This window comes from Microbacterium terrisoli (assembly GCF_030866805.1).
In the GTDB taxonomy this organism is placed as follows: domain Bacteria; phylum Actinomycetota; class Actinomycetes; order Actinomycetales; family Microbacteriaceae; genus Microbacterium; species Microbacterium terrisoli.
The window spans coordinates 631,602-862,287 of the sequence record NZ_CP133019.1 but is presented as its reverse complement, the minus strand read 5'-3'; the positions used below and the strand labels follow the sequence as shown (position 1 = coordinate 862,287).

General features: G+C 68.7%; 171 protein-coding genes, 1 tRNA gene and 2 pseudogenes (2 of these 174 only partly in view). 79 read left to right on the top strand and 95 right to left on the bottom strand.

Features of this window, described 5'->3' with window-relative positions:
• The 5 genes from QU603_RS03600 to QU603_RS03580 form a co-directional block, all read right to left on the bottom strand.
• Positions 1-313, bottom strand: the 5' end (the start) of a protein-coding gene (locus tag QU603_RS03600) for a hypothetical protein (protein WP_308493123.1). The gene continues 470 nt to the left of window position 1, outside the view; the window shows 313 of its 783 coding nt (coding positions 1-313); it begins with the start codon at positions 311-313; the stop codon falls past the left edge of the window.
• An 89-nt stretch (positions 314-402) separates the two neighbouring features.
• Positions 403-2,214, bottom strand: coding sequence for an ABC transporter ATP-binding protein (locus QU603_RS03595; RefSeq protein WP_308493122.1), 1,812 nt, complete (start codon positions 2,212-2,214; stop codon positions 403-405).
• The gene (locus QU603_RS03590; protein ID WP_308493120.1) at positions 2,211-4,025 is read right to left on the bottom strand and encodes an ABC transporter ATP-binding protein; all 1,815 of its coding nucleotides are present in this window, start codon (positions 4,023-4,025) and stop codon (positions 2,211-2,213) included. The genes QU603_RS03595 and QU603_RS03590 overlap by 4 nt, the downstream gene beginning before the upstream one ends.
• Before the next feature lie 348 nt (positions 4,026-4,373).
• Positions 4,374-4,874 carry a methylated-DNA--[protein]-cysteine S-methyltransferase gene (locus tag QU603_RS03585; protein WP_308493119.1) on the bottom strand — a complete coding sequence of 167 codons (501 nt, stop codon included), beginning with the start codon at positions 4,872-4,874 and terminating at the stop codon, positions 4,374-4,376.
• Positions 4,871-6,334, bottom strand: a complete 1,464-nt coding sequence (locus QU603_RS03580; protein WP_308493118.1) for a DNA-3-methyladenine glycosylase 2 family protein — start codon at positions 6,332-6,334, stop codon at positions 4,871-4,873. The genes QU603_RS03585 and QU603_RS03580 overlap by 4 nt, the downstream gene beginning before the upstream one ends.
• Before the next feature lie 187 nt (positions 6,335-6,521).
• Between QU603_RS03580 and QU603_RS03575 the strand changes: the two genes are divergently transcribed.
• Positions 6,522-7,946 carry a dihydrolipoyl dehydrogenase family protein gene (locus QU603_RS03575; protein ID WP_308493117.1) on the top strand — a complete coding sequence of 475 codons (1,425 nt, stop codon included), beginning with the start codon at positions 6,522-6,524 and terminating at the stop codon, positions 7,944-7,946.
• A 119-nt stretch (positions 7,947-8,065) separates the two neighbouring features.
• Here QU603_RS03575 and purH read toward each other — a convergent pair whose 3' ends face one another.
• The 3 genes from purH to QU603_RS03560 form a co-directional block, all read right to left on the bottom strand.
• On the bottom strand, positions 8,066-9,673 hold the full coding sequence (purH, locus tag QU603_RS03570; protein WP_308493116.1) for a bifunctional phosphoribosylaminoimidazolecarboxamide formyltransferase/IMP cyclohydrolase: 1,608 nt from the start codon (positions 9,671-9,673) through the stop codon (positions 8,066-8,068).
• A 61-nt stretch (positions 9,674-9,734) separates the two neighbouring features.
• Positions 9,735-10,322: a phosphoribosylglycinamide formyltransferase gene (purN, locus tag QU603_RS03565; RefSeq protein ID WP_308493115.1), complete on the bottom strand. Its 588-nt coding sequence runs from the start codon at positions 10,320-10,322 to the stop codon at positions 9,735-9,737.
• Positions 10,323-10,373: 51 nt separating this feature from the next.
• Entirely contained in the window at positions 10,374-11,792 is a 1,419-nt protein-coding gene (locus tag QU603_RS03560) for a cell division protein PerM (protein WP_308493114.1), read from the bottom strand.
• 133 nt (positions 11,793-11,925) lie between these two features.
• Between QU603_RS03560 and QU603_RS03555 the strand changes: the two genes are divergently transcribed.
• Positions 11,926-13,389, top strand: coding sequence for an NCS2 family permease (locus QU603_RS03555; protein WP_308493113.1), 1,464 nt, complete (start codon positions 11,926-11,928; stop codon positions 13,387-13,389).
• 84 nt (positions 13,390-13,473) lie between these two features.
• Here the strand turns inward: QU603_RS03555 and QU603_RS03550 are convergent, their stop codons facing one another.
• Both QU603_RS03550 and QU603_RS03545 read right to left on the bottom strand, forming a co-directional pair.
• Positions 13,474-14,550 (bottom strand): ATP-binding protein, encoded by a 1,077-nt coding sequence (locus QU603_RS03550; protein WP_308493111.1) that lies wholly within the window; start codon positions 14,548-14,550, stop codon positions 13,474-13,476.
• A gap of 27 nt (positions 14,551-14,577) precedes the next feature.
• Positions 14,578-15,960 (bottom strand): hypothetical protein, encoded by a 1,383-nt coding sequence (locus QU603_RS03545; protein ID WP_308493110.1) that lies wholly within the window; start codon positions 15,958-15,960, stop codon positions 14,578-14,580.
• A 90-nt stretch (positions 15,961-16,050) separates the two neighbouring features.
• Here QU603_RS03545 and QU603_RS03540 point away from each other — a divergent pair, with 90 nt between their 5' ends.
• A complete protein-coding gene (locus QU603_RS03540; protein WP_308493109.1) occupies positions 16,051-16,461 on the top strand; it encodes a VOC family protein in 411 nt (136 codons plus the stop codon).
• Between the two features lie 33 nt (positions 16,462-16,494).
• On the opposite strand, the gene QU603_RS03535 is transcribed toward QU603_RS03540, so the two are convergent.
• The 3 genes from QU603_RS03535 to sucC form a co-directional block, all read right to left on the bottom strand.
• Positions 16,495-16,935: a nitroreductase family deazaflavin-dependent oxidoreductase gene (locus QU603_RS03535; RefSeq protein WP_308493108.1), complete on the bottom strand. Its 441-nt coding sequence runs from the start codon at positions 16,933-16,935 to the stop codon at positions 16,495-16,497.
• Between the two features lie 125 nt (positions 16,936-17,060).
• Positions 17,061-17,963, bottom strand: coding sequence for a succinate--CoA ligase subunit alpha (gene sucD / locus QU603_RS03530; RefSeq protein ID WP_308493106.1), 903 nt, complete (start codon positions 17,961-17,963; stop codon positions 17,061-17,063).
• A 27-nt stretch (positions 17,964-17,990) separates the two neighbouring features.
• Positions 17,991-19,154, bottom strand: a complete 1,164-nt coding sequence (gene sucC / locus QU603_RS03525) for an ADP-forming succinate--CoA ligase subunit beta (protein ID WP_308493105.1) — start codon at positions 19,152-19,154, stop codon at positions 17,991-17,993.
• Between the two features lie 170 nt (positions 19,155-19,324).
• Here sucC and QU603_RS03520 point away from each other — a divergent pair, with 170 nt between their 5' ends.
• Positions 19,325-19,999: a TetR/AcrR family transcriptional regulator gene (locus tag QU603_RS03520; RefSeq protein WP_308493104.1), complete on the top strand. Its 675-nt coding sequence runs from the start codon at positions 19,325-19,327 to the stop codon at positions 19,997-19,999.
• A gap of 235 nt (positions 20,000-20,234) precedes the next feature.
• Here the strand turns inward: QU603_RS03520 and QU603_RS03515 are convergent, their stop codons facing one another.
• The 3 genes from QU603_RS03515 to QU603_RS03505 are packed head-to-tail and all read right to left on the bottom strand — an operon-like array spanning position 20,235 to position 22,683.
• Positions 20,235-20,918, bottom strand: a complete 684-nt coding sequence (locus tag QU603_RS03515; protein ID WP_308493103.1) for an endonuclease domain-containing protein — start codon at positions 20,916-20,918, stop codon at positions 20,235-20,237.
• 22 nt (positions 20,919-20,940) lie between these two features.
• Entirely contained in the window at positions 20,941-22,164 is a 1,224-nt protein-coding gene (locus QU603_RS03510) for an IS256 family transposase (protein ID WP_308492704.1), read from the bottom strand.
• 39 nt (positions 22,165-22,203) lie between these two features.
• Positions 22,204-22,683: a hypothetical protein gene (locus QU603_RS03505; RefSeq protein WP_308493102.1), complete on the bottom strand. Its 480-nt coding sequence runs from the start codon at positions 22,681-22,683 to the stop codon at positions 22,204-22,206.
• A 238-nt stretch (positions 22,684-22,921) separates the two neighbouring features.
• On the opposite strand from QU603_RS03505, the gene QU603_RS03500 reads away from it, so the two are divergent.
• Positions 22,922-23,965, top strand: a complete 1,044-nt coding sequence (locus QU603_RS03500; RefSeq protein ID WP_308493101.1) for an ATP-dependent DNA ligase — start codon at positions 22,922-22,924, stop codon at positions 23,963-23,965.
• On the opposite strand, the gene QU603_RS03495 is transcribed toward QU603_RS03500, so the two are convergent.
• The 4 genes from QU603_RS03495 to QU603_RS03480 form a co-directional block, all read right to left on the bottom strand.
• Entirely contained in the window at positions 23,917-24,423 is a 507-nt protein-coding gene (locus QU603_RS03495) for a nitroreductase family deazaflavin-dependent oxidoreductase (protein WP_308493100.1), read from the bottom strand. The two genes, QU603_RS03500 and QU603_RS03495, sit on opposite strands and share 49 nt — an antisense overlap.
• A gap of 10 nt (positions 24,424-24,433) precedes the next feature.
• The gene (gene ligD / locus QU603_RS03490; protein WP_308493099.1) at positions 24,434-25,465 is read right to left on the bottom strand and encodes a non-homologous end-joining DNA ligase; all 1,032 of its coding nucleotides are present in this window, start codon (positions 25,463-25,465) and stop codon (positions 24,434-24,436) included.
• A gap of 71 nt (positions 25,466-25,536) precedes the next feature.
• On the bottom strand, positions 25,537-26,772 hold the full coding sequence (locus tag QU603_RS03485; protein WP_308493098.1) for an SseB family protein: 1,236 nt from the start codon (positions 26,770-26,772) through the stop codon (positions 25,537-25,539).
• Between the two features lie 85 nt (positions 26,773-26,857).
• Positions 26,858-29,296, bottom strand: coding sequence for an ATP-dependent helicase (locus tag QU603_RS03480; RefSeq protein WP_308493097.1), 2,439 nt, complete (start codon positions 29,294-29,296; stop codon positions 26,858-26,860).
• Positions 29,297-29,384: 88 nt separating this feature from the next.
• Between QU603_RS03480 and QU603_RS03475 the strand changes: the two genes are divergently transcribed.
• Positions 29,385-29,816 (top strand): VOC family protein, encoded by a 432-nt coding sequence (locus QU603_RS03475; RefSeq protein ID WP_308493096.1) that lies wholly within the window; start codon positions 29,385-29,387, stop codon positions 29,814-29,816.
• Positions 29,817-29,823: 7 nt separating this feature from the next.
• Here the strand turns inward: QU603_RS03475 and QU603_RS03470 are convergent, their stop codons facing one another.
• Complete coding sequence (locus QU603_RS03470) at positions 29,824-30,801, bottom strand: hypothetical protein (protein ID WP_308493095.1); 978 nt, start codon at positions 30,799-30,801, stop codon at positions 29,824-29,826.
• Positions 30,802-31,151: 350 nt separating this feature from the next.
• Here QU603_RS03470 and QU603_RS03465 point away from each other — a divergent pair, with 350 nt between their 5' ends.
• From QU603_RS03465 to QU603_RS03450, 4 genes are all read left to right on the top strand, one after another.
• Positions 31,152-31,574 carry a DUF8738 domain-containing protein gene (locus QU603_RS03465; RefSeq protein ID WP_308493094.1) on the top strand — a complete coding sequence of 141 codons (423 nt, stop codon included), beginning with the start codon at positions 31,152-31,154 and terminating at the stop codon, positions 31,572-31,574.
• Positions 31,575-32,092: 518 nt separating this feature from the next.
• Complete coding sequence (locus QU603_RS03460) at positions 32,093-32,560, top strand: hypothetical protein (protein ID WP_308493093.1); 468 nt, start codon at positions 32,093-32,095, stop codon at positions 32,558-32,560.
• Between the two features lie 82 nt (positions 32,561-32,642).
• Positions 32,643-32,715, top strand: a tRNA-Met gene (locus QU603_RS03455).
• 65 nt (positions 32,716-32,780) lie between these two features.
• Positions 32,781-32,984 carry a hypothetical protein gene (locus QU603_RS03450; protein WP_308493092.1) on the top strand — a complete coding sequence of 68 codons (204 nt, stop codon included), beginning with the start codon at positions 32,781-32,783 and terminating at the stop codon, positions 32,982-32,984.
• A 50-nt stretch (positions 32,985-33,034) separates the two neighbouring features.
• Here QU603_RS03450 and QU603_RS03445 read toward each other — a convergent pair whose 3' ends face one another.
• Positions 33,035-33,616: a dihydrofolate reductase family protein gene (locus QU603_RS03445; protein ID WP_308493091.1), complete on the bottom strand. Its 582-nt coding sequence runs from the start codon at positions 33,614-33,616 to the stop codon at positions 33,035-33,037.
• Positions 33,617-33,768: 152 nt separating this feature from the next.
• Here QU603_RS03445 and QU603_RS03440 point away from each other — a divergent pair, with 152 nt between their 5' ends.
• The gene (locus QU603_RS03440) at positions 33,769-34,770 is read left to right on the top strand and encodes an RNA polymerase subunit sigma-70 (RefSeq protein WP_308493090.1); all 1,002 of its coding nucleotides are present in this window, start codon (positions 33,769-33,771) and stop codon (positions 34,768-34,770) included.
• Here QU603_RS03440 and QU603_RS03435 read toward each other — a convergent pair.
• On the bottom strand, positions 34,760-35,107 hold the full coding sequence (locus tag QU603_RS03435) for a hypothetical protein (protein WP_308493089.1): 348 nt from the start codon (positions 35,105-35,107) through the stop codon (positions 34,760-34,762). The genes QU603_RS03440 and QU603_RS03435 overlap by 11 nt on opposite strands.
• Before the next feature lie 95 nt (positions 35,108-35,202).
• Positions 35,203-36,195 (bottom strand): glycerophosphodiester phosphodiesterase family protein, encoded by a 993-nt coding sequence (locus tag QU603_RS03430; RefSeq protein WP_308493088.1) that lies wholly within the window; start codon positions 36,193-36,195, stop codon positions 35,203-35,205.
• 140 nt (positions 36,196-36,335) lie between these two features.
• Here QU603_RS03430 and QU603_RS03425 point away from each other — a divergent pair, with 140 nt between their 5' ends.
• Together QU603_RS03425 and ligD (QU603_RS03420) are read left to right on the top strand one after the other, a co-directional pair.
• Positions 36,336-37,244: a Bax inhibitor-1/YccA family protein gene (locus QU603_RS03425; RefSeq protein ID WP_308493087.1), complete on the top strand. Its 909-nt coding sequence runs from the start codon at positions 36,336-36,338 to the stop codon at positions 37,242-37,244.
• Positions 37,245-37,620: 376 nt separating this feature from the next.
• Positions 37,621-38,829: a non-homologous end-joining DNA ligase gene (gene ligD / locus QU603_RS03420; protein ID WP_308493086.1), complete on the top strand. Its 1,209-nt coding sequence runs from the start codon at positions 37,621-37,623 to the stop codon at positions 38,827-38,829.
• On the opposite strand, the gene QU603_RS03415 is transcribed toward ligD (QU603_RS03420), so the two are convergent.
• Positions 38,811-39,338: a TetR/AcrR family transcriptional regulator gene (locus QU603_RS03415; RefSeq protein ID WP_308493085.1), complete on the bottom strand. Its 528-nt coding sequence runs from the start codon at positions 39,336-39,338 to the stop codon at positions 38,811-38,813. The two genes, ligD (QU603_RS03420) and QU603_RS03415, sit on opposite strands and share 19 nt — an antisense overlap.
• A gap of 91 nt (positions 39,339-39,429) precedes the next feature.
• Between QU603_RS03415 and QU603_RS03410 the strand changes: the two genes are divergently transcribed.
• Positions 39,430-40,146, top strand: coding sequence for an MBL fold metallo-hydrolase (locus QU603_RS03410; protein WP_308493084.1), 717 nt, complete (start codon positions 39,430-39,432; stop codon positions 40,144-40,146).
• A 40-nt stretch (positions 40,147-40,186) separates the two neighbouring features.
• On the opposite strand, the gene QU603_RS03405 is transcribed toward QU603_RS03410, so the two are convergent.
• The 9 genes and pseudogenes from QU603_RS03405 to QU603_RS03365 form a co-directional block, all read right to left on the bottom strand.
• Positions 40,187-41,608, bottom strand: coding sequence for a glycosyltransferase (locus QU603_RS03405; RefSeq protein ID WP_308493083.1), 1,422 nt, complete (start codon positions 41,606-41,608; stop codon positions 40,187-40,189).
• A gap of 51 nt (positions 41,609-41,659) precedes the next feature.
• Entirely contained in the window at positions 41,660-43,276 is a 1,617-nt protein-coding gene (guaA, locus tag QU603_RS03400; protein ID WP_308493082.1) for a glutamine-hydrolyzing GMP synthase, read from the bottom strand.
• Positions 43,273-43,740, bottom strand: coding sequence for a DUF3817 domain-containing protein (locus tag QU603_RS03395; protein ID WP_308493081.1), 468 nt, complete (start codon positions 43,738-43,740; stop codon positions 43,273-43,275). The genes guaA and QU603_RS03395 overlap by 4 nt, the downstream gene beginning before the upstream one ends.
• 9 nt (positions 43,741-43,749) lie before the next feature.
• Complete coding sequence (locus QU603_RS03390; protein ID WP_308493080.1) at positions 43,750-44,622, bottom strand: SURF1 family protein; 873 nt, start codon at positions 44,620-44,622, stop codon at positions 43,750-43,752.
• Complete coding sequence (locus QU603_RS03385) at positions 44,619-45,737, bottom strand: GuaB3 family IMP dehydrogenase-related protein (RefSeq protein ID WP_308493931.1); 1,119 nt, start codon at positions 45,735-45,737, stop codon at positions 44,619-44,621. Before QU603_RS03385 ends, QU603_RS03390 begins: the two co-directional genes overlap by 4 nt.
• A gap of 179 nt (positions 45,738-45,916) precedes the next feature.
• The gene (locus tag QU603_RS03380) at positions 45,917-47,359 is read right to left on the bottom strand and encodes a pyridoxal phosphate-dependent decarboxylase family protein (protein WP_308493079.1); all 1,443 of its coding nucleotides are present in this window, start codon (positions 47,357-47,359) and stop codon (positions 45,917-45,919) included.
• A 149-nt stretch (positions 47,360-47,508) separates the two neighbouring features.
• Complete coding sequence (locus QU603_RS03375) at positions 47,509-49,005, bottom strand: MFS transporter (RefSeq protein WP_308493078.1); 1,497 nt, start codon at positions 49,003-49,005, stop codon at positions 47,509-47,511.
• Between the two features lie 9 nt (positions 49,006-49,014).
• A pseudogene (locus QU603_RS03370) lies at positions 49,015-49,243 on the bottom strand (hypothetical protein); the annotation flags it as partial.
• A 297-nt stretch (positions 49,244-49,540) separates the two neighbouring features.
• Entirely contained in the window at positions 49,541-81,601 is a 32,061-nt protein-coding gene (locus tag QU603_RS03365) for a hypothetical protein (protein WP_308493077.1), read from the bottom strand.
• Here QU603_RS03365 and QU603_RS03360 point away from each other — a divergent pair.
• Entirely contained in the window at positions 81,570-82,205 is a 636-nt protein-coding gene (locus QU603_RS03360) for a hypothetical protein (RefSeq protein ID WP_308493076.1), read from the top strand. The genes QU603_RS03365 and QU603_RS03360 overlap by 32 nt on opposite strands.
• A 487-nt stretch (positions 82,206-82,692) precedes the next feature.
• Here QU603_RS03360 and guaB read toward each other — a convergent pair whose 3' ends face one another.
• Positions 82,693-84,195, bottom strand: coding sequence for an IMP dehydrogenase (guaB, locus tag QU603_RS03355; RefSeq protein ID WP_308493075.1), 1,503 nt, complete (start codon positions 84,193-84,195; stop codon positions 82,693-82,695).
• 229 nt (positions 84,196-84,424) lie between these two features.
• Here guaB and QU603_RS03350 point away from each other — a divergent pair, with 229 nt between their 5' ends.
• From QU603_RS03350 to QU603_RS03335, 4 genes are all read left to right on the top strand, one after another.
• Positions 84,425-85,858 (top strand): branched-chain amino acid ABC transporter permease, encoded by a 1,434-nt coding sequence (locus QU603_RS03350; protein ID WP_308493074.1) that lies wholly within the window; start codon positions 84,425-84,427, stop codon positions 85,856-85,858.
• Between the two features lies 1 nt (position 85,859).
• The gene (locus QU603_RS03345) at positions 85,860-86,837 is read left to right on the top strand and encodes a branched-chain amino acid ABC transporter permease (protein ID WP_308493073.1); all 978 of its coding nucleotides are present in this window, start codon (positions 85,860-85,862) and stop codon (positions 86,835-86,837) included.
• A gap of 70 nt (positions 86,838-86,907) precedes the next feature.
• Positions 86,908-87,909, top strand: a complete 1,002-nt coding sequence (locus tag QU603_RS03340; protein ID WP_308493072.1) for an ABC transporter ATP-binding protein — start codon at positions 86,908-86,910, stop codon at positions 87,907-87,909.
• Positions 87,906-88,637, top strand: a complete 732-nt coding sequence (locus QU603_RS03335) for an ABC transporter ATP-binding protein (RefSeq protein WP_308493071.1) — start codon at positions 87,906-87,908, stop codon at positions 88,635-88,637. Before QU603_RS03340 ends, QU603_RS03335 begins: the two co-directional genes overlap by 4 nt.
• Before the next feature lie 53 nt (positions 88,638-88,690).
• On the opposite strand, the gene QU603_RS03330 is transcribed toward QU603_RS03335, so the two are convergent.
• The 3 genes from QU603_RS03330 to groES (QU603_RS03320) all read right to left on the bottom strand — a co-directional run bounded on the left by QU603_RS03330 (position 88,691) and on the right by groES (QU603_RS03320) (position 91,461).
• The gene (locus QU603_RS03330) at positions 88,691-89,953 is read right to left on the bottom strand and encodes an ABC transporter substrate-binding protein (protein ID WP_308493070.1); all 1,263 of its coding nucleotides are present in this window, start codon (positions 89,951-89,953) and stop codon (positions 88,691-88,693) included.
• 123 nt (positions 89,954-90,076) lie between these two features.
• Positions 90,077-91,015: an EamA family transporter RarD gene (rarD, locus tag QU603_RS03325; RefSeq protein WP_308493069.1), complete on the bottom strand. Its 939-nt coding sequence runs from the start codon at positions 91,013-91,015 to the stop codon at positions 90,077-90,079.
• 149 nt (positions 91,016-91,164) lie between these two features.
• A complete protein-coding gene (gene groES, locus QU603_RS03320; RefSeq protein ID WP_039394204.1) occupies positions 91,165-91,461 on the bottom strand; it encodes a co-chaperone GroES in 297 nt (98 codons plus the stop codon).
• A 145-nt stretch (positions 91,462-91,606) separates the two neighbouring features.
• Between groES (QU603_RS03320) and QU603_RS03315 the strand changes: the two genes are divergently transcribed.
• The 4 genes from QU603_RS03315 to QU603_RS03300 all read left to right on the top strand — a co-directional run bounded on the left by QU603_RS03315 (position 91,607) and on the right by QU603_RS03300 (position 97,659).
• A complete protein-coding gene (locus tag QU603_RS03315; protein WP_308493068.1) occupies positions 91,607-94,195 on the top strand; it encodes a glycosyl hydrolase 2 galactose-binding domain-containing protein in 2,589 nt (862 codons plus the stop codon).
• Positions 94,196-94,367: 172 nt separating this feature from the next.
• Positions 94,368-95,444 carry a Gfo/Idh/MocA family protein gene (locus QU603_RS03310; RefSeq protein ID WP_308493067.1) on the top strand — a complete coding sequence of 359 codons (1,077 nt, stop codon included), beginning with the start codon at positions 94,368-94,370 and terminating at the stop codon, positions 95,442-95,444.
• On the top strand, positions 95,441-96,253 hold the full coding sequence (locus QU603_RS03305; RefSeq protein ID WP_308493066.1) for a sugar phosphate isomerase/epimerase family protein: 813 nt from the start codon (positions 95,441-95,443) through the stop codon (positions 96,251-96,253). Before QU603_RS03310 ends, QU603_RS03305 begins: the two co-directional genes overlap by 4 nt.
• Positions 96,250-97,659: a GH1 family beta-glucosidase gene (locus QU603_RS03300; protein ID WP_308493065.1), complete on the top strand. Its 1,410-nt coding sequence runs from the start codon at positions 96,250-96,252 to the stop codon at positions 97,657-97,659. Before QU603_RS03305 ends, QU603_RS03300 begins: the two co-directional genes overlap by 4 nt.
• Before the next feature lie 102 nt (positions 97,660-97,761).
• On the opposite strand, the gene groES (QU603_RS03295) is transcribed toward QU603_RS03300, so the two are convergent.
• Positions 97,762-98,058 carry a co-chaperone GroES gene (gene groES / locus QU603_RS03295; RefSeq protein WP_039394204.1) on the bottom strand — a complete coding sequence of 99 codons (297 nt, stop codon included), beginning with the start codon at positions 98,056-98,058 and terminating at the stop codon, positions 97,762-97,764.
• Between the two features lie 150 nt (positions 98,059-98,208).
• On the opposite strand from groES (QU603_RS03295), the gene QU603_RS03290 reads away from it, so the two are divergent.
• From QU603_RS03290 to QU603_RS03270, 5 genes are read left to right on the top strand one after another with little or no spacing between them, the layout of a single operon-like run.
• Positions 98,209-99,399: a class I SAM-dependent methyltransferase gene (locus QU603_RS03290; protein WP_308493064.1), complete on the top strand. Its 1,191-nt coding sequence runs from the start codon at positions 98,209-98,211 to the stop codon at positions 99,397-99,399.
• 58 nt (positions 99,400-99,457) lie between these two features.
• Complete coding sequence (locus QU603_RS03285; protein ID WP_308493063.1) at positions 99,458-100,492, top strand: LacI family DNA-binding transcriptional regulator; 1,035 nt, start codon at positions 99,458-99,460, stop codon at positions 100,490-100,492.
• A gap of 54 nt (positions 100,493-100,546) precedes the next feature.
• Positions 100,547-101,446, top strand: coding sequence for an ROK family protein (locus QU603_RS03280; protein ID WP_308493062.1), 900 nt, complete (start codon positions 100,547-100,549; stop codon positions 101,444-101,446).
• Positions 101,443-103,359 carry a class I mannose-6-phosphate isomerase gene (locus tag QU603_RS03275; RefSeq protein ID WP_308493061.1) on the top strand — a complete coding sequence of 639 codons (1,917 nt, stop codon included), beginning with the start codon at positions 101,443-101,445 and terminating at the stop codon, positions 103,357-103,359. Before QU603_RS03280 ends, QU603_RS03275 begins: the two co-directional genes overlap by 4 nt.
• On the top strand, positions 103,356-105,899 hold the full coding sequence (locus QU603_RS03270; RefSeq protein ID WP_308493060.1) for a glycoside hydrolase family 2 protein: 2,544 nt from the start codon (positions 103,356-103,358) through the stop codon (positions 105,897-105,899). Before QU603_RS03275 ends, QU603_RS03270 begins: the two co-directional genes overlap by 4 nt.
• On the opposite strand, the gene QU603_RS03265 is transcribed toward QU603_RS03270, so the two are convergent.
• The 7 genes from QU603_RS03265 to QU603_RS03235 all read right to left on the bottom strand — a co-directional run bounded on the left by QU603_RS03265 (position 105,887) and on the right by QU603_RS03235 (position 117,587).
• Positions 105,887-107,959 (bottom strand): glycoside hydrolase family 36 protein, encoded by a 2,073-nt coding sequence (locus tag QU603_RS03265; protein ID WP_308493059.1) that lies wholly within the window; start codon positions 107,957-107,959, stop codon positions 105,887-105,889. The genes QU603_RS03270 and QU603_RS03265 overlap by 13 nt on opposite strands.
• Positions 107,960-107,997: 38 nt before the next feature.
• Positions 107,998-109,755, bottom strand: coding sequence for an ABC transporter ATP-binding protein (locus QU603_RS03260; RefSeq protein WP_308493058.1), 1,758 nt, complete (start codon positions 109,753-109,755; stop codon positions 107,998-108,000).
• Positions 109,755-111,605 carry an ABC transporter transmembrane domain-containing protein gene (locus QU603_RS03255; RefSeq protein WP_308493057.1) on the bottom strand — a complete coding sequence of 617 codons (1,851 nt, stop codon included), beginning with the start codon at positions 111,603-111,605 and terminating at the stop codon, positions 109,755-109,757. Before QU603_RS03255 ends, QU603_RS03260 begins: the two co-directional genes overlap by 1 nt.
• Complete coding sequence (locus QU603_RS03250; protein WP_308493056.1) at positions 111,602-114,061, bottom strand: glycoside hydrolase family 38 N-terminal domain-containing protein; 2,460 nt, start codon at positions 114,059-114,061, stop codon at positions 111,602-111,604. Before QU603_RS03250 ends, QU603_RS03255 begins: the two co-directional genes overlap by 4 nt.
• 96 nt (positions 114,062-114,157) lie before the next feature.
• A complete protein-coding gene (locus QU603_RS03245) occupies positions 114,158-115,561 on the bottom strand; it encodes an ABC transporter substrate-binding protein (protein WP_308493055.1) in 1,404 nt (467 codons plus the stop codon).
• A gap of 134 nt (positions 115,562-115,695) precedes the next feature.
• The gene (locus QU603_RS03240) at positions 115,696-116,643 is read right to left on the bottom strand and encodes a carbohydrate ABC transporter permease (RefSeq protein ID WP_308493930.1); all 948 of its coding nucleotides are present in this window, start codon (positions 116,641-116,643) and stop codon (positions 115,696-115,698) included.
• Positions 116,643-117,587, bottom strand: a complete 945-nt coding sequence (locus QU603_RS03235) for a carbohydrate ABC transporter permease (RefSeq protein ID WP_308493929.1) — start codon at positions 117,585-117,587, stop codon at positions 116,643-116,645. Before QU603_RS03235 ends, QU603_RS03240 begins: the two co-directional genes overlap by 1 nt.
• A gap of 249 nt (positions 117,588-117,836) precedes the next feature.
• Here QU603_RS03235 and QU603_RS03230 point away from each other — a divergent pair.
• Together QU603_RS03230 and QU603_RS03225 are read left to right on the top strand one after the other, a co-directional pair.
• Positions 117,837-118,529 (top strand): annotated as a pseudogene (locus tag QU603_RS03230) (FAD-dependent oxidoreductase); the annotation flags it as partial.
• On the top strand, positions 118,484-119,350 hold the full coding sequence (locus tag QU603_RS03225; protein ID WP_308493928.1) for an FAD-dependent oxidoreductase: 867 nt from the start codon (positions 118,484-118,486) through the stop codon (positions 119,348-119,350). The pseudogene QU603_RS03230 and the gene QU603_RS03225, both read left to right, overlap by 46 nt.
• 39 nt (positions 119,351-119,389) lie before the next feature.
• Here the strand turns inward: QU603_RS03225 and QU603_RS03220 are convergent, their stop codons facing one another.
• On the bottom strand, positions 119,390-120,145 hold the full coding sequence (locus QU603_RS03220; RefSeq protein ID WP_308493054.1) for a DeoR/GlpR family DNA-binding transcription regulator: 756 nt from the start codon (positions 120,143-120,145) through the stop codon (positions 119,390-119,392).
• An 83-nt stretch (positions 120,146-120,228) separates the two neighbouring features.
• On the opposite strand from QU603_RS03220, the gene QU603_RS03215 reads away from it, so the two are divergent.
• Genes QU603_RS03215 through QU603_RS03200 form a run of 4 tightly spaced genes read left to right on the top strand, consistent with a single transcriptional unit; the run spans position 120,229 to position 124,592 of the window.
• Positions 120,229-121,605 carry an FGGY family carbohydrate kinase gene (locus QU603_RS03215; protein WP_308493053.1) on the top strand — a complete coding sequence of 459 codons (1,377 nt, stop codon included), beginning with the start codon at positions 120,229-120,231 and terminating at the stop codon, positions 121,603-121,605.
• A 25-nt stretch (positions 121,606-121,630) separates the two neighbouring features.
• Positions 121,631-122,494: a hypothetical protein gene (locus QU603_RS03210; protein ID WP_308493052.1), complete on the top strand. Its 864-nt coding sequence runs from the start codon at positions 121,631-121,633 to the stop codon at positions 122,492-122,494.
• Positions 122,491-123,156 carry an aspartate/glutamate racemase family protein gene (locus QU603_RS03205; protein WP_308493051.1) on the top strand — a complete coding sequence of 222 codons (666 nt, stop codon included), beginning with the start codon at positions 122,491-122,493 and terminating at the stop codon, positions 123,154-123,156. Before QU603_RS03210 ends, QU603_RS03205 begins: the two co-directional genes overlap by 4 nt.
• A complete protein-coding gene (locus QU603_RS03200; RefSeq protein WP_308493050.1) occupies positions 123,153-124,592 on the top strand; it encodes an alpha-amylase family glycosyl hydrolase in 1,440 nt (479 codons plus the stop codon). Before QU603_RS03205 ends, QU603_RS03200 begins: the two co-directional genes overlap by 4 nt.
• Here QU603_RS03200 and QU603_RS03195 read toward each other — a convergent pair.
• The gene (locus tag QU603_RS03195; protein ID WP_308493049.1) at positions 124,582-126,051 is read right to left on the bottom strand and encodes a beta-N-acetylglucosaminidase domain-containing protein; all 1,470 of its coding nucleotides are present in this window, start codon (positions 126,049-126,051) and stop codon (positions 124,582-124,584) included. The two genes, QU603_RS03200 and QU603_RS03195, sit on opposite strands and share 11 nt — an antisense overlap.
• A 127-nt stretch (positions 126,052-126,178) precedes the next feature.
• On the opposite strand from QU603_RS03195, the gene QU603_RS03190 reads away from it, so the two are divergent.
• The 3 genes from QU603_RS03190 to QU603_RS03180 are packed head-to-tail and all read left to right on the top strand — an operon-like array spanning position 126,179 to position 130,832.
• Entirely contained in the window at positions 126,179-127,960 is a 1,782-nt protein-coding gene (locus QU603_RS03190; protein ID WP_308493048.1) for a hypothetical protein, read from the top strand.
• Positions 127,957-129,804 (top strand): MBL fold metallo-hydrolase, encoded by a 1,848-nt coding sequence (locus QU603_RS03185; protein WP_308493047.1) that lies wholly within the window; start codon positions 127,957-127,959, stop codon positions 129,802-129,804. Before QU603_RS03190 ends, QU603_RS03185 begins: the two co-directional genes overlap by 4 nt.
• The gene (locus QU603_RS03180; protein WP_308493046.1) at positions 129,801-130,832 is read left to right on the top strand and encodes a LacI family DNA-binding transcriptional regulator; all 1,032 of its coding nucleotides are present in this window, start codon (positions 129,801-129,803) and stop codon (positions 130,830-130,832) included. The genes QU603_RS03185 and QU603_RS03180 overlap by 4 nt, the downstream gene beginning before the upstream one ends.
• 33 nt (positions 130,833-130,865) lie before the next feature.
• On the opposite strand, the gene QU603_RS03175 is transcribed toward QU603_RS03180, so the two are convergent.
• Positions 130,866-132,299 (bottom strand): sulfatase-like hydrolase/transferase, encoded by a 1,434-nt coding sequence (locus QU603_RS03175; protein WP_308493045.1) that lies wholly within the window; start codon positions 132,297-132,299, stop codon positions 130,866-130,868.
• A 422-nt stretch (positions 132,300-132,721) separates the two neighbouring features.
• Between QU603_RS03175 and QU603_RS03170 the strand changes: the two genes are divergently transcribed.
• From QU603_RS03170 to QU603_RS03155, 4 genes are read left to right on the top strand one after another with little or no spacing between them, the layout of a single operon-like run.
• Positions 132,722-133,687: an ROK family protein gene (locus tag QU603_RS03170; RefSeq protein WP_308493044.1), complete on the top strand. Its 966-nt coding sequence runs from the start codon at positions 132,722-132,724 to the stop codon at positions 133,685-133,687.
• A complete protein-coding gene (locus QU603_RS03165; RefSeq protein WP_308493043.1) occupies positions 133,680-134,258 on the top strand; it encodes a D-sedoheptulose-7-phosphate isomerase in 579 nt (192 codons plus the stop codon). Before QU603_RS03170 ends, QU603_RS03165 begins: the two co-directional genes overlap by 8 nt.
• A complete protein-coding gene (locus tag QU603_RS03160; RefSeq protein WP_308493042.1) occupies positions 134,255-136,855 on the top strand; it encodes an alpha-mannosidase in 2,601 nt (866 codons plus the stop codon). Before QU603_RS03165 ends, QU603_RS03160 begins: the two co-directional genes overlap by 4 nt.
• Positions 136,852-138,708: a beta-L-arabinofuranosidase domain-containing protein gene (locus QU603_RS03155; protein WP_308493041.1), complete on the top strand. Its 1,857-nt coding sequence runs from the start codon at positions 136,852-136,854 to the stop codon at positions 138,706-138,708. The genes QU603_RS03160 and QU603_RS03155 overlap by 4 nt, the downstream gene beginning before the upstream one ends.
• Positions 138,709-138,961: 253 nt before the next feature.
• On the opposite strand, the gene QU603_RS03150 is transcribed toward QU603_RS03155, so the two are convergent.
• The 12 genes from QU603_RS03150 to coaA all read right to left on the bottom strand — a co-directional run bounded on the left by QU603_RS03150 (position 138,962) and on the right by coaA (position 150,923).
• The gene (locus QU603_RS03150; RefSeq protein WP_308493040.1) at positions 138,962-139,987 is read right to left on the bottom strand and encodes a Gfo/Idh/MocA family protein; all 1,026 of its coding nucleotides are present in this window, start codon (positions 139,985-139,987) and stop codon (positions 138,962-138,964) included.
• 22 nt (positions 139,988-140,009) lie between these two features.
• Positions 140,010-141,140: a Gfo/Idh/MocA family protein gene (locus QU603_RS03145; protein WP_308493039.1), complete on the bottom strand. Its 1,131-nt coding sequence runs from the start codon at positions 141,138-141,140 to the stop codon at positions 140,010-140,012.
• 214 nt (positions 141,141-141,354) lie between these two features.
• On the bottom strand, positions 141,355-142,053 hold the full coding sequence (locus tag QU603_RS03140; RefSeq protein ID WP_308493038.1) for a hypothetical protein: 699 nt from the start codon (positions 142,051-142,053) through the stop codon (positions 141,355-141,357).
• Positions 142,050-143,153, bottom strand: a complete 1,104-nt coding sequence (tsaD, locus tag QU603_RS03135) for a tRNA (adenosine(37)-N6)-threonylcarbamoyltransferase complex transferase subunit TsaD (RefSeq protein WP_308493037.1) — start codon at positions 143,151-143,153, stop codon at positions 142,050-142,052. The genes QU603_RS03140 and tsaD overlap by 4 nt, the downstream gene beginning before the upstream one ends.
• Positions 143,153-143,740 carry a ribosomal protein S18-alanine N-acetyltransferase gene (gene rimI / locus QU603_RS03130; RefSeq protein WP_308493036.1) on the bottom strand — a complete coding sequence of 196 codons (588 nt, stop codon included), beginning with the start codon at positions 143,738-143,740 and terminating at the stop codon, positions 143,153-143,155. Before rimI ends, tsaD begins: the two co-directional genes overlap by 1 nt.
• Complete coding sequence (tsaB, locus tag QU603_RS03125; RefSeq protein WP_308493035.1) at positions 143,737-144,381, bottom strand: tRNA (adenosine(37)-N6)-threonylcarbamoyltransferase complex dimerization subunit type 1 TsaB; 645 nt, start codon at positions 144,379-144,381, stop codon at positions 143,737-143,739. The genes rimI and tsaB overlap by 4 nt, the downstream gene beginning before the upstream one ends.
• A gap of 93 nt (positions 144,382-144,474) precedes the next feature.
• A complete protein-coding gene (gene tsaE / locus QU603_RS03120; RefSeq protein WP_308493034.1) occupies positions 144,475-144,996 on the bottom strand; it encodes a tRNA (adenosine(37)-N6)-threonylcarbamoyltransferase complex ATPase subunit type 1 TsaE in 522 nt (173 codons plus the stop codon).
• An 88-nt stretch (positions 144,997-145,084) separates the two neighbouring features.
• On the bottom strand, positions 145,085-146,209 hold the full coding sequence (gene alr / locus QU603_RS03115) for an alanine racemase (RefSeq protein WP_308493033.1): 1,125 nt from the start codon (positions 146,207-146,209) through the stop codon (positions 145,085-145,087).
• Positions 146,206-146,613 carry a holo-ACP synthase gene (locus QU603_RS03110; protein WP_308493032.1) on the bottom strand — a complete coding sequence of 136 codons (408 nt, stop codon included), beginning with the start codon at positions 146,611-146,613 and terminating at the stop codon, positions 146,206-146,208. The genes alr and QU603_RS03110 overlap by 4 nt, the downstream gene beginning before the upstream one ends.
• Positions 146,614-146,786: 173 nt before the next feature.
• On the bottom strand, positions 146,787-148,640 hold the full coding sequence (gene glmS / locus QU603_RS03105) for a glutamine--fructose-6-phosphate transaminase (isomerizing) (protein WP_308493031.1): 1,854 nt from the start codon (positions 148,638-148,640) through the stop codon (positions 146,787-146,789).
• Between the two features lie 144 nt (positions 148,641-148,784).
• Positions 148,785-149,954 carry an ATP-binding protein gene (locus tag QU603_RS03100; RefSeq protein WP_308493030.1) on the bottom strand — a complete coding sequence of 390 codons (1,170 nt, stop codon included), beginning with the start codon at positions 149,952-149,954 and terminating at the stop codon, positions 148,785-148,787.
• A 9-nt stretch (positions 149,955-149,963) separates the two neighbouring features.
• Positions 149,964-150,923, bottom strand: a complete 960-nt coding sequence (gene coaA, locus QU603_RS03095) for a type I pantothenate kinase (protein ID WP_308493029.1) — start codon at positions 150,921-150,923, stop codon at positions 149,964-149,966.
• A 127-nt stretch (positions 150,924-151,050) separates the two neighbouring features.
• Between coaA and QU603_RS03090 the strand changes: the two genes are divergently transcribed.
• From QU603_RS03090 to QU603_RS03060, 7 genes are all read left to right on the top strand, one after another.
• Complete coding sequence (locus QU603_RS03090) at positions 151,051-152,367, top strand: ABC transporter substrate-binding protein (protein ID WP_308493028.1); 1,317 nt, start codon at positions 151,051-151,053, stop codon at positions 152,365-152,367.
• Complete coding sequence (locus QU603_RS03085; protein ID WP_308493027.1) at positions 152,364-153,311, top strand: carbohydrate ABC transporter permease; 948 nt, start codon at positions 152,364-152,366, stop codon at positions 153,309-153,311. The genes QU603_RS03090 and QU603_RS03085 overlap by 4 nt, the downstream gene beginning before the upstream one ends.
• Positions 153,308-154,204, top strand: coding sequence for a carbohydrate ABC transporter permease (locus tag QU603_RS03080; RefSeq protein WP_308493026.1), 897 nt, complete (start codon positions 153,308-153,310; stop codon positions 154,202-154,204). Before QU603_RS03085 ends, QU603_RS03080 begins: the two co-directional genes overlap by 4 nt.
• A gap of 172 nt (positions 154,205-154,376) precedes the next feature.
• Positions 154,377-155,684: an ABC transporter substrate-binding protein gene (locus QU603_RS03075; protein ID WP_308493025.1), complete on the top strand. Its 1,308-nt coding sequence runs from the start codon at positions 154,377-154,379 to the stop codon at positions 155,682-155,684.
• Positions 155,685-155,694: 10 nt separating this feature from the next.
• Complete coding sequence (locus tag QU603_RS03070; RefSeq protein WP_308493024.1) at positions 155,695-156,657, top strand: carbohydrate ABC transporter permease; 963 nt, start codon at positions 155,695-155,697, stop codon at positions 156,655-156,657.
• Entirely contained in the window at positions 156,654-157,598 is a 945-nt protein-coding gene (locus QU603_RS03065; RefSeq protein ID WP_308493023.1) for a carbohydrate ABC transporter permease, read from the top strand. The genes QU603_RS03070 and QU603_RS03065 overlap by 4 nt, the downstream gene beginning before the upstream one ends.
• Positions 157,595-159,256, top strand: a complete 1,662-nt coding sequence (locus QU603_RS03060) for an amylo-alpha-1,6-glucosidase (RefSeq protein WP_308493022.1) — start codon at positions 157,595-157,597, stop codon at positions 159,254-159,256. The genes QU603_RS03065 and QU603_RS03060 overlap by 4 nt, the downstream gene beginning before the upstream one ends.
• A gap of 8 nt (positions 159,257-159,264) precedes the next feature.
• On the opposite strand, the gene QU603_RS03055 is transcribed toward QU603_RS03060, so the two are convergent.
• Positions 159,265-159,921 carry a GntR family transcriptional regulator gene (locus QU603_RS03055; protein WP_308493021.1) on the bottom strand — a complete coding sequence of 219 codons (657 nt, stop codon included), beginning with the start codon at positions 159,919-159,921 and terminating at the stop codon, positions 159,265-159,267.
• Between the two features lie 99 nt (positions 159,922-160,020).
• On the opposite strand from QU603_RS03055, the gene QU603_RS03050 reads away from it, so the two are divergent.
• From QU603_RS03050 to QU603_RS03020, 7 genes are all read left to right on the top strand, one after another.
• Entirely contained in the window at positions 160,021-162,090 is a 2,070-nt protein-coding gene (locus QU603_RS03050; protein ID WP_308493020.1) for a beta-galactosidase, read from the top strand.
• A gap of 12 nt (positions 162,091-162,102) precedes the next feature.
• Positions 162,103-163,497, top strand: a complete 1,395-nt coding sequence (gene gcvPA / locus QU603_RS03045; RefSeq protein ID WP_308493019.1) for an aminomethyl-transferring glycine dehydrogenase subunit GcvPA — start codon at positions 162,103-162,105, stop codon at positions 163,495-163,497.
• On the top strand, positions 163,494-165,101 hold the full coding sequence (gene gcvPB / locus QU603_RS03040) for an aminomethyl-transferring glycine dehydrogenase subunit GcvPB (RefSeq protein ID WP_308493018.1): 1,608 nt from the start codon (positions 163,494-163,496) through the stop codon (positions 165,099-165,101). Before gcvPA ends, gcvPB begins: the two co-directional genes overlap by 4 nt.
• A gap of 3 nt (positions 165,102-165,104) precedes the next feature.
• Positions 165,105-166,301, top strand: a complete 1,197-nt coding sequence (locus tag QU603_RS03035) for an ATP-NAD kinase family protein (RefSeq protein WP_308493017.1) — start codon at positions 165,105-165,107, stop codon at positions 166,299-166,301.
• Positions 166,291-167,049 carry an SDR family NAD(P)-dependent oxidoreductase gene (locus tag QU603_RS03030; protein ID WP_308493016.1) on the top strand — a complete coding sequence of 253 codons (759 nt, stop codon included), beginning with the start codon at positions 166,291-166,293 and terminating at the stop codon, positions 167,047-167,049. The genes QU603_RS03035 and QU603_RS03030 overlap by 11 nt, the downstream gene beginning before the upstream one ends.
• A gap of 263 nt (positions 167,050-167,312) precedes the next feature.
• The gene (locus QU603_RS03025; RefSeq protein WP_308493015.1) at positions 167,313-167,642 is read left to right on the top strand and encodes a hypothetical protein; all 330 of its coding nucleotides are present in this window, start codon (positions 167,313-167,315) and stop codon (positions 167,640-167,642) included.
• Between the two features lie 41 nt (positions 167,643-167,683).
• The gene (locus QU603_RS03020; RefSeq protein ID WP_308493014.1) at positions 167,684-168,622 is read left to right on the top strand and encodes a Ppx/GppA phosphatase family protein; all 939 of its coding nucleotides are present in this window, start codon (positions 167,684-167,686) and stop codon (positions 168,620-168,622) included.
• A 57-nt stretch (positions 168,623-168,679) separates the two neighbouring features.
• Here QU603_RS03020 and QU603_RS03015 read toward each other — a convergent pair whose 3' ends face one another.
• The 6 genes from QU603_RS03015 to QU603_RS02990 all read right to left on the bottom strand — a co-directional run bounded on the left by QU603_RS03015 (position 168,680) and on the right by QU603_RS02990 (position 174,283).
• Positions 168,680-170,017, bottom strand: a complete 1,338-nt coding sequence (locus QU603_RS03015) for an FAD-dependent oxidoreductase (RefSeq protein ID WP_308493013.1) — start codon at positions 170,015-170,017, stop codon at positions 168,680-168,682.
• Positions 170,014-171,771, bottom strand: coding sequence for a dihydroxy-acid dehydratase domain-containing protein (locus QU603_RS03010; RefSeq protein ID WP_308493927.1), 1,758 nt, complete (start codon positions 171,769-171,771; stop codon positions 170,014-170,016). The genes QU603_RS03015 and QU603_RS03010 overlap by 4 nt, the downstream gene beginning before the upstream one ends.
• Before the next feature lie 48 nt (positions 171,772-171,819).
• Positions 171,820-172,071, bottom strand: a complete 252-nt coding sequence (locus QU603_RS03005) for a hypothetical protein (RefSeq protein ID WP_308493012.1) — start codon at positions 172,069-172,071, stop codon at positions 171,820-171,822.
• On the bottom strand, positions 172,068-173,180 hold the full coding sequence (locus tag QU603_RS03000) for a hypothetical protein (RefSeq protein ID WP_308493011.1): 1,113 nt from the start codon (positions 173,178-173,180) through the stop codon (positions 172,068-172,070). Before QU603_RS03000 ends, QU603_RS03005 begins: the two co-directional genes overlap by 4 nt.
• Before the next feature lies 1 nt (position 173,181).
• Positions 173,182-173,718 carry a UGSC family (seleno)protein gene (locus tag QU603_RS02995; RefSeq protein WP_308493010.1) on the bottom strand — a complete coding sequence of 179 codons (537 nt, stop codon included), beginning with the start codon at positions 173,716-173,718 and terminating at the stop codon, positions 173,182-173,184.
• A 106-nt stretch (positions 173,719-173,824) separates the two neighbouring features.
• Positions 173,825-174,283: a MarR family winged helix-turn-helix transcriptional regulator gene (locus QU603_RS02990; protein ID WP_308493009.1), complete on the bottom strand. Its 459-nt coding sequence runs from the start codon at positions 174,281-174,283 to the stop codon at positions 173,825-173,827.
• Positions 174,284-174,373: 90 nt separating this feature from the next.
• Between QU603_RS02990 and QU603_RS02985 the strand changes: the two genes are divergently transcribed.
• From QU603_RS02985 to QU603_RS02970, 4 genes are read left to right on the top strand one after another with little or no spacing between them, the layout of a single operon-like run.
• Positions 174,374-174,835, top strand: a complete 462-nt coding sequence (locus QU603_RS02985; protein WP_308493008.1) for a MaoC family dehydratase — start codon at positions 174,374-174,376, stop codon at positions 174,833-174,835.
• Positions 174,832-175,767, top strand: coding sequence for an SDR family NAD(P)-dependent oxidoreductase (locus QU603_RS02980; RefSeq protein ID WP_308493007.1), 936 nt, complete (start codon positions 174,832-174,834; stop codon positions 175,765-175,767). Before QU603_RS02985 ends, QU603_RS02980 begins: the two co-directional genes overlap by 4 nt.
• Positions 175,764-176,633 (top strand): amidohydrolase family protein, encoded by an 870-nt coding sequence (locus QU603_RS02975; RefSeq protein ID WP_308493006.1) that lies wholly within the window; start codon positions 175,764-175,766, stop codon positions 176,631-176,633. Before QU603_RS02980 ends, QU603_RS02975 begins: the two co-directional genes overlap by 4 nt.
• Positions 176,630-177,802 carry an acyl-CoA dehydrogenase family protein gene (locus QU603_RS02970; RefSeq protein ID WP_308493005.1) on the top strand — a complete coding sequence of 391 codons (1,173 nt, stop codon included), beginning with the start codon at positions 176,630-176,632 and terminating at the stop codon, positions 177,800-177,802. Before QU603_RS02975 ends, QU603_RS02970 begins: the two co-directional genes overlap by 4 nt.
• 11 nt (positions 177,803-177,813) lie before the next feature.
• Here the strand turns inward: QU603_RS02970 and QU603_RS02965 are convergent, their stop codons facing one another.
• The 11 genes from QU603_RS02965 to rplM all read right to left on the bottom strand — a co-directional run bounded on the left by QU603_RS02965 (position 177,814) and on the right by rplM (position 189,359).
• Complete coding sequence (locus tag QU603_RS02965; RefSeq protein ID WP_308493004.1) at positions 177,814-178,278, bottom strand: aconitase X swivel domain-containing protein; 465 nt, start codon at positions 178,276-178,278, stop codon at positions 177,814-177,816.
• On the bottom strand, positions 178,275-179,564 hold the full coding sequence (locus QU603_RS02960; RefSeq protein WP_308493926.1) for an aconitase X: 1,290 nt from the start codon (positions 179,562-179,564) through the stop codon (positions 178,275-178,277). Before QU603_RS02960 ends, QU603_RS02965 begins: the two co-directional genes overlap by 4 nt.
• A gap of 126 nt (positions 179,565-179,690) precedes the next feature.
• A complete protein-coding gene (locus QU603_RS02955) occupies positions 179,691-180,506 on the bottom strand; it encodes an IclR family transcriptional regulator (protein ID WP_308493003.1) in 816 nt (271 codons plus the stop codon).
• 63 nt (positions 180,507-180,569) lie between these two features.
• Positions 180,570-182,255, bottom strand: coding sequence for a thiamine pyrophosphate-binding protein (locus QU603_RS02950; RefSeq protein WP_308493002.1), 1,686 nt, complete (start codon positions 182,253-182,255; stop codon positions 180,570-180,572).
• Between the two features lie 95 nt (positions 182,256-182,350).
• Positions 182,351-184,012: an AMP-binding protein gene (locus QU603_RS02945; protein ID WP_308493001.1), complete on the bottom strand. Its 1,662-nt coding sequence runs from the start codon at positions 184,010-184,012 to the stop codon at positions 182,351-182,353.
• On the bottom strand, positions 184,009-184,791 hold the full coding sequence (locus QU603_RS02940) for an ABC transporter permease (protein ID WP_308493000.1): 783 nt from the start codon (positions 184,789-184,791) through the stop codon (positions 184,009-184,011). Before QU603_RS02940 ends, QU603_RS02945 begins: the two co-directional genes overlap by 4 nt.
• Before the next feature lie 9 nt (positions 184,792-184,800).
• Positions 184,801-185,640, bottom strand: a complete 840-nt coding sequence (locus QU603_RS02935) for an ABC transporter ATP-binding protein (protein ID WP_308492999.1) — start codon at positions 185,638-185,640, stop codon at positions 184,801-184,803.
• A 75-nt stretch (positions 185,641-185,715) separates the two neighbouring features.
• Positions 185,716-186,798, bottom strand: a complete 1,083-nt coding sequence (locus QU603_RS02930; RefSeq protein WP_308492998.1) for an ABC transporter substrate-binding protein — start codon at positions 186,796-186,798, stop codon at positions 185,716-185,718.
• A gap of 238 nt (positions 186,799-187,036) precedes the next feature.
• Positions 187,037-188,398: a phosphoglucosamine mutase gene (gene glmM / locus QU603_RS02925; protein WP_308492997.1), complete on the bottom strand. Its 1,362-nt coding sequence runs from the start codon at positions 188,396-188,398 to the stop codon at positions 187,037-187,039.
• 8 nt (positions 188,399-188,406) lie between these two features.
• Positions 188,407-188,886, bottom strand: a complete 480-nt coding sequence (gene rpsI, locus QU603_RS02920; RefSeq protein WP_370655322.1) for a 30S ribosomal protein S9 — start codon at positions 188,884-188,886, stop codon at positions 188,407-188,409.
• Between the two features lie 26 nt (positions 188,887-188,912).
• Positions 188,913-189,359: a 50S ribosomal protein L13 gene (gene rplM, locus QU603_RS02915; protein WP_308492996.1), complete on the bottom strand. Its 447-nt coding sequence runs from the start codon at positions 189,357-189,359 to the stop codon at positions 188,913-188,915.
• A gap of 389 nt (positions 189,360-189,748) precedes the next feature.
• Between rplM and QU603_RS02910 the strand changes: the two genes are divergently transcribed.
• From QU603_RS02910 to QU603_RS16415, 4 genes are all read left to right on the top strand, one after another.
• Entirely contained in the window at positions 189,749-191,290 is a 1,542-nt protein-coding gene (locus tag QU603_RS02910) for a sugar transferase (RefSeq protein ID WP_308492995.1), read from the top strand.
• Between the two features lie 321 nt (positions 191,291-191,611).
• Entirely contained in the window at positions 191,612-192,160 is a 549-nt protein-coding gene (locus tag QU603_RS02905; protein WP_308492994.1) for an acyltransferase, read from the top strand.
• A 1,039-nt stretch (positions 192,161-193,199) separates the two neighbouring features.
• Positions 193,200-194,027 carry a glycosyltransferase family 2 protein gene (locus QU603_RS02900; protein WP_308492993.1) on the top strand — a complete coding sequence of 276 codons (828 nt, stop codon included), beginning with the start codon at positions 193,200-193,202 and terminating at the stop codon, positions 194,025-194,027.
• Between the two features lie 180 nt (positions 194,028-194,207).
• Positions 194,208-194,762, top strand: coding sequence for a serine O-acetyltransferase (locus QU603_RS16415; RefSeq protein ID WP_369698783.1), 555 nt, complete (start codon positions 194,208-194,210; stop codon positions 194,760-194,762).
• A gap of 658 nt (positions 194,763-195,420) precedes the next feature.
• Here QU603_RS16415 and QU603_RS02895 read toward each other — a convergent pair.
• The 5 genes from QU603_RS02895 to QU603_RS02875 form a co-directional block, all read right to left on the bottom strand.
• Positions 195,421-195,663, bottom strand: coding sequence for an acyltransferase (locus tag QU603_RS02895; protein ID WP_308493924.1), 243 nt, complete (start codon positions 195,661-195,663; stop codon positions 195,421-195,423).
• A gap of 296 nt (positions 195,664-195,959) precedes the next feature.
• On the bottom strand, positions 195,960-197,306 hold the full coding sequence (locus tag QU603_RS02890) for an O-antigen ligase family protein (protein ID WP_308492992.1): 1,347 nt from the start codon (positions 197,304-197,306) through the stop codon (positions 195,960-195,962).
• Between the two features lie 281 nt (positions 197,307-197,587).
• The gene (locus QU603_RS16410) at positions 197,588-197,875 is read right to left on the bottom strand and encodes a hypothetical protein (RefSeq protein WP_441295470.1); all 288 of its coding nucleotides are present in this window, start codon (positions 197,873-197,875) and stop codon (positions 197,588-197,590) included.
• Between the two features lie 305 nt (positions 197,876-198,180).
• Positions 198,181-199,404 carry a hypothetical protein gene (locus tag QU603_RS02880; protein ID WP_308492991.1) on the bottom strand — a complete coding sequence of 408 codons (1,224 nt, stop codon included), beginning with the start codon at positions 199,402-199,404 and terminating at the stop codon, positions 198,181-198,183.
• A gap of 84 nt (positions 199,405-199,488) precedes the next feature.
• Positions 199,489-200,601, bottom strand: coding sequence for a glycosyltransferase family 4 protein (locus QU603_RS02875; protein WP_369698782.1), 1,113 nt, complete (start codon positions 200,599-200,601; stop codon positions 199,489-199,491).
• A 302-nt stretch (positions 200,602-200,903) separates the two neighbouring features.
• On the opposite strand from QU603_RS02875, the gene QU603_RS02870 reads away from it, so the two are divergent.
• The 4 genes from QU603_RS02870 to QU603_RS02855 all read left to right on the top strand — a co-directional run bounded on the left by QU603_RS02870 (position 200,904) and on the right by QU603_RS02855 (position 204,555).
• On the top strand, positions 200,904-201,074 hold the full coding sequence (locus QU603_RS02870; protein ID WP_308492990.1) for a hypothetical protein: 171 nt from the start codon (positions 200,904-200,906) through the stop codon (positions 201,072-201,074).
• Between the two features lie 174 nt (positions 201,075-201,248).
• Positions 201,249-202,511: a glycosyltransferase family 4 protein gene (locus QU603_RS02865; protein ID WP_308492989.1), complete on the top strand. Its 1,263-nt coding sequence runs from the start codon at positions 201,249-201,251 to the stop codon at positions 202,509-202,511.
• Between the two features lie 35 nt (positions 202,512-202,546).
• Positions 202,547-203,578 (top strand): GDP-mannose 4,6-dehydratase, encoded by a 1,032-nt coding sequence (gene gmd, locus QU603_RS02860; RefSeq protein WP_308492988.1) that lies wholly within the window; start codon positions 202,547-202,549, stop codon positions 203,576-203,578.
• On the top strand, positions 203,575-204,555 hold the full coding sequence (locus tag QU603_RS02855; RefSeq protein ID WP_370655343.1) for a GDP-L-fucose synthase family protein: 981 nt from the start codon (positions 203,575-203,577) through the stop codon (positions 204,553-204,555). The genes gmd and QU603_RS02855 overlap by 4 nt, the downstream gene beginning before the upstream one ends.
• A 95-nt stretch (positions 204,556-204,650) precedes the next feature.
• On the opposite strand, the gene QU603_RS02850 is transcribed toward QU603_RS02855, so the two are convergent.
• Both QU603_RS02850 and QU603_RS02845 read right to left on the bottom strand, forming a co-directional pair.
• A complete protein-coding gene (locus QU603_RS02850) occupies positions 204,651-204,827 on the bottom strand; it encodes a hypothetical protein (protein WP_308492986.1) in 177 nt (58 codons plus the stop codon).
• A gap of 4 nt (positions 204,828-204,831) precedes the next feature.
• Complete coding sequence (locus QU603_RS02845) at positions 204,832-205,539, bottom strand: endonuclease/exonuclease/phosphatase family protein (protein WP_308492985.1); 708 nt, start codon at positions 205,537-205,539, stop codon at positions 204,832-204,834.
• 116 nt (positions 205,540-205,655) lie between these two features.
• On the opposite strand from QU603_RS02845, the gene QU603_RS02840 reads away from it, so the two are divergent.
• The 5 genes from QU603_RS02840 (at position 205,656) to QU603_RS02820 (ending at position 214,436) form a co-directional block, all read left to right on the top strand.
• Positions 205,656-208,181 (top strand): DUF4012 domain-containing protein, encoded by a 2,526-nt coding sequence (locus QU603_RS02840; RefSeq protein ID WP_308492984.1) that lies wholly within the window; start codon positions 205,656-205,658, stop codon positions 208,179-208,181.
• Positions 208,182-208,289: 108 nt separating this feature from the next.
• On the top strand, positions 208,290-210,014 hold the full coding sequence (locus QU603_RS02835; RefSeq protein WP_308492983.1) for a tyrosine-protein kinase domain-containing protein: 1,725 nt from the start codon (positions 208,290-208,292) through the stop codon (positions 210,012-210,014).
• Between the two features lie 26 nt (positions 210,015-210,040).
• Positions 210,041-210,916: a hypothetical protein gene (locus QU603_RS02830; RefSeq protein WP_308492982.1), complete on the top strand. Its 876-nt coding sequence runs from the start codon at positions 210,041-210,043 to the stop codon at positions 210,914-210,916.
• 97 nt (positions 210,917-211,013) lie between these two features.
• Positions 211,014-213,086 (top strand): DUF4012 domain-containing protein, encoded by a 2,073-nt coding sequence (locus tag QU603_RS02825; protein ID WP_308492981.1) that lies wholly within the window; start codon positions 211,014-211,016, stop codon positions 213,084-213,086.
• Positions 213,087-213,110: 24 nt separating this feature from the next.
• Complete coding sequence (locus tag QU603_RS02820; RefSeq protein WP_308492980.1) at positions 213,111-214,436, top strand: UDP-glucose dehydrogenase family protein; 1,326 nt, start codon at positions 213,111-213,113, stop codon at positions 214,434-214,436.
• Between the two features lie 71 nt (positions 214,437-214,507).
• Here QU603_RS02820 and QU603_RS02815 read toward each other — a convergent pair whose 3' ends face one another.
• Positions 214,508-214,933 (bottom strand): VanZ family protein, encoded by a 426-nt coding sequence (locus QU603_RS02815; protein WP_308492979.1) that lies wholly within the window; start codon positions 214,931-214,933, stop codon positions 214,508-214,510.
• Between the two features lie 197 nt (positions 214,934-215,130).
• Between QU603_RS02815 and QU603_RS02810 the strand changes: the two genes are divergently transcribed.
• Both QU603_RS02810 and QU603_RS02805 read left to right on the top strand, forming a co-directional pair.
• The gene (locus tag QU603_RS02810) at positions 215,131-215,394 is read left to right on the top strand and encodes a hypothetical protein (RefSeq protein WP_308492978.1); all 264 of its coding nucleotides are present in this window, start codon (positions 215,131-215,133) and stop codon (positions 215,392-215,394) included.
• Between the two features lie 107 nt (positions 215,395-215,501).
• Positions 215,502-218,429 carry an AAA family ATPase gene (locus QU603_RS02805; protein WP_308492977.1) on the top strand — a complete coding sequence of 976 codons (2,928 nt, stop codon included), beginning with the start codon at positions 215,502-215,504 and terminating at the stop codon, positions 218,427-218,429.
• Between the two features lie 96 nt (positions 218,430-218,525).
• Here the strand turns inward: QU603_RS02805 and QU603_RS02800 are convergent, their stop codons facing one another.
• Together QU603_RS02800 and QU603_RS02795 are read right to left on the bottom strand one after the other, a co-directional pair.
• Positions 218,526-219,029 carry a GNAT family N-acetyltransferase gene (locus QU603_RS02800; protein WP_308492976.1) on the bottom strand — a complete coding sequence of 168 codons (504 nt, stop codon included), beginning with the start codon at positions 219,027-219,029 and terminating at the stop codon, positions 218,526-218,528.
• Between the two features lie 197 nt (positions 219,030-219,226).
• Positions 219,227-219,661 carry a hypothetical protein gene (locus QU603_RS02795; protein ID WP_308492975.1) on the bottom strand — a complete coding sequence of 145 codons (435 nt, stop codon included), beginning with the start codon at positions 219,659-219,661 and terminating at the stop codon, positions 219,227-219,229.
• 284 nt (positions 219,662-219,945) lie between these two features.
• Here QU603_RS02795 and QU603_RS02790 point away from each other — a divergent pair, with 284 nt between their 5' ends.
• From QU603_RS02790 to QU603_RS02775, 4 genes are all read left to right on the top strand, one after another.
• Positions 219,946-221,214 carry a sensor histidine kinase gene (locus QU603_RS02790; RefSeq protein ID WP_308492974.1) on the top strand — a complete coding sequence of 423 codons (1,269 nt, stop codon included), beginning with the start codon at positions 219,946-219,948 and terminating at the stop codon, positions 221,212-221,214.
• Complete coding sequence (locus tag QU603_RS02785; RefSeq protein ID WP_308492973.1) at positions 221,199-221,861, top strand: response regulator transcription factor; 663 nt, start codon at positions 221,199-221,201, stop codon at positions 221,859-221,861. The genes QU603_RS02790 and QU603_RS02785 overlap by 16 nt, the downstream gene beginning before the upstream one ends.
• A 162-nt stretch (positions 221,862-222,023) precedes the next feature.
• Positions 222,024-222,785, top strand: coding sequence for an alpha/beta hydrolase family protein (locus QU603_RS02780; protein WP_308492972.1), 762 nt, complete (start codon positions 222,024-222,026; stop codon positions 222,783-222,785).
• 603 nt (positions 222,786-223,388) lie between these two features.
• Positions 223,389-224,423, top strand: coding sequence for a hypothetical protein (locus tag QU603_RS02775; RefSeq protein ID WP_308492971.1), 1,035 nt, complete (start codon positions 223,389-223,391; stop codon positions 224,421-224,423).
• Positions 224,424-224,774: 351 nt separating this feature from the next.
• Here QU603_RS02775 and truA read toward each other — a convergent pair whose 3' ends face one another.
• On the bottom strand, positions 224,775-225,620 hold the full coding sequence (gene truA, locus QU603_RS02770; RefSeq protein ID WP_308492970.1) for a tRNA pseudouridine(38-40) synthase TruA: 846 nt from the start codon (positions 225,618-225,620) through the stop codon (positions 224,775-224,777).
• Between the two features lie 22 nt (positions 225,621-225,642).
• On the bottom strand, positions 225,643-226,212 hold the full coding sequence (locus QU603_RS02765) for a HutD/Ves family protein (protein WP_308492969.1): 570 nt from the start codon (positions 226,210-226,212) through the stop codon (positions 225,643-225,645).
• A 147-nt stretch (positions 226,213-226,359) separates the two neighbouring features.
• Between QU603_RS02765 and QU603_RS02760 the strand changes: the two genes are divergently transcribed.
• The gene (locus QU603_RS02760; protein ID WP_308492968.1) at positions 226,360-228,306 is read left to right on the top strand and encodes an acyltransferase family protein; all 1,947 of its coding nucleotides are present in this window, start codon (positions 226,360-226,362) and stop codon (positions 228,304-228,306) included.
• 109 nt (positions 228,307-228,415) lie between these two features.
• Here the strand turns inward: QU603_RS02760 and rplQ are convergent, their stop codons facing one another.
• The 4 genes from rplQ to rpsM all read right to left on the bottom strand — a co-directional run.
• On the bottom strand, positions 228,416-229,018 hold the full coding sequence (gene rplQ, locus QU603_RS02755) for a 50S ribosomal protein L17 (RefSeq protein WP_308492967.1): 603 nt from the start codon (positions 229,016-229,018) through the stop codon (positions 228,416-228,418).
• A 30-nt stretch (positions 229,019-229,048) separates the two neighbouring features.
• Complete coding sequence (locus QU603_RS02750; protein ID WP_308492966.1) at positions 229,049-230,047, bottom strand: DNA-directed RNA polymerase subunit alpha; 999 nt, start codon at positions 230,045-230,047, stop codon at positions 229,049-229,051.
• A gap of 146 nt (positions 230,048-230,193) precedes the next feature.
• Positions 230,194-230,592, bottom strand: a complete 399-nt coding sequence (gene rpsK, locus QU603_RS02745) for a 30S ribosomal protein S11 (protein ID WP_129385805.1) — start codon at positions 230,590-230,592, stop codon at positions 230,194-230,196.
• Positions 230,593-230,627: 35 nt separating this feature from the next.
• On the bottom strand, positions 230,628-230,686 hold the 3' end of the coding sequence (gene rpsM, locus QU603_RS02740; protein ID WP_308492965.1) for a 30S ribosomal protein S13. The gene runs 316 nt beyond the window's last position; 59 of the gene's 375 nt are visible here — the last part of the coding sequence; the start codon falls outside the window, past its right edge; its stop codon occupies positions 230,628-230,630.

The following is a 230,686-nucleotide window of genomic DNA, read 5'->3' as shown; positions in this document are numbered from 1 at the left end:
GGGCTGCTTTCGATGCCAGCTGCGCCTCGCGCAGGGCGCGTCGTGCGGATGCCACGGCGGCGGCGTCAGCGCGAGAGGCGGCACGATCGGCCACGACGCGGCTGGTCTCGGCCCGTGCCAGCCGCGCCGCCACGGCCGCGCTTCGGGCATCGCGCTGCGCGTCGTGCAACTCGAGCTTGGCCGCGTCGTAGCCGAGCCGCTTTCCGTTCACCCGCTGCCACCTGTGCAGTGCGGCGACGCCGGCCGCACCCGCACCTGCGGCGACCGGGATGATCCACCACAGTTCGGTCGCTGCCGCCAAGACCGGATCCACACCATCAACCTAACCCACGTTTCCGCGACCCCGCTGGGCCCGGCACCGCCGCGTGCGGCAAGCGGCTCCGGGCCCGGCACCGGGCCCGGTCAGACCAGCGATTCCCGCCACGCCGCATGCAGCTGGGCGAACTTGCCCGAACCGGCGATGAGAGTGTCGGGTGCGTCGTCTTCGATGATCCGTCCGTGCTCCATGACCAGCACCCGGTCGGCGATGGCCACCGTCGACAGGCGGTGGGCGATGATGATCGCCGTGCGGTCTGCCAGCAGCGTCTGCAGGGCCTCCTGCACCTGGCGTTCGCTGGGCATGTCCAGCGAGGCGGTCGCCTCGTCCAGGATCAGCACCGCTGGGTCGGCGAGGAAGGCGCGCGCGAACGAGATCAGCTGACGCTGACCGGCCGAGACACGGCCTCCGCGCTTGTTCACGTCGGTGTCGTAGCCGTCCGGCAGCGCCTGGATGAAGGCATCCGCCCCCACTGCGCGAGCCGCCGCCTGGATCTCATCCAGCGACGCGTCGGGCTTGCCCAGCGCGATGTTGTCGGCGACCGTGCCGCTGAACAGATACGCCTCCTGGGTGACCATGACGATCGCGCGTCGCAGATCCTTCGGGTGCAGCTCGCGCAGATCGATGCCGTCGAGCGTGACCGCACCGCGCGTCGGGTCGTAGAACCGCGACACGAGCTTGGCCAGCGTCGACTTGCCCGCTCCGGTGGTGCCCACCAGCGCGACCGTCTGCCCGGCGGGGATGTCCAGCGAGAAGTCCGGAAGGATCGTCTTGCCCGCACCGTAGCCGAACTCCACGTCTTCGAAGCGCAGGTGTCCCTTCGCGTTCCACAGGTCGACGGGGGTCGTCGGGTCGGGGACGCTCGGCTCCTCCTCCATGACGCCCGAGACCTTCTCCAGCGCCGCTGTGGCCGACTGGTATGAGTTCAGGAACATCGCGACCTCCTCCAGCGGGCTGAAGAAGTTGCGAATGTACATGACCGCCGCCAGCAGTGAGCCGATCAGCAGCGTGCCGTCGACGACGCGGAACGCGCCCCACAGCAGCACGATGGCCATCGTGATGTTCGCCAGCAGGATCAGGCCCGGGTCGAAGATGCCGAACAGGTTCACCAGGCGCAGGTTGACGCGTCGGTACTCCTCCGAGATCCCGCCGAACTCGTGGTCGTTGCGTTTCTCTTTGCGGAAGGCCTTGACGGCGCGGATGCCGGTCATCGTCTCGACGAACTGCACGATGAGCTTGGCCGACACGACCCGCGACTCGCGGAACCCCTTCTGCGACTGCCGGTAGAACCAGCGCATCAGGACGGCCAGCGGAATGCCCATGCACACCAGCACGGCGCCGCTGCGCCAGTCCAGCAGGAACAGCGAGATGAGCGTGAACACGCCGAACAGCACACCCGACACGAGCTGGTTCAGGCCGCCGTCGAGCAGTTCGCGGATCGATTCGAGGTCGCTGGTCTGGCGCGAGATGATCCGCCCCGACGTGTACTTCTCATGGAACTCCAGGCTCAGGCGCTGCGTGTGCCGGAAGATCCGGGTGCGCAGATCGAGCAGGATCGTCTGGGTCAGCCGTGCCGACACGACCACGAACCAGCCCATCAGCAGGGCGCCCAGCCCCCCGACCACGATGTAGGCGATGGTGATGCCCAACGCCGGCATCCAGTCCGCGGCCTCCAGCGCCCGCGGCAGCGCGGTGTTGATGCCGTATGCGATGAGAGTCGGTCCGACCACCTGAAAGGCGGTCGAGACCACGATCACGACGGCCGACAGCACGACCAGTCCCCGCATCGGGGAGATCAGCGACCCGAGCAGGCGCAGCGAGCGCTGCCGGATGGCGCGGCTCTCGGCCTTCGTGTAGTCGTTGCGGTCTTCGCCCTGTGTTCCCGTGACGGTGCTCACAGGTTCACCTCCACCTCTCGCACGCGTTGATCCTCGGTCTCCAGACTCGAGATCACGAATCGGTAATGGTCACTCGTGCGCAGCAGTTCGGCGTGGGTGCCGACCGCCGTGACGCGCCCGTCCTGCAGCAGCGCGACGCGGTCGGCCAGGGCCACGGTCGACGAGCGATGGGCCACGATGAGCGCGGTCGTCGAGGCCAGCACGCGACGCAGCGCGCCTTCGACGAGCGCCTCGGTGTCCACATCCAGCGCCGACAGCGGGTCATCGAGCACCATGACGGTGGGGGCGGCCGCGACCGCGCGTGCCAGCGCGAGGCGCTGGCGCTGGCCGCCCGACAGGCTCAGCCCCTCTTCACCGACGGTCGTGTCCACGCCGTCGGGCAGCTCATAGGCGAAGTGCGCCTGCGCCGTCTCGAGCGCCTCGTCGAGCACTGCCTGCGCTTCGGGGCTGTGCGGGTCGAGGTCGTCGCGGCCCAGCAGCACGTTCTCGCGCACGGACGCCGAGAACAGCGTGGCGTCTTCGAACGCCATCGCGATGTGGCGCCGCAGCTCGCTGAGGGTGAGCTCCCGCACGTCGACGCCGTCGAGCTCGACCGCTCCACCGGTCACGTCGTACAGCCGCGCCGGCAACGTCGTCAGGGTCGTCTTGCCCGAACCGGTCAGACCGACCAGAGCCATCGTCTCGCCCGGCCGCAGCACGAGGTCGACACCGTCGAGCAGATCGCGCTCGTGGGCCGCGGCATCCTGATACCGGAAATGCACGCCCCGGAAGGCGAGCTCCCCGTGCGGCGCGATGATGGTGGAGGGGTCTGCCGGCGAGGTGATCGTGTTCGCCTCGTTGAACACCTCGAAGATGCGGTCGGTGGCCGTGCGCGCGTCCATCAGGAACGAGAACAAGAACCCGAGGGACTCCAGCGGCCAGCGCAGGGCTGTTGCCATGGCGAAGAACCCGAACAGCTCGCCGACGGTGAGCTGACCCTGCGTCGCCAGCCAGATGCCCAGCAGCAGACACACCGCGAACGCGAACATCGGCACCGCGTCGAGCCAGAACCACAGCAGGCCCACTTCGCGCGCTTTGCGCATCTCGATGCCGCGCAGGCCGTCGGCCTGGCGGGCGAACTTCTGCAGCGCGTGCTTGCCGCGACCGAAGGCCTTGAGCACCCGGATGCCGTGCACGCTCTCTTCGACGGCGGTGGCCAGATCGCCCGCGCGGTCCTGGCTCTGTCGGGTCAGCGACCCGTAGTGCTGCTCGAAGCGGTAGCCGAAGAACCACAGCGGAATCGAGATGACGATGAACGCCGTGCCCAGCGCCCAGTGCCAGCGGAACAGCAGCACGGTGCCGATGACGATCGTCAGCACGTTCACCACCAGCAGCACCAGGCCGAACACGAGCCAGCGGCGCACGAGGTTGATGTCCTGCATCATGCGCGAGAGCAGCTGGCCCGACTGCCAGCGGTCGTGGAAGGCGACCGGCAGGCGCTGCAGGCGCTGGTAGAAGTCCTGGCGGATGCGGTATTCGACGCGAGTCGCGGGGGCCAGCACGAATGCGCGGCGCAGGTAGACGAACACCGCTTCGAGCACGCCGAGCACGAGCACGCCCACGCATGCCCAGACGATCATCGGAATGTGCCCGTCGGCGATCGGGCCGTCCACGGCGGCCTGCAGCACGATCGGGATGAGCAGGGTCATCACCGCTGCCGCGAGCGCGGCGAACATGCCGCCGATCAGTCGCGGAAGGACGGGTTTGACCCAGGGGTACAGGCGCGCGAGAGCGCGCAGAGTGGACAGACGCGGGGATGACGAAGCAGACATGATCCTTGCGGGGGAGGAGAGGGGATGCCGCAGCAGCTGCGGCGAGGAGGGGAAAGCGTGCGAGACGCCAAGAAGTGCCCGACGGGCACGGATGCCGAGGGGTGCCTCGGCCGGGGCGGCTGAGCGGCCTATCCTTCGGTCACGCGCGGGCGGAGGATTCCGCTGACGGCACCACCGCTGACGGCGGGAAGAAGGACGATCGACCCTGCAGCTTTGACGGCCTGGGACATGGCTTCCTCCTTGGATCGCGGAAAGTGTGGTCGCTACGACGCGACAGCCCTCCAGCCTATTCCTGACCGATCGCTGAGTGCAACTCCGAATTCGAGTGCAACCCCGGGTTCGGCTCCGTCACGCGGCGGCGTCGGCCTCGCGGGCCAGCAGGCTCCGCTTCACGTCGCTCCCCCACGCGAACCCGCCCATCGTGCCATCGCTGCGCAGCACGCGATGGCAGGGCACGAACAGCGCCGGCGCGTTGCGTGCGCAGATCGAGGCGACGGCGCGCACGGCGTCCGGCTGCCCGAGCTCGGCGGCGAACTCCGTATAAGACAGCGGCCGGCCCGGTGTGATGGTGCGCAGCGCGCGCCATCCGCCTTCCTGCATCGCCGTGCCGACCTGGCGCACCTCCACGCGCTCGATCGCCGACAGATCGCCCTCGTAGTACGCGATCACGGCGGCGGCGGCATCCGTCTGCCCGTCTGCGACGTCGGTCGGCCGCAGGCGGGGATGGATGCGGGTCACCACCTCTTCGACCTCGGCGGTCCAGCCCGACGCGAGCACACGTCCGGCCTCGTCGGCCACGATCGTGAACGGGCCGTCGGGGGTGTCGATGGTCTGCGAAATGCTGGTCATGGGTTCTCCTTCACAGGGGTGGATGTCGCACGCCAGAAGTGTGCGGTCAGGTAGCTGCGCCAGGGCGCCGCGCCGGCAGCCCACGCGGTCAGCGGCTTCGCGTCGCCGGGCAGCCCGAGACGCGCGGCGCCCGCGCGGGCGGCGACGTCGCCGGGCAGGAACACGTCGGGGTCACCGGTCACGCGCATGCGCACGTAGTCGGCCGTCCACGGGCCGACCCCCGCCAGCGCCAGCAGCGCCTCGCGCTGCGCGACCGGGTCATCGCCCGCGCTCAGGCCCAGTCCGCCGGAGGCCAGGGCCCCGGCCGCCGCCGTGATCGCACGGATCCGGGCGCCCGGCCCGCGCAGCACCTCGGGCCCGTGCGCGGCGATCGCCGCCATCGTCGGGAACAGCAGCGACCCGTCCGGCAGCTTCTCCCCGAGCGCGGCGGTCAGGCGCGTCAGCGCGGTGCGGGCCGCGGCGACCGTGATCTGCTGGCCGATCATCGCGCGCACGAGCATCTCTCCGGCATCCACCGCCCCCGGCACGCGGATGCCCGGGGTGGCAGCGACCGCGGCTTGCAGTTCGGGATGCCGCGACAGCGCCGCATCGATGCCCACCGGGTCGGCGTCCAGGTCGAACAGGCGCCGCACCCGCGCGATCAGCACCGGCAAGTCCGCGAGGTGGGTCAGCCGCGTGTCCAGGCGCAGCTGGTCGCCGTCGACACGGATGCGGAACCACCCCGGACCCTGCGGGAGCGCGAGCGTGCGCTCGTACGAGTCGGCTGTCGCGACCTCGACGCCGTCGACGGCGCGGGCCTGCATCCACCCGAAAAGCCCCGGCAGATCGATCGGCCGTCGATAGGCCAGCAGCAGCGAGATGTGTCCCGGTGCGACGGTGCCGGGGGCCTCGCGCCGCCGCGCGCGCAGCTCGAGCGGTGTCATGCCGAACACCTCGCGCACCGTGTCGTTGAACTGCCGCACGCTGGCGAAGCCGGCCGAGAACGCGACCTCGGCGGCCGACAGTCCGGTGCCCACGAGCAGCATGCGTGCGGTGTGGGCGCGGTGCGCACGGGCAAGAGCCAGGGGGCCCGCGCCGAGTTCTGTTGTGAGGATGCGGCCGAGCTGGCGTTCGGAGTAGCCGAGCCGGCGGGCGAGGCCGGGCACTCCCTCGCGCTCGACGACGCCGTCCTGGATGAAGCGCATCGCGCGGGCCGCGGCATCCGTTCGCAGATTCCACTCCGGCGAGCCGGGCGCCGCATCCGGCAGGCAGCGCTTGCACGCGCGATACCCCGCCTCGTGGGCGGCGGCCGCCGTCGGAAAGAAGGTGACGTTCGCGGGCTTGGGCGTGCGCGCCGGGCAGCTCGGACGGCAGTAGATGCCGGTCGAGCGCACGGCCGTGATGAACTGGCCGTCGAACCGCGGGTCACGCGCGTCGATCGCCCGATATCGCTCGTCGAACGTCTGCGCCGTCGTGCTCATGTTCCCACCTTCGCACGCTCCCGCCCCCCAGTCTCGCGGAAATCGGACACAGCTGTCCGCCCCTCCCCCGTCGAAATCATGTGATCTCGACACCGACACATGGCTTTTGCGTCGGTCTCATGTGTCCCCGTCGAACACACATGATCTCGACGCCCCGCCGCGGGGCGAGCGCGCGTAGCGTGGCCGCATGGACACGAAGACGTACGACCTCATCGTGATCGGCGCGGGACCCGTCGGCGAGAACGTCGCCGACCGGGCCGTGCAGGGAGGCCTGTCGGCAGTCATCGTCGAGAACGAACTGGTCGGCGGCGAATGCTCGTACTGGGCATGCATCCCCTCGAAGGCCCTGCTGCGCGCCCCCGCGGCTCTGCGCGGCGCCCGCGACGTCGACGGCGCCTGGCAAGCGGTGACGAACGGGCTCGACGCCGAGGGAGTGTTCCGCCGCCGCGACGCGCTCACGCACGACTGGACCGACGACGGCCAGGTGGCCTGGCTCGAGGGCGCCGGTATCGACCTGGTCCGCGGCCACGGACGCCTCACCGGCGAGCGCGAGGTCACCGTCACCGCGCCCGACGGCACGACCACGACGCTGCACGCGCGCCATGCCGTGGCGGTATGCACGGGAACCACGGCCGCATATCCCGACATCCCGGGGCTGCGAGAAGCCCGCCCCTGGACCAGCCGCGAGGCCATGAGCTCGCACACGGTGCCCGACACGCTGGCCATCATCGGCGGCGGCGTCGTCGCGTGCGAGACGGCCACCGTGTACTCCGCCCTCGGCAGCACCATCACGATGATCGTGCGCTCGCAGCTGCTGCGCACGCTCGAGCCGTTCGCGCACGACGCCGTCGGCGACGCGCTGGTCGCGGCGGGCGTGCGCATCCGCACCGGCGAGGTCACCCGGGTCGCGCGCGACGGCGACGGACCCGTGACGCTCACCCTCGACGACGGGGCGACGGTGATCGCCGACGAGGTGCTCGTGGCCACCGGCCGTGCACCGCGCACCGATGACATCGGCATGGATGTCGTGGGCCTCGCGCCGGGTTCATCGCCGAGCGTGGACGACACGATGCGCGTGGACGGCGTCGACTGGCTCTACGCCGTCGGCGACGTCAACGACCGCGCCCTGCTCACGCACCAGGGCAAGTACCAGGCGCGCGCCGCGGGAGATGTGATCGCCGCGCGTGCCCACGGCGACGCGGTGGATGCCGCCCCCTGGGGCCGGCACGTCGCCACAGCCGATCACGAGGCTGTGCCGCAGGTCGTGTTCACCGACCCCGAGGTCGCCTCGGTCGGGTACACCGAGGCCGACGCCCGCGCGGCGGGCCGCGACATCCGGGTCGTGGACTACGACCTGTCGGGGGTGGCCGGTGCGGCCACCCACGCCGACCACTACAGCGGCCACGCCCGCGCGATCGTCGACAACGAACGCGATGTGCTGATCGGTGCGACCTTCGTGGGGCCCGACGTCGCCGAGCTCTTGCAGTCGGCCACGATCGCCGTGGTCGGCGAGGTGCCCATCGCGCGACTGTGGCACGCCGTGCCGGCCTACCCCACGCTCAGCGAGGTCTGGCTGCGTCTGCTCGAGGAGCTCGGGCGCGAGACGGCCTGAGCCGCGCTCAACGTCTGACGCTCAACGTCTGACGCTCAAGGTCTGACGCTCAACGTCTGACGCTCAAGGTCTGACGCTCAACGTCTGACGCTCAACGTCCAACGCTCAGTGCCGACCGCTCAGTGGAAGAAGTGCCGCTCACCGGTGAAGAACATCGTGACACCGCGTTCGCGGGCGAGATCGATGGTCTCCTGGTCGCGCACCGAACCGCCCGGCTGCACGATCGCCATGACGCCGGCATCCATCAGCACCTGCGGTCCGTCCGAGAACGGGAAGTAGGCATCGGATGCCGCGACCGAGCCGACGACGCGATCGCCGGCGCGCTCGACGGCGAGCTTGCATGAGTCCACACGATTGACCTGCCCCATGCCGATGCCCACCGTGGCCGATCCCTTGGCCAGCACGATCGCGTTGGACTTGACGGCACGGCACGACTTCCACGCGAAGATGAGGTTCTGCATCTGGTCGGCCGCAGGCCGCTCGCCGGAGACGAGCTCCCACCCCTGAGCGACCGATTCGATGTCGTCGGGGAAGCGGTCGGCGTCCTGCAGCAGCAGTCCGCCCGACACCAGTCGCACGTCCATCCGCTCCTGCTTCCAGTCGGTGGGCAGCCGCAGCACGCGCAGGTTCTTCTTGAGCTTGAACAGCTCCAGCGCCTCGGGGGCGAAGTCGGGTGCGACGATCACCTCGGTGAAGATGTCGCGCAGGTTCTCGGCCATCTTCAGCGTCACGGTGCGGTTGGCCGCGATCACGCCGCCGAACGCCGACAGCGGGTCGCATTCGTGCGCACGCAGGTGGGCGCTGGCGATCTCGTCGAGCGCACCGGGGGCGCTGACGGCGATGCCGCACGGGTTGGCGTGCTTGATGATGGCCACGGCCGGCAGCACCATGTCGAACGCGGTGCGCAGGGCGGCGTCGGCGTCGACGTAGTTGTTGTACGACATGGGCTTGCCCTGCAGCTGGTCGGCCTGCGCGATGCCGTGACCGCCGACCCGGGAGTAGATCGCCGCACGCTGGTGCGCGTTCTCGCCGTAGCGCAGCGGGTTGATGCGTTCGGCCTTGATGGTCAGGTGCTGCGGCAGGTCGACGCCTTCGGCCAGCGTCTCCTCCGAGAACCAGGTCGCCACGGCCCGGTCGTAGTTCGCCGTGTGCGCGAACGCGCGCGCTGCCAGCTGCTTGCGCTGCTCGAGCGACGTGCCGCCGCCGCTGACCGCTTCGATCACGGCGGGGTAGGACTCGGGCGAGACCACGACGGCGACGTTCGCGTAGTTCTTCGCCGACGCGCGCACCATGGCCGGCCCGCCGATGTCGATCTGCTCGACCACGTCGTCGGTGCCGGCGCCCGAGCGCACGGTCTCCACGAACGGGTACAGGTTGGCCACCACGAGCTCGAACGGCTCGATGCCGAGCTCGCTCAGCTGCTGCTCGTGGGAGGTGAGGCGCAGGTCGGCCAGCAGTCCCCCGTGCACATGCGGGTGCAGGGTTTTCACACGTCCGTCGAGCATCTCGGGAAAGCCCGTCACCGCTGACACATCGGTCACCGCGTACCCCGCGGCCCGGATCGTGGCCGCCGTCGAGCCGGTCGAGACGATCTCGACGTCGGCGGCCGCCAGCGCTTCGGCCAGCGGCACGAGGTCGGTCTTGTCACTGACTGAGACCAGCGCCCGGCGGATCGGCACGACGTCGCGCTCGCGGTATTCAGAGGGGTCGTGGCGGGGACCTGCCATGGGTGCTCCTGGTTCGTCGATGAGTTCTTCGGTGTGCGGGTTCGGGGTTCGGTGCGCGGGGTCAGGGTTGCGCGGTCAGGTCGAGTTCGCCCGTGGCCACGCGGCGCACCACGTCGATCAGCAGTCGCCGTTCGACGGGCTTGATGCGCTCGTGCAGGGTGTGCTCGTCGTCATCCGGGAGCACCGGAACACGCTCCTGGGCGATGATCGGTCCTGCGTCGACCCCGTTGTCGACGATGATGACACTTGCTCCGGTCTGCTCCGCGCCGGCGGCCAGCGCATCGCGCACTCCGTGCGCGCCGGGGAACTCGGGCAGGTACGCGGGGTGCGTGTTGATGATCCGGGGGGCCCAGGCATCCACCAGCGTCTGCGGCAGCAGCCGCATCAGCCCCGACAGGACGATCAGCTCGGGGTTCCACACCCGCAGCTGCGCGTCGAGTTCGGCGCCCCATTGCTCGCGGGTCGCGTACCGCGTGTACGGCACGGTGAAACTCGGGATGCCGAAGTCATCGGCGTGAGCCAGTCCGTCGGCCTCGCGGTCGGCGCCGACGACGACGACGCGGGCGGGAAACGACGGGTCGTCTGCGGCTTCGAGCAGCGCCCGCAAGTTCGAACCGGTGCCCGAGATGAGGACGGCGACGTTCAGCACCTTCTCAGTCTACCCGGGGGTCGCCTGCCCTCTGAAAGACATTGCACGCGGTCAGAATCGGTCGTCGAACAGGCCCGGATCGATCGGTGCGGTCTCGGTGTCGTCCTCCGAGAGGGGGGCGGATGCCGGTGCCCGGCCGAACGAGGCGGGCCCGAGATCCAGCGGCTCGGTCACGTTCTCGTCGCCCGCGTGCATCGCGGGCGCGCCGTCTCGCGCAGGTTCGCCGGACGCGCTCGCCGTCCGGGCCACCGTATCGGAGAGCGCCGCAGCCGACGCGCCGCGCGGCTCCGGCCCCAGCAGCACGATGGCCGCGCCGATCAGCACCTCGACGCCCACCGCCAGCGCGACCGGTCCGGGCTGCGGGCCCAGCCGCGCGAGCCGGTCCGGACCGAATGCCCCCGAGGCCGCCCATGCCAGCAGCGCGGCACCGCCGGCCGACAGCAGGGCCGTGGACGCCGCCGCCGCCGCACGCACACCGAGGTCGCCGGCGGCGGCGTCGCGCATTCCGGCGCGCAGCGCCGCGCCGGCCAGAGCACCGGCGGCGATGGGCAGCAGCACCATCACCAACAGCCATGGCGAGGTCGATTCGGGCAGCGTTCCCAGGGCCGGGATGCCGGGGACCACACCCAGCTGCGTCCCGGCGGGAGAGACCGCGGTGCCCACGCCGACCGAGAAGCCGGGACCTGCCACGAAGGAGAGGCCCCACACGAGCAGCGTGGGCACGTACAGCAGCTGCGCGAGTGAGACGAGCACCAGCCCGATCGCATCGAAGTTGCCCGCCTGGTACAGGGCCACGATCTGGTCGCCGCGCAGCACGAGGGCGGCCAGGACAGCCGCAGACCCCAGCCCGATCAGCGCGGTCAGCACGATCGCGGCGCCCCGCAGCGCCAGCGCCGGCAGATCGGGCCACGCACCCGGCAGGTCATCGATCAGCTCACGCGCACGACCGATGACGCCGTGGTCGGACGGCCAGGCCGCCCAGATCGCGCAGACCGCGACCGGCACCCCGAACACCAGCAGCGGCGAGAGGACCGCCTGCCATGGCGCCATCCCGGCGATCGCGTTGCGGCCGGTGAACCAGACGGCTGCGGCGAGGATCGTGAAGGTCGCCGTACCCGATGCCGCACCGACCCACGGCGCCCCGCTGCGGCCCGCCCGCAGCCCCGAGCGCGCGGCGCCCCACACGGCGAACGCGGCGAACGCCAAAGGCGCGAGCGAAACGGTGAACGACGCGGCCGCATCCGGAATGCCTGCGGCGGCCAGATACTGCGCCGGCAGGTGCACGTCCAGCGCGACGAAGTGCCCGAGCAGCCAGACCGACGCGGTCGCCGGCCACAGTGCCGCCCAGTCCGTGGCGCCCATCCCGAGCACCCACAGCACGGTCAGCGGCGCGAGCACCACGACGATGCCGACCACCGCGACGACGGACGCGTCGAACGCGGCGAGCAGGGCGACCAGAAGGCGATGCATGGGCGCAGTCGACACTAGCCGCAGCCGCGGCATCCACCCCCGCGGGCACGCCCGCGAGCGAGAACTCGCGCCGCTGTCTGGGCGGATGCTGTGAACCACCGCCGATGACGCTAAGTTTCTTTCGGAGGCCCCCATGAGCACAGCGACGACCCCGGACGAAACCGCCGAGCAGGAACCCACACCCAAGAACGCGTTCGACCGCTTCTTCGAGATCACCAAGCGCCATTCGACCCTCGGCACAGAGATCCGGGGAGGCCTGGTCACCTTCGTGACGATGGCTTACATCGTGATCTTGAACCCGATCATCCTCGGCGGCACCAAGGACGTCGTCGGCAACGTGCTGCAGACCCAGCAGGTGGCCGCAGTGACCGCGCTGACGGCGGGGATCATGACGATCCTGTTCGGCCTGATCTCACGGCTGCCGTTCGCGTTCGCGGCGGGCCTGGGCATCAACTCGTTCCTGGCAGTCAGCGTCGTCGGTCAGCTGACCTGGCCCGAGGCCATGGGCCTGGTGGTCATCAACGGCCTCATCATCGTGCTCCTGTCGGCCACCGGGCTGCGGCGCATGATCATGGATGCGATCCCCATGGAGCTGAAGATCGCGATCACGGTCGGCATCGGCCTGTTCATCGCCTTCATCGGCCTGGTCGACAGCGGACTGGTCACCGCGACCGGGCTGGCCTCACCGCCGGTGGGCCTGGGCATCGGCGGCTCGATCGCCACCGTCCCGGTGCTGATGTTCGTGCTGACGCTGCTGCTGGCCGCCGTGCTGATGGCCCGCAAGGTCAAGGCCGCGCTGCTGGTCGCGCTCGTGTCGGGCACCGTCGTCTCGATGATCATCGAGGCCATCTGGCACATCGGCGCTCGCGGCGACAAGAACCCCGGCGGCTGGGGCATGTCGGTGCCGACGCTGCCCGGTCAATGGCTGAGCGTTCCCGACCTCGGCCTGGTCGGCCAGGTCGACCTGGTCAGCAGCTGGGGACGCATCGGCGCCATCGCCTGCATCATGCTGGTGTTCACCCTCGTGTTCACGAACTTCTTCGATGCGATGGGAACCATGACGGGGCTGGCCGAAGAGGCCGGTCTGTCCGACGGCAAGGGCAACTTCCCGCGGCTGAAGTCCGCGCTGATCGTCGAAGGCGTGGGCGCTGTCGTCGGCGGTTCGACCTCGGCCTCATCCAACACGGTGTTCGTCGAATCCGCGTCGGGCATCGGCGAGGGCGCGCGCACCGGGGTGGCCAACCTCGTGACCGGCGTGCTGTTCCTGCTGGCGATGTTCCTCACCCCTCTGACCTCGATCGTGCCCAGCGAGGTCGCCGCGGCCGCCCTGGTCGTCGTCGGCGCGCTGATGATGTCGCAGATCCGCCGCATCGACCTGCGCGAGATGTCGGTGCTGGTCCCCGTGTTCGTCACGATCGTGATCATGCCCTTCACCTACTCGATCGCCAACGGCATCGGGGCCGGGTTCATCGCCTGGGCGATCGTGCGCTCCCTGTCGGGCAAGGCGCGCCAGGTCAGCCCGCTGCTGTGGATCGTCGCTGTCGGGTTCATGATCTACTTCGCACGCGGGCCGATCGAACAGCTCATCGGCGGCTGACCCGCACGCATCGGCGCAGACGCGGCATCCCGGTCATCGACCCGTGGATGCCGCCTCCGCGTGAGGCGGCAGTCCGGGACGCTCTCAGCGCACCGGCACCGCCACGTCGCTGCCGCCCTCGAGCGTGAGGCGCGTGCCCATCTGCACGAGCTGCGGTTCGGGTGCGAAGCCGCCCGCGAACAGGGCCTGGCCCTGCGCGAACCCCGGCGAGCGCTGCAGCAGTTCTTCGGGAGCGAACCCGAAGATCTGACCGAGTTCATCGAGGTCGCGCGAAGAACTCATCTTCATGAGCGCCAGGTTGTCGCACTGAGAGATCACATTGGGGTGCAGCTTCGAAGGGCGCTGGGTCGACAACAGCAGCCAGATGCCGTACTTGCGGCCTTCGGCGGCGATCTGCACGATCCGGTCGCGCACAGCGCGCGCGAGCGGCGTGTCGGCCTCAGGCGCGGCGAGATTGTGCGCCTCGTCGATGACGATCAACCGCGCGATGCGCTCGTGCCGCTGCGCCCAGAGCCGGTCGAGCACGGCCAGAGCCGTGGTCTGCAGCTGCGCGGCGGACCCGAGACCGCCGAGGTCGACGACGGTCGCGTCGGCCTTCTCGTCGATCACCTCGGTGACACCGCGGTTGCCCCAGGCCCACAGCTCCCAGTCGACGATGCCGAGGTTCTCCAGCCGCATCGCGATGCGCGGGAACAGGGGATCGTCGCCTTCGCGCAGCCACTGGATCAGCGGCCGGTCCAGCCCCAGCACAAGGGCGCTGTCCAGGCGGAGCATGGCGTTGAACTCCTCGGCGTCCAGCACCGGGTCCAGCTGCAGCACCGCCGCGCGCGAGCGCATGTCCATATCCATGAAGCGCACGCGCAGCGGGTCGTCACCATCCATGCGCAGGACCCGGATGTCGCGGCTCGCCAGCTGCGCGGCCACATCAGCCGGAGCATCCGGGCGCACCGCGTTCAGCTTCACGAAGTCGGAGTTGGGATCGAGCACGACCAGCGGCAGGCGCGTGTGCAGCAGGATCTGCTCGAGCAGCACCCCGAGCGCATAGGTTTTGCCGGAGCCGCTCTGCCCGCACCAGAACGTGTGACGGTTCAGCCGCGGCGCGCGCAACGTCGCAGTCGTGGCGGAATCCAAGCGCGTGCCGATCGTGAACTCGTTGCTCATGCGCTCATCGTAGAGGCAACCGACGGCTCAGAGCCCGGTGTTCGGCGCGCCCGCGTCCTGGCTGCCCTCCGCCGCCGGACGACGAAGCAGCTCGATCAGGATCACGGCGACCACGATGCACACCGCCGCGATGACCACAGCGGCGGTCGAGACCGGCCGCGAGGCGAACACGGCGAGCGTGGCGATCACGATCACCGCGATCAGCACCGGAGCGCGCCAGCGATCGAGCCATCGCCCGACCCCGCGCGTGTCCATCCCGTGCGCGTCGAAGAATCGCCGTGCGTGGGCGAAGAGGCCGTCCACCGCCCCGCGTGTCGTTCGCGCCGACGAGGACCGTCCGGCGATCCAGCCGCCGATCATCACGAGCACCGACAGCATGACCAGGGCTGCGATCGTCGAGAACATCAGCTCGGTCAGCTGTCCGAAGACGACCCTCGCGGTGGCGGCCGGCATGAGCGAGGGGCTCACGCTGCCCACGAAGAACAGGCGTCCGGTGCCCAGCCCTGCTGCCAGCAGCAGCAGCGCGATGGCGAAGCCCGCCCCGGTCCAGGCCACCGCCCGCATCCGGTTGCGGGCGACGACCAGACCCAGCACGACCAGCCCCAGCACGGCCCAGGGCAGCCAGTAGCCCGCGGCGACGGCGACCTGGTACAGCGTACGGATCAGCACGAGCGAGTCGGACGTCGTGATCGGGATCGTCTTGTCGATCTTCGGAATCATGTCGGCGATGCCGATACCCTGCTTGTGCAGCGCGGCTTTGACCTGGTCGACGACCACCCCGAGGTCGATCGACAGGGTGCCGTTCTCGTCCAGGTCGATCGCGGTGCCCGGCTGCCCCTGGATGATCGCGATCGCGCGGGAATGCGCCCGGCGCAGAGACTGCTGCCAGATGTCGGCGAACGCCGGCGAGGCGACGAGCTTGGTCACGGTCTGATCGATCAGGGACTGCACTCCCTGCTTCGCCGGCACCCGCAGCAGCCCGAGCGCGGCCTTCGCCCGCGGCGGCAGGTTCAACTCGGCGAGCCCGTCGAACGCGTTGTCGATCATCCCCGAGATGTCGAGGTTGTCGTTGATCGCCGTGATCGCCTGGTCGGCGACGAACGACTGCACCGCGGGGTCGTCGGCCAGCGGGGCGAAGGTCGCGACGAACCGATCGGTGTCGACCAGCTGCACACGCACCCACGTGCCCAGCACGGCGATCGGCACGAGCAGGGCCGCCAGCACGATCGCCACGATCGACACCGGGGTGCGCCAGCGCCTCTTGGGCGCCCGAGGTTCTGGTGCGGCCGATGCCGCGACCGTGCCGTCTGCGACCAGTGCCCGGTTCTGCGCCTCCAGTTCGGCGATGCGCTCACGCAGCGCGGTCAGTTCGTCCCCGCCCGCCATACGACCCCCTCCGTCGGGTGCCATGCTGGCACAGAGTATCGGCCCGGCGCAGAAGATCACCCCGTGCAGGTGAGCGCTGTTCGCGTGTCCGTCGGGCATGCTAGCGTCGCGCAGATGACCGGTCTCACCCCGTATCTGTACTTCGACGGCACAGCACGACAGGCGCTCACCTTCTACCGGACGGTCTTCGGCGGCGAGATGGGGCTGAACACCTACGCCGAGTTCGGCCGTGACGACGGCCCCGGCGACGCCGTCGCCCACGGCATGCTGAACGGGCCCGTCAGCCTGTTCGCCTCCGATGCGGCGGGCGGTGAGTCCTCGGTGGGTGGGCCGGCAGCCGCCGGCAGCGGCATCCTGCTCGCTCTTCTGGGCACGGCAGAGGGACCCGAGATGGAGCGCTGGTTCGCCGCCCTGTCCGAGGGAGGGGTCGTCGACGACCCGCTGCAGCAGCGCCCCTGGGGCGCACACGACGGCCGCGTCACCGACCGGTTCGGCGTGCGCTGGCTCCTCGGCTACGAGGATTGAACCCGCCCCGGCAGACGGATGCGCCGCTGGGCGTCAGTCCTCGATCGGGTCGAGCACGAACACCGCGATCAGACGGTCGGTCTTGGTCGCATAGTCCGCATACGGGGGCCACGCCTCGACGGCGCGTTCCCACCACTGGTCACGCTCCGTGCCGGATGCCTCGTGCGCGAGATAATCCTTCTTCACGGCGCCGTCCTGCAGCTCGACGTGCGGATTCTTGCGCACGTTGCTACCCCATTTTGGCTCTTTCGGCGCGCCGCCCTTCGATGCGACGACCGCATAGTGCCCATCGTGTTCCACGCGCATCAGCGCCGTCTTGCGCAGCGCTCCGGTGGATGCGCCCACGGTGGTCAGCACGATGATCGGCCTGCCCTTCATCGTGTTCGCCTCGGCGCCCGCAGTCGCCTCGAACGTCTCGGCCTGCGTGCGCGCCCACTCCGCCGTGCTCGGCAGGTATTCTCCGGTCAATCCCATGACCTCACGCTACCGCCGCCGCAGCGTGGAGGCGCCGCGACCGCGGCCAGACCACGACAAGAGGCGGATGCCTCGACGGCCGCACGATGTGCGGGTCGAGGCATCCGCCTCTCGAAACGCCCTGCCTACAGCGCGGTGATGATCTCGCGCATGAGAGCGGCGGTCTCGCTCGGAGTCTTGCCGACCTTCACGCCGGCGGCCTCGAGGGCCTCCTTCTTGGCCTGCGCGGTACCCGCCGAACCCGACACGATCGCGCCGGCGTGGCCCATCGTCTTGCCCTCGGGCGCGGTGAACCCGGCCACATAGCCGACGACGGGCTTGGTCACGTGCGCCTTGATGTACTCGGCCGCACGCTCTTCGGCGTCGCCGCCGATCTCGCCGATCATGACGATCGCCTGGGTGTCGGGGTCGGCCTCGAACGCGGCCAGCGCGTCGATGTGCGTCGTGCCGATCACCGGGTCGCCGCCGATGCCGATGGCAGTGGAGAAGCCCAGGTCGCGCAGCTCGAACATCATCTGGTACGTCAGGGTGCCCGATTTCGACACCAGACCGATCGGGCCCTTGCCGGTGATGTTGGCGGGCGTGATGCCCACCAGCGCCTCGCCGGGCGTGATCACACCGGGGCAGTTCGGGCCGATGATGCGGGTCTTCTCGCCCTTGCTCTTCGCGTAGGCCCACGCCTCGGCGGTGTCGCCGACCGGCACACCCTCGGTGATGACCACGAGAAGCGGAATCTCGGTGTCGATGGCCTCGATCATCGCATCCTTCGTGAAAGCCGGCGGCACGAACGCGATCGACACGTCGGCCCCCGTCTTCTCGATGGCTTCGGCGACGGTGGCGAACACGGGCAGCTCGACGGCGTTGCCGTCCTTGTCGGTGTGCGAGACCGTGGTGCCCGCCTTGCGGGCGTTCACGCCGCCGACGACGTTGGTACCGGCCTTCAGCATCAGGGCGGTGTGCTTGGTGCCCTCGCCGCCGGTGATGCCCTGGACGATGACCTTGGAATCCTTGTTGAGGTAGATCGACATTCTCTTGTCCTTAATCTCGTCGCAGGCTCAGGCGTTGGCCAGCTCGGCGGCCTTGTCGGCGCCCTCGTCCATACCGGCGGCCGAGGTCACCAGCGGGTGGTGGGCAGCGGCGAGGATCGCACGGCCCTCTTCGACCTGGTTGCCGTCCAGCCGCACGACCAGTGGCTTGGTGGCGGCGTCGCCGAGGATCTCCAGCGCCGTGAGAATGCCCTGCGCGACGGCCACGCACGACGTGATGCCGCCGAACACGTTGACGAACACGCTCTTGACCTGCTCGTCACCGAGGATGACATCCAGCCCCGCGGCCATCACGGTGGCCGAAGCGCCGCCGCCGATGTCGAGGAAGTTCGCCGGCTTCACGCCGCCGTGCTTCTCTCCCGCGTACGCGACGACGTCGAGGGTGGACATGACCAGGCCCGCGCCGTTGCCGATGATGCCGACCTGCCCGTCGAGCTTGACGTAGTTCAGGTCGTGCTGCTTGGCCTTGGCCTCCAGCGGGTCGGCGGCCGACGCGTCTTCGAGCGCCTCGTGGTTCGGGTGGCGGAACGCCGCGTTGTCATCGAGCGACACCTTGCCGTCGAGCGCGATGATGTCGCCCTCTTCGGTCTGCACGAGCGGGTTCACCTCGACCAGCGTCGCGTCCTCGCCCTTGTAGACGTTGAACAGCTTGACGAACACCTCGGCGACCTTGGGCGCCAACTCGTCGTCGAACTTCGCCGCCTTGGCGATCTCGAGCGCCTTGGCCGAGTCGATTCCGGTCAGCGGGTCGACCTCGACACGGGCCAGGGCCTCGGGCTTCTCGACCGCGAGCTGCTCGATCTCCATGCCGCCCTCGACGCTGGACAGCGACAGGTAGGTGCGGTTGGCGCGATCCAGCAGCACCGAGAAGTAGAACTCGCGGGCGATGCGCGCGCCACCGGCGACCATGACGCGCTTGACGACGTGGCCCTTGATGTCCAGGCCCAGGATCGTCTTGGCGGCTTCGTACGCCTCGTCGGGGTTCTTGGCGACCTTGACGCCGCCGGCCTTGCCTCGGCCGCCGGTCTTGACTTGGGCCTTGACGACGACCACGCCGCCGAGCTTCTCGGCCGCGGCCTTCACTTCTTCTGGGGTGTCGGCGATGATGCCGGGGAGCACCGGCACCTCATACTGTTCGAACAGGTCTCGTGCCTGATACTCGTAGAGATCCACGTGCGATCCTTCGTTGGGACGAATGCGGGATGACGAGGCGAAAACGTCTCGATGTCGAGATAAATCGACCAATCCCCCAGCCTACTACCCGCGTCTGTGAGTCCCTGACCCGACGGCATGTGCACCGCGGGATGCCGTGGGCTGCGGCATCCCGCGACTAATCTCGTACCATGCCCACGTCATCGAGCGCTGCACGTCCGCACGCCGCGGTCATGTCCGCGGCACTCGACCTGTTCGCGCAGCAGGGGTTCGAGTCCACGAGCGTGGAGCAGATCGCGCAGGCGGCGGGGATGTCGCGCTCGACGTTCTTTCGTCAGTTCGGCGGCAAGGACGACGTGATCTTCGCCGACCACGAAGTGCTGCTGGCGATGCTGCGCGACGATCTGTCCGCACCCCACGACAACCCGTGGACGGCGGTGCGCGACGCCTCACTGAAGGTGTACCGGCACTTCGCCTCGGACCCCCAGCTCGCCCGCCGCCGCTACACGGTGGTGCGCCAGGTGCCGGCGCTGCGCGAACGCGAGATCGTGACGGTCTTCCGGTACGAGCGGCTGTTCGACGAGTATCTGCGCGGAGCGCTGCCCGGACTGGATCCGGTCGATGCCGTCAGCTTCGCCGCGACCGTCACCGCGATCCACAACCATGTGCTGCGCAGGCTGATCCGCGGGTCCAAGCGCGTGCCGACCTCGGTGCTGCGCGACGCGCTGAACGACGCGATGCGTCGGTTCGGTGTGCTCGAAGAGGATGCCGAACCCGCCCCCGACGACATGCTCGTCGCCGTCTTCCCTCGCCGGATGCCGGCCGCCGAGGTGGCCCGTCGCCTGCAGCACGATCTGGAGCGCTGACTGCCGGGAGACGCTCCGCCCCGCCGTCGACGCCCCGCACTCGACGCCCCGCACTCGAACTTCGGTCGTCACTCGTTACCGCCGACCGCACCCAAACCGGTCACAAACGCCGACTGAACTCGCTCCGCCCCGGCCGCAGCGCCGAATGTCGAGTCGGCACTTGTTACCGCGCGACAGCTCCACACCGGTCACAAGTGCCGACTGAAGACGGGGCGCGCACCGGCTGCAGGCTGGATCATCGCGAGCGTTCGGCCAGGGCGGCGCGAACGCGCGCGATCAGCACGCCGGGGTCGCCGAACACCGCAGACTTGCTGACCCGCACGACCCGCCAGCCGACCGCTTCGAGCCGCGCATAGCGATCGATGTCGTCCTCCCACTGTGCGTCGGTGTTGTGGTGCGTGCCCTCGTACTCGATCGCAATCCTCAGACGCGGATACGCCATGTCCACCCGGGCGACGAAACGGCCGACCGCGTCGAAGACGTCATGGTCGAGCACCGGCTCGGGCAGCCCCGCGTCGATCAGGGTGAGGCGCGTCCACGTCTCGGGCCGCGACGCTGCACCCGTTCGCACGAGCGGAAGCGCAGCGCGCAGGTCGGCGATTCCCGCCCGGCGCCCGGCATCCACTGCCGTCACGAGATCTGCGATCGTGGTCAGCGGCGGAGCCACCTTCTGCCACGGCCGCGAATGCGGCGGGCGCCGGATGTGCGCGAACGCGTCGGCGATCGCGACCAAATCGTACACATGCAGCCGCATCGCGCCGGTCATCGCCCACGTGGATGCCGGGGTCGCCACGCGAAACCCGTGCACCGGATGCTGCTGCTGAGCCGCCATTGCGGGCCTGACCGCGTGCGCCCGCACCCCGGCGACGCGAGGCGCCCGGTGGGTGACGTCCCACTGGTTGGTGGAGTTTCTCGACACCGTGCGGGATCAGCTTCTGTGATTATGCCGCGTTGAGTTCGGGGATGGCCACCTCCTCGGCTTCGGCGAACAACAGCTTCATGGAGTGCTCGGAGAAGTAGCGGCGGTCGGCGCCGTCCCATTCGTCGTGCTGCTCGATCAGGACGTGCCCAGCGAGGCGCAGCAGGGCGGCGGGGTTGGGGAATGTGCCGACGACGTCGGTGCGACGTTTGATCTCCTTGTTGAGCCGTTCCAGGGGGTTCGTGGACCAGATCTGCCGCCAGTGCTGTTGCGGGAACCCGCAGAACGCGAGGATGTCATCCTTCGCGTTCTCGAGCATGTCCGCGATCTTCGGGTGGGAGCGGGTGAGCATCCGGACGACTTCGTGGAACTGCGTGAACACGTGCTCGGTGTCGGGCTGGGCGAAGATCGTGCGGATGATCGACGCGACCATCGGCCCCGACGCTTTGGGAACGTTCGAGAGTACGTTGCGCATGAAATGGACCCGGCACCGCTGCCACGCGGACCCGGCGAACACGGTCTCGATCGCCGAGATCAGACCCGTGTGAGCGTCGGAGATGACCAGCTTCACACCATCCAGACCGCGTGCTTTCAACGATCGGAGGAACGTGGTCCAGAACGGTTGCGATTCGGTCTCCCCGACCTCGAACCCGAGGATCTCGCGGCGTCCGTCCGCGGCGACGCCGATCGCGACGACCACCGCCTGGGACACCACCCGCCGTCCGACCCTTGCTTTGCAGTAGGTCGCGTCGAGGAACACATACGGGTAGGTCGTGTCCGCCAGGGGCCGGTCCCGAAACGCGGCGACGTCCTCGTCCAGGTTCGCGCAGATCCGCGACACCTCGGACTTGCTGATCCCGGTATCCGCACCCAGCGCCTTCACCAGATCATCGACCTTCCTCGTTGAGACGCCGTGGACGTACGCCTCCATCACCACCGCGAACAGTGCTTGATCGACCCTTCGCCGGCGCTCCAGCAGCGACGGGAAGAACGACCCCTGCCGGAGTTTCGGGATCCGCAGTTCCAGATCCCCAGCCGTCGTGGACACGGTCTTCGGGCGGGATCCGTTGCGCTGAGTCACCCGGCCAGCGGATCGCTCATACGGGGCCGCGCCGATGAACGCGGCCGCTTCCGCATCGATCAGCTCCTGATAGAGCGTTTCGGTCGCGACACGGATCCGGTCAGTGACATCGGTGAGTTTCAGTTCCCCGAGGAGCTCGAGGAGGGCAGACTGGTCTAGAGCCATCGTGCTTTGTGTCTTTCTGTGAGTGACTTTGATCGGTACTCACTGACCATCGCACGATGGCTCACCCACGTCTACGACGCAGACCAACCCATCGGAATCTCCACCACCCCAGGGGACGTCACCCGCCCGGTGCGGCCACAACACGCTGACATCGAGGATCTCAGGGTCGAACACGACGCGCCCCGCCGCGGTCGCAGCGTCGAACGCGAGCAGGCCACGCGGGAGCGGCGCACCCCACGCCACAGCCGCGGTGATTCCGGAGTAGAACGCCCCCGGCTGCATCACCGGAGCGTACTGTGCGGCGCGTTCCAGCACGCGTCGTGCCTCGGCACTGCGCGAATACGCCCGCTTGCCGTCTTCGGCGGCATCGGCGATCAGTGCGGCTCCGACGATCGAACGCGCTCCGCGAAATGGTCGCTCGAGGTCGCGCCGCCGCAGCCGCGCAGCCGACACCCCCTTGCGCCGCGCATCGACAACGCCGAACGCGGCGCCCAGTCCGGGAGGCATCTCGTCCGTCATGACGCCACCGTGGCACAACAGCGCAGACCGCCGTCGGAGTTGTCCACAGGTGAGGGATGCCTCGTCCCGACGCCGTGCGCCGACGCGCGGCCGCGCCCAGCCGTTGCGCCGTCTCAGTCGGCACTTCTGGCCATCTCGGCCGCACTGAACAGTCACAAGTGCCGACTCGAACCGCGCCGCGGGCCGCACCGCGACGGTGCCACTGTCGCGCACGGCCGACGACGGGCAGGATGGACCCATGCCGCACAAGATCCCCGCGCCGATGCTCGCGAAAGCCGTCCCGGCTGTGCCGGCAGCCGACAGCGTCCCCGGTGGGCTCAGCTACGAACCCAAATGGGATGGCTTCCGGGGCCTGATCTCCTGGGACGGCCAGACCGCCGAGATCGGCAGCCGCGGCGCCAAGCCGCTCACCCGCTACTTTCCCGAGCTCGTGGCGACCCTCGCCGAGCAGCTGCCCGAGCCGTGCCTGCTCGACGGCGAGATCGCCGTGCCGACCGGCGAACCGGGGCGGCGGCACCTGGACTGGGAGGCGCTGAGTCAGCGCATCCACCCGGCGGCCTCCCGTGTCGCCAAGCTCGCCGTCGAGACCCCCGCGATGTTCATCGCCTACGATCTGCTCGTGCGCGGCGACAGGGATCTGCAGAGTGAACCGTTCGAGGTGCGCCGCACCCAGCTCGAAGAGCTGTTCACAGGCCTGCGGCATCCCCTCCACCTCACCCGCACCACCCGCGACGCCGACCTCGCCCGCCGCTGGCTCGACGAGTTCGAGGGCGCAGGGCTCGACGGGGTCGTCGCCAAGCCGCTGGCACAGCCGTACGCGCCGAACAAGCGCACGATGTTCAAGATCAAGCACGCGCGCACCGCCGACGTCGTCGCACTCGGCTATCGCATCCACAAGTCCGGAACAGGCGTGGGCTCTCTGCTTCTCGGCCTGTACACCGATGACGGCGCACTGCTGAACGTCGGTGCGGTGTCGGCGTTCAGCGATGCACGCCGGCGCGAACTGGTCGACGAGTTCGCGCCGCTGGTCCAGCGGGATGCCGAGGGCAATGCGGTCACCGCAGCCACCGACAAGTCCCGGTTCAGCGGGAACAAGGACGTGTCGTTCGTGCGCCTGCGGCCTGAGCGGGTGCTCGAGGTGCGGTACGACCAGCTGGAGGGCATGAGGTTCCGTCACACCGTTCAGTTCGAGCGGTGGCGCCCCGACCGCGAGCCGCGCTCGTGCACGTTCGATCAGCTCGAGGTGGTCTCATCCTTCGACGTCGACGAAGTGCTGACCTGACCGGGCGTGAACTCGACGAGCGGGATGTACGCGTCGCCGCCGGCGGCGTAATCCATCGCGCCTTTCAGCCGCTTCCACCCCGCGGGATGCTCCGCCGCATACCGCTCCAGCCCCGCGGCCGACTCGTCTCTGTCGAGCAGGCGCACGTGCGCCGGGACCCGCCGGGCCCGCCCCGTGCTGAGGTACGCCACCCCGTTGGCCTGCAGGTTGCGGTACCACTGCGCCTTCGTGCCGAACCCGGACGCGACGACGAGGCGGTTGCGACCGCGCTCGGCGACCTCGACCACGACGAAGCGCGGCTCGTGCGATGTGCGCCCGAGGTGCTCGATCATCACGAGGCGTCTGCCGAAGATCCACCCCCATCCTGAGCGGTACAACGCGATCGGCGCGCGCACCAGCCACTGCGTGCGCAGCAGTGCCGCGATCGTGCGGTCGAGGAATCCTGCCTTTCCTGTCACCGTTCCTCCCTCATTCGGCGTCGTCGGTCTTCTTCGCACGGCTGGGCTGCACGCGTGGCGGCTCACCCGGCATCTTGGGGAACTCGGGCGGGAACGGCAGCTCGCCGAGCCCGTCGGCGACGTCGCGCTCCCACCACTGCAGCAGCGTGTCGATGCGGCCGGGTGCGGCGGCGAAGTCGTGCCACGGGTCGCCCCGCTCGGCCAGCCGCTGTGCCGTCGTGCGCACCGTGAACGCGGCGGGATCGACCGTGGCCAGCTCGTCCCACGTGATCGGCGTCGACACCGTCGCCCCGGGCAGTGCGCGCGGGCTGTAGGCGCCGGCCATGGTGCGGTCACGGTTGGCCTGGTTGAAGTCGACGAAGATGCGCGCCCCGCGCTGTTCCTTCCACCAGTCGACGGTGACCCGGTCGGGCATGCGCCGGGCAAGCTCTCGCGCGGCGGCGATCACCGCGTGCCGCACGTCGAGGAACTCGGAGGCCGGCACGATCGGGCAGAACACATGCAGTCCACGACTGCCGCTCGTCTTCACCCAGGCATCCAGCCCCGCCTCGGCCAGCACGTCGCGCAGTGCGGGCGCCACCGCCACCGCATCGGCGAAGTCGGTGCCCGGCTGGGGGTCGAGGTCGATGCGCAATTCGACGGGGTTGTCGGTGTCGCCGGCCAGCGATGCCCACGGGTGGAACACGACGGTGTTCATCTGTGCGGCCCACACGGCCGTCGCGATCTCGGTGATGACGAGCTGTGGATGCCGCCGCCCGCTGTTGTAGGTCACGGAGACGGACTCGACGTAGGGCGGTGCGCCCTTCGGCGGATTCTTCGAGAAGAAGCTCTCGCCGTCGATGCCGTCGGGAAAGCGCTGCAGCGACACCGGCCGGTTGCCGTTGGCGGCCAGGAACGGCTCGGCGACGGCGAGGAAGTATTCGGCCAGCTCGCGTTTGGTGATGCCGACCTCGGGCCAGATCACACGGCTCGGGCTCGAGACCCCGACCTCGCGATCGCCGTCGGGGCCGGGCACGGTCAGGATGATGCGCTCTGAGGCCATGCGGCCCAGGCTAACGCGCACCACCGACGTGCGACAGAGTCACCTCCGGCGCGGTCGGTGCAGCGGACCGGTCAGGCGCGCGCGGCGTCGCCGTCGTCGGTTCGGGATGCCTCAGACTCGCCGCCGTCTGCAGCGTCCGCCGGGTCTGCGGCTTCGTCACCCTCGTCGGCGATCTGCTGCTCGGCGTCGGGCTCGGGCAACGCCATCACGGGGCCGAGGTCGGCGCGATCCAGCCGCATCCACGGACCAGCCGGGTCGACGACGACGCCGCTCAGACCCTCGTCACCGCGCAGCGCGGCGCCCAGCTGGGCCGGCGCGAACGGCGTCGGGCGGTCGCCACGACCGAGGGCGACGACTTCGAGAGGGTGTGAGAACACCGGAAGAATGCGCTCACCCTGCTCGGTGTGCGACTCGGCCACGCCCCAGTCGTCGTCCTCCGACGCACGGTTGACGGCGATCCACAGCGGCACCGAGGCCAGCGCCTGCGCCACCTCGGCGGTCGTCTCGGGCGTGCGGGGGCTGGTCGTCACCAGCCGCTTGAGGGTGAGCGTCGTGTCCATCTCGGCGAACATCCGCTCGATGAGCGCGCGCGGCAGCACGACCGAGGCCGGAGCCGACGCGTGATCGACCATGATGCCGGCGAACTGCCCTTGCAGCACGTATTGCAGGATGGCGGGGGATGCCTGCCCCATCGCCGAAGTCGCCGTGTCGCCGTCGGCGTTCACCGCCGCGGCCAGCGCCTCGCCAGAGCTGTAGACCATCACGTACTGGCCGTCATCGCGCGTGGCGATCGCCAACGGCAGCTCGGCACCCGCGCCGACGAGCTCTTGCGCGTTGCCCTTGACCCGCAGGTACGCGTTGCCCTGCAGCAGCTGGCGGGCGACGTTGAGGATCTCGTGACCTTCGGGGTTCTCCCCCAGCGCAGCAAGCGCCGCGCGCAGCACGACGTTGTCCGGCAAGCCGGGGATGCTCTCGCTGGGCGGCGGGGCCTCCCCGGTCAGAACCGCAGGCGACACGGCCGGAGCGGCCGCGTCGGCCGGAGCGCTCGCTCCGAAACCGCCGTACGACGACGTCGAGATCCCGACCTGCGGCACGGATTCGGCGGCTGCGGCATCCTGGCCATCGGCATCGTCTGCGACGCCGCTCGACGCGCCCGCGGCCTCGCCGGGCGTCACGGCGGCATCGTCGGGCGTCGCGTTCTCAGCGGGCTGCGCCGACGGGTCGGTGGACGTCTCGTCCGCCGCCTCTGGGGCCGCAGGAGAGGCCTCGGTGCCGGTCGTCTTCGAGCCACGTGAGAAAAGCGCCATTGTCCAACCCTAACCCGGCGGGCGCCGTCGCCCGATCCGTCTTCGCCCTGTGCGGGTGGGGGAAGAACCCTCGACCCACGTTCTTCTAGAGTTTCTCGATCGGTGCGATCTTTATGAGAAGTTTCTTCGCCCCTGCCGCATCGAACCGCACGTGCGCGACGCGTTTCGCGCCCTCGCCGGTGACGGCATCCACGATGCCCTCGCCGAAGTCCTCGTGCCGGATGCGGTCGCCTGACGCCAGCTGCATATCGCCGTTGTCGCGCACACGTGCGGGAATGCGGTTCGCGAACTTCTCCATCGACGTCGACTTCGGCTTCAGAGCCGGGATGTCGTCGCCGCGGCGCTGCCCCCAGGGTCGCCTGGCGTTCAGCGCCCGCGACTGCGTGCCGCCGCGCGAGTTCACATCACCGGGCGACTGCCGCCAGTCGATCAGTTCGGGCGGAACCTCTTGCAGGAAGCGGCTGGGCATGGCCACCGACACTTCGCCGAACTGCGCGCGCGTCATCGCCAGCGTCAGATACAGTCGCTGGCGCGCACGGGTCACGCCCACATAGAACAGGCGTCGCTCTTCGGCCGGTCCCCCCGGTTCACCCGCCGAGATGCGGTGCGGGATCAGGTCTTCCTCCACACCGGTGAGGAACACGGCGTCGTACTCGAGACCCTTCGCCGTGTGCAGCGTCATCAGCGAGACCGTGCCCGATGCGTCATCGAGGCCATCGGAGTCGGAGACCAGCGCCACCTCGGTGAGAAAGTCCAGCAGCGTGCCCTCGGGGTTGTTGCGGGCGAACTCACGTGCGACGGCGACGAACTCGTCGAGGTTCTCCAGCCGCGCCTCGTCCTGCGGGTCACGGCTCATGCGCAGCGCGTCACGGTAGCCGCTCTTCTCCATCAGCAGCGACAGGCCCTCGCCCACTGCCGTCGGCGGGGCGACCTCACCCGACGAGGGCAGCATGATCTCGGATGCCTCGGCCAGCACCGCGTCCAGGCGCGCCACGGCGGTCTGCAGCTTCGGTCCGAGCCCGATCGCCGAGGCATTGGCCAGAGCATCCCGGAACAGGATCTGCTCGGAGCCGGCGTAGCGGGCGATGGTCTCCACCGTCACGTCGCCGATGCCGCGCTTGGGCTTGTTGATGATGCGGCGCAGGGCCATCTCGTCGGCCGGATTGGCGACCGCCGTCAGATAGGCCAGGGCGTCTTTGATCTCGGCCCGCTCGTAGAACCGCGTGCCGCCCATGATCTTGTAGGGGATGGCCGCGCGGATGAAGATCTCTTCCAGCGCACGCGACTGCGAGTTGGTGCGGTAGAACACCGCCATCTCGCCGTACCCCTTGCCCTGCCCGCGCAGAACCTCGATCTCATCGGCGACGAACTGTGCCTCGTCGTGCTGCGAATACCCCGTATAGCCGACGATCTTCTCGCCGGCGCCGACATCGGTCCACAGCCGCTTGTCTTTGCGGTCGAAGTTGTGGCTGATCACGGCATTGGCCGCGCTGAGGATGTTCTGCGTCGAGCGGTAGTTCTGCTCGAGCAGAACGACCTTGGCGCCCGGATAGTCGCGTTCGAACTCGGTGATGTTGCGAATGTCGGCACCGCGGAACGCGTAGATCGACTGATCGGAGTCGCCGACGACGGTCAGCGACGCCGGCTCGAGCTCGGGCGCCTGTTCGGGCTCGAAGATCATCATTCCGCCGGCGGCGTACGGCTCGGCGGCCCGACCGACCACCGGTTTGGTGAGCTCGTGGATGAGCGCGTACTGCGCGTGGTTCGTGTCCTGGTATTCGTCGACGAGGATGTGTCGGAACCGCCGGCGGTAGACGTCGGCGATGTGCGGGAACGCGCGGAACAGGTACACGGTCTGGCCGATGAGGTCATCGAAGTCGAAGGCGTTGGCCTTGCGCAGCGCGCGCTGGTAGTCGCTGAACACCTCGGCGAATTTGTGCTCGGCGGGGTCGGACATGTTCGCGTCGCGTGCGAACGATTCGGCATCGGCCAGCTCGTTCTTCAGCTTCGAGATGCGGCTCTGCACCGACCCGGGCGTCAGGCCGAAGGCATCTGCCTCGTGCTCTTTGACCAGGCGCTTGATCAGCGCGCGCGAGTCGCCCGAGTCATAGATCGTGAACGACTTCGTGAACCCGAACTGCTCGGCCTCGCGTCGCAGGATGCGCACGCAGGCGGAGTGGAAGGTCGAGATCCACATGCCCTGCGCGTGCTGCCCGATCAGCTGCTGCACGCGATCGCGCATCTCGCCGGCGGCCTTGTTCGTGAATGTGATGGCCAGGATCTGGCTGGGCCATGCCTCCTTGTTGCGCAGCAGCGACGCGATGCGGTGGGTGAGCACGCGCGTCTTGCCGGAACCTGCGCCGGCCACGATCAGCAGCGCCCGCCCGCGGTAGACCACGGCCTCGCGCTGCTGTGGGTTCAATCCCTCGAGCAGATCGGCGTCGGGGCGGCTCGTGCCGGCGCCGGAACCTGCGCGCGGGCCGGTATCGCCGCCGACGATGATGGGCGTGGAAGCATCGGTCATGGCCCTTCGAGTCTAGGCGCGCGCACCGACACCGGCCGTCGCAGGGAGCCGCGCCAGGATGTCGGCGGCCGCGCTTAGAGTTCCCCGTATGGATGCCCGCATCACCTTCATCACTCTCGCCGTCGCCGACCTGGCGGCCTCGCGCCGCTTCTACGTCGACGGCCTCGGCTGGCAGCCCGCATTCGAGGCCGAGGGCGAGGTGATGTTCTTCCGGGTCGGCCCGACGATCATGCTGTCGCTGTGGAGCCGCGCGGGCTTCGAAGCCGAAGTCGGACCATTGCCGCCCGGTGGCGGCATCCCGCCCCTCGCGCTGGCCCACAACATGCCCGACACTGCCGGGGTCGACGCCGTGATGAGGGATGCCGCGGCCGCCGGTGCCCAGATCGTCACGCCCGCCCGGCAACGGGACTGGGGCGGGTACTCCGGCTACTTCGCCGATCCCGATGGGTTCCGGTGGGAGGTGGCATGCAACCCCGGGCCGCTCGGGGTCGAACTCATGCAGGCGGCAGGGCTGGTGTAAGCAGACCTCAGCGCAGAACCGGTCGGCGCACGGCATCCCACCGCACGGCGAGCAGCGCGCCCACGACGAACACCACGAGTCCGGCGACCACCGCCAGCCAGGCGGCCCCGGTCGGGACCTCGATCTGCAGAGCGACGGCGAGTGCGCTGACCAGTCCCGACGGCATGAGGTCGGTGCGATCGCTGAGCAGCGTGAGCGCGCGGTCGAAGCCCGTCGTCACGACCGCGATGGCCCCCACTGTGCCGGCGGCTCCCACCGCGCACAGCACGGCCCCGACGCCGCGTCTCGCGCCGAGCTGCGCGAACAGCGACCACGCCGCCGCCACGAACAGCCAGAGAAAAAGCGCGACCGCGACGGTGACGTACAGTCCACGCGCCGCGGCCAGTTGCCAGAAGGCGTACCAGTATCCGCCCGGTCCGTCGATGGCGAGGGCGATGAGGGTGACCGTGCAGCGGAGCATCACCACTCCCCCGACGGCCGCCATCACCGGCCACGGCGAGCGCCCGCGCACCACGATGCGCAGCGCCAGGGCGAACACCGTCCACGCACCGATGACGATGGCGAGCCGCATCCATCCCACGAACGAGGACTGCACCGCCCGCGTCGCGATCAACAGCGCCACAGGCACCGCGAACAGCAGCCAGCGGTCCAGCAGCAGCATCCCCAGCGTCGACTCGCGCGCCCGCCATGGCCTGGTGGATGCGAGCCACGTCGCACGTGCCGCGGCAGCACCGGGGCGCGCCACGAGGCTCGTGCGCGCTGACAGGATCCCGATGAGCACCCACGCGAGCGCAAGCACGAGGAGAATCCGGGCGAGCCACGCCATCGTCCGGTCGGCGGGGGCGATCGGCTCGGGCGATGCACCACCGGTGAACGGGTGGTCTTCGATCGCACCGGCGAGGACGACAGCGGCACCGGCGCCGAGCGCCAGCAAGAGAACGACGAGGACGAGCGCGAGGATGCCACGTCTGCCCGCCGTCGTCATGAATCGAGTTTACCGGGCGCCGGCGTCACCACTCGAACGCGGTCACACCGTGCACCTGCACACGGGACGCGGCACGAGGCAGCGGGTGCGGAACGAGACCGCGGACGCAGAACGAGCCAGCGCGACCCGGAGCAGCAGACGCACAACGAAACCGCGGATGCCGAATGAGATCGCGCGCGCAGGGGCCGCGTGCCCCCGCGCTACCCAAATCGGCATCCGCTACCGCAAAAAACAGGGTCGAACGCAGAACAAGGCAGCGCGACCCGAACAAGCAGCCACAGAACAGGTGCACCCAGTGGATACGCACGCAGACCGCATACTCTGGCGGAAAGCAGACGAAGGAGCCGCCGATGACTGTTCGTCACTGGGCGCCGGCCGCCGGCATCCTGGTTCTGATGCTCACTGGATGCGCGGGAGGTATGAACACGCCCACGGATCAGCCGACGCCGCCCAGCCGGAGCGAACCGTCAACACCGCACGCGACGCCGCCAAACCCGTCGATCGTCCCGTCAGCGCGATGGGCGGCGATTAAGGACGACCTCGTCTCTCGCGGAGTGCATGGCGCACCCGCCCTGGTCTCGGCCGAAGCCGTCACCTGGCGAAGCGGCGCGCTGGGCTGCCCGCAACCGGGCATGCAGTACACCCAGTCGCTGATCGACGGCATGCAGGTGATCGTCGAAGCCGCCGGCAGACGATACGACTACCGGTTCGGCACGAGCGACAAGCCGCTGCTGTGCGAGGGGATGCACACCCCGCGGTCCACGAACCGCTGAACGAACGATGTCTCTCGCTCCGCCGCGGTCCGATGCTCTCGTGCGGTGTGCGAGCATACTTGCGATGGACAACGCCGACATCGAAGAACTCCGCACGCTGCGCGCCCGCGCGTATGGGCCTGCTCCCGACATCGCGAACGATGCAGTCGCCGTGCGCCGCCTCGCCGAGCTCGAGACCGCCGCGCGCGCCGCACGACCTCGGTCGGCGACGGTGAATCGGGATGCCGCGGCCAGCGCGACCACGTCGTCGACGGCGGCGGCGGCAGTGGCGGCGGCCACGGCTGCTGCATCCGTCGTCCCGCCGGGCCGCCCCCGCCGTCCCCAGGACGCGATGCGTCCGCGTCCCCCACCGCGCCCGCGGCCCCCGCCTCACCCGGGTCGCCGATGTCCCAGCCGACACCGCTGGCTGAGCCGATCGTCGTGGCCACCGACGGTGCCGCCGACTGTGCACAGCCGAACTCCGCCGGCGCGCAGGCGGCCCCGCGCCGATGGCTCCTCTCGCGAGGATTCGCCGTCCTGTGGGGGCATCGCTCGTCGCCGTCGCAGGGGTCGCTGCGGGACTCGCCTTCGCGGCCACCTGGGTCATGCCGATCGCGGTGCACACCGACGCGCGCCAGATCGCGACCCTCACTCCGGTCCAGGGCTTCGAATGGCCCTCGCAGCTGCTCGGCAATGCCGGGAAGAATGGCAACGGATACGAGTTCCACGGGCTCACCGTGATCAGCACGGAGACCGACATCTTCTCCGGCCACACGGACCGCACCTGCCTGGTGGCGGTGCCCTCTGCGAGTCTGCACAGCGACTCCGCCGGGATCACGGGTCCGCTCGTGTACGGGTGCGGCGCGGGCACCTTCCCCGCCACCGCGCAGACCGTTGTGACCAAAGAGATGCCCCAGGAGTTGCGTGACGTGGTGCCCGTCGGCAGCGCTCTGCAGTTCATCCTGGACGGTGACCGCGTCGGCGTCTACTCCGACGCGAAGCAGTGAACGTCGTCACACGCGGTCACCGGGATTCACGCACCGAAACGTCTGGGCGCGACGACGGAGCCCGCGCATAGCCTGGGCGTATCGCGACGATCCGGGTGGCCCCGGGCGCCGGTTCATAACCGGTCGTGCAGCGGGTTCGACTCCCGCCGTCGCGTCGACTCCTGGCCCCGGAGCCTCTATTTCGAGAGGAACGCCGGGCTAAGGTCGGAGTGTGAAGCGAATGTGGCCACTCCTCGTCGTCGGCGTGATCCTGATCGCCGTCGGGCTGGTGTGGACCTTGCAGGGTTTCAACGTGCTGGGCGGGTCAGCGATGAGCGGATCCTCGCTGTGGGCCACGGTCGGTCCGATCGTCGTCCTGATCGGCATCGTGTTGATCGTGATCGTGATCGCGATCGCGATGCGTCGCCGTCGCGGGCGTCGCTGACGATCGCCGCGTACCCGCGGCCGTGTGTGCGCCGGCGTGCGCCTCGCGTTCTAGTCCACGTGTACGACGTCATAGACGAGCCTCGTGAGGCCCGCGCCGACTGTCTCAGTCGAGCGAAGCCGCAGCGATCGCTCCATGCTCGCGCCGTCGAACAGGCGCTTGCCCGACCCTGCCACGACCGGGAACACGGTCAGGTGCAGCTCGTCGACCAGATCGTGCTCGAGCAGCGTCTGCACCAGCAGGCGGCTCGCGTACGTCAGGATCGTGCCGTCGATGCGGGCCTTGAGCGCCCGTACCTCGTCGACGACGTCGCCGCGCAGCACCGTCCCGTTGACCCAGACCGACGTGGCGATCGTGGACGAGACGACATACTTCGGCAGGCTGCGGCTCCAGTCCGCCCACTCCCCCGGCATCGTGTTCCAGCGTGCGCCGAAGTACGCGTCGCTGCGGCGTCCCATCAGCAGCGCCGACGCCTCGCGCGCCTCGGCGAATTCGGCGTCCGCCCACACCGGACGGTCCTCGCCCATCCCACGGATGAACCACCCGCCGCCTCCCTCGATTCCGTCGTCGCCGGTCGGGTCCTCGGTGACGCCGTCCAGCGTCATGTTCTCACTGACGATCAGCTTTCCCATGGCCTTGCTCCTCTCACGCGGTGATGCGTTCGATGTATCGACACCCGGCATCCCGAAAACCGGGCGCTGACATCGCGCCCAGTTCTGCCCACGGGCGGTGTCTGCATGCACAGATCAGTGACCGGTTGCACAGGCCGAAAACGGAGACGACGATGACCCTTGTGATGGATGACGCGATGACACGCGCACGCGCGGGCGACGGTGATGCGTTCCGCGAGCTCACCGAGCCGCACACCCACGAACTTCTCGTGCACTGCTACCGGATGCTGGGCTCGCTGCAGGACGCCGAAGACGCGTTGCAGGAGACCCTGCTGGCAGCGTGGCAGGGTCTGCACGCGTTCGAAGGCCGGTCATCCTTGCGCACGTGGCTGTACCGAGTCGCCACGAACAGGTGCCTGAACGCGCGGCGCGCAGCAGGTCGGCGGCACGCGCAGGAGTGGAACGTGCCGGGCCTGATCCCGCCCGAGCCCTCCCAGCTCGGCGAGGTCGTGTGGCTCGAGCCGCTGCCCGACGCCGTCGATGCGACGGCGGAGGCGCTCGGCCCCGAAGCCCGGTACGAGCAGACCGAGGCGATCTCGATCGCATTCGTCCGCGCGCTGCAGCTGCTGCCGCCGCGACAGCTCGCCGTGCTGCTGCTGCGCGACGTGCTGGGCTTTCACGCCGCGGAGGTCGCCGGCATGCTCGGCGCGACCGTCGAGTCGGTCAACAGCCTGCTCAAGCGCGCGCGCTCGGGTCTGCGGCACAATCGCGTCGACATCGACGCCGAGCCGGCCCCGGCACGCCACTCGGCGGCCGAGCGCAGCATCCTGACCGCCTTCGTCACCGCCTACCAAGCAGGAGATGTCGACGCGATCGTGGCCCTCCTGACCGACGACGCCTTCATGTCGATGCCGCCGATCGCCCTCGAATACGTCGGTCGGACGGCCGTCGGCGCGTTCTGCGCGGCCCTGTTCGGCTCGGGCCGTACGTTCGAACTCGAACTCACCGGCGCCAACGGGCAGCCGGCCTTCGGCATCTACACGCGCACGCCCGACGGAACCCGCGTCGGGACCGGACTGCTCGTGCTCACCCTCGCCGGCGACCGTGTGTCGGCGATGGACTGGTTCGAGGCGGCCCTGCTGCCGCGCTTCGGACTGCCGCGGACTATGGCGTGACGCCGGTGAGCCGTTCGGGGTCCAGGAACAGCAGTGAGTCCAACGCGTCCTCAGTGCCGGTCACGAGAAGGCGGACGTCGTTGTCGCCGGGCTCGACCGTCCAGCCGACGTAGCTGCAGCATTCCCGCTCGGCGTCGGTCAGGTCGGTCAGTCGCGTGATCGCGTCATCATCGCGCTCGTACCGCAGAGTGAGCGCCCCCTCGGTGCGACGCCGTTCGATCAGGTGGTCCTCTGCCAGCGCCTGCCACCGCGCAACGCGCCTTCCGCCCTCGGCAAGGGGCAGCGAACACGCGATCGGCAGTCCCACGGGTACCTCTGAGCGTTCCTTCTCATCCATGACCAGCACTCACTTCCGTCATCCGATCGAACGACGGCGACGCGACGGGGATTCCCGCCCGCCGAGGTCATGCGCCCCGTCACGCCACCAGCCGCTCACACGCGGCGGAACTGTGCCGCGCCGAGGTCGGGGTGATCGACGAACACGCCGTCCACACCGGTGCCTTGCAGCCTCGCCCATTCGCCGACGTAGTCCCCGTATGCCGCGTCGCCCTCGCGCGACCGGAACGTCCGTGACAGAAAAGCGTTCTCGGGACGGCACGTCCACGTGAACACGACGAGCCCCCGCTCGTGCGCATCGGCCACGATCTCGGCACCCCCGCGCTTGCCGGCACCGTGCCTGCCCAGCAGCATCGCCTTGTCGAGGCTGATTCCGCCGACGCCCGCGGGCAGCGCGTCGAGCCCCGCCGGGGTCACCACCGACGCGAAGTCCGGCGCCGACGCTCCGCGAGCGGCGACGAGGTCGGCCGGTCGGCCGCGCGATTCGAGCAGGTACACGGACGGCGCGACGATGCCTCGCTCACGCACCTGCCCGAGCACGGTCGATTCGAACGACTCGATGACAAGAGGGCGGATGCCGTCGGCCCAGCCCGCCCGGCGCAGTTCATCGGCGACCAACTGCGCCAGGTCCCAGCCCAGGCCGGCGAAGTACGTCGCGTGCTTGATCTCGACAACGACCCCGCCCCCGGCGGCGGCGGCCAGGTCGAGCACGTCGCGCAGGCGCAGGATCGGCTCTGCGCCGTCGTAGGCGGTGTTGCCCGGTCGCAGCGTCGGCAGCCGCTCGCGGCACCGCAGCCTCGACAGCTCATCCCAGGTGAAGTCCTCGGTGAACCAGCCCGTGACCCGATGGCCATCGATGCGCTTCGTCGTGCGGCGCGCGGCGAACTCGGGTCGGGATGCCACATCCGTCGTGGTCGACACCTCGTTCTCATGGCGCACCACGAGCACGCCGTCTGAGGTGACCACGACGTCGGGCTCGACGGCATCCACCCCCATGTGAAACGCGAGTTCGTACGAGGAGCGGGTGTGCTCGGGACGATATCCGGGCGCACCGCGGTGACCGATGATCTGGGGCGCGAGGGTCGGCACGGACCCAGGCTACGGGGGTGGCGCTGTTCACTGTCAGCTCAAAGGCGAATCCCAGCCGATCCGTGCGCAATGTCGGGCCGCCCCGGTATCGTGGGGTGCACAGCAGAGTGCTGTCACAGCTATCCGTGGAGAGTGCGAGCATGCCGTCGGCAAACCCCGCCTTCAACAACCCCGCGTTCCAGGAGCCCCGCGCGGTCAAGTCCTACCCCGGCGGCCCGGCCGCCGCCACGATCGGCGGCACATCGCAGACCGGGCAGATGGCGCAGGCCGCGTCGGTGAACGCCCAGCTTGAGGGGCAGTTCGCCGCTCCGGCCGCAGGTGCCATCGACACCGACCGCATGACGGTCGAAGACACCGTCCTGAAGACGATCGGCCTGTTCGCCGTGCTGGTCGTCCTGGCCGTCGTCGGCTGGGTCTGGTCGATGTCGGCGGTCTCGGTCGCCAACCCGTCGCCCACGATGATTCCGTGGATCGTCGGCCTGGTCGGCGGTTTCGCCCTGGCCATGGTGATCTCGTTCTCCAAGACGGTGCGTCCCGCGCTCATCTTCGCCTACGCCGCGTTCGAGGGCCTGTTCGTCGGTGCGATCTCGGCGTTCTTCGAGTTCCTGTTCCCCGGAATCGTTCTGCAGGCAACGCTGGCCACGCTCGCCGTGGTGGGCGTGACGCTGGCCCTGTTCGCCAGCGGCAAGATCCGCGCATCCAAGCGCGCCACCAAGATCTGGATGATCGCGATGATCGGCTACCTGGTCTTCTCGCTCATCAACGTCGGCATGATGATGTTCGGAGCCTTCCCGGCTGGTTCGGGCGGCGCGTTCGGCCTGCTAAGCAGCGTGAAGATCCTCGGCATCCCCCTGGGGCTCATCATCGGCGTGTTCGTGGTCATCATGGCGGCGTACTCGCTGGTGCAGGACTTCGACTTCATCCAGCAGGGTGTACGCAACCGCGCTCCCCGCAAGTACGGCTGGCTCGGCGGCTTCGGCATCATGGTCACCGTCGTCTGGCTCTACATCGAGATCCTGCGCATCATCGCGATCGCGCGAAGCAACTAGCTCTCGTCGCACGAAGGGACCGTCCACCCGGGCGGTCCCTTCGTCGTTGCGCCAGTGGGCGGTGAACAGTGGGCGGCCGATCGCGTCTCCAGCGCCGGACGACCTCGTTCCCAACGGGAACCGTCCTCATTCAGTCGACGCGTTTGACCAACAACGCGCCGCTTCGTTGCAAAACGCGTCGACCGAACGACAGGCGCTCGCGTTCAGTCGACGCGATTCACCTCCGATGTCACCCAGGAGCCGTCAAACGCGCCGACTCAACGCCGGACGAACCCGCGACAGCGCGACAGCGCGAACGCGCGGCGGCGCGAAAACGCGGCAGCTGGCGAACGCAAGGGGGTGGCCGCGGCATCCCCCGGCCGCTAGCGTTGCGGGCATGAGCGGTTCGGACGAAACGCACATCGAGGTCGCCGGGCAGGACGTGCGCGTCTCTCACCCCGACAAGATCGTGTTCCCCGAGCCCGGGCTGACCAAGCTCGGGCTCGTCGAGTACTACCTTGCGGTCGCCGAGGGCGCCCTGCGCGGCGCCGGCGGGCGTCCGCTGGTGCTCAAGCGCTTCGTGAAGGGCATCGACGCCGAGCCGTTCTTCCAGAAGCGCGTGCCCAAGAACCACCCCGCCTACATCGACACTGCCACGCTGCGGTATGCGTCGGGTACAGCTGCCGAAGAGGCGGTGATCCGGGATGCCGCAGGCCTGGCCTGGATCGTAGGTCTCGGCTGCCTCGACCTGAACCCGCACGCGGTGCGTGCGGAGGATCTCGACCACCCCGACGAGCTGCGCGTGGACCTCGACCCGATGCCCGGAGTGGACTGGTCGCAGATCGTCGACGTCGCATTCGTGGTGCGCGATGTGCTCGCCGATGCCGGCCTGGTCGGCTGGCCGAAGACCAGCGGGTCGCGCGGCATCCACATCCTGGTGCGGATTCGGCCGGAGTGGGACTTTCGCGAGGTCCGCTCGGCCGCGCAGGCCCTGGCGCGCGACGTCGAGGCCCGGGCGCCCGGACTGGCGACCGCCCGCTGGTGGAAGGAAGAGCGCGGCGAGAGCGTGTTCGTCGATTTCAACCAGAACGCCAAGGACCGGACCGTGGCATCCGCCTACTCGGTGCGAGCCCGGCCCGACGCCCGGGTGTCGATGCCACTGCGCTGGGACGAGCTGCGCACGCGACGGCCTCAGGAGTTCACCGCCCTGACGGTGCCCGGGTTGTTCGCACAGCACGGCGACGCGCACGCCGACATGGACGACACGCCCGGGTCGCTCGAGGGCCTGCTGCAGCTTGCCGAGAGCCTGGGACCGGCGGAGAAGCCGCCGCGCCGTGCGGACGGTACGGGCCGGCGGCAGTCGTCCATGCCGCTGATCGAGATCGCCCGCACGAAGACCCGGCCCGAGGCCGACTCCGCGCTCGCGCAGTGGCAGCAGGCGCACGCGGAGGTGGCCCGGATGCTCCACCCCGCCGACGTGCTCATGGACGGCATGCGCGGCTCGAGCTCGCAGTGGTACCGAGTGCGCGTCAATCTGCAGCACGTGCCGGAGGCCGATCGCCCGCAGCAGGAGCCGCTGCTGGCCGACTACGACCCCTGGGCCTGACCGGTCAGGCGCGCGAGTCCGTAATCGAAGGCGGCGTCGATGCCGTCGCCCAGTCGGAAGGCTCCGGCCAGCTCCATGCTGATGAATCCTGTCGCCCACGCGGTCACCAGGCGTGCTTCCTCGAGCGCGTGCTCGTCACCGACGGCGTCGCGCGCGGCGCGCAGGACCGGCTCGACGGCGCGCCTCTTCTCGTCGGACGCGGCATCCCCCGCGAAGATGAGCCGGAAACCCTCCGGCCGATCATGGGCGAAGGCCCGATAGGCACGCGCCAGCGCCGCCAGCATACAGTCCGATGCACCGAGCCGATCAGCGAGCTCGTCGGCGTTCGCGCGCACCACGAGCTCCAGCAGTGCGTCTCGGTCGCGCACCCGCTTGTACAGCGACGGCGCACGCACGCCGACGCGAGTGGCGACGGCCTGCATGGTGACCGCCGCCGGTCCCCCCTCCTCGAGCAGATCACGGGCGGCGTCGACGATCTGGCGCTGAGACGTGCGCTCGGGTGTGGGCACGACACTCTCCTCACGAGGTCTTCACGATGGCTATTGACATAAGCCATCATAGCTACTTATCGTAGCCATGCAATCGACATCGGGAGACGTCATGGAACTCGCACCGCACCTGCACCGCATCGGCAACGACATCATCGCCGCCTATCTGATCGTGACCGCCGACGGCATCACCGTGATCGACGCTGGCCTGTCCGGACACTGGAACGACCTGCAAGACGAACTGCACACGATGGGTCGGTCACTCACCGACATCCGGGGTCTGATCCTCACCCACGGTGACTCGGACCACGTCGGATTCGCGGAGCGTCTGCGACGCGAGACCGGCGCACCGGTCTATGTGCACGGGGCCGACGCCGACCGCGCGCGCGGTGGCAAGACACCCAAGACCGAGTGGGGCACGATGAAGATCGGCGCCCTCGTCGGCTTCGTCGCCTACAGCATCCGGAAGGGCGGAATGCGCACGACGTGGCTGACCGAACTGGTCGACGTGCACGACGGCGACGAGCTCGACCTGCCCGGTGCCCCGCGCGTGATCTCCACGCCCGGGCACTCCCCCGGCAGCATCTCGGTGTACTCGCCGCTAGTGCGCGCGGTCTTCGTCGGGGATGGCCTCACGACCCGCCACGTGCTCACCGGCACAGCCGGCCCGGCTCCGGCACCCTTCACCGACGATCCCGCGCAGGCGCTGGCATCCCTCGACCGGATCGCGCACCTCGACGCCGACTGGGTGCTGCCGGGGCACGGCACACCCTGGCACGGCACGCCCGAGCGCATCGTCGAAGAAGTGCGCCGGGCCGCCGCTCGTTGAGCGTGGGCCGCAGCGACGAACGACCGCGATGTGAGAGCGCTCAGGCGCGTCGGGAAGGATGCCGCAGCGCGGCCGTGAGCGCCTCGACGAGCGCGGGGCGCACGGCCCCAGGCGCAAAGCGCCGGGCCGCCTCGCGCGCGGCGCGCGCCAGCGCCGCGGCACGCTCCGGGTCGCGCAGCATCGCGATCACCGCATCGGCGAGAGCGTCGACATCGCCGCGGGGCACCAGCACGCCGCCCTGGCCGATCACCTCGCGCGGGCCGTACTTCGCGTCGAACGACACGACCGGAAGGCCCCGCGCCAGCGCCTCGGCGATCGACAGTCCCTGTCCCTCGAACGCCGCCGAGACGAGCATGAGCGTCGCCGCCTCGAACGCGGCATCGCGAGCGGCGGGGTCGACGGCACCGCGCAGGTGCACGACATCCGCCAGTTTCTGCTCGTCGATCTGCTGCTGCAGCCGCTCGCGCAGCGGGCCGTCTCCGTAGATGTCGAGCGTCGCCTCGGGCACGGCGGCGTGCACGCGCGCGAACGCGTCGACGGCACGGTCCACCCGCTTCTGATCGGCGAGCCGGCCCACCATCACCACACGCGCCCCCGCCCGTGGGGAACCGGGCTCGGGTCCGAGGTCGATCGGCGAGGGCACCACCCGAAAACCTTCGTCGACGCCGAACCTGTCGGCGACATCGTCCAGCTGAGCCTGGGTAGGCCACAGCACGGCGTCATACGCGTGCACGTGCTCGAGCCATCGCTGCCACGGCGGCGCGAGAGCCGCTGCCGGGTCGTCGTAGGGCGCCGGCAGATGCGAGTTGTGCACGGTGTGCACGAGTCGCACGTTCGGGTCGTCCCAGTCCACGAGCAGCTCGCCCACCTGCCGGGACTCGCAGATCACCACGACGACGCGCTGCGGGTCATCGCGGCGGAGTTCGGCGATCACGTGCCCGAGCCACGCACGATACAGGCCGCGGAATCCGGCCAGCACACGGTCAGCCTCGGGTCCGCCTTCCGCCGCATGCACGACGACCGGCGCGTCGGTCAGGTGCCACGCCGGGTCGTTCTCGATCACCGGCAGCTCGATCAGTGGCCGGGCCGCGGCATCCCGAATCTGCCGGTAGTCGCGCTGCGGATCCGCCGCGCCCTGCTCATGCGCCGCCGGTGCGTCCGCGCCCTGCTGGGCAGCAGAGCGCAGCCACGACGGATCGGCGATGGCGTCGTCGAACAGGTTGCGCCATGCTGCAGCATCCGGCAGCAACCCGCGGGCGACGAGTTCGTCCCGCCACTGCGCGTGCGTGGCCGGGTCTGCAGCATCCACCGTCAACAGCACGGGATGCCGCGCCCCGGCCGCCGCGAGCTGGGTGACCCTGCTCGGCACGGCCACGGCGAAGCCGCCGTCCAGCGCCGGCGCGACGCGACTGGCGAGCACGAGATAGGCGGCATCGGGAAGGGAGTGCTCGGGCTGGGTCACACGTCCATCCTGCCCGCCCCTGCCCTCACAGACATCGGAGCATCCCGCGGACTACTCCCACTCGATCGTGGCCGGGGGCTTGCTCGTCACATCGAGAGTCACGCGGTTGATCTCTCGCACCTCGTTCGTGATGCGGTTCGAGATCCGCGCCAGCACGTCGTACGGCAGGCGCGTCCAGTCGGCGGTCATCGCATCCTCGCTCGAGACCGGGCGCAGCACGATCGGGTGCCCGTACGTGCGACCATCGCCCTGCACGCCCACCGAGTGCACATCGGCCAGCAGCACGACCGGGCACTGCCAGATCTCGCCGTCCAGGCCCGCCGCGGTCAGCTCCTGGCGGGCTATCGCGTCGGCTTCGCGCAGGATCTCGAGTCGTTCGCGGGTCACCTCCCCGATGATCCGGATGCCGAGGCCCGGCCCCGGGAACGGCTGACGGCCGACGATCCCCTCGGGAATGCCGAGTTCGCGCCCGATCGCGCGCACCTCGTCTTTGAACAGGGTGCGCAGCGGTTCGATGAGCTCGAAGTCGAGGTCGTCGGGCAGCCCGCCCACGTTGTGGTGGCTCTTGATGTTCGCGGTGCCGCTGCCGCCGCCGGACTCGACCACGTCGGGGTAGAGAGTGCCCTGCACGAGGAACTTGATCGGCGCGCCGCCCGCTGCTTCTGCCTCGGCGACCAGATCGCGCTGCACTTTCTCGAACGCGCGGATGAACTCGCGACCGATGACCTTGCGCTTCTCTTCGGGGTCGGTGACCCCGGCGAGGTGCCCGAGGAACGTGTCTGCCGCGTCGACGGTGATCAGGCGCACACCCGTCGAGGCGACGTAATCGTGCTCGACCTGTTCGCGCTCGCCCTTGCGCAGCAGTCCGTGGTCGACGAAGACGGCGGTGAGCTGGTCGCCGATCGCCTTGTGCACGAGTGCGGTCGACACGGCCGAGTCGACGCCGCCCGACAGCGCGGAGATGACGCGCGCATCGCCCACCTGGGCGCGGATGCGCTCGACCTGCTCGGCGATGACGTTGTCGCTGTTCCAGTCGGCGGCAAGACCGGCCGCGCGGTGCAGGAAGTTCTCGATCACGCGCTGACCGTGCGTGGAGTGCTTGACCTCGGGATGCCACTGCACGCCGTACAGGCCCCGCTCAACGTTGCTGAAGGCGGCGACGTCGGTGGCCGCCGTCCTGGCCAGCACCGTGAAGCCCTCGGGCGCTTCGGCGACCTGGTCGCCGTGACTCATCCACACGTTCTGCGCGGCGGGTGTGCCTTCCAGCAGCACGCCGGGCTCGCCCGTGATCGTGGCATCGGTCGCCCCGTACTCGCGCAGCCCCGTGTTGGCCACGCGGCCGCCGAGGGCCTGGGCCATGATCTGGAAGCCGTAGCAGATGCCCAGGGTCGGCACGCCGAGGTCGAACACACCCGGGTCCAGCCGCGGAGCACCCTGCTCGTACACCGACGAGGGGCCACCGGTGAGGATGATCCCGACAGGGTTGCGCGCGGCGATGTCGGCGGCGGTCGCGTCATGCGGCACGATCTCGCTGTAGACGCCGGCCTCGCGCACGCGACGCGCGATCAGCTGGGCGTACTGTGCGCCGAAATCGACGACGAGCACCGGTCGCTGCGCGGTGTCGAGCCCCGCGGTCTGGTCGTCGGCAGATGCGGAGGTGTCGGTCACCGTGCTCCTTCAGAGGCGGGGGTCGGGGAATCGGATGCCGCAGCCTCACGATCGGCGAGGTAGTGCTTGACGTCGCGGGCGACGATGGCTTCCATGATGAACGAGAGGAAGGGCACGACACCACCGGCGGCCAGCATGATGAAGCGCCAGAGCTGCCAGCGCATCAGGCTCCACACGCGGAAGCAGCTGAACAGGTAGACGACGTAGAACCACCCGTGCACGACGAGGATCGTCATGTTCACGTTCAGGCCGTCGCCGGTCGACTCGCCGCTGGGCGCGACCGGCGAGAAGAAGAGGAAGCCGCCCGACCCGCCGAGGAAGAGCTCGTAGCCGAACCCGTATTTCATCACCATCTCACCGACCAGCAGCAGCAGGAAGGTACCGGTGATGATGGAGCAGATCTGATAGAACGTCAGTGCGCCACGGATGGCAGGAAAAGACGCCAGCTTCGGGGCCAGGGGCATGGTGCCAGTCTACCTGTGGGACTCCGGGTCCTCGTCGGGACAGGATGCCGCCGCCGCGGCATCCTGCATCTCCTCGACTTCTTTCTCCCACGCGTCTTTGGCGAGGCGATACCAGAGGTAGAACGCGAAGCCGGCGAACACCGCCCATTCGGCGGCGTAGAAGAGGTTCAGCCAGTTCAGTCCGCCGCCGTCGGCCGGGCGGGGCGACGCGATCGCGTCCAGTCCGCCCAGGGGCGCGGCCGCCGTCATGTACGGCCGGTAGACGTCGAGTCCCTGGATGTCGTGCCAGCGCGACAGCAGCGCCGCCGTCGACATCGAGGTGATCGCCTTCGGGTCATCGCGCGGCGGAACCTTCGGCCCCTCATCCGAGATCAGGCGGCCGGTCAGGGTCATCGTCTGCGGGTCCTGCGCGGCGAGGGTGGATGCCGCATCCTGCGCTTTCAGCGCCGTGGGCGCCCATCCCACCGCGACCGCGATCGAGGTGGGGGTCGCGGCATCCACGCGGAACTGGCCGGTGACCCAGTAACCGGGCACGCCGTCGTTGAGGCGGTCATCGACAACGAGGAAGTCCTCGGGGACGAACTTTCCGCTGACCTTCGCCTTCTGGCCCACCAGCGGAGCATTCAGGTACGCCCCGGGCTGCACGACCTGGTCGATCGGCTCCACCGTCTCGGTCTCGCCGGGCGTGGTCGCGCTCGTGTCCAGCGCGCGGCCCAACTGCCATTGCCCGAGCCAGGCGAACACCCCCGCGACCACGAGACACAGCCCGAGCATGGCCAGCCATCGCGGACGCAGCATGACCTCGCGCAGCGTCGGGGGGAAAACCTCGGGAACGTCGGGGAGCCCGGGGCCCTCGTTCGTGGGAGCCTTCGGTGCTGTCATTCCACGCCGTAGGGGGCGACGACGACCTCGACCCGCTGGAACTCCTTGAGGTCGGAGTACCCGGTGGTGGCCATCGATTTGCGCAGGGCGCCGACGAGGTTCGCGGTGCCGTCCGCGACCGGCGCGGGCCCGTACAGGATCTCTTCGAGCGAAGCGACCTGTGCCACCTGAACCCGACGTCCGCGCGGTAGCTGCGGGTGGTGCGCCTCAGCGCCCCAGTGGTAGCCGCGACCGGGCGCATCGATGGCCCGGGCCAGGGCGACGCCCAGCATGACCGCATCGGCGCCCATGGCCAGCGCCTTGACGATGTCACCCGACGTGCCCACACCGCCGTCGGCGATCACGTGGACATAGCGACCGCCCGACTCGTCCATGTAGTCGCGACGCGCGCCGGCGACATCGGCCACGGCGGTGGCCGGGGGCACATGGATGCCGAGGGTCGCGCGGGTGGTGGAGGCAGCTCCCCCGCCGAACCCGACGAGGACCCCCGCCGCGCCGGTGCGCATGAGGTGCAGCGCCGCGGTGTAGGTGGCAGCACCCCCCACGATGACGGGGACGTCGAGGTCGTAGATGAACTTCTTGAGGTTCAGCGGCTCGGCGACGCTAGAGACATGCTCGGCCGAGACGGTGGTGCCGCGGATCACGAACAGGTCGACGCCGGCGGCCACGACCGTCTCGTACAGCTCCTGCGTGCGCTGCGGGGTCAGCGAACCGGCCACCGTGACCCCGGCCGCGCGGATCTCGGCGATCCGGTCCCGGATCAGCTCGGGCTTGATCGGCTCGGAGTACAGCTGCTGCATGCGGCGGGTGGCATCGGCATCCGCCAGCGCGGCGATCTCGACCAGCAGCGGCTCGGGATCGTCGTACCGGGTCCACAGGCCCTCGAGGTCGAGCACGCCCAGGCCCCCGAGCCGACCGAGCATGATCGCGGTCTGGGGGCTGACCACCGAGTCCATCGGCGCACCGATCACCGGGATGGCGAACTGATACGCGTCGATCGCCCAGGCGGTGGAGACATCCTCGGGGTTGCGCGTGCGCCGCGAGGGCACCACCGCGATGTCATCGAACGTGTACGCGCGACGGGCGCGCTTCGCGCGGCCCAGCTCGATGTCCATACTCACACCCCCAGCCTATCCCGCCCCGGTTTTCACGCGGTGCGCGCGTCGCGGCATCCCGCCCCTGTGCGCGGCGCGGGTTCGGCCCGCGTTCAGTCGGCGCAAATGGCCCCCTCAACCGCGAAACACCCGCCATATGCGACGACTCGACCACGGCGGCGAGCGCCGGCCGGGCGGGCTCAGCGCGGCTCGGACAGCCGCGCGAGCAGCTCGGTGAGCAGAGCCTCGGCCACCGGGGCGGGCAGGCCCTCGATCACGGCCATGAGCATCGCCATCGGCTGCGCGCCGCCGACGTCTGCGGCGCCGGCCAGGCGCAGCAGCCTCCAGGCCGCGCGCGGGCTCGGCACCCGCGCGTGCGCGCCCGCGTAGCCGAGCGCGCGCATCGCGACCAGCAGCGCGCGCGCATCGGCCGGTGGCTGTCCGCGGACGGCGTCGGATGCCTCGACCAGCGCCGCCGAGAACTGCGGCAGCGTCCGTTCAAGCACCGGCGTGAGCGTCAGGTGCACGCTGCGCGGCAATCGGGTTCCATCGGTCTGCACGAACCCGGGCTGGTGCTGGATGCGCCAGCCGCGGGCGAGCATCGCGTCGGCGAGCCGGTGCGGGTCCACGCGCTGCGCGGCCGGCACCGACGGGTCGGCGATCAGGGCGATGGCGGGTCCCGTCGGCTCGCCCCACACGATCAGCCCGGGAATGCTGGCCACTCGGGCGCGGATCTGCGCCGCGACCCGTGCGACCGAGGCGACGAGGTCGGCGTACCTGTCCGCACCGAGGTGCTGGACGATGGCCCAGGCCGCCGCCAGCGGCGATGCGGACTTCGACCCGAGCAGCGTCGGGTTCACGACGGGATAGCCCGGCCACCGCGTCGTCGCGAAGAACTGGGCGCGGTGCCGGCGACGGCCCCGATGCAGCAGCACCGAGACGCCCTTGGGCGCATACCCGAACTTGTGCAGGTCGGCCGAGATGCTCGTGACCCCGGGAACCCGGAAGTCCCATGCGGCCACGCCCGGCCACCACGGCAGCACGAGTCCGCCGAAGCACGCGTCGACGTGGCACGAGATGCCGCGGCTGCGCGCCGCCGCCGCGATCTCGCGCACCGGGTCGAGCGCTCCGCTCGGGTAGGCGGGGGCCGAGACGACGACCAGGGCGACGTCGTCGCCGAGCTTCGCGATGAGATCGGATGCCGCGACCGAGCCGTCGGGCCGGCACGGCACCGGATCCCACTCGAGGTCGAAGAGCCGCGCGGCCTTCTGGAACGCGGCATGGGCGGTGGCGGGTGCGACCAGGCGGGGCCGGATGCCGCGTTGCGCGTCTGTGGCGACGTCGGCGACAGCATCCCGACGCTGTCCCGCCGCGCTCGACGCGGGGTGGTCGCGCCGCCACAGGTCGCGCGCCGTCTTCACCGACAGCAGGCAGCTCTCGGTGCCGCCGCTGGTGACCGATCCGACGACGTCGCGTCCGCCGTGCAAGGCGCTGCGGACGAACCCGATGAGGTCGCGCTCCATGGCCGCGACCGACGGGAACACGGTCGGGTCGAGCCCGTTCAGCGGCCGTGCGAGTTGGGCGGCCGCGTCGGCGAGGTCGTCGAGGTCGTCCACTCCGGAGTCATACACGTACGCGAGCACGCGACCGCCGTGCGTGGGCGCGTCGCCCTGCCGCAGGGCACGAAGTCGGTCGAGTACCGCCGGACTCTGTCGGGAGTCCGCTGAGCGAGCGAAGCCCTCGGGTGTTCCGGCCCCTGAGTGAGCAGAGCGGGACGAACGACCGTCGCCGCTCACGAAGCCACCCCGGCAGCATGCACGATGTCGCGCTCGCGCAGCCGGTAGCGGGTGAGGGTGACCAGGCTCACCACCATGAGCGCAGCCGGCAGCAGGCTGAACGCCACCGCGATGCCGACCACGGCCGCCCCCGGCTGGACGACCGTCTCGCCCACGGTCGACTCCACGTATCCGGTCACGGCGAGCACGATCGACAGCACCGTCGCGCCCAGCGCCATGCCGGTGGTCTCGCCCGCCGTCCACACACCGCTGAACATGCCCGACCGGTTCTCGCCGCTCGCGGTGTCGCCGCCGGCCTCCTCGCTCACAGCAGCGCCAGCGCCGCCGTCCTCGCTCGCAGCGCCGCCGGCGCCGGCTACTTCGCCGGCCGCGACATCCCTCCCGCCTCCGGCGCGGTCGTACGCGATCACATCCGGCAGCATCGCCATCGGCAGCGTCTGCATGCCGGCGTACGCGGCGCCGGCCACCGCGACCGGCGCGGTGATCCACCAGCCCGGCGCCCAGATCATGGCGCCGAGCCCCAGGGCCGCGATCAGGAACACGAGGCTCGCCAGGCGGAACGCCCGTTCTTTGCCGACGCGGTCGGCGACCAGCTTCCAGACCGGTGCCATCAGCACGGCCGGCGCGATGAGGGCTGCGAACAGAGGCGTGACCGCGCCCTCGTCGTGCAGCACCCAGCGCGCGACGAACTGCGCCGCGGCGAGCATCAGGCCGGTCGCCAGCGCTTGCAGCATGTAGGTGATCAGCAACGCACGGAACGGCTGGCTCTCGCGCAGCACGGCAAGGCCCGCGCGGTAGTGCGTCGCGAGGGATGCCGTGGCCGCGGCATCCCGGATCGCATCGCGCGGCGCGACCGTCGCGGCGACGGCCATGCCCACCCCGAGCACGGCGGCGGCGGCCACGGCCATCACCAGGTAGCCGAGCAGCGGGTCGTCGGGGAACAGACCGCGCAGCTCGGGGCCACCGGCGCCGAACAGCAGGATCGCCAGGGTCAGCACGACCACGCGCCAGGTCAAGAGCCGCGTGCGCTGGCGGTAGTCGTCGGTGAGTTCGGCCGGCAGCGCGATGTACGGCACCTGGAACAGGCTGAAGCATGTCGCGGCGATCATGAACGCGACGAGCACCCACAGCGCCGCGGCCACGGGATCGACCCCGCCGGGCACCGCGAACGTCAGCACGAACGCGACCGGCAGGCCGATCGCGCCGAGATACATCAGTGCACGGCGCGAGCCTGTGCGCGCGTGCGCGCGGTCGCTGATCCCGCCGATGACCGGGTCGATGATGACGTCCCAGACCTTCGCAACGGTGACGATGGCACCTGCGGCCAGCGCCGTCACGCCGAGCGAATCGGTCAGGTAGTACACCAGCACGAGGCCGGGCAGGGTGGCGAAGCCGCCGGTCCCCAGCGATCCGATCGCATAGCGCCCTACCTGCCCACGAGTGAGCGCACGAGTTCCGGGTCGTGCGCCCGCGGAATTCAGCCCTGAACTCATCCGGCCAGCCTATCCGGCGCCGGGAGCGCTCCCGCGCCGCGTGGGTGACCCTGCGTGCTGGGGGCTGGCGACGCGCCGCTCGTCCCAGACCGGTTCGGACGCCTCGTACACGACGCCGTCGGCGCCGAACACCAGGAACCGGTCGAACGAGCGCGCGAACCAGCGATCGTGTGTGACGGCGACCACGGTGGCCCTCGAATCGCGCGATCGCATCCTCGAGCGCCTCGGCCGCTATCAGGCGCGGGATGCTGCGTCCATCGGCGATGAATCCGCTGCAGCCGAGGTGGCGAGTTGCAGCTTTTCGGTTGCTCTCCAGACCGTATTCAACTTCCGGTTCACACAGCAAGCGAACCCAGATTCTTGTTGATATGGCATTCAACTTCCCGTTCACACAGCGCGAAGCGGCGTGGGAGGCAACGCGGCAACGCGGCGACGCGGGGTATGTGAACGGGAAGTTGATTGCGGTATTCGAGATGGTCGATTGTCCGCTTCGCCGACGCATAAGCCGTGACCACCCCGCGACTCCCGTCACGCGTCACCGTGGTTCGGAGGTATCGCGGCTTCGCCGGCGGCGTGCGCTGACGGTGAGCGTCGACGTGCTCGGCGGCGTCACAGGGTCCGAGTCCGACGCCGGCGCCGGTGGAGTCGTCGGGGCGCCGTCCGGCGCAGTCACCGTCGCGTCCGCGGTGGCCGTCGCGTCCGTGGCGGTGGTCGCGTCGCCCGTGCTCGTGATCGTGATCGCGCCGGCGCCCGCGCTCGCACCGGTGCTCGTGCCCGCCGAGAGGGTATCGAGCGTCGGCGGCGGGGTCGTGACCGCGGCGCCGGCGGTGTTCATGGCGGCCGCGGCTGCCTGCGCCTGGGCGACCACGGCGCTGAGAGCGGTGGCGTCCAGTGCCGCACTCGTGACCGCCGTACTCGCGACCGGGTCGATGCTGAGCGTCGGCGCGACCGCCAATGCCCCAGGCACCGGCGGAGTCAGGTCGGCCTCGTAGTTGTTCCAGCCGTTGAGCAGGTTCTGCAGGTTGGTGACCTGGGTGGCGTCCCCGGCCGCGAGCGCGGCATCCACTGCGGCGATCAGCCACGTCGAGCTCTGCGGGTACGAGATGTACTGGCTCGTCGTCGCCAGCAGGCCGGCGACGGCCGCGCGCAGCAGGGCGATCGTTCCGCCGCCGCCGGAACCGAGCGCATCCAGCAGCGTCCAACCGGCCATGGCGTCGGGCACGTTCGTGAACACCGACGTCAGCAGCTGGTCGGGCCGGAAGATGAACGTGCCGTCGGACTGCGCGGGCCACAGCGACGTGTGGTTCTTCCAGTATCCGGGCGTCAGGCCCTCACCGTAGCCGTTGCCGTAGTATCCGGCGGCGTCGCTGCCCGAGGCGCCCTGGTGCGTGACCGGCTCCGACACGACGGCGGCCGCCGTGTTGCGGTACGCGCCGGCGTCGACGATCGTCGTCGCCTGGAACAGCCACGTCTCACCGACATCGATCATGCCGTCGTGGTCGAGGTCGCCGGCGTTGTACTGCGCGCCCTGCCACGTGGCCAGCACCGGCGCCGGCGCGAAGTCGTCGCTCATATCGTTCGGGGTGCCGTTATCGTCCCACAGGCTCACGAACGCCACCGGGAAGTTGCCCGAGTCGGTCACCAGGTAGGTCCACACCGCCGTGGTGCCCACCAGCAGCTCCTTCGCGGGCTGCGTTTCGGCGTCTTCGATCGTGGTCGGGTGCCACGGATCCAGCGCGTTTACCGCCTTGTCGACGGTGACGGATGCCACGACCCCGAACGAGTAGTTGATGTCGGCGCTCCACACCGTGACCGTCGGCGTGATGCCGACGAGGTCGCCGCTCGCGCGCACCACGTTGTCGTACGCACCTGCGGGCACGATGTGGTCTGCAGAGAACAGCCAGACCTCGTTCGCCTCGAGCAGCCCGTTGCCGTTGAGGTCGCCCGACACGTACGTCGGCGTGATGTCGTCGCCCGGGTCGTCGGGCGTGCCGTTGTCGTCGATGAGCGTGATGTCGGCGAGCGCGACGGCCGTGGTCGCGGTGACCTTGTAGGTGAAGGTCGCGTGGCGTCCGACTCCCAGCAGCACCGCGGCATCCTTCGTCTGCGCGGCGACCCCGTCGATGAACTTGTGCACCACAATGCCCGGCACGGTGCCGGTGTAGGTGGCGGCGTCGCTCGCGGTCACCGACCGGTCGACCTGGCCGACGACGCTGGCTGTCACGGTGGCGACGTTGCGGTAGGCGCCTGCAGTGACGGTGCCGGTCGCGAAGAAGCACCACGTCTCACCCGGGTCGAGCATGCCGTTGCCGTTGACGTCGCCGCCCTGGCCTGCGCACTGCTGCTCGACGGCGAACGAAGCGCTGCCGTCTGCAGTGCCGCCGTCATCGGTGAGACCTGTGACGTCCAGCACGGTCTGGCCCGTGTTGGTCACCAGGTACGTCCAGGTGACGGTCGTGCCGACCGCGAGCACCGGTCCCTGCGTGTTCGCGTCTTCGCGCACCGTGGGGTGCCACGGGTCGACGGCGTTCACGGCCTTGCGGATCGTGATCGAGCTGTTCGCGCCGAAGTGGTCGCTGATGTCGCTCGCGGTGGCCTGTGCACCGCTGCGCGGCTCGGTGACGGTCACGGTGCCGGTGTTGGAGTACTGCCCCGCGGTGACAGCGGCGGTGACAACGCCCGCCGACGTGTACAGCCACACCTCACCGGGATCGAGCAGATCGTTGCCGTTCACATCGCCCGACACATAGATCGGGTGGAAGTCGTCGGCGGTGCTCGCGGTGCCGCGATCGTCGCTGACCGACACGACCTGCACGGAGACCGTGCCCGGGTTGGTGACCAGGTACGTCCACACGAGTGGCGTGCCGATGGGCAGCACGAGCTGGTGGGCGGTGTCGTTGCCATCCTCGAGGACGGTGGGATGCAGCGGGTCGGCCGCGTCGGTGGCCTTGACGATGTGGACCTGCGGCGCGACGCCGAGGTACCAGGCGGGGTCGGTCGCTGCGTATGTCACCTTGCCGACCACGGCGACGACCGTGCCGATGTTGCCGTGCAGCCCCGCCGCTGCAAGACCCGGGATGACGCCGGCCGAGGTGAACTGCCACACTTCGGTGCCGTCCAGGACGCCGTTGTGGTTCAGGTCCCCGGCGTTGTACAGGCCGGTGACTCCCTTGACCTTGGCCGAGACCATGACACCGACCGGGATGAAGTCGTCGGCGGTCGTGAGCGTGCCGTTGTCGTCGACGATCCGCAGTGCGCTGCCGGGGATCGACACCTGGTTCGGGCTGCTCACGAGGTACGTGAACACGATCTTCGCGCCGACCGCCACAGAGTACGGGTTCGCCGGGTCGTTCGCGTCTTCGGCGGCGGTGGGCGCACCGGGCGTGGCGGCGTTGATCGCCTTCACGATCTTGATGCCGCCGGCGGGGCTGCCGGTGTAATAAGTCGGATCGGTCGCGGTGACCGCCCCCGCCGCCGACTGCGCGGTGACCGACGAGCCGTCGCGGTACAGCCCGACCACGGCGACCAGTGCCGGGGTGACGGCGCCGGTGCTCGTGAACAGCCAGGTCTCGCCCACGCCCATCACGCCGTCGCAGCCGGTGTCGCCGACGACGCAGTCCTGCGCATCGCGGACGGGCACGGCGGTGAAGTCGTCGGCCGTGGCCGCGGTGCCGTGGTCGTCGGTGACGACGACCTCGGTCAGCGCCAGCGCACCGTCGTTGGTGACGAGGTAGGTGAACACGACGGACGAGCCCGCCTGAAGATACCGACCCGGCGCGGTGTCGGCATCCTCGGCCATCGTCGGGTGCAGCGGGTCGGCCGCGTTCACGGCCGTCTGGATCGTGACGTGCGCCCCCAGGCCCGTGTACTGGGCGGTGTCGGTGGCGGTCACGGTCTGGCCTGTGCCGTTCGTGGCCGACACGGTCGCCGTGTTCACGATGGGACCGCCGAGCGCAGCCGTCGTCGTCCACTGGAAGATCCAGGTCTCGCCGGCGTCGAACACACCGTTGGAGTTGGCGTCGCCGATGTTGTGGACGCCGTCGGCGGCCAGCAGCGGCGTCATCGCGCCCAGCGTGATGTCATCGCCGGTGGCGCCGGGCTTGCCGTGGTCGTCGACGAGGCCCGTGATGACCATGGGCGCGGCGCTGGAGTTCGTGACGAGATACGTGAACACGACACGCGAGCCGACCGCGACGCGCGGCCCGGTGGTGTTCGCGTCTTCGGCAGGGGTGGGATGCCGTGGGTCGGCCGCGTTCACGGCCTTCACCATGCTCAGGCCAGAGTCGCCGAAGTACCACGCGGGGTTCGAGTCGGTGTAGGTCGCGCCGGAAGCGTCGGTCGCGGTGACGGTGCCGATGTTGCCGCGCCAGCCCTGGGCGGCCAGGGCCGGGGCGCCGAGGGCGCCGGCGGACGTGTACTGCCAGACCTCGCCCTGCTCGAGCAGTCCGTCGAAGTTCGTGTCGCCGGCGTTGTACTGGTGGCCTTGATACGTGACGAGCACGGGCAGCGGCGACCAGCCGTCGGCCGTGTCGTCCGGCATGCCGTTGTCGTCGAGCACCTGCGTGACGGTCAGCGGCGCGGCCGAGTTCGTGATGACCCGGTAGGTCCAGACCACCACGGTACCGACGGCCACGTGCGGGGCGACGGCCTGCGTATCGGCCTGTTCGGTCACGGTCGGGTGCAGGGCGGATGCCGCGTTGACGTCCGTGAAGATCTGCACAGTGGGAAGAGTGCCGGTGTAGTTCGTCGGGTCGGCGGCGGTCATCTCGGTGCGACCGACGGGGTCGAAGCCGACCAGGGTCACGACGTGCTCGTGGCCGCCGGCCAGCGCAGTCTGCGGCGCCCCGGTCACGCCCACGGCGGTGAACAGCCACACCTCACCGGGGTCGACCAGGCCATTGCCGTTGACGTCGCCCGACACGTAGACGGGGTGGAAGTCGTCGGCGGCATCGGCGGGTGTCGCGTCGTCGTCGATGATCGAGACGATGCGATACGCGACCGTCGAGCTGTTCGTGACCAGGTAGGTCAGGCGCAGCGGCGCACCGACCAGCAGTGTCGGTCCGGGCGGCACCTCGGCGTCTTCGGCGTCGGTCGGGTTCAGCGGATCGGCGGCGTTCACGGCGCCGGCCACCGCCACGACCAAGCCGGTCAGGGGGTTGCAGTCGCAGCCGAGGTCTACCAGTCCGCGGTAGTCGATCTGCACGCCGGGAACGTTGCCGGGCTGCGGGTCGCGCGGGCCACCGTGCTGGTCGTCGAAGTACGAGCCTCCCGGGATCGGCATCGCGGTCTCGTCCAGCGGTGTGTTCGGCGTGAAGGTGGAATCCTGACCGCCGGCGTTGGAGAGCGCCGTGATGAACGCCTGGATGTGCGGGTTCGGGCTGCGGTTGATGACGGGGGCGCCGAACGGGCTGAACGGCACGATGAAGCTGTTGAACTCGCCCGTCCAGTCGAACATGCGCGCCCGGCCGCTGTCGGCGATCAGCACATCCAGGCCGGCGCCGCCGTAGGCGAACGTCGGCGCCGACCAGAGCGCGTCCTCGGGCACCCGGTTGCGTTCGCCGTCGGTCTCGAGGTTCTGCGAGGACTGCAGCAGGTCGTCGCCGAATCCGCCGAACAGCCAGTTCGTGTCGGTGCCGCCGACGAGCCAGTCATTGCCGTTGTCGCCGTAGACGATGTCGCAGCCGTCGTCGCTCTTGATGACGTTGCCCGACGCATCCAGGACCGGGTGGCCCGCGGCATCCAGCACATACGGGGTGAAGTTCAGGAAGAAGTCCACCTTCGGACCCGAGGCGCAGGTGCCGTCCACGCCGATGTCCTTCGTGCCGTCGGTGCAGTCGTAGATCTTCGACCACGGGTCGTTCGCGTTGTAGTCGGCGAAGGTCGTGGTGCTCGGGTTGTACCCCAGCGGATCGGTCGGGTCGATGCCCCAGGTGCTCAGGATCGCCGATTGCGGGATGTCGCTGTAGGAGAACGGCAGGGCCGCCGCGCCCGAGATGGCGTCGTCGCCGGCTTCACCGTGGATCCAGTCGTTGCCCAGGCCGCCGTAGACGATGTCGGCGTAGCCGGTCGCGGTCGGGTCATTCGCGTCGTAACCGAGCAGCCGCGCCTCGTTGAACAGCACTCCCGGGGCGAAGGTCGTCGCCTGCGTGTACGGGCCGGGCAGTGCCAGCAGCACGTTCGTCGCGTTGGCGGTGGTGAGGCCCCACAGCGGCTCGATCAGGCCGTTGCGGCTGACCTTGAAGTAGCCGTCGTCGCCGAGGATGCGGTCATCTCCCGTGCCGCCGTAGATGCGGTCGTCACCCGTGCCGCCGATGACGGTGTCGTCCTGCCCGTCGCCGGCAAGCACGTCGGAGCCCGCCTCGCCGAGGATCACATCGTCGCCGGCCTCGCCGTGCACGAGGTCCGCACCGCCGATGTCGGTGGATGCCGCGGTGCCGACCGTGTAGTCGAGGTAGCCGTACGAGCGCGGGACGATCTTCTCGAGGGTGCTGTAGGTGTCGTAGTTGAACGTGAGGAACGCCGTTGCCGCCTTGGCGTGTCCGTTCGCATCGGTCGTCGGGCTGCCGAACGCGCCGACCAGGCGGTAGATGTCGCCGTTGTCGGCCATGATCACGTCGGCGTCGTGGGCGTGGCCCGCCGCCGACAGGTCGCCGGGATCGTTCAGGCCGATGCGGGTTCCGGCGCCGCCGTAGATCGTGTCGCCGGTGTCGGGGCGCTGGTCGCGGCTGATCAGCCCGAACATGTCGGAGCTGCCGCCGACCAGGTCATCCTGGCCCAGGTCGCCGTACAGCACGTCGGCGCCGCCGTTGCCCTCGAGGTAGTCGTTGCCGTCGCTGCCCGGCCCCGCGGCATCCTGCACCGACCGGCGCGGATCGGTGACCGTACCACGCGTCTGTACGTCGGTCGTGATGTCGCCCTGGTCGTCGATGACCGAGCCGTCGCCCTGGATCCAGTCGTCGCCGAGCTGGCCGAACAGCACGTCGTCTCCGGCGCCGCCGGCGATGTCGCTGTCAGAGAAGGTGCCGGGAACGGGTGTGAAGCTCTGGTCGTAGAGCTGGATGTCGCGCACGTGCGCACCACGCGGGTCGTTCTGGTAGCCGTAGTCGGTGCACGAGGCGAGGATCAGACCGTTCGGATCGATCCACTGGCAGGGCAGGTTCGTGCCGTCGAAGTTCGTGCCGGCGATGTTCGTCGACCCGTCGGCGGTGTTCAGGATCTCGGCGCCGGTGAGCACGCGGAACCGGGCGCCGGCGGTCGACCCGGTGCGCAGCAGCGTCGCGTTGTCGCCGGCGATGACGTCGTTGCCGGCACCGCCGTCGAGGTAGTCGCCGTACGTGCAGGACGCTGCGGTGGTGCAGGCGCTATGCGGGGCACCTGCGCCGCCGGTGCCGTCGAACACGTCCCCGAACGCGACCGGGCCGTTGCCGTAATCGACGCCGCCGTTGTATCCGCCCGCGCCGCCGGTGTGCGCCACGGGAACGCCGGCGGCGTCGGTGACCGGGTCGCCGGTGTTGCCGCCGACGATGTCGTCGTCGCCCGTTCCGCCGGTGATCCGGTCGGAGCCCGCGCCGCCGATGAGGATGTCGGAGCCGTCGTTGCCGTTGATCAGGTCGTTGCCCCAGTCAGCGCCGGACTGGGTGTCCAGTGAGGTCCAGCGGAACGTGTGGTCGTTCAGTGCCACGTCGAACGGCAGCCGACTCGCGTCGATGCGGCAGCCCGGGTTCGACGCGGTCGGGTCGCTCGGCGCGGTGCCGATCTGCGTGCACGACACGCTGCCGAAGTCGCCGAACGCGAGGTCGTTTCCGTCGTTGCCCCAGATGGTGTCGCTGCCGCCCCCGCCGATCAGGATGTCGTTGCCCAGGTCGCCTTCGATCGTGTCGCCCGTGCCGTTCTGCTGCTGCACGGTGTACAGCGTCATCAGCTCGGACGTGGTCAGCAGCCGCTGCGGCCGGGTGCCGCTGGTCTCGACGAACGTGTTCGTCGCCTCGTCCAGCGCCCAGGTGCGCACGTCCTGCACGTCTTGGACGACGACGCCATGGTCGCCGAAGATGACATCCTGGTCGTCGCTGTGCGCGTCGCCGGGGGTGGCGGCGGTGCTCGGAGCCGATCCCATGCCCTCGCCGATGAGCACGTCGTGGCCGGCGAGAAGGCCATCGGCGTCGGGCAGCGTGCTGGTGTTCGCGGTGGCGACCGTGAGCACGCGGGTGATGACGTCGACGTTCACGCCGGAGTCGCCGTAGATGAGGTCGCGGCCGCGCTCGCCGAGGATGAGGTCGTTGCCGGAGCCGCCGGCGAGGATGTCGCCGGCCTGGCTGCCCAGGATCGTGTCGTCTCCGCCGCCGCCGTAGATCGTCACGCCGATCGAGGGCAGCGCGGAGCCGGGGATCCCGGCGTCCAGCGCGCTCGCGTCGATCATGTCGTTGCCGGCGTAGGTGTACGACTGCGCAACGGGGAACACGTAGTCGGGAGCATTGCCGACCGGCTCGATCGTGGGCTTGGCGCCGAAATCGTGACCGGACTGCTGCGACGTGCTGCCGCTGTACCAGATGCCGTCCTGCGACGTGTCGCCGTAGATCACCAGCGGCGAGCTGGGGCCGGGTGAACCCGCGCCCACTCCGGGTCCGTCGAGCACGACGATGTGGTCGCCGCCGACCCGGACGTAGCCGGTCTGCGGCGATGCGGGGTCGTAGACCGCGACGGCGCCAGTCAGGATGCCGGGGGCGGGGGCGCCCACGGCGGTGCCGCGCAGCAGCAGAGTCTGGCCGGCGGCCCCTGTGAACCCGGTGATCGTGTAGGCGCCGTAGACCGCGCTGCCGGGCAGCGTGATCCGCTGCCCGACGGCGAATCCGGCGTCGTGCCATGACAGGCCGTCGGTGCGGGTCAAGGTCGCTGTGCCGGCGCCGGGTGTCCACGTGAACGTGCCGGTCACCTGCAGCAGCGCGTTGCCGCCGCCCTGGATGACGGTCAGCCCCCCGTGCAGTGCCGGGATGCCGGCGGGCAGGTCGTCGTCGGCGGCCTGGTCGGGTCCGGGGATCATCGTGCTGTGGACGGTCAGGGTGTCATTGCCCTGGCCGAGCGAGACGACCAGGACCTCGATGGTCGTCTTCGAGGCATCCGTCGTGTAGTCGCCGTTCGCGTCGACGGTGATCGTGCCGTACGTGATGCCACTGGCGAACGTGCCCTGCTCGCCGAACGGGAGCGGGCCGTCGAACGTGACGCCCGGGCCCATGCCGAAGCCGGTCAGCGTGGTCGAGGTGAGGTCGCCCGAGTGGTCGGCGCGGGCGCCGTCGTCGAACACGTTCAGCACGTCCACCTGGCGCGCCTCGGAGGGCTGCCGACCGATGCCGAACGGCGGCGTGTCGATCTCGCCGGGAAGGATCACGGCGGTGTTCAGCGTGTGCTGCTCTCCCCCGGTGCCGCCGTCGATCTGCAGCGGGCCGCGGATGGCCGACAGCAGATGCGGCTGCTTCGGGAACGTGTACAGGTCGGCACGGTTCGGGGGCAGCACGTACGAGGCGTTCGCCGAGACCGTCACGGTGATCGGGATCCACCAGTTCGTCGCGTCGAATGTGACGGCCGGCATCACAGTCCCGCCGATCGAGACGAGGCAGACGTGGCCGAGCAGGCTCGTGGCGCAGCCGGGGTCGGTGGCGATGAGCGTCTGGCCGTCGGTGACCAGGCCCACCGCGACGCGCGCGGTCGGAGCCGACAGCAGGCGCACGGTGAACGTGTCGGTGACGCCGGGGGTGCCGACGGTGCCGACGCTGACGACGGTGATGCCGCCGGTCTGCGCCGTGTACACGCCGGGTGTGCTGTCGCCGTAGGCCATGACGTCCGTCTGCGCGGTGACCGTGTCGAACGCTGCGTCACGGCCGGCGGCGGTGGTCAGTGCGCGCAACTGCAGCGTCGTGTAGCCGGGGTCGGTGCGCTGGAAGCTCGTGGCCGCCTGCACCGTGATGATCACGGGGGTGGTGCCGTCAGCGGGGCCGAACGTGACGCGGTAGGTCTGGATGCCGCCGACCACGGCGCCCAGCGCGAACCGGGTGTCGGTGCTGGAGAGGATCAGCCGCGCATCGGTGGGCGTGATGACCTCGGTGACGGTGCCGCTCGGGTTGTGCGACAGCGCGACCGAGATCGTGTCGGTCAGCTGCGTCGTGCTCGTGCCCTCGATGACGGTCGTGCCGGCGTCGGGCGCGCCGGACGGGTCGAGGGTCACGACGTCGATACCGGGCGTGAGGTTGTCGCGCACCGAGACGGTCACGTCGCGCACGAGCGCGTTCTCGAACACCGGGTCGGCGCTGATCACGCTGTGCGCGATGACCACCTTGATGTCTCCCTGCGGTGTGGTGTCGTTCGCGGCGGCCACCCACACCTGCTGCGGGATGCCCCAATCGCCCGGGGTGAAGTGCAGCACGAGCGACCTGTCGGCGATGCCGGGGCCGTTCAGGCCCTCGTACTGCGGGACGCCGTCGACGTAGACGGTGCGGAAGAAGTCGGCGGGCGCGTCGCAGTCGGCCGCACTGCCGGCGCACAGGTACACGGTGTCGGCGCCCGGGCGCAGCTCGTCCGGGCTGAGGCCGGCCGACACGGTGATCCAGACGTCCGTGGTCGGGGCGCTGGTCAGCGACACGCCGTAGGAGTCGAGGCTGCCGATCGGGCCGCTGTTGCTCAGACGCGCGACCGAGGTGAGACCGCCGGTCTCGGTGATCAGGACGACACCCTGCGTGGGACGCGAGACCGAGACCGGGATGCCGGCGGACACGACGTTCTGGTACGCCGGGTCGCTCGAGCTGACGAGTTCGTTGATCGTGGAGTGGGTGCCGTTCGGGTCGCGGCTGACGACGTCGCCCACCACGTCGCCGGCGACGTTGATGACGTCGCTGCCCAGGCCCCCGAGCACGCGGGTGACAACGCCCAGCGCGGTGGAGAGCACGTCGACCGTGTCGTCGCCCTGCAGCGCGTCGACCTCGACGACCTGCACGTTGCCGTAGTCGACGGCAAGGCCCGCGCCGTAGATCGCGGTGGCGGTGACGACGATGTGGTCGGCGAACTCGGTGCCCAGCACGACCATCTTGTTGAAGCCGGTGCCGCCGTCGACCGAGACCGGCGCATTCACGTTGTATTGCACCTGGTCGTCGCCGTCGCCTGCGCGCACGTCGGTCTGTGCGGCGGTGCTGAAGCCGGTCGTGAGCACGGGGCTGGGCAGCACGGCGCTGACGGTGGCCGCCGTGAAGGCGCCGGCGGTGAGGGCTGCCTGCACGGTGAGGGTGGATGCTGTGACCTTCGTGATGACGTACGGCAGGCATGGTTGGGTCGGCGTGACGGTGCAGCCGGTCGGATTGCTGTCGACTCCGGCCCCCACGAGCGCGATGGCCTGGCCGACGGCGTATCCGTCGGCGACGAAGCTGCCGCCGTCGGTGCGGGTGATCGTGCTGGTGCCCGCGGCGGATGCGGCGACCGTGAGGTTCGTGCGTGAGACCGGTCCGCTGCTGATCGCTACGGTGGACGTGCCGCTGTGCTGCAGCGGGGCAGTCGTGGTCAGGCCCGCTGCCAGGGTGATCGTGCTCGCCGTGACGGCGCTGATCACGGCCGTGTGCGCCGCATCGTGGTCGTTGCCGGCACCCGCGCCGGTGATGGCGACGGTCTGCCCGACGGCGAACCCGTCGACGACGAAGCTGCCGCCGTCACCCCGGGTGATCGTGCCGGCGGCGGCGTCGACGGTGACCTGGCCGGCGAAGACCGGGCCCATGACCAGGTTGCCGCTCGCGTCGGTGCGGGCCAGCGCGAACGCCTGGATGAGGAACTGGTCGTTGCCGGCATCCCCCTCCAGCCGCAGGGCCGCGTGGTTGGAGTACACGGCGAACGTGTCGTCGCCGCTCCCGCCCTGGGCCGTGAGCGGCGCACTCGTGCCTTCGGAGAGGTAACCACGCGTGGTGGCGATCGTCGGGAACCAGTCGGCAGCGGGCAGGCCGGCGTACGCCGCATCTCGGCGCATGCCGAACAGCTGCCCGATCTGGAACGTGTCGTTCCCGGCGCCGCCGTCGAGGTTCGTGATCGCCGCATTGTCGTCGACGGCGTAGTGGTCGTCGCCGCCCAAGCCCAGCACCGAGAGCATGCCGTTGATCGCGGAGTCGTAGGTGATGCGCTCGGCCACGCCCGCGTAGCCCGAGGTCTGCGCGGCCACCAGCGGGTCGACGCCGGCGACGGGCACGGGGTGCAGCACAGCGACGTACGCGGGGTGGATCGCGCAGGCGCTGTCGCCGGCCGTGTCGCAGTAGAGGTCGGGGCGTGCGGCGGACTCGCCCGGCAGATACGCCGCCGCCCGCAAGAGGAAGATGTCGTCCGTCGGATCCGCCGCGCCGTTCGCGGAGCTGTCGGCGCCGTAGACGGCGAGCGTGTCGACGCCGTCGGCGGGGGCTCCGCTGTCGAGCACGTTGACGACGTAATGGGCGTCGCCGTGCTCGCTGCCGTGCGTCCACACGACGTAATGGTCGGTACCGGCCTGGCCGTCCAGGCTCAGCGTGGTGCCGGTGCGCGGCATCGTCTGCAGCAGGTAGACGGTCAGCGTGTCCTCGCCGTCGCCGACGGGGGCGAAGCCCTTGTGTGCGGTGGGCTGCGCCGAGCCGTACGCGCGGGTCTGGCCGCCCAGCAGCGTCTGGTCGAACGTGATCTGGTCGTCGTCGCCGTTTCCGAAGACGCGGGTGAGTCCGCCTGTGCCGGGGGTGAGCTCGCCGCGCAGCACGATCATCGTGCCCTCGTTCGCGGTGGCGTCGGCGACACCGGGGTGCCAGTCGCCGTGGATGTCGATGTTTCCGGTCGCGGTCGCGGGCCGGTTGGGGTCGGCGGTGTTGCCTGAGCCCGGGTCGCCCGCTTCGGTGGTGGCCAGGATCTGCCCGCTCGGGTCGGTGACGACGTCGTCGGCTGCGAGCAGCAGCACGTTGCCGTTGTCGGCTTCGACGAGCCCGTTCGGCACCGGCTGGGGCTGGTTCTCGCGCACGAGCGTCGAGCCGCTGTGCAGGAGCAGGATGTCGCCTCCCTCGGTCTGCGTCTCGGTCGTCGTGATGCGCACGTCGCCGTTCGCCGCGTGGGCGAGCAGCACGTTCGCGTGCCCGTCGAGCTCGGTCAGGTGGATGCCGGTCGACGCCTGGGCGGCGATGTGGCACGTGGCGGTGACGGCGCGCTGGGCTTCAGTGGCGTTCAGCCAGTCGAGCGTGGAGGTGCTGAGGCATCCTGCGCCTGCGGCGGAGTCGAGCTTCAGGTCGCCCAGGAAGACGCCGGTGGCCGCGTTCGTGGGCGTGCCGATGCCGCCGCCGACGGCGAGCAGGTCGATCGAGTTGCCGATGACGTTGACCGTGGTGGCGCCGGCAGCCCCACTGCCGTCGGCACGCGGGTTGTGGCCGTCGAGGATGGAGCCCGCGGTGGTGGCCAGGCTCACGTCGGCGCACGCGGTCGCGGTGGCGCCGTAGCAGGTGGTGACGAGGTTGACGTTCAGGTCGCCGGGGTGGGCGTAGCCGGCCGAGGCGTCGCCGGGGGTCTCTGTGATGCGGATCACACCGGCGGCGGTCGCCGTCAGCACGCCGAACCGGTCGACGGACGAGTCGATCTCGAGGAAGTCACCGTCCTGCCCGATCGAGCCGCCGTTCGCGGTCATCGTGATGTTCACGCCGACCACGTCGGCGCCCGCGTCGCCGGTGGCGGGCGGGATGGCCGAGCCGACCGGCGCGTCGACGATCGAGCCCGGCGAGGTCAGGGTCACGTCGTCGTCGGTGGATTCGATGAGGCCCGCGCGCAGGTCGTGGTTGGGCCCGCCGGCAACGGTCCGGGTCGTCGTCGTGACGAAGTCCGTGGCGTCGGGCAGCTCGCCGGTCTGGATCGCCAGGTGGATCGCGGTGCTGTCGGCGGCGCTCTCGGTGAGCGTGACGAATCCGTTCGTCATCGTGTTGACGTTGCCGTTCTGATGCACCCCGACCAAGCCGATGAGGTTGATGCGGGTGTCGGCGGGCGCCGGCTGTGCCGCGGTCACGCTGATCGATCCGTCCGAGATGGCGGAACCGGCGTCCAGCTGGCTGAAGTCGTAGGTGCTCGCGGCGGCGTGGGGCGTGGAGCCGAAGGCGCCGAGGTTGTACGGGCACGCGTCGGTGGTGCTGCCGGGCACCGGGCAGAGGGTGTCTTCGCGGAAGAAGTTGAAGTAGGCGCGTTCCAGCGGCTCGGAGGGCACGACGACCTCGACACCGGGCAAGCCGGGCGCGCGGTCGCTGTAGACGGTGGGCTGCAGCAGCAGGTCCAGGTTGCCGCCGGCGACGAGGTGGTCGATCGCGATCACAGGGACGGGATTGCCTGCGACCGCGGGATCGGGGGTCGTCGGGTCGCGCAGCCACGTGCGCAGGTCTAGGTACAGGTCGGTGCCCGCCGTGGCGGTGATCTGCTCGGGGTGGCCCTGATACGAGATCAGGTCGATGCTGAGGCGGTGCGCGCTCGACGTCGCGGCCGCCGCACCGATCGACGCTGTCGGGGCGTCCAGATGCAGGATGTTCGTGGTGATCAGCGTCGTGTGCCCGCCGATCGTCTGCCCGCGGTCGGTGGCCGAGGCGATGGCGCCGCCGAGGTTCTGCACGTCGGTCTCGCCGATCGGGTTGGTGATGGTACCCGCGAGGGTCAGTGTCGAAGCGCCCGTGTTGTCGATGACGACACGGCTCGGGGTCACGAACTGTGCGAGGGCGAAATGGACGCTGACCGAGCCGCTGTCCACCGGCGGGTTGTTCGACGTGCCGCGCGTGTTCAGTGTGACCACCGGCCGGCCGTTCTGGTTGATCACGTCGATGTCGCCGACCCGGATGTCGAGGTTCGACTCGTTGACGATCGTCACCGTGTCGAAGTTCTGGTGGAACGTGAATGTTCCCCAGAAGTGCCCGTCGACCGCTTGCGACCCACCGGAGATGGTTCCCGACGACGACGTCATGTAGATGTCGCCGCTGCCGTGGTTGACGATGTCGCCGACGACGATCGGACCGGTGAGCGTGTCTCCCAGGTTCGGCATGACGAGCCGGCCGCCGACCATGATCTTGACGTTGACGTCCGCAAGCACCTTGCCGTCCGGTCCCACCACGAGATAGGGGTCGGGCCCGGAGTCCACGACCACGTCGGAGTTCCAGCTGATGCCGTTGGTTGCGACGGGGCCGGACCCGAAGTCATCGGTGTGGTTGTAGCTGCCCTCGTTCTCACCCTCCACGTACAGCACGAGCGAGCCGTCGTCGTTGGTCTTCAGCGGTGATTCCGGCGCGTTCGACGGCTCGTTGACGCCCGGCACCAGGCGGGCGCCGACATACAGGGTCACGCCCGATCCGCCCATGATGCTGTTGGACAGCGCCATGCTGTCGCCATAGTCGCCGCCGGATGGCCCGATGCAGCCGCAGTGCGAGTATGCGTCGCTCAGATACGACCAGTCCGCGTGCCAGGCGCGCACATCGACGCCGTGGCGGCCCGTGATCACGGTGTGCGTGGTCGGGTCTCCGTCGAGCACGGCCCGGTCATTCGAGGTGATCTGGATGCCGTCATTCGTCTGCGTGCCGCCGAACAGTGCGTGCATGACAGCGTGTACGAACGACGTGCTGGCACCGCCCGAATTCGCGGTGACCTGCACCGTGTCGCCGGCGACGTTCGCGTTGCGACCGACGGTCGCCGTGGTCTGGTCCCGGATCGCGGTCGTGCCGTTCGCGGTGAAGCCGCCGGCGAATCCGCCGCCCTCGCTGTCTGCGTACAGATCCGAGAAGGCGATGGTGGATGCTGCCACCTTCACATTGCGACCGGTCGAGACCACGGCGTTCGGGGCGACGTTCGCCCGGTTCGTCACGTTCACATTCAGCGTGGAGTCGACGACGCCGACGGCGACGAAGCCGCCGGTGGTGTTCTGTGCGGACGAGGCGTCGAACGTCACGGCGTTCGAGAGGACCGACACATCGCCGCTGGCGACGATCGTCCCGCCCAGGATCGCGGTCACCGTCGTGGTGTCATCGACCTCGGCGCTCGGCACGCCCACTGCCACGAATCCGCCGTTGCCGCCGGCGGCCGACGCCGACGACTGGCCGTCGCCGGCCGGCGGGGTGACCAGCCGCAGCGACACGTAGGACGTGCCGTCGGTCGGGACCACGGGGGCGTACAGCGAGTAGTCGCCGGTTCCCGACGCGGCGATGTCGAGGCGCACGGTGCCGGTGCCGCACGAGGTCGCGCAGGCCTGCAGCGCCAGGCCGGCGGCGAACACTGTCTGGGTGCCGAGCACGTGCGTCGTGTCCCACGTCAACGGCTGGCCGTTCACGCTCTGCAGCGTGAAGGTCGTCGCCGTCGGGTTCGGACCGACGACATAGGTGTATCCGTCGACGAGATTCCCGATCGGGGCCGGTGCGATCTCGTAGGTGCCGGAGTCGGTATCCGGCGGCGTGGTCAGTGCGATCTCGGTGCCGGCCACCGCGTCGTCATACGAGGCGGCCAACTGGATGACGTACGGGTCGACGTAGATGACGTAATAGGTGTGTCCGCTGACCAGCCCGCTGCCCAACCCGTATGCGTGGGCGGACGTCCGGTAGACGACGGCCTGGCCGGTCTGCAGGTTGTGGGCGCTGAGCACCGGCAGGTTGTCGGCGTTCTGGCCGGCGTACGGGCCGACGAGGATGTTGTTCGCGCCCGGGTTCGGCGCGTAGCACGCGTCCTTCGTGCACGAGGTCGACACGTTCACGGCGGCCTGAGTGAAGGTCAGGGGCCTCGGCGCCTGGTAGGTGACCCGCTCTCCGGGCGTGAACGAGTTGGGTGCGGTGATCGTGCCGTCGCCCGCGACGGAACCGACGCCGAAGGTGACACCGGCGGCCATCGCGTCGGTCTTGCTCAGATAGAGCTGGATCGTGTACGGGTCGATCACACGCACGTACAGCGTCTTGCCGGTGACGTCGACACCGTTGACGATCCCGGTGCCGGCCAGGACGACGCCGTCGCCGGTGACGAAGTTGTGGGGCGTGGCGAATCGGATCGTGGAGCGGTTCGGGTCGACGCCGTTCGTGCCGCTGAGGTCGTTCGAGTCGATCGTGGCGGTGTTGTTGAACGCGGCACCGAACTGCAGGTCGTCCGGCCCGGCCGTCAGCACCGTGTAGATGCGCCCCGTGGTCAGGCCCGACACCGACGTGCCGATGTACAGCACCGTGTCGCCGTCGGCCAGGCCGTGGCTGGGGAAGTACAGCGTGCCGGCGTTGCTGTTGACGTTGGCGAGCGCGGTGGGGAAGCCGTTGACGACCTGGTAGCCCCCGGCGGCATAGCTGTCGAGAAGCTGCGTGCTCCCCTTCGCCTGGGTCTGGGCCTGCACCGTGACCTTGCCGCCTGCGGTGATGGCGGCCCCGGGGCCGGTGGACGCCGTGACGGTCGGCGCGGTCGTGACCGTCGCCTTCGCGAGACCGACGGCCACGCCGCCGCCGCCGTAACTCTTGGATGTCGCATTTCCTTCGGCCCGCACGGACGTCGCAGTGACGGTGACGTCGCCGATCACCCGGATCGGGGTCGGCGTCGCGGCGCCGGCAGCGCTGCCGATCGCGGCCGTCACGACCGGAGTCACCGTGGTGGTGGTCTCGGCGCCCTGGACGTCGATCAGACCGCCGGCGCCCACCACGGCCGATGACGTGCCGGTGGATGTGTCGCTCGCCGTCACCGCCAGCGACGCTGCGGGAGCCACCGGCGTGCCGATCTTCACGCCGTCTGCGACGGTGGCCGTCGTCCCACCTGTGATGGCGGCCTCGGCGTCGGGGAAGGTGACGGCGATGATCGCACCTGCTCCGCTACGCGCGGAGGCGTTCGCCGTCTGGCTGTGCTGCGCGCCCACGGCGACGGCCGTGCCGGCGCCCAGAACCTGCGCCCCGGCGCCGAGGCTCGCCGCGACGCTCCCCGACACGCAGCTCGTCGCCGTCAGGATCGTGTCCTCGTTGAGGATGGACACGTTCGCGATGAACATGTCGGTGGACGCGAGATCCGTGCCCGCTGCCACAACGTCCAGCGATGCGCCGGAGTGCATCGTGCCGGCGAAGCTCGCCACCGCCCCTGCGGCATCATCGGCGGTCGCCTCGAGCGCCGAGACGCTGACGGCCACAGCGCCTTGGCCGCCGCCGATCGACGCGGTCGCCGTGTTCTGGTCGGTGGCGCGGATCGCAGCGCCCTGCGCGCCCAAGGTGAGGTCGGCGCCGCGGGCGACCGTGGCGCTCACCGTCGCAGACGATGTGATCATCGCATCGGCGCCGCCGGCCTGGACCGAGGCGACGAGCCCGACGTCGACCGGTGTCAGCGTCGTGGTGGCCGAGTTCGTGCCGTCCGCGGTGACGCTCAGCCCGTTGCCGTGGATCATGCCGGCGAAGGATGCCGCGACCCCGGCGTCGATCTGGCTGGTGGGCACTGCCACGCCGACATCTACGAGAAGGCTGCCCGAGCCGCTGTCCGCCGCGGCTGTCGCGGTGTTCGTTCCGGTCGCGGAGATCGTGGTGTCGCCGGTGACGGTCAGCTGAGCGCTGGATGCTGCGGTGGCGGTGACGGCCGCGTCGGCGGTCACCTGCGCGTAGTCGACGACGGTGCTGACCTTCGCCCCGAGGCCGATGCCGGCCGCCGTCGTCCCGCTGTGCACGTTCGACCCGCCGGTCGCGGTGACGCTCAGAATCGACGCGGTGATCACGCCGTCTGCGTGTGCGGCGACCGGTGCGCCGACCGTGGCCTCGGCGATGAACGCACCGGCGTTGATGGCCCCGGCGTCGATGTCCCCGCCGGGGCCGCCGCTCGCCGAGGCGTTCGCACTGTTCTGCCCGGTGGACAGCGAGCTGCCGACCGTCACGGCACCGGTCGCGGTGACATGGGCCGCAGCGCCGATCCCGGCGCTGGTCGCGGCATCCTTCGTCACCGTCGCGGTGGCCCTCGTGCCTTCGCCGCCCGCCAGCGTGACGTTGACCACGACCGTGGTCGCGGACGCGCTGTTGCCGCCGGATGCCGTGACCCTGAGGGCGCCTGTGGAGACGGTGCCGTCGACCTCGGCGATGACGGCGCCTTCGACGGTGGCTGTGGGCAGCATGACCTCGATGGTGAGGGCGCCGCCCGCGCCGCCGTCGGACTTCGCATGGGCGGAGTTCGTGCCGGCTGCGGTGACCGAGGTGGCACCGACGACGGAGGTCGAGGCGGTCGACGTGATCTGCGCGGTCACATCGGCGTCGGTGGTGATGGTCGCGTCCGGCGACGCACCGTTGCCGGCGGCGAGACCGACGGTCACTGCGACGGCCTTGGCGGACGCGGTGTTCGCGCCCGAGGCTGTGACGCGCAGCGATGCGGCGCCCGTGATGGTGCCTGTCACCGAGGCGACCACCGCCCCGGCGACGCGCGCCGTCAGCAGGCTCACGTCGATGGCAAGCCCCGCCGAGCCTGAGCCGGCGTCGCTCTTGGCTTTGGCCACGTTGGCGCCTCGTGCGGACACGACCACGGCGCCTGTCACTGCGGCTGTGCCGGTCAGGCGTGCGGTCACGTCCGCGGTGTCCGCGATGGCGGCGTGCGATTCGGCGCCGACGCCCGAGGCCCAGGTGCCGATGCCGACGGCGACCGTGCGGGCCCTCACTGTGCTGCTGCCGGTGGCGGTGATGCTCAGGGCACCGGGGGTGGCGACGACGCCGTCGACGGACGCGGTCACGGGTGCTGCGACGTCGGCATCGGTCACGAGCACGCCGACGCTGATCTCGCCGGTCGTTCCGGCGCTGGCTTTGGCGGTGGCCTTGTTCCCGTGCCCCCGCACGGCCGCGTTCACGACGATCTCTCCCGTGCTGGCGAGGGATGCCGCGGACCCGACGATCGCCGAGATGGCGGCATCCGCAGTCACGTGGGCCTGGGCATATGCGCCGCTGGCGCCCACGCCGATCGACACCGCGACGACGACGACGGTGGCGGTCGTCGTGTTCTCGGCGCGGGCGTCCACGGTGATCGAGCCCGATCCGGCGATGTCGCCGTCGATGCGGGCGCTCGTGTGGCCGGACACCGTCGCGAAGGCGAGCATCAGGGTGACGGCAGCGACGTTTTCTGGAGCGCCGCCGGCGGCCGAGATGCCGGTGCCGGTCGCGCTGACGTCGTTCACGGAGCCGGCGGTGACGGCGACGTCGCCTGCCGCGTGGATGACGCCCGTTGTGAGCATGGCCGCTTCGGTGGACCGGTCGTCGGTGGCCAGCGCGACGGCGACGCCACCGGCCACACCTTCGCTGGCTGCAACGTTCACGGTCAACGCGTCGACGTCATGGCGCGCACCGCTCGCCGTGATCGTGACATCGCCGCCGATCGTCACCGAACCGTGTGCGCCGGACTCGGCACGCGTCGTGCCGCTGTAGGTGACGACGGCCACGGCGCCACTGAGCGCCACGCCCACGCCGCCCTGCAGCGCGATCGCGATGTCGGTCGGGATGAACGTGTCGGATGCTGCGACCGAGATGCCGCCGATGGGGCCGGCGGCGCCGATCGCCACGTCGCCGATCGAGGCCACGGTGTCGCCGCTCACGGCGACCACGGCGACCGAGGCCCCGAGCGCGGCGGCCCCGCCGAGGCCCACGCCGATGGCGAGCGCGCCGACCGAGCGGGTGGCGGTGGTGCCGACGTCGACGAGGCTCGCAGTGGGGATCGCGGCCCCGGAGTCGACGTGCGCCTTCTGCGTGCTCGTGTCGGTGACCACGACGACCTGACCGTCGATCGCGAAGCCTCCGCCCGCGCCGGTGAAGGCGACGCCGAGCACCTGCTCGTCGAGGCTCGCGTGCACCGCGACAGTGCCGTGCGCGCTGACGCTGCCGGCGCCCGAAACGCCGGCGTCGGTGTTCTGACCGAGGGAGATGATGCCGATACCGGCACCCACGGCCCCGATCCCGCCGGCGGCGGCACCGGCGACCGAGAGCACGGCGAGGCCGTCGGCGGCGTTGACCAGCACCGCTCCGCCGGCGTGCACGGTGCCGAAGATCGTGGCCGACGTGCCGCTGGGCGGCGGGGTCTGCTGGGTGAAGGGCGTCGAGGCGACGGCAGTGCCGGGTGTGGCGCCGCTGACCGCGTTCTGCCCGCCGGTCATGAGGGCCCCGTACTGCTGCTGGTACGCCGGAGCGCCCTGGCCGGGAGTCGCCATGTTCGCCAGGATCGATCCCCAGCCGCCGTCCGCGCCGGATGCGGCCGCGTCGCCCATGCCCGTCGCCGAGCCGCCGGGGCCTGCAGTGGGGTCCTGGTCGCTCTGTGCCCAGAATTCATCGCCGCCGGGGGTCGGCGTGTGGCCGATGTTGTCGTTGCCGCGCGACGCGTAGGTGTGTCCGCCCGAGGTCACGACATCGCCGACCGCGTAGGTCGTGCCGGAGGTCCATCCGCCGCGGTTCGTGCCCTGGTCGTTCTGCTGGTAGGTGGTGGTGGGGTGGGCCCCGACCGACCACACCGACACGGCCCCGGCGACGCCGACGGCGCCGCCGCCGATGCTGATGGCGAAGGTGCGGATGTTCTTCAGCGCGAGGGCGGCGAGTGTGACGCCCTGCGACGCCCAGATGACGCTGCCGGCTCCCAGGTAGGACTGCACCGTGACGTTCGCGATGCCGATGTCGACACCGCCGGCCACGCCTCCGAGGCCTCCGGCCAGACCGCCGGCGAACGTGACGGCGCTCATCGAGTCTGTGGCCACCACCGACACCGACTGCTTCGGGCCGACGGTGCCGTCGATACCCGAAGCCGTGGCATTCACGGTGGTGCCGCCGGCGATGAAGGCCTTGACGGTCACGGTGAACACGGTCACCCCGACGCTGCCGCTGACGGCGGCCGCGCCGAGCGAGACGCCCGCGACGATCCCGAACATCTGCTCCGTGGATGCCGCCTGGACGGCGAGGCCGTCGAAGCCGCCCGTCACGGTGCCGAAGGTGCCGCCGCCGCCGGACGTGGTCTGCATGGTGCCGTCGTCGATGCCGGTGAGAGCGCCGCCCACCGCACGGACGGTGACGGTGTTGGTGCCGCCGAGGTATGCCTCCGTGTCTTTGGTGACGACGGCGACGTTCACTCCGGCGCCCTGACCCACGAGAACACCGCCAGAGACGTTGGCGACGACGAGTGTCAGCGCGGTGTCGTCGGTGGCGCCGATGAGCAGATTGCCGCCAGCTGTCAGGGTCACGCCGGTGCCGGTGGTGGCCGTCGTCGTGACATCGAGCACGGTGACGCCCGCATTCCTGCCTGCTCCCCCGCCGACAGCGACCCCGACGGAGGCGGTGACGCCGACCAGCTGTTCGGCGCCCGTTGCAGACACGACGATGTCGCGACCGGCCGTGATGGTGGCGCCGTCGCCGATGCCGGCGGCCGTGGCGAGGGTGACGACGCCCACGACGACGCCGTAGGCGGCAGAGGCCCCCACGGACAGGCCGCCCTCCGCGGCGACGGCCAGCTGGTGGTACTCGTTCCCGGCGGCCACGAGCACGCTGCCGGCGGTGGTGACCGCGGCGGATGCACCGACGGTGGCGCTGGTGGCGATGTTCGCGACAAGCACGGAGCCCGACAGGCTCACGGCGACGCCGCCCGCCTCGCCGGCGCTGACGCCGACCGAAGCGATGACGTCGCTGTTGGTCGCGGTGACGGCCACGCCGCCGAACCCGCTGCGGGTCGTGGTGGTGACGGTCTGGGGGCCGGCCGCGGTGCCGTCGGCGGCTGGCAGCTGCCCGGCGGGCACGATGCTGTGCGAGCGTCCGGTGGCGCCGGCGCGGAGGGTCAGCCACTGCTGCGCGACGGATGCCGTGGCGGTCGGGTCGCAGTCGGTGGCGACGCCGGTCGCGTGGCACTTGCTGTCGGCGAGCCGGATGGTCATGCCGGTCGTGGCGGTCGGGCCCGTCGGGTCGTTCACGACGATGACGTAGTAGGTGTGGCCGTCGGTGAGACCGCCGATGGGGGTGCCGCCGCCGGCGCTGTAGACGACCTGGTCACCGGTCTGCACCGGCGTGCCGTCGGAGCGCCGGAGCCGGTACGGCAGGGTGATGCTGTTGTCGGCGATGTTCACGTCCGTCGCCGGGTCGAACCGGGGGACGATCGTGTTGCCCTGCGTGATGGGGGTGCTGGCCTGGCTGATCGCAACGAACCTCTGCGCCTCGCCCATCAGGCCGCTGGACGGGATGCCGACCGCGATCGGGGGGCCGCGCGGAGCGAGCGAGAGCTGGATCTCGGTGGGCGAGACGACGATGACGTAGTAGACGCGTCCCGCGACGAGCCCGCTCAACGGCGCGCCGCCGCCGGCGTCGTAGGCGACCTGCTGCCCGTTCGAGAAGCCGTGCGTGTAGCCGAGATTGAACGTCAACCCGTCGGTCTCGAGGCCGCGAGTGCCACCGGGGCCTGACGTGCCGCGCACACGCGGGTTGAAGGCCGGATCCGTGCCGATCACCTGGGTGGCGCCCGTGTCGACAGTGGCGTGCGTGATGTTCGCGTCCTGCGCGAGCGCGCTCACCTTCGCCCCCGCGCCGATCGACGCGGTCGTGCTCTTCGTGACGACGGGCACGGTGGCGCCGGCACCGCCGGTGGCGCCGGCGGCTTCGGAGACGTTGCCGGCGACGGTGTCGAGCTTCATGCTCTCGATCGCCGAGACGATGACGTTGCCGCCGGCGCTGACGACGGCCCCGGCGCCCAGGCTCGCGGTCGTGGTGACGGAGATGACGGACACGGTCGCGTTCAGCGCCACACCGGCGATGACGCTGCCGGCGGCACCCGCCGAGATGCCCAGGATGTCTTCGCTCGAGGTGACCGAGACGACGACGTCGCCGCGGGCATTCACACGCGTGTTCGCGCCGATCGACGCGGTCGTGGCCTTGGTGATGGCCTTGACGTCGACTCCGACGCCGACGCCGGCGTAACCGCCGAGCGCGAGCATTCCGGCCGCGCCGACGATGTGGCTCGTGTCGGCGGCGGCGACCACAACGGCTTGGGCCGGCGCCGTACCCGGGTTCGCACACGCGATGTCGACGCAGTCGACGAGGGTGCGGTCGCCGATCGACGCGGTCGTCGTGTCGCCGAGCACGAGGACGGTCGCGGAGCCTGCGACGCCTGCGTCACCGCCGGCAGCACCGGCCATGGCGATCTGGGTGAGGTCCTGAGCCTGCCGGGCCTCGACGCGCACATCCGTTGCGCCGCTGATGTCGTCGTCGGTGCCGACCGTGGCCGTGACGGGGCTCGTGCGCACGAGGGTCGCCGCGGCGATCCCCACGCCTGCGCTGCCGCCGATCGCGAGTCCGCCCGCGTACAGCTGGATCTTCTGCACTTGTGTGCCGTCCAGCGCGTCCGCGGCGCGGAACGCGCGGTCGCCGAACGTGACGAGGTCGCCGGCGGCATAGTGGGCACCGGACTGCCAGGCGTCGACGGGCGCCCAGTGCGAGAGATCCATCGCCGGCGTGGTCGACGAGCCTGTGACGGCTGTGACGGCCCGGTAGAACGCGGAGCCGAACAGCACGACCTGACCCGCCTGGTACGAGCCGCCGGCGACCCACAGGTCGGTGCGCTGCCAGTCGGCGGCGTCGTGGACCGGGTCCGTCGTCGAGAAGTCCTGTGCCTGCAGGGCGCGGTACGTGAGACCCTCGGAGAGGACCACGTCGCCGACGGCGTACGAGCCGCCGCGGGTCCAGTCGTCCACCGCCGCCCAGTTGCTCGGGGCATCGGCGGCCCCGGCCACGTCCACCGTGGCGCGGTACAGGCGCCCGCCGTCGGCGACGAGGTCGCCGGTGGTGTAGTCGGTCTTCGCCGACCACGCCGTCGGCGTCGGCAGGACCGCCCACTCGCCGGTGTCGTCGCCCGGCTTCAGCACCGTGCCGTCGGCGGCGAGCGCTGCTCCCAGCACCTGCACGAGCGCCTGGTACGGCGTGCCGCCGACGTCGACGATCGTGCCGGCGTCGTAGGCGGCGGCTGCGTCCCACACCGGGATGATTCGCCACGTGCCCGGCTGGTCGGTCGACGTCGCGATGGCACGCGCCGCGACGAAGGCGCCGGAGTTGCCGCCCACGACGGCTCCCGCCTGGTAACCGGTGCCCGTCTGCCAAGTGCTCGTGGGCTGCCAGTGCGCGCTGCGGTCGGGGGCGGTGGTCAGGGCTGGGTCGTCGGTGTTCTGGTGGGCGGAGACCGCGAGGCCAGAGCCTGCGTGCACGGTGGTTCCAGCGCCCGCTCCTCCGCCGATCGACGCGCTGACGCCTTTGCCGCCGGCCTGATTCTGCACGATCACGATGATGGATCCCGCGCCGCCGCCTTCGCCGCCTGCCCCCGCGGACGCGGCCACCGCGAGCACGGGATCCGTGGATGCGGCGCTCACGGTGACGTCGCCACCGGCCGACGCCCGGGTCGAGGCGCCCACGGTCGCTGCGACCGTAGTGTCGACGACGTCGACGATGACGGCCGCGCCGACTCCGGCATCCCCTGTCGAAAGTCCCAGAGCGCCCGCGATCTCGACCTGCTGCGTGTCGTCCCGGGCGAGGACGGCGATGCTCTGCGTCGCGCCGCCGGTCGTGCGCTGGTCGATGAGCGCGCCGTCGCCGACGGCGGCGGTGGTCGTGCGGTTCCAGGCGTTGACGACGAACGAGCCGCTGACCGATGCGTCGCCGGTGCCGACCGCGCCCGCGGCGGCGACCGTCGAGACGGCGGGCGAGGCGACGACGCTGCCGGGCGAGGGGATCAGCACGACGCCGGGGATGCCCTCCAGGCTCGACAGCAGATTCGAGCCCATGAGCCCCACGTCCACGCCGACGAGCCCGATGCTCGCGCTGCTGCGGACCGTCAGGGCGCCGGCGGCGTCCAGGTGCGTGCGGGCCGTGGTCGACGAGTCGACGGCGGCGGTCGTCGTCATGGTGAGGATGTTGACGGCGATGGCGGCCCCGATCGCCGCGCCGCCCTCTGCAAGGGCGCCGGACACAGCGAGGTTCTGCAGACCGAGCGGGTCGCTCGCGGCGACGACCACATCTCCGGTCGACGACAGGTCGGCGCCGGCGCCGATGTGCGCGCCGGTCGTGTACGTGACGACGTTCAAGCCGACGGAGGCCGCGATCTGCGGGTCGGCCCTGCCGCCTGCGGCGGCCAGGCCCCACGCGATGACGCTGTTCTGCTCGGGGACGCCGGTGTCGGGGTCGATCGGGGTGCCGGCGGTGACGCGGATGGCGCCTGCGGTGATGGTCGCACCGGCGCCGATGTCGGCGGTGTTCGACACCGACAGTGAGGTGAACCCGACGCCGGCGCCGATGTTGGTCTTGGCATCCTTGGGGTTCAGCGCGATGCCCATGGCCCGGGCTGCGACGCCCGTGAGCTGGGTGGCTTCGACCTCGACCGGGCCGGTGACGGTGACCGTGACACCCGGGAGGATGCATGCTGTGTTCGTCGTCTGGATCCAGACGACGGCGATGGATGCTGCGGCTCCGACGCCTCCGCCGGACTTGCCGCTCTGCTTGGCTGCTGACGTGCCGCCCTGCTTGGCGGCGCCGTCGGCCGACGGGGGCGAGTTCGCACCCTTGCCGCCGGCGTTCGGGTCGCTCGTGATCGTGTCGCTGACGGTCTGGTCTGCGGACTTGCCGGCACCGCCGAACGTCGGCAGGTCGAATCCGCCGATGGCACTCGCGTTCGCGTTGGCCGAGGCATCCACCTCGGACTCGGCCGACACGGTGACGGCGGCTGCTGCGACGCTGCGGCCGAGTTGCGCCAGCGTGCTCCAACCGGTGATGATCGGCAGCGCGACGGCGGCGCCGACGCCGATCTCTTCGGCTTCGACGTTGGCGTTGGCCTCGGTCTCGGCCGAAACCGTGTGCGTCGCGCAGATCGTCACTTCGCCGTCGAGGGAGAGCGCGCCGGTGGCCGCGCCCAGCAGGGCGGTGGCCGTGTCGCCGGTGTCGACGACGAGCGCGACCGAGGGGCTGAACGCCTTGCCGCCCTTGGTGCCGGCCTCGGCGACCGTCGTGATGGTCCGCTCGGAATCGGCGGTGATCGTCACGTCGCCGCCGGCGATCAGCGGCACGCCGTCGGCGATCATCGCGATGGTCTTGGTCGGGGTGAGTACTTGGATGGCGGCCGACGCGCCCATGCCGAGGCCCGAACCGCTCGCGTCTTCGCCGGTGATGGCGGTGGAGATGTTGCACGGCAGGCCGAAAAGATTGCCGCACGTCTTGAAGCCGGCCTTCGACGATGCCTCGGCCGTGGCGTCCTGCACGAACTGCGCGGTCAAGGTCACGTCGCCGGCGCCGACGTTCACCGACGCCCCGGCCGGGACCAGGGCCTCGGTGTCGGACGCGACGATGTTGATCGCCAACGCTCCGGCCACGCCGATCTTCTCGGGGTTGCTCGAGCCCGAGATGGCCGTCGCGCTCACGGTGTGCACGCGGTCCGGGGCTGCAGGCGGGGCCGACTCCGTGCCGTCGGCGGCCTCGGGCGTCTCGGCGGCGACAGGCGTCATCGTTGCGGTGACAGAGAGCCCGTCGGCCGTGATCGCGGAGGCGCCGGTGGTGGCGATGTTGGTCATCGAGACCTGGTTGACGGCGACGCCGGCGCCCACTCCAGCCGTCGAGGCCGTCACCGTGCTGCCGTTGGCCGCACTGACCGCATCGGTGTTCGCGCTGCTGGCCAGGGTCACGGCCCCGTCGTCGGCGGTGATCGCCAGTCCGTCGGCGAACGCGGCGCGCGATGCGGTGTCGATCATCAGGATCGTGAACGCGCCGGCGATCGACAGCGATACGCCGTCATCGTCGCTGGTGCCGGCCGTGGGCGTCTTCCTCTGGCCGGTGGTCAACGTCGTGAACGCGTTGCCCTGACCGAGCACATTGTCGGCGATGCCGTTGATGCCGTCGGCCGACTGCGTGGTCGCGCCGGGCGCTGCGGCATCCGTCCCGCCCTCGTTCGCCGACGACCCGCTCGCCGTGAGCATGACGGCTCCGCCCGCATGCACGTCGCGTGCAACGGTCGCGTGCACGTCGTCGACGGCCTCGCCCAGCACCAGTGCGAGGGCGATTCCGAGCGTGTCGGGGTCGGTGTCGCCGCTGGCCTCGCTGCCGGTGCTCGCCGTCTGCTCGGCGCCCAGCGCGACGTCGCCGGTGACGGTCAGGGCGGGCCCCGTGCCGATCTCGGCCGCAGTGGTCAGGAACACCATCGTCAGGGCGACCGACGGCGACAGGGCGACGGTGCCGCCCGAGCCGCTGACGGCCAGCGTGTCGACGGCATTCTCGTCGGCGGCGGTGACGGTCAGGTCGTGTCCGCCGGTGAGCACTGCGCCGTTCTGCATGCCGGCGATCGTCGTGACCTGGCCGAGGTCGAACGCGAACGAGGCGCCGATGCCCATCTTCGGGTTCTCACCGTCGGGCACGAAGTAGTGCATGTCGCCGGTGGCCTCGCTCGGGATGAACACGAGCGGGTCGCCCGGGTGACCCGGCGCTCCCGCGATTCCCGCTACCCAGGTCTCAGTGAGTTGGAAGTAGCCGGGCTGGAGCAGGATGACGTAGTACTTCTGGTTGTTCACCAGTGTCTTGGCAGTGCCGGTGGTCAGCAGGGTCGGCTCGATGCCGATCGGGTCGCCGCCGCCGGTGCGGTAGACGACCTCGTCGCCGGTGTGCAGATTGCCGTCGGCCAGCGCGTAGTCGAGGTGGATGATCGTGTACTTGCCGTCGGCGTCCTTCAGGATGTGCGCGCCGTCGTTCGGGTCGAACGCGTCGAGGAAAGGCAGCGCCGTGGCGGACTGTTCGACGTTGGAGGCGGCATCCATCGTCACGTCGCCGGTGCCGGCATCGGCCGTCGCGACGAACCCGTTCGCCGACCGCAGCTGCGCACTCGTGGTCACGGTCACCAGATCGATGCCGACCGAGCCGTCCAGGCCCAGCGTGCCGCCACCGGCTGCGGCCGAGTCGCCTTCGGCGCTGAACGTGTGGGTCGTGTCGCCCCACTCGGTGCAGTTGCCGTCCTTGTCCTCTGCGGTGCACACCGGCGTGACCGTCGCACTCAGGGTCAGTCCGTCGGCATGGATCACGGCCCCCGGGGCGATGTCGGCGGTGTTGGTCGCGGTGACGACGTTCATGCCGAGACCTGCACCGATCGCGGCGACCGCACCGTCGGTGGCGGTCTCGCCGTCGCCTGTTGCCGAGGCGTCGGTGTTCGCCGAAGAGGCGAGCGTGACCGGTCCGCCGGTCACCGTCAGCGTCACACCGGCCGGCAGCGTGGCGACGCTGGTCGTGTGCACGAGGTTGAACGAGATGGCCGCGGCGACGCTGAGGGGTGCGCTGTCGCCCGCGGTTCCGCCGTTCGGGATGCCGGAGGAACCGCTCGACGCCCCGTTGGCGCCGGCGAGGTTGTCGGCGATGCTGAGGAAGTGGGTGCCCTCGTCGGTCACGGAGGTGAACGCCGAGGTGTTCTTGTCAGGGGCTCCGACGGTACCGGCCCAGGAGTATGCGGAGGTGGCCGACGAGCCGGTGGCACGGAAGGTCGCGGACCCGACCGCGGTGATGTCGCGCGCCGTGGTCGCGGTGACGGTGTGGTTCGCGTCGTCGATCGCGGCAGAGACGCCGATGGCCCCGTCCGAGGTGGTGTCGCCGCTGGCGCTGACGCCGACCGATGCCGTCTGCGTCGCCTCGGCGTCGACCGCGCCGGTGAGCACGAGAGCGGTCCCGGTGCCCAGGCCCGCATGCGTCGTGACGTTCGAGATGGCGACCGAGGCGACCGGGGTGAGGGCGACCGTGCCGCCCGACGAGCCTGCCTTGCCCTCGACGGTCATCTCGTGGGTCGTGCCGGCGGTCAGCGTCAGATCGCGGGCTCCGATGAGCACCGCCCCGTCGCCGACGGTGGCATTGCCCGCGTCGTCGACGATGTTCACCGAGATCCCGGCGCCCACGCCGATCGTGTCGGCGGGCTTGTCGAGCAGCGTCAGCAGGTGATCGGTGCCGGAATCCGGCTCGACGCCCAGGGTGATGACCTTCAGGTCGGCCGAGGCGGGGTTCAGCGACAGGCTCGCCCACGCGAGCTTGACGCGGGTGACCTTGGCGATCGGGTCGTACACGCAGACGCCGGGCAGCGCGGAGGTGCCGACGCAGTCGAGGTAGTACGTGCCACCTGCGACCAGTCCGTCGATGGTCGTGCCGCCGCCGTTCGTGTACAGGACCTTCTGCAGCGTGCTCGCCGGCAGTCCGCGCGCGTCGATCAACGGATATGGCAGGTCGATGGTCTGGTGGTCTTGTTCGATGGCCGTCGCCGGGTCGAAGAAGAAACCGGAAGGGCGGGCGCTGGTCGTCGACTCCGTTGCGTGGTTGCTGGCGAGCACGACGTCGGCGCCGTGCACAGCGAGGTGGGCGCCTGCGGCGACGGTGGCGTTGTGCACGACGGTGAGCACGTTCACCGCGAAGGAGCCCTGGAAGCTCGCGGCCGAGATGCCGGCCCCCGGCACGGGGATGATCGGATTGCTCACGGTGGCGCCGCCGCCGGAGAGCGCGCGGGTGTCGAAGGTCTGTGAGGATGTCGGAACCTTGCCCGTCGCGGGATCCGCGGGTTGCACCGTGTCGACGATGATCGTGTCGGTCTGCAGGTCCACCGCGCCGCCGATCGAGGCGGCGGTGGTGTCGTGGGCGATGGCGACGGCTACCGCGGCGGCGATCGCCGAGCCGGTGCGCAGCATTGCGTGGCCGTCGGCCGTGGTGGTGGCCACGGTCGGGCCGTCGGCGTGCACCCACACGCTGCCCGCCGCCGGGGTCGCCATGCCGAACGACCCGGATGCCGGCGTGATGTACGCCTCGGTGTCGGTGTTCGCCTTGGTGACGGCGAGGGCGGCCGCGACGTCGAGGGGGCTGAGGGCCGTGATCGTTCCGCCGACGAACTGCGCCGGGGTGATCACCGATGCGCCGTCGGCGCCCGTGTTCTGTGTCGCGCCGCCGGGGCTTGCCGCGGCGTGAGTCGTGAGCGTGTTGTCGGTGTCGGCGGTGACGGCCAGCGACCCGGCCGTGTTGCCGGTGCTGTTCGCGTCGATGTATGCCTTCGTCGTCTCGTCCAGAGTCAGTAGCGCGACGCCGGCGCCGGCCGCGGCGAGCAGCGCATCGCCCGTGGCCGAGAGGTTCGATGTGGTGCGTGCCGACAGATTCAGCGCGCCCGCGACCTGGAACGACGTCGAGCCCGAGAGGCTGGTCTGGGCGGTGTTCGTGACGCCCACCTGGGCGTAGGCGGCATCCACGGCCGGCACGCCGACGGCATCGCTGATGATCGGGGTCGACTCGGCGTCGACCGTCGAGTCGCTGGAGACGACGACGTCGCCGCTGGAGACGATCCGGCTGTTCGTGATCGACACCGTCGCGTTCGAGTCGACGGTGACGACGCTGACCGGTGTGTCCAACGCGGGAGAGGCCGAGGCGGATGCCGCCAGGGTGATCGCGCCGCCGCGAAGCGTGGCGCCGGTGATCTGGATCGTGGCCTTGGGTGCTGCGGTGATGGTGGCGACCTGTGCGGCGCCGTCGTCGGAGGCGATCGCCTCGAAGTCGATGGAGCCGCCGGCGGCGCCACCCTGGGTGTCGATCGTCACGGCCCCGACCGTGATGGTCTCGGCGTGGATGGCCAGCGAGACTCCGGGGATCAGCAGGTCGCCCGAGAACGTCACCGAATCATTGCCGGCACCACCGTCGACGTCGATCGAGCTGACACCGGCCAACGGGAACGTCACCGGCGTCATCGTGGGGGCGCTGACGGTGATCACTCCGTCGTTCAGACTGACGGTGATCGCGTCATCGGCGGCCGTGCCGGTGACGGTCACGGCGCCGCCGTCGATCGTGAGCGGCGATACGACCGAGAGCGCCATGGGCGTGGACGGTGCGACGGTGAGCGCGGACGGCGCAGTCATCGTGGACGCGGTCGTCGTGATCGGCGCGGTCGCGGTCGTCGTGATCGGCGCGGCGGTAGGACCGCCGGTCGGGTCTGCCGTTGTCGGCGCCGACGAGGCCGTGTCGGTCGGCGCAGCAGACGCGGAGTCGGTCGGCACGGTCGACGCAGAGTCGGCCGGCACCCCGGACGCGGAGGCGGTCGGCGTGGCCGACGCAGGATCGGTCGGAGCGGTGGACGCTGAATCGGCCGGCGCGGTCGACGCAGAATCGGTCGGCGCGGCCGACGTCGCGCTGGGCGCGGCGCTCGAAGAGGTCGGTGCCGGACTCGTCGCAACGGGTGCCGGCTTCGGCAGCAGCGACGCATCGACGTTCCAGCTCTGTCCGGCCGCCAGCGACGGCGCCATCAGTCCGCTCGTGTCGTGGCCGAGGCCCAGCGCGTGCCCGAGCTCGTGCCGCACAACGGTCAGCAGGCTCATATGAGTCGGTCCGCTGCCCCAGCCCCACCCGGCGGCGTCAGTGTCGATGACGACGGCGCCCGATCCCTCGGATCCGAGTTCGAGGTCCGGCAGGTCGCCGACACTCGCCGAGAACCCGGCGAACGAGACCGACGGGTCGACGGCCTGCCACTCGGACTCGGCCTGCGCGACGGCCGCCGCGAGGGCACCGGCGGTCACATCGTCAGACGTGTCGGGGATGGCGGGTGCGGATGCCGCGACCAGCAGATGATCGCCGGTGGGCGACGCCGAGTCGCTCGGGGCAGGCACGGGGGTGTCGGTCGGGGTCGGCGTGGCCGTGTCGGTCGGGGCCGGCGTGGCCGTGTCAGTCGGGGCCGGCGTGGCCGTGTCGGTCGGGGCCGGGGTCGTCGACGGCGCAGGGCTCGGCGTGGTGACCGGCGGGTTCGTCGTCGACCCTTGCTCCGTACCCGAGCCGGTTCCCGGTGTCGCGCCGGAACCCGACGTCGAACCCGACGCGGTCTTACCGGACGTGCAGGTGACCGAGTTGCCGTCGGCCGAGCGCACACACACCATCTGCGATCCGGTGCTGGACGCCGAGGTTGTGGGCTTCGGGGCCGGCGTCGACGAGGCGTGGGGGGCGGGCTGCGTCGTGACCGTGAGGGCCGATGACCCAGCCGGCGACGTCGCTCCGAGGCGGATCGTCACGGGCTGCGTACCTGCGGCCGGAGGGAGCACGACCTGCACGGTCTTGACTGTCCTGCGTCGCACCGCCGACTTCGTGCCGGGCTGCGTCTGCTGCGTGCTCGAGGCCACCGGGGCGAACCGCGGCCAGGCGGGCACGCTGTGCGTGACCGGCACCGCAGGGGCCGGTGTGGAGGTCGCGCCGGACGAGACCGCGAACGCCGGGGAGTAGCCGCCCATCGGCGTGATGGCCATCGCGAGCGAGACGAGCAGGGTGAGTGCGGGCAGCACCATCCGCCGCGACCAGCGCATCGAGCGCGATCGCTGGCGCCACGTCACGGCACGCCTCAACCCCATTGCAGCATCCATCTCCGGCGGCCGAAAGGGGTCGCAAGCCTGAGGCTCTAGGTTCGATGCGGGAGCGTGATCTGGGGTCTGTTCGACGTGTCGCTGAGTCCGTTGGTGAAGCTATACCCACATCCGCGCGTTGGTCAAGTGACCTCTGGAAAATTTCTGCGCCGCGACGACAAGCCCTACCCGAACGCCTCACGGCACGCGATCAACATATGCACTCAGGTGCATATATCGGACTCAGTGCCGTAGGAACAGCGGAATCCCGTGGCGCGCTTACTCTCCGGAGGATGACGAGGCCGGCGCGCCCATGCGGCGCAGCCGGCCTCGGTCGTCATTCGGGGCGGACACCCCGACCCTTGCGGGCCCTACTTCTTGTAGTTGGGCGCCTCGACCACGATCTGGACATCGTGGGGGTGCGACTCTTTGAGACCGGCCGCGGTGATCCGCACGAACTTGCCGCGCAGCTTCAGCTCGTCGACGGTGCGCGCCCCGACGTAGAACATCGACTGACGCAGTCCGCCGATCAGCTGATAGGCCACGGCCGACACCGGCCCACGGTAGGCGACCTGACCCTCGATTCCCTCGGGGACCAGCTTGTCGTCGCTGGGAACGTCCGCCTGGAAGTAGCGGTCCTTCGAGTACGAGGTCTTCTTGCCGCGGGTCTGCAGAGCGCCCAGCGACCCCATGCCGCGATACAGCTTGAACTGCTTGCCGCCCTGGAACACGATCTCGCCCGGGGCCTCGTCGGTCCCGGCGAACAGCGACCCGATCATGACGGCGTCGGCTCCCGCCACCAGCGCCTTGGCGATGTCTCCGGAGTACTGCAGGCCGCCGTCGGCGATCACGGGGACTCCGGCTTCGCGGGCGACGAGGGATGCCTCGTACACGGCCGTGACCTGCGGCACCCCGACACCCGCGACGATGCGCGTGGTGCAGATCGACCCCGGTCCCACGCCGACCTTCACCGCATCCACGCCGGCGTCGATCAGGGCCTGCGCGCCCTCGCGGGTGGCGATGTTGCCGCCGATCACGTCGATGTGCGCGAACGTCGGGTCGGACTTGAGGCGCTTGACGATGTCGATGACGCCCGCCGACTGCCCGTTGGCGGTGTCGACCACGACGACGTCGACGCCGGCGTCGCGCAGCGCCTCGGCGCGCTCCCATGCGTCGCCGAAGAAGCCGATGGCAGCGCCCACGCGCAGCCGGCCCTGCTCGTCTTTGGTGGCCAGCGGGTACTTCTCGCTCTTGTCGAAGTCTTTGATCGTGATCAGCCCGGCGAGCTTGCCCTCACTGTCGATCAGGGGCAGCTTCTCGACGCGGTGCTTGGCGAACGTCGCGATGACCTCGCCGGCGCTGATGCCGACCGGCCCGGTGATCAGGCCCTCGTGGGTCATCACATCGCGCACCTTGGTGGTCTGACGCTCGAAGCCCGAGACGAACCGCATGTCGCGATTCGTGATGATGCCGACCAAGCGCCGGTCCTCGTCGATGACCGGCAGGCCCGAGATGCGGTACTGCGCGCACAGCGTGTCGACCTCGTCGATCGTCGCGTCGGGAGTGGTCGTGATGGGGTCCGTGATCATCCCCGACTCGCTGCGCTTGACCTGGTCGACCATGCTCGCCTGGTCTTCGATCGACATGTTCCGGTGCAGGATGCCCAGGCCGCCCTGGCGCGCGATCGCGATCGCCATGCGCGCCTCGGTCACTGTGTCCATGGCGGCCGAGATCAGGGGCGTGGCCACGGTGATGCGCCGGGTGACCCGTGAGGAGGTGTCGGCCTCGCTGGGAATGACGTCGGTATGCCCGGGAAGAAGCAGCACATCGTCATACGTGAGACCGACAAAGCCGAACGGATCGGGCTGTTCCATGGAGACTCCTCTCGCGCCGGGCGCGCTGCAAACGGGATCGCGGCGGTCGACATCGGCGTGCGGGGTCTACTCCGCCAATGTCCAGTGTAATCGCCGCGCGACCCCGGATATTCCGAACCGTGACCTCGCGAAGGTAGGCACCGGGCGCAACGCCAGGTACGCTCGGAGCGTCGCGCAACAGAGCGCCGCATACCCAACGGCGCCGAGACAGACTCAGTGTGGAGGTCGCGTGAGACACAGAACGAGGGCGCGTCGCCCCGGAGCATGGCAGACCGCCCTCGTGGGTGCAGCCGCCGCCGGGCTCATGCTGCTGATGGGACCGACCGCCGCGGCGAACGCCGCGGACGTACCCGCACCGGCGGCCGTCGCCGTCGACGCGCCGTTCATCGCGGCCGCGCAGGCGCCGGCACCCACCGCCGCCCAGGCCGCGGCATCCCGCACCGCACCGGCTCAGGCCGGGCCGGTCAGCGCCGACGAGAACACGCCGAAGACCGACTACTTCTTCGCCGGGTTCATCTCGTACAAGGACAAGCCGCTGGCGGATGTCGTGGTCAAGATCGACGGCAACGGCTTCTCGGCCGAGACCAAGACCGACGCGGAGGGTTCGTGGAAGCTGTACGTGCCGAAGAAGGCCACGTACACGCTCACCGTCGACGAGTCGACACTGCCGTCGGGCGTGATCGTCAAGGGCGAATCCGCATCCCGCGAAGTGAAGTTCGGGCTGACCAACGCGGCCTACATCAACCTCTTCCTGGGAGCGGGTGAGCGCGTCACGCAGTCGTTCGGTTCGCAGCTGCTCACGCGCCTGGTCAACGGCATCAACTTCGGCCTGCTGCTCTCGCTCGCCTCGATGGGCGCGGCACTGATCTTCGGCACCACGCGTCTGGCGAACTTCGCGCACGCCGAGATGGTGACGTGGGGCGGGGTGATCGCGCTGATCGCCTCGACCTGGTGGGGAATGCCGCTGTGGCTCGCCCTCGTGGTCATGGTGGTCGCCGGCGGCGGGCTCGGCTGGGGAATGGATGCGGGGCTGTGGAAACCCCTGCGCCGAAAAGGCCTGGGCACCGTGCAGCTGATGATCGTCAGCATCGGATTGTCGCTCGCGCTGCGGTATGCGTTCGAGTTCGTCATCGGCGGCGGCACGGAGCAGCTTCCCGGCGCCAGCCCCACCCCGATGCAGCTCGGACCGATCTCGCTGTCCTACATCGACATCACGAGCATGGTGGTCAGCCTGGTGGCCACGCTGGGCGTCGCGTTCTTCCTCACCCGCACCCGCGTCGGCAAGGCCACACGCGCGATCTCCGACAACCCGCAGCTGGCTGCGGCATCCGGAATCGACGTCGACCGCGTCATCCGCATCGTGTGGACACTGGCCGGAGCGCTCGCGGCCGTCGCCGGCGTCCTGTGGGCGTACTACCGGCCGGGCGTGAAGTGGGACATGGGCGTACAGATGCTGCTGCTGATCTTCAGCGCCATGACCCTCGGCGGCCTGAACACGGCACTGGGCGCGTTCGTCGGCTCGCTCATCGTCGGCATCGCGGTCGAGGCGTCGACCCTGTGGATCCCCTCCGACCTGAAGTACGCGAGCGCGATGGTGGTACTGATCGTGATCCTGCTCGTGCGACCTCAAGGCCTGCTGGGACGCAAGGAAAGGCTGGGCTGAGATGGACTGGGGACAGATTTTCGGCAACACCGCGAGCTATCTGCTCAGCCCTGTCACGATCGCCTACGCGTTGGCGGCCACGGGTCTGGGCGTGCACTTCGGCTACGGCGGTCTGCTCAACTTCGGCATGGCGGGCTTCATGGCCGTCGGGGCCTACGGCTACGCGATCTCGGTGCTCAGCTTCGGCGCCCCGTGGTGGCTGGGCATCATCATCGGCCTGGCCGCCGGTGCACTGTTCGGCCTGCTCTTGGGCATCCCGACGCTGCGCCTGCGCGCCGACTACCTCGCCATCGCGACGATCGCGGCGGCCGAGATCATCCGTCTGCTGTTCACCACGCAGGTGTTCAACAAGTGGACCGGCTCGGCAGAGGGCCTGGCGAACTACACCGCAGGATTCAACAGCGCGAACCCGTTCCCCTCGGGCACGTACGGATTCGGGCCATGGACCTACACGGCCGCACAGCTGTGGGTGGTGGTGTTCGGGCTGGTGCTGCTGGCGCTGGCGCTGCTGCTGGTCTGGTCGCTGATGCGCAGCCCGTGGGGCCGCGTGCTCAAGGGCATCCGTGAAGACGAAGATGCCGTGCGCTCGCTCGGCAAGAACGTGTTCGCGTACAAAATGCAGTCGCTGGTGGTCGGCGGTGTGATCGGTGCCGCGGGCGGCATCGTGTTCGTGCTGCCCTCGGCGGTCGTGCCCGGCAGCTACACCACGTCGCTGACGTTCTTCCTGTGGGTGATCGTGCTGCTCGGCGGTGCGGCCACGGTGTTCGGCCCGACGCTGGGCGCCGTGCTCTTCTGGGTCGTGCTCGCGTTCATGAACAACCTGCTGCCGGCATTGGCGGCGGCGGGCCTGCTGCCGATGTCGACCAGCCAGGCCAGCGTCATCCAATTCATCCTCGTCGGTGTCACGCTCATGCTGCTCGTGATCTTCCGTCCGCAGGGACTCCTCGGCGACAAGAGGGAGATGACCTTTGTCAAGTAACCAGCCAACCAGTGAGCCGGCCGGCGAGCCGAGCCGCAATACCGGCCCCGATACCGGCCCCAATACTGGAGTGCACCGCACCAAGTCGACGGGGCTCGCCAACGGCGATGCCGTGCCCGGCGTCGCCAAGGCAGATCCCATCCTCGTGATCGACGGTGTGCGGCGCCATTTCGGGGGCCTGGTCGCCGTGGACGTCGACCACCTCGAGATCCCGCACGGGGCGATCACGGCACTGATCGGACCCAACGGTGCCGGAAAGACGACGCTGTTCAACCTGCTGTGCGGCTTCGACAGGCCGAACGCGGGGGCCTGGTCGTTCGAAGGCAAGAACCTCGCCGGCGTCCCGTCGTTCAAGGTCGCCCGCATGGGGCAGGTGCGCACGTTCCAGCTGACCAAGTCGTTGTCGCTGCTGACCGTGCTCGAGAACATGAAGCTCGGCGCCCGCGACCAGCACGGCGAGCGCTTCTGGCACAGCCTCTTCCCGTTCCTGTGGCGCGCGAAAGAGCGCGAGATCGAACAGAAGGCCCGCGACCTGCTCGTCCGGTTCAAGCTCGACGCGAAGGAGAAGGACTTCGCCGCCTCGCTGTCGGGCGGGCAGCGCAAGCTGCTCGAGATGGCGCGTGCGCTGATGTCCGATCCGCAGCTGGTGATGCTGGACGAGCCGATGGCAGGCGTGAACCCGGCCCTGACGCAGTCGCTGCTGGGGCACATCCTGAGCCTGAAGGATGCCGGTATGACGGTGCTGTTCGTCGAGCACGACATGCACGTGGTGCGCCACATCGCCGACTGGGTTGTCGTCATGGCCGAGGGCCGCGTGGTCGCCGAAGGTCCCCCCGAGTCGGTGATGCAGGATCCCGCCGTCGTGGACGCCTACCTCGGCAGCCATCAGGATGTCGACCTCGGGGTCGTGACCGGACGCATCGAGGGCGAGCTGAACACCTCGGCGATCAAGCTGCTCGACGCGATCGAAGAAGAGCGCGAAATGATGGCCGAAGAGCTGGGCGAAGAACCCGCACCGGATGCCGCGGCCGACGAGTCCGGCGACGATGACCAGAAGGGGCAGCACTCATGAGCGAACCCGTGGTGGAACTCACCGATGTGCACGCGGGGTATCTGCCCGGTGTCAACATCCTCAACGGAGCGAACCTCGTCGCCCATCAGGGCGAGCTCGTCGGAATCATCGGACCCAACGGTGCGGGCAAGTCCACGCTGCTGAAGGCCATCTTCGGCCTGGTGCAGGTGCGCGACGGCGACATCCGGGTCAACGGCGACAGCATCGTCGGCCTGAAAGCCGACAAGCTCGTCGCACGCGGCGTGGCCTTCGTTCCGCAGACGAACAACGTGTTCCCGTCGCTGTCGATCGCCGAGAACCTTCAGATGGGCCTGTACCAGAAGCCGAAGATCTATGCGGAGCGGCTGGAGTTCGTCACCGGCATCTTCGCCGAGCTGGGCGGACGACTGGGCCAGCGCGCCGGGTCGCTGTCGGGCGGCGAGCGGCAGATGGTCGCGATGTGCCGCGCACTCATGATGGACCCGTCGGTGCTGCTGCTGGATGAGCCGTCGGCCGGTCTGTCACCGGTGCGGCAGGACGACGCGTTCATCCGCGTCTCCGACATCAACAAGGCCGGGGTCACCACGATCATGGTCGAGCAGAACGCACGCCGCTGCCTGCAGATCTGCGACCGTGGCTACGTGCTCGACCAGGGCAAGGACGCCTACGAGGGCACCGGCCGTGAACTGCTGAACGATCCGAAGGTGATCGGACTGTACCTCGGCACGCTCGGCGCCGACGCCGCCTGATCCACGACGAGGCGCCCCGAGCCGAAGCCCGGGGCGCCTTGTGAACGGATCGATCAGTTGGTCCGCTGCGGCGCGTTGTTCGCGTCGTACTTGTAGATGCCGATGACGGCACCCTGCGGGTCATCCTTGTCGTCGAACTTGCTCATGCCGGAGTACCCGTGGTACGCGGGAGTCTTGCCTTCCTTGATGAGCTTCGCGCAGTCGGCGAACGAGGTGCATTCGGTGCCGTTGCCGGAGCCGCCGGACACCTCCTGCATCTTCGCGCCCATCTTCGCGCCGTCGGTCGACTTCGCCTCGAGCGCCGAGAGGGCGATCAGCACGGCTGCGTCGTAGGCCTCACCCGCGTAGGTGAAGTCGGTGATCTCCTTGTTGCCCTTGCCCGTCCAGTAGGTCTGGAGACGCTGGGTGAAGTCGTCGGCCAGTGCGGGACCGGGCTTGGTGCCCTGCGCGCCCTCGAGCGAGACCGGGAACGACTTGCCGTAGTCCGACAGGTTGCCGTCGACCATGTAGAAGTCCTTGGCCGGGATGCCGGCGTTCACCAGCAGCGGGCCGATGGTCTTGAACTGGTCGAACGAGACGATCGCCACCGAGTCGGGGTTGGCCGCCTTGATCGTGGCCACCTGCGCGTCGAACTGCGAGTCGCCGACGTTGAACGATGCGTTGGCGACGACCTTGCCGCCGGACGCCTCGAACGTGCTCTTGATCGCCTGGTACAGACCGTTGCCGTAGGCGTCGTTCTGGAAGATGACGCCGAGCGACTTCTTCTTGTCCTGCGCGAGCAGGTTGCCGAGCACCTCACCCTGCAGCAGGTCGCTGGGCGCCGTGCGGAAGTACAGGTGGTCCTTGTTCGGCCAGTCCGTGAAGTCCGGCGACGTGTTCGACGCCGAGACCGTCAGGATGCCGGCGGAGATGTTGCCGTTCAGGATCAGCTTGGTGACACCGGATGCCGCAGCCCCGACCATGGCGGTGATGCCGGCACTGCGCAGCTTGGAGATCGACGTCTCATAGGCCTTGGTGTCGGTGTCGCCTTCGTCAGCGGCGGTGTAATCGACCGTGATGCCGGCCTTGGCGGCGTTGATCTCCTGCACGGCCAGTCCGACGCCGGATTCCTGCGGCGGGCCGAGGAAGGCCAGCGAGCCGGTCTCAGGCATCAGCGAACCCAGCTTCAGGGTCAATTCGGTCGAGCCGCCGGAGTTCCCGCTGCTGTTCGTGCTGGCCGGGGTTCCGCTGCAACCGACCATCACCAGGGCGGCTGCACCGACCAGTGTGATCGCGGCGACAGCTCTGCTGCCACGCAGGCGATTCAATCCGTTCATGGTGCTCCTTTGCTTCGAATACGGCAGTGCCGCATTGCGTGCTCTAACCATATGGGTTGCGCGCGTCACTTTGAGGTCTGCGATGTCTCGGTGCGTTAACAATCGTGCGCGCGCGTGCGCGGATCAGGCGATCTCGGTGACATCGGACACGCCGCGGCGCCGGACGCCGGTCAGGGAGTCCACCGTGAGCACGATCAGCGCCAGCCAGACCAGGCCGAATCCGATCCAGCGCTCCACCGACATCTGCTCGTGCAGCAGGAACGCCCCGGTGAGGAACTGCAGGATCGGGGTCAAGAACTGCAGCAGGCCGATCAGACTGAGCGGAGCCCGCCGGGTCGCCGCCGCGAACAGCAGCAGCGGCACCGCGGTGACCACCCCGGTCAGGGCCATCATGACCGTGTGGGTGACGCCCTCGGTGCCGAAGGTGATGCCGCCGGTGACACTCACCCAGATCAGCATCCCTGCGGCGACCGGGGTGAGCCACGCGGTCTCCAGCGTCAGCCCGCTCAACGCGTCCACGGACGGTCCGACGCGGTTCTTGGCGAGCCCGTACAGCCCGAACGAGAAAGCGAGCCCCAGCGCGATCCACGGCATCTGTCCGTACCCGAGCACGATGACCACGACCGCGACGACGGCGATCGCGATCGCGACCCACTGCGCCGGCCGCAGACGCTCGCGCAGCACGAGCACGCCCAGCAGAACGGTCACGATCGGGTTGATGAAGTACCCGAGGCTCGCCTCGATGACGTGACCGGTGAGGGTCGCGATCAGGTAGACGGTCCAGTTGACGAAGATCAGGATGCCGGCGGCCGCCGTCCACCCCAGCAGCCGCGGCTGTCGCATGATGCGCCACAGGGCGCTCCATGCTCGCATCACGGTCAGTGCCACGACACAGAAGACCACCGAGAGCAGCACCCGCCACGACACGACCTCCCAGGGCGTGGACGGCAGCAGCGTCAGGAAATAGAGCGGGAACATCCCCCACAGCAGATACGCGGCGAACGCGTACACGCCGCCGGCAACGGTCGCATTGCCCCGCGCCCTGGCGTCCTTCTGCTTCACTGCATCAGCCTAGTTCTTCGCACCGCCGTCGCCGCACCGCACGGGCCGCGGCATCCCCCGCCCTCGGCCCACCCGAGCGCCGCCCACCCGAGCGCGGGAACGGCGAAGGCCCGGATGCCGAAGCATCCGGGCCTCCGAAACAGCCGACGTCAGCGGACGACGACCGCCAGGACGTCACGCGCCGACAGGACGAGGTACTCGTCGGCGCCGAACTTGACCTCGGTCCCGCCGTACTTGCTGTACAGCACGCGGTCGCCCACGGCGACGTCGAGCGGAACACGGTTGCCGTTGTCGTCGATGCGGCCGGGGCCCACCGCGACGACCTCGCCCTCCTGGGGCTTCTCCTTCGCGGTGTCGGGGATGACCAGGCCACTCGCAGTGGTCTGTTCGGCCTCGACCTGCTTGATGACGATGCGGTCCTCGAGCGGCTTGATGGAAACCGACACTGTCTACCTCTTCCTGTGTGTGTGAACTACCGAGTTGAGACTGAAAGACTCGTTAGCACTCTGACGTGTCGAGTGCTGACACCAGTTTAGGCATCCATTGGCACTGGGGCTGGCAACGATCCCACAAGTGGGTCAGACTGTGTGCATGTTCCGAAGTCTTGACGGCGGCTGGCAGTTGCGCGAGGCGCTGGGCGACACATGGCAGTGGTACGTCCACAAGCTTATCGACCGCCGCAACAGCGTGACCAAGGCCGCCGATGCGGATGCGTGGTTGCCCGCCCACGTGCCCGGAGCTGTATTGGACGACCTCGTCCGCGCAGGTGAGGTTGCAGAGCCGCGGCACGGTCGCCGCAGCCGCGAAGCGGAATGGGTGGCCGACCGGCACTGGGTCTACCGGCGTCATGTCGACCTGCCCCCGCTCGAACATGACGATTCGGTCTGGATCGAGTTCGACGGCATCGACCCCGGCGGACGCGTCTTCTGGGACGGTCACGAGGTAGGGGCCATCGATGGGCTACACCGGCGGCTCCGGCTACGAGTGGGTGGAGCCGACCGGCGCGAGCTCGCGACTGGCGGCCACACTCTGACCGTCGTGGTTCTACCCGCGCTGGACACGGAGCCGCAGGTGGGTCGCACCGACCGCGTGCGAGCCCTCGCGCCGCGTGTGGGCAGCGGCTGGGACTTCGCGCCGCGGATGCGTCACCAAGGGATCTGGCGGCCGGTTCGCCTGATCATCGGGCATGTCGGCCTGGCCTCAGTCCGCGCGCGCACCGAGGTTGAGCTCGACGGCCGCACCGGCACGGTGATCGTTGACGCCGTCATCGACGGGAGAATCGGTGTAGGTGCAGCGGGTGTCATCACCATCGAACTATCCCGAGATGAACGCACGGTCGCGTCCGGCTCGGCGCCGGTCACGGACGGCGCCGTGCATGTGCGCCTTCCCGTCCACGACGTGCAGCTGTGGTGGCCGGCGGGCCTGGGTGAGCACGCCCTGTATGATCTACGGGTCGCGATCGGCGACGACGAGAGGATGCTGCGGGTCGGATTCCGAAACGCACGGCTCGTGGCCAACGCGGGAGCACCTCCGAACGCCCTCGGCTACACGGCCGAGGTCAACGGGAGGACCCTGCCCCTCGTCGGCTGGAACTGGGCGCCGGCCGACCTCCTGTTCGGTGTCGTGACCGCCACGCGCATCGCCCGTCTGCTCGACTTGGTCGCTGATTCCGGAGCCCGAATTCTGCGAGTGTGGGGCGGCGGGCTTATCGAGTCCGACGACTTCTACGACGCCTGTGATCAACGCGGGATCCTCGTCTGGCAGGAGCTCGCCCAGTCCAGCTCCGGGATCGCGAGCGCTCCTGCGACCGACGCCGACTTCATCGCCCAGGCCGTCGAGGAGACGGTGATCGCCGCCGCGCGGCTGTCACGGCATCCGAGCCTGTTCCTGTGGTGCGGCGGCAACGAGCTTGAAGACGACGCCGGTCCGCTCGACGAGTCGCGCTCGCCGGTGCTCGCGGCGATGCGCAGCGCCCTGGCCGACGTCGATCCCGGGCGCCCGTGGCTGCCCACGTCCCCGTCCGGGCCCACCTTCCACCACCGAATGGACAGGATCGCCGCCGCTCCCGACGATCAGCACGACGTGCACGGGCCCTGGGAGCACCAGGGGCTGGTCGACCAGCACACCCTCGCTGACGCGGGCACGAGTCTGGCGCATACCGAGTTCGGCGTCGAGGGCATGGCCAGCCTGCGCTCACTGCGCGCCGTCGTGCCAGAGGGGCAGCGTTGGCCGGCAGACCTGTCCAATCCCGTGTACCGGCATCTGGGCCAGTGGTGGAACAACGCGACGCTGGTCTCGGAGTCCTTCGGCGGACGGTTGGGCGACCTGCGGCGGATGCAGCGGGCCAGCCAATGGCTGCAGGCAACTGGGCTGCAGTACGCCATCGAAGCCGACCGGCGGCGATGGCCGCGGTGCAGCATGGTGCTGCCATGGCAACTCGCGGAGAGCTTCCCGAATGCCTGGTGCACGAGCGTGGTGGAGTGGTCCGGCGAAGCCAAGCCGGCGTTCCATGCCGCGCGGCGCGCCTTCGCACGCACGCGGGCGAGCATTCGCACTCCACGCTCGGCGTGGGGCGGCCAGCGGACGCTGACCGCTCAGGCCTGGCTGTGGGCGGAGGACGGTGTCCCTGCCGGGACCAGCCTTCATTTGCTGCTACGCGACGTCGCCGGTGCGATCGTGGCCGAGACGACCTGCAGCGACATCGACGCGATCGCCGAGCCGGTCGCCGTCGCCACGTTGGAGACCCCGCTGCCAGAGGCCGACGGCATCGTCGTCTGGGAGGCGCAGTGGCGTGCCGCCGACGGCACACCGATCGACACCGAGCGCGTCGTGGCCGTCCTCGGCGATGACCTCGGCGCGCTGCTGGACGCCGCACCTACCCAGTTAGACGTGCGTGTGCACGAAGACGGCGATCTCTGGCGCATCATTGCCATCCACGTCGGCGGGCCCACGCTCATCGGTCCGGTCATTCACGATGCCCGACCCTGGGGCGCCGCCGGCAGCGTCATCGTCCGCGACGACCCGCGCCCGATGATGCCGGGAGAGACTCGCGAGCTGACCGCGCGCTGGAGCCGGGTGGAACCCGTTGCGCGCGCACTCGTCCTCGATGCATGGAACTTCACGCCCCTCACCATGCACGCCACCGGAACGCGGACACGGAACCGGACGCCAGGGAGCTGATCGTGCGCCCGTCGGCCGAGACATGCATCAGCATCCTTCGCGTAAGCGCTTCACCCGAAGACGAGCGCTGGCTTGCCGAGCGCCTGGGCACCCACCACGAGCACGACCCGGCTGATCCGTATGGCACCACTGAACACGACGCTGTGAACATCAGCGCGACGAAGGAGAAGAGATGCGACTGTATCTAGTAGGAGCGGGAGTGATCGCGCGCACGCACGCGGCGGCATCCGCACGGTTGGACGAGGAGGTCGAGCTGCACGTGGCAGACCCCTCGACGGCGGCGCTGCAAGGGTTCACCGCCGCACACCCGGAGGCGACCGCCTACCGCTCGGCCGAGGAGATGCTGGCGGCCAGGCCTGCGCGCGACGACGACGTGGTCGTGGTGGCCACACCGCCGGCTGCGCACGCCGGGCCCACGCTGGCCGCCCTCCGCTCGGGGCGTCACGTGCTGTGCGAGAAGCCGTTCGCGATGGACGGCGCGCAGGCCGAGGAGCTCGTGCAGGCAGGTGAACGCGCCGGGCGGATGCTGGGCGTGTGCAGCACCCGCTTCCGTGGACTTCCGCATACCGAGGCAGTCAAGAAGATGCTCAGCGACGGAGTGCTGGGCGAGGTCTACGCGATGACCTTCGTCACAAGGTGGGCGCGCAGCCGCGCCGGCATCGAGTACCAGCCACAGAGCCGCTGGTTCCTGGACTCGTCGCGCAGCGGCGGGGGCGTGATCATGGACTGGGGCCCCTACGACGTCTCGACGTTGTTCGACCTGCTCGACCCGGTGCGCGTCGAGGTGCGTGACGCGTGGATCGCCCGGCCGCGCACCGGCGCCGATCCCGAGGACGTGGTCTTCGACATCGAGACGGATGCCGGGGCGGCACTGCGGATCACGCGCACGGACGGCTCCATGCTGCCGGTCTCGTTCGGGCGGGCGACGGGAACGCACGCCACCGAGAGCGCACACGCGCAGCTGTCCGGCACGCTCGCCGCCGTGCACTGGGCACCCTTCGACTCGCACCAGCCGGTCTTCTTGCGCGCTGATGTCGGCGGCGTCGTGGTGGAGCGCGAGGTCGAGCTGCCCCCGCGCTCGGACGTGTCGATCCTGGAGAGGCCGCTGGTCTCCTTCGTCGACGCCCTGCGCGGCCGCCCGTCAGCCGCAGTGCTGGGCGCCGCAGTCCTCGCGGAGTTCCAGGTGCTGCAGGCGATCTACCGCGCCGCACACACCGGCGCCATGCAGACGATCGAGGTATCGCGATGAGGCCCGCCGGGATCGCGACGGCGCTCTACGGCTGGATGGAGCGCTTCGCCCGCGACGGGATCGACTGGGACTGGGATTCCCTCTACGGCGCCTGCGCACGCTCGGGCGTGGAGGCGGTGGAGACCGATCCGACGCTCACCAAGCGCGCGATCCTCGACCGGTTGGGCCTGCGTGTGTCGGCGTCATACATCGGCATGCCGTTGACGCCACGATTCGCCGAGCTCGACGTGCAGGAACGAGTGCTGCCGGTCGCGCAGCGACTGGCGGCTGCCGGCGGACGGGTGCTCGTGCTCAATGCCGACGCACGCGGTGGTGGACCCGCCGAGCCGAAGACGCCTTCCGAGGTGGTGCGTCAGGGCGAGAACCTCAGCCGGATCGCCGACCTGGTCGCACCGCTCGGTCTGCGCATCGCGCTGCACAACCACGCCGACCGCTACGACAGGGCCGCGCAGGATCTGGAGTCGGTCATCGTGCATTCCGATGACGCAGTCGGCCTCTGCATCGACACCGCCTGGGCGATTGCTGCCGGTCACGATCCGGTCGCCTGGGCTCGCGAGCACGCCCTACGGGTGCTCGCGGTGCATCTGCGCAATCAGTCCGGACCGGTGCCGACCGACGTGCTGGCCGAGGGCGAGCTCGATCTCGCCGGTTTGCTGGCGGCGCTCGACGGGTACGAGGGCTGGCTGACGTTGGAGCTCTGGCATCCCGACACCATGACGCCGCGGATGGGGATGGTCGAGGCCGTGCGGGCATCGGCGACGCTCCTGCGCGAAGCGGTCGGCACGGGCTCCGGACAGGAGACGAGATGAGCGACTTCTCCGACGGATTCCTCTGGGGCGCGGCCACCAGTGCCTATCAGACCGAGGGCTCGTTCGACGTCGACGGCCGAGGACGGTCGGTCTGGGAGGACTTCGCCGACCGACCCGGCGCGATCGAGGGAGGCGGGGATGCCTCGGTGGCGTGCGACTCATATCGTCGCTGGCCGGAGGACATCGCGCTTCTCGAGCAGCTGAACCTCGGCGCCTACCGCTTCTCGCTGGCCTGGTCGCGCATCATGCCGGAGGGCACCGGTGCCGTGGAACAGCGGGGCCTGGACCACTATGAGAGAATCGTCGACGCCCTGCTCGAGCGCGGGATCACCCCGGTGGTGACGCTGAACCACTGGGACATGCCGTCGGCGCTGATGGCGTGCGGCGGGTGGGCCGCACGCCGCACCGTGGACGCGTTCGCCGAGTACGCGGATACCGCAGCCGAACGCCTGGGCGACCGCGTGCCGTGGTGGATCACCCAGAATGAGCCGTGGATCATCCAGCTGCTGGGCTACCAGCTCGGCCTGCACGCCCCGGGAGTGCGTGACCTGGGCGCGGCCCTCGCCGCCGGGCACCACCTCCTGCTCGCCCACGGCGCGGCCACCGACGCCATGCGCACGCATACGACGGGCAGGATCGGCGCCGCATTGAACCTCCTGCCGTGCATTCCGGCCAGCAGCGACCCCGCCGATGTGGAGGCCGCCCGCGGCTCCGACGGCTACGTCAACCGCTGGTTTCTCGAACCGCTGCTCGGTCGCGGCTACCCGCCCGACATGCGCGCGCACTGGGAGCGGGCGCTCGGACGCAATCTGGACGAGGTCATCCGAGACGGGGACGAGTCACGCATCGCCGGGCGCAGCGATTTCCTCGCCGTGAACTACTACACGCACCGGGTGATGCAGGCCGCGCCGATCGGCCCTGATCGGCCGTTCCCCTGGCAGGTCGTCGCCGACCCGTCTGCGGCACGCACCGACGAGGGCACCGAAATCGTGCCGGAGTCCCTGACCGAGCTGCTCTTGCGACTGCACCACGATTACCCGGGCGTCCCTCTGATGATCACCGAGAACGGCGCGATCTACGGCGACTCCCCCACGCATGACGGGCGCGTCCACGACGTGCGTCGGATCCGGTACCTACGCATGCATCTGCAGGCCGTTCGCGACGCGCTGGCGCAGGGCGCGCCTGTGGTGGGATACATGCACTGGTCATTACTGGACAACTTCGAGTGGGCGCTCGGCTACCGGCCGCGGTTCGGGCTGGTGTACGTCGACTACCGCACCGGCGACCGGATCGTGAAGGACTCGGCGCGGTACTACGCGGAGATCGTGCGGGCCGGACACCTCGTGGAGTGGGACCACAAGCGCCCCATCGGTCAGGTCGTGGACAGCCTCGGCGCCTTCGGGTGAGCCCGCGCGCCGGCCTCCATGCGATTCAGGCCATCTCGGCGCGACCTTTCAGACGGCGAAGGCCCGGATGCCGAAGCATCCGGGCCTCCGAAACAGCCGACGTCAGCGGACGACGACCGCCAGGACGTCACGCGCCGACAGGACGAGGTACTCGTCGGCGCCGAACTTGACCTCGGTCCCGCCGTACTTGCTGTACAGCACGCGGTCGCCCACGGCGACGTCGAGCGGAACACGGTTGCCGTTGTCGTCGATGCGGCCGGGGCCCACCGCGACGACCTCGCCCTCCTGGGGCTTCTCCTTCGCGGTGTCGGGGATGACCAGGCCACTCGCAGTGGTCTGTTCGGCCTCGACCTGCTTGATGACGATGCGGTCCTCGAGCGGCTTGATGGAAACCGACACTGTCTACCTCTTCCTGTGTGTGTGAACTACCGAGTTGAGACTGAAAGACTCGTTAGCACTCTGACGTGTCGAGTGCTGACACCAGTTTAGGCGCTGTGTTGGCACTCTCGCAACGCGAGTGCCAACTCTTGCCTCCCATAGGCTGGGAGGATGGACATCGCCGAGCTCACCGCGCTGCTCACCCCGGCTGGGCTGAGCCTGCTCGACCAGCTCGAACCGATCATGAACACCGCCGACGTCGCTCGCGCCGTCTCCCGTCTTCGCGCGGCCGGGCACTCCCCCGAGCTCACATCGGCGGTGGTCGGTCAAGCGCATCTGCGGGCGAAGGCGACCGTCAAGTTCGGGGAGTTCGCCGGGAGGATGCTGTTCACCCGCGCGGGCCTGGAACAGGCAACGCGACTGCCTGTCGCCGCACACCACGCCTCCCGTCTGCGCACCGCGGGGATCTCGCACGTCGCCGACCTCGGGTGCGGCATCGGCGGCGACGCCCTCGCGTTCGCCGGTGCCGGACTGCGGGTCAGCGCCGTCGATGCCGACGAGGTGACCGCCGCGATCGCCGCCTATAATCTCGCCGCGTTCGCCGACACTGTCACCGTGCGGCATGCGCGAGCCGAGGCGGCCGACCTCTCCGGCGTCGACGCCGTGTGGCTGGATCCCGCCCGTCGCACGGCCGGGCACGGGGACACTCGCCGCGTCGGCCCCGACGACTACTCTCCCCCGCTGGAGTGGGTCTTCCGGACCGCGGCGGCGATCCCGGCCGGCATCAAGCTGGGGCCCGGCCATGACCGCGATGGGCTGCCGGCCGACGCCGAGACGCAGTGGGTCGGTGCCGACGGCACGGTCGTCGAGCTCGTCGTGTGGAGCGGCGCGTTGGCTCGCCCGGGGGTGCGCCGGTCGGCGCTCGTGCTGCGCGGGCCAGACGTGCACGAGCTCACCGCCGAGGGCGACGCGCCCGACGCCGAGGTGCGAGCGCTGGGGGCGTACCTTCACGAGCCCGACGGCGCCGTCATCCGCGCCCGGCTGGTCGGCGAGGTCGCCCGGCAACTGGAGGGCGGCATGCTCGATCCCCGCATCGCGTACATCACCGGCGACGCGGCCGTGACGAGCCCGTTCGTGCAGTCGTTCAGGGTGCGCGAGACGATGCCCGCGAACGTCAAGGCCGTCAGCGCTGTGCTGCGCGCCCACGGCATCGGTGCCCTGGAGGTCAAGAAGCGCGGCATGGACCTCGACCCCGCCGCGTTCCGCCGTCGGCTGACGCTGCGCGGCGACAGGTCGGCGACCCTGATCCTCACGAGGATCGGCGATCGTCACCGCGCGATCCTCGCGGATCGCGTCGGGTGAGATCGCCGTCGGTGATAGCGTTCCCCGGAACGAGCCCAGAACGAGGAACGGTCTGCAGATGAGCAGCCAGCGCCGGCGCCCCACCGTCAAGGAGGTCGCCGTACGAGCGGGCGTCAGCCCGATGACCGTGTCGCGCACACTCGCGGGCGGCGTCAATGTCACACCCGAGCTCCAGGAGCGTGTTCTCGCCGCGGTCGCGGAGCTCGGATACCACCGCGATGAGAACGCGCGCAGCATCCGCCCGGGCCAGCCCAGCGGGCTCATCGGCGTCGCGATCACGAACATCGCCAACCCGTACTACAGCACGTTCGCGCTGGGCGTCGAGGAGGAGGCCGCGCGGACGGGGCGCCGCATCCTACTCGGCAACACCGCGGAGGACCCCGTGCGCGAGGCGCAGTTGGTGGGCGACTTCCTGGGACGCCGCGTGGAGGGCCTGATCGTGGTGCCCACCGGTGTGAGCAGCGACCACCTCGAGCACGCCCGGCACAGCGGCGTGCCCGTCGTGCTGGCCTCCCGTCGCGTGGCGGGCCTGGTCGCCGACAGCGTCGTGCTCGACGATGAGGGCGGTGCCCTCCGAGGCACGAGCGCGCTCCTGGAGGCCGGGCACACCCGCATCGCCTATCTCGGCAACATCCGCCGCATCTTCACCGGCGAGCGCCGCTATCGCGGATTCGTGCGAGCACACCGGGAGCACGGTATCGAGCTGGACCCACGGCTCGTCCCGGAAGGGCAGCAGGAGGTTGAACAGGCCGCACGGGCGATGCAAGCGCTGCTCGAGCTCGACGACCCGCCGACGGCGGTCTTCTGCGCGAACAACCGCAACACGATCGGCGCGGTGACCGAGATCGGGCGTCAGATCAGCAGCGCGGGGCGTCGGGCCTTCGATATGCCGGAGCTGATGAGCTTCGACGACTTCGAGCTGTCCGGTCTCATGCCCGTGCCCGTGGGCGTAATCGCGCATGACCCTCGTGAGTTGGGCCGGCGTGCGGCGGCCCTGCTCCTGGACCGCCTCGAGGGTGCCGGCGACGCGGCGCCCCGCGAGCTCGAGTTGCCGGTCACACTGCTGCGGCACGCCCGGCGTGCGACGGATTGACCCTCCGCTTCCCGATTGATAACGTTACCAATTGTAGTACACGGAGAGGACGTCGTGGCGGCACTCGGGATCGATTTCGGCGGCACAGCGGTCAAGCTGGGTGTCGTCGAGCGCGACGTGCTGGTCGTCTCGGACAGCCTGCCGACCACCGGGACCGCGGAAGACCTCGAGAAGGCCGCGGCCCGCGCGAGGACCCTGCTGGGCAGCACTCCTCCGGCCGCCGTCGGCGTCGTCGTCCCCGGCGTCGTGACCGACGAGGGCCGCGGAATGCTCCAGGCCAACGACAAGTATGCGTTCCTGCGGCACGTCGACCTCGTCGACTGGTCGGTACGCGCGTTCGGCGTTGCCGCCGTGGTCGAGAACGACGCCCGCGCGGCGCTGATCGGCGAGATCCACGGCGGATGCGCGGACGGCGCCACGGAGGCGGTCGCCGTGATCCTCGGCACCGGCATCGGCACGGCTGCCGTGATGGGCGGCGCGCTCGTGCGTGGCGTCCGCGGCCACGCCGGTATCCTGGGTGGCCATGTCACGATCGACCTCGCAGGGCCCAGCTGCCCGTGCGGCAACATCGGCTGCGCCGAGTCGCTGGCCAGCGCCCGCGCCCTGCGCGAGCAGTTCCCCGAGCTCGACGGCTACGACGACCTGATCGCCCGCGCCGCCGGATCGCCAGCGTTCGACGAGGCCTTGACCCGGCATCTGGCGGCGTGGGGCGCGACCGTCGTCACGATGTGTCACGCATACGACCCGGACGTCGTGGTACTCGCCGGCGGCATCCTCCGCGCCGGCGACGTGATCCGCCGGCCGATCGCCGCCTACGTCGACCGGAACCTGTGGTCGTCGGCGCACCGCCCGCGCATCGTCGTCCCGACGGCGCCCGAGCTCTCGGTCATGCGGGGAGCGGCGGCGCTTGCCGCACGTGACCGGGATACCGGTCGTGGGAGGAAGACGCGATGAACGGCACGTTCGGCGCAGTGCCGGGCGGGCGCACGGCGCAGCGACGGTACGACACTCAGCCGACGGTGGAGCTGCCCGCCGGCACACACGTCGTGCGAGGCGCCCGGGCGTGGCAGGCCGCGGCGGCGCTGGCCGCAGACCGCGCGGCCGGCAGGCCGGCTCGATTGATCGTGGACGCCTACCCAGGCACCGACCTGCCCGCCCTGTGGGACGCGCTCGGCAGCGCCTTGCCGGAGTGGCGGGCGGTGTCCGTCGAGGACGCCGCGCGCCCGATCGCCGAGATCGACGCCCTCATCGCGCCGAATCTGACCGACGATCGCGTGTTCGGCGTGCTCAGCCACGCGACGCTCGCGGACTTCTACGACGATGCGGCACTCACGCGGCTCGCACAGGACGTCGACGCCGCCCAGGAGAACGTCGTGCTGGTCGGGTGGGGCGCGGCCCTGGCCGCCCGACGGCTCGCGGCGGCATCCGTGCTCGTACTGGTGGACATGGCCCGCTGGGAGCTGCAGCTGCGCCAGCGCGCGGGAGCGACGAACTGGCGGGCAGAAAACCCCGGAGAGGACCGGCTGCGCAAGTACAAGCGCGGCTTCTTCGTCGAATGGCGCGTCGCCGACCGGCACAAGCGCGAACTGATCGAGCACATCGACTTCCTGGCCGACGGCAACGCGATCGCGCCCGCCCGACCGCGCCCGGACACCCCGGAGGCGGGCATGATCACGGGCGACGCGTTCCGGGCAGCGCTCGCGCACGCCACGACGCGCCCGTTCCGCGTCGTGCCGTTCTTCGACCCCGGCGTGTGGGGCGGGCAGTGGATGAAGAACCTGATCGGCCTCGATCCGAGCACGGACAACTACGCCTGGTGCTTCGACTGCGTGCCCGAGGAGAACTCGCTGCTGCTGGAGGGCGATGGCGGCGTGGTCGAGATACCCGCGCTCGACCTCGTGCTCAGCCGCCCCGCCGACCTCCTCGGAGCGAAGACGTTTGCGCGCTTCGGCGCCGAGTTCCCGATCCGTTTCGACTTCCTCGACACGATAGGCGGCGGCAATCTGAGCCTGCAGGTCCATCCCCTTACGGACTACATCCAGAGCACGTTCGGCATGCACTACACGCAGGACGAGAGCTATTACCTGCTGGATGCCGGCGAGGACGCGGTCGTCTACCTCGGCGTGAAGTCGGACGTCGACCGCGACGGGATGCTGCATGACCTGGAGATCGCGCAGGAGGGCGAATGCCCCTTCCCGGCGGAGAAGTACGTCAACGCGTTCCCCGCGCGCACGCACGACCACTTCGCGATCCCGGCAGGCACCGTGCATTGCTCCGGGGCAGACGCGATGGTCCTGGAGATCTCGGCGACGCCGTTCATCTTCACGTTCAAGCTGTGGGACTGGGGGCGCGTCGGGCTCGACGGCCTCCCCCGTCCCGTGCACCTCGACCACGGTGCACGCAACATCCAGTGGGACCGCGACACCGAGTGGACGAGGGCGAACCTCGTCGGCCGCGTCGAGGTGGTCCGCGACGCGGACGGCGTGACCGAGGAGCGCACCGGACTGCACGAGCTCGAGTTCATCGAGGTACGCCGGCACTGGTTCACGGCGTCCGCCGAGCACGACACGGAGGGGACGGTCAACGTCCTGAACCTCGTCGAAGGCGACGAGGTTCAGGTGGTGAGCCCTCTGGCCGCGTTCGAGCCGTTCACGATCCACTACGCCGAGACATTCATCGTCCCGGCTGCCGTTGGACCGTACCGGATCGAGCGCACCGCGGCATCGCGCAGCGAGCGATTCGCGACCGTCAAGGCGTACGTGCGCGGCTCGCGCACGACCGACGACCAAGGACAGCCGACGACGAGATCCGGACAGCCCGGACAGGGCCCCAGTCCTGTCCCGACACCCGATGAGGCACCCCGATGACAACGATCGATCTCTGCGACTCAGGCTGGCGGCTTAAGGAGTATCTGCCCGGAGACTGGTCGCGACCGGAGCTTCCGGCACGTGCCCGTGCGACGACCACCGGCTGGATCGACGCACAGGTCCCGGGCAGCATCCAGCATGACCTCTGGGCGGCCGACGAGATCGCCGACCCGTACGTCGGGCGCAACAGTCTGGCGATGGAGTGGGTCGCCGAGCGCACTTGGGTCTACGTGTGCGACTTCTCCGCCGATCCGAGGTGGCGCTCGCAACGCGCGCAGCTGCGCCTGGACGGCGTCGACTACGCCGCGCGCTTCGTGCTCAACGGCGTCGAGCTCGGCGTCCACGAGAGCATGTCGACACCAGCGCTGTTCGATATCGGCCCGCAGCTGCGCTATGACAGGCTGAACGAGCTGACCGTGATCCTCGCACCGGCGCCCGCCGAGCAGGACCAGATGGGACGCACGTCGCTCGTGCGCTCACGCAAGAGCCGCATGGGCTACTGGTGGGACTTCTGCCCGCGCATCATCAACCTCGGGCTGTGCGGCGCCGTGTCGATCGAACTGACCGGGCCGGTGCGTATCGACGACGTGTGGCCCCGTCCGCGCCTGGACGCGCACCGCTCCCGCGCCGAGGTGCCGGTCACCGTCGCGGTGGACACCGCAAGACCATGCCGCGCCGAGTTCGGCCTCGTCGTGACCGGCCCGGACGGCTGGGCCGTGCAGACGACGACCACCGCCGATCTGGATGCCGGCACGCAGACACTCGAGCTGTCCGTCACGCTCGAGCACGCCCAGCTGTGGTGGCCGAACGGGCACGGCGAGCAGCCGCTCTACCGGGCTGCAGTCACCGCCCGCTGCGCGGAGGAGGAATCGCACGCCGCTCACGCGGACTTCGGCCTGCGCACCGTGGAGGTCATGCCCAACAAGACCGACGACCCGTCCGCACCCCCCTATACGTTCGTCGTCAACGGCCGGACGATCTATCTGAACGGATGGAACTGGGTGCCGTTGGACGCGCTCTCCGGCCGCGCTCAGGACGACAAGCTCGACGACGTGCTCGAGCTGGCCGCACGCGCGCACGTCAACCTGCTGCGCGTGAACGGCGTCGGCCTGATCGAGTCCTCCCGCTTCTACGACGCGTGCGATCGCCTCGGCATCATGATCTGGCAGGAGTTCCAGGTCACCAGCAGCGAGCAGGACCGCAAGCCGTCGGAGGACGCGCAATACCTCGCCGCGGTCACGGCAGAGGCGCGGCGCATCGTGCCGCTGCGGCGCTCGCACCCGGCGCTTGTCATCTGGTGCGCGGGCAACGAGCTGGAAGGCTCCGACAAGCTGCCCTTGGACGACACGGAGCCGCTCATCGCCGCGCTGCGCGATGTCGCGACCGAGCTGGATCCGCAGCGGCATTGGCTGCCCACCTCGCCGGTAGGACGCAAGCCCTTCAACGGGTTGCCCTCGATCCGACGCGATCCCGACGGCCTGCACGACGTGCACGGCCCATGGCTGTACGAGGGACTGGAGGCGCAATACGAGCTGTACAACGCGGGCACGTCCCTGCTGCACAGCGAGTTCGGCTGCGAAGGACTGACCAATCCGGAGACTCTGCGCGATCTGCTGCCGCCCGGCGAGCTGCACGTCGAACGGCTTATGAGCTCCTCCTGGCGGCACCTCAGCGCATGGTGGGTGCGTCCGCAGCTCTGGACGCAATGGCTCGGCCCGGTCGACGATCTCGATCGTCTGGCGTACGCCAGCCAGATGCTGCAGGCCGAAGGCGTGCGCTACGCGATCGAGTCCAACCGGCGCAGGATCCCCCGCAACAGCGGCTCGCTGCCCTGGCAGTTCAACGAGCCCTACCCGATGGCGGCGGGCACGTCCGCGATCGACTACCACGCCAGGCCCAAGGCGCTCTACTACGCGGTGGCAGGTGCCTACCGTCCGCTCGCGCTCAGCGCCCGCTACGACCGCCTCGCCTGGGGCGGCGAGCGTCGGTTCGAGGCCGACGTGTGGGTCGTCAGCGCCCTGGCCGCCGCCGTTCGCGATGCGGTCGTGCACGCGCGGGTGCTGTCGGTCACCGGAGAGGTCTGCAGCCAGACGACGATGCGTTGCGACGCGATTGGTGGGCTGCCGGTGCGGCTGTGCACGATCTCCTGCACGCTCGCCGAGATCGGCTCTGACGCGTTCTTCCTCGACCTGCGACTGGTCGACGCCGGGGGCGCCACGCTGTCGACATGGCGCACGGCGTTCAGCCGCACGGCAGACCTGGCACCGTTGCTGAAGGTCGCACAGACCTCGCTGGAGGTCGTCGCGGCGGACCAGGCCACCCGCATCGAGATCGCGAACACCGGTACACATGCCGCGATGCACGTGCGCGTGAGCGACGACCGCCCCGTCCACGCGCAAGGGCAGGCGCTGTTCAGCGACTCACACTTCTGCCTGCTGCCCGGCGAGAGCGCCGCCCTGCACGCGCAATGGCGGCGGGTCCCTGCCGCTCAGCGACGGGTGCGTGTGCAGGCCGCCAACAGCACGGCCTACCGGCGCTGAAACAGCAGGACCCGCGCGGCCGGCTCGTCGGGGAGTGCCAGCGTCACCGCGCTCGCCCCGCGCTGGAGCCCAGTCGGCAGCGGCGGGTACAGGAGCATGGGCTCGGCCACCGCCTCGGCGGGAAGTGGGATCGACCGCTGTGTGACGCCTGCCCGCCGCCACACCGCGAGGAGCACGCCGCCGGGTGCCGAGATCCCCAGCGCGACCCATTCGTCGCGCCAGCCCGGCAGGCCGAGCGGCCAGAACGGAACACCGTCGGGAACAAGCCCGCGGACGCCGCGGTAGGCGTCGACGCCGGCACGGACGAGCACGCGCTGGGACTCGTCCAGCAGGTCGAGACGTCCGCTCAGGTGCACGCGGGTCAGCAGGCTGTTCACCATCGTCAGCCCGATGCGCTCGTCACTGTCCCCCGGGCCGGGGTATGACCAGACCGCAGCCTGTTCCAGGGTGACCGCCGATGGCGCCGCTGCGGCGATCGCCGCCGTGTGCACGGCATCCTGATTGTCGGTCATCGACTGCAGCTGCAGGCGCGAGAGCAGCGCATAGTCGATGCGCTGACCGCCGCTCGCGCAGTTCTCGATCGTGAGGGAGGGATGACGCGCGGCCAGCGCATCCAACCAGGCGAGGTGGGCCCGACCATGCTCGGCGATGCCGTCGACCGGGTTGGCCGACGCCCCGAGGTCGGTGCCCGCCGTCACGTCCACGTTGTAATCCAGCTTGAGATAGCCGATGCCGTACTCGGCGACCAGGCGGTCGATGACGGCATCCACATGCCGGCGGGCGGCCGGATGCCGGAAGTCGAGCTGATACCGGGCCGACTCGACCACGCGCTCTCCGTCGCGGCGAAAGAACGCCTCCGCCGGCAGGCGCTCGGCCAGCGGACTGCGCACGCCGACGACCTCCGGCTCGAGCCACAGCCCGGGAACCATGCCCGCCGCACGAGCAGCGTCCAAGATACGACCGATCCCGTTCGGAAACCGGCGCGGCGAGGGCTCCCACTCCCCCACGGCATCCCACCATTGACCGTCATCGGCGTACCAGCCCGCGTCGACGCAGAAGAGTTCGGCCCCGGCGCGCGCGGCAGCATCGACGAGCGGGAGGAGCCTTTGCTCGGTGGGGTCGCCCATCAGGCAGTTCATGAAGTCGTTGAACACCACCGGAAGCCGGCGGTTGTCATCGTGCGGCCGCCGGATGAGACGCCGGTAGCGGGTCAGCGCGGCGAAGGCCGCGTCGTCGTCGTCGCCCACCGCCAGCGCCACCGGCGGGGTGATGTAGGACTGTCCGGACCCGAGCCTGTGCGTCCAGCCATGCGACTGGCCCGCCGGGCCGCCGGCGATGAGATAAGTGGAGTCGCCATGATCGCCGACCTCCCAGCGCCAGGGCCCTGCCGGTTCCAGCTGCCAGGCGAGAGTGCGCGGCCGGTCGTGCGCCGCGATGAAGCCCATCGGAAGCCGCCCACCGGACGACCAGGTGCCGGACACGCTCCGGATGATGCAGGACCGGCCGGTCCGATATCCCCAGCGACGCAGTCCGACGTCGTCCACGCCCTCGTCGGCGAGCGTGCGCACGCGCCAGGAGACCTCGCGGAACCAGGAGTTCTCCGCGGTCCCGATGCGATCACGCCACCAGTGCCCGCCCGGCGTGCCGATCCCGCCCAGGCACACGGCGGAGACCGCGTGGAGGGCGACCGGCCCGGCTCCTGCCGTGACCTCGGTCCACGCTCGGACGACGGGGATCCCGTCATAGGTCTGGAACACGCTGGTCGCGCGCAACCCGGTGTCAGTGTCATGGGAGGTCACCGCCAGCCGACGCCCATCCGCCGACACATCGTGCGCGACGTATCTCAATCGCCGGCTCAGCCTCCCGCCCATCAGCCGCTCGGAGCTGGCCAACGAACCTCCCGCGCCGCCCGCGCGCAGTTCGCACAGGGGCAACGCCCACGCGCCGGGCGCGGGCGGTCGAGCATCCGGCGTGCCGATCCATCGCAGCGAGGGATACTCGTCGTCGGGGATGTCCAGGACCAGCCGCACCCCGCCGCCGGTCCAGTCGAGCACGCTCATCGGATCTTTCCTGCCTTCTCGTCGCTCACGCCACGCCGTCAGTGCGTCGGAGGCTCCCCCGCGGTGCCATGCCACGCATTCCACAGTCCCGCGTACTCGCCGCCCAGCGCCACCAGCTCGTCGTGCGAGCCGGCTTCGGTGATCCGGCCGTCGCGCATGACGACGACCCGGTCGGCATCGCGCGCGGTGTGCAGACGGTGCGCGATCGCGATGACCGTGCGGCCTTCCAGAACACGATCGAGCGCGCGTTCGAGTCCGCGGGCGGCACGAGGATCGATCAGCGAAGTCGCTTCGTCGAGCACGAGCGTCTGCGGGTCCAGCAGTACGAGCCGCGCGAGTGCGACCTGCTGGGCCTGGGCGGGCGTGAGCACGACTCCGCCCGAGCCGACGCGCGTGTTGAGCCCCTGCGACAGGGCACGCAGCCAGCCGGCCGCGCCGACGACCCGCAGCGCCTCGATCAGCTCGGTCTCCAGCGCCTGCGGAGCGGCCAGCCGCAGGTTGTCGGCGAGCGTGCCCACGAACACGTGCTGCTCCTGGGTCACCAGGGCGACACGCTCGCGAAGCTCCGGGATCGGCAGTCGGGTCAGTTCCACCCCGCCGAGCTTCACCCTGCCCGAGGTCGGCGCCGCGATGCCGGTCAACAAGCGGCCGAACGTCGACTTGCCCGACCCGGAGGGGCCCACGATCGCGATCCGCTCTCCCGGCGTCGGAGCAAGATCGACCCCGTGCAGCACCTCGGTGCCGTCCCGGTAGAAGAACCGCACGTCCTCGGCGACGAGCCGGTCGCTCTGCGGGCGCGCGTCACCGGGTTCGCGGTCGGCCGGTACCTGCTCCACGCCGACGATGCGTGCGAGCGCCGTCGTGCCCACCTGGATGCGATCCATCCAGGTCACCAGCTCCTCGACCGGACCAGCCAACTGCATGGAGTACAGGGCGATGGCCGCGACCTGGCCGGCGGTGGCGATACCTCCGCCGATCATGATCCCTCCCACCAGCAGGACCAGCACCACTGGGAGCAGCAGGCCCAGCGTCGTCACCGGATACCAGACCGACCGCAGCCCCAGCGTGTACCACTCGGCGTTGCGCCGCTCCAGCAGCGCGTCGTCGATCTTCCGTCGTTGCGCCTCGGCGAGGTCAAGCGCATCGATCGTCTGCGCGCCCTCAACCGTCTCGCCAACCACACCCACGAGCCGCCCGTACGATGCGAGCTGCCGCCGATAACCGGCCTTGGACCGCTTCATGTACCAGCGGGTACCCGCCCACAGCAGAGGTGCCCCGGCGAGCAGCACCAACGCCAGCAGCGGATTGACGAACGCAGCGGCCAGGGCCGTCAGGATCGCCGTGACTCCGGTGATGAGCAGACGGGGCACGCCGAAGCGCACGATCTGCGCGACCGAGTCGATATCGCTCGTGGTCCGGGACAGCAGGTCGCCTGTGCCGGCAATCTCGACGGTCGACAACGGCAGTGCCAGAACGGACTCGAGGAACCCTTCACGAAGTCGAGCGAAGACCGTCTCGCCCAGACGCAGCGATGCCAACTGAGCGAAGCGCGTCAGGATCGCCTGCGCGACCACGGTTGTCGCCAGGATCACGAGCGCGAGGTCGACGGTGGCTGCGTCCGCGGCGCCCCGCGTCATCGCATCGATGAGGCGACCGATGATGAGCGGTCCGGCCAGTCCGGTCAGCGCCGCAACGATCTGCAGCATCACGACGACGGCCAGCTGCAGACGATGGCGGGCGATCAAGCGACCGATCGTCGTCCGCAGGGCACGTCCGTCGGCGATGGGCAGCAACATCAGTTCTTCTCCCTGGGCGTGTCCTGCGTGGGAATCGCCCCAGTGGCCACGGCCTGCTTCCACGCGAGATCGATGGCTCCCGTCCACGCCGGATCCCGGCGCGGCTGCGCGGGCGGCTCGGCCTCGTTCACGGTGCGTGCCACGATCGAGCGGTAGACCTCTGCGGCGTGGTCGGTGCGATGCAGCAGATCATCGTGGGTGCCAGTGCCAATCACGACGCCGCCGCTCATGACATGGATTATGTGCATCTGGCCGAGCACCAGCGGGCTCTCGGTGACGATCACCGTGGTCCGGCCGTCACGCGCGCGGCGCAACCGGCGGGCGATTACAGCCTCGGTATTGGCGTCCAACGCGCTGGTTGGCTCGATCAGCACCAGCACCTCCGGGTCCAGCGCGAGCACCCGTGCCAGGCTCAGTCGTTGACGCTGACCCCCGGAGAACACGCTCCCGCGCTCGGGGACGTGCTCATCGAGACCGGCGGGGAGGGCGTCGATCGCGTCGCGGGCGGCCGCGGTCTCCAACGCGCGATCCAGTGGTCCGTCCGCAGGCATCGGCGCGTGCCCGCGGCTCACGCCGCGCACGTCGAGGCCGTCCCGCAACGTGCCGGCGAAAAGATGCGGCGTCGCGCTGCTGACCACGATGCGCTCGCGGATGTCGTGGACGCGCACCCGCGTGTGGTCGATGCCGCCCCACAGCACGGGGGCGTCGCGATGCACGCTGTCGTCGAACCGACCCAAGCGCACGGCCACGCGCGCGGCAGCGCTCGGGTCTTCGGCGACCAGAGCCGTGAACAGGCCACCGGCGATCTCCACCCCGGAGGCCACATCCCTGATCTCCACGCCGGGCGCGGGTGGCGGAACCGGGTCGACGGGGTCGGTGACCGCGCGCTGCACGCCGAGCACCTCCAGCACGCGCCCCACCGCCACGAATCCGCGGGAGAACGCCATCGCCGCCTCCACGGAGGTGCGCAACGGGATGAGCAAGAAGACGGAATACCCGTAGAACGTGACCAGCTCGCCCGCACTGATCTGACCGGCCAGCACGAGTCGCGCGCCGAGCCACACCACCGTCGCGATGAAGAGCCCGGGCAGCAGCACCTGGAGCGCGTCCAGCCACGATGACAGGCGGGCGACAGCCACGCCACGGCGACGCAGCTCCTCAGAGTGCGTCACATATCGGGCGAGGAACTCCTCCTCGCCCCCGATTCCGCGCAGCACGCGCAGCCCGACGACGGTGTCGGTCGCCAGCTCCGCGAGCGTACCCTGCTCCCGCCGCCAAGCCAGTTGGCGTCGCTGCAGCGGCCGCAGGAACAAGGAGAGGATCGCCAGCAGCACTGGCATCCCGATCAAGACGAACAGACCCAGGGACACCGAGGTCAACATGGACACGACACCGACGGCGACGTAGGCGACCACGCCGCCGGAGAACCGGGCGGTGACGTCGAACATCTCGCCCACCCGCAGTGCATCGTTGGCGATGGTCGAGGCCACCTCGCCGGCCGAGGTGCCGGTGCTCATCGCGGTCCCAGTCTCCGCACTGTGATGTCCGATGATGCGGGACACAGACAGTGAGGACCGCAGCCAGTTCGACACGGCCATCCGGTGCCGCAGCACGGCGAAGCCCGCCTGCGCCACGGCGACCGCCGCAAGTCCCGCACACCACGGCAGCACACCAGCCAGCCCCGTCGCCGTGGCGGCGTCGATCGCGCGACCCAGGAACAACGGCCAGACCACCTGGCACAGCATCCAGAGGATGCCGAACGCGACGCCGCCCAGCAGCGTCCAGGGCTGACGTCCTGCCTGCCACAGCAGCAGACGCAGGGGCGAAGAGCCTACCGGCGGCGCGGTCATGGTGCGACGCGGACGACCAGGACATCGCGCGTGCCGTGCGGCGACACCTCGACATCCGCTCCGATCCAGCCCGCCACCATCGGGATCACCGACGCACGGATCGCGTCCTCTTCGGGGTTGTGCAGGCGCACCCGCACTCCGGCGGCGTCCGACGGCGCAAGCTCGGCCAGGAGTCGTCCGACCGGCTCCACGCGAAGCGGGGCCGAAGACGGCTGCAGGATCGCGTGGTGGTGGTGGCGGCCCTGCAACGGCTCGAGCAGGTCGCGACCGTACCGGAGAACGTCATGCGGCGCAGGGACGGCCGGCCGCAACCGGTAACGGAAGGTCCGATTGACCTCCTGCCGCGCCTGAAAGTTGGTGAAATGCAGGTTGTTCATCAACCAGCTGTACACGTGACCATGCGATGCGTGTAGCTTCCGCGCCCACTCTCCGGTGTGGATGCCGCCCAGCTGCACGAGCGGCGCGTCCCGCGTGCCCCACAGAATGCCGCCACTGTCGCCGCAGACACCGACGGCGTGCTGGATGCTGTACCAGTCCTTGCTCGTGTCCGGAAGCTGCTCGCTCTCGGCCGCGAAGACGGCGCCTGCCGTCTCAAGCAGGAACCGCGGGTCGGTCACCGCGAAAGGGAACACCACGAACACGCTCTCCGGAACGAATCGTTCGGACTTGTCCACGTGCACGTCGACATCGATGTCGGGAACGCCGTCAGCGATCGTCAGAGCGGCATGAGCGCTGAGGATGCCGGGGATCCCGGTACGCCATCGGATGCGCGTGGTCGCATCGCCGCGCTCGATGCGAACCGGACCGGCCCCGACCGCGAGCCGCCGCTCGAATTGGGGACCGGGATGGTCCGGGTGGAACATCTTGGGCGAGGTCGTGATCATGGGATGAGATGATCCCGCGCCGACGACGCCCACGACGACCGAGCCCAGGCCCCCCAGGGCATCCGGGTCGATGAGCTCGCGGCCGGTGGTCTCGTCTCGGAGCGAGACCACTCCGCCGCGGCGGGGATCGACCAGCACCGTGTAGCTGCCGGCGCGGAGGGGGCCTGTCGCATCCACCGGCTCCACGGACGCCGGCACGGGAAACGAGGCCACGGAGAACGCCGGAACCGCTGCGGGTACGCACACGCGACGGACGCCGTCGACCTCCACGTCGACGAGCTCGACACGATCGGTCTCCGTCGTGTTGACTACGACGATCCGCTCGGACTGCGCTGCACCCGCACCGGAATGGACGGCGCGATACCACCCTTCGATCGCGAGGTCGCGAGCGTGGTCGAACGCATCGTACGCGAACGCGGATTTCGCGTTGTGACTCGAATGGCTGAACGTCGAGTGCGGCTTCGAGTACGTCTCCCAGCTGCCCCAGGTGTGTTCGCCGTACAGCAGCAGCTGCTCGTCCACGTGCGCGAGCGCACGCTGCACCTCGTCGGCCGCGCGTAGCCGCACCGGACCTCGTCGATAGCCGAGCACCTCCGCCAGGGGGACATCGCGCTCACCCTGCAGTCGCGCAAGCGACAGAGTACCGCGCGCGAGGCGCGCGAATGTCCGCGCCTCGCGGTAGACAGCGACCTCGCGCGCTGTCGAACCATGACCGTGCGACCACCAGTCGGCCCACTCGCCGCGCACCGTCGGCAGCGTAAAGCCGGTCGACTCTCCCTCCAACTCGTCGAGCGCCTCGTCCATCGTCGCCGTGCGCATCGGGATGCCAGGATGCCGTGCGTTCCACGCCCGTACGATATCGAGGAAACGATCGGTCGGCCATCGGTTGTCGTTGGCCGCGTGCACCAGGGCGGTCGCCCACGGGTAGTCCGCGCGCGCGCCCAGCCGCTGCAGGAACCCCTCGATGCTGCCCATGGCAAGGGGCACGTCGCCGTCGATGATGCCCCACTCCTCACCGAATCCGTAGTGGGTGGACAGCCAGACGAAGACACTGCGCCCAGTCGGGGCGATCCAGCGGAAACCGGAGGGCTGCGTGAAGGGTGGCCGTCCGTGATCGGGATTCAACGCCATGACCAGCCGTGTGATGCCGGCGTCGAGCATCTGGTCGACGGTGCCCCAGGACAGCCCGTTGACGTCGCCGTGCTGCTGCGTCCGGATCGTCAGCCCGGCCTCCCGCAAGCCACCCAGCGCGTCGTACCCGACCGCATACTCGAAGGCGCTCGGCAACTGCGTCATGTTCAGATAGCCGCCAGTCACGCTGATCCGGCCGTCGTGGACCAGCCTGGCCAAGAGTCTGCGTCGCTCCGCCGGGGCGTCGCGCATGAAAGCGATGACCGGACGAGCGACCTCGAACGTCCAGCGGAAATCGTCGGGCCCGGCGGAGGGGGCACCGGCGAGGTCGAGGACGCGATCGACGATCCGTGCGTGCATCTCGTCGATGATGCGCGGGCTGTTCGTGTAGCCGACGTCATGGTGGGTGTGCGGAACCAGAAGGATCTGGCGAATGGACATGGAGACGATCTCTCGATTCGACGTTGCCGAGCAGTGCCGGTCCGGGGCCGTGCACAGGGGCGGGCGGCCACGGCCGCCCGCCCCTGTGCTGCGCGATTAGCCTTTGGTGGCGTTGTCGTACGCGCGCAAGGACGCTGCCTGCGCGTCCTTCAGCGCCTGATCCGTCGACTTCTCGCCGAGGAGGACGGAGGTGACGGCGTTGGCCAGCTCCTGCGTGATGGTCTGGCCCGCCGGCGACGAGCCGAAGGTCTTGCCATAGTCCAGCACGCCGTAGTACGTCTGGATGACCTGATCGAAGTCGGCGTTGCCCGACGGCTTGACGTATCCGTCGCGGATCTTTTGGTCGGCCTCCGGCGAACCGGTGAACAGACCGGTGTTGATACCGCCATTCTTCTTCAGGGTCGCCACGCGGGCCTCCTCGGCGGCGATCCAGGAGTCAAGGTTCGTGATCTCATCCATCCAAGCGCACGCGGCAACGGGGTTCTTCGCCCCAACCGGGATCGCGAACGACGTGCCACCGGCAACTGAGAACGGCTTGCCGTCGGAGCCCTTGAACGGCACCGCCTGCAGGTCGATCTTGTCGAGATACGGCGAGAGCACGTTCGGGTACCACTGCGCGTAGACGTCGGCCCCAACTTGCTTGGCCACGAACTGGTTGTTGTCGCCGAAGGCGTCGAACGAGTCCTTGAGGCTCTTGACCTTCGCGTAGCCTCCCTGGGCATCCATGATCTTCTTCAGAAGATCAATGCCGGCAGCATTCTTCGGGTCGTCGAGCGTCGGCTTACCGTCAGCGTCGGTAATCTGGCCGCCCATGCCCAGCACCCAAAGCCCGTCGTTGTTGGGGACGTCGGGATCCAGGCCCAAGGTGGTCGGCACGCCACCGGAGGCCTTGTACATCTTCGCGATGGCGGGCAGCAAGACATCCGGCTTCGAGGTGTCGATCTGGTCCGGGGTCACCCCTGCGGCCCTGAGCACGTCCATGTTGAGAAGGATTGCCGGCGGCTGGTAGAACTGCGGCGCCGCCCACACTTTGCCCTTGTATGTCACGTCGTCCACGACGTACGGGTACCACCGCTTCTGCGGGTCGACGCCACGCGCCTTGAAGCAAGCGTCCAGCGGCATCAGCAGTCCCTGAGCCGCGTACTGTGTGACGTTCGGACGATCCAGCTGGACGATGTCAGGCACGTTCCCGCTGGCCAGTCGCGTCGTGAACTTCTGCGGGTCAAAGCCGGAGCCGTCGATCTTCACGTCGACGCCCTTCAGCTGCGCCGCCGCATAGCCGAGGCGCGCCTTGCCCACATCATCTGCGTTGTTGAACGCCCAGGCGTTGAGGGTGCCGCTCGGCTTTGCGCTGTAGTCGACGTCAGAGCCACCGGTCTTGCCCGTGCCGCCGCCGGAGGAACAGGCTGTCAGCGTCATCGCTGCGACTGCCCCCAGAGCCAGCAGCCCGATCAGTTGCTTGCGCATTTCTTTCCTTTCCTGGACCGGTACACCGGCCATTCCACTCCATCGTGACCCAAATGTGGGAACCTTCCCACATCACCGTAGCGGTGAGCGATCGTCGGGAACAAGGTGTTTCCGCGAGTTTATGCGATTGTGATACTGCGAGACCTGACAACGATGCCAGTCCTGCGTCACCCCTTCCGGCCCGTCGTGGCGATCCCCTCGACGAAGTACCTTTGCCCGAAGGCGAACAGGATGAGCATCGGCAGGGTGACGATCAGCGACGCCACCATGACGTATTGGTAGTCTCCGTGGCCACCCGACGAGGGGTTGAACAGCGCCATCGCATACGAGATGCCCAGAGGCGCGGTGAAGCCGTCCGGCGTGCCGGCGTTCAGATAGATCAAGGCACCCTGGAAATTGTTCCAGCTGGCCTGGAATTCGAACAGCAGCACGATGATGAACGACGGGATCGACAGCGGCATCGCGATGCGCCAGAACAACCCCCAATAGCTGGCGCCGTCCAGCCGCGCGGCCTCGAACAGCTCTTTGGGCAGACCGAGGAAGAACTGTCGTTGCAGGAAGATATAGAACGCCGACCCGAACAGGTTGGCCGCCCACAGCGGCGCCCAGGTGCCCAGCAGCCCGATGTCCTTCCAGATGAGATAGATCGGGATCATCGTGACCGCGCCGGGGAGCATCATGGTGGCCAGCACCAGGCCGAACAGCATATTGCGGCCGGGGAATCGGAAATATGCGAATCCGAACGCGACGATGGAACTGGACACCGCGACGGCCACTGCGGCGAGGATCGCGATCCCGACGCTGTTGCCGATCCAGCTCAGCAGCGGCAGTTGGTCCCACACCGCGACATAGTTCCCCGGAGAGAACGTCTTCGGAATCAACCGGTTGTCGAACACCTCGCCACGCGGCTTGAAGCTCGCCGCCAGCAGCCAGATGAACGGATACAGGAACAGCAGCGACACGGCAACCCCGACCAGGGCGAGGATCAGCTTGCCTAGAAAGGTCTGCGGTGTGCGCAGCCACGCCGGCCGGCGCCGCTTCACCGGCGGCGTCAGCGCGGCCGCCTGCTCGGGCACTGCTTGCGCGAGCCCCGGGGTCTCTTGCCGCAACGACATCAGCGGTCTCCCTCGTAGTAGACGAACTTGCTGCTGAACTTCACCTGAATGGCGGTGACGATGAGGATGATCACGAACATCAGCCACGCCATCGCAGCGGCGAAGCCGAAGTTGAACTGCTGGAACGCCTGCTGGAACAGGTAGATGCCGTAGAACAGAGCGGCGTCCGGCGAACTCGTGCTCTGGTTGTTCCAGAACAGCACGAAGGCCTGGTCGAACACCTGGAACGCCGCGATCGAGAGCACGATCACGTTGAAGAACAGGGCGCCCGAGATCATAGGCAGCGTAATGGTCCAGAACTTGCGGAACGCGCCCGCCCCGTCGATCGAGGCGACCTCGTACAACTCGGTGGGCACGTTCTTCAGCGCCGCGAGGAAGATGACCATGGTCCCGCCGACGGCCCACAACGTCATGAGCACGATGCTCGGTTTGACCCAGGCCGGGTCCACCAGCCACTGCGGCCCCTGGATGCCGAGCAGACCCAGGAACTTATTGACCGCGCCGCTGTTGCCGTTCAGCAGGAGGAAGAACACCGAGGCGGTCGCCACTGCCGGAGTCATCTTGGGCAGATAGTAGACGGTGCGGAAGAAGCCGCTCGCACGGGTCATCTTATCCAGGAGCATCGCCAGCAGCAGGGCCACAATGATCTCCGCGGGAACGGCGATCACGGCGAAGTACAGGGTGTTGCCCAGCGACAGGATGACTTTCGGATCCTCGATCAGCTGCGCGTAATTGTCGAACCCGACGGGGCGAGAGGTATTCGTGGCGAGGTTGTAGTCGCTGAACGATATATAGAGGCTATACAGCATCGAGAAGGCGGTGAAGATGAGGAACCCGATGATCCACGGCGAGATGAACAGGTAACCTGCGATGGCCTCACGCTTGCTGTAGTGGTCCCGCACCCGTTTACGGCGGTGCCGACCTGGCGCGCCGGCCGTCGTCAGAGCCTCGGTCGTGACGACGTTCGCGCCGACGCTCACGGTCGGATCCTCACGGTTAGAGTCGTGCCCATGAGTGGTACCTCCGGCGTTGTCGATATAGTGTGGCATCGTTACCACATGGGTTGACTATAGAACGAGATCGCGGTGTTGGCAACAGGGTCGGTGACCGATCCGATCACGTCACAGACTGGACGACGGGGACCCCGAAGGACCCCGAACGAGGAGCGAGGGCAGCGGGTGGACGCCGAGATCATGGTGTACGCAGCGACGGCCGCCGGCGTGTGTGCGGCGGTCGCTGCCGCACGCGCGGGCGCCCAGGTGATTCTGGCCGAACCCGGCCACCACGTCGGCGGGATGACCAGCGGCGGGCTCGGCTACACGGATGTCGGCGATCCACGAACCCTCGGCGGCATGGCGGCCGAGTTTCGCCAGGCGGTGGCCGATCACTACGGCGTGCCGGTCGGGCACTATGCCGGCCCCGAGCCTCACGTCGCGGAGGCGATCTTTACGCGCTGGCTGGAAGCCACCGGGGTCCGCGTCGTCTTCGGGGTGTCGCTGGCAAGCGTGGAGGGCACCGGCCGGATCGAGGGCGTCCGCCTCCACGACGGCAGCACGATCCGGGCCGGGGTCTACATCGATGCTGGCTACGAGGGCGACCTTCTGGCCGCATCGGGGGTGCCCACCACGGTGGGGCGGGAGGGCCGCTCTCAATACGGCGAGCTGTTCGCGGGGCGGCAGGAGCTCCTGCCGGGCCGGCACGCGACACCACCGTGGATCTCGCCGTTCGTTGCTGACGTGAGGGGCATCCAGCAGGGCGCAATCCTCCCGCAGATCCGCGACGAGCCGCTCGCCGAGGTCGGTGCGGGCGATGGCGGCGTGATGTCGTACGGCTACCGGGTGTGCATGACCACCGCAGCCGACCGCGTACCGTTCCGACGCCGCGCGGGCTTCGACGACACGCACTGGGAGCTCGGACGACGCTTGTTCCACGCCGCCGAACGACGTGGCGACATCCGGCCGGCCGGGCACTATGTGGGGCTCGAACCGAACCTTCCCGCGGGCAAGGTCGACGGCAACTCGCTCGGCCCGTTCTCGTTGAACGTGCTCGAGGAAGCGCATGGGAGTATCCGACGGCATCCGCGGCCCGACGCGAACAGGTGCGCCTCCACCACCTCCGCCACGCCGAGGACTTCCTCTGGTTCCTCGCCAACGACCCCGGCGTGCCCGCGCCGGTGCGTACCGAGATGCAGCACTGGGGGCTGCCCCGCGACGAGTTCGCCGACACCGACCACTTGCCCCACCAGCTGTACGTGCGCGAGGCACGGCGCATGCTCGGCGAGTCGCTGCTGACCGAGCACGACCTGCGTGCGGGCCGACTGCCCACCGACGTCGTGGCGCTCGGCTCGTACCACCTCGACATCCGGGAGGTCCAGCGGGTCTGGCGCTGGGTGCACGAGCACCCGCGCCCGGTCGCCATGGTGTTCACCGAGGGCTATCTCTCCGTACCGGTGCCGGTATACGGCATCGGATACGGGGCGCTGTTGCCGCGGCGCGACGACTGCCGCAACCTCTTGGCGGCCGTGTGCGTCTCGGCCTCGCATGTGGCGTTCTCATCGATCCGCATGGAGCCGCAGTATCAGATGCTCGGACAGGCCGCGGGAACCGCCGCCGCGCTCGCGACACGCCGGGGCGTCGACATCCATGACATCGACATCGCAGAACTGCAGGACCGGCTGCGCGCGCACGGCGCGGTGCTGTCAGTCTGAGCCGTGTCCGGCCTTCCCGCCCGTTGGATGCGGCGGTTGTTAGCGGGCGGCTATCGACACGGTCAGCCCTCGCGCGCGCAGCGCAGCGACGATTGCGACGTCGGCGCGTGCGTCGGTGACTACGACGTCTGCGATGGCGGTGTCGGCGATCCGTAGCGGGGCGCGTGCGCCGAGCTTCGCACCGTCGGCGACGACGACGACGCGTTCCGCCTGCGCGGCCAGGATCCGCTTGATGGCGGCATCCAGCGCGTTTGTCCCCCAAAGCCCATCGGCCGTCAGCGCGGTCGCCGACAGAACGGCGACATCGGTGCGGACGTTGCGCAGCATCGCCTCCGCGAACGGTCCGGCGAACGCGCGCGTGTCGACCTGGTAATGCCCCCCGACGGCCACGAGCGACTCCGGGCGGCGTGAAGCGAGCGCGGTAATGACGGGCAGGGAATGCGTGACGACGGTCTCGGCCCGCAACAGCGGCGTCATGGCCGCGACGGTGGTCCCAGCATCCAGTGCAACCGTGCGACAGCCGGCAATCTCAGCGACGGCGGCCTCGGCAATGAGCCGCTTGTATGATCCGTCCACCTCGTCGCGCCGTTCGAAGGGCATTCCTGCGCCAACGGGCGCTGCTCCTCCGGCGACCCTGCGCACGCGGCCGTCCACCTCCAAGAGCCGAAGGTCTCGGCGAATCGTCATCTCCGAGACACCCATCCGAAGCGCGGCGTCGGCCGAGGAGACGTAGCCCTCGGAGGCGAGCAGCCGCTCGAGTTCCACCCTGCGCGCTGGGGCACTGGTGTAGCGCATGCTCTCATCCAAGCCAGTCCGGCAGCGGATGTCAATCTCTGAACATAATTGCCAAAATGTTCGATTTGTAACAGAATGGCGACGTGACGATCGCCCTCGGTCTCGACCTCGGCAGCACCACCACGAAGGCGGTGCTGGTCGACGTCGCCGACGGCTGTCGGGTGCTCCGGGTGGGCCGGGCCGCGACGCCCGACGACGTGCCGGCCCTGCGCGACACCGTGGGGCGCCTTCTGCGAGATATCGCCGCCGATGCCCAGGTCGCAGCCGTGGGCATCGCCTCGATGGCCGAGACCGGCGTCGCCCTGGACGAGGACGGCACCGCGCTTACCCCCCTGCTGCGCTGGGACCGCACACACACGCACGCCGCACATGCACGACTGCGGACGCGTCACCCGCATCTGCCCGAACGCACCGGGATCCCCGACACCCCCAAGCCGGCACTGGTGGTCCTGCACGGACTGCGCGAGAGGGCGCCCGAGGTACTCACACGGATGCGGCGATGGCAGGGCGTCGCCGACCTCGCCGCCGCTGCGCTCACCGGTGCGCACGCCACAGATCACACGCTGGCCGCCCGCACGATGATGCTCGATCCGGACGCGCCCCAGCGGCGCTGGGATGCCGCACTGCTGGCCGAACTCGGCCTCGCGCCGGAAGTGCTGCCAGGCATCCTCGCGCCCGGCGAACCCGCGGGCCGGGCCGGCGGCGCCTTCGGCCTGCCAGCAGGCGTACCGGTGTACATCGCTGGCCACGACCATGCCGTGGGGGCATGGGCGGCCGGAGCGCGGCAGGTCGGCGACGTCGCCGATTCGCTCGGCACCGCCGAGGCCGTCATGGCCATCACCGAGCACGTGGACACCGCCGCCGCCGTGCGCGACGGCTTCAGCGTCGGCCGCACCGTCGACGACCTCCACGCCACGGTCATGGGCGGGAATGCGGCGTGCGGCGCGCTGCTCGTGCAGTGGCCGGACTCACCGCTGCCGACCCTCGCCGCACAGGGCACGGACACCTGGTCGACGAGCCCCGTGACCGTGCTGCCGTATCCGCGCGGCCGGCAGTGCCCACATCCGAACCCCAATGCCCACCTGCGCGTTCTTGGCACGCCGATTGAAACCGGCGACCTGGAGCGCGGCATCCTCCAATCGCTCGTGCTGCACTCCCGCTGGATGCGCACCGCCATGCAGCGGCACACCGGTATGGACGCCGACCGCATCGTCCTTTTCGGCTCGCTGACCGAACGAATCCCAGCATGGGCACCGCTGACCGCAGCCGCCGGCAGGGCGCACGTGCGCCGCTGCACGGCGACCGAACCCGTGGCCGCCGGGGCTGCCCTGCTCGCCGCTGTGCGGGCGGGGCTGGCCGCCGACACCCTGGTCCTGGACACCGTCGAGAGCACGCCCAGCGCCTCCGACGGCCTCGAGGCCGCGTACGACCGATTCCTCGCTGCGGCGCTCGATCCGTAGCATCCATCCCTTCCGAAGGAGAGAAATGACGACCCTCGATGCCATCGCCCGCCCCACGGGCACGTTCGCCATGGTGGCAATGGACCAGCGCGAGAGCCTGCGACACATGTTCGACCTCGCCGGACGCGGGCGTCCCGCCGACGACGTGCTCATCGATTTCAAGGCCGCCGTGGCCGCCGCGCTCGGCCCGCTCGCGTCGGGCTTCCTGATCGACCGACACTACGGCTTCGAACGCGTCCGCCGCGTCCTCCCGGCCTCGGCGGGGCTGATTCTGGCCGCTGACGCGCTGGATCAAGCCGACGGCGGCCCTGTCGAAGAGACCGAGATCGACGACGCGGTAGCCGGCGCCGCCCTCGACGGCGTCGCGGCGCTGAAGCTGCTCATTATCTGGCGGCGTGACGAGCGCCGCCCGGAGCGCGTCGCCCTCGCCGAGCGGTTTATCGCCCTCGCCCGGCAGCGCGGCGTGCTCTCGGTGTTGGAGCCGGTCGTGCGCATTGCTCCGGACGAGGAGGACCAGGACCGGGATGCCGCGATCCGGGAGGCCGCACGCGAGCTCGCCCCGCTGCGACCCGATCTGTACAAGGCCCAAGTGCCGTTGGCAGGCGAAGGCGACGAGCACGAGCAGCGCACCGCCAGTGCGGCCCTGAACGAGTGCATGACCGGACCGTGGGTCGTGCTGTCGCAAGGCGTCGCACAGCGCCGGTTCGAGGCGGCCGTGCGCGCGGCCTGCCTCGAGGGCGCCAGCGGCTTCCTCGCCGGGCGCGCGCTGTGGAGCGACATCGTCGGCAGCGACGATGTGCCCGGCCGGCTGCGCGAGCGCTCCGTGCCGCGCCTGCAGTCGCTGATCGACACCGTCGACGCGGCGGCCCGCCCGTGGAGCGCGGCATGAGGGTCGGCATCCTGCACACTGTCCCGGGCCTGGCGGTGGTCTTCCACGACCTGCTGCTCTCGCGCCGTGCTGACCTGGACATCGTCCACGTGGTCGATCCCGCGCTGCTGGCCGAGGCCGTCGCCGCTGGCCAGGTCACCGATCGCGTGCGTGCCAGCGTCGCCGGCCACCTCGACGCCTTCATCCGCGCCGGTGCCCAGGCCGTGCTGGTGACCTGCTCCTCGATCGGCGAGGCAGCGGAGGATGCCGCGGCCATCACCGGCGTGCCGCTGACCCGCGTTGACACCGCCATGGCGCGCACGGCCATTGGGCGCGCCATGGCGGCCGGCGCATCCCACGGCCGGCCCGGCCGCGTCGCCGTGCTGGCCACCCTGGCCGCCACACTGGGGCCGACACAGCGCCTCGTGGAGCGCTTCGTACCCGGGCCGGACGCCGTGACCGTGACGGCGACCGTGGTGCCCGGCGCCGCCGACGCGCGCGCGGCGGGCGATGCCACCCGGCATGACGCGCTCATCGCCGCGGCGCTGCGCGCGGTCGATGCCGACGTGACGGTGCTTGCCCAGGCGTCGATGGCGCCGGCCGCCGGAGCCGACCCCCGCGTGCTGACCTCGCCGGAGTCGGGGGCCGCTGCGTTCGTCGACGGACTCGCCGCCATACGATGAGCGGCGTCTCCCTGCTCACCTACGCCGACCGCCTGGCCGGCGACCTGCGCGGGCTCGATCGTCTGCTCGATGAGGAACTGGCCGTGTTCACCGGCGTGCACATCCTGCCGTTCTTCTCGCCGTACGACGGCGACGACGCCGGATTTGACCCGATCGACCATCGCGCGGTCGACCCCCGGCTGGGCGGCTGGGACGACATCCGCGCGATCAGTGCGCACACCGACGTCACCGCCGACCTGATCGTCAATCACGTCTCCGCGCACTCCGATGAATTCATCGACTGGATCTGCAACGGCGAGCGCTCTGCGCACCACGGGATGTTCCTGACGTTCGACACGGTCTTCCCGGACGGCGCCCGCGAAGCCGACATCGCCGCGTTCTATCGGCCGCGGCCCGGCGTGCCGTTCACCCCGTATCGTTCCGGCGACGACGGCCGCCGACTGGTGTGGACGACGTTCATGCCGACTCAGGTCGACATCGACGTGCGCCACCCGGCGGGTATCGCCTATCTCGAGCGCCTCGCAGACGCGCTTGCCGCCGGCGGTGTCTCGACCGCGCGGCTGGACGCCGTGGGGTACGCGGTAAAGACGCCGGGCACCGACTCGTTCATGACCGATGACACGCTGGCCTTCGTCACACAGGCAACCGCCCTGATCCGTGCACGTGGGATCCGAGTGCTGGTCGAGGTGCACGCGCACACCGATCAGCAGCGCCGGATCGCGCCCCTGGTCGACCTGGTCTACGACTTCGCGACGCCGCCGCTGCTGCTCCACTCGCTGGCCACCGGCACCGTGGACCGGCTCGCGCAGTGGCTGGCGGTGCGCCCGTCCAACGCCGTGACCGTGCTGGACACCCACGACGGCATCGGCGTCATCGATGCGGGACCGGCCGCCGGCCGCGCCGGTCTCCTCAGCGAGCAGGAGATGGCCGACGTGTTCGCCCGCGCGGCGGTCGCGACCGATGGGCACTCCACAGCTGCGTCGGTCACTCCCACCTGGGCGAGCATGCCGCACCAGATCAATGCGACGTTCTTCAGCGTATTGGGCGCCGACCCGCGCCGCATGCTGCTGGCCCGGGCACTGCAGATCTTCATTCCCGGGGAGCCGCAGTTCTACTATGTGGGGCTGCTGGGCGGAGAGGACGACCGCGTGCAGTTCCTCCGCACCGGCCAGGGCCGCGACGTGAACAGGCACCGCTACACGCCCGACGAGGTGCGGCGGGCGCTGGATACCCCGGTCACCCGCGGCCAGCTGCAACTCGCCGCGCTGCGCCGACATCCAGCGTTCGACGGCTCCTTCTCGTGGTCGACCCCCGACCCTGCGTCCTTATCGCTGCAGTGGCGTAACGGGCTGCATGAGGCCGGCCTGCGTCTGCGCGTGGACGACCCCTCGTTCGAGATCGTCGTGGACGGTGTCCGTCACCCGCTCAGCGACTGAGCAGAGCATCGGCGAGGGTGCGCACGACATCGACGGCGACCTTCGCCGGGTGCCCTGCCGCCGCATCCAGCGCCTGCGTGACCGCCTCGACGGACACGCCCGGTTCACCACTCAGAAGGCGCACGGCGGCAAGGCCGGCGCGGCCCACAGCACCGGCGGCATCCAGCCACGGCCGCAGCGCCCGCATCAGGTCGGTGTCGCCGCGCATGTCGCCCAGCGCCGCCAGCTCGGCGAGGCGCGCACGCAGCGGTTCGATACGGCCACCGGAAAGCGCGACCTCGGTCAGCGCGGACAGCTCCGGATCCATCGGCGCAGACGGCGGCCACGACGACAGCGTGCGCACGAGCGGTGCCAGGCGCTCATGGTCGGCGCCGGCCACCAGCGGCAGCGCGGCGCGCGCCGAGCGGGCCGGATCGTAGCCGACGGGGTTCCACGCCCAGTCCGCGAACGTGGCCAGCGCGAAAGCGCTGGGCGCGCACTCCACCATCGGGTTCGCCCACGCGCCGCGCAGGGCAGAGCCCGCCAGGTGCGTGGTGCGTCCGGTCAACGGGCCAAGAAACGCACGGCCGCGGTCGAAATCGTTGACCGGATAGTTGTCCCACAGGGCGAGGCGGTCGCCGAACACCGCACCGGCCTCGTCGATGTCGGCGCGCGTGACCTCTCCCACCACGATGTCGCGGCCGGTCCACCAGGTCAGCACGTCGCGCGGCAGGTCGCGCACGAACGCCCGCCGGTAATCGGTGAGGTCGACCCCCGCATAGTCGGTGGGCACCACCAACGGCGCGGGCACGCCAACGGGTGCCGCTCGCGCGAACCGCACCACGGCCTCGGCGTGGGCGGTGCCCAGACCTGCCGCGCCGGCACCGAAGCGCGCAGCATCCGCGGCATGAACGAGCGCCGCGGGCACGTCGTCGAACAGCAGGGCGAAGCGACGGATGCCGGTGGTCGCCACCTGGCGCGACTTGGCCGCCAGCAGCTCGTGCTCGGCGTCATCGGAGAACCGCATCGATCCCGCCGGGTGCAGCGCGAACACGAAGCTGATCCCGGATCCGGCCGCCGATGCCGCCAGGCGCGCGAGCCGCGCGAGATCGGCGTCCGGATAGGGCTCGCGCCAGCGCTCGCGGTGATACGGATCGTCCTTCGGCGCATACACATAGGAGTTCAGCTTCACCCGGCGGGCGAACCCGAACATCGCGATCCGTTCCGCGTCGCTCCACGGCTCACCGTAGAACCCCTCAATGATGCCACGGTGTGCGAGCGCGGGGGCGTCGACGATCGACACGTCGGGCACATGGCCTTCGGCGTCGGCGAGCCCTCGCAGCGTCTGGCGGGCATGGTCCGCGCCGCGCGCCGTCGATGAGGTGATCCTGGCGCGGCCGCCGACCACGTCGAGTCGATACGCCTCCGGTCCAAGAGCCGGCTCGTGCACGTGCTCTCCGCCGGGCAGCACGTCGGGCATCGCAGTACCTTGTGCCGCCATTGCCCGAACAGGCAGCGGGACCAGGCCGGCCAGGGCATCAGAGAGCGACCGCGTGGGCACATGGGAACGCTACCACACTGGGAACGTGGCCACATAGGATATGGTCGTGGCCCGACTACCTCTGTCGCTGACGAACACGGACGAGCGTACGACGATAACCGGCGCGTCCTATGCCCTCACCTGGTCAACCGGCCCCCGTGGCGTCGTGCGCTCGCCGTACTTGGAGCTGCGCGACCGGCGCGGCGACCGCTGGACCCGGCTGTGTGTGCTGTCCAGCGTCCACACCACGCAGTCGCCCGACGAGACCACGTCGATCGACGAGCCCGCCGTGACCCGCGACGGCGACGACGTCGTCGTCCGGGTGCGCACCTCGTCAAGCCACTGGGCCGCGCGCACTCTCGAGGTGCGATGCACGCCCGACGCCATCGAACTCACCCTGGTCGCCGTCGGCTCCGGCGACCTCACCGACGTGACGGTCGCCGGAGGCGACGGCATCCTACCCACCGGCGCATCGGGCACGTTCCGGTCGTCGATCGACGCGGCATCGCTGTACGTGCCCACCCCCACCGAGCCGGTGGCGTTCATGCGCCCCGCGACACAGGCGGCATCGCTGGGCGTCGTCGGAGACGCCGACCCCGGCCGCGTGCACGGCATCTTCTCCCCGCCGCCGCTGACCCTGGCCTGGTCGCGTGCGGCGGCGGAGGGGCCGCTGGATCCCCCCGACGGCCCCTGGCTCGCGATTTCACTGCGCGCCCCGGTCGACCAGCTGCGGTTCACCGCGCTGCGCTACGAGCCACTGGACGGCGGATTCCTGCTGCGCCTGCCGTACGAGGGCCACACAGTGGTCGACGACACCTGGAGCTCCCCCACCGTCGTGCTGCGGCCGGTGGACGGTGCGCACCACGCCCTCACCGCGTTCCGCGACGACCTGGTCGCGCACGGCCTCGCACCGTCGCACGGTCCGCACGTCGAGCCGTGGTGGCGGCAACCGCTGTTCTGCGGCTGGGGCGCGCAGGTCGCACGCGGGGGCGCTCCCGCGCCGGACCTGTGCACTCAGGAGCTGTACGACGAGTTCCTCGAGATCCTGCACACGGCCGGCCTCGCGCCGGGGACGATCGTCGTAGACGACCGCTGGCAGCACGAGTACGGCACGGCAGAGCCCGACCCGCAGGCGTGGCCCGACCTGCGCGGGTGGATCGCGCAGCAGCACGCCGGGGACCGGCGCGTGCTGCTGTGGTGGAAGGCCTGGGACCCGGCAGGCCTCCCCGCCGAGGAATGCGTGACGGATGCCGCGGGCCGACCCATCGCCGCGGATCCCGGCAGCCCCGCCTACCGGGCGCGCCTGCGCGCGATCGTCGCGCGTCTGATCGGTCCCGATGGGCTGGATGCGGACGGATTCAAAGTCGACTTCACCCAGCGCGCACCCAGCGGACGGACGCTGCGGACGGCCCCAGACAGTGATGGGGTCTGGGGGATCGCCGCACTGCACAGGCTCGTCGCCGAGATCCATGGGGCGGCCAAGGCCGCCAAGCCCGATGCCCTCGTGGTCACCCACACCGTGCACCCGTCGTTCGGCGACGTGACCGACATGGTCCGCACCAACGACGTGCTCGAACGCGACACGACCGGGGAGCCGGTGCCGGCGGCCCTGCAGCTGACGGCACGTCACGCGATCGTCTCCGGTGTGCTCCCGCATCATCCCATCGACACCGACCAGTGGCCGATGCCCAGCCGTGCGCAGTGGTTGGACTACACGCGGTTACAGCCGACACTGGGTGTGCCGGCGCTGTACTACCTCGAACGCGTGCGCGAGGACGAAGCCATCACCGCAGACGACCTCGCCGAGGTCAGAGCATCGTGGGACGATTATCGAAAGGCCCTGGGATGACCCCTGTCGAGATCGCACGCGGCGTCTGGCGTATCGACGACACCTGCGCGGTGTACCTCATCGTCGATCCGACTGCGGCCGCCGGTGAGCGCGACGCGATCGCGATCGACTTCGGCTCCGGCCTGGCGCTCGATCACCTGGCAGGCCTCGGCATCCGCTCAGTCACCGACGTGCTCATGACCCATCACCACCGCGACCAAGGCCAGGGCCTGCCGCTGGCCGTCGCGCACGGCTCGCGCATCCATGTGCCGCCGGTCGAGGTGGAGCTGTTCGACCGCGTCGAGGAGATGTGGGCGAGCCGACAGCTCGACAACGACTACAACCTGCGGCAGGACCGCTTCTCGTTGCTGCAGTCCGTGCCGGTGCACGCGACAGTCCCCGAGTACCGAGAGCTGTCGCTGGATCCGGCGACGGTCCGCGTCCTGCCGACGCCCGGCCACACGATGGGCTCGGTCTCCTACCTCCTCGACCGCGACGGCCAGCGCATCGCGTTCACCGGCGATCTCATCTACGCGCCGGGCAAGGTGTGGTCGCTCGCCGCGACGCAGTGGTCATACACGCAGAACGAGGGGCCGGGGATGACCGTGCTCAGCAGCATCCTGCTCGATCGCGAGAAGCCCACGATGCTGGCACCGTCGCACGGCGACGTGATGCACGACCCGCATGAGGCACTTACCCAGCTGGGCGACGCGATGCAGACGTATGTCGACAGCCGGCGCTCGTACCCCTGGGCACTCACCGAGCGGTTGGACGATCCCTTCCTCGCCCTCACCTCACATCTGCTTCTCAATCGCACGTCGATGTCCTGCTCGTACGTCGTGCTCTCCGAGACCGGCGAGGCGCTCGTCATCGACTACGGGTACGACATGACGACGGGGATCGTCCTCGGCCAGGAGCGCGCCGCCCGGCGCCCCTGGCTCGCATCGCTGCCCGCACTGCGGCGCAACCACGGAGTGACCCGTATCACGGTTGCGCTGCCCACGCACTACCACGACGACCATGTCGCCGGTATGCCGCTGCTGCGCGAGGTTGAAGGCACCCGCCTATGGATCCCGGAGAACGTCGCGCCGACCCTGGCCGACCCGTGGCGGGAAGACCTGCCCTGCCAGTGGTACGACCCGATCGTCGCCGACCGCGTGCTGCCGCTGGACCGGCCGTTCGCGTGGAACGAGTACGAGTTCACTGCGCACGCGCAACCCGGTCACACGCTGTACGCCGTGGCCTACAGCGCCGTGATCGACGGCGTGACGGTCGTGTTCACCGGCGACCAGCAGGAGGGCCTGGGTGGGCGCGACGGCCGTCGGGACATCATGAACTACCAGTACCGCAACCTGTTCCGGTTGGGCGACTACCCGCGCAGCGCGGCCCTGTACCGCCGCATCGCGCCCGGCCTGATGGCGTCGGGGCACTGGGAGCCGCGGTGGGCGGATGCGGCTTACCTGGACTACCTCGTCGCCGTGGGCCAGGAGGTCGACGACGTGCATCACCGGCTGCTGCCGCTGGACGAGCTGGACATAGGCGTCGACGGTCAGGTGGCCCGCATCTCCCCCTATCGCTCACACGCACGCGTCGGCGACACGCTCGTCTACTCCGTGCATGTGCGCAACCCGCACGCAGAGGCCTGCGAGGCGCAACTGCGCTTGGCGCTGCCGATAGACTGGCGCTCGTCCGCCGGGGAGAAGACGGCGCAGCTGGGTCCAAACGAGGAGGCAACCGTGGAGTTCACCGTCGTCGTCGGCTCTGCGGGCCGACGACAGCGCCTCGCCGTCGACGTCACCGTCGGACACCTCCGGCTCGGGCAGCATGCGGAGGCCATCGTCGACGTCGCAGCGGTCGAGACATGACGCAGGAGCGCGCGTTCGCGCGTGCCACGATCAAGGATGTTGCGGCGGCGGCGGGGGTGTCGCGTTCGACGGCGTCGCGGGCGTTGTCGGGCAACGGCTATGCCGCGCCGGAGGTGCGCGAGCGCGTGCGCGCGGTCGCCCACGAACTCGGCTACGTCGTGGACACGACCGCGCAGAGCCTGAAACAGCGCACTAGCCGTTCGATCGGGGTGCTGCTGTCCGACCTGCGCAATGCGTTCTATGCCGAACTCGCCTCGGGGATCGGCGCCGAGGCACGCACGATCGGCCGCTCGATCGTGCTCGTCGACCTGCATGGCCAGTCTAGCGATGAGCTGGATGCTGCCGAGACCCTGGTTGCGTCCCGCGTCTCCGGGGTCATCGCCACACCGGTCTCGCCCGCGCTGGCCCCGTTCCTCGCGCGTCTAGGGGTGCCGCTGGTGGAGGTCGACCGACGCTTCGACCCTGCCGGGACCGACGCCGTGGTCGTCGATAATCGAGCGGCCGCCCGCGAGGCCACCGAGGTGCTCCTGGCGCTCGGGCACGAGCGCATCGCCCTCATGATCGATGAGACCGAGTGGACAACCGGCGCCGAGCGCCAACGGGGGTACCTTGACGCGCTCGAGGCGCGCCGCATCCGCTCCGATGCCTCGCTCATTCTGAAAGCGGGATGGGATGCCGCGGCAGCGGCGACCGCGGCGATAGCGCTGCTGTCCCGGCCGGGGGCCCCGACTGCCGTGTTCACCGCGAACAACGTGCTCACCGAGGGCGTATGGCGCGCGACCCAGGCGCTGAGGCTGTCGGTCCCCGACGACCTCAGCGTCATCGGATTCGACGACGCCCCGTGGATGAGCATGGTCCGTCCCGGCGTGTCCGTGCGGCATCAGGACACCCTTGGCCTCGGCGCGGCTGCCGTGCGCACGCTCGTGGCGCGGGTGGAATCGCCCAGCGCCCCCGTGCATACGATCGTGCTGCCCACCTCGTTCCTTGATCGCGGGTCGATCGCCGCGCCGCGGGCGACGGCACTCTGAATCCGCGTCGACTCTCGGTCGAATCCATCGAGATCACCCGACGGGGGCGGACCAGGCACGATGGATGAACGCGCGCCGACGTTGCGACGCGCGTGCGCGTCTCGCCACGGCTTCGGGGTCGACGACGCGCAACAGCCGCGAGCGCAGACTGCGCAGCAGGGCGGCGTGCGCGGGATCGCCGGCGAGGTCCCGGCGCTCACCGGGGTCGTCCCCGATGTCGTACAGATGCTCGTCGTATCCGTGGACCAGCGTGTACTTGTGAGTGCCGTCTCTCAGGAGGAAGCAGGGCGCGTGTACGCCTTCGCCGTGATATTCCGCAACGATGGGATGCCGGGGCACGGCGCCTCCGCGCAGAGCGGGCGACAGATCGACGCCGTCGAGTTCGGGCGGAACGGGTGCCCCGACGAGTGCGCTCAGGGTCGGAAGCAGGTCCACGAGGCTCACGGGCACCCGCGTGCGGATGCCGGGCACAACGCCCGGTCCGCCGATGACCAGCGGTACGCGCACCGAGCGCTCGTAAAAGGCCCTCTTCTGCAGCATCCCACGATCTCCGAGCATGTCGCCGTGGTCGCTGACGAAGACGACGATGGTGGCATCCGGACGCGGCAGCGCGGCGATGAGTTCGCCCACGCGCCGATCGAGTTCGGCGATCATCGCGTAGACGGTGGCGTACATCCATCGCAGGTTCTCCGGTGCCATGAACCGCTGCCGCACTTCGCGCGCGTAATGGAAGTCGTTGAGCCACCGGTCCATCGCGCCGGCTTCCGGCGCCGCCTCGGGGCGGAGCAGGGGCCGTGCCCCGCGGAACCGGGCGACCTCGTCGTCGGGCGCCCAGAACGGATTATGGGGCGCGTGGTACGAGACGACGGCCAGAAACGGGCCATCGTGGTCCCTGCCCAGGTATTCGAGTGCCGCCTCATGGATGCGGGCGTCCCTCGCATCGTGCAACTCCCGGCTGTATCGCGTGCGGTACGCGCCCGACGACTCCTCCGCGACGTAGGAGCCGCCCATCATCTGCGGACTGTTCAGGTTGCCGGCGCTCGGCGTATCCCAGTCGTACGCGAGCGCATAGAGCTGCGGGTCGTAACCCCGGCTGTAGTCGGTATCCAACGCGATGCGCTCATCGAAACCGTGATGCTGGTCATTGCCGATGAAGTGCATCTTCCCGACGATCGCGGTGGCATAGCCAAGAGCCCGGAACGCGTGTGCAATTGTCGGATGCTCCGACGAGAACTCGCTCGCGTTGTCGAAGCAGTCCAGCCGACTGCCCAGTCGGCCGGTCATCATCGACGCACGCGACGGCGTGCACAGCGGTGCGTTGCACGACGCGTCGAAGCGCACGCCACCGGCGGCGAGGGCGTCGATGTGCGGGGTCGCACCGTTCGGATCGCCATAGGCGCCGACGAGGTCCGGCGGCAACGAATCACACTCGATCACCAGCACATCGGGCCGTCCCGGACCGTCCATCGCCCTCCTCGCCCTATGCTTTTCGGCCGTCACGATCATGCGGAGACGACATCCCGATGATAAGCGATATGGGATCGATTGCATATCGCCTCTTTGTGTGTCTGGCTGAACTCGGGGCTTGGGTGACCGAGCGACGCGTTCGTGATCACGACGCGCGCCGGCTTCTTCACCTTCACCCTCAGTTCGTCGATGCCATACCAGAGCCGCACTCCGTTCGAGACCTTCTCTTGCCGCTGAGGCAGCAGCACGCTCTCGACGAGGAAATCCTCGGGTTTGACGCAGGAGGTCGGCGAACATGGTGGAGCTCATAGATTCAAGAGGACAGATCAGGATCTGACTTGCCGAGTCGTGTGGGCGGGCTATATTATGTGGGAACGATGTCACATTGTCGTGGGAACGACGTGCCGAGGCCGGAGGATTGAATGGCAACGAAGCAGCCCGTGCTCGGGCTCGACATCGGGGGCACCAAGCTCGCTGTCGCGATGGTGACCCCCGACGGCCGCACCCACGGGTTCCTGTCCGAGCCCACCGAGAAGCAGCTCGGCCCCGATGCGATCATCGCGCATCTGTTCGACATGGGCCGTCGCAGCATCGCGGCGAGCGGGCTGGGCGAGCCCGGCGCCGTCGGCATAAGCTGTGGCGGCCCGCTCGACGTCGCTGCCGGCATTCTGACCGGCCCGCTTCACCTGCCCGGTTGGATCGACGTACCCATCGTCGCGATGGCCACCGAGGCGTTCGGCGTGCCGGCCGTGGTCGAGAACGACGCGACCTCGGCGGTGCTCGGCGAGTACCGGTTCGGTGCCGCGCGCGGCGCCGACATCGCGTTGTATCTGACGCTGTCCACCGGCGTGGGCGGTGGATCGATCATCGACGGCCGCCTGCATCGCGGCGCCGCAGGCAACGGAGGCGAATTCGGGCATGTCCTGGTGCGGCCCGGCGGTCGGCTCTGCCAGTGCGGACGGTACGGATGCCTCGAGGCCTACGCATCCGGGACGAACATCGCCGCACGGGCGATCGAGTTGCTCACCGAGACCGACCGCCCCTCATCGCTGCGAGAAGTGCCGGTTGTGCGTGGCGAGCACGTCTCAGCAGCCGCCGCGGCCGGCGACCTGCTCGCCACCGAACTGTGGAACGACACCATGACGCTGCTGGGACAGGCCATCACCGATCTGGTGAACGTGTTCGAACCGAACGTGGTGGTGCTCGGCGGCGGCGTGACCCGTTCCGGATCGCTGCTGCTGGACCCGGTGCGAGAGATGGTGCGCACACGAGCCATGCCGCCCGCCGCAGCGCACGCGGTCGTCACCCTCGCCGGGCTCGGCGACGCGGTGTGCGTCGTCGGTGCTGGTGCCCTCGCCCTCGCTCTGATGGAGACCGTCCATGTCTGATTGGCTGGAAGACCAGCTCGCCGCCTATGCCCGCTGTGCCGCCGATGCCGGCCGCCTGCTGGACACCGTGCGCGCGGTTGGCGACGTCCTCATCGACGCTTTCGCGAACGGGGGCAGGCTGTACTCGTTCGGCAACGGCGGAAGCGCCGCCGACGCCCAGCACTTCACCGGCGAGCTGATCGGCCACTACAAACGTGACCGCCGACCGCTGCCGGCGGTTACCCTCACCACGGACGCCACCGTCTCGACGTGCATCGCGAATGACTACTCGTTCGACGAGGTGTTCTCCCGCCAGGTCGAGGCACTCGCGCATCGCGGCGACGTCGTGGCGGCCTTCACCACGAGCGGCCGTTCCCCGAACATCCTCCGGGCACTGGAGGCGGCGCGCGCGGGCGGCGCGACGACGATCCTGTTCGCAGGCGGTGACGGCGGGCCCGCGCGTCCGTTCGCCGACCACGCCCTTCTCGTGCCGTCCACGCAGACCCCCCGCATCCAGGAACTGCACACGTTCCTGTTGCATGCGCTGTCTGAGATTCTGGATGCATGGGCAGCAGGGGAGGAGCCGTCGTGACCTCGAGAACACCACAATCCGCCCCGGTGGCCAACGCTCCGTCCGGGGTCCAGCCCACGGGTCTCGCCGCCACCACCGCCCGCCCGGTGGCTGCGCCTGACCGCACCTTGCACATGATCGGCAACGCCCACCTGGACCCGGTTTGGCTGTGGCCGTGGCAGGAGGGGTACCAGGAGGCCCGCGCGACATTCGCCAGCGCGCTGGACCGGATGGACGAGTACCCCGGTTTCGTCTTCACGTGCGACCAGGTTGTGCTGCTGTCGTGGGTCGAGGAGCAGGATCCCGAGCTGTTCGAGCGCATCCGCCGACGGGTCGCCGAGGGCCGGTGGGTCAACGTGGGCGGCTGGTGGGTGGAGCCGGACTGCAACATGCCGATGGGTGAATCGTTCGCACGACAGGGGCTGTACGGCCAGCGATACCTGCACTCCCGGTTCGGACGCATCTCGTCCGTGGGCATGAACGCCGACCCGTTCGGGCACAGCGCGACGCTTCCGCAGATCTTGCGCGGTCAGCGGATGGACTCGTACTGCTTCCTGCGTCCGGGTCCGCACGAGAGCGACTTCGACGAAAGCCTGTTCCACTGGGAGGCGCCAGACGGCTCCCGCGTGCTGGCCTACCGCATCCCGTTCGAGTACTGCAGCCCTCCTGGTGACGTCTCGTGGCAGACCGAGAAATCACTCGCGCAATTCGATCGCACGCTCGGCGACATGATGGTGTTCTACGGTGTCGGCAACCATGGCGGGGGCCCGACCAAGCTGAACATCGAGTCCATCTACCGCTACGACCAGATGGGCACCTTCGGAAGGATGACGATGTCCTCACCCCGCGCGTACTTCGATGAGGTGCTGTCCCGCGGCGATGCGTTCCTCGACCGCCTGCCGGTGCGCCGTGACGATCTGCAGCACCACGCGCCCGGTTGCTACTCGGCGCACTCAGGCATCAAGGCATGGCAGCGCCGCGCGCAGTATGCGGCCTTGTCCGCCGAGCGGTGGGCGGCGGTGGACGTCGTACTCAGTGGCACCGACTATCCGCGCGACGACCTTGAGCGTGCATGGAAGCAAATTCTGTTCAACCAGTTCCACGACATCCTTCCGGGATCGGCGATCGAGCCGTCCTACGATGACGCGCGCGATCAGCTCGGTGAGGCCGTCGCGATTTCCAAGCGCATCATTACGCGCGCCCACAACCGCATCGCCCGCCGCGTGGACATCCCGATGGATGCCGCCACGCAGCCGGTGCTGGTGTTCAACCCGCACCCCTGGCCCGTCGCGCTCGACGTGGACATGCAGTACGGTGGCCAGCCGCGCGGCGTGCGCATCGTCGACCACAACGGCACGCCGGTGCTCTCACAGGCGACGCAGTCCACGGCGACGACCGGCGACGTGAATCGCGGTGCGGTCACGTTCCGCGCCGATCTCCCTTCACTCGGGTATGCGTTGTATCGGATGCTGCCCGGCGCCGACGCGCACTCGGCATCCGACCTCACCGTCGCGGAGGACGGCACGGTTCTGGAGAACCCGCACCTGCGCGTCGAGCTGGACCCCGCCACCGGCGACGTCGTGTCGCTGCTCGACAAGGCTACCGGCCTGGACGTGCTCGCCGGCACTGCGGGTCAGCCGCGCACAGCCGTGTGCGAAGACCCGACCGACACCTGGGGGCACCGCGTGATCTCCTACGCCTGGCCGGGCGACGCGATGAGCCTCGAGCGCATCGTCGTGCGCGAAACGGGCCCGCTACGCACGCGCGTGCGCGTCGAGCGCTCGTGGGGGCGCAGCCTCCTCGTCGAAGAGCTGCTGCTGTCGTACGACAGCAGGGCTCTGCGCATCGACGTCTCCATCGACTGGCGTGAGCAGGCGCATCTGCTGAAGCTGCGTTACCCAGTCGGGCTCGCCGATCCGAGGGCGACCTACGAGATCCCGTATGGCGTGATCGAGCGCCCCGTGGACGGCGCTGAGGAGCCCGCCCAGTCGTGGGTGGACCTGACCGGCACGGCCGACGGCGTGCCGGCGGGTCTGACGGTGCTGTGCACGACAAAACACGGGTGGGATGTCTCACCCGCCGGGTCTGCCGGTTCGGCCGTGGCCAGCATCGGCGTGACCGCCGTGCGCAGCCCGGTGTACTCGTGGCACGACCCGCGCCTGCTCGACCCCGACGGCGTCTACTCGTTCCAGGATCAGGGCGTCCAGCGCTTCCGCGTCGAGCTCGTCCCGCACGCGGGGGACTGGCGCGCCGCCCAGCCGACCCGCCGCGCAGCGGTGCTCGGCCAGCCAGTGCGTGCCCAGCTGGAATCATTCCACGACGGCGACCTGCCTGCGCGCCACAGTTTCGCCGCCGACGGCGGCGGATCTGTGATGATCACCGCCCTCAAAGGCGCTGAGGATCCCACAGCCGACGGATCGACCGACCTCATCGTGCGCGCCGTGGAGACTGCCGGAGTGCCGGCTGCGGCATCCTTTGCCCTGCCGTTGGCCGGCCGCGTCCTCGAAGCGGAGTTCGGGCCATTCCAGGTGCGCACGTTCCGGATCCCGCGCGATCCGGAGGACAAGATCGTCGAGGTCGACCTGCTGGAATGGGCGGTCGGCGAGCCAACGCCATGACACCGGCCTTGCGCGCTGACGTCCTGGACGCGGACGCGACCGACTTCGACATCTCCCTCGTGGCGACACCGGCGGCCGAGGAGACCGTCATCGCTGTGCGGGTCGTATACCGGGGCGAGCAGGAGACGGATGCTGCTATCCGCGTCACCGCCGAGATCGCGGACGCCACCGACCCGTGGTGGATGATCCCGGGACTCTTCTACGGCGAGAACCGGCCGGCTGCGAACGACCGTCTTTATCCGCGTTTCGAGCCGGGGGCACGCGACGCCGCCGCACACGCACAGTTCCGCAGCGACCAATGGCACTTCCGCTCGGATCGCGCGGCGGCACCGGTGGTTTTCTGTTGGCCCGGGGGCGGACAACGCGGATGGGCGCTGTCGGCGGCCCCGGACACGTTCGTTGGACTGACCGGGTTCGGCTTCGCGTTGCGCGACCAGGCCGATCCGCCGCACGCGGAGCTGTCGGTCACGTTCCCGGCGCGCGAGTACCCGGTCACGTACTACGGGGATGCGTCGCCGCGCGACCCGCTGGTCACCTCGCACCATTTCAAGCCCGGTGCGACGGTCGAGCTGATCGTCACGCTGCACGAGCTGTCGTCCGACCGGCACGACTATGCACGTGTGCTGCGCACGCTGCACGCGCGGCTGAGCGCGCGGGCACCGCTGCGTCCGTGGATGGACGTGACCGCCGCAGCCGCCCTGGCCGCCGAGGGACTGCTGCGGTGGCATTACGATCCCGACCCAGGCGTTCTGTTGGAGACCGTGGGCTTCGACCGTGAGATCACCGGCCACGACGGGCAGCCGGTGGATCGCCAGGCCATGCACGTCGGGTGGGTGTCCGGCATCCCGTGGGCCTACGCGATGCTCCGGCACGCCGTGCGCACCGGTGATGCGCCGTTGCGGGAGGCCGCGACCCGCGTGATCGACTTCTGCACGGCCGAGCGCTCGCCCAGCGGCACGCTGTGGGGGGTGTGGTATCGCTCCAGCGGCTGGACGCAGAGTTGGACGCGGCACCACCGCGGGCTGCACAGCCGGACGCTCGGCGAAGCCACGCAGTTCCTCGCCCGCGCTGCGACCCTCGTCGGCCGGGATGACTGGGCGGCGACCGCCCGAGAAGGCCTGGAGATAGTGGCGGCCCGGCAGCGGCCAGACGGCAACCTTGGCAGCATCCACCACGCCGAGACCGGCGAGGTGCTGTCCTGGGACGGGTCGTCGGGACTCGCCTGGGTGGCAGCGCTAGCCGATGCCGGCGACGCAGACCTGCTCGAGGTCGCCGAGCGCGCGGGCGCGTATTACGCCCGGTTTGTGTACGACGAGTACCTGCACGGTGCCCCCGAGGACGTCGACCTCGCCGTCACTAGTGAAGACGGCTACGTAGCGCTGATGGCGTACGTCGCGCTGTATCGGGCGACCGGGGCCGCGCGCTGGCTCGACCTCGCACGGCGATCGGCCGAATTCGCGCTCACGTTCCGGTACGTCTACGACGTGCGCTTCGCTGCCGGAACGATGTTGTCGGCGTACGACTTCGGCACGCGCGGCGCAGACCAGGCCTCGGCCTCCAATCAGCACCTGCACGCGTACGGGCTCGTGTGCACGCGCGAGCTGATCGAGCTCGCCGACGCAACTGGCGACGCGCACTACCGCGCGCGCGCCGAAGAGACGCTCGCGTGCTTCCGCCAGTTCGTCGCGCGGTTCGACGGCGACTTCAACGCCTACCGCGGCATGGTCACTGAGCGCTACTACCAGACCGAGTGCTTCCAGCCCAAAGGGATGCTGCTCACCCTGTCGCATGCCTGGAGCGCCGGCGTACTGCTTCTGGCGTGCGAGGACGCGATCGCCGCAGCGGCCGCGTGAAGATCTTCGGGTACTCGCCACGAAGACATACCGGCACGCATCGATCACTCGTTGCCGTGACCGCGTTCGACTGAGCTGACAGCGGCGGGCCGGGCTCGAGTTCGCCCACGCCGAGGACGCCGCCGACCCCGAACACCTGGCCGGTCTCGCCACAGTCCTGTTCCTGCTTGCCCGCAGGTGACGTGCTCACACCGACCGCACGGGAAGAGCTGTCTCCGCCCGGCACACGCGGCGCCTTGGTGCGCGGTGCTCCTCAGTCGACGGGCGACGTGACTGCGACGCGACGCACCGAGGCGAACGCTCGTGCGCGGTCGGACTCGTACGCGGCGAGAATGACCCCCAGCACGTCGATGCCCTCCACGTGCGTGTGCAGGGGACGGGCGCCGGTGCGGAGGCAGTCGGCGAAGTGCGCCACCTCAGCGGCGATGTCGTGCACTGGCTCGAACGAGACGGTCACCGGGCCTTCACCGCGGAGCCGGTAGGTCAAGGTGACACCGTCCGACGAGAGCGAGCCGAGCTCGCCGACGAAGGAGAACTTCTCCGTGCCCGGCGCCGCCTGATACGCCCAGCTGCTCGTCACCACGCCGACCACCCCGTTGTCGTAGCGCACAAGCACCTGCGCGGAATCCTCACCCTCCATGAATTCCAGCCGGTGACGCGAGAGCATCGCCGATACCTCGACGGGGGTCGCGCCCGCCAGATGCTGAAGCAGGTACACCGGGTGATACCCCGTGTCGATCAGCTCTCCACCGCCCGCAGTGGAGGCATGTGCACGCCAACCCATGCTCTCGGGAGTGAAGTCGTTGTAGAAGCTGTCGGTCGTGCGCACCTCATAGATGCGTCCGAAGGTGCCCGCGTCGATCAGCCGCTTGGCCTCGGCCACAGTGGGCAAGAACAACTGATTGTGGGCGCACATGATCGTGACACCGGTGCGGTCTGCAACCTCCGAGATCGCACGCGCCTCATCCATGCTCAAGCACAGCGGCTTCTCGCACAGCACATGCAGACCCGCCTCGGCGGCCGCGATGATCGCCTCAGCGTGGAGGTGGTGCGGCAGGCAGATGTCGACGGCGTCGAGCTGCGCCCGTGCGATCATGGTGCGGTAGTCGTCGAAGATGTGAACGTCTGCGTCGTCGCCGCGGCGTCGCTCGGCGTTCTCACGTATCGGATCCGCAATTGCGACGAACGCGACAGTGTCGGGATTGCGACGATAACCCGCGACATGCGCGCCGGCGATGCCGCCGGCGCCGATGAGTCCGATTCGGATCTTGTCTGACATTTCTCTCTTCCCGGTGTGCTGGTCAGGCCTGGTAGTTGATTGTTCGCCCGGTACGCGCCGACTCGTTTGCAGCCACCACGAACCTGGTCAACTCCGTTGCAGCCGCACGGTTGGCAGAGGCATCCGCTCGGCCCTCAATGGCGTCGATCCACAGGTCGAACGGGCGCGGTCCTGCATCGGGTAGCTCGATTTCGCTCCAGGTCTGCTCACCGAACCGACCTCCCTTGGCGGTGAGCTTCTCCTGGCCGAACCCGTACAGCAACGATGCCCGTGTGCCCCGCAACTCGAACGCGAAGGCGCCGGGTGTGGTCACGAAGCTGGCTTCTGCTACTCCGACCGCCCCGTCGGCGTAGCCGGCCACGACCACCGCGTTGTCCTCGACGGCGTGCGCGGACACGGATCCGTAAGTTGCGGTTAGCGTCACGGGTGCACTGCCCAGCATGTGCTGGATGAGGTAGGCCGGGTGGCATCCCAGGTCGGCGAACGCACCGCCGATCGCCGTCACGCGGTCCGCGAAACGCTCGGGAAGCCAGCCCGCGAGCCACCCGTCATGAGCCATCCGCACCCGCGCGTATGTCACCGTGCCGAGTTCGCCGGAGTCGATGAGCGCGCGCGCCGCGAGTATCGGCGACTCCGTCAGACGCGGTAGCGACACCACCAGCTCTACGCCCGCGGCATCCGCCTCCTGGATCAGTGCCTCGCATTCGCCGACTGTGGGCGCGAGTAGCTTTTCCGCGAACACATGCTTGCCTGCCCGGATCGCACGTCGGATCATCTCGGTGTGATCCGACGTCGCCGTCGTGATGGTCACCGCGTCGACCTCAGGGTTTGTCAGGAGTGCGTCCAGATCGGCGGCCGGCTCGATCCCCCGCGCGAGAGCACCCTTCCGAGCGAGTGCCTGGTCGGGGTCGTAGCCGGTAACCAGCCGGGTGCGCGGGTGACCGAGCGCCTCGAGTGCGTAGTCGTTGGCATGCACGTGCCAATATCCGACGACACCTATCCCGATCATTTCCACTCCGCCTCCGCGTTGGCGATCACCCGTCACTGGATGTGTGGCAACGTTACCACACAGGGTGATGGACGTGCGGGCCCCGGTGAGTGTATGTCGACTGCCACCGACTCTGGCGGGCACGGACGGGTAGTCGCGGGCCACCGCGGTAGGCGAAGATCGCCGCGTGCTTCGCGCTGACAGGGGTTACGGACGAGCATGGGCGATGAGGCGTTCAACGGGCAACATCGCCGAAACAGGGGATTCTCGGTGAGACCCACGACATGGTCCCTTGTCCCACCAAGATTCCCTTGTCTCACCAGAAATCCCCCATCCCACCGAGACTGCCGTGCCCGGCCGGCTTCCGTGACTCACGTCGTCAGGTCAGCGGATGGCCGATGCCCCAGAGGATCCAGCCGACGCTGTAGAGCGACGACAGGATGCCCAGCGCGAGCGCCCATCCGCCGACCGTGCTGCTCTCACTGCGCCGCCGCAGCGCAACGATCGACAGGATGACCGCCACGATCCCCAGGGGCAGACCCCAGCCGACGAAGAAGGAGACGGCGAGGCCGGCGACGGCGAACGACAGCGCCCACGCTGCGACGCCACGCGACGGGCCGGACGATTCCAGCGAATGCGGGGCCCAGCGCACCTCGACGAGCTCCTCGGACAGGTCCTCGGACAGGTCCTCGGCCGGACCGCTCTGAGTCGTGGGCATCTCGATCGGCGCGGTCGGCGGGCGGGTGAACCCGCCACGGTGCTCACCGGGCAGCACCGCAGCCTCAGAGCCGAGATCGACGTCGGGCGAGGCAGGCGAGGTGGCGATGCCTCCAGCAGGAGGAGCGCCCGCCTCCGCACCGGCAGGGGCTGTCCCGGGCGCTTCGGCGTCCTGAGGCTCAGGTGCAGGCCCTGCGGCCTGGGCACTCGGGACGGGTCCACTCGGCACGGGCCCGGCGCTCGGTGCAGGTTCGTCCGCTGGGGCAGCGGCAGCCCGCACGGCCTCGTCCGGCTGCGGTCCCGGCGCCGGCTCACCAGACGCGTGCTCGGCCGGGCCGTGCCCGTCGGTGTCATCGCTCATGCCGCAGCCTCGGCATCCCGTTCGGCCACCTGGATCTCGGTGACCGGCAAGGTCGAATCGGCGCCGAAGGCCAGCGTCGACGGCTCGCGGCCCGACATGATCAGCTGCGATGCGAGTGCGGCGATCATCGCACCGTTGTCGGTGCACAGCGACAGCGGCGGAATCCGCACCGTCACGCCGGCCTGGGCCGCACGGGCGAGAGCGACTTCGCGCAGGCGTCGGTTGGCGATCACTCCGCCGCCCAGCAGCAGTCGCGGCACGTCGTGGCGCGCGCACGCATCCAGCGCCTTGGTGATCAGCACGTCGACGACCGCTTCGCGGAAGCTCGCCGCGACATCCGCCGTCGGCACCGGTTCGCCGCCCGCCTGGTGCTGCTCGACCCATCGCGCGACGGCCGTCTTCACGCCCGAGAACGAGTAATCGTAGCGGTGCTGGGCCAGGTCCGACGCGCGCGACAGTCCCCGCGGAAAGCGGATCGCGTTCGGGTCGCCGGATGCCGCGACCCGGTCGATCTGCGGTCCTCCGGGATAGGGCAGGCCGAGCAGCCGCGCCACCTTGTCGAACGCTTCGCCTGCCGCGTCATCCATCGTCTCGCCCAGCAGCTCGACGTCGGTGGTCAGATCGCGCACGAGAAGCAGCGATGTATGCCCGCCCGAGACCAGCAATGCGACGGTCGGATACTCCAGCGGGCCGGACTCGGCGTCGAGCACGTCTGCGGCGATGTGGCCGACCAGGTGGTTGACGGCGTACAGCGGCTTGCCCAGCGAGACCGACAGCGCCTTGGCCGCACCCACGCCGACCATGAGGGCCCCGGCCAGCCCCGGCCCGCTGGTCACGGCGATCGCGTCGAGATCGGCCAGGGGCAGCGCGCCCGCCAGGCCGAGCGCAGAGCCCGCCTCGGCGAGGGCCGCCTCGATGGACGGCTGCAGCGCCTCGAGGTGGGCACGCGCGGCGATCTCGGGGATCACTCCCCCGTAGCGGGCGTGCTCGTCCATGCTGCTGGCGATCGTGTTGCTCAGCAGCGTCCGGCCGCGCACGATGCCGATGCCGGTCTCGTCGCAGCTGGTCTCGATGCCCAGCACGAGCGGTTCGCGGGTCATTATGCGGCTCCTGTCGCGCTGTCGGCGGGCACAGCTCCGGTGATCTGGGCCGTATCGGCCGAATCCGGCCCGTTTTCGCCGGGAACCGCCGATTCTTGCGGAGTTGTGAACACGGCAGCGGCACGGCCGCGCAGATCGGCCTGCATCACGATCGCGTCGACATCGTCGGGCTGGTAATAGTGCGGGCGCCGCCCGATCTCCACGAACCCCTCGGAGCCGTACAGCGCCTGTGCCACCGGATTGTCGGCGCGCACCTCGAGGAACAGATCACGCACGCCACGGCGCTCGGCCTCCTCGATGAGCGCCGTCAACAGCGCGCGGCCCCAGCCGTGTCCGCGGGATGCCGCGGCCACCGCAATCGTCTGGATGTCGCCGTCGTGCGAGCCGGCCACGGCGCGCAGTCCGGCATACCCCGCGATCGCGCCGCCCTGCTCGATCACGATGTAGCGTCCGTGCGGTGAGGCCAGCTCCGAGCGCATCGCGCTCTCGCTCCACGCGTCGGTCGGAAACGACGCCCGCTCCAGCGCCATGATCGCCCCGAGGTCTTCGGGCGTCGCTGTGCGCAGCCCCTCGGCGTCACCGGTCATGACGCCACCCGCTTGGGCGTGGCCGGCTCCACGACATCCGGCGAGCGCAGATACAGCGCGTCGTGGGGGCCGACGGTGCGCCCGGCCACCAGCGCCCGTGCGGCGACAACGGCCAGCATCGCGGCCGAGATCACCGCGGTGTCCAGGCGCACGGCGCCGAAGCCGGCGAGGGTGGCATCGAGCTCATCGCGGTGCGCGAGCGCCGGCTCGGTCGCGCGCACCGGCAGACCGTCGTCGTCGAGCCCGTCGTACACCGTGAACGCGAACTCACGCCGGCGGGCGTCGGTGACCACGGCGAAGCGCGGAGTGTCGATGCCTGCGGCGGCGTCCGAGACCAGCTGCGCGAATGCTGCAGCATCGTGACTGACGACGGGAATGACCGGGATGCCGCGGCCACCGTCGCCGCCGAGCGCGAACGCCCGCGCGGCGGCGATTCCCACTCGCAGGCCGGTGAAGGGGCCGGGGCCCATTCCGGCGGCGACATGGGTGACCGATGCCGTGCTTGCGACCTCGGCCAGCAGCGTGCCGATGACCTCGGCGTGTCCGCGCGGATCGGGACTCGACTTCTCGGCCACGACGAGCCCGTCGGGTTCGACGAGCCCGACCGCCGTTCCGGTGGAGGTGTCGATGCCCAGGATCATGGATTCCAGCGTAGCCGGGCGCCGCGCACGCCCGGCTGTACGCACGATCAGCGGGTCGGCGCCGCGCTCGTCAGCGGGCCGGCGCCGCGCTCGTCAGCGGGCCACGCGTGTGACGGTCACCACACGCGGGGCATCGGCATCCAGTTCATCGTCTGTCAGCCCACCGGCGACATCGGCCCTGCCCACCGGTCGCTCGATCTCGACGTCCCACCACACGTCTGCGAGCTCGTCCGCCATGCCCCGGCCCCATTCGACCACGACGACAGAGCCGTCCAGATCGAGGTCGAGGTCGTCCAGCTCGGCGGACGATCCCAGGCGGTACGCATCGACGTGCACGAGCGGTGGGCCCTCGACCAACGACGGATGCGTGCGGGCGATCACGAACGTCGGGCTCTGCACGGGTCCGCGCACGCCCAGAGCCTCGCCGATGCCGCGGGTGAGGGTGGTCTTGCCCGCCCCCAAGGGGCCGGTCAGCACGACCAGATCGCCAGGGCGCAGCATCCTGCCCATCTGCTGCCCGAGCTGCTGCATGTCGTCGGAGGTGGCGATCTCGCGCCGCCCGATCAGTGCGTCCAGGCCGCTCACGCCGGCGTCTCCGTGCAGACCTGCGGACATCCGCGCACACCGCTCCCGGTATCCCCCTCGACCGCGGCGCGGCGGCCCGGATCTCCGAGGTTGCGCCCGACCAGTGGCGCCGGCCGGCTCACTCGACGACCTCACGGCGCGGCACGCGCGGGCCGATGCGCGACACGATCTCGTAATTGATGGTGGATGCCGCATCCGCCCACTCCTCGACGGCAGGAGCGCCGAGGGTGGCATCGCCGAAGATGATCGCCTCGTCGCCGACCGCGACGGGGGCATCGCCGACATCGACCACGAACTGGTCCATCGCGATGCGGCCTGCCACACGCAACCGCTGCCCGCCGATCAGGACGGGCCCGGCGTTGGAAGCCTGCCGCGGGATGCCGTCGGCGTACCCGATCGGCACCAGCGCGAGCGTGGTGTCGCGTTCGCAGCGGTAGGTGTAGCCATACGAGACGCCCTGTCCTGCCGGCACGCGTCGCACGGCAGCGACCGCCGCGCGCAGGGTCATCGCGGGGCGCAATCCGAGATCTGCCGACGTGCGGTCCTCGAACGGCGACAGGCCGTAGATGCCGATGCCCAGCCGCACACTGTCCAGCCGCGTCTGCGGCAGGTCGATCGCCGCCGCCGTCGCGGCGATGTGCCGCACCTGCGGCTGCAGGCCCGCAGCCGCCGCGGCCGACAGCCCCTCATGGAACCGCGCGAGTGCGGCCAGGTCGTCGTCGTGCGAGGCGTTGGAGAGGTGGCTGAAGATCCCGACCACGCGCAGGCGGCCGATGCGCTCGAGCCGCGCCGCTTCGGCGAAGACCGCACCGGCGTCTGCGGGCGCGATGCCGTTGCGGCCCAGGCCCGTCTCGAGCTTCAGGTGCACCCAGACGGGTCGGTCGGCGGATGCCGCAGCCCCCGCGCGCTGCAGCTGATCCATGCTCGAGATGCCGAGTTCGACACCGAATGCGGCCGCCTCGTCGAACGAGGTGCCCGGCGCGTGCAGCCACGCCAGGATCGGCGCGTCGATGCCGCCGCGCCGCAGCTGCAGCGCCTCGGCGACATCGGTGACCCCCAGTCGGGCCGCTCCCCCGCGGAGGGCGGCAGCCGCAGAGCGCACGGCGCCGTGGCCGTAGGCGTCGGCCTTGACGACCGCGATGATCTCGACCCCGGTCAGCCGCCGCAGCTGCCGGACGTTGTCGGCGATCGCGGCCGTGTCGATCAGCGCTTCGCGCAGCACCCCGGGTGCGAGCCGGCTCATGCGCGCGGCCCTTCGGTCCCGGCGGCGGCTGCGGCCGCGGCGGCCCCGACCTCAGCCGCCTCCGCGACCACATACGCGATCGCCAGTCCCGCGTCGTGCGACATCGTCAGATGCAGGATGCCGATCCCTCTCGCCGAGACCACATCGGCCGTCGTCCCGCTCAGGGCGAAGCCCGGTTTGCCCTCGGCATCCAAGACGATTTCGATCTCTGCCCAGTGCACCCCGTCAGAACTGCCGAGCGCCTTGATCAGCGCTTCTTTCGCGGCGTAGCGGGCGGCCAGCGAGCGAGCGGCGAGCGGGCGCTCCCCGGGCGCGAACAGGCGCGTGAGCAGTCGGGGCGTGCGTGCGATGGTGCGCGCGAATCGCGGGACGTCGACCAGGTCGACGCCGGTGCCCACGATCATCCGGACTCCCCTCGCAGCGCGATTTGCAGCATCCTCGACTTTATCGCGAGCGATCCCGCGCAACTCCCCTCGCAAAATCACATGCAGTCGACCAGCGCACATCAACCCTGCGCCAAAATCATGTGCCCGCGTCGAAAGCACATGATTTCGACACGAAAGAGACGAGGGGCGAGCTACTCGACGGTCACCGACTTGGCGAGGTTGCGCGGCTGGTCCACGTCGAGGCCTCGCGCCTCCGCCAGCCCCATCGCGAAGATGTGCAGGGGCACGACCGCCAGCAGCGGCTCGAACAGCGACCCCGCCAGCGGAATGCGCACGACCTCGTCGCCGAACGGCAGCACCGCGGCGTCGCCCTCTTCGGCGATCACGATCACGCGCGCGCCCCGGGCGCGGATCTCCTGGATGTTCGAGACCACCTTGTCGTGCAGCACCGGCGAGTGCACGGGCGACGGCACGATCACGAACACCGGCTGGCCCGGCTCGATCAGCGCGATGGGGCCGTGCTTGAGCTCGCCGGCGGCGAATCCCTCCGCGTGGATGTACGAGATCTCCTTGAGCTTGAGCGCGCCCTCGAGCGCGATCGGAAAGCCCACGTGCCGTCCGAGGAACAGCACCGAGCGCGAGTCGGCCATCCAGCGGGCCAGCTGCGCGATGCGCTCCTGCTCGGCCTCCAGGATCCACGAGATCTTCTCGGGCACGGCTTCCAGCTCGGCCACTGCCTGCGCAGAAGTCGCGGCCGACAGCGCGCCGCGCACCCGACCGACATGCAGCGCCAGCAGGTACAGCGCGGTGATCTGGGCGACGAACGCCTTCGTGGAGGCGACGGCCACCTCCGGACCGGCGTGCGTGTAGACGATCGCGTCGGACTCGCGCGGGATCGTCGCGCCCTGCGTGTTGCAGATCGACAGGGTCTTCGCTCCGCGCTCGTGCGCGTATTTGACGGCCATGAGCGTGTCCATCGTCTCGCCCGACTGGCTGATCGAGACCACCAGCGTGGCCTCGTCGAGCACGGGGTCGCGGTAGCGGAACTCGTGCGCGAGCTCGACATCCACGGGCAACCGCGCCCACTGCTCGAGCGCGTACTTTCCCACCTGGCCGGCGTAGGCCGCGGTTCCGCAAGCCACGATGATGATGCGATGGATGCCGCGGAGCAGATCGTCGAGTCCGTCGAGCTCGGGAATGACCACCGCGTCGTCGTGGATGCGTCCGCGCACGGTGTTGGCGACGGCCTCGGGCTCTTCCGAGACCTCCTTGGCCATGAACGAGGACCACCCGCCCTTTTCGGCGGCTGCGGCATCCCATGTCACTTCGAACGGCTCCGGCTCGACCGCGACGCCGTCGAAGTCGGTGACCGTGACCGACCCGGGGCGGATCGCGACGATCTGGTCCTGCCCGATCGCCAGCGCATGGCGGGTGTGCTCGACGAAGGCCGCCACGTCTGACCCGAGGAAGGTCTCGCCCTCGCCCAGTCCGATCACCAGCGGCGAGTTGCGGCGGGCCCCGACGACCAGGCCCGGGTGGTCCTCGTGCATCGCCAGCAGCGTGAACGCGCCGTCCAGTCGCTGCACCGTCGCGCGGAACGCAGCCTCGAGGTCTTCACCGTTCGCGTGGTATTCGCGGGCCAGAAGCACGGCGGCGACCTCGGTGTCGGTCTCGCTGAGGAACGTGTCACCCGAGCCTGCGAGCTCGGCGCGCAGGGCCGCGAAGTTCTCGATGATCCCGTTGTGGATGACCGCGAGCCGCCCATCGTCGGCCAGATGCGGGTGCGCGTTGACGTCGGTCGGGCCACCGTGCGTCGCCCACCGGGTGTGGCCGATGCCGCTGGTGCCGTCGGCGAGCGGCGCGTGCTGGAGGTCGTCGCGCAGCACCTGCAGTTTGCCGGCGCGCTTGCGCATGCCGAGGTGACCGTCGCCGTCGATGACGGCGATGCCGGCCGAGTCGTAGCCACGGTATTCGAGGCGGGCGAGCCCCGACAGCAGGATGCTCTCACTCGGCCGCGAGCCGACGTATCCGACGATTCCACACATGCCGTCAATGGTACGAACAGGTGATTGCAAGGAGGCCTTACATTTGCGCGGGATACGAGCCCCGCGCACGCGCCGCGCGTCTGGCCGCGAATCCATAGGGACTCGGCGAATCCATGCCCCAGGGCGTATTGACTCGCCGAGTCCCTAGGGATTCGGCGACAGCACGCCGGCGTCGACAAGCTCCGCCAGAGCAGCGTCGACGAGGGCGCGCGGGTCGGCGTCGGGCGGCGCGCCGTGGCGCGCGACCACATCGGCCACGATCTCGTCGCTGGTGCGGCCCGCGACAGCCGACTCCCACAGCACGGGGGCGATGCCCTCCAGCACCCGGATCGTGCCCCCGCTGAACACCGCCAGGCCGCCATCGACCTCGATCACGTCGATCACGTCCGGGCCGATGCGGGCGGCCGCGGCATCCGGCCCCGCATCCGGCCCCGCATCCGGCGTCGCCGGCCCGGCAGCCGGCCCCGCATCCGGCCCCACGTCCGGCCCCGCATCCAGCGCAGCCGCATCCGTCCGGGCGCCCGGCCCGACCGAGACGGAGCGCCACGTCATCGCAGCATCCGACCCGCTGATCACATCGTCGACGATGCCCACGAGATCCTCGACGCGCGAGTAGCGCAGGCGCCGGAATCCACCGACCTGCTCGCCGAGCTGCGCGAGGGCGTGCAGCGGTCGGGGCAGCTCACGCAGAAAGCTCATCTGCGGAATGATCTCGCGCACGACTTCGGTGAACGGCAGGGGTTCCACGGTCGGGTCGCACGGCTCGTCGCGACGATCCAGGAACACGACCGCGGCCAGCCGCAGCGCGGCATCCGGCAAGTCGCGCAGTCCGGCCTGCTCGGGTGAGACCTGCTCTTTGGGCCGCCCGGCCCGCACGACCGACAGCGGCTTGCGATAGGGCAGCACGCTCAGGTGCGCGTCGACGGCGACGCTCTCATCGGACACGTAGGCGTAGTGCCGGCCGAGGATGCGGCTGAGGGTCGTCTTGCCACGGCCCGACGGCCCGACGAACGCGATCACGCGGCCGTCGTCCAGCGCGATCCCCGCAGCGTGGAACAGCAGCATCCGCCCTCGCTGATGATCGAGCGCCTGCAGCGTGACCCGCACCGACAGACTCTCCAGCACCCACTCCGGGTCGCCGTCGGCGGGAACCTCCACGGTGCGGTCCGGCGTGGCATCCGCCTCATCAGAACCCGGGATGCCGCAGCCGCTCCACGCGCCGCGCACACGCCCGATCCACTCGGCCGTGGCGCCCGGGGCGAATCGCAGCCGCACCCGGGTGCCCAGCGCCTGCACGTCGATCGACTCGGTCATCTCACCGGCTCACAGCTTGCGCAGCAGCACGCGTTCGACGGCGTGGTTGGGGCCCTTGCGCAGCACGAGCGATGCACGGTGGCGCGTGGGCAGCACGTTCTCTTCGAGGTTGGGCAGGTTGATGTCGTTCCAGAATCCGAGCGCGCGCGCGACGGCCTGGTCGTCGCTGAGGTCGGCGAACACCTTGAAGAACGAGTTCGGGTTGCTGAACGCACTGTGCCGCAGGGCCAGGAACCGGTCGACGTACCAGCGTTCGATGTGCGCGGCATCCGCGTCGACGTAGATGGAGAAGTCGAACAGGTCCGAGACAGCGACGTCGTTCGGCGTGGGCGGCGGCTGCAGCACGTTCAGGCCCTCGACGATGAGCACGTCGGGGCGACGGACGGTGACCTTCGCATCCGAGACGATGTCGTACCGCATGTGCGAGTAGTACGGAGCCTGCGCCTCGGCCGCGCCGCTCTTGATCTGCATGAGGAAGTCGACCAGCGCGCGACGGTCGTACGACTCCGGAAAGCCCTTGCGGTCCATGAGACCGCGGCGTTCGAGCTCGGCGTTCGGATACAGGAAGCCATCGGTGGTGATCAGCTCGACCCGCGGAGTGTCGGACCATCGGCTCATCAGCTCGCGCAGCAGGCGCGCGATCGTCGACTTGCCCACGGCGACCGAGCCCGCCACGCCCACGACGAACGGCGTGGTGGGGTCGTCGCGTTCGTGCAGGAACGTCGCGGTGTCTCCGCCGAGGCGCCGCGTGGCCAGCGCGTACAGGCTCAGCAGGCGGCTGAGCGGCAGGTACACATCGCGCACCTCGTTCAGGTCGAGACGGTCGCCGAGCCCGCGGATCTGCACGACCTCGGTCTCGGTCAGCGGCTGCGGCATGTCCGCCGCAAGGCGCGCCCACTCGTCGCGAGGGATCTCACGATAGAGCTGCGGCACGGCAGGGCCGACGTCGGTCACGGATTCAGCGGGCATCGCGGATCATCGTAGCGGGTGGATGCCGCGGCCCTCGCACGCGGCTGAACCTTGTCCCGTTCCATCATGCTGTGTACTGTATTCAGTATTCGGCATGCGCTGCCGAGCCCATGACATGGAGGTCAGGATGAGAACGCACGGACTCACGTTCGCAGCGATCGTCGCCGCCGGAGCACTCGCGCTCACCGGTTGCGCGTTCGGCGGCACCGCAGCAGGCACGACACACACGCTCACGTCCGACGGCCGGGCGACGGGCAAGATCACGATCTGGTCGTGGGACGTTGCGGCGACCGCCTTGAAACGGCTGGCCAAGGAGTACGAGTCGGCGCACGAGGACACCACCATCGACGTGGTCGACATCGGGTACGACAACGCGTACGACAAGATCTCGGTGGGGCTGCAGGCGGGTACTGGGCTGCCTGACATGATCACGCTCGAGACCGATCATGACCAGGGGTACATCACCCAGTTCCCCAAGGGCTTCGCCGACCTCACGCCCGTGCTCGGAGCCGAGAAGGCCGACTTCGACCCGTTCAAATGGGCCGCCGGCACGGACAAGGACGGCCAGCTGCGGATGGCGCCGTGGGACTCGGGGACGGTGGGCCTGTTCTACCGCACCGACTACTTCAAGGACGCCGGCATCGATCCGACCAGCATCAAGACCTGGGATGACCTGGTCACGGCCGGCGAGACCATCAAGGCCAAGCTCGGCAAGACGCTGCTGACGGCCGACCTGTCGGCGGGCGGTCCGTTCGGCATGATGCTGCAGCAGCAGGGTCATGGCTACTTCAACGACAAGGGTGAGATCACCGTCAACACGCCGGCCGCGGCGCAGGTGATGACGCTGCTGAAGACGATGAATCAGAAGGGCCTGATCAAGAACGCCAAGGGTTGGGACGCGAGCGTGACCAGTGCCAAGGACGGCGACTCGGCGGTCACCCCCGAAGCGGTGTGGTGGATCGGCACGCTCGAGGGCGAAGCGAAAGAGCTCAGCGGCAAGTACGCCGTGCGCGACCTGCCGGTATTCGACGATCAGAGCGCCCCCACCTCGAACAACGGCGGGTCGGGTCTGGCCATCCCCACACAGGCGAAGAACCCGCAGCTGGCAGCCGACTTCATGAAGTATGTGCTGGCAGACAAGACCAACCAGGCGTCGATGATGCAGAAGGAGGGGCTGTTCCCGGCCTATCTGCCGGCACTGCATTCGGACTTCTTCCAGCAGGCCGACCCGTACTTCGGCGGCCAGAAGGTCTACCAGACGTTCGCCGAGCTTACCCCGAAGATCCCCTCGATCACCTTCACCAGCGACCAGTCGGCGGCCAGCGACGCGATCACCAACGCCGTCGGCGCCGCGGTTCTCGGCACCACCGACCCCCAGAAGGCGCTGGATGACGCGGCCCAGCAGATCGCGACGGCCACGGGCCGGAAGATCGCAGGCTCATGACCGCATCGCTGCTCACCCGGGAGCGCGGCACCCGCCGTGCTCCCGGGTATCCGCGTCCCGGCAGCCGCCGTTCGGGCGGACGGCTGGCCGGTCGGCTGCAACGCCCAGGGATGTGGTTCGCCCTGCCTGCGGCCGTGCTGCTGGTCGTCTTCTTCGCCTATCCGTTGGCCACTTCGCTGCTGCAGAGCTTCTTCAGCACGAAGGGCGGAGAATCGACCTTCGTCGGCCTGGATCAGTATCTGCGTCTGTTCCGCGATCCGCTGGTGCTCAAGAGCCTGGGCACCGCCCTGCTGATCCTGGTGATCCAGGTGCCGATCATGATCGCGCTCGCGGTCGGGCTCGCCTACCTGCTCAATCAGGCATGGGTGCGCTTCCGCTCGGGGTTCCGGCTGATCACATTCCTACCGGCGATCACCACCCTGGTCGCATACTCGGTGGTCTTCCGCGTCATGATGACCACCGACGGCGGTGCGCTGAACCAGATTCTCGGCGTCTTCGGTGCCGGTCCCATCGACTGGCTGAATAACGAGTGGTGGGCACGGGTCGCGGTGATCGCCTCGATCACCTGGCGCTGGACCGGCTACAACATGGTCATCATCCTCGCCGGGTTGCAGGCGATCCCGCCCGAGCTGTACGAGGCGGCTCGCATCGACGGCGCCGGCCGGTGGCAGACGTTCTGGCACGTCGTCGTGCCGCAGCTGCGGCCCGTGCTGATCTTCACGATCGTGACGTCCACGATCGGCGCCCTGCAGCTGTTCGACGAGAACTTCATCCTCACCGGCGGAGGGCCGAACAACGCGACGCTGACTCCGGTGCTCTACCTGTACAAGGTCGGGTTCCAGCAGTTCGACTTCGGGTATGCGGACGCCATCGCCTGGATGCTGGTGATCCTCACCGCGATCATCGCCGTCATCCAGTTCCGCATCCTCCGGGAGAAGCCATGACCACCGAACTCGTCGTCACAGGCCAAGCGCGCAGGCGCGGCATCCCTTCCCGCGCACGCAGAGAGCCGCTGCTGCGCCGGATCGTGCTGCGCAGCCCGGTGTATCTCGTGCTGCTCGTCGCGAGCGTCCTGGCGCTGCTCCCGTTCGCGTGGATGGTGATCGCCTCGACGCACACCACCAGCGATCTGTTCGTCTCACCACTGCCGCTGCTGCCCGGCGGCGAGTTCTGGCAGAACCTCGGGCGTCTACAGGAGTCGGTCGGCTTCGGCCAGGTCATGCTCAACAGCATCCTGGTCGCCGTGCTCTACACCGTGTTCAGCTCGATCATCAGCGTCATGTGCGGCTACGGCCTGGCCAACTATCGGTTCCGCGGTCGCGGCGTACTGATGGGGGTCGTCCTCGTCACGATGATGATTCCGATGCAGGTGCTTCTGGTGCCGCTGTTCCAGATGATGGCCAGCGCGGGGTGGATCGACTCTTTCCAGGCTCTCATCATCCCGTTCCTGGCGAATGCGTTCGGCATCTTCTTGATGCGGCAAGGCTTCCTCGACTTTCCGGCGACGCTGATCGAGGCGGCGCGCATCGACGGTGCGTCCGAGCTGCGCACGTTCTACCGCATCGTGCTGCCGGTGGCCCGACCGCAGATCGCCGCCCTGATCATCTACACGTTCATCAGTCAGTGGAACTCGTTCATCTGGCCGCTGCTCATGCTCAACAGTGAAGACAAATACACGATTCCGGTCGCGCTGAACACCATGATCGGACTGAGTCGCGTGGACTACTCAGGTCTCATGCTCGGATCTCTCCTGGCCACGCTGCCGCTGTTCCTCCTCTTCCTGGTCTTCCAGAAGCAATTCGTGGCGGGCCTGCTGGGCGGAGCCGTCAAGGGCTGAGCATCCCTGCGTCGGCAGGCCGCGGCATCCCCCGGATTCAACGAGGGATGCCGCGGCCTTCGACGTCTGCCCCCTTGAGCATCACGAATCGATCTCATCTCTTGACACATTTGTGTTTTGTATACAGAATACTGAGCAACAGCGTGGTTTTCCTTTCGAGAGGGGTCCTCCCATGCCGCGTACCCGCGTTTTCTTCAAGCTCGCCACGGCCGTCACGGCGGTCACGGCACTCAGCATCGGTCTCGGCGCGTGCAGCGGCGGCGGTGCCAATGGCAGCTCCGGCGGCCAGCAGACAGTCGTGTGGTCGACCTGGGGCACACCCCAAGAGCTCACACGCTTCAAGGAGTTCGACACCCAATTCATGAAGGACCACCCGAACATCAAGGTGGTGCTGCAGCCGGTCGCCGACTATGGCGATTACCACACGAAGCTGCTCACCCAGCTCGTGTCGGGCACCGCCCCCGACGTGTTCTACATCGGCGACGATCAGATCGGCAAGTTTGTGAACGCGAACGTGCTGATGCCGCTGGACGACCTGATGGCTTCGAGTGCGAGCAAGACGAAGCCCGACGACTTCGCACCAGGCCTGCTGGGCGCGGCCAAGCACGACGGCAAGATCCTCGCCGAGCCGAACGACTCGAACCCCGACGCGCTCTGGTACGACAAGGTGGCCCTCAAGAAGGCGGGCATCACCGAAGACCCTGCGACGTTGGCCGCCGAGGGCAAGTGGACCACAGCGGCCTACCTCGAGATGAACGACAAGCTGCACGCGGCGGGTCTGACCGGCTCGATGTTCTGGAATTACTGGTCAACGCACTGGAGCTGGATCTCTTCGCAAGGCGGCAAGGCATTTGATGACAGCGGCGCGTTCGTTGCCAACACCGACCCGACATCGGTGGCGGCCATGGCCACATTCGGCAAGTACTTCCAGGACAAGACGTTCCTGGTCGCCGACACGCTGCCCAGCGGCGCCGGCGCCGACTCGCTGTTCGTCACGCACAAAGCCGGGTTCTACATCCAGGGCCGATACACGATCGGCACCGTCAAAGCCGCAGGCGACCCCGAGAACTACGATGTCGCTCCATGGCCCACGCCTGACGGCAAGGCTGCACCCACCGGCGTCGCGGTCAGCTACCTGGCGATCAACAATAAGACCAAGGTCAAGGACGCTGCTTTCACGTTCTGGACGAGCTTCCTGAGCAAGCAAGGCCAGACGTTCCGCCTGCAGGGCAGCGGCAACGCCGTCCCCTCAGTCAAGGGCGCCGACAGCGTCGTCTTGGACGGCTACCCCGCCCACGCGCAGACGCTGCTCGACATGCGCGACCTCGGCTTCGAGGACTACGCAGCCGAAGCGAAGGTTCCTGGCCTGTCCAACGATGTCAGCGCCATCATGCTCAAGCTCTACGAGGGCAAGATCACAGCGCAGCAGGCGCTCGACGAGTCGGGTCAGCTGATCAGCAGCAAGACCGGCGGAAAGTAAGGAACAGTCAATGACCGCTCCTTCCGTCAGCGTGACGGACTCCCCAGCGGTCGGGATGCCGTCTCCGGGCGCGCCTCGTGCAGAGGCCGCCTGGCGACGGCGTGACCGCCGGTGGGGCTACGTCTTCGTCGCCCCTCAGATGATCGGCATGGCGCTGTTCGTGCTCGTGCCCTTCATCGCCGCGGTCGTGCTCGCCTTCGCCCAGTGGGATGGACTGACACCCCTCACGTGGATCGGGTTCGACAACTTCAGAACCGAACTGACCGACCCACTGTTCGGCCGCGCACTGATCAACACGATGTTGATCGCGCTGATCACGGTGCCGATCGGGCTGGGCCTTGCCGTTGTCATCGCCGTCGCGCTCGAGCGGCTCAAGACCCGCACACTGTACCTGGCCTTGTTCTTCGCCCCGGTGATCACGAGCAGCATCGCCGTCGCGATGATCTGGCAGCAGCTGTTCCGCAAAGACGGAGTCCTCTCGCACGCAATCGCCACGATCTTCCACGTGCCCGCGCCGGACTGGCTGGGTGATCCGCACCTCGCCCTGCTCGCGGTGTGCATCGTCACGATCTGGTCGTCGCTCGGCCTGAACGTGGTGATCTTCCTCGCCGGCCTGCAGAACATCTCGCCAAGCGTGATCGAAGCCGCGCGCATCGACGGCGCAGGAGCGATAGCCCTGTTCTTCCGCGTCCGGCTGCCGCTGCTGTCGCCCGTGCTGTTCTTCTCCTCGATCATCGCGTTCATCAGCTCATTGCAGACTTTCGACATCGTCTTCGTGCTCGTGGCCAACGCCGGACCCGACAACGCCACCCGCACGATCGTCTACCACATCTACGATCTCGGATTCGGAAAGACGCAGTTCGGCGTCGCGAGCGCGGCATCGATCCTGCTCCTGATCCTGACCCTGGTGATCACAGCGATCCAGTTCGGATTCCAGAAACGATTCGTCCATTACGAGGATGCTGCCGCATGAGGGCCGCGACACCCCGTCTCACCGACGGCACGACGAAACCACCCACCGAGTCGACTGTGGCGATCGCAGCGCCCGGCCGGCGCATCAGGCCGCACGCCCGTCCCGGCCGCAGCAGACGTCGGGTAGCCGCAACGACTCTGCACATCGTGCTGATCGTGGCCGGGATTGCCATGGTCTATCCCTTCGTCTGGATGATCGTCACAGCGTTCAAGGGCCTGCCGCAGCTTCTGAACGATCCGCTCAGCTTCTGGCCGAGCCCCTGGGCGCCGCAGAATTTCATCGATGCGTGGAACGACGCTCCCTTCGGGCAGGCGTATGTCAACAGCATCTATATCGCGATCCTGGTCGTCATCGGCACGCTCATCACGGCCTCGATGGCCGGCTATGCGTTCGCCCGCATCAAGTTCCGCGGATCACGCGCCATGTTCGTCATGTTCCTGGCGACGCAGATGATCCCGATGCAGGTCACGCTGATCCCTTTCTACCTGCTGATGGCAAAGCTCGGGTGGGTGGATTCGCATCTCTCGCTGATCATCCCCGCCGCGCTGGCCAACCCGTTCGCCGTGTTCCTCATGCGGCAGTTCGTCCTGTCGCTGCCCAAGGAGCTCGAGGAGGCCGCGCTGGTCGACGGAGCCGGGCGATGGCGGATCTTCTGGAGCATCGTGCTGCCGAACCTGCGCCCGGGCCTCGGGGCCCTGTCGATCATCGTCGCACTGGGCACCTGGAACAACTTCCTGCTCCCGCTGGTCATGCTCAACAGCCAGAACCTGTTCACGGTCCCGCTGCTGCTGCAGAGTTTCCAGGGGCAGTTCGGCTCAATCAACTATGGCCTCATCATGGCGGCTTCGGCCGTCGCGACGATTCCGATGCTGATCGCGTTCGTGATCGGTCAGCGGCAGATCCTCAACAGCATGGCCGCGTCGGGGCTCGGCGGCCGATGAGCGCCGAGGTACTCGCCCGATTGGCCGCGCGCCACCTCGATCTGGTGCGTGCTCCGTTCACCCTGCCCTCGTCACGCCTTCTGGTGTTCCGCGACGACATGGCCAACGATCCGCACGCCGCAGCCAGCGGCATCCGCATCCATACGGCCGAATACGAAAAGCCACTGGATGCGTGCCGGGTGATCGACCGGCTTGAAGTGCGGGCGGCCGACGGGCGACCGCGCACGGTCGTCGATGTGCTGCCGGATCGCATCGTGTTCGACGGCGGCGCAAGCCTCACGTACGCGGGCCCGACGGCGGTGAGCGTCGCGGCGCCGAACGGAGCGCAGGTGGCCTGGACGCTGCCCGACGGAACCCGAGACACGGTCGAATCGCCTGCGGGCGATCAGATCGCCGTGCGCATCGAAGTAGGGCGCGATCGCTCAGTGATGGCGGCGCGATCGGCGACGCACGACGCCGATCAGGCGGCGACGTCGGCGACGTGGCGGGAGTGGTTCGAGCGGTGCCCGATCGTGCGCGACGATTTGCAGGAGATGACTGCGTTCTGCTGGTGGGTGCTCGGCGCGAACATCGTCGCGCTGCCCCGCCTGGGCGACGTGCGCGCCGTCGTTCCGTCGAAGATCGGCTACGTCGGGCTCTGGCAATGGGACGCGTACTTCATCGCCACCGGGCTGCGCCACGGCGATCCTGCGCTGGCCCGTGAACAACTCGACCTCGCGCTGCGCTTTCCCACCAGCGACGGGCAGCTGCCCGACGTCGTGCACGAAGCAGGCACGCTCGCCTCGAGCGACGACCTGCCCGCCGCCGACCGCGAGCACCTGCGGCGCGACGGCTCTGCGGTGGCAGACGCAGACGCGCCGATTCCCCTCACCAAGCCGCCGTTGACGGCATGGGCGGTGCGCAAACTGCTCGAGGTCGCACCCGACGACGAATGGGCACGGAAGGTGCTGCCGGTCATCGAACGGTCGCAGGACTGGTGGTTCGCGCACTCCGACGCCGACGGCGACGGCATGCCCGAGTACGCCCACCCGTACTCATCGGGTCTGGATGACAGCCCGATCTTCGATGGCACGTTGCCGATCGCCTCGCCCGATCTGGGCGCTTATCTCGTGCTGCAGGATCTGGAGCTGGCCGAGCTCTGCGAGCAGCTGAACACCGGCGATCCGCTCGCCCACCGCCGGCGCGCACATCACACCATGACCTTGCTGCGCAGGATGTGGCATCCCGAACAGCACGCGTTCCTCGCCGGGAGCCGACCCACAGATGCGGTGGTCGGATTGATGCCTCTGTTGACGGGGATGCTGTCACCCGACATCGTCGGCCACCTCACCGACGCACTCAGCGACCCGGCGCGCTATGGCACCCTGTGGGGGCTGCCGACTGTCGCCGTCGACGACAGCGACTTCTCCCCCGAGCGCATGTGGCGCGGGCCGGTGTGGATCAACACCAACGTGCTGGTGGCCGAAGGGCTCGAACGATCAGGCCTTCACACAAGCGCGCGGCGATTGCGCGAGCACACCGTGCGACTGGTCATCCACGGCGGAGGGCCGCACGAGTACTTCAATCCTCGGACCGGCCAGAAGGCACGCGCGGCGACGACGGCATTCGGCTGGTCGGCGGCACTGTTCGTCGACCTCGCGGTCCGGCTGTCGGCATGAGCCGCCGATCAGTCCGTGAAGTACGTGCTCGATGCATTGGCGAGGATGCGGGTCGCCCCGTGCATCCAGTTGACCTTCAGTGCCGCGACCGCGCCGGGCACGTCCCCCGCTGCCAGGCACCGCGCGATCTCGCCGTGTTCGGCCGCGACCCGATGCACCGTGGCATCGCTGGGCACGAGCAGCGACTCGTATCGGTGGAACGCACCGCGCACGATCTCGATGATCGCCAGGAGCCGACCGTTCGTGCACGCCGAAAGCATCAGCGTGTGCCACTCGTCGTCCTTCGACACGACGAGGGAGTGCGCGGCTTCCTCCTGCGTGAAGGCAGCGGCCATCTCGGACAGGCGCGCGCCCAGCCGCTTCAGCTCGTCGATCGGGCTCTGCTGCAGCGCAAGGCCCTCAAGCGTCGCCATGATGGGCGCGAGGTCCTCGAACTCGCGCTTGCTCAGCGGAGCGAACCGAAAGCCCTTGCCGTTCTCGCTCTCGATCTGGCCTTCGCTCTCGAGCCAGATGAGCGCCTCGCGCAGCGGAGTGCGACTCACGCCGATCTCGGCAGCCAGCTGCACCTCATTGATGCCCTCGCCCGGGCGCACCTGGCCGGAGCGCATTCGCGTCAGCAGTTCGTCACGCACCTGCATCCGCAGGTTCTTCCGCTCAATCGCCATGACGTCCCTCTCGTCGCACTTGACCTACATCAGTATTCAGCATAACGTGTTTGTATACAGAATACATTCGACAATGACACGCCCGATGGAGGAACCCGAGTGACTGACGCGCCCCGCACATTCGACCTCGGCGCCCTCGCGTACGGCGGCGACTACAACCCCGATCAGTGGAGCGAAGACGTCTGGGCCGAGGATGTCGCACTCATGCGCGAAGCCGGAGTGAACATCGTGAGCCTGCCGGTGTTCAGCTGGCCGCAACTCGAAATCGCCTCCGGCGTCTACGACTGGGGCTGGCTCGACCGTGTCATCGATCTGCTGTGGGATGCCGGAATCCACGTCGATCTCGCGACGGCGACCGCGACGCCGCCGGCATGGCTGCTGCGCGCCCACCCCGAGATGATGCCGATGGATGCCGAGGGCCGGCGCATGGAATTCGGTTCGCGGCAGACCTATTGCCCGAGTTCGCCGGTGTGGCACGAGCATGTCGCTCGGATGACCCGTGCGATGGCCGAACGCTACGGCCGGCATCCTGCGGTGGCGCTGTGGCACGTTTCGAACGAGTACGGAGACCACACCTCACGTTGCTACTGCCCCGAGTCGGCCCGGCACTTCCGGCGCTGGCTCGCCGAGCGCTACGGCAGCATCGACGGGCTCAATGAGGCGTGGGGGGTCAACGTCTGGGGCCAGCGCTACGGCGACTGGGACCAGATCGAGACGCCGCGGCGCGCGCCCGGACCGATCAATCCGACGCAGCTGCTTGACTTCGAGCGGTTCTCCTCGGATGCGCTGCTGGGCCTGTTCCGTCTCGAGGTCGAGATCCTGCGCGAGTTGACCCCCGACATCCCGCTCACGACCAACTTCATGAGCATGTTCCACGACCTCGACTACTGGCGCTTCGCCGAGCTCGAGGACCTGGTGACCGACGACGCTTACCCCGATCCGGCTGATCCACTCGCTCCGGTGGGCGCGGCATTGAACTACGGGCTCATGCGATCGCTCAAACAACGGCCGTGGCTGCTGCTGGAGCAGTCGGCGAGCGCCGTCAGCTGGCGCGATGTGAACGTGCCGAAGGCACCGGGCAAGATGCGCACCGACAGCTTGCAGGCCATTGCGCACGGCTCAGAAGGAGCGATGTTCTTCCAGTGGCGGCAGGCCCGCTACGGGCAGGAGAAGTTCCATTCGTCGATGCTCGGGCACCGTGGCCGATCCTCGCGCACGTTCGCCGAGACGAAGGCGCTGGGCGCGGAACTGGCGGCGCTCGAGCCTGTGCGCGGCTCGCGCGTGCGCGCCCGTGTCGCCATGGTGTTCGACTGGGATTCGCGATGGGGATCGGCGGCCGCCGAGTCGATGCCCTCGCAGCGGCTGAACTGGGCCGGGCAGGCGCGCGCCTGGCACCGGGCGATGCATGCGCTCGGCCAGCCGGTCGACGCCGTGCGCGCGACTGGCCCGTTCGACGACTACGACGTCGTGCTGGTGCCGAACCTGTACATTGCCGATGCCGTCCAGGCGCAGGCGCTCATCGCTTTCGCCGCGGCCGGCGGACGGGTGGTGATCGGCCCGTTCTCGGGTGTTGTCGACGCGACCGAGAAGGTGCACCTCGGCGGCGCACCGGGTCCGTTGCGAGATCTGCTGGGCGTCGAGGTCGACGAGCAGTGGCCGCTGGCCGACGGCGAGACCGGCGTGCTCGACCTGGACGGCGCCGCGCTCACGTTCGCGCACTGGGGCGAGTGGATCGAGGTGGATGCCGCAGCCTGCGTCCTGGCCCGCTACGCGTCCGGCGACCTGAACGGGCGCCCGGCCGTCACCTCCCGGCCCGCCGGGGCAGGGTCGGCCTGGTACGTCAGCGCGATGCTCGACGACGCCGGCCTCGTTGCGGTGTGGCGGCTCGTGCTGGCCGAGGCGGGGCTCCCCGCCCGCGACCGGACCGACGTGAACCTCGACGCCGTCACCCGGTCCAGCGCCGACACCGACTACACATTCGTGCTCAACCACGGGCGCGAGCCGCTGACCATCGCCGTGCCCGAAGGCGCCCGCGACCTGCTCGGCCACGACGTGGGCCGCACGACGAACGCGACGCTGACCCTCCCCCGCTTCGGCGCGGCCGTCCTCGCGACCCCGCGCGCCGAGACCGTCCCGTTCATCACGCTGGCCGATGGCCGGACCGACTGAAGGAAGGATGCCGTGACCGACGCGTTCGTGCACCCCTACATCCCCAATACCGCTCCCGACACCAAGGCCGAGATGCTCGCCGCGGTGGGCGCGAACTCCACCGAGGACTTCTACGCCGATGTCCCGGACGACCTGCGGCTGCACCGCGCGCTGGACCTGCCCACGCCGCTGCCTGCCGAGCAGGATCTCGCACGCCATGTCCGCGGCATCCTGAACCGCAATCGCACGACGGATGACGTACTGAGCTTCTTGGGCGCGGGAACCTACAACCATTACGTGCCCGCGGTGGTCGACGAGGTGATCCGCCGCAGCGAGTTCCTCACCGCCTACGCGGGTGAGCCGTACGAAGACCACGGGCGGTTCCATGCGCTGTTCGAATACCAGTCACTCATGGGTGAGCTGCTGGCCATGGATGTCGTGAACGTCCCGACCTACGACGGATTCCAGGCCCTCGCAACCGGTCTGGCCATGGCCGGGCGGATCACCGGTCGCCACCGCGTGCTGTGCGTGAGCGACGTGCTGCCGGAGAAGGAATCGAAGGTGCGCGACTATCTGCGCGCAACGCTCGAACTCGAATCGGTGCCGACCGTGTCGGGACTCGCCGATCTGGCCGCCGTCACTGCCCGCCTCCGCGGCGACGTCGCGGCCCTGTGGATCGAGACCCCGAGCGCCACCGGCGCCCTTGAGTCCCGCCTCGCCGACCTGGCCGCCGCCGCCCATGCCGCCGGCACCCTCGTGGTGGTGGGCACCGACCCCGTTGGATACGGAGTGCTCACCCCGCCGGCCCTGCACGGCGCCGACATCGTCACCGGCGATATCCAGTCGCTGGGGCTGCACCAGTGGTTCGGCGGCGCGCACGCGGGCTTCATCGCAGTGCACGACGACCCGATGTTCGTGATGGAGTTGCCGTCTCGTCTGTTCGGCCTGGCCACCACCGACGCGCCCGGAGAGTACGGGTTCGGCGACGTGGCCTATGAGCGCACCTCGTTCGCGCAGCGCGAAGAGGGCAAGGAGTGGGTCGGCACGGCGTCGGCCCTGTGGGGCATCGCCGCCGGCGTGTACCTGGCCCTGATGGGACCCCACGGCATGGCAGAGCTCGGCGAGCTGCTCCTCGCGCGCACCCGCTACGCACAGCAGACGTTGGCCGCCGTCCCCGGGCTGAGCCTGGGCGACGACGCTGTCCATCTGCGCGAATTCACCGTGCAGATAGCCGGGCGCACCGCCTCCGAGATCATCGCGGCGCTGCGCGCCGAGGGTATCGAGCCCGGGGTTGCAGTTGGTGAGCACACCCTGCTGGTGTGCGTGACCGACATGACCTCGCAGGCCGATATCGACCGCCTCGCGGCATCCCTGACCCGCCTCGACCTCGCGGCGGCCGCCGCCGTTGTGAAGGAGCAGTACGCATGAGCCTTCCCGTCACACCCAAGCCCAGCCCGCGCCGCTTCCACCAGGCCCGGTGGGATGAGCCGATCGTGTTCGAGCTGCACAGCGCCGGCGAACGCGGAATCGCCGTGACCCCGATCGAGTCAGGGGTGCGCGACGCCGTCGGAGATGTCGTGGCCGCCCTGCCCGACAGCCTGCGTCGCACCACACCGCCGCGCCTTCCCGAGATCGGTCAGATGCGCGTGCTCAAGCACTACCTGCGCTTGTCGCAAGAGACGCTGGGCTCGGACCTGAACGTCGACATCGGTCAGGGCACGTGCACCATCAAGTACTCGCCCAAGATCAATGACCAGCTCATCGAGGTGCCGCAGCTGCGCGAGCTGCACCCGTTGCAGAATCCCGCCGACGTGCAGGGCGCCCTCGAGATCACGTGGCGACTCGAGCGGCTGATGGCAGAGATCTCGGGCATGCATGCAGTTTCGTTCCAGGCGCCGGGCGGCTCGGCCGGCATCTGGACGAACATCGCCATGATCCGCGCGTATCACGCCTCGCGCGGTGAGGCCGACCAGCGCGACGAGGTCATCACGACGATCTTCAGCCACCCGTCCAACGCCGCGGCAGCGAAGGTCGCCGGCTACAAGGTGATCACCGTCTACCCCGACGCCGACGGCTACCCCGACCTGGCCGCCATGAAAGCGGCGCTCTCGGAGCGCACCGCCGCGATCATGGTGACCAACCCCGAAGACACCGGCATCTACAACCCTGCCGTCGAAGAGTGGGTGGATGCGGCACACGCGGTGGGCGCGCTCGCGTCGTATGACCAGGCCAACGCCGCCGGCATCCTCGGCATCACCCGGGCGCGCGACGCCGGATTCGACGTGTGCCAGTTCAACCTGCACAAGACGTTCTCGGCCCCGCACGGCAGCGGCGGACCTGCCGCGGCGGCCAACGCCGCGAGCGAGGCCCTCGCGCCGTTCCTGCCAGGGCCGCGCATCGTCCGCGACGGCGACGCCTTCACTGTGCACGAGCCGGGCGAGCAGTCGATCGGGCACGTCGCACCCGGGTTCGGTGTCGTGCTGCACGTGGTCCGTGCATATGCATGGATCATGGCCTTGGGTGCTGAGGGTTTGCGCACGGCCAGTGAGATCGCCGTGCTCAACAACAACTACTTGATGAGCAGGGTCTTGCAGATCCCGGGCGCCTCGGCACCGTATGCGACCGGACGGCGCCGCATCGAGCAGGTGCGTTACTCGTGGCAGGAGTTGTTCGAGCAGACCGGCATCACCAGCGAAGAGATCGGCATCCGCATGGCCGACTTCGGTTTCCACTACTGGACCAGCCACCACCCGTACGTCGTGCCGCAACCGTTCACGCTCGAACCGACCGAATGCTATTCGAAGGCCGAGATCGACGAGTACGTCGCTGCCCTGGCCGAGGTCGCGCGCGAAGCGCGCGAGACGCCGGAGGTCGTGCGCACCGCGCCTCACAACCAGACCGTGCATCACACGCACCACGACGACCTCGACGACCCCGAGCGCTGGGCCATCACCTGGCGCGCGTACCGCCGGAAGTACTTCGGCGAGGGCTCTGCTTCAGGCGCTATGGCTGCCGACGGGAGTGCCGCGTAGGCCATGCTCGCGCTCGTCGTCAACCCTGTCGCCGGCGTCGGCGGCCCCGCCGGCCTCGCCGGCTCCGACGGCGTGGGCGTGCAGCGCGACGCCGCCGCACGCGGTGGCGTCGCGCGGGCCGCGGCGCGGGCAGCAGCGGCATTGCGCGTGGTCGCCGACGCGCATCCGCAGGCAGAGATTCTGACGGCGGCGGGCTCGATGGGCGAGGATGCCGTGCGCGCTGCGGGCCTGGTCGCCCGGGTCGTCTACGCCCCGATCGACGCCGACACCACCGACGCCGCCGACACCACCGCGGCGGTGCGAACGGTGTGGGAGGCAGGGGCCACGCTGGTGCTGTTCGCCGGCGGCGACGGCACCGCCCGCGATGTGGCAGCCGCGTTCTCGCGAGACGAAGCATCCACCGCGTCCGCCGAACCGGCGGCGCTCGGCATCCCTTCGGGGGTCAAGATGTACTCCCCCGTGTTCGCGATCAGCCCTCGTGCCGCCGGAGCCCTCGCCGCGGCCTGGCTGAGCGACCCTCTGCCGCTGCACGAGCAGGAGGTGCTCGACATCGACGAGGAGCAGCTGCGGCGTGCGCACGTCGAGCCACGGCTGTTCGGCATGCTGCCGGTCCCCTACCGCCCCGGACGGACCCAGGCGCGCAAGGCCGCAACCCCCGCCGGCGAACACGCAGCAGTCGTCGCGGCGGCGCGGGCCGCGGCATCCCTCTTCTGCCCCGGCGTGCGGTATCTGTTGGGCCCGGGCGGCACGATGGCCGAATTGGCCCGCCAGCTCGGCGTGGTCGGGACCCCGCTCGGCGTCGACGTCGTCCTCGACGGGCGCGTCGTGCGCGCCGGAGCGAGCGAGCGCGAGCTGCGCGAGGAGATCTCGCGCGGCTCGGCAAAGGCGGTGGTCACTGTGATCGGCGGGCAGGGCTTCCTCCTCGGTCGCGGCAACCAGCAGCTGTCTGCCGACATCATCCGTGCCCTCGGACCCGATCCCCTCATCGTCGTCGCCCCCGAGCAGAAGCTCATCGACCTGCAGGGCCGGCCGCTGCTGGTCGACACCGGCGACGCCGAGGTCGATGCCGCCCTGGCAGGATTCGTCCGCGTGATCACCGGCGCCAGTTCTGCGAGCATCTATCCCGTCGTCGCACCCGAAGCTGCGGCGACCCGTCCCCACAACACCCCGATCACAGAAGGAGCGCTCCATGCGACTTGAGAACAAGAAGGCCATCGTCACGGGCGGCGCCGGCGGCATCGGCCGTGCGACCTCGCTCGCCTTCGCCGCCGAGGGCGCCGCGGTCGCGGTCGTGGATCTGAATCAGGATGCCGCAGCCGCCGTGGTCGACGAGATCCGCGCTGCGGGCGGCACCGCCCTGGCGATCGCCGCCGATGTGTCGAGCGAGGCCGACATCGCGCGCGTCGTCGCCACGGTGCACAGCGAGTTCGGCGGGATCGACGTCGTGTTCAACAACGCCGGGATCATCCGCCGCACGACGGCCGTGGAGACCACCGTCGAGGAATGGGACCGGGTGTTCGGGGTGAACGTGCGCGCGATCTTCCTGATGTGCAAGCACGTGGTGCCGATCATGGCTGCCGGCGGCGGCGGTTCGATCGTGAACACCGGCTCGGGCTGGGGCCTGAAGGGTGGCGGACAGGCGATCTCGTACTGCGCATCGAAGGGCGCCGTGGTCAACATGACCCGCGCGCTGGCGATCGACCACGGGCCGCAGGGCATCCGCGTCAACTCCGTCAACCCTGGAGACGTCAACACCGGCATGCTGCGCAGCGAGGCCTCGCAGCTCGGGCAGGAGGAGAAGTCGTTCCTCGCCGAATCGGCCGACCGGCCGCTGGGCCGCATGGGCGAGCCGAGCGAGATCGCCGCCGCGGTCGTGTGGCTCGCCAGCGACGAGGCGTCATACGTGACGGGCTCGGCTCTCGTGGTGGACGGCGGAGGCATCGCCTGAGATCGGTTCACCCGTGGCGCTCATGCTCGCGAGGTTTACGCCCTCGCATCCTGAACCCAGGATCCTGCTGTGCTGCGAACTCACGTGTTGATGCTCCTGGAGCATCAACACGTGAGTCTGCGCGACGCCCGGCATCCGATCCCGCCACGGGATCCCCCGCCCCGACGGTGCGGCACCCCTCCACAGATTTGCCACCCCGCCGGGCACCGCAGCGAAACCGTGCGATTCTCGACAAGACCGGCGAGAATGGAGGGGTGCACATCATGACCGAACCGCAGACATGGATGCTGCTCGGCGTGTTCACCACGATCATGATCGGCGGCATGACGCTGATGACGACCCTGCTCTCGCGCACCATGGCTGCGAACACTTCGACGCTCAACGCGAAGATCGAGAGCGTCGACGCCACGCTCACGGCCAAGTTCGACGCAGTCGACGCGAGATTCGAGGCGGTCGACACCAAGTTCGACGCGACCGGCACCAAATTCGACGCGATCACCGAGCGCATCGGCCACCTGCATCACGAGATGGATTCCCGATTCGAGACCCTCGACCGTGACATCGCCGCGCTCACCAAGCGCCCGATGGGCTGATCCGGGTACAGCACGCGCCCGCGGCACACTACGCTCATCCCGTGCGCCTCGGAGTCCTCGACATCGGATCGAACACGGTCCACCTGCTGATCGCCGACATGCGCCCGGGCGGCCGACCGCTGGCGTCGACCAGCGAGCGAGCGGTCGTGCGGCTCATGCGGTTCCTCACTCCGGACGGCGCGATCAGCGAAGAAGGCGTGCGCCAGCTGGTGGATGCCACGGCCGGCGCCCGCGAGATCATCGCCGCCGACCACGTCGACGAGCTGCTGGCCACCGCCACCTCGGCCGTGCGCGACGCCACGAACGGCGCCGAGGTGATCGCCCGCATCGAACAGGCGCTCGGAGCGCCGCTGCAGGTGCTGGACGGTGAGACCGAGGCCCGCCTGACCTTCCTCGCCGCGCGGCGCTGGTTCGGCTGGGCCTCGGGCCGCATCGAGCTGTTCGACATCGGCGGAGGCTCGCTCGAGCTGGCGGCCGGAGCCGACGAGCTGCCCGAGGCCGCAGCATCCGTCCCCCTGGGCGCGGGCCGCATGACGCTGCGCTTCCTGCCGGACGACCCTCCCGGCCAAGCAGCGGTCGAAGAGCTGCGCGCGCATGCGCAGCAGACCCTGCAACCCGTCGCCGAGCAGTTCCGTGCCCTGCCGCGGCCCGATCACATCGTCGGATCGTCGAAGGCCATCCGATCCCTGGCACGGCTTGCCGGCGTGCCGTTGGCCGGGTGGGGCGGCGGGGAGCGGATGCTGCTGCCCCGCGCCGCTCTCGGCTCGTGGATTCCGCGTCTTGCGCGACTGCCGGCATCCGCTCGCCAGGAGCTGCCCGGGATCACCCCGGACCGCACGTTCCAGATCGTGGCGGCGGCCGTCGTGCTGCACACCGCGATGGAGCTGATGCAGGTCACCGAACTCGAAGTCTGCCCGTGGGCACTGCGCGAGGGCGTGCTGCTGCGCTACATCGAGTCCCTGGCGTGGGAGAGCCCCTGACCGGGGACGGCCGAGGTTCCGCAGGCGTCCTCACCGCCCCGCGGGGTGACCCGCGCCCTACAGGTCGGTGCCGAGATACGCCCCCGTCGCGGCCAACCGGGACTGCAGCTGGGCCACGTCCACATCGCCGGCAGCGGCACCCGCGCGCAGTGCCAGATCGGCGGCGAGTCCCGCGGCCTCACCCATGACGAAGCACGGTCCAGTCACGCGTCCCGAGGACTGTCCGAGCTGGGTCATCGATGCGCACCTGCCGGCGACCAGAAGATTGTCCACACCCTCGGGCACCAGCATGCGGTAGGGCAGCTGGTTGAACCCGCGCGAGTCGGCCGCGGCGAAGCGGAACTCGACGTCACCCTGCACATGCGCTTCGACGGGCCAGCCGTTCACGCCGATCGTGTCGTCGAAGTCCGCGCAGCCGAGCACGTCCTCCTCGGTCAGCTGGTACGGGCCGACGATGCGCCGCGTCTCGCGGATGCCGATCTGGGGCGCGAGGTCGACGATGTAGGAGTCTTCGAAGCCGGGCGTGTTCTCTCGAATGAACGCGAACACGTCCTTGACCTGCTGCCGGCCCTGGATCTCGCCGTACGTGAGCTGCCACACATCGGTGCCGTCCACCGCGGAGCCGTCGGGGTTGCTCAGCTGGGTGAGGTTCGACCGCCACTCCAGCGGGTTGCGCTGCGGTCGCACGATCGGCTTCTTGCGCGGGAACCGATGCGTGCCCGCGGCTTCGGCCTCCTCCATGAGTCGGCGCACCGTCACCCAGGCGTCCCCTGCGGCCACCGGGTCGACGCCGTTGATGCGGAACATCAGCGACGGGTAGAGCAGGTGCTCGGACTTCTCGTACGCCGCGCCGGACCACACCGCGACATCCGCGTCACCGGATGCGTCGATGAAGAATCGTCCCCGGACGACGCCCGGACCCGATTTCGACTCGATGACGACCCCGTCGATGGTGCCATCGGCGGCCATCACGACGCCGGTCGCGGTGCTGTGGAACAGCAGGTGGGCTCCTCCTGCCAGCACCAGCTCGTCTGCCGCGATCTTGTACGCCGAGATGTCGAAGGCCTGCGCCATGATGCGGTCGCCGACCGACAGGTGCGGCGGGTTCAAGCCGTCCAGCGCTTCCAGGCGCCCGAGCAGTTCGTCGGTGTAGCCGTGGATGACGCGTCGGTCCTCACCGTGCACGCGCGCGTGCAAGCCGCAGAACGTGGACAGCCCGCCCATCGTGCCGGCGCCGCCGAGGAAGCCGTATCGTTCGATCAGCAGCGTCGAGCTGCCGGCGCGGGATGCCGCCGTGGCGGCCATGAGGCCGGCAGGACCCCCGCCGATGACCACGACGTCGTACTCGCCGATCACCGGCGCGCTGCGTTCGGGCAGCACGACATCCGCACTCATGCCGTCACTCCTCCGCCCGCTGCCACCGGCAGCGGCGCCGTATGGTGTCCTTCGCACAGCCCGCAGGCACGGCAGCCCAGCACGGTGCCGCACGACAGCGGCTGCACCAGCTCCCGATACTGGTCGAGGTAGCCTCCACCGGCGTCGGCCGACTCCGTCCGCACGTATACGTCACGCGCGGCGAGCTCATCCGCCGGCACATGCAGATCAAGACTGCCGGCGACCAGGTCGATCGCGATCTCATCGCCGTCGCGCACGCGTCCCAGGGGGCCGTCGGCGATCCCTTCCGGCGATACTTCGCCGATCGTGATGCCCTGGTTGACCAGCCCGCTGAACTGCCCGTCTGTGACGAACGCCACCTTGTCGGCCAGGCCCCGCGCGTTCAGCGCGAAGATGAACGATGACGTGAACCCGAGGGCCGGTCCGCCGACGGCGCCGATGCCGCGAATCACGGCCACGTCGCCCGGTTGCAGCCGGCCGTCGGAGATGCCCGCGATGGCCTGCTCGCGACTGTCGAACACCCGCGCCGGGCCGGTGAACTGTTTGGTCCCCGAATCGGGCACGGGGCGCTTGGCCACCGAACCGTCCGGCGCCAGCGTCCCGCGCAGCACCACGATCGCAGGGTCGGTGCTGTAGGGCGTGCCGATCGTGCGGATGACATCGCCGTCCGCGGGCGCCGCGGCGGCCGCGTTCTCGGCCATCGTGTGACCCGTGATGGTCAGCGCGTCGCGCTCCAGCAGCGGCATCAGCTCGCGCAGGATCGTGGCGGCGCCGCCGGCATCCTCGAACTGCTCGGTCAGTGTCGTGCCGTTGGGGCGCACCGAGCACAGCACGGGGGTGGAGCGCCCGAGAGTGCGGAACGCCTCCCACACGTCGATGTCCACGTGCGCCTCGACGGCCACAGCCTGCAGGTGCTTGATCGTGGTGGTCGACCCGCCGATGGCGAGCATGGTGCGCACAGCGTTGCGGATCGAGGCCGCCGTGATGATGTCGCGGGGGCGGATGTCGCGCTGGATCATGTCGACGAGCGCGGCCGCCGAGCGACGCACGTTGTCCCACATCCGTTCGCTGTTCGCTCGCACCGGCGCGGCCCCGGGCACCGCCATCCCCAGTGCTTCGGCGGCGATGTGCATCGAGTTGGCCGTCGCCAGCCCCGCGCACACCCCCGGGCTGAGGATGGCGTCATCGGCCATCTCCTGCAGATGGTCGGTCGGCTCCTTCGTGACGGCGGCCATGGCCGCCTGCAGGAAGATCTCCTCGACGTCTGCCTCTCGCCCCTCCGCCATACCACTGTGCTGGTAGCCGCACGGGATGATCACGGTCGGCACATTCAGCCGTCCGGCGGCCATCAGGTGCGCCGGCGTGGTCTTGTCGCATGAGCTCAGCGCGATGATCGCGTCCAGTTGCGCACCCTCCACGGCGACCTCGACGTCGTTGACCATCAGATCCCGGGCCGAGAGGATGTAGCTGCCGCCCCGCCCGGCGCTCGTGATGAAGTCCGACGGCGCCGCCGTGCGGATCTCGAACGGCAGCACACCCAGCGCCCGCAGCTCCTTCTTCAGCACCGGGACGATGTCATCCAGGTGCGCGAAGCAGGCCGCCAGATCCGACGAACTGTTGACGATCGCCACCTTGGGCTTGTGCAGTTCGTCGGCCGAGATGCCCAACGGACGCCACTCCGCACGACGCGCGATGCCCAGCGCCGATGAGGGCGAGAAGTTGCTGCGCAGGTTCACCATCTTGATCTCCTCCATCACGGCCGCATCGCCGTATCGGTATTCATCGGGCGCAGACGCGCCCGCTCAATGGCCTGTGGGCAGGACGACTCGTTCCACGGTCACCGACGTCTCGGCCAGGGCCGACGACATGATCGCCTCCATCACCGGCTGCGGCACCAGGCAGTCAGCGCATGCATCCTCGGTGGCGTCGATGGTCACAACGATGCGGTCGCCGCCGACGCTCTGCCACGTGAGCAGATAGCCGTCGCTGCCCATCATGTCGCGGAAGCTCTGCAGCGCCGCGTCGATGCGGCCGGCGTCGATCGGCGCGGTCACGGCCGCTGTCCGATCTTGACCATCGAATACGGCGTCTCTCTCGGCGGGTTCAGGGTGAACACCTCGACGACCGACGACACACCCGCGTTGTTGGCCCCGGCGACCATCACCTGGACGGAGGTCGGGTGGCTCAGCAGCGGCACCAGGTCGGGCGTGTCGGTGCCGGCGGTGGTGTCGGGCATCGCGTCGGGGTGCTGCGCCGACAGCCGCCACCGGGTCTTGTGCGAGACGGCGTCCTTGCCGCTGGCGGCCAGCTCCGCGCGCGGGCGCACAACGCGCTCGAACACGGCCTGTCGCACATCGTCCTTGCTCCACCCGGCTGACGCGAACAGCTCGGCGTGCTCGGGGACGAGCACGAGCAGCGCACTGGTGTATTCATGGATGAGGGCGCCGGTGCGCCGGATGCTGTCGGCGAAATCTTCGGCCAGCTGCTCGGGCTGCATCGTGTGACGCGCCTCGATGTGCATGACCGAACGGATCACATATGCCGTGACGACGCTGTCCGAGGCGGCGAACCCGTTGTCGACGTGGAACGGCGCCCACGGGCTCTGCTCCTCGTTCTCGCCGATGCAGGCCGAGTACTTCGCCGGGGTGCCCTGCGTGGCCTGGTCGAGCAGGTGCGGGTGCAGGCCGAAGACGTTGATGCACCCGAGCCGGATCGCCCGCCCGATCGTCGCGTTGGCGCGGAAGCCCGACCCGTAGATGTTGCCCTGCGAGTTCAGCTCGATCTCACTGCGGATCGGTCCGTTGACCACGAGGAAGGGTGCGGTGCCGGTGGTGGACTGCCAGATGCCCCGGTGCGGGTGGGGCTCCTTCGCGATGGCCTCCCATGCGGCGATCACCACCGGGAGGTATTCGGGGCGGCAGCCGGCCAGCGCCGCGTTGACGGCGGCCAGGCGCACGGTGATCGAACGGTTCAGATGCGGAATCGTGAACAGCACGTCGTCGGGGTCGCGGTCGGTGGCGGCCAGGAAGCCCGCCAGTGTCGACTCGGTGACGGGAACGACGGGCAGGCCGTCGGTCCAGCCGCGCTGGTCGTAGTACTCCATCGCCTCGGCGATGGCGTCGGCGTCGACCATGAGGCCGTCGGTCAGGATGGCGGTGTCCATGTCAGCTCTCCACTCCGAGGATGCGCAGCACGTCGGGCAGCGCGGTCATCGCACGCTCGCGCACCTCGTCGGCGGTCAGGCTCGCGAACGGGTGGTGCACGGCATAGAAGTCGAAGCCGGGGAAGCCCTGTACCTGCGCCATCGCGCGCCCCGAAGGGTAGAACGAGTCCGACGTGATGGCCACGGTGGGAATGCCGGCCCGCTCGAATTGGATGCCGTCGGCCACGGTGGCCGCACTGCACGATCCGCAGTCGCCGACGCCGGTGATCAGAACGTCGACCTCTGCGACGATCTGGTCGACCAGCTCGGGCGAAGCCGGAGTGCCGAAGTAGTCCTTCGTGTACAGCTTGCTGGCCGCCGCACCGTAGGACTGCTGCAGCTGGTCACCGATCGCATGCAGCAGATCGGTGGTGTTCGGCTTGGTGTTGTCCAGCAGCCCGACCGTCAGGCCACGCAGCGAAGCGGTCCGTGCAGATAACGTGCTGTCGGCGCTTCCCGCCGTTGCACCGGTGGGATCCAGTACCAACTCCTGCGTCATGTCGGAGCCTCCTCGCTCGATGTGTTTCCACGTGCAGGATCAGCGTGGCAGGGCGGCATTCGGGCGTGCGCGTCGCTTTTCGACGACCGAAAGACTGCTGGTGCGCTCAGCGCGTTTCGGGCGTCATCACACGTCCGGCGGGCACGCCGCCATCCAGTGAGCGACGAACTCGGGACAGGAAGTCCGCGAACGCGGCGGATTCATCGGCGGTGAAATCGGCCAGGATGAGTTGCTCCACGGCCGCGACCGCCGGGCGCGCTCGCGCGATGACCTCGGACCCTGCCTCGGTGAGGTGCAGGAGCAGCCGGCGGGCGTGCTCAGGGTCGCGCGTGCGGCGCACGAGACCGGCATGCAGCAACGGATCCACGGTCTGCGCCATTGACTGCGCCCGAACGAAAGAACGCCGCGCCAGGTTGGAGGTGGTGATGCCCGGACGACGTTCCAGCACCGTCAGCGCGGTGTATTGCGCGGGCGTCATGCCGATGTCGGCGCACACGGCCTCGATGTACGGGCGCAGGGCGAGCTCCACCTGCTTGATGACGTAGGTGAAGTTGGTCTCGCTCATGCCACCCCCAACAGTAATGGCGTCCACAGGCTCTGAGTTTCAGGTAGCCTACAATTCAAATCTACGACACGAACCTGGAGGAGGGACGGCATGCCCGAAAACATGATCTCCGCGACCATCGATGAACTGCCGCAGTTGCAAGGGAGCACCTTCGGACCATCCGACTGGCGGACGGTGCCGCAGAGCGAGGTGGATCTGTATGCGCAGCTGTCCGGCGATGACAACCCCATCCACGTGGACGCCGACTTCGCCGCCGCGACGCCCTTCGGCGGGCGGATTGCGCACGGGCTGCTCACGGTGAGCGTCGCGGTGCCGCTGCTGCGCCAGGTCTTCCGTGTCACGGGCATGGGCATGGGCATCAACTACGGGATGAACCGGCTGCGCTTTCCCGCGCCGGTCCCGGCCGGTTCGCGCATCCGGATCGCCGGGCGCGTGGCCGAGGTCACCGTCATCGACGGCGGGCTGCAGGCCACCGTCGTGGTGGAGGTCGAGGTCGAAGGCAACTCGAAGCCGGCATGCGTGGCAGAGCTCGTCCTGAGGTACTACCGATGACCGCGCAGGATCGGCTGGACGGCAAGGTCGCCATCGTCACCGGCGCCGGTCGCAGCCTCGGGCGGGCCTATGCACTCGCGCTGGGGGCTGCGGGTGCCGCAGTCGTGGTCAATGACATCGATGCGCAGACCGCGCAGCAGACCGTCGAAGACATCCAGGCCGCCGGCGGGCGGGCTGTCGCCGTCGTCGCCCCGGTCGGCCCCGCCGAAACGGCCGACGCCCTCGTGGACGCAGCCGTCACGGAGTTCGGGCGCGTGGACGCCCTGGTCGCCAACGCCGGAGTGCTGCGCGACCGCGTGCTCTGGAAGATGAGCGACGAGGACTTCGACCTGGTGATCGCGACCCACCTGCGCGGCTCGTTCACCTGCGGGCGTGCTGCCGCCGCGCGCATGCGTGCGCAGGGCGAGGGCGGTCGGATCATTCTGATCGGCTCACCGGCGGGTCAGTTCGGAAGTTTCGGACAGACGAACTACGCCACCGCCAAGGCAGGCCTGGTCGCGATGGCGCGCACGTGGTCGCTCGAGCTGGCCCGTGCGGGGATCACCGCGAACGCCGTGATCCCCACGGCGCTCTCACCGATGACAGCGACGATTCCCGCGTACACCCAGGTGTATGAGGACTACGTCGCCGGCCGGGGCATACCCTCCCGATATCGCCGCGAGAACGCGCTGGGCACCCCCGAAGACGTCGCGGCCCTCATCGTCTGGCTGGCATCGGATGCCTCGGCCGACGTGACCGGCCAGGCGATCGGGATCGGTGGCGACCGGCTGACCCTCTACGCACACCCGACGCCGCTTCGCGAGCTCTACCACGACGGCGGCTGGACGCCGGACCAGATCGATGCCGCCTGGCACGCCGACCTCGCCCCCGACGCACAGCACTCCGGCCCGCCCAGCTCCTGGCCGTCGGACGAGAAGCCGGGCGACGCATGATCGACCTCGACCGCATCCGCGCCATCGATACGCACGTGCACATCCAGGTCGATGACAGCGGGCACTACGGGGCCTCGGACGAGCAGCGCGCGGCCATGGCCCGATACTTCGGCAGCGGCGAACCGGCGCGCACGGTGGACGAGACGGCCGCGTACTACCGCGAGCGCGACATGGTCGCGGTGGTGTTCACCGTGGATGCCACCACCAACACGGGTCACTCGCCGAACAGTGTCGACGACATCGTCGCCGGCGCGGCACGCCATCCAGACACTCTCATCGCCTACGGCTCGGTCGACCCGCTGCAAGGCGATGCCGCACTGGATGAGCTGCACCGGCAGATCGCGCTCGGCGTACGCGGATTCAAGTTCCACCCGACCCTCCAGGGCTTCGATCCGTCTGACCCCGTCTTCGACCCCGTGTTCGCGGCGATCGAGCAGGCCGACCTGCCGATCGTCGTGCACACCGGACAGACCGGCGTCGGTGCCGGGGTCCCCGGCGGGTTGGGCCTGCGGCTGCGCTTGTCGGACCCGATGCTGCTCGATGAGGTCGCCGCCCGTCACCCAGGCCTGCGGATCGTGCTGGCGCACCCGAGTGTGCCCTGGCAGGACGAGGCGCTGTCGATCGCCACGCACAAGGCGAACGTCTGGATCGACCTGTCGGGCTGGTCGCCGAAGTACTTCAGCCCGGCGCTCGTGCGCGCCATCCGCACCTACCTGAAGCACAAGATGCTGTTCGGCTCGGACTTGCCGGCGCTCACCCCCGACCGTTGGCTGCGCGACTTCGCGGCCCTCGAGTTGCCGGACGAGGTCGTGCGGCTCGTGGTGAAAGACAACGCGGCGCAGCTGCTGGGGCTGAGCGGATCATGACCGCGCTCGACTACCCCGGGGACCTGCTCGGCTTCGGCGACGACCTCACCGGCCCCGAGCGCGCCAAGCTCGCGGTGCTGCGGGCGTACCTCGAAGAGCATGTGCGCCCCGTGCTGCCCGAGCGGTGGGAAGCCGGCGAGAACCTCGCCGACTTTCGCGCGCCACTGGCCGCCCTGCACCTGCTCGACGACCCTGCGCTGTTCGCGACGGACGGTGAGCCTCGGCCGCTGTACCGCGGGTTCGTGACGCTCGAGCTGTGCCGACTGGATCTGGGCCTGTCGATCACCTATGGCGGACAGGTCAACATGTTCCGCACGCTCGTGCACGCCGGCGGCAGTCCCGAGCAGATCGCCGCGTGGGACGCCGGCATCCTGGACTTCTCCTTCACCGGATGCTTCGCCCTGACCGAGCCCGATCACGGGTCCGATGTCGCCGGCGGTCTGGCCACCCGCGCACGGCGCACCGCCGATGGCTGGATGCTGGACGGGGCGAAGCGGTGGATCGGCAACGCGACGATCTCAGACAACATCGTCGTGATCGCCCGCGAAGACGGCGGCGAGCGCGTGCTCGCCTTCGTCGTGCCTTCCGACGCCCCCGGCGTGCAGCGCAGCGTCATCGTGCACAAGGGCGCGACGCGGCTGGTGCACAACGCCGACATCACTCTGGACGGCGTCGTGGTGCGTGAGGGGCGCCGGTTGCCGCGCATCGTCTCATTCGCAGACATCAACCGCGCCTTCCGGCGATTGCGTGCGACCATCGTGTGGTCCTCGGCAGGCATGCAGCTGGGCGCATATCGGGCCGCCCTCGACCACGCGCAGCGGCGTGAGCAGTTCGGCCGTCCGATCGCCGGCTTCCAGCTCATACAGGACAAGCTCGTGCAGATCACCGCCAACATCGCACAGACGCTCGCACTGGCGGTGCGCACCACGACGCACCCGATCGAGGATGACGTCTCACCGAGCCTGCTCAAACGCATCGCCGCCGATCGGCTGCGCGAATCGGTCGCGCTGGCGCGTGAGGTGATGGGTGGAGACGGGCTTCTGCTCGACCATGACGCGATCCGGTTCTTCAGCGACAGCGAGGCCGTCTACACGTTCGAAGGGACCCGCGAGATGAACACGCTGATCGTGGGCCGCGCTCTGACCGGGCACAGCGCGTTCCCGCGCTGACGGCCCGTCTCTCACGCGGCCGGCGCGGCACGCGAGACGATCTCGACCGTGCCCGCATCGCCGTCGACGCGCACGAGGTCTCCGGTGCGGATGACGTCGATCGGGTCCGGGTCGGCGGCGATCACGGTCGGCACCCTGGTCACTATCGCGCCCAGCGCCGCTTTGGTGGTCATCACGCTGATCACCATCGCCGCCGGTGCCGTGCCCATCAGCCGGGTGGCTTGAAAGTGTCCCGACCACCCCGAGGAGCCCTTCGCGCTGGGGAAGACCAGCACCTTGCCGGTGAAGCACTGCCCGACCAGTTCGTGCCTCCGCTCGACGATCGTGCCGTTGGAGGAATCGATCCCTCCCCACCCTGAGATGCCGTCGCGGGTGACCAGGGCTTCGGCGACCACGACGCCCGGTGTGATGCCGCGCCCGCGCATGACCGGCGTCTGCCCGCTCGGCGTCTGCCCGCTCGGCTTCTGCGCGCTCATGCCGCAGCCGCCAGTTCGCCGCGCCAGCGCCCGGTCAGCGCGGCCTGGATGCACTCGTCGAGCGTGCCGAACCACGCCTCGATGCCGAGGATCGCCGGCAGGTAGTGCGCCTGCTTCGCCGAATCGGTGGCGAACACGCGGGTTCCGGGCGGGGCGGTGCGCGACATCGCCGGACACGAGTCGGTGAGCAGCTTTCCGCCTGCTGCCTCGATCACGGCGGTGTAGCCGTTGCGGTCGGCCACCGAGCGCAACGCGCGTGGGGTCATGATCCACAGTTCGGTGGATGAGCTCAGCCGCTTGCCGTCGAGCAGCTGAGCGATCTCGGCGAGCTGCGACAGCGACGCGTGAGGGCACCCCAGCAGGATGAAGTCGACATCGTCGCTCTGCCCCTGCGAGTTGAGCGACTCATAGACGCTCTTCCGCTCGTCGGGCCCGTAGTCGATCGCCGCGGGAACCGGTCCGCCGCCGAACGCTGCCTCGAGCGTGGGAGCCTCCGGGGTGATCCCGGGGATGTGGTAGATCTCGACGCCGCCCGAGGTGGCCGTTGCCGCACCGAAGTGCTTCAGCTCGTCCAGGACCGGCTGGCCGAGATCGCCCACCACGGCGGGGCGCTCCTCCTGCACCACGTCGCCGACGAAGTAGCCGAACATCCCCCAGTCCTGCATCGACTCCACCCGCGTCCGCGCGCGGACCAGTCGGGTCGCATGGCGATTCTCGGGCACATGGTTGCCCCAGTACGGGATCTTGCCGGTGAGGCTGGCCGCACCGGTGGATGCCGCGCCCTCGCAGTTCGTGCGGGCCCCGAGCACCGAGTTGCAGTACACCACGGCGGAAGATTCCATCCATGCGCAGTGCTCGCCGCGCACGGGCAGGTTGCCCACTTGATAGGGGGTGCAGGTGGCCAGCACGTTCACGCCGCGCTGGCTGAAGAACGACTCGGCATCGCCCTGCAGCTCGATGTTGCGCAGCGGGTATTCGGAGAGCCCTTTGACCTCTTCGGTGAAGCCGTGCTGCAACTGGCACGTCGGCACCTTCATTCGCGGGATCTCGATGTCGGCGTCGCAGTCCAGATTGATGACGGCGTAGGACTTGGCCCAGCCCCCTTCGGCGAACAGCTTCGCCTTCGCCGGCGAGGGCTGGGTCATGGTGCCGGCGACATTCCGTGTCTCGCACAGCCGCTCGGCGCCGAGCGCATCGCCGTAGCGGATGAGCAGGTCCATCGCGGCGGCGACGGCATCGCCCTCGTCGCCCGCGTGCATGCTCTTCTCTTCATCGGTCAGAAACATCGTCACCCTCACCTCTGCGCACCATCGCGGCTTCGCGGCCCGTCCACGAGGGGTGGGGCGCGTGTTCGGCACGAGTCTGGCACCGGCTTCGCGCCCGACGAAGACGCTTTCCACCTGTCGAAAGCGTCAGAGAGCGCCGGGCACGCCGCGCATCTTGCCGCCCGATTTCATCAGCAGCGAGATCCGGCGTGCAGTGACCATCACCAGGTCGACCTGAGCCAGCGGGTTGACCTCGCGATCGGTGAACGCCACCGACAGCGCCGCGATCACCGCACCGCTCTGTCCGTAGACGGGCACCGCGACGCTGCAGTGCAGTTCGTCGACGTGTCGGTCACAGATGGCATAGCCGACGTGCCGCACCCGCTCGATGACGCTCTCGACATCGGCGCGACGGGTGAGGGTTCGGCTGGTGAAGCGCTCGAAGGGCTGGCTGAGCACCTCTTCGCGCACCTTGTAGGGGGCGTAGGCCAGCAGTACGTGCCCGATGGCGCTGGCGTGCATGGGATACCGTCCGCCGACGATCGGCCGCGGCGCGGGCCGGCGCCCGGCGTGGAAACGCTCCACCGAGACCAGGTCGAGCCCATCGCGGATCGCCAGGTGCACCGCATGCCCCGTGGCCTCGAACAGATCCTGCATGTACGACCGTGCGACCCGCTGCAGCTGGGAGGGCTGCGGCGCGAGGGCCGCGACCTCCCACAGCCGCAGACCGATGTAGTAGCGGCCGTTCGCGTCCTTCTCCAGCGCGCCCCATTCGGCGAGCCGCTGCACGATCCGGTAGCTGGTGGCGATCGGCAGCCCCGTGGCGCGACTGATCTCAGACAGCGTCTGACGGCGTTGCTTGTTCTGGAACGTGCCGAGGATCAGCAGGGTCCGATCGACCATCGAGCGTGGCAGATCGGCCGGTTCCTCCGCATCGATGCGGTCGTCTGTGACCTCGCCCATCACCATGATCTTATCGCCTCACTCTTGCACGCTTCCGGTGAGTGAAAAGCTGTGGCCGAGAGGTCACAGGATCTCACCGACCAGATCGTCCTGCGGCGCGTCGTCAGCGTGCACATACCGCTGCGCCATCAGCCACGAGGGGAACGTGGCCACCTTCGCGTCGATCACCAACGGGCGCGTGCGCGGCCCGTCGATCCACTCCACCACCGGGCCGAGGTCGTCGAGCCCGCGGACGGTGGCACCGTCGGCGCCGATCCCGCGCGCCACGCGCGCGATGTCGGTGTCGGGGAACCGCACGATGTCCAAGTCGTCTGTGTAGGGCTGGAACAGATTGATCTCGGCGCCGTACGCCGAGTCGTTGTAGACGATCACGACCAGGCCGAGCCCGCAGCGCACCGCGGTGTCGAGCTCGGCGAGCGACATCATGAACGAGCCGTCTCCGGTGCCGACCACGGCCACCCGGTCGGGCTGCGCGATTGCCGCGCCGATGCCGGCCGCCAGCCCCATCCCGACCGCCTGGAACCCGAGCGGGAAGCAGAACCCCCGCTCGTCGGGCACCCGCAGGTGCCCGGCAGGGTAGCAGTTGACGTTGCCGCCGTCGGGGATCACGACACGTTCGATCGGCAGCAGGTCGTCGAGTCTGTTGGTCAGCTCGCGCGGGTCGATGCAGCCGTTCTCGCGCAGCGGCTCGAACGCCTGGTCGCGCCAATACCGCGCCTCGCGCACGCGCTCGCGCACGTCTGGGGTGCGGTAGCCGACCGGCGACGCGGTGCGTGCGGCCAGTGCGTCGGCGACGCGCCCGGCGACGATCGCGGTGTCGCCGATGACGGCCAGATCGACGTCGCGGTGCCTGCCGATGGCCGCAGGGCGGTCATCGACCTGCGCGACCGTGGCGGTGCGCAGCAGCGCACCGTCGCGCGCCGTCCACTTGTTGAACGAGACGCCGAACCCCACGATCACGTCTGCGGCCGCGATCAGGTCCGCCGCACCCTCGGTCGAGAATCCGCCCATGACATCCAGCGCCCAGTCCTGGTCGGCGAACAGTCCGCGCCCGCCCGCCGAGGTGACCAGCAGCGCACCGGTCGCCGCGGACAGGCGCACGAGTTCGGCCTTCGCGTGCCAGGCTCCGCGCCCGGCGACGAGCACCGGGCGGTCGGCCTCGCCGAGCAGGCGCACCAATTCGGCGAGTTGCTCGGCCGCCGGCGCCGTGCGCTGCGGCCGCGGCGTCACCGGCGGCCGAGCATCCACCTCGATGAGATAGTCCTGGATGTCGGCAGGCACCGACAGCACGACCGTCTCGCGCTCGATCACCGCGCGGGTGAGAGCCCGGGTCGTGTCGGCGACGGCCGTCTGCGGGGTGTGCACCCGGGCCGGGGTGGCGCCCATCGCGGCGACGGCGCCGTCTTGGTCGATGTTGAAGTTCGAGTTCAGATCGCCGACCGCGGTATCGCCTGTGATGACGATGATCGGCGAGTGGCACTTCGCCGCTTCGGCGATGCCGGTCAGCGCATTGCTCAGGCCGCCTCCCTGATGCAGCGAGACCGCGGCCACCCGACCGGTCGTGCGTGTGTAGGCGTCAGCCATGACGGTCGCGCCCATCTCGTGCCGCGCCGCCGTGAACGGCACGCCGGCGGCGATCATTGCATTGGTGATCTGGAAGTTTCCGCTGCCGACCACGCCGAACACGTGGGCCACGCCCATCCCGGCCAGCGTCTGCCCGATCGCCTGTGAGACGAGCATGGTGGTCATCGCGCCTCCACAACTTCACTGTCGCGTACGGGATGCCGCTGCATCTCGGTGTCGGCAACTGTACCCAGCGGTCACCGAGCGTCTCGGGCGGCTTTTCACTCAGCGGAAGGTGGCGAATGGCGCTCGCTGTGATGCAGGTCGTCGACCAGCTCGGCGCGCACCCGCGCGAGGTCGATCTTGCCGGAGGCGCCCCGTGTTATCGCGTCGCGGAAGACGATTGCGCGGGGCTTCTTGTAAGCGGCGATCCGATCGCCGACATAGGTGGCCAGGTGCGCATCACCGGGGGTCTGCCCGGCACGCAGCACGACCATCGCCGCGACGATCTCTCCGAACCGGTCATCGGGCACGCCGACGACGACGGCGTCCTGCACCGCCGCGTGCGAGAGCAGCACCTCTTCAACCTCGTCCGGGTAGACCTTCTCACCACCGGTGTTGATCACCGCGTTGCCGCGGCCGAGGAACTCGACGTGCCGGTCCTCTTCCACAGTGACCCAGTCGCCGGGCATGACGTAGCGCACGCCGTCGATGTCAGGGAACGTCGCGGCGGTCTTCTCCTCGTCGCGGAAGTAGCCCAGGGGGATCGTGCCCGAGCGTGCCAGCATCCCCCGCGCACCGACGACGTCGTGCACAGGCCGACCGTCCGCATCGAGGACGGCCGCGTCCGGGTACAGTCGCGCCCGTCCGGGCAGCTCATCGGCGCTGTTGGTCACCGTGACGGCGAAGCCGCCACCTTCGGACGACGCGATGATGTCTTGGATCGCCAGCCGACCCAACACGTGCAGCCGCCGCTTGGTGCCGGCGCTGAAGCGCATTCCCGAGCTGACGATCGACGTCACCAACGGCAGGCGCACGCCCAGTCGCTCGGCCGCGTCGGCGAATGGGATGGCGACCGCGTCACCGGCCACCACGATCTGCGTGGCGCCGAAGCGGAGCGCCAGCCGAACGGCAGCATCCGCGTCGAAGCTCGCCGCCGCTGTGACCACCACCTGACCACCGACGGTGAGCGCGTTGATCGCCAGGGAGAGTGCAGTGCCGTGCATGAACGGCGCCAACGGCAGGTTCACCAGCTGCGGCCGCTGATAGTGCTCGGTGACAGCCACCGCCTGCGCAAGCGAAGTCGGCTGCGCCAGCCCGTTCATGTCGTAGATGCTGAACAGCTTCGAGCGGAACATGTCGGCGACCCGCCAGCGCACGGCCTTGGGCCGCGCGGTGGTGCCGCCGGTATAGATCCACATCTCGCCGTCGGCGGGTGCCCGATCAGGCAGAGTGCCGGGAGTGCCGACGGCGTGATCCCACTCAGCGGCGTACGGCGCCGGCATCCGGCCATCCGCGCCGCGGTCGACGTCGTCGACGACCTCGACCAGCTCCACGGTGCCGCCCGAGATCGCGAGCGCATCGTCGATGACGGCGCGATACGAACGGGCGAACACCAGCGCGCGAGGACCCGAGTCGGTCAGCAGCTCGGCCAATTCGACGTTCCGGTAGCGGAAGTTCATCGGCACGGGTGTGAATCCGTGCGCCAGGCACGCGAACATGGTGATGAGAAATTCGGGCCGGTTGTGCAGCACGATCCCGACGCGATCACCGCTGCGCAGCCCGCGCTCGTGCAGGTGGGCGCCGAGTCCGGCCGCCTCACGGGCGAATCGCTCGAACGTCCAGCGGTGCCCGGACGGTGTCACCAGCGCGGTTCGCGCCGGTGACACTCGGGCGATGGCCTGCCAGACGTCCGAGAAGGTCTCCTCGAACATCGTCGTCATGCCTCCTGCAGGGCATAGACCGATTCGTGCCAGGGGATGAACCAGCGCTTGGACCCGTTGACGATGACATAGAGGATGAGCCCGACCAGCGACAGCAGCAAGATCAGGGCGAATGTTCGCGCCGCGTTCAGCGAGTTCATCGCGCTGACCACCATGGCCCCGAGCCCAGAACTGCCCCCCAAGAATTCACCGACGATCGCACCGGTCATCGCCAACACGATGGCCACCTCCATCCCGGCGAACAGGTAGGGCAGCACGCTGCGCAGTTCGAGCTGCACGAAGGTCTGACCGCGCGTGGCGTTCAGGCTCTGCATGAGTTCACGCTGGCCGAGCTCCACCGAGCGCACGCCGAGCAGGGCGTTGAGCATCACCGGGAAGAACGCCAGAATCGCAGCGAGCACCACCTTCGAGGTCATCCCGAAACCGAACCAGATGACGAACAGCGGGATGAAGGCGACCTTCGGAGCGACCTGGGCGATGATGATCAGGGGACGCAGACTGGTCTCCAGCCACGGGATCTTGCCGAGGAGGACGCCTACGGCCAGGCCTGAGAGCACACCGACGGCGAAGCCGACGAGCACCTCGCTCAGCGTCACACCCATCTGCACCCAGGTGTCGGGCTCGGCCAGCAGCACGCCGAACTGCTTGCCCAGGTCGATCGGCGACGGCATGATGAACGGGTTGACGTCCAGCAGGACGACCCATGCCTGCCAGACGACCAGAAGAACGAGGATGATCGACGGGGTGACGATCCAGGGAAGTGCTTTGGAGCGGTTCATCGCTGCCTCTCAATCGTCCTGATCGAGTTTGGTGCGCAGGTCACGCACGATCTCGTTGAATTCGGGTTCGGTCTGCACCACGATCTCGCGCGGTTTGGGGATCTCGATCGACAGCACCTGGCTGACACGCCCGGGCCGCGGCGTCATGTGCACGATGCGGTCGCCGAGGAACACCGCTTCTGGGATGTCGTGCGTGACGAACACGACAGTCGATTCGGTCTCGCCGACGATCCGCTGCAGCTCGAGGTTCATGCGCTCTCGGGTCAGTGCGTCCAGCGCGCCGAACGGCTCGTCCATCAGCAGCAGGTCCGGCTCGGTGCTCAGCGCCCGGGCGATCGCCACGCGCTGGCGCATGCCGCCCGACAGCTGACGCGGGTAGGCGCTCTCGAAGCCCGCCAGACCCACGAGGTCCGCCAGCTCTGCGGCCCTCGCACGGCGCGCCGATTTCGAGACGCCGTGCAGCTTCAGCGGCAGCGCGATGTTGTCGACGACGTTGAACCAGGGCAGAAGATTGCTCTCTTGGAACACGAAGCCCAGCCGGGCGATCGCCGCGCTGTCGACGCGGCCACCGTTCCAGAGCTCCTTGTCATCGACCTGCACGGATCCGCTGGTGGGTGCCAGCAGCCCGCCGATCATGCGCAGCAGCGTGGTCTTGCCGCAGCCCGAACGGCCGACGACGGTGATGAACTCGCCGCGCAGGATCTCGAGATCCACGCTGTGCACCGCTGTGGTCACGCCTTTGGCGGTGCGGAACTCCTTGCTGAGGCTGTCGGTCTTGACGCGGATGGGCCGGTCTGGGATTGCAACCGACGATGAGGCATCCATGATGTCGCCCTTGATCTGATTCATGCGTTGTGCCCTCCTGGGTATCGGTGTGCGCCGCCGCGCCCCGGATCATCCCGGGGCGCGGCAGCGCGTCGTTCCTCAGTTGGCGGGGAGCAGCTTGTCGGTCAGCCAGTCCATCGGCTTGTTCTTGCCGCTGACCAGGCCGCTGGAGGTGTACAGCTCGTATGCATCCTGCCAGGTGGAATCGGCGTTCTTGAGCGGGTTGCCGTCGGCGTCGAACCAGCCCGACGCCACGTATTCGTCCAGCACGCTGGGTGCGATGGGGCTGTCGCCCTCGATCGACGGGAATGTCCACTTCTTCTTCATCGTCGCGATGACGTTCTTGTAGCCGTTGGCGGCGTCGCCCTTCACGAACTCGACTGCGTCGCGGATGCTTGCCAGCAGCCGCTTGAGCTCATCCGCTTTGGTGGGGTCGTTGACGCTGTCCGTCATCGCGATCCACACCTGCATGTCGGGTGCGCTGAGCAGATCGGCGCCGCCGACGATGACATCCTTGTTCTGGCTCTTCAAGGCGGCCGCGGTGTCCATGCTCACGATGTAGCCGTCGAGCTTGCCCTGGCGGACCAGTTCGATCGTCGCGGCGCTGACCGGGACCACTTCACGCTTGACCGAGTCGCGTGGGATGCCCGCGCTGTCCAGGGTCAGGTCAAGGGTGCGCTCACTCGTGCCGCCGGTGGAGCCCATGCCGATGGTGGCGTTCTTGAGGTCGGCGGGGGTGCGCAGCGGATGCTTGTCGACCGACACCAGGCGCAGCGAGGTGCCGTACGACATCGTGCCGATGCCCTGCACCTTCTGTCCCTGGTCCATAGCCGGCTGGATGTCGATGCTGCTGACACGAGTGGTCAGCGCGGCACCGCCGAGCACCGATTGCACGGCGGCCGGGGCACCCTGCACCGGCTGGATCGTGACATCCAACCCGTGCTTCTCGAAGTAGCCGCCGGCCTGGGCGACCATCTCGGGCGTGAACGTCAGAGACTCCAGCGGCAGGAAGGTGGTGATCGTCACCTTCTTCAGCTGCGCGTCGCCACCCGCGCCGGAGGTATCGCCTCCGGTGGACGCACAGCCGCTCAGCGCCAAGGCGCCGGCCGCGGCCAGAACGGTCAGCGTCCGGCCGACGCGCTTCTGCCAAGAACTTCTCAACCTCGGGGTTTCCAGCATCATTGCTCGCTCCTTCGCGGCTTCAGGTTGCAGTCCTGTCCGCAGGTCGTGACCGGATACCGGAAAGACGTCCGCGGTTACCCTCGATGGTGCACAGCCGAGCGTGGCCCGTGGGCGTCATTTTCGATAGCCGGAAACGGCGTGGCCTTTTCGTGACCGGCTGTTCGCGTGATCGGCTGTCTGCGTGATCGGAGCGCAGGCGGGTCAGGAACTTCGGCCGGGCGGGAGAGAAGCCGGAGACCTACGCCGGAAGAGCCAGGTGAGCGCGCACGACGTCGGCCAGCTCGCCGGCGATCTGCGAGGCGCGATCGACGTCTGCTGCCTCGACCATGACGCGCACCAGCTGCTCGGTGCCCGATGCGCGCAGCAGCACGCGGCCCGAGTCCCCCAGCACCGCGGTGGCCGAAGCCACCGCCGCGGCCACGGCGGGGTGGTCCACGCCCTCGCGGTCGACGCCCTTCACGTTCACCAGGACCTGCGGATACACGGTCATCACCGAGGCCAGCTCGGCCAGAGACGAGCCGGTCTCGGCCATGCGCGCCAGCAGGTGCAGCCCCGTGAGCAGACCGTCGCCTGTGGTGGCGAACTCGCTCATGATCACGTGGCCGGACTGCTCACCGCCGAGCGAGTAGCCGCCCTCGTTCATCCGTTCCAGCACGTACCGGTCTCCGACCGCCGTCTGCTCGACGAGGATGCCGTGCTCGGTCATCGCACGATGCAGGCCGAGGTTGCTCATCACGGTGGCCACGAGCGTGTTCGAGATGAGCGCACCGCGCTCTTTCATCGCCACGGCCAGGATCGCCATGATCTGGTCGCCGTCGATGACAGCGCCTGTGGCATCCACCGCCAGGCACCGGTCGGCGTCGCCGTCGTGGGCGATCCCGACGTCGGCCCCCAGCCGCACCACTTCGGCGGCGAGCTTGTCGATGTGAGTCGAGCCGACGCCGTCGTTGATGTTGACCCCGTCGGGATCGGCGCCGACCACCGTCACCAGGGCCCCGGCATCCCGGAACGCGTCGGGAGAGACCCCCGACGCGGCGCCGTTCGCGCAGTCGAGCACCACGTGGATGCCCTCCAGCCGGTGCGGCAGCGACGCCAGCAGGTGCACGACGTAGCGGTCCTCAGCGTCGGCGAACCGGCGGATCCGGCCGACGGCCGCACCGGTGGGCAGCAGCATCGGGCCGGCCATCGCCGCCTCGATGCGTCGCTCGACGACATCGGGCAGCTTGACACCTCCGCGGGCGAAGATCTTGATGCCGTTGTCGGGTGCCGGGTTGTGGGATGCCGAGACCATGACGCCGAAGTCCGCGTCGATCGAGCCGATCAGGAACGCGGCGGCCGGCGTCGGGATGACTCCCGCGTCGAGCACGTCGACGCCGGAGGCGGCAAGTCCCGCCGCCACCGCGGCGGCGAGGAATTCGCCCGAGACACGCGGGTCGCGCGCGACCACGGCAGTGAGGCGCTTGCCGGCGGCGCGCCGCGCGTCGGCAGAACGGCCCTGGCCCAGAACGACCGCGGTCGCCTGGGCCAGGGTGAGTGCAAGATCGGCGGTGAGGGGGCCGTTGGCCAGCCCCCGCACACCGTCCGTGCCGAACAGAGCCACGGAGCCGATCAGCGCTTCGAGTACTGAGGAGCCTTGCGGGCCTTCTTGAGACCGGCCTTCTTGCGCTCCTTCACACGCGCGTCGCGTGAGAGGAAGCCGGCCTTCTTCAGTGCCGGGCGGTTGTTTTCGGCGTCGATCTCGTTGAGCGCACGGGCGATGCCCAGGCGCAGCGCGCCGGCCTGGCCCGAGTCGCCGCCGCCGTGGATGCGGGCGATGACGTCGTAGGCGCCGGTGAGGTTCAGCACGGTGAACGGGTCGGTGACCAGCTGCTGGTGCAGCTTGTTCGGGAAGAAGTCCTCGAACGTGCGGCCGTTGATGGTGATGGTGCCGCTGCCGGGAACCAGGCGCACACGCGCGATGGCCTGCTTGCGACGGCCGACAGCCGCGCCCGGAACGCTGAGCACCGGACGAGGGGTCGTCTCTGCGGCCTGCTCGGCCGTGCTCTCGGTCGAGTAGTTGGTCAGTTCGGTGGAGTCGTTGTTCGCCACGAGTATGTCCTTATTGTCTGCGGCGCTTACTGGGCGACCTGGTCGAAGGTGTACGTCTTGGGCTGCTGTGCGGCGTGCGGGTGCTCGGCACCGGCATAGACCTTCAGCTTCTTCAGCTGCTGTGCGCCCAGGCTGTTCTTGGGGAGCATGCCGCGCACGGCCTTCTCCACCGCGCGCACCGGGTTCTTCTCGAGCAGCTCGGAGTACGAGACCGCCTTCAGACCACCCGGGTAGCCCGAGTGGCGATAGGCGATCTTCTTCTCGAGCTTCTGGCCGGTGAGGGCCACCTTGCCGGCGTTGACGATGACGACGAAGTCGCCGGTGTCGAGGTGGTTGGCGAAGGTCGGCTTGTGCTTGCCCCGCAGAAGTGCGGCGGCGTGCGAGGCCAGTCGGCCGAGCACGACGTCAGTGGCGTCGATGACCAGCCATTCGCGCTGGATTTCGCCAGCCTTGGGAGTGAAAGTGCGCGTCACAGTAGTGCTGCTTTCTTGATCGAACGGAGAGGTTCGTGAATCCCACTCCGGGGTGGTTCTGTCCGACAGGACCGAACACGCCAGTGGAGGGCTCACGTTCGCATGCGCCCGCAGTGGACGCACCAACGATTGAGTCTAAGGCATCAGGATGCCGCAGCCAAACCATTGCCGGATCGAGAGCGACGTTCTTATAGGAAGTAGTAGAAATCTGGAAGAAACATGAGTGGATTCTCATCCGCAGCACTCAGCGGTTGCTACTCTCGTTGAGGACGTCCTCACAGCGAGGGCGATCCGCGGTTCTTGACGGCTGGGCTCCGTTGGGGACGGTTGGGCATCGGGGAGAGCCAGTACGTGAGATACGACGAGTTCACCATAACGGGTAGCGACATATGACGATCGAAGAACGAGCGCGTTCCTCTCGTCGTACGCAGCCGGCCCGTGCGCACACAGTTGACCCGTCGGCCGCCGCCCCGGCACAACCGCGCTTCGCCTCGCCCGCCGCGCGCGTGCACCGCTGGCAGCGTGCATTCGCGACCCTGCTTGCCACGACCGACACGATTGTCGTCGCCACGGCGGTACTCTGCGCACAGTTCCTGAGGTTCGGCGTCAGTGGCAGCGACGTCAGTTGGGGCACGAGTCTCGGCGTCGACATCGCGTACATCGTGGTTTCTGTCATCATCATCGTCGGCTGGTTGCTTTCACTGCGTCTGGTCGGCAGCCGCGACTACCGCACCATCGGCAGCGGCACCGACGAGTACAAGCGTCTGACGAACGCGACGTTCGGGTTCTTCGGCTTCTTCGCGATCATGGCATTCCTTCTGAAAGCCCAGATCGGCCGCGGTTACCTACTGATGTCGCTGCCGCTCGGCTGGGTGCTGCTGATGCTCTCGCGCTGGCTGTGGCGCAAATGGCTGATCAGCCGCCGTGTCAGAGGACGGCTGATGAGCCACGCCGTGCTGGTCGGCGACCGCGTCAGCGCCAGGCACGTCGCGAAGCAGATCCAGTCGACGCCGTCGGCCGGCATCAAGATCATCGGAGCCATCACCGAGCGGGGCACGACTTCACGCTCACTCACCGATACGATTCCCGTCCTCGGAGAATGGGACCGCCTTCTTGACCACGTCGACCGAGTGCGCGCAGACACCGTGATCGTCACCGGCAACCACTCCCTGACGCCCCGCCAGCTTCGTGAACTGGGCTGGGGTCTCGAGACGCGCAAAGCGACTCTCATCGTGGCCCCGGCTCTCACCGACGTCGCGGGCCCTCGCCTGCACTCGCGGCCGGTTGCCGGCCTACCGTTGATCCACGTGGACTACCCGGAGCTCACGGGCGGCAAACGCATGCTCAAACGTGCCACCGACATCGTCGCAAGCGGGTTAGGACTCATCCTCCTCTCCCCCGTGTTCCTTGTAATCGGCATTTGCGTACAGATGAGCAGCCCGGGCCCTGCGTTCTTTCGGCAGGAGCGCGTCGGCCTTCGGGGCCGCCCGTTCCGCATGCTCAAGTTCCGTTCGATGGTGGCAGATGCCGAGAAACAGCTCTCTTCGCTCCTCGACGCATCAGAAGGCAACGGCGTGCTCTTCAAGATGAAGAACGACCCGCGCATCACCCCGCTCGGCCGGTTCCTGCGCCGTTACAGCCTCGACGAGCTGCCCCAACTCTGGAACGTGCTCAAGGGCGAGATGTCGCTCGTCGGCCCGCGGCCACCTCTGGCCAGCGAGGTCCATACATATGACCAGTGGGTCCATCGCCGCCTGCTCGTGAAGCCCGGGATCACAGGACTGTGGCAGGTCAGCGGACGCAGCAATCTATCGTGGGACGACAGCGTTCGCTTGGACCTCTACTACGTCGAAAACTGGTCGATGACAACAGATCTCATCGTACTGTGGCGAACGGCCCGCGCTGTTCTAGGGAAGGATGGAGCATACTGACCGGAGCTATCCGTCTTGGAAAGCCAAGGGAGGCCGGCGCTGGCATAGGACCCAGCTCGGCCTGGGGTGCAGGCTGCGACCATCCCGCACTAGATCTGCAACCTCAGTTCGTTCGGCTAATACCGATCAGCCAGGTCGAGATCCTCAATGCAATCTCCGTGGGAGGATTGAGGGCGACTAGGCTCAGCGATCATGACCCATCCCTCGTCGACCCAGCCGTACCCTGAAGGCGGACAACTGACCAGGACGCTGAATCCGCCGCCGTATTGCCGATGGAAGCTTCGTGGCGGCCTCGCTCCCCAAGCTGATTGGATGAGGTAGATGCGCCGGTGGCTAGTTAGGCTCTACACCGCGGGGGAACTCGTTCTCCTAAACCTCATCTCTTATGCCCCGATCCACATTCTGAGAACGACCACTCTCAAGATTCTTGGCGCCAAGGTCGCTTCAACAGCGACCGTGTACCACGGTTTCGAGGTCCGCTGCGCACGCCGCTTGACCGTGGGTGAGCGCACATCGATCGGAGACCGCGCAACGCTCGACGCCCGCGGAGGGCTAACGATTGGCGCGGACGTCAACCTGTCCACGGAGGTTCAGATTTGGACCGCGCAGCATGACTGGCGAGCGCCAGACTTTGCGTATGTGGCTACGCCCGTGCAAATAGGAGACCAAGTGTGGATAGGTCCGAGAGCAATCATTCTCCCGGGGAGCAACATTGGCGACGGCGCTGTCGTTGCTGCAGGAGCCGTCGTCAAAGGCGATATCCCACCGTACACTCTGGTCGGTGGAGTGCCAGCTTCCAAGATTGCGGATCGCCCCCGCGACCTGACCTACAAATTGGCGCCGAAACGAGCGAAGACACTATGGTGGTGATCAGGGTTTGACATGTCCCACACTCTGACAATATACGATCCGAACCACTTAAACCCGTATGGGATAGAGCTTGCAGCCACACTCGTCGACGCGGCTGCAGAGAACGTCTCCTTAGTGCTACCCGCCGACCGCACGACCGTCCCGGTGCAACGTGTCAGCTACGTGAGAGTCCTCGCGGGTAGCCGGGATGGTCTAGTCACCAAGCTAGTGCGGCGCTTACTCGCGCCATTCAGAGCTTGGCGGTCATCCGGCCGACGGCCGCTCGTTATTGTATGGACACGCGATGTCTTCGATGCATTTGTCTTCTACATACGTGCCGCGTTTGGGTATCCAACATTCTTCATCTACCACAATCCTCCGAATATCCGACGACGGCCTGGCTTCGGCGGCGCGGGCGAGCGAATGTTGGCACGCCGAGCAATCGTATGCGTCCATTCCGAGGAACTCGCGCTCAAGCTCTCACATACTCCACGACGGGTGATCGTCACACCGCACCCGTCGTACTATGTCACAACGGGTGCGGGTCGCCAGACTACCCAATCTACTCCCGCAAACTCACATCCACAGAGTCCGATCGCAGGTACGTCACTTAACCAAGCATTGTCACGCCCACGGGTCGCGATCCTCGGCTCCCTTCGTCCCGACAAGGGCATAGCGAATCTCCCGTCGGTCAGCGCAAGCTCAAACGGGGGCTGGGACTGCATCGTCTTGGGCCCCGATCGAATACCGGAACTGTGCGCCGAAGAATTACAAAGGGCCGACGTGACGATTGTTCAGCCATTTTCTGCGCCTCCTACTGATCATGAACTCCAGGACGCACTCTCCTCATGCGCGGTCATGCTCGCGCCATACACCTCCGTCACTGAGAGTGGAAGCGTTATATTGGCTCATACCCTTGGAGTTCCTACACTTGCGCTTCGCTCATCTGCGCTCGAGCGCACAATCCGTAGCAGCGCGCTCGCCGACGACCCGTCCCATCTCGGCATACTGTTAGGCCGGTTCCTTCAGCACCCATGGTCCACCTACTATTTCACTCCGAGTGATCGTCAGTCGCTCGCGGTCCACGCCTGGAGACGCGCTCTTGCCACGGGACGATAACCCCCTACTTTCAATAATCATCGCGACATACAATGCCGCAAGTTTCCTCCCGCGAACGATCGAGTCCGTTCGTGAGCAGTCGGCGGGCCTAGCTGACGTCGAAGTCATTCTCATCGATGGCGAATCGAATGATAACACAGTGAAGATCGCCAAGGATTCTGGAATGTTCACGAACGTCATTTCCGAGCCCGATGCAGGAATCTACGACGCCATGAACAAGGGAGCGGAAGTCGCCCGAGGCGAATGGCTTCATTTCCTCAACGCAGGCGACGCCTTCACAGATGCAGAGTCTTTGGCTGCGATTACTAATCGTCTTCGCCTGAACCGCCATAACTGGGCGATCTGCCGTGCGGTCAATCTCGGCGGTGGGAATGCTCCAGTCAGAAGAATTCCTTCCGTTCCCCATACGTGGTGGAGACACGCTCTCGGGCTGCAACCTCATTGCCACCAAGCGACCTTCTTCAGAAGGAAGACATTCCACGAACTCGGCGGCCATTCGTTGAAATATGGGACAGCTGGGGACTTCGACCTAATCCTCCGTATTGGACTGACGTCAGAACCGCTCCCGATTGATCGAGTATGCATCAATTATCTTGGCGGCGGCCTCTCCGACGGAGCGTGGCATGCGAGCGGTGAGGGACAACACCGCAGCCGGGTGGATCGCATGCAACTCGGCCACGTTGGTTCAAGTTTCGATACGCTGTGGGTACACCTAAGCCAACTGATGTTACGCGCGCGAATTCAACTAGGCCGGATGCGCCGACGCTAGATGGACCAGAGTCACCTGGTGCGAAGAGGTCATATAAGTAAGCGGTCATACAGGAGGGATATGCATTCAACCTACGGTGACACAGACCTGCCTATTGTCGGACCGCCAGCCACAAAGCTCCTAGCGCTCAAGGCGACAAGGCGCTGACCAAATGATCAAGACACAGTGTGACGGAAAATTGTGATTGAGGGAGTGCAGGTGTCTGTACGAAAGACGAGACTTCTTGAAGACCTCCGACGCTATGTGCCCGGCGCACGCAGACTTTCAGTTCGGATTGTGCTCTCTACCGCGTTTCGGCAGCCGGGCTTTCTCGCCTGCTACCTGTTCCGGGTTGCTGACGAGGCTCACTCCCGTGGACACGGAAAGAGGGGACAGGTTGCCTACCTTGTCAACCTTGCTGTGACGGGGGCGGATCTATTGCCCGGCTGCAAGATCGGCGGTGGTCTTCTTATTCGACATGCCAACGGCATCGTAATAGGCTCAGGAGCTGTCATTGGGAAGAACTGCACCATACTTCAACAGGTCACGATCGGCGCTTCTGATGCAAGTTTCTACGGAAAGCAAGCCTATCCATTGATCGGCAACAGCGTCACCCTCGGCACTGGTGCAAAGGTTCTCGGAAATGTGTCCGTAGGTGACAATGCGACGATCGGTGCGAACGCCGTCGTAACGCACAATGTGCTCCCACATGATACTGTGGCCGGCGTACCAGCACGTTCAATCGGACGAAGGTAGCCATGCTAGCTCCAGGCGTCACACGTGAGTGGAGCCGGAGCAGCGACTGGCCCGCCGCACCGACCATTACCGCCAGACGGTCCGGGCGTATCTGTCCGGACAGCGTACCCCGGGTGCGTGAGCGCACTACCACAGGCGCGTTCGACGCGTACGTCGCGTACGCGACCGCGCGGCTCGTTGGGGACCCGCGCCTACGGGTCATCACGCTGCAGGACGAGCTGCACCCGCTCGTCTACGCCGGGTCGTATCAGACACTGACTCGAGCGTGTCTCCCACATTGACGGCGGGGGGCGCGGGAAGATTTGCGGTGGCCAATATCCGTTTCGAGCGGATGTTGTGGCGGTCGGACGATGCAGACGATCCGGTTGTGTTGTGGTCGCATGTCGTCGATGGGATGGGAGCGTCGGAAGGTCGATGAGTTCATCGATCGGCGTCTGGTGTGGGCAGACGCTGCGAGAGCTACGACAGGCGGCAGGGGTCACGCTTCAGCGAGCAGCCACGGTCCTCGACGTAGCATCCAGAAGCTCTCCTACCTTGAGCGCGGGCTAACACGGAACCGCCAGTTCATGACGACCTACCGCAACTGGCTCACCACCCGCGAACACCGGCTCCCTCACGCCGCCTGGGGGATATAGAAGTACCCTCCTTCGCGAAGCGCTTACAAGCTCTCATATGAACGAATCCGCATCGCGGGCACGCCACCGTACAAGCCGTGAGGCTCACAGTCGCGTGCGACGACGGCGCCTGCCGCTATCACACATCCATCACCGATCGAGACGCCAGGAAGAATGATGGCACGAGCACCAATCCAAACGCCGTCGCCGACAACGATGGGGGCCGACGTAGCAGCGGCCGCGCGACGAGTTGCGTCACCCACCACATGGGTAGCTGTCACGAACATCACCTGATAACCGATGTCGCAGCGCTCCCCGATAACCGTCGGTGCCGCGAGGTCAAAGAAGCAACCGTAATTGAGAAAGGTCCGAGCTCCGACGGTGAGGCCCGATCGCGCTCCCAGAAAGCCGTCTGGGTTGACCAAGGCGCTTGGATCCACCCTGTGCCCCATCAAGCGCCACGCGCGCGAGCGAAGCGCTCGCGGAAAGAGGCGACTGTTGACCAGGATTCCCACCATATCGCGACTCAGATGTTGGACGTTGTCTCGCAGTACAGGCAGAACGTGCATATGGCGATGCTAGATCAGTAATCCGCGTTCAGCTTCACACGTGGTTGAGAGTTCACCGAAAACTGAACCTTCGTCGCAGTCGCGTGCTGGTTGATTGCACTCTCATCGAAGGAAGCCGACATGTGGTTCGGAGCAGGAACAGACTCGTCGATTCCGTTCCGTGTCAATGACATGGGAAGCAACATCGCCAGCGCAAGAATTGTCTCCCACAAGTTCGTGCCGATCGGCGAGAAGGCAAGGTCCCACAAAACGACCACGATGAGAAAGAAGGTGATTATGGGTGTTGCTCGATCAGAGAGAGCTCGCACCAATGCGCGAATCGTGATCCAGGCGAGCAGCAGCGCAAGGGCAAGGCCAATGAGACCGTAGTTCACCCACAGATCAGCGACGATCGAATGAAGTTTCACGCCTGCACCAAATAGGTAGTCGTTAACGTACTGCCCATCGATGTTCACGCCACGACCGACAAGTGCAGTCTCGCCAACCGCGATATCACTCGGGAGCGGCAACACTCCCGGTCCTATCCCGATTGGCCTCGCCGCGAAGAGCGCAAAGGACGCGGTCGACTCGACACGCCCACCAGCGATAACCGAACCGGCAGCCTCGATCTGCTGTTCGGTGACAATCCGGTTGCGCTCACCCAACCAGCCTGCAAGTGCGGCTTGAGTGCCCGCCCAGTATGCGAGGACACCAACCGCGGCGAACCCAACGAGCTTCCAGCCGGACCGCAAGTTTGACCGCGCATTCCACACCCACCCGATGACCGCGACGATTGCAAAAGCCACGAAGCTTCGGAACCCGCAGAGGATCGACACGTACGCCACCGCAAGCAAGACGAGTACGGACCAGAATGGCCGCCCCCGCGACGCGATCACGAGTCCCAACAACGTAATCGGAACCGCAAGCCCAAACTTCCATGCGTTGTCGTTTGTATGGTCGAGCGTCAGAATCACCTGACAGATCATGCCGATTGCGTAAAGCGCAAGTGTCAATCGCGTCCCAATCCGATCGCGCGCCCACAGCAGTACAACGAGATGCACGAAAGAGACGAAGAGCGTCAGTATCGCGAGCCAACCGTAGCCCCATTGGATTTCACGCCCACCCGGCGTGATCCAAAGGAGCGGTGCAGTGACCAATACAGCCAAGTAGGTGATGCCAAGCATCCACCCGTACTTGTACCGACCGAGGCGCGAAACTGCTACCACAAGCAGGGGTGCCGAGAGAATCACTCCAGGCGAGAGAACGCTACGGAGCACAGGCGAAAGTTCTCGCAAGGGGAGCAGCATCACGACAATGCCGAGCAACCACCGCTCGGCCGGGATCGCGAGCGCCAACCTTGGTCGCTCCGCCACTGTCTGCACCCGTCTATCGTAGTAACTTTCCACTGGAACTTCGCTGGATACACGATGTAGCACAACCTGTCGCGCCGGGCGTATCAGATTAGCCTCGATCTTCCATCGGCGGCGTGATGGGTCGTGTTCGACGTTCTTGTCGGGCTCGTGCTGCTGATTTTTGCAGAAGGGTGCGACGTTGGCCGCGTTGCGCTGCGGTGGCGGGTCTCCGAGTCCTGGTCGTGGCGGTCAGCCGGGGGCGACGGTTCAGCGGCTGGGCGCGGGCAGGGTCCCGGCAGTGTTGATTGCGGTCAGCGCGATGGTGGCCCATGGTGATCGCTTGGAGAGGCGCAGGAGGGTCCGCCGTCCATGCCGGGCGATGGTCGCCGGGATGGTGAATAGCCGGTGCCGGAGGCGTTTCGGCTCCCACCGCCGGGCCTCGTGCTGCGGGCGGGTGAGCCACACCCGCCCAGGCTGTCAGATCGCCGGCGAGGACGACAATGCGATTCAGGTGGACGATGCACGTCTGCCGTCTGCCCGTCGCGAACTCCCACGTAGTGTCTGATCGCATCCGGGAATCCCTTCAGCCTGTCGCACACTACGATGCACAGGTGCTCAACGCCGCGATTCTTGATCTCCTGAGCACCCCGAGCCAGAACTCAGCATCTTCTCCGCCTTCGCTGGCCCAGATGCCGAGGATCTCCTATTCCCCAGCGGTGGTGACGCCGATTGCGACGTAAAACGACTTGTTGCGCACCTGCACGTTGCGAAACTTCACCAAGATGATCTCTCCCATCACAAGATCGATCATCTTCGATGGTCTGACTCGTTGCGGTTCCTTTCGGTCAGACCAGTCCCAGATCCCCCTTTCCTAACAGTCCCGAGCGTCATCGAGACTACCAACTCAGCCCCGAAGGACTACACATCGGGCATACATGATGCACGGGATGAGTGTGGTGATCGCCACGGCCGCCGCCGTCGATGCAACCGGACCCACCGCTCCAAGAAGAGGAGTAGTCAGTACCCCGAGAGGAATGGATGTGGCCGCCAAGGCCACCATGCATACAGCTTGAAACCAGAGACCCCTCGTTGACGTCAAGAGCATCGCTGATGGCTGATGCAGGCTCATCACAAGCAGAAGTATCGCGAAGCTGATCGCGAGCGGAAATCCAACGATCACGCGACCTCCACTGACGAGCAGCGATACAGGTGCGAGAAGGAGAGCTAATGCCACCCCGCCCAGAATACCGAACAGAGCCATTAATAGAAGACTTACTCCCCAATTGCGACCTTGTTGGCCCCGCCCGCGTGCGAATTGCGGCCATAACGCCAAAGCACCAGTCGTCACGATCGACAGAGCTGGGACGTAAAACTGTGCTGCAACGGCGTATTCCGAGAGTTCAGCCGAAGAACCAACATGCGCGAGGATCAAACGATGCGATTGAAGGGCAAGCGGCGCGCCAATCATGACGATCAGCATTGGAACGGCTGGCTTCCAAAGACTCTCAGTCAGGGTTTGACGAGTTGGGGGCCCTGCAAAAAGTTGACGCCACGTCCAGCCAAGCCGCTTGCGGGCAACGAACGTCGCGATGATGCCTGCCACGAGGATGCCCGCGGGGGTCGCGATGGCCATCAGCAGTGCCGGTCCCGCGACGAGCGCAATAGCGGAAGTGAACCCGACTGACACAATTGAGGTAATTGCCGAGATCAGCGTAGAAAGGTGCGTCCTATTGTCGGCAACAAGTAACCGCTGGCCAAGCCCAAACGGGATTCCAGCTCCAACACAGCAGAATACCCCGAACGCGGCAAGATTTGCGTCGCCAGCGAATTCCTGTGGGATGCCGAGCAAGGAAGGCCATAGAGAGAATGCGGATAGGATGCCAGCAACGACCACAACCACAATACCGACAACAATAAGGGCACGAAGAGCGCGTCTAGTGACGTCGAGAGCTATCTCCTCGCGCTCTGCATCTTCCGCGCGACGTGAAACACTATTCACGACCGCCGCACCGAGACCGAGATCCGAGAACGGGATGAGCATGAACAGTGTGCCGAGCAAGGATATAAACCCAAAGGTCACGGCACCGGCGTACGCGATCGCTATGTAAGTAGTAGCGATAGCTGCCACGGCTGTCAGTGGCGCCGTGGCAATCCGCGCACCGATTGCGAGCAGAACATCTCTAATTGAAAAGGGCAGCAACGCGACAATCTCTCAGTTGCTCGCTAGCTCATACGTCTTCAGAATTCGATCCGCTATCCGGTCATTGGATAGAAACTCATCCCTCATGGCCCTCGCCCCAAACTCAGCTCGTTGGTAGCGAGACTCGTCGGTCATTAGCTCCTCCACCGCGTCCGCAATCGCGTCAGGGGAGCGATCTGCGACAATTATGCCTGCTCCATATTTGCAAATTGTTTCTGACAGGGCCGCCGATTCGGTCACGACCACCGGCAACCCGATCTGGATGGCAGAGACTAGAACGTTGCCCCATGGTTCCTCCCATGACGGGAGGACGAATACACCGCTGCGCGCCAGTCGGATGGGGACCTGCGCAGCCGGGATTGCACCTTCATAGCTGAGGCTGCTTAAGCGATGGATCAACGGCTCGACCGTCTTAAGGTCGCCTTGATCCGGTCCCACGATCCGAAAGTCCACATCGCTACCGCGCGCCCGAAGGATCTCGGCTGCTCGAGCGAAGTCGAGCACCCGCTTCCGAGGCTCGAGACGCGCAAGAAAGATCGCCTCTCTCGCACGATTCTTCGCTGGGTCCGATGCGGCTCGCAATACTGGGTTCCCGATCTCAACGATTGGCGGTGTGTGCGGTCCACACCATTCGCTCAACCGCGCAGACTCAACCTTTGTTAGGGCGATCACTGCTGCGGCCCTGCGGAAGAGCGGTTTCGTGACGAAGTCGAGTGCCCGTTGTCGGAAGCCTCTGCGCGCCGTCAGCATGCCATGTGGCTGCAGAACCAGCGGCGTCCGCGTAATGAGGCTCGCCATAGATGCCCAAAGCGGCACGAACTCCCGTGCGTATGACACATGTACGATGTCCGCGACTCTGACTTCGGCCCAGATGGTCCGCACGAGTTTCCAGGACGCGAGGCTAGCCAGCCCAATCCTCGGAAACCACACTCGCGCAACAGCCATCACCGGACGCAATCCGGTGGCGCATTCATCAGTCGGCGCATCGCCCTTCAACGCTCCGGAGACAAGGGCGACCTCGTGCCCGGCCTCGACAACAAGCCTGGATTGATTGAGTGCCGTATCGGCAGGGCCGCCATACACCCCCGACGCACTGCGTAGCGCGACGATCCGAGCTACCTTCATGCGTTCGGGCCTGAACGCCTGTGGGCGCGGGCGTCCGCGCCATTATTGCCGTCAGTGAAGCGCAACCCGATAGGCTCGCAGAGCGGTCCAGCCACGATCGTATTCGCTGCGATGGTTCCCGACAGCACCGTCATTGGGTGAGCCAATGCAGAACGCCCCACCGTCGCGCCGCCAAGAACCATGCAACGCGAAGTGATCCATGCACCGTTGTCAATGTGAATCGGACGTGTAATTAGCGCCATATCGCGACGATGTGCGTGACTTCCGGTCGTCAGAAACGTTTCCTGAGATATCACAACGTCATGACCGACATAGACATGTTCCTGGTTATGGAACCACACGCCCTCGCCGATCCACGAATTATCACCAATGTGCAGCTTCCACGGAAACTTGACACGCGTGCGTGGGCGAAAAACTACGCCGCGTCCGATATCTGCTCCAAAGGCTCGCAGCACAGCGACCCGAAGCGATGAACTAACTTGCCAGGGGTTAGTGAGAAATAGCAACTCACACACGGACCACAAGTACACGATCCACCCGGGACGATCCCACGCAACCCGCGCACCCGGCGCCTTCGAGAGATCGATGACGGGTACAGCTCTCACAGCATCCACGATCGTGCGTCTCCTTCGCGATACCCTCATCTAGTGCCTCGTCAGTCTCCCCAAGCCCTTGTCCTAGGCATCAACTACCCGCCTGAGCACACTGGAATCTCACCTTATACGGGTGGCATGGCACGTGGTATCGCCGGTCACGGCTACGAGGTCCGAGTACTGACTGCGCATCCCCATTATCCCGAGTGGAAGCTGCGTAGCGGCTATGGGCAGTGGACACGTCATGACTCGGAGGATGGCGTGTCCATCACGAGACTGCGTCACTACATACCCGCGCGGCCATCCGCAACCCGGCGGGCGATCTCAGAGATTTCGTTCGGACTGCGGCAGGCGTTCCATCGCTGGGGTCGGCCAGACGTGATTATCGCGGTGTCGCCTGCGTTGCTATCAACTGCCATCGCACGGTTCCGCGCCGCGATCACGCACCGCCGCGTCCCATTCATCGTTTGGGTGCAGGATCTGTACAGTCTCGGACTCAGTGAGACCGGACAGGCGTCAGGCTTAACTGTTCGCGCGATGCTGCGGTTCGAGGGATGGGTTCTCCGCCACGCCACTCGAGTCATCGTCATCCACGAACGTTTTGCGTCTCGCGTCGAACATGACTTCAAGATTCCGAAGGAGCGCATCACGGTGGTCCGAAATTGGAGCCATGTGCCGGCACCGCGAGAGATCGACCGCGACACTGTCCGTCACGAACTCGGCTGGTCCGGTCACGAGTGGATAGTCCTTCATGCCGGCAACATGGGCGTCAAACAGGGGCTCGCAAACGTTATCGATGCGGCCCGACTTGCCCAGCTGGACGGTGTCCCGATTCATTTTGTCCTGCTCGGAGAAGGCTCTGAGCGGATGCACCTCGAGAACCTGGCAGACGGCGTGAGTACCGTTACGTTCATGGATCCTCTGGAGGCTGATCAGTTCAGCAAAGCATTGCAGACAGCCGACGTACTGCTGGTGAACGAGAAGCAGGGCGTTGCAGAGATGGCCGTTCCGAGCAAACTCACGTCCTACTTCGCTGCCGGGCGTCCGGTGCTGGCCGCGACTGATCCGGCGGGCATCACTGCCGAAGAGATCCTGCGCGCCCGAGCGGGGATAGTAGTCCCCGCCGGGAATCCTCGTTCGCTGCTTGAGGCCGTGCTGAAGCTGACTTCCAACCCGGATGCCGCCGAAGCACTTGGCCGGAACGGTCGAGCGTTCCGCGATAGTGTGCTTACTGAAAGCGTTGCGATCGACGCATTCGTCGAGTTACTTTCGGACGTCATCGACGGCGATGATAACCACCCTGCCCCGAGGCCTTAGGCCACAAACGCCGCCCGCGATGATACGGAGTTCTCATGAAGAAACGCGCCCTGATTACTGGGGTCACCGGCCAAGACGGCTCATACCTCGCCGAGTTGCTGCTCGCCAAGGGATACGAAGTCCATGGCCTCATCCGCCGCGCTTCGACGTTTAACACAGCGCGCATCGACCACCTCTACGTCGATCCGCACGATCCTGACGCGAAACTGTTCCTGCACTATGGCGACCTGAGTGACGGGGCCCGACTCGTCACTCTGCTCGCGAGCATCAACCCTGACGAGGTCTACAACCTCGCCGCCCAGTCACATGTCCGGGTCTCGTTCGATGAGCCTGAACACACCGCCGACACGACAGGGACCGGAACGGTCCGACTCCTCGAGGCGGTGCGACTGTCCGGTATCGAGACCCGCTTCTACCAGGCCTCGTCGTCCGAGCTGTATGGAGCCACTCCGCCCCCGCAGAATGAAGAGACGCGCTTTTATCCACGCTCGCCATACGCAGCCGCGAAGCTGTACAGCTACTGGATTACGAAGAACTACCGCGAGGCATATGACATGTTCGCGGTCAACGGCATCCTCTTCAACCATGAGTCACCTCGCCGTGGCGAAACTTTCGTGACCCGCAAGATCACACGCGCAGTTGCGGCGATCAAAGCAGGCAGGCAGGAGTTCGTGTATATGGGCAACCTGGACGCCGTTCGCGACTGGGGTTACGCGGCCGAATACGTCGAGGGAATGTGGCGAATGTTGCAAGCCGACGTCCCTGACGACTATGTGCTCGCGACCGGAACGGGAATCACTGTGCGCGAGTTCATCGAGATTTCTTTTGGGCATGCAGGCCTGAACTGGGAAGATCACGTCCGATTCGATGAGAGGTACCTGCGCCCCACCGAGGTCGACGCCCTCATTGGCGACCCAAGCAAGGCGCGCGAGAAGCTGGGATGGACACCCACGATCGACGGTCGTCAACTCGCGAAGATCATGGTCGACGCTGACATCACGGCGCTTGAACACGCGGGGGATCCGTGGATCGATACAGTCCATCTCGACTCGTGGGGCACGAAGTGACCGCCGACGACGGGGTCGAGTACACGCCCACAGAGCTCGACCGCGACGCGACGTTCTACGTCGCCGGCCACCGCGGCCTCGTCGGCTCGGCGATCGTGCGCAAGCTCGAGTCGTCCGGGTTCTCACGCCTCGTCGGAAAGACCTCCGCTGAACTCGATCTCAAAGATCGCGACGCCGTCTTCGCGTACATGGCCGACATCAAGCCGAAGTATCTCGTACTCGCAGCGGCGAAAGTCGGCGGCATTCTGGCAAACAGCACCTATCCGGTAGATTTTCTCAGCGAGAATCTGCGCATTCAGACGAACGTTCTCGACGCCGCACTGGCAAACGACGTGGAGCGGGTGGCGTTCCTGGGTTCGTCGTGTATCTACCCGAAGTTCGCCGAACAGCCCATCCGCGAGGAGTCGCTGCTCACCGGCCACCTCGAGCCAACGAACGACGCCTACGCGATCGCCAAGATCGCGGGGATTCTGAACGTACAGGCAGTCCGTCGACAGTACGGCCTGCCGTGGATCTCAGCGATGCCGACCAACCTGTACGGTCCGAACGACAACTTCTCACCCAAGGGGTCGCACGTGCTCCCCGCACTCATTCGACGCTACGACGATGCCGCCCGATCGAAGACCGCATCGGTCACCAACTGGGGCACTGGTACGCCACGTCGTGAGTTCCTCCACTCCGACGACATGGCCGACGCTGTACTGCACCTGATGGAGCATTACGACGGGCCTGAGCAGGTAAACGTCGGCACGGGCCGCGACGCAACGATCCGAGAGATAGCCGAGACGATCGCGCACGTCGTCGGCTACGAGGGCGAAACCGCGTGGGATGCGACCAAGCCCGATGGCACCCCGCAGAAGCTGCTGGATGTATCGAAGCTTGCCGATGCAGGCTGGACGTCGAAAATCAGCCTGCACGAAGGACTCGAGCGAACAGTCGCCTGGTACCGCGATCACGTCAACACGATCCGCGAATAGCGCAGTGAGGCCCGGGTTCACATCGTCAGCGAACCCGGGCCTCACTGAATTCGGGGGCTACAAAATGCGGCAGAGGCCACGCATGCCGCAAGAAATCAAGGCAGCTGGCTGCTCTTGTGGTCGTGACGCGACTTGTGCATCGGAATGCCGATGGCCGTGGAGACGAGCAGCAGGCCGAGCACGAACACCAGCGACTGCCACCCGTCGATGAAGGGAGCGTAGCCGAAGCAGGCGAACCCAGCCACGAAGAGCAGGAAGCAGAGGATGAACATGCTCTCAGGCTACCGCCTCTGACAGGGCGCCGCGACCCGCGGGATGCGACATGTGCGCAGTGATCAGGATCGGCAGATGATCGCTGCGTCCCTGCGGCAGGGTGCGGATGCGGTCGATCTCGAATCCGGCCGACGTCGCGAAGTCGTAATGCCCGCGGAAGTAGCGGTAGCGCGTGTACGTGCGACGGTCGCTCAGCGTCAGCTCGTACCCCTGCTCACGCACCTTCTGGCTGAGGTTCTCTTTGAACACCGGGTAGTTGTAGTCCCCCACCATAAGCGCCGGCAGTCCGGGACCAATCGCCGCGATCTCGGTGAGCGCCGCGTGGATCTGAGTGCGGCGCAGTGAGTTCAGCGCTGTGAGCGGGGCCGCGTGGAACGACGCGACGACCAGGTCGCGTCCCTGGTCGATGTCGTGCAGTCGGACCCCCAGCATCCTCTCCTCTGCCGGCTTGAGAACACGGTCGTGCAGCGACTTCTTCACACCGAGCGAGCGGACCTCGAGCGGCCGGTACATGCTCATCCGGAAATAGACGGCAAGTCCCAGCCTGTTGCGATGGGTCACGTCGGCCAGGCGCAGGCCCCCGATCTGGGCGGGGATGTCGGCGGTGTCGCACTCCTGCAGACACAGCAGGTCCGCGCCGTACGTGTCAACGAGCGTGTCGAGCTCACTGGCGGCCCGGTGCTTGCGCAGGTTGTACGAGATGAGCTTCATCGTGCCCTCAGCATAAGGTTGTAACCTCGGTGCGGGGTGTGACAGGCTCGCCCCCCGACTGCTCCCCACAGCCTCGGGATGCCCAAAGCACCCGCTTCTTCAGAGACACCCCCTGCATGTTCGAGATCCTCACCGTCTGCACCGGCAACATCTGCCGATCCCCGCTTGCGGAACTGCTGCTGACCGATGCCCTGGCAGATCTGGGCGCACACGCGTCCAGTGCCGGCACGGCCCCGCTGGCCGATATGCCGATGCCCGACGAGATGCAGGCCATCGCCGTGCGTTTGGGCGTCGGCGCGGATGCCGCCGCTGCGCACCGCTCGCACGTGCTGACCGCCGACGACCTGGTCACCCCGGATCTGATCCTGGGCATGTCGCGCAACCACCGCCGCAAGATCGCCCGCCTCGCGCCGATCCGCGTGAGCGAGGCGTTCACGCTGCGCGAATTCGCCCGCCTCGCGTCCGAGCTGACCCACGGGCAGATCCGCGACGCGGCTGCCGCCGCGGGCACGGATGCCGGAGCCCGCGTACGCGCAGTCTCTGCGCTGGTCGCCTCTCGCCGCGGGCTGAGCCCGACGCCGCACGAGCTGTCGGACGATGACGTCGTCGACCCCTACCGCCGGTCAGCCGAGACGTACGAGCTCGCGACCCAGCAGCTGACCTCGGCGCTCGAGGTGGTCGTGCGGGTGCTGCGCATCGCTCTGACACCGGCACACGAGGGCGACCCGGCCGAGGCAGAAGAGCTCATCGGCGGGACGGTCGTACAGGCGCCCGCCGCCGAAGCCACTCCCGAGGTTCCGACAAGCCACCGCACGCGCAGGCGTCGCTCGTCCTCGCACTCTCATCCGCACGGCGACGCCGGCCGCCGGCGTCGCCGGCGGTGGGTGCCCTGGATCATCGGGGCCGTGGGCGGCGTCGTGCTGCTCGTCGCCGTCGCCGCGGTCATGGGCGTGCTCTTTCTCAAGCAAGCGCAGAGCGCACAGGCAGATCTGATGGCGGCGAAAGCCAAGATCGGGCAGGTCACGACCCTGATGAAAGCCGACGACTCGGCCGGGCTGCAGCAGGTCGCCGCCGACGTGCAGACGCTGACCAAGCGCGCGTTGAAGACGACGAGCGGACCGCTGTGGAACATCGCCGCGGCCGTCCCGTTCGTGGGCGTGAACATCAGCGCCGTGCAGAAGACGACTGAGGCCGCTGACATCCTGGTCGACGGCGCATTACCGCCGGCGGTCAGACTGATGTCGACTATGCAGGCCAAGCAGCTCAAGCTCAAGGGCGGCGGCATCAGTCTGAAGCCCTTCGAACAGGCCCAGAAGGACCTGCCCGGCATCAACGCTGCGTTCGCTCAGGCGCAGTCCACCGTCGGCGGCATCGACCGCGACAGCCTGCTACCGCCGGTGCGCGACGCCATCGGCGGCCTGCTCGACATCATCGACGAGGCCACGCCGACGCTGAAGACCGTGCAGCGCATTCTGCCGACACTGCTGCCGATGGCAGGCTCTGACGGACCACGCAACTACCTGCTGATTTTCCAGAACAACGCCGAGATGCGCGCCACGGGCGGCAACCCATCGGCATCGGCACAGATCCGCGTAGACCACGGACGCATCACATTGGGTGCACAAGCGAGCACGGCCACATTCAGCAATGCCGGGACAGTGCGCCACGAATACGTCGATCTCCCGCAGAAGATGCGTCAGATATACCAAGCAGACACCACGTGGTATCCGCAGAACTACACACGAACACCCGATTTTCCTACGACCGCGAAGCTCTTCGACGGATTGTGGCGGGCCACGACGCACCAGAAGCTCGACGGAGTGATCTCGGTAGACCCGGTGGTGCTCTCGCACGTGCTGCACGTGACCGGTCCTGTCACCGTGGCCGGTGACAGGCTCACGGCGAAGAACGTCGTGAAGAAGGTGCTCAGCGATGCGTACGAACGGTTCCCGAAAGGCACCGACTCAGACGCGTACTTCGCCGAGGTCGCCTCCGCCGTGTTCGCAAAGGTCACCTCAGGCGACTGGGATCCCGCGGCGATGCTCACACAGCTGCAGGAGTCCGCTCAGGAGCAGCGCCTGTACGCGTGGTTCCCGGCCAAGAGCGAGCAGGCGCTCGCGGCGGAAGCGGGAATCGACGGTGCGCTGACCACCACCAACGCGCAACACACCCAGGTCGGCATCTTCTTGAACGACTACACCGTCGGCAAGCTGCAGTACTGGCTGACCAGCAAGGTCAACGTCACGTGCGACGCCGACAAACGCACCGTGACCACCTCGATCGACATTTCTAATCGCATTCCGAGCGCCGACTTCTCGAATTACACGCTCGGCTGGCGCGATGGCCGCTACGGCCAGCCGCGGACGACCATGCTCATGGACGTGCTGTTCTTCGCGCCGCCCGGCGCCTCGATCAGCAAGGCTCAGACTACTGGAGATCAGATTCCGTCACTTGCGCGTTCTGGCATCGAGAAGGGACACGCCGCGAAGAGCGTGACGGTGATCGTGCCGAAGGGGCAGACGCGCACCGTGTCGTTCACGAGCACGCTCGCCAAGGGCGCCGTCTCGCCGATCTCGGTGCGGCACACCCCCACCGTGACCGACACGCCCGTGACCATCGCGCACTCGTGCGACGGATTCTGAGGCCCGATCCACGTCTGTTTCTCACAGGGTGCGAGGCACTCGGTGTGGCAGGATTGGGCTGGACATCTGGGAAACACGTGGCCGGGGGGCCAACCGCGAAAGGCTTGTATGGAGCTCAGCGATTACATTCATATCCTGCGCAAGCACTGGATAGCGATCGCGCTCATCACGCTGCTCGGCATCGGTGTGGCTGCGGGATATTCGCTGACCCGTACACCGCAGTACGAGGCATCCAGCACGGTCGTCGTCTCGACGCAGACCGGTGATTCGATCGCGGATCTGCAACAGGGCAACTCGTTCACGCTCGCCCGCGTGAACACCTACACGAACCTCGTGACGACACCGTCGGTGATGGTTCCCGTGATCGACAAGCTCAAGCTCAACACGACGGTCACGAAGCTGACCGACCGCGTGTCGGCCACGAGCCCCCTGAACACCACGCTGATCACGATCACCGCCACCGACCCGAGCCCCATGCAGGCGGCGAACATCGCGAACGCGCTGGCGGCGAGCCTGACGGCCACCGTCGAGAAGATCGAGTCGCCGTCCGGTGCGAAGGAGAGCCCGGTGCGGCTCACCACCGTCGCAGAGGCCCAGGCACCCAGTGCCCCGTCGAGCCCCAAGGTGCTGCTGAACCTCGCGCTGGGTCTGCTGATCGGCTTGGCCCTGGGCATCGGTTTCGCCGTGATGCGCTCGGTGCTCGACACGCGTGTGCGCACCCCGCGCGACGTGGCGCAGGTCACCGACGCTCCGCTGATCGGTGCGATCGCCGACGACCCCAAGGCGCCCGAACGGCCGCTGATCGTGCACGCCGACCCACTCAGCCCCCGGGCCGAGTCGTTCCGCACGCTGCGCACGAACCTGCAGTTTCTCGACATGGGGGGCCGCGCGAGCTTCGTCATCACCTCGAGCATGCCGTCAGAGGGCAAGTCGACCACGGCGATCAACCTGGCGATCGCGCTGGCCGACGCGGGCAAGAAGGTCGCGCTGCTCGACACCGATCTGCGCAAGCCGAAGGTCGCCGAGTACCTGGGCATCGAGGGCGGCGTGGGTCTGACCGACGTGCTCATCGGGCACGTGCGCGTGGGCGATGTGATGCTGCCGTGGGGTGGGCGTAGCCTCTATGTCATGCCCGCCGGCAAGGTGCCGCCGAACCCCAGCGAGCTGCTGGGGTCGCAGCAGATGCACACGTTGCTGGCCGCGCTCGAGCGCGACTTCGACGTCGTGCTGTGCGACGCGCCGCCGCTGCTGCCGGTGACCGACGGCGCGATTCTGGCCAAGGCGACCAGCGGGGCGATCGTGATCGCCGCCGCCGGTACGACCACCCGCAACCAGCTGTCCAACGCCATCGACGCGCTCGACACGGTGGACGCGAAGACCGCCGGCGTCGTGCTGACCAAGGTGCCCACGCGCGGGCCGGATGCCTATTACACCTACGGCTACGGCTACATGCAAGACGAGACTGCCCACGCGCAGGCGGTGCGGCCCGCGCATCGGCGGCACAGTCCGACATCGGCGCTGCCGCCGCAGACACCGCTCGCGAAGGCGGCGGAGCAGCCACGATGGCAGCCGGCGCAGCCGGGGCCAGCGGCACCAGGCACGGTGGCACCGGTGGCACCGGGAACAATGGCGCCGCGACCTGCCGCTCCCGCGCAGGGCGTCGCGCCGGCGGCCGCGCCTGCACGGTCGACGTCGTCGTCTGAGCTCGAAGAGCTTCTCGGCATCTTCGATGCCGAGAAGCCGCTGCCCCTGCGCGCCGATCACCGCGTCGCCGCCACCCCGCCCACCCGTTCGCAGTACTCCCCGCCCGATGCGGGAGGACCCGGCCGCTAGGCATGTCACCTCACACCCGACATCCCATGTCTCGGAGGGGCTGGGCGATCATCGGACTCATCCTGCTCGCGATCGTCGTGGCGATCGTGTCATCGTTGGCACTGCTGCGCGACGACAGCACAACGGCACTGGAACAGCCCAACGTGCCTGCGGCGACGTTCACGACGACCGCGACGCCGACGCAAACGCCGACACCCGCCGTGTCAGCGCTGCCGCGAGCCGACCAGCGGTTCATCGTCGCGTCGACCGACTCACTGTGGCGTGCGACTGCCGGGGCATGCGGCGGCACCGAACCACTCCTCGAACGCTCGGTCGACGGTGGCGCATCGTGGAAAGACATCACGCCCCACTACCGCGGCATCGCCCAGGTCGCCTCGCTCGACCCCCTCGGGCAGGACGGCGCCGCGGCGGTCGCCGCGACCGGCGCCGACTGCACCCCGACCGGCTTGCGCAGCTTCACCGGCGGCAAGTTCTGGGAGCCCGACAAGACTTCGCTCGCAAAGTCCCGCTACCTGGCATTCGACGACGCCGGCACGGTGGTCTCGCCCGGCGACGACTTCGCCGCACCGTGCGCCGATGCGCGCGGACTGCGCGCGTCTGGCGCTGTCGTCGCCGTCATCTGCGACGAGACGCCTTATGTGCGCATCGGCAGTGACTGGACGAAGCTCGACGCCCCGCATGCGGTCGCCCTGGCGATCGCTTCGGGCGATCTGTTCGTCGCACAGACCGACGTCGCGGGTTGCTCGGGCATCGCCCTCACCCGATTCACCGGCGCCGCGGGCGAGGGCGCGCCTGCCGGTTGTGCGAAGGATGCCGCGACCACCGGACCCGTGGCCATCACCACGACGGCGAGCCGCACATATGTCTGGGCCGGTAACGCCCTGACCCGCGTCCCGCGCTGACGCACCGCGGCATCCCTCGTCTGCGGCATCCCTCGTCTGCGGCCCGCACGGATGACCTGCTGATGCCGTTCCGATCAGGTGCCGGTACGATGCAGAGGTGCAACCCGAGCAGCCTTCTGGGGACGCTGCCCAGCCCGATGCGGACGCGCCCGCCGACGGGGCCGGCGTCCCCGCCGATGACACCCGTGCGGCAATGCCGCGGCGCGTGGCCGACCAGACCGATGCGATGGTCGACCGTGAGGCACTCGCTCAGCTGTTCGCCGCCGCCGATTCCGGTGATGTGCCGGCCTCAGGCGGGTCGACAGCCGGCGGCGTACGTTCCTCGAGCGGCGGCTCGGGGTCGGGGCACGGCCAGGGTCACCACCGCCATCACCGTCGCCGCAAGAACCGCAAACGTCGCGCACTGATCTGGAGCCTCAGCATCCTGGGCGTGCTCATCGTGATCATCGGTGTCGGCGCGGTGCTGGGTGTCACGTTCGTGAAGCAGGCAACCAGTGCGCGCGACGATCTGATGGCAGCCAAGACGCAGATCGCGGCGGTGCCGGCCCTGCTCGAGAAGGGCGACGTCGCCCGTCTGGACCAGGCCGCCGCCCAGATCAAGACGCACACCGACGCCGCATACAAGACTGTGCAGGGCCCGCTGTGGGACATCGCCGCCAAAGTGCCCTGGGTCGGCAAGAACGTCGCAGCCGTGCAGAACACGACGGTGGCAGCGCACATCCTGGTCGACGACGCACTGCCACAGGGGATCAAGGTCATCACCGGCCTGCAGGCCAAGAACCTCAAGCTCAAGGGCGGCGGCATCAACCTCAAGCCGTTCGAGGCGGCCAACAAGGCGCTGCCGGGCATCGCCGACGCATTCCACCGGGCGTCGGCCAAGGTGTCGGGCATCGAGCTGGACGGACTCCTGTCACCGATCCGCGACGCGATCGGCGGCATGGTCAGCGTCATCGACGAGAACACGCCGACGGTCGAGAACGCGCAGCGTGTGCTGCCGGTAGTGCTGCCGATGCTCGGCTCCGACGGCGCGCGTCATTATCTGCTGGTGTTCCAGAACAACGCCGAGATCCGGGCGACCGGCGGCAACCCCGCATCGTCTGCCGAGGTCAAGGTCGACCACGGCAAGGTCACGCTGGTCGACCAGGCCAGCTCCGAGACGTTCTATCAGGCGGGCACCGTGCGACACACGTACACGAAGCTGCCGAAGAACATGCTGAAGATCTACCCGCAAGACACCCCCTGGTACTCGCAGAACTACTCGCGCACGCCGAACTTCCCCACCACCGCCAAGATGTTCCGCGATCTGTGGAAAGCCACCACGGATCGGCCGCTGGACGGCGTCATCTCGGTCGACCCGGTCGTGCTCTCGCATCTGCTCAAGGTCACCGGTCCCGTCAGCGTCGACGGCGACAGGCTCACCGCAGCCAACGTCGTGAAGACCGTGCTCAGCGACGCGTACGCACGCTTCCCGCGCGGGCCGGACTCCGACGCTTACTTCGCGAAAGTCGCGTCGGCCGTGTTCACGAAGATCGCCGCCGGCGACTGGGACCCCACCGCCATGATCGACGCCTTCGTGCAGTCGGCGAAAGAGCAGCGGGTCTATCTGTGGTTCCCGAAGAAGACCGAGCAGGCCCTCGCGGTCCAGTGGAACGTGGACGGCCAGCTGCCGCAGAACAACACCGCCGGCACGCAGGTCGGCATCTTCTTGAACGACTACGCCGTCGGCAAGCAGGAGTACTGGCTGAGCACCAAGATCGACCTGACCTGCAACGTCTCCAAGCGCACGGTGACCACGAAGATCTCGATGAAGAACAGGATGCCGAGCAGCGACTTCGTGGATTACGTGCTGGGACTGCGGTCCCCGCGCTTCGGCCGGGCTCGCACGACCATGCTGCTGGACGTTCTGTACTTCGCCCCGCCGGGCGCGAAGGCGGCCCCGGCGAAGGCGGCTGCGTCGTCGCTCATCCCGAGCCTGGCACGATCGGGCCAGGAGGACGGGCGTAATGTGACCAGTGTGACAGTCGCGGTCCCGAAGGGACAGACTGAGACGGTGTCGTACACGACGGCACTGCCTGAGCGAGCGACAGCGCCGTTGAGCGTGCGCTACTCCCCCACAGCGACCACGACCCCCGTGTCGATCGCCGAGAACTGCGCTCAACTCGTCCACTGACCGACGTGTAAGAACGGAATCTGAATGAGACTCTCGGTGATCGGCTGCGGCTACCTCGGCGCCGTGCATGCGGCGGCCATGGCATCCATCGGACATGACGTCGTGGGCATCGACGTCGACGAGGCCAAAGTCACCGCGCTGCGATCGGGCTCTGCACCGTTCTTCGAGCCGGGCCTGCCCGAGCTGCTCAGCGAGGGGGTGGCGTCGGGGCGCTTGTCGTTCACGACCGATATGGCTGCGGCATCCGGCTCATCGGTGCACTTTCTCGCTGTCGGGACCCCGCAGACCGCCGGCGCGCACGCGGCCGACCTCACGTACGTGAACTCCGCCGTCGAGCAGCTGCTGCCTCACCTGCGCCCGGGCGACATCGTGGCCGGCAAGTCGACCGTGCCGGTGGGCACGGCCGCGCGGCTCGCCGAGCTGATCGAGCCGACCGGGGCCACTCTCGTGTGGAACCCCGAGTTCTTGCGTGAGGGCTGGGCCGTCGAAGACACCATCGATCCCGACCGGCTGGTCGTCGGAACGGGCGACGCTTCGTCTCGCGGCGCTCGCTCGACGACCGATGTCATACAGACCATGAAGGACGTGTACCACACCGCCGTGGCCAAGGACACGCCGTTCATCGTCACCGACTACGCCACGGCCGAACTGGTGAAGGTCGCAGCCAACGCCTTCTTGGCGACGAAGATCTCGTTCATCAACGCCATGGCCGAGATCGCTGAGGCCACGGGCGCGGACGTCACCCAGCTCGCCGACGCGATCGGCTACGACGGGCGCATCGGGCGTCGATTCCTCGGCGCCGGCCTCGGCTTCGGCGGCGGGTGTCTGCCCAAAGACATCCGCGCGTTCACGGCGCGCGCCGAAGAGCTCGGCCGCGCCGAGTCGGTCGCGTTCTTGCGCGAGATCGACGCCATCAACCTGCGCCGGCGGGATCGCGCCGTCGACCTCGTCGTGAACGCCCTCGACGGAGTCGTGTTCCAGAAGAAGGTCGCCGTGCTCGGCGCGGCGTTCAAGCCGCACAGCGACGACATTCGCGACTCTCCCGCCCTCGACGTCGCTGCACGCTTGAAGGGACTCGGCGCCGACGTCGTGGTCACCGACCCGCAGGCCCTCGAGAACGCGGCGCGCGTGCACCCGCAGCTGACCTATGAGCCGTCGCTCGATGAGACGCTTCGCGACGCCGACGTGGTCGTGCTCGTCACGGAATGGGACGAATATCGCCGGCAGCTCACCCCCGAGCACGCCGGGTCGCTGGTGGCCCAGCGCGTCGTGGTCGACGGCCGCAACAGCTATGACCCGGTGGCCTGGCGTGCGGCCGGGTGGACGTATTACGGCATGGGGCGCCCGTAACGTCGCACACGGGCGTCACCTGGAACGATCCGGGCCCGATTCTGGATTCGTTGCAGGGCTGACGCACCGCGTCATCCAGCCGACCGCGCCCGCCACCACTCGACGAGCGCGACCACCAGCATCCCGACACAAGCGCCGGTGAGGTTCGCAATGACGTCCAGCACACTCGACGTGCGCTGCCCGCCCATGAGCGACTGCACGGCCTCGATGGTGACGGTGGCCACCAGGGCGATCGGCACGATCAGGTAACGACGGCGCAAGATCATCATCGGCAGCACCCCCAGCGGCACGAACAGCGCGATGTTGGCTGCGAACTCGACGCGCGCATAGGTCAGCACCGGCAGCGCCCGGGTCAATGCACGCAGGAACGGCCCCATGCCCTCGTCGACGTGCGAGGGCCAGAACGCGATCAGTGCCAGCGCGACGACGTAGGGGGCAAGCCACGCGCGCGGATCGCGCACCAAGCGAGGGCGACGATCATCTCGCGGCTGCGGCATCCTGCCCCTGTCCTCCTTCGTTCACGGCGGCCGATCCGACCACGATCGCCTGCTGGTCGGCCGGCGCCGACGGTCGGCCGGCTCCGCCAGTCTAGAGGCGGCGACTAAGGCGGAGCCGACGAAAGATAGGGAATGCGTCCGATGTGGCGGGGGTGCCTCAGAGCGAAAACTGAGGGACGAAATCCAAAGGAGTCGCCATGTATCCGCACCCTGACATCGCCTACCGACTGACCGCACAAGAACTCGACGACGCACGAGAGGCGGCCGAACGTGCGCGGTTCGCCCGCGCGAACGCCGACCAGATCCGACCGCGCCGCGGCTGGCGCTCGTGGTTCCACCGCAGCGCCGCGCGCACTGCGCGCACTGCGGGCACTGCTGCGGGCACGACGGCGGCGGCACTGGCCCCACGGTCGGTGCCCGGCATCGCTCGCTCCACGGCCGACTGCCCCACGTGCGCATAGCGACCCAACGCGCTGTCCGCGGCATCCACAGCCCCCGGGCGGATGCTGCGGACAGCCGTGTGCGCCCGGCCCCTGCCGATGTCGGAGGCAGCTGGCACCATGGGTATATGCCCTTTTCCACCAGCTTCGCCACATCGGCGGCGATGATCGGCCGCGATGCCGAACTCGCGCGCCTGCAGACGCTGTGCGAGCGTGCGCTGCGGGGCGCACCGACAGCTGCGGTGATATCGGGCGAGGCCGGCATCGGCAAGTCCCGGCTGCTGCGCGAGTTCGCGAGTTCGGTGCACGACGCCGCCGATGTCGTGACCGGCCGCAATGTCGACCTGGGCTCTGCCGCGGCACCCTACGGCGCGATCCTGGGACTGCTGCGGGCGCTCACGGGCATGCGCGGCGCGTCGGAGGTGTGGCGAGCCGCCGGTCCCGGGCGAGCGGCGCTGTTGCGTCTCATGCCTGAGCTGGCCGATCAGGCCGAGGCCGGCACCGATGTCACGGCGGACTCGCAGACGCCCGAGCGCATGCGCGAGGCCTTCGTCACCCTGATGGAGACGCTGTCTACGGAACGGCCGATCGTGCTCGTGATCGAAGACATCCAATGGGCCGACGAGGGAACGCTGCATCTGCTGTCGTTCCTGCTCAGCATCGCCACGCACGGACGGCTCCTGGTCCTGCTCAGCTGGCGCATCGTGCAATCGCGATTGCGCGATCCGGTGCGGTTGTTCGTGCGCGAGGCGCAGCGGGCGGGAATGCTCGAGCAGATCGAGCTCGAACGGCTCGAGCCGGGTGCCGCGCGAGAGCTCGCGCTCGCGCTGTCCGGCGACAGCGACGACGAGGCGATCGAGCGACTCACCGAGCGGGCCGACGGTGTGCCGCTGTTCGTCGAAGAGCTGTCGCGGCAGTGCCTCGTCCCGGCGCCACTGCCCGAAACGCTGCGTGACACGCTTCTGGGCGGCTATGCGACGCTCAGCGATGATGCGGCGCACGTCACACGCGTCGCGGCGGTCGCCGCCGAGCCACCCGGCCACGAGCTGCTGGCACTGGTGTCGGGCCTCGACGGACGGCGATTGGATGCTGCCGCCCGCGAAGCCGTGGACGCCGGGGTGCTGCTGGTCGAAGGCAACGGGTACGCGTTCCGCCACGCACTGCTGCGCGACGCCGTCCACGATGAGCTGCTGCCGGGCGAACGGGTGCGGCTGCACCGCGCGTACGCCGAACAGCTGCAGGCAGAGCTCGAAGCCGATCCACGGCGTCAGCTGCACGCCGAGCTCGCCCACCATTGGCGTGGCGCGCACGATCAGCGCCGGGCGTTGATCTCTTCTCTCGCGGCCATGGAGGCCGCCAAGGCGCGCTATGCGTTCGGCACCGCGGCGCGGTTCGGCGAGGTCGCGCTGGAGTTGTGGGACCAGGTCCCCGACCCCGACGCCGCCGTCGGCATCGACCGGATGACCCTCACGCTGCGAGTGGGCTCCGCTCTGCGCAACGCTGGGCGCAGCGACCGGGCGCTGGCGACCGTGACGGCCGCGCTGGCCGACGAGGCGCTCACCGACCGGCCGACACTGCACGCCAAGCTGCTGCGAGACAAGGCGCAGTACCTGGCGAACCTCGGTCGGCCCGGGGCGGCTGAAGCACTGCAGCAGGCGTTGCAGGTGCTCGACGAGCGCGACGTGCACGACGACCATCTGTGGGCGGTGGTGCTGAACACCCTCGCCGGCAGGCACATGGTGGCCGGTGACACCGACGCTGCGATGGCGGCCGCCGATGAGGCCTGGGAATACGCGGTGCGCGCCGACGACGAGGCGCAGATGTCCATCGCGCGCAACATGCGCGGAGCAAGCCGCGTTCACAAGGGCGAGATCGATGCCGGTCTCGAGGACTTCGCCGCCGCCCGCGCTCACGCGAGCGACCCGTCGGCCGCCCTGCGCTACTTCGTGAACTACTCCGACACGCTCACCCTGCTCGGCTGGTACCGCGAAGCCGTCGACGTCGCCGACGAGGGCCTCCAGCGGGCGCGGGCGTCCGGGGTCGAACGCACCTCAGGTTCGATGCTCATGCAGAACATGGTCGACCCGCTCATCGAGCTCGGTGATATCTCGCGGGCTGAGGCCCTGCTCAGGCGCAGCCTCGAGCGACGCACCTTCCCCGTGGTGCGCGCGTACCTCGCGGCCTCGCGCGTGCGCGTGCTGGCCTGGCACGATCGGCGGCACGAGGCCGAGGCGGTGCTGCGCGACGAGCGACCGGCCTTCGAGACCGCCGCGCAGACCGAACGGCAGGTCTGGTACGGGCTGCTCGAGATGCAGGTCGCGATCGCAGAAGCATCCGACGACCCGGCCACGGCGCTCGCGGCCGTGCAGCGCATGCTCGACGACGAGGCACCGGTGACGCTGCACGCTGTGCGGATCCTGCTGCAGGCCTCGGCGGATGTGGCTGCGCTGCGTGCAACCGGTTCGCGAACGGATGCTGCGGCGATGGCGCAACGCATCGAAGACGCGTGGAACGCCTTCCCTTCCGCCTGGACGAGCCCCGCCTGGGCGACGATTCTGCGCGCGCTGCTGCATCCCACTGTCGACAGCCTGTGCGAGGCGGTGGCGACGGCCGACAACGGCGGCGCGCCCGCGATCTTCCGGGTGATCACCCGACTCGAATCAGCCCGCCTGCACGTCGGCGAGCGCGACCGCTCGGCAGCGGCATCCGTACTGACACAGGCCGCCGACATCGCCCGACAGCTCCAGCACGAGCAGCTTCAGCGGTCTGTGGCCGCATTCGGCCTGCAGGCAGGGATCGGCACCGGGCTCCTGCCCAGCGACGACGGCGGCACTCGTGCGATCGCCGCGGCCGGCTTTACCGCGCGTGAAGCGCAGGTGTTGAACCTGCTGGCCGAGGGGTTGACCAACCGTCAGATCGCCGACCGGCTCGTGATCAGCGTCAAGACGGTGAGCGTGCATGTCTCGGCGATCCTGCGCAAGCTGGGTGTGGCATCCCGCACCGAAGCCGCCCTCGCCGCGCGCGAGGCCGAGCTCGCGGCCCAGCCCACGGGCTGATCCCCGCGTTCCGCCGCCGTCGGCTTGACGTTTCGCGCTTCGGGTCTGGTGCAATCAAGATTGAGCGATCCGAAAGTGTCGCGTGTGTTCACGACATCAATCCACCACCGCAGCGGACCAGACGAAACGTAGCCGGCGCCCCCAACGCTCGTGCACACTCTCACCGTCGGGCCGAAATCCAGCCCGGTCGATGACAGCCATGGATGCGGTGTTATCCGGGTCGATAATGGCGACCACCTGGGTGACCGCCCGCTCCCGGGCAGCACGGTCAAGCAGGAGGCGGCAGGCGGCGACCGCTAGTCCCTGTCGGCGGTGCGTGGCCAAGACACCGTAGCCGATTTCGACGACGCCGCGGCCATCGGGCGCGCCCTTGAACCCGGCATTGCCGACGATCTCGTCGTCGCGGACCAGTGCTTGCATCGTCCAGCCTGCGTTCTCGGGACGCTCTGAGAGGCGGTCGAGCATGAACCTCCAGATGTCGGTCTGGCGCGCGAACTCGTCAGGGATGGGGAGCCCGACGGCTGTCTCGGCGTTGCGCACATCGCCGTCGCGGAGGGCAAGCAGGACCGCGTGCGGCAAATCCACCAGTCGTAGGTTCACTCGTCGCACCCCGGACGTGCCCTCGGCGACCGCGAGGGCGACCGCGAGGTACGGATCGTGTTGGCGCCACTGCGCTTCTTGCAGAACGAGACGTAGTCGCGCTCGCCGGGCAGGTGCGCGGCGCACGAGTCGAAACCAAATCGCAGGCGCACCCCCTGACGATACGGCACCTCTACGGTGAACCGCACCCATATCATCTAGCGCGGAGCGAACACCGCGCGCAGGCGGCGGCCGTTGATGATGAACGCAACCGGCGCGAGCGCCAGCGCGCACACCACCTGAGCGAGCGAGAACCACAGTGGGCACACTCCCGGGATCAGGTCGACCGCGACGATCGCAACCGGCAGGATGATCGAGAGGATGCGCACACGCGCGTACGCCGAACGCAGGCCACGCGAGGCGCGGACCGCGAGCCAGTAGATGAGCACGGCACTGGCGACGATGATGCTCGAGCGCGTCCACATGAACGTGCTCACCTCGTTGCCGTGACCAGTCGTAGCGATCGCCCCGTTCGCGAGCAGCACGAGAACACTCAGTGCTCCGTAGAGTGCGACGAATAACTTCACGCGCGTGAACGCGGCTCGCGTGCCTGGCCGATCGATCGGCGCGACGTGCGCATCCTCCGTTGACATGTTGTCTGTCTTGTGCATCAAGAATGATTCCTTTGGGTTGAGTGACGCGGCTTTTCTGCCGGTGATTCGACGCTACGAAAGGCCGCATCCTGCCGGTATGGGCCCAAACCCACAGCGGGGTGGGGGCAGACCCACTATTGGCCGGAATCGCTCGCACATCGCAGATCGGTCCGCGCAGAGTGGAACTCGGCAACTTTCCTCGGGGTGAATGGCTCGGGGGGTTGCGGTGACCGGGTTTCGGTCCCGGCGCCGAGTAGGAACAATGAAATCGAAAGGAACGTGCAATGCAACGACCGCTGCCTGGTGCGACGTCATGGGCGATCGACGCGGTGAAAGGACTCATCCGGGCGGTCGTGCTTGTCATCGCGAGCATGATCGTGCCGGCGATCTGGGCCACGCTCGCGGCGGTGTGCGTCCTATGGAGGACCAACCCGTGGTCGTGGATCGCGCCGATCGTGTTCGCCGTCTTGTTGGGCCTCTGGTTATCCCGTCCGATCGGTCGCCTGTTCCGCTTTCTCGTCGGCCGCTGGACGGGCACCGTCATCCGCTCCGCGTATCGCGAAGTCGGGCCGGTGACCCAGATGGCGACCGGCTACTGGTGGAACGGCCACTCATACGAGCGCACCCAGCGCCGCGCCAAAGAAGATCTGCAGATGCGTCTGCGATTCAGCGACCCTGCCGTCTGGCGTGACCTGCGATGGCTCGCGATCGCGCCGGTGACCGTCGGGGCGGTCGCCGCCGTTCCGCTGGCCGGCATCGTCGGCGCGATCATCGCGTTCGTGCAGCCCTTCCCACTCGCGATCGCGATCGGGTGGCCGCTGCTGGTCATCGGAATCGGCACGGCGCCGTACGCGTGGCGCATCCTCGAACCGGTGGCCACGAGGTGGCTGCAGCCGTCGCCGAACGCCGAGCTTTCGGACCGCGTGCGCGAACTGACGGAACAGCGAGCGGATGCGACCGTCGCACAGGCGGCCGAGATCCGACGCATCGAGCGCGACCTCCACGACGGCGCCCAGGCCCGGCTGGTGGCGCTCGGTCTGTCGCTCGCGACGGCCGAGAAGCTGATGGAGACGGACCCGGATGCCGCCAAACGCCTGCTCCGTGAGGCGCGCGAGGGAGCATCCACCTCGCTGGACGAACTGCGCGAACTCGTGCGCGGCATCACTCCACCCGTGCTCAACGAACGCGGACTCGTCGACGCCCTCCGCGCTCTCGCTTTGGACAGCCCGCTCGACGTCGAGGTCAGCTCCGATGTGTCGACGCCGGCGGACGCGCCGATCGAGTCGGCACTGTACTTCGGCGCGTCCGAAGTTCTCACAAACACGATCAAGCACGCGGCGGCGACCCGCGCACGGATACGCATTCGTCGGGATGCTCTGGCCATCGTGGTCGAAATCGAGGACAACGGTCACGGCGGTGCTGCTGTCTCGGACGGCGGAGGACTCGCAGGCCTGCGTCGGCGGCTGGCGGTTTTCGACGGGACGCTTGTGGTCTCCAGCCCTGCCGGCGGGCCGACGCGAGTGACAATGATGGTGCCATGCGAATCGTCGTAGCCGAAGACCTCTACCTGCTGCGCGACGGGATCGTGCGCCTGCTCGAGGCATACGGGCACGAGGTCGTAGCCACAGCCACCACCGGCCCCGAGACCCTGGATGCGCTGCTGAAATGGCGACCGGATGTCGCCATCGTCGACGTCCGCATGCCTCCGACGCACACAGACGAGGGCTTGAAGTCCGCGCTCGACGCCCGCCGTGCAGTGCCCGGCCTGCCCGTGCTGATCCTGTCACAGCACGTCGAGCAGCTGTATGCGAGAGAGCTCCTGGCCGATCACGGCGGCGGAATCGGCTACATGCTCAAATCCAGCGTTTTCGACGCCGACCAGTTCATGGACGCGCTGCAGCGTGTGGCGGGTGGCGGAACTGCGATGGACCCGGCGGTCATTGCGAAGCTCTTGGCGGGCACCTCATCCGCCGGGCATCTCGCACACCTTACAGAACGCGAACGGTCCGTGCTCGCCCTGATGGCGGAAGGGCTATCGAACGGCGCGATCGGCAAGCGGCTGTTCCTCAGCGAAAGCGCCATCAGCAAATACACGACGTCGACGTTCGACAAACTCGGCATCGGCGAAGACAGCAACACGAACCGTCGCGTGCGCGCCGTGCTCGCGTACCTCAACGGGCCGTCGGATGCGGCTGTGTAGCCGCGGCGGTATTGCGGCAGGACCTGTGACTTGGTAGAGTCGCCCGGTTCGTATGAGCGAGTAGGGAGGTGATGCCCGGTGAACGTCGTATCCATTGGGTGCTCCTCGTCTGTGCGACGGGCGGCTGACTGACCTGAGTGTCGTCGGGAGCACCGTTTCGAGGTGACCCGAAAGGCACTACTCATGGAATTTTTCTCTCAGACGACGTCGGACGACGTCATCGAACGCTCCTTCACTATCGGCGATCTTCCCGGCGTTCTCTGGTCGCCGGCAGGCAGCACCGATCCAGCGCCCCTTGTGCTCATGGGGCATCCAGGCGGCCTGCACAAGAGGGCGGTCGGGATGGTCGCTCGGGCCGCCCATCTGGTAACGGTGTACGGCTTCCATGCGGTCGCGATCGACGCACCCGGTCACGGCGACCGGGCGCGGTCGGCAGCCGACGCCGACTGGGTCGACGAGATGCAGCGCGCCCGCAAAGCGGGGGAGCCCCTGGGTGCGATCGTCGCGGAGTTCAACGCCTCCATCGCCGAGCGTGCAGTCCCCGAGTGGCAGATGACCTTGGATGCCCTCCAAACGCTGCCCGATATCGATGCCGATCGGCTCGTCGGCTACAGCGGGATGACGCTGGCGACCGAAATCGGATTTCGGCTGATGCTGGCCGACCCCCGCATTGGCGCCGCTGGGCTCGGAGCGGCGTTCGCCTCCGAAGGGCTCATGGAGGTTGCACGGGGTGTCACCGCGCCGGTGCAGTTCCTGCTGCCGTGGGATGACCTTGAGATCGATCGGGAATCGGGAATCGCCCTATGGGACGCGATCGGCTCAGAGGAGAAGTCGCTTCACGTCTTCCCGGGACCGCACCAGCGAGTTCCCACCTACGAGGCCGAGGACTCCGCCCGATTCCTCGCCAATCACCTCCTGGCCTAGACGCGCGCGCCATCACTGCGTAGTTCTCGGCGACGCCGGACGAACTGAAGCGGGACCGCCGGTTCCTACGACATACCTAGGAGACTGCCGAAGAAGTAGTTTGCGTTGACGTCGGCTGGCTGCGGGGCGCCTTGCGGTGGATGCGACGGGGCGGCCGCCTTGGTATCCATCGCCCGCGACCGCGCGTCCCCGCGTCCTCCGCCGACCGCGAGACCCCCCGCCGACCGCGAGACCCCCCTGCCGGCCGCGAGACCCCCCGCCGACCGCGCGCCCCCCGCCGACCGCGAGCCCCTCGCCAACCGCGAGCGAGGGGATTCCCGGTGAAACCCATGACCACGTCCCCCGTCTCACCGCGAATCCCCTCGCTCGCCAAGAATCCCCTGCCTCGCCCGGCTCAGCGACCATGCCCCGCCCGCCCGCTCCGCCCGCTGACGCCCCGCCCGCCCGCTCCGCCCGCTCCGCCCGCCCGCTCCGCCCGCCGACGCCGCGCCCGGCGCACGCTCGCCGCAGCCCTCACGCCACCGCCTCCTGCACAGGCCATGGTTATCCACAGTTCGCGGCGCAGCGGGCGACGGGTGCGCGGCACCCGGCATCCTCGAACCTATGTCGACCGTCACCGCGCCCAAGGCCACTCTGCTGCTCACACGCGAGCAACCTGACCGGGTCGCCCGCCTCGACCGCAGCAAGGAGTTGCGCCGCGTCCGTCCCGGCGTCTACGTCCGCACCGAGGAGTGGGCGGCGCTCGCGCCGTGGGACCGATACGAACTCCGCGTCGAAGCGGTCCAGCGCACGTGGACCGACCCGATCTTCTGCTTCGAATCGGCGGCGCGGTCGCATGGCCTGCCGGTGTTCGATGAGCCCCGATTCATCCACCTGTTCAACCCGGGCGGCACATCCTGGCGGGAGGGGGACGTCATCGTCCACGGAGCGAAAGGCGGCCGAAGCACCACAACCGTCGACGGACGCACCGTCACGTCCGCCGACGAGACCGCGATCGACCTCTGCCGCGTGCTGCCGCCCGCCTTCGCGCTGGCAGTGGCCGACACCGCACTGCGAATGCTCCGCGCCTCTGACAAGAAACTCGGCTTCGGTGCCCTGGGCCGGCAACAGGCCGACCGTCGCGGTCGACGGCAACTCGATTGGTTGGACGACTTCGCCGACGCTCGCGCCGAGTCCGTGGGTGAGTCCGTCAGCCGAGCGGTCATCCGCTGGCTGGGATATGCAGACCCCGACCTGCAAGTCGAGTTCGAATACGAAGGATGCCTCGACCGCGCCGACTTCTACTGGCGAGGTGTGCGCACCATCGGCGAGTCCGACGGATACGGAAAGTACGACGCCGACAACGCCGCGAAGATGAAGCAGCACTTCGTCAATGAGAAGAAGCGCGAGGACCGGCTGCGCCGATACGAGAAGGGCTTCATCCGGTGGGATTGGCCCGACACCATGCGCCACGCGGCGCTCGACAAGAAGCTGAAACTGGGCGGCATCCCCCGTGTGCGCCCCCGCAACGTGGCGATGCTCGCGACTCTCGCGCAGAGTCCCCGGTCGTTCACGCGCGAGCAGCTCCGGCAGCGCGACAAGGCCGAGTCGGATCGCCGGAACCGACGCCGGCACGCCGAGCGAGGCGATTCTCGGTGAGAGAGGCGAACACGCCGAGCCCGCTCACCGAACCCAGGGGATTCTCGGTGAAACAGGCGAACACGCCGAGCCCGCTCGCCGAACGCAGGGGATGCTCGGTGAGACAGAGGCCCACGTCCCCTGTCTCACCGAGAATCCCCTGCGTCACCAAGAATCCTCTGGCTGGCGCGCGCGGAGCGCGGACCGCTGGCGCAGCGGGTCCGGAGCGCGGGCCACTCGCGTGCAGCGGCCGGGCGAGGGCCGTGCGGAGCGCGCCAGGGGCGGGCGCGGCGCGACAGCGAGAGCCGCCGGCAACCACGTCGGCCAGCGGCAGCCACGTCGGCCAGCGGCAGCTACGTCGGCCAGTGTCGGCTACTCTGCGTCGCGGCGGGCGCGGGTCTGCTCGGCCCGCGCGGCCAGGAGGTCGTCGGCGGGATAGCCGACCTCTGCCAGGGTGAGCCCGCGGCCGGCGAGCACCGTGAACGCGCTCGTCCGCTCTCGCGCATCGCGCAGGGCTGCAGCATCCCGCACCGTGAGCCGCCCCTCGCCCACCGCAACGCACACGCCCACCAGAGCGCGCACCATCGAATGGCAGAAGGCATCGGCGCGCACGTTGGCCACCAGCACCCCACTGTCGGTCCGGTGCCAGTCGAACTCGAGCAGCGTGCGGATCGTGGTCGCCTCCTCGCGCGGCTTGCAATAGGCCGCGAAGTCGTAGAGCCCGATCAGCGACCGGGCGGCGGCATCCATCGATTCGACGTCCAGCCGTGCACGCACCGTCGTCGTGCGGGCGCGTTCGAGCGGGTCGTAGCCGCTGACCTCGTCGGCGATGCGGTATTCATAGCGTCGCCAGACAGCCGAGAACCGTGCGTCGAACCCGTCGGGTGCGACACTCGTGCGGTGCACGGTCACGTCGGAATACGCGCCCAGCACTCCCCGTAGCCGGTAGGCGAGCCTGTCGACGGGGTCGGATGCCGCATCCCGCCGGATGCTCGTGAACAGGCGCTCGTGCTGCTCGTCGGCGAGGTCGAGATGCGCGACCTGCCCCGTGGCGTGCACCCCGGCGTCGGTGCGGCCGGCAACGACCAGGCGAGGATCCCCACCGAGGATGCGCGCGAGCGCCGCCTCGATCGTGCCCTGCACCGTGCGCAGACCGGGCTGGCGGGCCCACCCGCGAAAATGGGTGCCGTCATAGGCGATGTCGAGCCGGATGCGCACGCCATTCAGCCTATCGGCGCCCTCAGCCCAGGCTCGCGACAGCCACCCGGCCGTCCCCGGTCAGGGTGACAGCGCCCGAGCCGGCACCGGCGAGCACAGTGTCGCCGAAGGCGAGGTGCTGCCCCGCTCGATGAACATCACCGGCCAGGGCGATCACAGCGACCAATCCCGGCAGGTCGACGCGAACCGAGCCATCCACGCGGACAGCGGCCAGTCGTGGTACGCCGACGCCGCGGCGCACCATCAGATTCAGATCGAATCCCGGCTGGGTCACCTCGACGCTCGCGACCTCGTCTTCTCCGGCGAAGGCGACCGCATCGTACTGTGCGACGTGACGGCTCGAGTCGCCGATACGCAGCGTCAGACCCGGTTCAGCGAGAGGCATCAGCATCCTGTCGATGCCCGGCAGGCTCGAGAACGGACCGCTGCGGCTGACGGTCGCGATGCTCAGCCGCACATCCGGGTCACCTTCGGCAGGCGTACGCCAGAGCACGACCGTCTCGCCCTGGCCGTTCGCCCACGCGGTCACCGGTCGTTCGGCGAACCTGATCAGCGTGCCGGATGCCTCGTCCACGGCGGTGTCCCCTCTCACGATGCGCGGTCTGCTCGCCGACATCGCACGCTGCTCTCTCATCGACTTCACACGGCGCGGCCCGCCGCGCCTCCCGTACTCAGCCGACCCCCGTAGAATCGACTCGGACGTCCCGCCACGGGGGTGCGCGGCGACCTGCCTCCCGTCATGATGAAGTCTGCCACTGCTCTGTCTGCGCGCCCGGCCGCATCCGCGTCGGAGACCGCGCAGGTCGGGCGCGCCCGGTTCACGGGCCTGGACGGACTGCGAGCGATCGCGGTGCTGCTCGTGCTGGCCTACCACCTGTTCCCCGGGTGGATCCTGCAGTCCGGATTCGTGGGCGTGGACGTCTTCTTCGTCATCAGTGGGTTCCTCATCACCTCGCTGCTGCTGCGAGAACGCGACCGCACCGGATCCATCGCCCTGGTGGGGTTCTGGCGCCGTCGTGCGCGGCGCCTGCTGCCGGCTCTGGCACTGGTGGTCACCGTGACGGCGACGTGGGCCTGGATCATCGGCGGCGACGTGCTCGTGCGCCTCGGCTGGCAGGTGCTGGGGGCTGCCACCTTCAGCTACAACTGGGTGTCGGTCGCCGGCAGTGCCGACTACTTCACCGCAGACACCCCCGAACTGCTGCGCAATCTCTGGTCGCTCGCCGTCGAGGAGCAGTTCTACGCCCTGTGGCCGTTGCTGTTCCTGCTGGTGATGCTGATCCCGAATCGGTGGGTGCGCACGGCGATCGCGATCGCGGGCGCCGCAGCGTCAGCCTGGTGGATGTCGACGCTCGTCGGCTCCGGTCTCACCCGGGCGTATTTCGGCACCGACTCCCACGCGTTCGGGCTGCTGCTGGGCGTGGCGCTCGCGTTCGGCCTGCAACGTGTCGTGACCTCGGATGCCGCGTGGCTGCGGCATCCCGTCACCCGCCGCGCCGGCACCGCCGTGGGTGTCGTCGCGATCGTGGGTCTCGTGGTGACGGCGGCACTGCCCGAGCACGCGGATGCCTCGACCTTCCCGGGGACGCTCCTGCTGGCGGTGGGGTTGTCCGGCCTGCTGATCGCCGTCTCGGTGGTGCCGGCGTCACGGATCGGCGGCGCCCTGGACACGCCGGTGCTGCGCTGGATCGGCGATCGCTCGTACGGCATCTATCTCTGGCACTGGCCCCTGTTCGTGCTCATCGTGGCCATGACCGGCACGAGCGCGGCTTCAGAGTCGCTGCCGCCGTGGGTCGGCCCGGTCGTGTTCGTGCTCACCCTCGTGATCGCAGCGCTGTCGTACCGTCTCGTGGAGCAGCCGATCCGGCGGCTCGGGCTGTGGCCGAGTGTGCGCGCGCTTGGGGCCAGACTGGCCGGCGCACCCGCAGCGCGGCTGCGCGGAGTCGGAATCGTGGCGCTGGCCGCCATGGTCATCGCCGGCACGACGGCGGCGATCGCCGTCGCCCCCGAGGCCTCATCGGGGCAGGATGCCGTGCGCGCCGGACAGCAGGCACTCGCACAGTCCGCGCCCTCACCGCATCCCCCGCTGCTGGCCGACGACGACGCGTCAACGGCCCAGACGAGCGCGTCGGCGACCCCGACGGCAACCGAAGGGCGTGAGATCGACGCCATCGGCGACTCGGTGATGCTCGCGGCCGCTCCTGCCCTCGTCGCGCGCTTTCCCGGCATCCTGATCGACGCGAAGGTGTCTCGGTCGATGTATGCCGCACCGAGAATCATCTCTGCGTTGGCCGACAGTGGCCGGCTGCGGCCGTACGTCGTCATCGGGCTGGGCACCAACGGCGCCATCGACGAGCACTCGCTCGATCTCGTCCGACAGACGCTCGGCCCGCAGCGGACACTGATCCTCGTCACGGCATCGGCGCCGCGGTCGTGGATTCCCGGGGTGAACCGCGATCTGCAGAAGTATGCCGCGGCGCACCCGGATGTCGTCGTCGCCGATTGGGATGCGGCGATCCGCCCGCACCGCGACCTGCTCGCCGGCGATGAGATCCACCCCGGCGAAGCCGGCGGCAAGATCTATGCGCAGACCGTGGCCGACGCGCTCACCCAGGTGCAGCTGCGCAGGGCCCAGGAGCGCGAGTACATGCTCCTGCGCGCATACGCGTTGGCGGCCGTGGACTGACGTCGCAGGCAGGGGCGACCGGCAGACGGCCCCTGCAGCCGCGCCAGCAGGAATGACGAGACCCGCGAGCTTCTCGGCTCGCGGGTCTCGTCTGCGGTGCGAGGGAGGCTTACTCGGCCTTCTCGTCCTTGGCTTCCTCGGCGGGAGCGTCGGCGGCGGCATCCTCTGTCGGAGCCTCGGCCGCCTCAGCAGCGGCGGCCTCTTCGACGGGAGCCTCCTCGGCGGCGGCCTCTTCGACCGGAGCCTCCTCAGCGGGAGCCTCCTCGACAGGAGCCTCCTCGGCAGGTGCTTCTTCAGCCGGCTTCTCGGCCTTCTTCGCAGAAGACTTCTTCACCGGCGTCGACTTCTTCGTGACCGGCTCGAGCACGAGCTCGATCACGGCCATCGGAGCGTTGTCGCCCTTGCGGTTGCCGACCTTCGTGATGCGGGTGTAGCCGCCCTCACGGTCGGCCACCAGCGGCGCGATCTCGGTGAACAGGACGTGCACGACCTCTTTGTCACCGATGACCGACAGCACCCGGCGACGGGCGTGCAGGTCGCCGCGCTTGGCGAACGTGATCAGTCGCTCGGCGAGGGGGCGCAGGCGCTTGGCCTTCGTCTCGGTCGTCTTGATCGATTTGTGCGTGAACAGCGCGGCGGCGAGGTTCGCAAGCAGCAGGCGCTCGTGGGCGGGGCCGCCTCCGAGGCGGGGTCCCTTGGTGGGCTTAGGCATTCTCAGTTACTCCAGTGTGAAAGAAGAAGATCAGGCGTTCTCGGACGACTCGTCGTCATACCCGCCGTAGAAGTGCGCACCGTCGAATCCGGGCACGGAGTCCTTCAGCGACAGGCCGAGCGAGACGAGCTTGTCGCGCACCTCGTCGACCGACTTCTGACCGAAGTTGCGGATGTTCATCAGCTGCGTCTCAGAGAGGGCGACCAGCTCCGAGACGGTGTTGATGCCTTCGCGCTTCAGGCAGTTGTACGACCGCACCGACAGGTCGAGGTCCTCGATGGGCATCGACAGCTCGGTGGACGCGACGGTCTCGACCGGGGCGGCCCCGATCTCGATGCCTTCAGCGTCGACGTTCAGCTCGCGCGCCAGACCGAACAGCTCGGTCAGGGTGCGGCCGGCAGAGGCCACGGCGTCGCGCGGCGAGATCGCCGGCTTCGTCTCGACATCCAGCACCAGCTTGTCGAAGTCGGTGCGCTCGCCGGCGCGGGTGGCGTCGACACGGTAGCTGACCTTGAGCACGGGCGAGTAGATCGAGTCGATCGGCACCTGGCCGGCCTCGGCGTACTCGTTGCGGTTCTGCGTGGCCGAGACATAGCCGCGGCCGCGTTCGATCGTCAGCTCCAGCTCGAAGCGCGCCGTGTCGTTCAGCGTCGCGATGACCAGCTCAGGGTTGTGCACCTCGACACCAGCCGGGGCCGAGATGTCGGCGGCGGTGACTTCGCCGGCACCGGTCTTGCGCAGGTACGCGGTGATGGGCTCATCGCGCTCGCTCGAGACGACGAGCTGCTTGATGTTCAGGATGATCTCGGTGACGTCCTCTTTCACACCGGGGATGGTGCTGAACTCGTGGAGGACGCCGTCGATGCGGATGCTGGTGACGGCCGCTCCCGGAATCGAGGACAGGAGGCTGCGACGCAGCGCATTGCCGATCGTGTAGCCGAAGCCAGGCTCGAGCGGCTCGATCACGAAGCGGCTACGGAACTCTCCGAGCTTCTCCTCGTTCAGGGTGGGACGCTGTGCAATGAGCACTATGTGTTCCTTTCGTGCGACGTGCCCGCTATATGACACGTGCAGTGGGTAGGTATTGAGTTTTCTCCGAGGGATGCCACGAACCCGGGCATCCGGAAAGCACGGGGATGCCGGACGCCCCGCATGAGGCATCCGGCATCACGTTCTCAGACCCGGCGGCGCTTCGGCGGGCGGCAGCCGTTGTGCGCCTGCGGCGTCACGTCCTGGATCGAGCCCACCTCGAGGCCTGCGGCCTGCAGCGAGCGGATCGCGGTCTCGCGGCCCGAGCCCGGACCCTTGACGAATACGTCGACCTTCTTGACACCGTGGTCGGCGGCCTGGCGGGCGGCCGACTCGGCGGCCATGCCGGCCGCGTACGGGGTCGACTTGCGCGAGCCCTTGAAGCCCACGCCGCCCGACGACGCCCAGCTGATGACGGCGCCCGACGGATCGGTGATCGAGACGATCGTGTTGTTGAACGTCGACTTGATGTGGGCCTGGCCCAACGCGATGTTCTTCTTTTCCTTGCGGCGCGGCTTGCGCGCTGCGGACTTGGCCTGTGCCATGGGTGTGTTCTCCTAAACCTTTGCCCGGGCGCCTGTCAGCGCGCCTTCTTCTTGCCGGCGACGGTGCGCTTCGGGCCCTTGCGGGTACGCGCGT

Bases quoted from the DNA above. Each gene is read 5' to 3' on its own strand.
- QU603_RS03375 (WP_308493078.1), bottom strand. From the start codon at position 49,005: ATGAGTTCAGGGCTGAATTCCGCGGGCGCACGACCCGGAACTCGTGCG.
- QU603_RS03255 (WP_308493057.1), bottom strand. From the start codon at position 111,605: ATGACCGCGCCGCCGGTAGGCTCTTCGCCCCTGCGTCTGCTGCTGTGG.
- QU603_RS03470 (WP_308493095.1), bottom strand. From the start codon at position 30,801: ATGACGACGGCGGGCAGACGTGGCATCCTCGCGCTCGTCCTCGTCGTT.
- tsaE (WP_308493034.1), bottom strand. From the start codon at position 144,996: ATGTCCGCAGGTCTGCACGGAGACGCCGGCGTGAGCGGCCTGGACGCA.
- QU603_RS03250 (WP_308493056.1), bottom strand. From the start codon at position 114,061: ATGTCCATTCGCCAGATCCTTCTGGTTCCGCACACCCACCATGACGTC.
- QU603_RS03425 (WP_308493087.1), top strand. From the start codon at position 36,336: ATGCCGTCGGCAAACCCCGCCTTCAACAACCCCGCGTTCCAGGAGCCC.
- QU603_RS03210 (WP_308493052.1), top strand. From the start codon at position 121,631: ATGACGACCCTCGATGCCATCGCCCGCCCCACGGGCACGTTCGCCATG.
- QU603_RS03555 (WP_308493113.1), top strand. From the start codon at position 11,926: ATGAGCACAGCGACGACCCCGGACGAAACCGCCGAGCAGGAACCCACA.
- QU603_RS03275 (WP_308493061.1), top strand. From the start codon at position 101,443: ATGAACGGCACGTTCGGCGCAGTGCCGGGCGGGCGCACGGCGCAGCGA.
- QU603_RS03345 (WP_308493073.1), top strand. From the start codon at position 85,860: ATGGACTGGGGACAGATTTTCGGCAACACCGCGAGCTATCTGCTCAGC.
- QU603_RS03545 (WP_308493110.1), bottom strand. From the start codon at position 15,960: ATGGCACCCGACGGAGGGGGTCGTATGGCGGGCGGGGACGAACTGACC.
- QU603_RS02930 (WP_308492998.1), bottom strand. From the start codon at position 186,798: ATGATGCTGGAAACCCCGAGGTTGAGAAGTTCTTGGCAGAAGCGCGTC.
- QU603_RS03260 (WP_308493058.1), bottom strand. From the start codon at position 109,755: ATGTTGCTGCCCATCGCCGACGGACGTGCCCTGCGGACGACGATCGGT.
- QU603_RS03335 (WP_308493071.1), top strand. From the start codon at position 87,906: ATGAGCGAACCCGTGGTGGAACTCACCGATGTGCACGCGGGGTATCTG.
- QU603_RS03065 (WP_308493023.1), top strand. From the start codon at position 156,654: ATGAGGGCCGCGACACCCCGTCTCACCGACGGCACGACGAAACCACCC.
- QU603_RS03330 (WP_308493070.1), bottom strand. From the start codon at position 89,953: ATGAACGGATTGAATCGCCTGCGTGGCAGCAGAGCTGTCGCCGCGATC.
- QU603_RS03315 (WP_308493068.1), top strand. From the start codon at position 91,607: ATGTTCCGAAGTCTTGACGGCGGCTGGCAGTTGCGCGAGGCGCTGGGC.
- QU603_RS03285 (WP_308493063.1), top strand. From the start codon at position 99,458: ATGAGCAGCCAGCGCCGGCGCCCCACCGTCAAGGAGGTCGCCGTACGA.
- sucD (WP_308493106.1), bottom strand. From the start codon at position 17,963: ATGTCGATCTACCTCAACAAGGATTCCAAGGTCATCGTCCAGGGCATC.
- QU603_RS02815 (WP_308492979.1), bottom strand. From the start codon at position 214,933: ATGCCGCAGCCGCGAGATGATCGTCGCCCTCGCTTGGTGCGCGATCCG.
- QU603_RS03395 (WP_308493081.1), bottom strand. From the start codon at position 43,740: ATGCCCCTGGCCCCGAAGCTGGCGTCTTTTCCTGCCATCCGTGGCGCA.
- QU603_RS02950 (WP_308493002.1), bottom strand. From the start codon at position 182,255: ATGACCACCATGCTCGTCTCACAGGCGATCGGGCAGACGCTGGCCGGG.
- QU603_RS03585 (WP_308493119.1), bottom strand. From the start codon at position 4,874: ATGACCAGCATTTCGCAGACCATCGACACCCCCGACGGCCCGTTCACG.
- QU603_RS02775 (WP_308492971.1), top strand. From the start codon at position 223,389: ATGTCGACCGTCACCGCGCCCAAGGCCACTCTGCTGCTCACACGCGAG.
- gcvPB (WP_308493018.1), top strand. From the start codon at position 163,494: ATGAGCCTTCCCGTCACACCCAAGCCCAGCCCGCGCCGCTTCCACCAG.
- QU603_RS02935 (WP_308492999.1), bottom strand. From the start codon at position 185,640: ATGAATCAGATCAAGGGCGACATCATGGATGCCTCATCGTCGGTTGCA.
- QU603_RS02980 (WP_308493007.1), top strand. From the start codon at position 174,832: ATGACCGCGCAGGATCGGCTGGACGGCAAGGTCGCCATCGTCACCGGC.
- QU603_RS03010 (WP_308493927.1), bottom strand. From the start codon at position 171,771: ATGGAGGAGATCAAGATGGTGAACCTGCGCAGCAACTTCTCGCCCTCA.
- QU603_RS03180 (WP_308493046.1), top strand. From the start codon at position 129,801: ATGACGCAGGAGCGCGCGTTCGCGCGTGCCACGATCAAGGATGTTGCG.
- QU603_RS03220 (WP_308493054.1), bottom strand. From the start codon at position 120,145: ATGCGCTACACCAGTGCCCCAGCGCGCAGGGTGGAACTCGAGCGGCTG.
- rpsK (WP_129385805.1), bottom strand. From the start codon at position 230,592: ATGGCACAGGCCAAGTCCGCAGCGCGCAAGCCGCGCCGCAAGGAAAAG.
- QU603_RS03510 (WP_308492704.1), bottom strand. From the start codon at position 22,164: ATGGCTCTAGACCAGTCTGCCCTCCTCGAGCTCCTCGGGGAACTGAAA.
- QU603_RS03080 (WP_308493026.1), top strand. From the start codon at position 153,308: ATGACCACCGAACTCGTCGTCACAGGCCAAGCGCGCAGGCGCGGCATC.
- guaB (WP_308493075.1), bottom strand. From the start codon at position 84,195: ATGGAACAGCCCGATCCGTTCGGCTTTGTCGGTCTCACGTATGACGAT.
- QU603_RS03435 (WP_308493089.1), bottom strand. From the start codon at position 35,107: ATGGATGAGAAGGAACGCTCAGAGGTACCCGTGGGACTGCCGATCGCG.
- QU603_RS03100 (WP_308493030.1), bottom strand. From the start codon at position 149,954: ATGACCGAGTCGATCGACGTGCAGGCGCTGGGCACCCGGGTGCGGCTG.
- QU603_RS02835 (WP_308492983.1), top strand. From the start codon at position 208,290: ATGGAGCTCAGCGATTACATTCATATCCTGCGCAAGCACTGGATAGCG.
- QU603_RS02905 (WP_308492994.1), top strand. From the start codon at position 191,612: ATGCGCCGGTGGCTAGTTAGGCTCTACACCGCGGGGGAACTCGTTCTC.
- QU603_RS03290 (WP_308493064.1), top strand. From the start codon at position 98,209: ATGGACATCGCCGAGCTCACCGCGCTGCTCACCCCGGCTGGGCTGAGC.
- ligD (WP_308493086.1), top strand. From the start codon at position 37,621: ATGAGCGGTTCGGACGAAACGCACATCGAGGTCGCCGGGCAGGACGTG.
- QU603_RS03090 (WP_308493028.1), top strand. From the start codon at position 151,051: ATGAGAACGCACGGACTCACGTTCGCAGCGATCGTCGCCGCCGGAGCA.
- QU603_RS03035 (WP_308493017.1), top strand. From the start codon at position 165,105: ATGCTCGCGCTCGTCGTCAACCCTGTCGCCGGCGTCGGCGGCCCCGCC.
- QU603_RS02975 (WP_308493006.1), top strand. From the start codon at position 175,764: ATGATCGACCTCGACCGCATCCGCGCCATCGATACGCACGTGCACATC.
- QU603_RS03480 (WP_308493097.1), bottom strand. From the start codon at position 29,296: ATGACCGATGCTTCCACGCCCATCATCGTCGGCGGCGATACCGGCCCG.
- QU603_RS02955 (WP_308493003.1), bottom strand. From the start codon at position 180,506: ATGGGCGAGGTCACAGACGACCGCATCGATGCGGAGGAACCGGCCGAT.
- QU603_RS03175 (WP_308493045.1), bottom strand. From the start codon at position 132,299: ATGGACGGTCCGGGACGGCCCGATGTGCTGGTGATCGAGTGTGATTCG.
- QU603_RS03110 (WP_308493032.1), bottom strand. From the start codon at position 146,613: ATGATCGTGGGCACCGGCGTCGACCTGGTCGACGTCCCGCGATTCGCG.
- QU603_RS02895 (WP_308493924.1), bottom strand. From the start codon at position 195,663: ATGTTCGTGACAGCTACCCATGTGGTGGGTGACGCAACTCGTCGCGCG.
- rplQ (WP_308492967.1), bottom strand. From the start codon at position 229,018: ATGCCTAAGCCCACCAAGGGACCCCGCCTCGGAGGCGGCCCCGCCCAC.
- QU603_RS02995 (WP_308493010.1), bottom strand. From the start codon at position 173,718: ATGACGCAGGAGTTGGTACTGGATCCCACCGGTGCAACGGCGGGAAGC.
- QU603_RS03590 (WP_308493120.1), bottom strand. From the start codon at position 4,025: ATGTCTGCTTCGTCATCCCCGCGTCTGTCCACTCTGCGCGCTCTCGCG.
- QU603_RS03450 (WP_308493092.1), top strand. From the start codon at position 32,781: ATGTGGCCACTCCTCGTCGTCGGCGTGATCCTGATCGCCGTCGGGCTG.
- QU603_RS03410 (WP_308493084.1), top strand. From the start codon at position 39,430: ATGGAACTCGCACCGCACCTGCACCGCATCGGCAACGACATCATCGCC.
- coaA (WP_308493029.1), bottom strand. From the start codon at position 150,923: ATGCCCGCTGAATCCGTGACCGACGTCGGCCCTGCCGTGCCGCAGCTC.
- QU603_RS02760 (WP_308492968.1), top strand. From the start codon at position 226,360: ATGATGAAGTCTGCCACTGCTCTGTCTGCGCGCCCGGCCGCATCCGCG.
- QU603_RS03385 (WP_308493931.1), bottom strand. From the start codon at position 45,737: ATGGACATCGAGCTGGGCCGCGCGAAGCGCGCCCGTCGCGCGTACACG.
- QU603_RS03535 (WP_308493108.1), bottom strand. From the start codon at position 16,935: ATGGGATTGACCGGAGAATACCTGCCGAGCACGGCGGAGTGGGCGCGC.
- QU603_RS02845 (WP_308492985.1), bottom strand. From the start codon at position 205,539: ATGAAGCTCATCTCGTACAACCTGCGCAAGCACCGGGCCGCCAGTGAG.
- QU603_RS02970 (WP_308493005.1), top strand. From the start codon at position 176,630: ATGACCGCGCTCGACTACCCCGGGGACCTGCTCGGCTTCGGCGACGAC.
- QU603_RS02830 (WP_308492982.1), top strand. From the start codon at position 210,041: ATGTCTCGGAGGGGCTGGGCGATCATCGGACTCATCCTGCTCGCGATC.
- QU603_RS03195 (WP_308493049.1), bottom strand. From the start codon at position 126,051: ATGCCCGACGTGCTGCCCGGCGGAGAGCACGTGCACGAGCCGGCTCTT.
- QU603_RS03390 (WP_308493080.1), bottom strand. From the start codon at position 44,622: ATGACAGCACCGAAGGCTCCCACGAACGAGGGCCCCGGGCTCCCCGAC.
- QU603_RS03465 (WP_308493094.1), top strand. From the start codon at position 31,152: ATGACTGTTCGTCACTGGGCGCCGGCCGCCGGCATCCTGGTTCTGATG.
- QU603_RS03305 (WP_308493066.1), top strand. From the start codon at position 95,441: ATGAGGCCCGCCGGGATCGCGACGGCGCTCTACGGCTGGATGGAGCGC.
- QU603_RS03015 (WP_308493013.1), bottom strand. From the start codon at position 170,017: ATGAGTGCGGATGTCGTGCTGCCCGAACGCAGCGCGCCGGTGATCGGC.
- QU603_RS02785 (WP_308492973.1), top strand. From the start codon at position 221,199: ATGCGAATCGTCGTAGCCGAAGACCTCTACCTGCTGCGCGACGGGATC.
- QU603_RS02805 (WP_308492977.1), top strand. From the start codon at position 215,502: ATGCCCTTTTCCACCAGCTTCGCCACATCGGCGGCGATGATCGGCCGC.
- QU603_RS03520 (WP_308493104.1), top strand. From the start codon at position 19,325: ATGCCCACGTCATCGAGCGCTGCACGTCCGCACGCCGCGGTCATGTCC.
- QU603_RS03185 (WP_308493047.1), top strand. From the start codon at position 127,957: ATGACCCCTGTCGAGATCGCACGCGGCGTCTGGCGTATCGACGACACC.
- QU603_RS03030 (WP_308493016.1), top strand. From the start codon at position 166,291: ATGCGACTTGAGAACAAGAAGGCCATCGTCACGGGCGGCGCCGGCGGC.
- QU603_RS03440 (WP_308493090.1), top strand. From the start codon at position 33,769: ATGACCCTTGTGATGGATGACGCGATGACACGCGCACGCGCGGGCGAC.
- tsaB (WP_308493035.1), bottom strand. From the start codon at position 144,381: ATGATCCTGGGCATCGACACCTCCACCGGAACGGCGGTCGGGCTCGTC.
- purH (WP_308493116.1), bottom strand. From the start codon at position 9,673: ATGGCAGGTCCCCGCCACGACCCCTCTGAATACCGCGAGCGCGACGTC.
- QU603_RS03200 (WP_308493050.1), top strand. From the start codon at position 123,153: ATGAGCGGCGTCTCCCTGCTCACCTACGCCGACCGCCTGGCCGGCGAC.
- QU603_RS02840 (WP_308492984.1), top strand. From the start codon at position 205,656: ATGTTCGAGATCCTCACCGTCTGCACCGGCAACATCTGCCGATCCCCG.
- QU603_RS03475 (WP_308493096.1), top strand. From the start codon at position 29,385: ATGGATGCCCGCATCACCTTCATCACTCTCGCCGTCGCCGACCTGGCG.
- QU603_RS03310 (WP_308493067.1), top strand. From the start codon at position 94,368: ATGCGACTGTATCTAGTAGGAGCGGGAGTGATCGCGCGCACGCACGCG.
- QU603_RS02790 (WP_308492974.1), top strand. From the start codon at position 219,946: ATGCAACGACCGCTGCCTGGTGCGACGTCATGGGCGATCGACGCGGTG.
- QU603_RS02810 (WP_308492978.1), top strand. From the start codon at position 215,131: ATGTATCCGCACCCTGACATCGCCTACCGACTGACCGCACAAGAACTC.
- QU603_RS02875 (WP_369698782.1), bottom strand. From the start codon at position 200,601: ATGAAGGTAGCTCGGATCGTCGCGCTACGCAGTGCGTCGGGGGTGTAT.
- QU603_RS02945 (WP_308493001.1), bottom strand. From the start codon at position 184,012: ATGACGACGATGTTCGAGGAGACCTTCTCGGACGTCTGGCAGGCCATC.
- QU603_RS03505 (WP_308493102.1), bottom strand. From the start codon at position 22,683: ATGACGGACGAGATGCCTCCCGGACTGGGCGCCGCGTTCGGCGTTGTC.
- QU603_RS03000 (WP_308493011.1), bottom strand. From the start codon at position 173,180: ATGGACACCGCCATCCTGACCGACGGCCTCATGGTCGACGCCGACGCC.
- QU603_RS03245 (WP_308493055.1), bottom strand. From the start codon at position 115,561: ATGGCCGGTGTACCGGTCCAGGAAAGGAAAGAAATGCGCAAGCAACTG.
- QU603_RS03070 (WP_308493024.1), top strand. From the start codon at position 155,695: ATGACCGCTCCTTCCGTCAGCGTGACGGACTCCCCAGCGGTCGGGATG.
- ligD (WP_308493099.1), bottom strand. From the start codon at position 25,465: ATGGCCTCAGAGCGCATCATCCTGACCGTGCCCGGCCCCGACGGCGAT.
- glmS (WP_308493031.1), bottom strand. From the start codon at position 148,640: ATGTGTGGAATCGTCGGATACGTCGGCTCGCGGCCGAGTGAGAGCATC.
- QU603_RS03170 (WP_308493044.1), top strand. From the start codon at position 132,722: ATGGCAACGAAGCAGCCCGTGCTCGGGCTCGACATCGGGGGCACCAAG.
- QU603_RS03575 (WP_308493117.1), top strand. From the start codon at position 6,522: ATGGACACGAAGACGTACGACCTCATCGTGATCGGCGCGGGACCCGTC.
- QU603_RS03155 (WP_308493041.1), top strand. From the start codon at position 136,852: ATGACACCGGCCTTGCGCGCTGACGTCCTGGACGCGGACGCGACCGAC.
- QU603_RS02795 (WP_308492975.1), bottom strand. From the start codon at position 219,661: ATGTCAACGGAGGATGCGCACGTCGCGCCGATCGATCGGCCAGGCACG.
- QU603_RS03055 (WP_308493021.1), bottom strand. From the start codon at position 159,921: ATGGCGATTGAGCGGAAGAACCTGCGGATGCAGGTGCGTGACGAACTG.
- QU603_RS02985 (WP_308493008.1), top strand. From the start codon at position 174,374: ATGCCCGAAAACATGATCTCCGCGACCATCGATGAACTGCCGCAGTTG.
- QU603_RS03085 (WP_308493027.1), top strand. From the start codon at position 152,364: ATGACCGCATCGCTGCTCACCCGGGAGCGCGGCACCCGCCGTGCTCCC.
- QU603_RS03445 (WP_308493091.1), bottom strand. From the start codon at position 33,616: ATGGGAAAGCTGATCGTCAGTGAGAACATGACGCTGGACGGCGTCACC.
- QU603_RS03150 (WP_308493040.1), bottom strand. From the start codon at position 139,987: ATGTCAGACAAGATCCGAATCGGACTCATCGGCGCCGGCGGCATCGCC.
- tsaD (WP_308493037.1), bottom strand. From the start codon at position 143,153: ATGACCCGCGAACCGCTCGTGCTGGGCATCGAGACCAGCTGCGACGAG.
- alr (WP_308493033.1), bottom strand. From the start codon at position 146,209: ATGAGCCGGCTCGCACCCGGGGTGCTGCGCGAAGCGCTGATCGACACG.
- gmd (WP_308492988.1), top strand. From the start codon at position 202,547: ATGAAGAAACGCGCCCTGATTACTGGGGTCACCGGCCAAGACGGCTCA.
- QU603_RS03060 (WP_308493022.1), top strand. From the start codon at position 157,595: ATGAGCGCCGAGGTACTCGCCCGATTGGCCGCGCGCCACCTCGATCTG.
- QU603_RS03560 (WP_308493114.1), bottom strand. From the start codon at position 11,792: ATGCATCGCCTTCTGGTCGCCCTGCTCGCCGCGTTCGACGCGTCCGTC.
- QU603_RS02910 (WP_308492995.1), top strand. From the start codon at position 189,749: ATGACGATCGAAGAACGAGCGCGTTCCTCTCGTCGTACGCAGCCGGCC.
- QU603_RS03025 (WP_308493015.1), top strand. From the start codon at position 167,313: ATGACCGAACCGCAGACATGGATGCTGCTCGGCGTGTTCACCACGATC.
- QU603_RS03500 (WP_308493101.1), top strand. From the start codon at position 22,922: ATGCCGCACAAGATCCCCGCGCCGATGCTCGCGAAAGCCGTCCCGGCT.
- QU603_RS03300 (WP_308493065.1), top strand. From the start codon at position 96,250: ATGAGCGACTTCTCCGACGGATTCCTCTGGGGCGCGGCCACCAGTGCC.
- QU603_RS03265 (WP_308493059.1), bottom strand. From the start codon at position 107,959: ATGAGCGTGCTCGACTGGACCGGCGGCGGGGTGCGGCTGGTCCTGGAC.
- QU603_RS02820 (WP_308492980.1), top strand. From the start codon at position 213,111: ATGAGACTCTCGGTGATCGGCTGCGGCTACCTCGGCGCCGTGCATGCG.
- QU603_RS03580 (WP_308493118.1), bottom strand. From the start codon at position 6,334: ATGAGCACGACGGCGCAGACGTTCGACGAGCGATATCGGGCGATCGAC.
- QU603_RS03165 (WP_308493043.1), top strand. From the start codon at position 133,680: ATGTCTGATTGGCTGGAAGACCAGCTCGCCGCCTATGCCCGCTGTGCC.
- rimI (WP_308493036.1), bottom strand. From the start codon at position 143,740: ATGACCGGTGACGCCGAGGGGCTGCGCACAGCGACGCCCGAAGACCTC.
- QU603_RS03240 (WP_308493930.1), bottom strand. From the start codon at position 116,643: ATGTCGTTGCGGCAAGAGACCCCGGGGCTCGCGCAAGCAGTGCCCGAG.
- QU603_RS02940 (WP_308493000.1), bottom strand. From the start codon at position 184,791: ATGAACCGCTCCAAAGCACTTCCCTGGATCGTCACCCCGTCGATCATC.
- QU603_RS03540 (WP_308493109.1), top strand. From the start codon at position 16,051: ATGACCGGTCTCACCCCGTATCTGTACTTCGACGGCACAGCACGACAG.
- QU603_RS02870 (WP_308492990.1), top strand. From the start codon at position 200,904: ATGACCGACATAGACATGTTCCTGGTTATGGAACCACACGCCCTCGCC.
- QU603_RS03485 (WP_308493098.1), bottom strand. From the start codon at position 26,772: ATGGCGCTTTTCTCACGTGGCTCGAAGACGACCGGCACCGAGGCCTCT.
- QU603_RS03140 (WP_308493038.1), bottom strand. From the start codon at position 142,053: ATGAGCGATGACACCGACGGGCACGGCCCGGCCGAGCACGCGTCTGGT.
- QU603_RS03205 (WP_308493051.1), top strand. From the start codon at position 122,491: ATGAGGGTCGGCATCCTGCACACTGTCCCGGGCCTGGCGGTGGTCTTC.
- QU603_RS02960 (WP_308493926.1), bottom strand. From the start codon at position 179,564: ATGTTTCTGACCGATGAAGAGAAGAGCATGCACGCGGGCGACGAGGGC.
- QU603_RS03270 (WP_308493060.1), top strand. From the start codon at position 103,356: ATGACAACGATCGATCTCTGCGACTCAGGCTGGCGGCTTAAGGAGTAT.
- QU603_RS02965 (WP_308493004.1), bottom strand. From the start codon at position 178,278: ATGAGCGCGCAGAAGCCGAGCGGGCAGACGCCGAGCGGGCAGACGCCG.
- QU603_RS02990 (WP_308493009.1), bottom strand. From the start codon at position 174,283: ATGAGCGAGACCAACTTCACCTACGTCATCAAGCAGGTGGAGCTCGCC.
- QU603_RS03550 (WP_308493111.1), bottom strand. From the start codon at position 14,550: ATGAGCAACGAGTTCACGATCGGCACGCGCTTGGATTCCGCCACGACT.
- QU603_RS02850 (WP_308492986.1), bottom strand. From the start codon at position 204,827: ATGTTCATCCTCTGCTTCCTGCTCTTCGTGGCTGGGTTCGCCTGCTTC.
- QU603_RS03075 (WP_308493025.1), top strand. From the start codon at position 154,377: ATGCCGCGTACCCGCGTTTTCTTCAAGCTCGCCACGGCCGTCACGGCG.